Origin of the sequence: Pseudodesulfovibrio sp. zrk46 (genome assembly GCF_012516435.1) — a bacterium.
Taxonomy (GTDB): Bacteria; Desulfobacterota; Desulfovibrionia; order Desulfovibrionales; family Desulfovibrionaceae; genus Pseudodesulfovibrio.
In genome coordinates this window covers 1,710,108-1,935,000 of the sequence record NZ_CP051216.1, presented here as the reverse complement: position 1 = coordinate 1,935,000, position 224,893 = coordinate 1,710,108, and the positions used below count along the sequence as shown (strand labels likewise).

Below are 224,893 nucleotides of genomic sequence, written 5' to 3'. Positions count from 1 at the left end.
GATCGCAGACAAGGCCAAGACCCAGTTCCTTGCCCGCATGAGCCATGAGATTCGCACGCCCATGAACGCGATTCTGGGCGCTGGAGAACTCCTGTCCGAGACCAAGCTGTCGACAGAACAACGCCGACTGCTTTCCATCTATCAGAGCGCGGGCCGCCATCTGCGTGAGCTTGTCAGTTCGGTCCTCGACATCTCCAAAATCGAAGAAGGTAAATTCCGGCTCGACGCCACCTCTTTCAGTCTGCATGCACTGATAACTGACACCTGCAAGGTGTTTTCCATTGAGGCGGCAGACAAGGGGCTCGTCCTTGATTGCATCATAGATTCGACCACCCCCGGCAGAGTCATTGGCGACCCCACGGCACTCAAGCAGATCATCGTGAATCTGCTCGACAATGCCATCAAATTTACCGACACAGGTTCCATCATTGTCCGCACTCGCATTTTGAAACGGCACACCCAGCCTGACGGCGCAGACATACTGACCGTAACCCTCACCGTGACGGACACCGGGATCGGCATCTCCGAACATAAGCAGAAGGATATCTTTGAACGATTCATCCAGGCCGACGGATCTACCTCCCGCATGTACGGGGGGTCGGGGCTCGGCCTCTCCATCAGTCGCAATCTGGCCCAGTTGATGGGAGGCTCATTGACGGTGCACAGCACTGAAGGAAAGGGAAGCAAGTTCATCCTCTCCGCACAGGTGACAGTGGACCCCGACAACAAAGCCCCTGCCGAACCTGTGGAAGAACCCGACGAGCAAAAACCCCATAGGCAAAACTCCGGACGCGTTCTGCTGGTGGAAGATGACGAGCGCAACCGACTGCTCTTCAGCCTCTTTCTCAAAGGTACAGAATACCAGTTGCACATGGCTGAAAGCGGGGAGCAGGCGTTGGAGATGTACCGGGCAGCGCCCTATGATCTGATTCTCATGGACATTGAGATGCCGGGCATGGACGGATTCGAGACGACCGAAGCCATCCGTCAATATGAGCAGGACAACGGGCTGGAGGCAAAACCTATCGTTGCGGTCACTGCCCATGCCATCAAGGAGACCGAGGACCGTTGCAAGGAGACTGGTTGCAATGGCTATGTAACCAAGCCCGTTACCAAGGAGAGACTCCGAGAGGAAGTTGCAGCCTACCTTGACCAGAGTTCGTCCGAAGAATAGCTTTGCCCAAACCATAAGGAGCTTCCATGCGCCACTTTCTGACCATATTCGTCACCCTCGCCATGCTCTCTCTTGCCGCGCCAGTCATGGCGGCACAAGACACGCTACCGCCTGCAGAGTGGAAAGCAGATTCTCCGCAAACGCACATCGAACAGGGCCTGACGCTGATGGTCAACGGCAAATTTGAAGACTCGTTCAAAGTGCTTTTTGGTAAGGGGCACACAAAAGAAGTGCTGGAAAAGCTCAAGTTCGAAGTATACCGCCTCGCCAAGAAAAGCGGCAATCCGTATGGATATGAAAGACTGCTTGTTCAAAAGGCGGGCACCACCATGGTCCGGTTCCGTTACGCCCTCTTCTTTGACTCCAAACCCATGATGTTCGAATTCATCTACTACAAGACAAAGAAGGGATGGGCGCTCCGCAACATCCAGTACTCACTGGATATCCGCAAGATGTTCGCCCGCTAATACACGCGCGGCAACACCCAACTCAGCCAACCGGTCAGCAGTGCTGCCCCGGCCACATTCAGAACGAATCCCAAAGCGAGCATACGCCTGAGGGATGCCCCACGCATTTCGCCAAAGGCCAGTGCATTGGTAGGCGTCGCCACCGGGGTCATGAAGGCACAGGTGGAAGCTACACTCACGCCCATCATCAGGTAGAGCGGGGCCATGCCGTGACCCTGCGCAGCATAAAAAGCGATGGTAAAGAACGCCGCCACCACAGCGGTGTTGGAGAGAATTTCCGTCAGGAAGATCACGGCCAATACGGTCAGGAAAAAGAGCAGCAGACCGGGCATGTCACCCTGCAACAGCATCCCGGCCATGACCACCAGCTTTTCATCCAGCTTGAGCCAGTGAACCACTGCGAACAGTGCGGCAAGTACCAACATGAAGATCAATCCGCGCCTTGGCACCCCTTTGATCATGTCGCCCGGTGTGAGCAACGGGCCACTCGCAAAGGATGACGTGGGCGCACTGCGAACAAAGACCAGCCAGAGAAACAGGACCGTGAAGCCCAAACAGACCATGGGCGAGATAGACTCGAAACCGGGAATCGCCTGCCGAGCCACAGACTCCAGCACCCAGTATGCCATGTAAATCCAGAACAGACGCGAGCCGTAGTGCTGTCGCTCAGTCACTTCACAGGTATCGCCGATACAATCCAGATGAACACTGACGCCGCGTGCAGTACGAGGCACGCCCAGCCCGGCCGCCACACCCCAAGCGACCAGCACGAACATGACGACCAACGGCACGGACCACAGGAACCAATTGAAGAACGTGATCTGCTCGCGCCCCGCCACCTCAAACAGGTCGAGCGCGCCGAACAGAATGGCGTTGGCGGGCGAACCGATCATGGATCCCATGCCGCCAATGGCCGCGCCATAGATGGCGGAGCACATCAATACAGTGGTCATGCCTTCCACACCCTGGGCGCGAAAACCGTTATCCAACCGTTTCAGGACCGGGAGTAATGTCAGCACGGTAATGGTATTGGGGATGAAGGATGAGAGAACTGCCGAGGCACCGATGATGTAGAGGATGAGCATGGGACCGCCCCCGCCGCTGCGACGAAGTGCCCACGACACAAAGGCATCGGTCAACCGCGTGGCCGCCATAAGGCGGTACACCAGATATCCGCCCCCAAAGAGCAGGATCAACGGCAGCCGCAGCCACAGATATGTTCCGACATCACCAAACACGTCCACTAAATTCTCCAACGATACAGAGGATTACACCGCTACAATGGACCTTTTTCAAAGGGAATTGTCAATAAGATAGCCGCTCAAACGAACGATGTTCACAACTCCTCTCTTCCCTCCTGCCGCAAGGCTTGGGAGAGTAGTGCAATTGTATACGACAACGCAGCAGATACGCCGCTGTTTCAAGCCGCTACCCGGGATACGGCATCTCAATGCATATCATGTAGCGCAACCCTTCCTTGTTGAAGAAGGGCTTGCTGATGATGCAGGCATCCTGCCCCGTGTAGGGAGAAGAAAATGTGGGCGAGACGAACTTCTCGTAGCCCATATCAAGATACATGACGTAATCGAACACGGAATGCTCCGCGCCCTTGTGAGTGCCGAGGATGGAGTCGGCCACGGCGTTGGCCGTAGAAGTGCGCACATGGGAACGGTCAGTGATCTGTATGCCGTCATTATCGAGCACGAACATGGAGATGACACCGTCCGCGTTGTGCACCAGCGTTTTGCAGGCATCACCAAAACGGTTCTCGGGCATATTTGAAAATTTGGCGCAAAGAGATGCTACGCTTTTGAAGGTGTTACTGAAGCTCTCCTTCCTGCGTCGTACCATCTCCCGCTTGAAGATCTTGAATTTCTCGTGGGTATCGATGATCTTCCGAAAGAACATTTTCGCCGGATCGCCGGTCTTGTCGTTCTCGTCCTTGGTGTAATAGTAACCCTGCTGCAAGTGGACACCCGCCGCGAGCAGGCGAAGGGACTCCTCCTCATTCTCCACACCCTGAGCAATGACCGATGCGCCCATGCGGTCGGCGAGCTTGCAAAGGGCCTCCAGCGTCTTGGCGGAATAGTCCTTACGCTCGTCGTTGCTGAAAAAAGATCGATTTACTTTCACGAAATGCGGCTTGATTCGTGAAATCATATGACTGAAGGGATCGTCTACTGAGCAGTCATCCAGACAGATCTTGAAAGCAAGCCCACTGAACTTCTCTCGAAGCGCTGCAACCAGATCAACATGCTTGGAGCACATGGAGGTTTCAATCACCACATTGGCGGGCTTGATGCCAGCAACAGAGACCTGTGCGGTCAGCTTTTCTTCGCTGAGATCCACATGAGGGAGGATGTCGGAATTGATGTTCAGATAGATCAACAATTCTTTGTGATTCTGATGAATGCCACGAAACTGGCTCAACGCCTTTTCCCGGCACAAACGATCAACGTCCAGTTTGACATCTGGAGGAAGCTCGTCGTGAAAGAGCATGGCCGGAGCAATGGTACACGCCCCTGCCCCTCCGCGTGAAAAAGCCTCAAACCCGACGATGGACTTGGTAAGAACCGAGACCACCGGCTGGAAAAACGTGCTGACGCTCTTGGCGTTGATGATGTCTTTGACAACCCGCTCGTTCGACTGAACGGCTGCTGCTTCCGCCATACCTGCTCCCTTGGTCCGCCACAGACTCCCACTCTTTCAATTCTTACCGCGCACCCTAAACCGGAGACTACGACGGGTCAATCCCATTCATCTTATTGCAACGGAATAATTGACTATCCGCAATTGCTGCCATACACCTCAACGGCCATAAAATAAAATTAGTCAGACATTTTAGCGAGCTACCCGAATCGAGCACGAATAGGCCCCAATCACGACTTTTCTTGCTCCCCGCTTTTCAGTATAGGTTGAGGTCTTGCTTTTGAACATTTCAACGAGGTTAATCCGTGGCCGAATTCGTCCATCTTCACGTCCATACAGAATACAGCCTGCTTGACGGCGCCATCCGAATCAAAGACCTGCTCTCCAGGACCAAAGACCTGGGCATGCCTGCCGTGGCCATCACCGACCACGGCTCCATGTACGGAGCCGTGACCTTTTACATGGCGGCCAAGGACATGGGCATCAAGCCCATCATCGGCTGTGAGGTCTACGTTGCCGAGGGCGACATAGACGACGAAGAAGCCCACCTGAAGAAAAACAGAACCGGCTACCACCTCGTGTTGCTGGCCAAGAACCAGCGCGGCTACAAAAACCTCATCAAGATCGTCTCCGAAGGATACCTGAACGGTTTCTACTACAAGCCGCGCGTCTCCAAATACCTGCTCAACCAATACTCCGAGGGCCTCATTGCCCTGTCCGCCTGTCTCGGCGGCGAGGTGCCCAAGAAGCTCATGAACGAGGGCATGGACGCAGGCGTGGAGATGGCCAAGACCTATGAATCCATCTTTCCCGGTGACTTCTATCTGGAGCTGCAGGAAAACGGCATCGGCGAACAGGTACGCCTCAACGACCTGCTCATCCAGTGCGCCGAAAAGACCGGCCTGCCGCTGGTAGCCACCAACGACTGCCACTACCTGACCGCCGAAGACTACGAAGCCCACGACACCCTGCTCTGCATCCAGACCCAGACCACGGTGGACGCGGAAAAACGCTTCCGCATGGACACCAAGGATCTCTATTACAAGACGCCTGAGGAGATGGAGCAGGCCTTTGCCCACGTGCCCGAGGCCATCGCCAACACCCAGCGCATTGCCGAGCGATGCAACGTGGAGATCGAGCTGGGTAACTATTATTTCCCCGAGTACGAGCTGTCCGAAGGCGTGGCCGATCTGGACGAGGAATTCATCAAGCTGTGCAAGGAAGGTCTGCGCAAGCGCCTCGACATGATCACCTATGAGGTGGACGAGCAGGTCTACTGGGACCGCCTCGACTACGAGCTGGGCGTCATCATCGAGATGGGCTTCCCGGCTTACTTCCTCATCGTTCAGGACTTCATCAACTGGGCCAAGGACAACCGTATTCCAGTCGGACCGGGTCGTGGTTCCGCAGCCGGTTCCATTGTCGCCTGGGCGCTCAAGATCACCAACCTCGACCCGCTCCCGTACGATCTGCTGTTCGAACGTTTCCTCAACGTGGAACGTGTCTCCATGCCTGATATCGACGTCGACTTCTGCGAACGCCGTCGTCTGGAGGTCGTGAAATACTGCGCCGACAAGTACGGCCACGACCGCGTGGCGCAGATCACCACCTTCGGCACCATGAAGACCAAGGCGGTCATCAAGGACGTTGGTCGCGCCCTCGGCATTCCCTTTGGCGAGACCGACAAGATCGCCAAGCTGGTACCGGACGATCCCGCCGTACTCGCCAAGCTGATGGGCGTTGAAAAATGCAAGATCAATGTGCCCAACGCAGTCAAAGGCGTGGTCGAGCTCGGCGACATGGTGGCCACCGATCCCAAGATCGAAAAGCTCATCGATATTTCCACCCGTCTGGAAGGTCTGTGCCGACACGCATCCACCCACGCGGCGGGTGTTGTCATCTCCGACAAGCCCATGACCTACTACCTGCCCCTCTACAAAGGTAAGAAGGGCGAAATTGTGACCCAGTTCGACATGAAAAAGGTCGAAAAAGCGGGCTTGATCAAGTTCGACTTCCTGGGTCTCAGGACCATGACCGTTATCGAGGACTGCCTCGACATCATCCGCGATCAGGGCAAGGAAGCGCCCGACCTCGACACCCTCGGCATGGACGACAAGGCCACCTACGAAATTTTCGCCATGGGCGACACCGATGGTATCTTCCAGGTGGAATCATCCGGTATGCGCAAGTATCTCCGCATGCTCCGCCCGGACTGTTTTGAAGATATCGTCGCCATGCTCGCCCTGTACCGCCCGGGTCCGCTGGGCATGATCGGCTCCCATGGCGTGTCCATGGTTGACGAATTCATTATGCGTAAGCACGGCGACATCGAAGTCACCTACCCGCACCCGTCTCTTGAAGAGACCCTGAAGCCGACCTACGGCGTCATGGTTTATCAGGAGCAGGTCATGGCCACGGCAATGACCATCGCCAACTACTCGCTGGGTGAAGGTGACTTGCTGCGTCGTGCAATGGGTAAGAAGATCGCCGAGGAGATGGCGAAGCAGCGCTCCCGCTTCCTCGAAGGTGCACGCGAGAACAAGATTCCGGACAAGACCGCCAATGAAATCTTCGACACCATGGAGAAGTTCGCGGCATACGGCTTCAACAAATCGCACTCCGCCGCCTACGCGCTGATCTCCTACCACACCGCCTATCTCAAGGCGCACTTCCCGGTAGAGTTCATGGCCGCCCTGATGTCCACCGAAATGAACAACACCGAAAAGATCATCATGTACGTCAACGCCTGTCGTGATATGGAGATCGAGGTCAAGCAGCCGGACATCAACGTCGGCATGGCCCGCTTTTCGGTACAGGACGGCAAGATCTTCTTTGCCATGGCCGCCATCAAGAACGTCGGTGAAGAGGCTATTGACGAGATCGTTGCCGAACGCAAAGAAAACGGTCCGTTCAAGGATATTTTCGAGTTCTGCGAGCGCGTCAACCTGCGCCGCGTAACCAAGCGTGTTTTGGAGTCCCTCATCAAAGCGGGCGCTATGGACTGCTTCAACTGCTCCCGCGCCGCCCTGCTGGAAGACTTGGAAAAGGCCGTGGCACTGGGCCAGAAAAAGGCCAAGGAAAAAGACTCCGGCATGATCAACATGCTGGGTATGCTCGGCGGCGGCGACGATCAGGCCAGCGCGGCCACACCCACCTGCTCCATGTGCGAGGAGATGGACGACCGCGAAAAGCTCCAGCTGGAAAAGGACGTGCTCGGTTTCTTCCTGTCCGGCCACCCGTTGCTGGCCTACCGCCACGACATGAAGCGCCTCAGTATCCAGACCCTGGACGAGTGCAAGTCCATCCCCAACGGCTCACAGGTACGCGTGGCGGTTATCATCCCCGACTTCCGCCAGATCCTGACCCGCAAGGGTGATCCCATGGCCTTCTGTGTAGGTGAAGACCTCACCACCTCCGGCGAGATCACCATGCTGCCCAATCTCTGGGAAGAAGCTGCTGAACTGGTCCGCGCAGACCGTCCCCTCTTCATCGAGGGCAAGATCGATATCCGCGAAGAGCAGATCGAAGGCGCGCCCAAGGTCGCCAAGATTCTCGGCGAAAAGGTGATGTTCCTGGCCGACGCGGTCCACGGCTCCGACAAGCCCGTGTCCCTGTGGATTGGTGAAAACAACACCACGGATGACCACCTCGGTGCGCTCAAGGCCATCATCAAGAAATACCCCGGCGGCACTGCCGTCAACCTCGGCGTCATCACCAAGGAATCCGTGGTGAACCTGAAACTCGGCAACGGCTGGACCGTCATCCCGAGCCGAGAGTTCTGGAAAGACGTGGAAAAATGGCAGAACGGGGACGCCAAACGCTTCAAGGCAACACAAGAATAGTAAACTAAATATAGAAATTCATATTTTTCTATTTTCCTGCTACTATCTCCTCCAAACAAGGAGGAGATATGCGTATTCTATTGGTTCTTCTTTGTGTCTTCACAGCCTTTGCCGGCTGCACGAAAAGCGCTTCCGTCAAAACACTCCCCACGGCGGACACACGCTTCAACCTGATGACCGAGCGTCTCGATACCAGTGATATCTTTCACTACATGGTCATCAAGCCGGATTATTTCCAACTCGACTTCCCCAGCTTCTTCATCGGCGTAGAAAAGGCCCGCAAGAAAGTTGTCGGGGAACCGACTTTTGGCACCTGCCCCGATCCCTCGGCCCCGTGTCTGAAAACGGGCAGCGACAAGTACAACGACAAACCAGATGTGGCCAGATGGATCGAACGGCTCTTCGGCCACGGCTGGGACCTGACCAAGGATTTCAAGTCGCACCTGCCGACGCACGCAGCCAGCTATGACGGGCAGGCCGGCAACGCCAAACTCATCTATAATGTGTATGGCACCCAGTGCGCTCACAAAGAGACTGCACCGCCGTATACCAACTACGACCTCTACAATCAGGGGTGGAGTTTTATCCTGTCTCTCAAAAAGCAACTCAGGGACAAGATAGAAAGCGAACAGGCAACCCATGTCTTCTTTTTCTCCATGGGCTGGAACACGCCCCAGTGGGAGGCGCTGGCCAATTTCACCGCCTTCTACAACCACATCAAAACCAAGGCCGAGCAGGAAGGATACTTCGGCAACAGTTTCCGTCCTGTTGTGGTCTGCATGACATGGCCATCCTTCTGGCCCGACAAACGAGGGCTCATCGGTTCAGCCAGCGACTACCCCACCATGGTGGATGACGCAGATGAACTGGGAGCATCCATCGCCAATCTCATTGTTCAGGATGTCATTGGCTCCATCAAGAAGGAGCAGCAAGCCATGGGCAAAGACCCTATCAGCATTGTTCTGGTAGGCCACAGCCTTGGCGCGCTTCTCGTTACCCGTGCGGCTGACAGCGGGTACCTTGTCACGGACAATCCAGCCAAGATCGATCTTGTCGTCGGACTGGAAGGCGCATTCAGTGCCAAGCGTTTCCTCAACAAGAACCAGGCATGGCATCTCTGGTTCTTCCCGGAAATCGTGGAGCACAGTTATTACACCTCCTCCCAATATGATTGGGCCACGGACGGTCCTTCGAAGTTCTTTAACAAATACTACATTGGCGCTTACCGAACATTTGCCGCAGTAGAGAGCGGAACAATGAAAGAAGACCTCTCCCTCCCGAAAAAAGGATGGATATTGCCGAAAGACAAATTCAACACCACGACTCTGGAAAAGAACGGCATCCCCATAACAGGCCTTCCTGTCTGCAACAAGGTGACACTGGTGGATGCGTCGAAGATCACCTTCCGCAACGTTCCGGGGACAGGCGGCGGCGCGCACAGCGACATCTACTCCCCGGAAATGGGCGCGTTCATCTGGGAAGCAGTCAAGAAATGCACCATCGACACGCCGTAATACCTCCGTGTCATACGATATGAGAAAGGCGCACCCTGTGCGCCTTTCTTCATTGACAAGCACGGCCCTGCGAACAATCATGCACTGGGAAAGTAAAAAGATACAAAGCTGTACAGGAGTGATTTCTATATGTCTTTGAGAGAAGAGCTCATTAGGATTAGCCAAATCTACCCTCAATACCAAAATCAACCTATCGAGACTGGCTTCGCGCCTGCTAAAGAAATGCGAGAGTTATCAGGGAATATATTCCCAGATCTAATTAGAAATGATGTTGGCTATCACTTTAGAGGCAGCCCCACACTAAACAAATGGCCGAGATTGCCCTGGTTAGGAATCTTTCATCCAACAATGGAAAAGAAAGCTAGCGTAGGTCTGTATGTCGTCTTTAGTTTTTCCGAAGACATGGAGCGTGTATACTTAATTCTGACTCAAGGCGTAACAAAGCTTTTTGATGAATTGGGTGCTGCTGCTAACCCACTACTAAAGCAAAGAGCTAACTATCTCCAAAACAAAATAGGCAATACCAAAGCAGCCTTCAACACTTCGGAATCCACCCAAGATGCAGGAAACAAATACATTAACTCATCGATTCTCTGGAGGTCTTATGACATTGTCGAACTTCCTTCAGAGAAGAAATTGACGCAAGATTTGAACGACATACTGGATATTTACACTAACATCGTCCCCGCCTTTCATGACTTGATTACCAATGGGTTTCCTCAAAATGTAAGACAGAAAGACAAAAAAAAGTACTTAGAAAAAAGAGCTAAAGCGACACATAGAACTTATGAAGGCCGAAACAGACCTATCGTTAAGGAAGTTAAGCGACAGCTCAAGGCTAAGTGCAGAGCGTGTGGGATAGACTTTTCTAAAATATACGGGAAATTCGGGAAAGGATATATCGAGGCGCACCATCTAGTCCCATACTCATCTTATAATGAAAACGAAGGCGTCAGCGTTACTGTTGATGACTTCACTGTGTTATGTCCCAACTGTCATCGCATGGTCCACAAGCTATACAAGGACAACAAAGCGGTTCCACTGACACCCGAATTGCTAAAAAACAACATGCATGCTGGAGCATTGGACAAGCTTAATCGTATTTTCACCAACTTCAAAAAAATCAAAGTATGACAACAGACTCTCTCAAAGAACTCGACAAACGCCACAAGCAGTTTGTCGATGACCGCAATTGGCAGCAGCATCAGTCTCCCAAGAATCTGACCATGGCCCTGACCGTAGAAGTCGGGGAGCTTGTGGAGCACTTCATGTGGCTTTCCCGCGAGGAGAGCTGGAAGATCGAGGAAAAAAAGAAGGACGCCGTGGCCGAAGAACTGGCCGACTGCCTCATCTACCTGACCCGCATCTCCGGCGAGCTGGGTATTGATCTGGTTGCGGCCGCACACGAAAAATGCGAGAGGAACGAGCGCAAGTACCCCGTGGAAGAGTTTCAGGAAGGCTATCGCCGTCCCCACGAGTACAAGGACAAAGACAAATACTAGTTCGGGAGAAGAACTATGGCCGGTAAATGGCGTTTGACGATTACTCAGGATTTTTCTGCTTCGCACCAGCTGCGCAACTACGGCGGCAAGTGTGAGAACATGCACGGCCACAACTTCGGTGTCGAGGTCGTAGTCGAAGGCGACAAGCTGGATGAACGCGTGCAGTACCTTGTTGATTTCAAGGACATCAAACGCCGCACCAAGGACGTGCTGGAGCGTCTGGATCACAAGCACCTCAACGAGGTGGAGTGTTTCATCGACATTAACCCCTCCTCCGAGAACATCGCCATGTTCATCTACAAGGAGCTCAAGGGCAACATGCCGGAAAACGTCACTCTGGCCGAAGTCTCCGTGTCCGAGAAAGATTCGTCCAAGGCGACCTACTGGGAGGAATAGTCGTGTCCGACCCCAAAGAAGAAAAAAAGGGCGAGATCAACGGCATGTCCTTTGGCAAGATCATGACCTCCATGCTCATCCCCAAGGACTCCCGCACCAACCCCAAGCGCATCCTCAGCGGCATCGCCTTCCTCGCCTTTGTCTGCTTTTTTCTCCTGTCCGCCTTTTCCCGCGGCTGTCAGCAAGATGCCCAGAAGAAAATGGAAGAACAGCGCGAAAGCCGCCTCATCATCGACACCCGCTCAGTATAATCCATGCGAATCATCATTCAGCGCGTCACTGACGCCAAAGTCACGGTCGAGGGTGAACTCCTCGGCGAAATCGGTCCCGGCTTTCTCGCCCTTGTCGGCTTCGGCAGCAACGACACCTTAGAACTCGCCGGTTCACCGATCTGGAAAAAACTCATCGACAAGCTCATCAACCTGCGCGTCTTCCCCGACGATCAGGACCGCATGAACCTGTCCCTCGCCGATATTTCTGGTGACCTCATGCTCATTTCCCAGTTCACGCTCTATGCCGACTGCAAAAAGGGGCGTCGCCCGGCCTTCACTGGAGCCTGCCCGCCCGACACGGCCGAACCGCTGTTCGAGCGCTTCCTTGAAGATGCCCGCGCCATCGCACCCGGCAAAGTTGCCACGGGAAAATTCGGAGCCATGATGGACCTCGATTTCACCAACTCCGGTCCGGTCACCATCATCCTCGACTCGGATGAGATGTAACAAAAGCAGCTATTGTTAGTTTCGAAGCGTTGATTTACAAATGGGTATGTCTTTAAAAGCCAAACTGCTTACCGCCCTTTCCTTTATCCTCCTTGCCGCGTTCCTTGCGACAAGCGTCATCAATTACAATATGACGCGCAGCGCCGTGCGAGCAGAGCTTCTCAACTCTTCCCTGCCGCTCACCGGAAAAAACATTTATTCGGAAATCCATGCGGCCATGATGCGGCCGATTCTTGTGAGCTCGTCCATGGCAAATGATGCCTTCCTCAAGGATTGGATCATCAAAGGCGAATACGACGTCCCTGCCCTCACGAAATATCTTCGAGAAATCAAAGAAAAGTACGGTTTCATCTCTACTTTTTTCGTGTCTGCCAAATCGGACAAGTACTATTATCATAAGGGCGTCCTCAAAGAGATCAACCCCCGTGACCCGCACGACATTTGGTACTATGCCTTCACCCGCTCCGGCGCGGAATATGATCTGGATGTGGACAGCAATGAGGCTGACGAAGGCAAGCTGACCATCTTCGTCAACTTCCGCATGCTTGATGACAACGGCAACCTCCTCGGCGTCACCGGCGTTGGGGTCAACATGGATCAGGCCGTGGCGCTGCTCGCAAAGGCACGCGAAGAATATAACCGGGACGTTTATCTGATCGATCAGGACGGCTTGATTCAGGTTCATCCGGACAAAAAACGCATCGAACGCTTCTATATTACCAAAGCAGGCGGCATCCGCGATGTGGCCGAGGATATCCTCCAGCCAGTCGAATCGGCCCGCAGCTTTGAGTATAACTGGGAAGGCAAGCACTACCTGCTGTCCACTCGCTACATTCCGGAATTCGAGTGGCACCTCATCGTGCAGCAGGACGAGCAGACAGCTCTTGGAACAGCTCGCCACAATCTGGTTCGCACATTGGTCGTGGGGTTATCCGCTTCCGTGCTGATCATCGTGATCTGCTTTTTCACGGTGAACAGCTATCAGGACAAAATCGAAAAACTGGCTAAGACCGACCCGTTGACCGGAGTGGCAAACCGCCGCGCCTTTGAAGAAGGATTTGATCAGGCCGCGTACAGGGCCACCCGATACAACACGCCATTTTCCATCATCATTATCGACCTCGACAACTTCAAGATCATCAATGATGAGAAAGGCCATCTGGCCGGAGATGAAGTGCTCAAAACGGTGGCGACCACCATTGCCGAGCATGTGCGGCCCACCGACCTCGTGGCCAGATGGGGCGGAGATGAATTCATCATCCTCATGGATGCCACGGGGGAAGATGCCGAATCCCTTGTGAACCGCATCAATGAGGCTATGGCGCGCACCACCAATGCCTCAACGATTCGTTTTTCCTGCGGCATCAGCCAATATCATGAAGGTGATACCATCAGCGTCATCACCCACCGCGCGGATCAGGCCATGTATGAAGCCAAAGCCAAGGGCGGCGGCTGTCTGGTAAAGGGATAGATCAGGACCTGGGGCCGAGCTCGCGCACCCGCTTCTCCACATCCCTGAGCAGCTTCTTCACGTCTACCGGGGTAGGAATGTATCCGCGCTGCATGGCTTGCCCGTGCAGTCTGCCGCGAAGATAACTCCGCGCCCACTTTTCCACCTCAGGGTGAAAGAAACAGGTATTGTTCAAGACGATCTGCGCCTTGGCATTTCCGTCCCGACTCACTGCGTGGTTGGAAAAATTGGTGCCGTGGATTTCGTAGTTGTAGAGCACCTGCTGAATGTGGTGAAACCGTGCGCCCGCCATCTGACACTGAATCCAGAAATCCCAATCTTCATACTCGGTGTTGTCACGGTAGCGAATGCCTCCGTCCCACAACGACCGGCGAATCATGGCTGCCGGAGGCAATCCATTCTGTGTGCGCAGCAGGCCCTGCGTAAACTTGGGAACTTCCACATCGCGTACACCATGCGAACTGTGCTCTCGATAATCCGTGTAGACCACACCGATATGATTATCCGTACCAAAAGCTTCCACACAGGCAGCTAAATAATCGGGAAAAATAGAATCGTCCGGATCAAGACACTGCAACAAATCGCCAGTTGCCTGCGCCAAACCGAAATTGCGAACCAGCCCCGGCTTGCCGCTCCGGGGCGGCGTCAGGATTTCAAATCGTGCACACCTAATGCGCTCTTGCCATTTTGCCGCCTGTAGCAGCGAGTCATCATCACTGCCATCGTCCACAAACAGGATCTCGACATCATCGAGCTGCATGGTCTGGGCCGCTATGGACCCGAAGAATCGGTCAGCAAACCGCCCGTAATTATAGTTGGGTATGACGATGGAAAGACGAGGCATACATCCCTATTAAAACAGACTGGCCTGCGCCGCCACTTTTTCTTCGGGCTTCACGCCTCGAAAGGTCATGCGGTGCTGCGGACACGGTCCGAGCTTTTTAATAGCTTCCATGTGCGCCTTGGTGCCGTAGCCCATGTGCTTGGAAATCCCGTAGCCCGGATACCGCTTGGCGAGCTTGATCATGAGGCGGTCGCGAAAGGTCTTTGCCATGATGGACGCCGCAGAGATGGCTGGAATCTTACCATCCCCCTTGATGACGTATTCCTGCGGAATATCCCGCTTGAGCGCGTAAGGGGGAATCAATTTGTTCCCGTCGATCTGCAGGAACTTGGGGGACACCTTCATGCCGCGAACGGCCCGGCCCATTGCCTGATAGGTGGACTCCAGAATATTGATCTGGTCGATTTCCCCCGGCCACGCCACGCCAATGGCCCACGCAACAGCCTGCTCGCGAATCAGGTCATAGAGCACTTCACGCTTCTCGGCGGTCAACTGTTTGGAGTCAGTCAGTCCGGGCAGATCATATTCCACCGGCAGGATGCACGCCCCGGCCACCACTGGCCCGGCCAGACATCCCCGTCCAGCTTCATCAACCCCAGCAATCTCGGTCGCCGCATACCCGGCAGTCGTAAACAATGTAGCTTGTGTCATAGGCGTTCTTTTCTGCCTGAAAATGTTACTGATGTCACTTGAACACACACCTAAGCAGAACATATATTCACCGTCGTATAAACTAAGGAGAAAGCGATGCCTGGCCCACTTATCCTAATTCTCTACATATTGATCTCTGCAGCCCTTTTACACTTTGTATTCATCCCATTGGGTAGGTGGTCAGTATGGCTGTTCACTCCACTATGGCTAAATGGTTGGTTTATTGTGATAGGCTTTTGCTGTGAAGGTATAAATATGAAAGGCGTAAAAAGAGGATGGTCATTACTCAAAAATTGGATCCTCTACATGGGTATTTTATTCTTAATCGCTATTATTTTTACGATCCCAGAGATCATCAACCACCTTAGATAGCCCAAACCAGAAGAGCCCGGAACGACAACGTCGTTCCGGGCAAATATATCACATGATCAGTGATAATTTTTTGGCGAGGTGGGTAGCTGTGGCGACGTGAGGTAAAGCCAGGACCGCCGCGTATTCATAATACGCAAGGGGCTGGGTTTGCCGAGCGGCGTCGCAGATGCCCGCCTATCCGAAAAATTATTCCCAGATCTGCTTGGACTTGATGCGAGCAGCCTTACCGCGGAGATTGCGGAGGTAGTAGATGCGGCTCTGGCGAACCTTACCTTCGGAGACCACTTCGACGCGGTCGATGAAGGGGGAGTTCATGGGGAACACACGCTCAACACCGATACCGTCGGAGATCTTACGAACGGTGAAGGTGGCGTTGGTGGTGCCACGACGGCGACGGAGGACAGCACCCTGGAAGACCTGGATACGTTCTTTTTCGCCTTCGATGATGCGGTAGTGAACCTTGACGGTGTCACCGGCCTTGAACTCGGGCATGTCGAGACGAATGTGCTCAGACTCGATTTTCTGAATCATGTTCATTGTAATACTCCTAAAATTAGTACTCATCTCCGACCAGACGATCCACGATGATTGCCACCGCACTTCTGACCGAAAGATGGTTGTAGTCGTCCAAATACCTAACGGGGCGCAATATGCCCTCGGCTTTGGAGAGGACTTCCTCCGCCAAACCGTGTCCTGTTCCAAAAACCAATAAAACAGGAGAGTTGGCGAGCCAGCCTTGCACTTCCTCGTAGGTCATTGCAGGCTCAGCGTTCTTGCGGCGGTCCAATCTTGCAGACGTAGCCGCGAGGCGGGGAGATTGCCCTGTTTGCTTCTCGATGTCAAGGACTGCAGCCTCGATATCATCAAAAACTTTTACCTTGGAAAAAGCCTCGGCGCGGTCCGGATTTGCCTTGCAACCAGCCCCCTCTTTCCAGTGATCCAGAAGCTGCTGCGCGAGCGCCTTCTGATCCTCGATGGGAGTGGTGGCATAGAAGCCTCCCAGACCATAACTCCGGGCCACGCGCGACATGTCGTGCAGGTCCAGATTGGTCACCGACACCGCCACCTTTTCCCCGAACTTGTTCAGCACAGGGTAATGGCACAGCGCGATGTACAGGTTGCGGCCCAGTCGCGTACGCGTCATGGTCCGCAGAAAATCAATATCCTCCACCGTGAGATGGGCACCGGGCAGGATGTCAGGCCGATCATTCAGCGTATTGGTCAGCGAGCATTCCCGCCGCCACTCCGCGATGGCCCCATGATTGCCGCCCCGCAGCACCTCAGGCACCTTCAGACCATCCCAGTCCTCCGGGCGCGTATAGTGCGGATATTCCAGCAGTCCGGCAGAGAAGGACTCTTCTTCGCCGGAATCATCATGCCCCATGAAGCCCGGGATCAAACGAGCCACGGATTCAATCAGGCACAGCGCCGCGGTCTCACCGCCGTTGAGCACGAAGTCGCCCACGCTGACCAGTTCGATGTCGTACAGGTCCAGCAGGCGCTCATCGATGCCTTCATAGCGGCCGCAGATCAGGGTGACGTCCTCTTGCGTGGACAGCTCCCGAGCCTTGGCCTGGGTGAGCGGCTTGCCGCGCGGCGACATCATCATGATCTTGCCCGGCTTCTCGATGGAATCCATCGCCTTGACCATGGTGTCGAGTTTGAGCAGCATGCCCGGGCCGCCGCCAAAGGGGCGGTCGTCAACGGACTTGTGGATGTCCTCGGCAAAGTGGCGCACGTCCACGTAGTCGAAGTTCACCAGCCCGTTGGCCTGAGCCTTCTTCACCAGCCCCGTAGAAAGCGGAGACTCGAAGTAGTGCGGCAATATGGATACGAGATGAAAATTCATGCTGGTGCTGCTTGCTCGTTGTGGTTGGAAATCAGGATAGAAGGTCGCCTTCGGCTCCATTGTCAGGTGACTTCGCCTCCGGCGGCCAAAGGGCTATACCCTTTGGAATCCCTCTCTGCGCCTGTCGGCGCAAACTTATTTCAATAAAAAACAACTCCCCAAAACCATCGAACCCGAGCGAAGCGAGCTACAAAAAGTTTTGGAGATTCTTGCTTTAGCCGTTCCCGAGTCTTCGAGGGTTACGGATAAAGACAGCAGAGATAAGAACCTTTTACAAAAGGTTCTTAAGCCGTCGGAGACGCCCCTCTGGCGAGGAGGCCCCGCTGGCAAGCGCCGCCGGAGGCATTAACTACTCCGACTTCGCTTCCCCGCCCTTGTTGGGACGTGCCTTCTTCTTGTTCGTGCGACGCCGAGGCTTCTTTTTCTTGGGCGGTTCCGGATTCAGATAGAGATCGAGCAACCCGGCGGGCGGGTCGATGACGATCACTTCCTCGTCCAAATCCACGTCGAGAACGAACTCGGGCACGGCAGGAAGCAGGATTTCCTTGCGATCATCTGTGTAAATGACCCAGGTGTCCTGTTCAGGGGTTTCGTAAAACTGCTCAAGCGTGCCGACGGGCGAGCCGTCTTCGAGCTGCACACGGCAGCCGAGCATATCCTTGATGTAGTGCTCACCCTCGTCCAGTTCAGGAAGATCATCCTGATGAACGAGCACGGCAAAGCCACGCAGGGCTTCGGCCTGGTCTCGATCGTCTACTCCGGCACACTTGAGGAGCACGAGCCCCTTGTGTTCACGCCAGGATTTGACGACAAACGGCTTGGGGGTCTTCTTCCCATCCTGGAGAAAGATGGCGCGCACCGCGTCGAAAAGCAACGGGGAGTCCGCATAACTTTTTATGCAGAACTCCCCGCGAATTCCGTGCGGCTTCGCCACCCCACCCACGGGAATAAACCCATCGGTACGGTGTTGAGTCATAGCGGCTGGTTGCTACTCGAGAATCTCCAAAACGGAGCGTTTGCGAGCCTTGGTGGAGGCTGCACCCAGCAGGGTACGCATAGCACGGGCCGTACGGCCCTGCTTGCCAATCACCTTGCCAAGGTCTTCCTTGGCCACCTTGAGCTCGATAACCGAGGTCTGTTCGCCTTCGACTTCAGACACTTGCACTTCATCCGGGTTGTCCACCAGGGACTTGGCAATGTACTCAATCATCTCTTTCAGCATGACGTCTACCTCCGGGTACAGCGCGTCGTCTCGCGCCGTGAACTTGAGCTGCCAAATAGAATTCCGGACTAAGGAAGCACAGTGCTTACTTGCCGGCCTTCTTCAGCAGGGAACGAACGGTGTTGCTGGGCTCGGCACCCTGTGCCAACCACTTCTCGATCTTTTCCATGTCGAGCTTGATGTCGTTGGGTTCCACCATCGGGTTGTAGTAACCCAGGTACTCAACGGGGCGGCCATCACGGCGGGTGGCGCTGTCGAGAGCCACGACGCGGTAGAACGGACGCTTCTTGGAACCCATACGAGTCAGTCGGATTTTCATAGCCATGGTACTTATACTCCCAATAATTGATTAATACGTTTTTGCCCTATATCTGGCAAGTTGATATCTATTATAAACTTGACCAACGCCTGTTTTTCCTCGGCTTGGAGGCGTAGATCCCGCTTATACCTCTACTTTTTCTTCTTTTTCTTCTTGGCTTTCTTGGCGGCTTTCTTTTTATTGCGCGCTTTGAGCGTTTTCTTGGAAATGGAGCGTTTCCCCTCCTCTTCCATGCCGGGCATACCGGGCATTCCAGGCATACCACCCATTCCAGGGGGCATTCCGGGCATGCCGTCCATACCGGCCATTGCACTCATGTCGGGCATTCCGCCACCACCGGCCAGCCCTTTGAGCTTGCCGAGAAGGCCTTTCTTCTTTTTACCTTTGCCGCCACCCATCATGACCTGCATCACCTGGCTCATCTGCTTGAAGTTTTTGATGAGCGCATTGACGTCCGCGACGGTCACACCGGAACCTTTTGCGATACGTTCTTTTCGGCTTTGGTTGATCAGCTTGGGTTGACGACGTTCCTGCATGGTCATGGAACTGATGATCGCTTCAGTGCGCTTCATCTCGTCCTCGGGCAGGGAATCCTGACCCATCTGCTTCATCATGTTCCCCATACCGGGAATCATCTTGAGCAGCCCTTCCATGCTTCCGAGCTTCTTGATCTTGCGCATGTGACTGCGGAAGTCTTCGAAGTCAAACTCGGCCTTGGCCATTTTATCGGCCAACACCTTGGCCTCTTCCTCGTCGATCTCGGTCTGCGCCTTCTCGATGAGCGTCATCATGTCGCCCATGCCGAGGATGCGCGAGGCGATACGATCAGGGTGGAAGAGTTCCAATTCGGAAAGTTTTTCACCGACACCGACAAACTTTACGGATTTGCCGGTAACGGTCTTGATGGACAGGGCGGCACCACCACGGGCGTCACCATCCATCTTGGTCAGGATAACACCGGAGATGTCGAGCTTCTCATTGAAGGCCTCGGCAACGGTCACGGCGTCCTGACCGGTCATGGCATCTGCCACGAACAAAATTTCTTGCGGGTTGCACGACTTCTTGATGTTTTCCAACTCATCCATGAGCGTTTCATCAATGTGCAGTCGACCCGCGGTGTCAAAGAGCACCAGGTCACAGCCGAGCTCTTCGGCCTTTTTCAGCGCGTCCTGACAAATGTCCACCGGATTCATGTCCGGAGTGGACGGGTAGACAGGAACGTCCAGCTGTTTTGCCAGCGTGGTCAGCTGGTCAATAGCTGCCGGGCGGTAAACGTCAGCAGGGACAAGGTACGGCTTCTTGCCGTGCTTCTTGCGCAGGAACAGGGCGAGCTTACCGGAAGAGGTCGTCTTACCGGAACCCTGAAGGCCGACCATCATGAGCTTGAGCGGCTTGGCCTTGATATCAAGGTCCTGCTGCTCGCCACCAAGGAGTTCGATCAACTCATCGTTGACGATCTTGATGATATGCTGTCCAGGTTCCAGTCCCTTGAGGACCTCATCACCAAGAGCGCGCTCCTTCACATGATCGACGAACTGCTTGACGACCTTGAAGTTGACGTCCGCTTCGAGCAACGCCAACCGGACTTCACGCAACCCTTCCTTGACGTTGTCTTCGGTGAGGTGCTTCTGGCCCTTGAATTTTTGAAAGGCATTTCCGAGTCTATCTTGCAGGCTTTCGAACAAGTGTCCTATCTCCCTATAATCTATCAGTCTCCACGCGCAAAAATCCCATCCAGCGCGGGCAAAGAGGAGGTTTGTTAAGCCAGAATACCAAGATAGTCAAGGGTTGAGCGACCGATTGCATCCGAAAACTGGCCGAATCAATTGTCTGGAAATTCTCTAGATTTTCTGCCAAACACACCGACTGTCGCTCCCTCTAAGGTGCACAAAAGCAGCTACTTGGAAAGAGTCTCGCAAATATATCATTGACTGATACAACTAAATATCAAACAGTGCGACCATGAGAATTTCGCGTTCGATTACATTTATATTATTCGCAGCCCTATCCTTTATCTTGATGGCCGCATCTTCGGCCATGGCAGCGAAAATCAAGCTTCGCATGCCCATCTACGAGAATGGACAACATGAATACTTCTTCAATATTCTCACTACTGCTCTGAAAATGGACGGGCATGAAGTGGAAATCGAGAAGTTCCCGAACCTGCCTCACCTGCGGGAGCGCAGCATGTTCGACAGGGGGCAAATCAATGTGCTGTGGTTGATCAGCAGTGAGGAGCGCGACAACAAGTACCTCAGCACCCATGTTCCCCTGACCAACGGTCTCATCGGTCATCGTATCATGCTGGTGAACCGCAACCAATTGAACACCTTCAGCCGCATCAAATCTGCCCAGCAACTCCGCACGCTAAAACTCACTGCAGGGCTCGGCACTCAGTGGTTCGATGCGGACATATGGAAGTTCAACGACCTCCCCGTCCTGGAACTGGCCAACTGGCGTCTCTTCTACGGCATGCTGGAAAGGGGCGACCGGGGCGTGGACTATTTCCCGCGCGGCTTCACGGAAATTCTCGAAGAGGCTGACAGCTATCGCCAACTCGCCATCGAACCGCATCTGATGTTCGTCTATGATCGGGACTTCGTATTTTACGTCACCCCATCCGAGCCTAATCTGGCCGAGTTCATTACATCCGCCCTGACCAAGGCCAAGGATTCCGGCCTCATGGACCGTCTGATCAAAAAACACTGGGCAAGAACCTTCGAGGTCATCAAGCCGGAATCACGTACCATCATACGACTGAGCACCCCGGACTGATCCACTTTTGTTGCGCCATGCGAATTTCTATGACAATACTGCGTATTGATTGGGAGAAATCGCATGAGCAAGAAACAACAATCCGCCCTGAGCAAAGCATTCCTGACCCACTACGTCCCCAGCCTGTTCTTCGGGGTGGTGACGTTAATCGTACTCAGCGAGCTTTTCCCGACTCACTTGACCGCCGACCTGAACGACAACTCGGTTGATCTGGCCGACATATCTCTGGCCGCCCTCAACGGCAGCATCGTCGCTACAGCAGGCATTCTGTTCCATAACAGACGCAACGCCTACCTTAAAAAGACGCACGCGGCCCTGCGCACCCTTGCCGACCGCGAAACCCTTATTGCGTCAGGCATTGTCGGCTTTTTGGCAGGCATTACCAGCGTCATCCTCGGAGCCTATAACGAAGGCATCATCGCCATGACTCTGGTGGTGCTGACCGTCCTGATCTGGCATTTGAAATCCTTCCTGCACTTCATCCCGGTCATGCTCAAGCCGGGCAATGTCGCCACATGGGGCGACGTGTCCAAGCTGCTGACCACTTACTTCAACATGCTGGCCGGATTCACGCTGGTCAACGCGACACTGGAAGGCATCCACATCATGGTCAAGGCCCCGCTGCCATTCAACTTCACCGCAAATGGTGGCGACATATTCATCAATTCCCTCTATTATACCGTGGTCACCATGACCACGCTTGGCTTCGGCGACTTCGTTCCCCAGACATGGGACGGTAAGCTGATGCTCATTTTCCAGTGCCTTGTCAGCTATTTCATGTTCGCACTGGTAATCGGCATCGTCACCCGTGGCGTGGTTCGCAGTCAGGAAAAAATCAATCGATAGGAGACCCGATGGATCCGCTCATAATCCTGCTCGCCTTCGGATGCGGCTACCTTGCAAGCCTCATCAACCTCCCCCCTTTGGTGGGGTATCTTGCTGCAGGATTCGCCCTGTCCACACAGGGCTACCAGACCGGACCGGTTCTTCAGGAGATCGCGGACATCGGCGTCACCATTCTGCTCTTCTCCATCGGCCTCAAGCTCAAGATCAAAGGGTTGCTGCGCCCCGAAGTATGGGGCGGGGCCACCATCCACATGCTCATTACCGTGGGAATCTTTGCCGTGGGACTCATGGGCCTTTCCTCTACCGGGCTCGCCTTCTTTGCCGGGCTCGACTGGACGACCGCCCTGCTCGTGGCCTTTGCCCTGAGCTTCTCGTCGACAGTGTTCGCGGTAAAAATCCTTGAAGAGAGCGGACGCTCCAGCTCCCTCAATGGCCGCACAGCCATCGGCGTCCTCATCATGCAGGATATCTTTGCGGTCCTGTTTCTGACCTTCTCCACGGGCAAGCTGCCCACGCCGTGGGCGTTGGCCCTCATCGCCATCCTGCCAGTGGCGCGATGGATCTTCATCAGGATGCTCGACCGCATCGGTCACGGCGAATTGCAGGTACTGTTCGGCTTCTTCCTCGCCTTTGTGGCCGGAGCCGCTGCCTTTGAAGCGGTAGGCCTCAAGGCGGATCTGGGCGCACTGATCGTGGGCATCATGCTGGCGTCCCATGACCGGGCCAAGGAGTTGGCCAACTCCCTCATGAACATCAAGGATTTCCTGCTGGTGGGCTTCTTCCTTGAGATCGGGCTGGCGGGGCTGCCATCCATGCAGACGCTGGGGGCGTCCATGATTCTCATCTGTGCCCTGCCGCTCAAAATTGCCCTGTTCTTCTGGCTCTTCACCCGGTTCAAGCTCAAGGCGAGGACCTCTTTCATCACCAGTTGGAACCTTGCCAACTACAGTGAATTCGGTCTCATCGTGGGCACCCTTGCCGTGAACTCCGGCTGGCTCTCGTCAGACTGGCTGCTGGCCATCGCGGTGGCCCTGTCCATCTCCTTTGTCGTGGCCGCTCCATTCAACCGCACGGCAGACTGCCTCTTCGATCGCTTCAGCAGTTCACTCAGACGGTTTCAGACGGCAGAACGTCACCCTGATGAAGAACCGTACGAAGCTGGCACATGGAAGATCATCATCTTCGGCATGGGCCGCGTGGGTGAAGGCACGTATCGATACTTCACGCAAAAACACGGCCCGGTCGTGCTGGGGCTCGACTTTTCGGACGTCACCGTGGACCGACTGCTGGAGCAAGGCTATCAGGTGGCCCTGGCAGACGCCACAGACGCCGATTTCTGGAGCAAGCTCCCGGAAACCGGTGGACAGGTGCAACTCATCGTCCTCACCATTCCTAACCTGCAGACTCAGCTGCACATTGCCGAGAAGCTGCGCGAACGCCAATTCCCCGGCGAGATCGCGGCGATTGCCCAGTACGATGATGAAGTGGATATTCTGCGTGAGGCAGGCGTCCATACGTCTTTCAACGTATTCCGCGAGGCCGGTATCGGTCTTGCCTCGCACATCAGCAAGGAGCTGGATTTGTCGGAAATCGAGCTGCTGCCCGAAGCGGAATAGCGATCTTTACGCCGGATACGGCATTTCCACACACAGGATGTAGCGCTTGCCGCCGTCACCTATGAAGGGCTTGCTCACGATACAGGCAGGCTCGCCAGTATAGTGCGAGGTAAAGGGCGGCGAGACAAACTTACCGTAGCCCATATCCAGATACACGACGTAATCATTGAGGGAGTGATCCACCCCTACGCCCGTACCCACGATACCATCACAGGCAGAGCGCCCTGGAGCGGGCTCGGTATGGGGCCGGGAGGTAAGCTGTATGCCCTGACCATCGAGCACGAAGATGGAGACGATCTCATCGAGCTTGGTGGACAGCGCCCTGCATGAGGTTTCAAATTTGCTCTGCGGGACATTGACGAAACGATTGCAGGCAGCGGTTACGCTCTTGAACATGGCGTGGACGCGCTCTTTTCTACTCTTCACCTCAGCCCCGCGCACCTTCTTGTAGCGATCATAGGTGGCAGCGATCTTGCGGAAGAACATACGGGTCGGATCGCCCGTCATATCTTTCTCGTCCTTGGTGTAGTAGAAACCCTGCTGCAAGTTGATGCCGGACATGAGTAGACGGAAGGAGTCCTCCTCCTTTTCCACGCCCTGCCCGATAACGACAGACCCGGCCTTGTCGGCCACTTCGAGCAACCCTTCCAGCGCCTTGGCCGCATAGGGGGCAGAGTCATTCGCGTCATAAAAAGAATGCCCGACTTTGACGAACTGAGGCTTGAGCGCAGAGATCAGCTTTCCCCAGGTGTCATGGATGGAGCACGCGTCCAGCCCTGTCTTGAAGCCAAAGCTGCGATAGAGATCCGCATACTCCAGCACCACCATGGACGTAGCCGCACACATGGGAATCTCCACCACCACGTTTTCGGGATCAATGCCGTACGCCTCAATCTGCTCCTTGAGGTAGGAGGACTTCTCCTTCACATGGGAGAGGATGGCGGGGTTGATGTTCATGAACAGCAACAGGTCATCGCGGGAGCCGAGAATACTGCGAAATTGCAGGAGCGACTTCTCACGACACAATCTGTCCACTTCCAGCTTGGTCTCGGGAGAAAGATCGGGATGGAACAACATGGTCGGATCCATACTGTTGCCGCCACGGGAAAAGGACTCGAACCCCACCACAGACTTGGTGGAGACCGAGACGATTGGCTGAAATGCCGTATATATTTCCTTGCTCTGGATGACCGCTTTTACAGCTTCTTCATCCACAGGGACGACAGGCTTTCCCGACATGCTATCCTCAGATACAATCCGTCTTTCCAAATAAAAACGAAAGGCCGGTATGTATTACCCGGCATGTCGAAGCCGGTCAATGATCACACTGAAAGAAGTTGTTATTCAGCGCACTCCACGCAGAAAGGCGTCTCAGGCATGGCCTTGAGCCGCGCCATGGGAATGGGATCGCCACAATCCATGCACAGACCAAAGTCCTCGTCCTCATCCACCCGCTTCAGGGCTTCTTCCAGACGCACCAGTCGAACCTTGGCCTTGGAGAGCTGCGCCTTGGCCACGGACTGGTTCACGATGTTGTCCATGCGCGAAATGCGACCGATGGCGTTGTCCGGCGCCACGGGCTTGACCAACTCCTTGAGCCGGGGAATCTCCTTTTTCAACTCCTCGATCTCGGCCGCGGCAAAGCCCTTGAACTCCTGCTTCTGCTTCTCGTTCATAGCTACAACTTCCTCAACCGCGCCATGGCGTCTTCCAGAATGGGCATCTCCTTGGCAAAGCAGAACCGGGCCAGTCCTTCCCCCACTTCGCCCTGATAGAAAGCCGAGCCGGGCACGCAAGCTACACCGGTCTTTTCCAGCAGATGAAGGGCGCGTTCCTTGGCAGTATTGCCGGGCAGTGAGGAGACGTCAGCCAGCGTATAATATGCGCCTTCGGGGACGTGGGGAGTGAGCCCGATCTCGCGCAGGGTGTTGCAGAAAAGATCACGTTTCTTTTCGTGATCGTCGGAAACGTCCTGATAATACTCCGGGCCCAGTTCATCCAAGCCACGGGCCGCACCGATTTGGAGTGGAGCCGGGGCACAGACATAGACCAGATCGCTGAAATGCCCGATGGCCAGCGCCCATTCCGGGTCGCAAATGGCGTAGCCAAGACGCCAGCCAGTGATGGCAAAGACCTTGGACAGGCCGGAGATGGTGATGGTGCGTCGGCTCATGCCCGGCAACGTGGCCGGAGAGATATGCTCCCGTCCGTCAAACACGAAGTGCTCGTAAATCTCATCTGTGAACACAAACAGGTCGTGGGCGTCGGCAAAGTCTGCCACCAACGCAAGCTCTTCGCGGGTGAAGACCTTGCCCGCAGGATTGGACGGGGTGTTCACGATGATGGCGCGGGTCTTGGATGTCACGGCCTTTTCCAGATCCTCGGCCACAAACTCCCAGGACGGCGGTTCCAGCGTGACGTAGACAGGCTTGATGCCAAGGGAGGCCATGGTCACGATGTGATAGCCATAGTACGGCTCGAACACGATGACCTCGTCGCCCTCGTCCAGAAGGGCGAGACAGGCGGAGTAGAACGCACCCGTAGCACCGGCGGAAACCACCACCTGCCCTTCGGGATTCACGTCCATGCCGGTATAGCGTTTCTGCTTGCCGGCAATGGCCTTGCGCAGCTCCCAACGGCCATCGAAACGAGTGTAAATATTGGTGCCCTTCTCCATGGCAGCCTCGGCACCCTTGAGGACTTCATCGGGCACGGGCAGGTCACACACGCCCTGTGCGAGGTTGATGCCCTTCACTTTGGCACACTCGATGGACATGTTACGGATTTCGGACTGAGCCACCAGGGGACGACGCTTGCTCACTTTCAATGACATATGACTGATTCTCGCGTAAGGATATGGTTAGACCAAGAAAGGAAGCATCGTATATGACTTCGCTCAAGAATAAAACCCTGGTCCTGACCGGGGCATCCATGGGAATCGGCAAGGCTCTGGCTCTGGAGCTTGCCAAGGAAGGCGTCAACCTCGTGCTCGGCGCCCGTTCAGAAGACAAACTGCTTGAGACCAGCGCAGCCTGCCGAGACCTCGGCGTCAAGGCCGTGTGCATCAGCGGCGATGTGTCGACGTCCAATGTGGCGCAGGAACTGGTACAGGTAGGCATCGAATTCGGTGACTTTTACGGATTCATCCACGCCGCGGGCATACTTGCGCCCGGCCCGGCGGTCTGGGAGTTGAACAAAACCCGTTTCCGAGAGGTGATGGACGCATCCGTGACCGCTGCCCACCAGCTTATCCGCCACGCCGTACCGCAACTGCTGTGGCGCGGCGAAGGCCTTGCCGTATTCTTCGGCTCCGGTGCGGCAGAGCGCGCTCAGCCCGGCATTGGCGCATATTGCGCAGCCAAGGCTGCCGAGGAACACCTCGCCCGCCAACTGGCCGCCGAAGCCCCGCCCATCACCACCGTCATCTGGCGACCCGGCATCGTGGAAACGCAGATGCAGTTCCAGGCCCGCAACAGCGAAGGACACTGTGCCTCCCAGTTAAAGGAAGTGTTCCAGCCATGGAAGGACGAAGGCCTGCTTCTCACGCCCGAGCAATCCGCACGCGGTTTGGTGGACTTTCTCCTCAACGACCCAGGAAAATATAACGGCAAGATCGCCGATATCCGGAAAATCTGATTCATGCTCGACAATCTCACCCTATGGGGACTGACACCCAAGTCGGTCTCCGTTGATGTATTGCTGCCAGGCAGTCCTGAACGCTGCCTCGGAAGAACCGCCGTGGAAGACAACACCGGCGCCATCTGGATGCTGGAGCACCTTCGCCCCGGCCAGTTCGACCGCCGCGAAAAGATCGGTCGCACCCTGGATGCGCTGAAAAAGGAAGGCTTGCCCATCCCGGCATATCTCCCCGGACCGGATGGCCGCTTCTGCGTGGAGAAAGAGGGTGAGTATTTTCAAATCTCTCCTTTTGTGCCGGGCGACCCTCTGCCCCAGCCGGAATTCGTCACCCACACCGAACGCGGCGCATCGCTGGGAGAGTTCACTGCAGACCTGCATGAGGCTGGCAACTCCATACATGAGTTCGACAACGATCCGCCCTTCATTCTGGAGGACTACGTCAACGAACTGATGGGCACCATCGCGCCCCGCCGTCCTGACGTGCATGAAGACCTGCTGCCGGTCCTGCCCGTGCTGGTCCCGCTGTTCGAAGCCTGGAACGACCTGCCGACCGCTCTGTGTCAGGGGGACTTTCACCCCCTCAACATCATCTGGAATGACCGCTCCGTAGCCGCTGTCATTGATTGGGAGTTCATGGGCATACGCCCCGCGCTGTTTGACGTTGCGAACTGCTTTGGTTGTGTCGGTATTGAGGAGCCGCGCGCGTTGGTCCACGGATTGGCCGTCACGCTGCTCAGAACCCTTAATGACAGGGGCCAACTGGACAAAGAAAGCCTCTCCCTACTGCCGGAACTGATCCTCGGCCTCCGGTTCGCCTGGATGTCCGAATGGCTGCGAAAGAAAGACGAGGAGATGGTTCACATAGAACTGCGCTTCATGCGGCTGCTGGCCAACTCCATCGACACCCTGCTGCCCGCATGGGACAAACTGCTGGAAGGCTAATCATGTCCTTTGACAATACATACGCCAGACTGCCCGAGATCTTTTACCAACGCATCGAGCCCACGCCAGTAGAGAGACCGGGGCTCATCCGCCTCAACACGGCACTGGCTGGAACGCTCGGATTGGATTTGCCAGATGACAAGTCCAAGCTGGCCAATATCTTTTCCGGCAATGAACTGCTGGAAGGGATGGAACCTCTAGCGCAGGCGTATGCCGGGCATCAGTTCGGCCACTTCGTGCCGCAACTGGGAGATGGCCGCGCCGTATTGCTGGGAGAGGTTGTCGCGCCGGACAACCGCCGCTTTGATATTCAGCTCAAAGGCTCCGGCAAGACACGGTTTTCCCGAGGCGGCGATGGCCGTTCGCCCCTCGGTCCGGTCCTGCGTGAATACATCGTCAGCGAGGCCATGCACGCCTTTGGCATCCCCACTTCACGCGCCCTTGCGATGGTCACGACCGGCGAGACCGTGCACCGCGAGGAGGACCACCCCGGCGGTGTCATCACCCGTGTGGCTTCCAGCCATATCCGCATCGGCACCTTTGAATTTTTCGCAGCCCGACATCTGGAAAACGAAGTTCGCATTCTGGCTGACTACGTCATCGACCGTCATTACCCCGAAGTCCGCACCGACGCGAATCCCTATGCCGCACTGTATGAGCATATCTGCCTTGCGCACGCCCGTCTCGTAGCCAAGTGGATGGGCGTAGGGTTCATCCATGGTGTCATGAACACAGACAACACCGCCCTGTCCGGCGAGACCATCGATTACGGCCCCTGCGCCTTCATGGACCACTACGCCCCGGACCGCGTATTCAGCTCCATCGACGTACAAGGCCGATACGCATACAACAACCAGCCCACCATCGCCCAGTGGAACATGGCATGTCTTGGCGGCTGTCTGCTGCCACTGCTCAGTGAGGATGAGGCGGAGGCTCGCAGTATAGGAGAGTCAGTCCTTCAAACCTTCACCCCCGCGTTCAAGAACGAATACCAAAACGTCATGTGCAGCAAGATTGGCCTCGCCGCCTGCGATGCACACTTTCAACAGGTCAAAGCCCTGCTCAACCTCATGCATGAGCATCACGTCGACTTCACGGTAGCCTTCCGGCAACTGTGCGACGTGCCTCGTTCTGCTGATGCCTCAGAAAGATTCACGGCTCTCTTTGAATCAAGAGACGCAATCACAGCATGGCTCAAGGACTGGCGGACACAAATCGACGCCACCACATCTCAAGAAGATGCCAGCAAACTCATGCGTCGCTCCAACCCGACTTTCATTCCGAGAAATCATCGCATTGAGGCTGCCATTCGTGCTGCGGAAGATCACAATGATTTTTCCCTTGCCCACCGACTCATCGACATCCTCAAGAATCCTTTTGAGGACCAGCCAGAACACGCGGAGTACATGGAACCACCCCAGCCGGAAGAGCGCGTACGCCAGACATTCTGCGGCACCTAAAAGGCCACACTTATCCCCCACAAAAAAACGCCCACCCCGACACTGTCGGGGTGGGCGAATGCATTTCTTCTTTGTGAACCGGGCTAGTCGTCCAGTTCCTGCGCCAGCGCGGCGATCTCTTCGCGGATAATGCGGGCTGCTTCTGCAGGAACAAGCTGGGCGATCTCTTCGCGCAGCATAGTCTCAAGCTCTTCTACACGCGCCTCAAGCACGCGGACCTTGGCTTCCAATGCAACCACGGCGGATTCAGAGACTTCGTCCCGCACATCGGCGAGGAGCTGATCCACATCCACATCCTGAGAAACATTCACGCCAGCATCTTCGGGCATGGCCTCGGCTGTGAGCACAGCGGCCATATCGACATCCGGCATTTCGGCATCTGGCACATCCAGGGCGTCAAGATCCACCTCAGGCATTTCAACGTCTGCCATTTCAACGTCTGCCAGCTCGACGTCAGGCATATCGAGTTCAGCGATATGCTCGTCGTCTTCCATGGGGGACTCGATATCGGACACATCGACCTCGACGTTGTCCAGGAGGGAGTCCATGTCTTCCATGCCTTCGTCTTCCTCAAGCTCATCCAGCCCGGCCAGTTCAGCAATGTCGTTCTCGTCGGAACCATCCAGCACCGGAGCGCTGTCGTCCACGACCTCGACTTCGCCGGGTTCATCCATCAGAAGATCAATGTCCGCTTCCTCTACAGCATCCTCAACCGGCAGTTCCGGTTCGGGCTCTTCTGCCAAGGCAACGTCCATGAGATCTTCTGGCTCAAGGGAAATATCATCTGCGGCGGCAGGAGCGACTTCTGCCTCAACTTCAACAGCAGCCTCAGGCTCTGCTTCAAGCTCGACTTCCGCGGCCAGTTCGAGATCCACAGGAGCCTCTGCAGCCTCATCCATCACGTCTTCGAGCATGATTTCGTCATCAGCAACCGCGTCGACAACGTCTTCGCCAATCTCAGGGGCTGCTGCGACTTCTTCTACCGGGGCAACCTCATCGACTACTTCCATCACGTCTTCAAGAATCAGCTCGTCTGCGGCTTCTTCTGCAGGCGCTTCCGGCTCATCAGCCAATTCGGCCAGATCCTCAAGCAGGATCTCTTCACCGTCGTCTTCAAGAACGATCTCCGGCTCGTCGCCGACTTCGACGTCAGCCAGATCGTCGAGAACGATCTCTTCAGCCTCGTCCTCAAGGGAAATAATATCGTCGTCAGCCGGCTCTTCTGCGGGGGCCTCTTCGACCACCTCTTCCAGAACCATGGGCTCGTCATCGCCCTCTTCGAGCAGGGAATCCAGATCGGCGAGGTCGTCATCGCCGCCTTCGTCCACCAGATCGTCGAGTTCGATGATCTCTTCATCGTCTGCGCTTTCGGGTTCCGCCGCATTCTCTTCTGCGATGTCATCCACCAGCGCGGAAATATCGTCTGCTTCCGGAGCGTCGGCAGGAACTTCCTCCACCACGTCGTCCAGTAGCATGATTTCTTCGTCAGCCTCTTCCACCACGTCATCCAGGACCATCAGCTCTTCGCCGTCATCCTCCGCCACGTCGTCGAGCACCAGCATATCGTCGTCAGCTTCTTCAGCGACGTCTTCAAGCACAACGGCGTCTTCCTCAATCTCAACCACGTCTTCTTCGGCCGTGACAAAGTCATCGAGCACGATGGGCTCGTCATCGTCAGCCTCGGCAAGCTCACCAAGAGCGGCTTCATCTTCTTCAAGGTCGTCGGAGAACAGATCTTCGAGCTCCTGCTCGAAATCGGCGTCGACATTATCCATGTCGAAACCTTCGGTGTCGGGACCGTCGTTCAGCATTTCGGTGGGATCGAGTTTGTCGTCAGTGGGCGGGGGGGCCGGGGTCATGAGTTCCTCCCTGGACAGAGGTTGGAAAAAAGGGGGAGCTGTTTTTCACAGCCCCCCCCCGAATTACCCGAGCGAATTACTTCTTGGGGTGGCATTCCTTACAGGCCACGGGGACCTTCTTGCCAGCTTTCTTTTCTTTCTTGTGGCAAGCTACGCAGGAAGCGTCAGACTTCTTGCTGTGCCAGGCCTGGTAGAAGCCCTTGGGGTCTTTCTTGGCGGCCTTGGAAGCGTCAGCATGACAACCTTCGACAGAACAACCGGTGATGGCGTTCTTGTCAGTGGCCTTGTGGTGGCAGACCATACAGTCGATCTTGTAGTCTTCTGCGTGCTTCTTGTGAGTGAAGTCCACCGGAGCCTTGGTCATTTTGGCGCCAGCGGGAGCCTTCAGGACCATGGTGTCGGCGGGGGCATTACCAGCGATAACTGCGGGCAGAGCGAAAACGCACACCAGGGCAGCAACCATCAGGCTGATCATCAGAGATTTTTTCATTTACCTAGTTCCTCCTGTTGCAAAAAAATAAACTGTCACACTCTCTACTTATGCGGGATAAATAAGTATCCTCCACCTGTCAAGCAGGGGATGCCATCGTAGACGCTTGCTTTTACCTGAAAAACACGGGGCAAGGCAAGGGGTTTCACCACATTTACCCGTTGTTTTTTATATCGTATTTCCGGTGATACCCTCTGGGAGTAAGCATCCTGTCCCCACACTTGCGGGTAGCGGAATTGCCCACAATGAGGACTGTCTGCATGTCAACGGTTTCCGGATCGACACTGCCCAGCGTCACCACACGCACATCCTGCCCCTCTCGATAGGCCCGCCCTACGATGCCGACCGGAGTCTCCACAGCGCGATTTTCACCAATGATGTCCAGTGCTTTTTGCAAATGGTCGCTCCGCTTCTTGGAGCGGGGATTGTAAATGGCTATGACGAAATCCGCTTCCGAGGCCAGTCGCAGACGCTTTTCGATAACTTCCCAAGGAGTGAGCAGATCGGACAGACTGACAGAGGCAAAATCGTGCATGAGCGGTGCGCCCAGCAGTGCGGCGGCGCTATTGAAAGCGGCCACACCCGGCACCACAGAAAACGGCACTTCGTCGAGCAGATTGTCCGCCTCAAGAATTTCCAGCAGCAATCCGGCCATGGCGTAAATGCCTGCGTCGCCGCTGCAGACCATGACGGTCTTCTTGCCGGAACGGGCAGTTTCAATAGCGGCCTTGGCACGCTCCACCTCGCCCATCATGCCGGTGGACACTACTTCCTTTCCTTCCAGCAGTTCGGACGGCACCAATTCGATGTAGCCCTTGTATCCGGCCACAACATCAGCACCTTCAATGGCGGCACGCGCCGCCGGGGCCAGCAAACTTTCATCTCCGGGCCCGAGGCTCACGGCTGTCAGCATATTCGTATTCCTTTACCGCTTGCGGGCCACAGCCAGCGTCACGGTCTTTGTCTTTGTTTTTTCCACCAACAGCTCGCCTCCTTCGGAAAGAAGCAGGGCTGCGGCTTCGGACACGGACCCAACGCCCATGCGCTGCATGACCATGCCCGACGGATTCGGGGCCTCGACCTTGTCGAGCACCTCTTTGGGATAAAAAATAGGCTCCACGCCCAGTGAAGAGGCAGCTTCCAACATACCTGGCTCGTCGCTCTTGGCGTCGATGCTCGCCAGTCCGCCCACGGCATCCATGGACAGGCCCGACAGATCGAACACGTTGCGGATATGATCAAAAATTTCATCGCCCGGTATCCCGCGGCGGCACCCCACGCCGAGCATGAGCACACGCGGGTAGAGCCACAGGGCGTCCGCATCCGGGCAGTCATCGTAGACCGACACCCAGACGCCCGGCGCCCCCATCTGCCACTGATCCTTGCTCACGACCTCGAACAGATCATTGTCTTTCAGACCAAGAAAATTCTTCGTATCAAAGACCTGTACTGTCCGTTTATCCAGCAGCGCGCCGTTGACCACCTTCACCTGTTCGATGTTGCCGATGGTAGCGCCCTTTTCTTTGGCGAGCATATCCATGGACACCACGCCCGCCGAGTCCGTAGCCGTTGTGATGACAGCCTGTCCGCCAACAACGTCAGCACAGCGGTCAGCCAGAGCATTGCCGCCGCCCAGATGGCCGGACAACAAGCTCACGGCAAACCGCCCCTCTTGATCCAGACAGACCACGGCAGGGTCGGTCTCCTTGCTCTTGATATGCGGCGCGATGCAGCGAACCACAATCCCTGCGGCCGCCATAAAGACGTGGCCGTCGAAGCGGTGAAATGTCTCAGCCACCAAATCGGTCAGGGAGTCGAACGGCATATCCTCGTCCCCGGCATGCCGGGTGGTGGCGAAGACCGTACCGCCCATGGCATCGGCCATGGAGCGGGCCAGCTTGGCTCCTTTGCGAGTCAGGGCGTAGAAGGCAATATGTTCGGGAAGCATCGTATTCATGAAAACCTCGGCAGCGATTGCGGCAGGATACCAGTTCGCCGCCGTTCTAGAAAGGCAAAAGGCCCGGAGCTACTTCAAGGGGAATTCCCGCCGCACAGTGTAGATGGGACCATCCTGAGTCAGTTCGCTTTCCCAAAGCACGAAGCGGTTCACCTCGAACTCGGGCCACGGCTCGGCAAAGGCGTTCAGCGGCCCTTCCCAGTCCTCGGCAACGGGCTTCTTGACCCGGCCCAACGTGAGATGCGTCCGAAACGGTCGAGCATCCTGCTCAAAGCCGAGCGGCTCCAAGGCATCCGCCACCAGCTTGGCCAGCGCGGTACATTCGTCCGCCCCCTTGGTCATTCCTGCCCAGACGACTTTGGGCCGCTTCAGGGAAGGAAACCCATCGCAACAGTCTGCCTGCATCGCAAAACGATCGAATTCGATCCGGACCAAGGCAGCCTCGACCTCAGGCACCAGCTCATCGTTTACCCCGCCCAAAAACTTGAGCGTCAGATGAGCATTGGCTGGTCGCACCCAGCGCACCTTGGACCGCAGCTCAGCACCTAGCTCGGCGGCAACGCCTTCCACTCTAACGTGGTACTCTTCCGGAACGGGAATTCCGACAAACAAGCGAGGCATGGGAACCTCCGACTATACCGTTTACCGCTCTATCGCTGGGCCTTTTCCCAAAATTCGGGCCAGAGTTTGAGAAGTTTCTGCATGGCCTTACCGCGATGGGAGCGCTTGTTTTTGACCTCAGCGTCAAGCTCGGCCACATGGCAACCGAATTCGGGATCAATGACGATGACATCGTAGCCGAAGCCGCCATCACCCTTGTAGCCGTGACCAACGCGGATTTCGTATGCACCGTCAGTGTCGATCTCTTCACCGTTGGGAGCCGAGGCAGCCATGACGCAGCGGTAACGGCCGGTGCGCTGTTCTTCAGGCACGTCTTTCATTTCGGCCAGCATCAGCTCGTTGTTTGCGTGGTCGTTGCACTCTTCACCTGCATAGCGGGCAGAGTAGACGCCGGGACGACCGTCGAGGGCATCGATTTCAATACCGGAGTCATCGGCCACGGCGACCAGTCCGGTGATCTCGGCCACGGCGCGCGCCTTGATGAAGGCATTCTCTTTGAAGGTGTCGCCGGTCTCGGGAATCTCCCCGATCTCCGGGAACTCGGAAAGCGCCTTGACGGTCACGCCGAACGGCTCCAGCATGGCGGAAAGTTCCTTGATCTTACCTTTATTGTTGGTAGCCAGAACAATAGTATCCATAACACTTCCTTTCGCGGTCACCGATAAAGGCCGATTGCTGCGGCCAGCCGCAAAGCAATCCTCAGCGCAGCTTTGCTACGCCTCCGGTTTCCTTGTGGCCGCCTTGCACTCGAACCTCTTTCAACAACCTCAAGTTGTTTGGTTCGTTGTTTGAGGCTTTCTTACTCGGACTCTTGCTGGTCCGCAACCGCCAGTATGGGCGGCAGGTACAACGTGATCTTTGTCCCAACATTCTCCTTGCTGACAAGGTCCACGTCGCCGCCGATCTCGTCGATGATCTTGCGGGTCTGGGCAAGACCGAGACCGTGCCCCTTGCCTCGTGTCGAGAAGAAGGGACTGAAAATCTTGTCGCGTATGTCGAGGGGGATACCGTGACCCGTATCTTCTACGGAAAGCACCACGAAATCCGGATTCATGGATGAAGTCACCAGTAATCTGCCACCGTTCTCCATGGCCTCCAGGCTGTTCTTCACCAAATTGATGAGGCACTGCTTGATGAGGTCCGGATTAGCTTTGACCAGTGCTGCGGATTCATCGAGATCCACGGTGCATTCGACCCGCTGATTCTGACATGGCAGGCTCATGACGCCCATGGTCACGCGAATCAATTCGTTCAAATCCACCTCATGCACCTCGGCCCCAGTCGGTCGAGTGAAATTCAGAAGACTCTTGAGGATCAGGTCCAGCCGCTTGGACTCCTCAAGAATGATGCTGACCTTCTCCCGCATCTTTTCAGACAACTCGGGAGAACGGATCAAGGAATTGGCAAAGCCGCTGATGGCAAAGAGCGGATTACGGATTTCATGGGCCATGTAGGTGGAGAGCTCACCGATGGAGGCCAATTTCTCTGCCTGTTGCAGCCGCTGTTCTATGGACGTGCGCTGGGTGATGTCACGGCGGACGGCCACCACATGACTGATGCTGCCGTCTTCATCGGCAACGGGATGGGTGTATACGCGGTAATACCGCATACGACCGTCAGTATCGACCTGACTCGTGACACCTTCCGCGGTTTCACCTGTTTGCAGGGTCACAAGAAGGGGATCGCCGTCACACTCGGCTTCAGGATCGTCCACACCGAGGAAGACCTCACCATAGGGCCGTCCCATGAGCTTGAGCTTGGTGGCGCCGGCCTTTTCCAGCACCGCCCGGTTCATGTCGACGATCGTGCCGCGGTTATCCAGAAAGAGCATTTCCTGATCCATCTGGTCGATGATGGTCTTGAGCATGTTCTGGGTGTGCAGGAGGTCGGCCTTGCACGCCACCCATATTTTATCCGAGGTGAGCAAATTGATGAAAAAGTTTGCAGCGCCCCGCTCCACAAGGGTTACGGACGCAGGCAGATACTCGCGTAATTCATGTACGAGGGCAGACCGTCCCGTGGTTTCGATGACCATATTGATCTCGGGATGAGCCTTGAGCATGGCCCGGTAACCGGCATATGTCGGGATGTGATGACCGGAGTCATGGGCCTCGGGCAGCACGGTTTCACCGGGCAGCGCAGCAGCCACCACACCGATCTCGCTCAGCACGGCCTCATTACTCTGGTCCTTGAACATCTGCCAAAAAGTCAGTAGGGCCGGGATGTCACCTATGACACCAATGACGTAACGCTTATTGTCGTTATATTTTGCAGACAGCAATTTGACCTCCTGCCTATACCTGATGCACTCTCCACGAGAGAGAAAGGCTACTAGGCACAGTAATACAATCAGAAGAACATTTCAAAGGAAATGCGATGAATCAAGGCTCCGACTTTATTGCCAATGTTTACACCGTCAGCCTGGGCTGCCCCAAGAACCGCGTGGACACGGAACGGTTACTGGGCACGCTGGGCGAGGCCATGGCTCCGGTGGAATCCGTGGACGAGGCACACCTTGCCCTGATCAACACCTGCGGTTTCATCCAGCCCGCGGTGGAAGAGTCGGTGAACACCATCCTCGAAGTCATTCGCGATGCCGACGAAACAGCCGAAGCATCCGGTACCCGTCCGCTGGTGGCCGTGGCCGGTTGTTTGGTCAGCCGCTACGGTCAGGACCTCAAGGACGAGCTGCCCGAAGTGGACCTGTGGCTCAACACCGAGGAGATTCATCTGTGGCCCGCCATGATTCGCGAGGCGCTTTCCGCTCCGGTTGAGGAAGACACCCCGCGCCGTCTCTCCACTGCCCCGGCATTCGCCTATCTCAAGGTCAGCGAAGGCTGCTCCCACAACTGCCATTTCTGCACCATCCCTTCCATCCGCGGCCCGCACAAGAGCTGGCCCGTGGACTATCTGGTCAAGGAAGCCGCCGAACTGGTCAAAGCCGTGCCCGAGATCATCGTGGTCGGACAGGACTCCACCGCCTACGGCTCGGACCTCGACTCCGGCGACAATCTGCGCCAGTTGGCCGAAGGATTGTCCAAGCTCTCCGGTCTGGAGTGGCTGCGCATCATGTATCTCTACCCTGCCGGGTTGACCGAGAGTCTGCTCTCTTTCCTCAAGGATATGGGCAAGCCGTTCCTTCCCTATTTCGACATCCCGCTTCAGCACGCCCATCCGGATGTGCTCTCGTCCATGGGCCGCCCGTTCGCCCGCAACCCGGAGAAGGTCATTGACCGCGTGCGCTCTTTCTTCCCGGATGCCGCCCTGCGCACGACCTTCATTGTGGGGTATCCCGGTGAGACCGAGGAACATTTCGAGCATCTCATGCGATTTGCCGAGAAGACCCGTTTCCATCATCTCGGCGTGTTCCCCTACTGGCCCGAAGACGGCACCCCTGCCGCGGCTATGGACAATCAGGTGCCCGACGAGGTCAAGCTCGAACGCAAGGACAGGCTCATGGAATTGCAGGCAGCCATCAGCGAAGAAATTCTGGAGACATACGTCGGCGAGACATTGCCCGTACTTATCGAGCAGCCCTCCCCCGAGTGGCCCGGCCTCTACATAGGTCGCACATGGTTCCAGGCACCCGAGGTGGATGGCGTAACCTACGTCAGCGCGCCGCCCGAGGTAGAGCTCAAGATCGGCAAAATCATCGACGTCGAGATTGAAAAAGCCAGCACGTACGATCTGTCTGGATTGGTGTAAGAGGAAAATCAGATTGGGATGCGCCTTCGGCGCGATTAAGATTGAACGAGCAGGGCGCTGCCCTGCACCCGCCATCTCTGCTGTCTTCATCCGTAAGACTCGAAGACTCGCCAACGGCTGAAGCAAAGGCCGAGGGCCTTTGGAATCCCGTCTGCGGCTATCGCCGCAAAAGTAGTCATAATAAAGGTCCCGGAGTATTCTTACTCCGGGACCTTTTCAATTTAAACACCCCGCGCCGAAGGCGCATAATGGGATTCTTAAGGCCCTCGGCCTTAAGCCCGCCGGGAGGCGAAATCACCCGACAACCGGAGGCCGAAGGCCGACCTCCCCTTCTCTCTACATCAATGCCTGAAATCCCCACAAAGCAACCATACCGCTGGCGATGGTCGCCATGATGTTACGGGTCTTCCATGCCACGCCTATTGCCACCAGCGCGGCCAGCACCCGCTCCCATCCGGCAAAGGTTGTGACGCCGTTCTTGTGCAGCAATACTGCGGGCACCATCAGGGCGGACAACACGGAAGCGGGAATGAAGCGAAGCATTCTGCGCACCTCATCCGAAAGGGTCACTCGATCGATAATCAGGATGAACGAATACCGGATGATAAACGTGCCGATGCCGATACCCAAGACCATTGGCCAGTACTTCATCATATCAACCATTGGAAAGCCTCCTTTCAGAGATATAGCCTGTGGCAATGCCTGCCACTGCAGCGGTCATCAGACCCAGATTAAAGGGAAGCGGGCTGGCTGCCACCGAAATGACACCGGCAACCACTGCGGCCAGCAGAGCGGGACGGTCTTTGACGGCCGGGATGACGAGCGCGGCAAAGGTCAGGGGAATGGCGAAATCCAAATCCCATTCAGGCGGGATCACTGCGCCAGTATACGCACCTATCAGGGTGGAGAGATTGAAACCGCCCCACATAGTCAAGGCCGCACCCACGTAATAACTCCCCTTGTTCACGACGCCGCCGTCAGCCTCATTGAAGCGGGCAAAGGAAATTGCATAGGCCTGATCCGTCAGCAGATAGGAATAGAAGACCTTGCGAAGCGGTGAGATTCCTTCGAAATGGGGGGCAATGGATGCGGAATACATGAAATGACGGGCGTTGATGACCAGCGCGGTCAATATGACGACTGCCAGTGACGCATGCTCTGCCATGAGCTGCACGGCCACCAGCTGTGAAGCCCCGGCAAAAACAATGACCGACATGGCAGACGCGCCCCACTCGGGCATGCCCACGCTGACGCAAATCGCTCCGCAGATGAGACCGAACGGTATTACTCCGACCAGAAGCGGGCTGGCGGCTTTCGCCCCGGCGAGACAATGAGACACGGGATTGGACATGGTTCTTACTCCTTGTCCCCGTGATTACTTTGACACATTTTTCAGAGCAATGTATTAATTGTCACCATGACAATGTGGCAACCAGACATAGAGACAATCAGTGGACCAAGGTATGTGGCCATTGCCGATGCCATTGAGGAAGACATCAAGCATGGGCGCCTCAAGCAGGGAGCCAAGATGCCCACCCACCGGGATTTGGCAGATGCCCTTGGCGTGACCGTGGGAACGGTGACACGCGGCTATGCCGAGGCGGCCCGACGCGGCTTGCTGCGCGGGGAGACCGGGCGCGGCACCTTTGTGGGACGCACCTTCCAGCAGCAGCTCATCTGCCACCATGAGAACCTCAAGCGCGGCGTGGTGGATATGAAAGTCACCCTGCCGTTCGAGCCGCTGTCCCCTGATCTGGGCAAGACCCTCAGGGAAATCGCCGACGATCCCGCTTCCCAGCGATTGCTGGAATACTATCCTTCCGTGGGCAGGCTGGTGGATCGCGAAGCCGGGGCCGAATGGTTGCGAAGGTACAATCTGGACATCCTGCCCGACAACATCTGTCTGACCGTGGGCGGCCAGAACAGCCTCACCGTTGCGCTGACAGCCATGTTCCGCCCCGGCGACACCATCGCCGTGGAGCGTCTCACCTATCCGCTTATCAAGACTCTGGCCCACCGCTTTCATCTCAAGCTTGTCACCGTGGAGCAGGATGAACTCGGCATGATCCCGGAGTCGCTGGAAGAGGTGTGCCGCACGCAGACCGTGCGCGGCATATATGTCATGCCCACCTGCCAGAATCCCACCACCGCGCGCATGCCGGAATACCGCCGACATGAGATCGCGGACACGGCCCGCCGTTATGACCTCACGGTGCTGGAAGATGACGCCTACGGCCTTGCCGCCGGAGACTTCGGCGTCCCCTTTGCGGCGCTGGTACCGGAACGAACTTTTTTCGTCGCCTCCCTCTCCAAGTCCCTGGCTGGCGGATTGCGCGTGGCCTTCCTGACCTCTCCACCCCGCTACCTGAGTGCGATCAAGGCAGCCATCTCGGACATGGTCTGGATGACACCGCCCCTCATGGCAGACATCGCCCGTCGATGGATCGAGGATGGGACGGCGGACCACACATTGAAGATCAAGCGTGCTGAAGCCCAACGCAGGACCGAACTGACCGGACAGATGATGGCTGATTTGGACATCACCATGCAGAAGACCAGCTACTTCGCGTGGTTCAAACTGCCTGCCCCATGGACGGCCCGGGAGTTTGCCCGACTGGCCAAGGAGAACGACCTCCTTGTCTCCACCGACGACATCTTCGCGGTGGGGCGCGGCGCACTTCCCCATGCATTGCGCCTCAGCATCAGCGGGCCCGAGACAACCGACGACCTCGTGCGGGGACTGACCACCATCCGGACCATTCTGGAGCTGGACTAACAACAAAAAAAGGCCACCCTCACCGAGGGTGGCCTTCTCTATTGGCATTCAATTCGACGGAACTAGAACTGCACCTTGCGTGCGGCTTCCAGAGTCTTCTCGAAATCTTCGTCGGTGTGGGCGAAGCAGGTGAACGCGCACTCGAAACCGGCGGGAGCCAGGTACACGCCCTGAGCCAGCATCTGCTGCCAGTAGGTGGCGTATGCGTCTGCATCGCACTTGCCGGACTCGATCATGTTGGTGACCGGAGTCTCGGAGAAGTACATGGTGAAGGCAGAGGCGATCTGGTTCAGGAACACGGACTTGCCCTTTTCCTTCATGATGGCAGTCAGGCCCTCGGCCAGTTCCTTGGTGCGGGCTTCAAGGGCAGCATAGTCGCTCTCCTGAAGACGCTTGAGGGTGGCGAGACCTGCGGCCATGGCCACGGGGTTGCCGGACAGGGTTCCGGCCTGGAACACGCCGCCGACAGGAGCCATGTGCTCCATGATCTCGCGCTTGCCGCCGTAGCAGCCCACCGGGAAACCGCCGCCGATGATCTTGCCGAGGGTGGTCAGGTCCGGGGTGATGCCGAAGCGTTCCTGAGCGCCACCGGGGGCGAGGCGGAAGCCGGTGATGACTTCGTCGAAAATCAGTACTGCGCCGTACTTGTCGCACAGGTCGCGCAGGCCCTGCAGGAAACCCTCGGCAGGCAGAACGAGGCCCATGTTACCGGCAGCAGGCTCCACGATGATGCAGGCGATGTCGTCGCCGCTCTCTTCGAAGTGCGTCTTGACGGCTTCGAGGTCATTGTACTGAGCCAGCAGGGTGTGCTGGGTCACTTCCTCGGGCACGCCGGGGGTACCGGGCACGGTGGCGGCAGCAGAACCGGCTGCGGCCAGGAAGGCGTCAGCGTGGCCGTGGTAGTTGCCGATGAACTTCACGAACTTCTTACGGCCGGTGTAACCACGGGCAAGACGCAGGGCAGACATGGTGGCCTCGGTACCGGAGGAGACCATGCGCATCATATCCATGGAGGGGATCATCTTGTTGATCTCTTCGGCCAGAGCGATCTCGCCGTAGCAGGGAGCGCCGTAGGAGGAGCCAAGATCAATGGCCTTGTGCGCGGCTTCGGAAACAGCTGCGTCCTGATGGCCGAGGATCTGCGGGCCCCAGGAAAAAACATAGTCCACGTACTGGCGGCCATCTACATCATAGATGTAAGCGCCCTTGGCGTTCTCAATGAAAACGGGCTCGGCGTTGACGTAGCGGCAGGCGCGCAGGGGCGAGTTCACGCCGCCCGGCATCAGGGTCTGGGCCTTGGCGTAGAGCGATTTGGAGTCCATCGTATATCTCCTTTGGAAATGTCGTCGTTATTTGAAGTAGACCATGGAGGTCTTCTTGAGCTCTTTCAGGGAGCGGAGCGTACAGTTGTCATCAATGCCCGTCACTTCTTCCAGCTCGGCAACAACCTCGTCGGTGTGACCGGGACGTTCGCCGTGGATCATGGTGTAGAAGTTGTAGGTCCACTCCGGATACGTGCGGCGGATGTAGCAGTGGGAAATCTCAGGGCGAGCCGAGAAAATTTCGCCTATTTCGTCGCTACGCTCCTGGGGGACGCGCCATGCCACCATTGCGTTATGACCGTAGCCCGCCTTCTGGTGACGCAGGGTCGCGCCGAAGCGGCGGATGATCTTGCGCTCCTTGAGGTCGGCCAGCAGGTCAATAACATCCTGCTCGTCTACGCCCACCTCGTCTGCGATGGTCTTGAACGGCTGTTCGGTATCCGGCAGGTCTTTGCCCGCCAGGGCCAGAATCTTCTCTTCGGTCTCGGTGAATTGTATTGCCATGGGTGTGGTCTATACCCCCTCCCCCAGCGGGATGCAACAATGTGTAAAAAGAAACCGCGCCACCGTAAAATCCGGTGCAATGAAAGGTGGAACAGCAACACAAACCGTCAGAAGTCGTTGCCACCACCGGATCAACACCCGCCCTTGCACAGGCGGGCACAGCCACGTATGGTTCCCCAATCACATCAAGGGAGCAATTTTTCATGAAAATTACCGTACTCGGCGGCGGTGCCTGGGGTACCACGCTGGCAGACATGCTGGCGCGCAACAACGTGGAGACCGTGCTCTGGGCACGAAGCCCAGAACAGGCAGCGGATATTCGCGACAACCGCGAGAACACCACCTATCTGCCCGGTGTCCCGCTATCCGACAAACTCGGCGCAGAGTCCGACCCGGCCACCGCCCTCAAAGGGGCTGACTACATTCTGCTGGCCGTACCCAGCCAACGCATTCGCGCCACCCTGACCGCCTTCCGCGACATGCTGCCCGACCAACCAGTCATCATCTGCGCGTCCAAGGGCATCGAGCTGGATTCCCTGCTGCCCATGAGCAAGGTGGTGGCAGAAGCGCTGGAAGGCAAACGCCCCCGCTACGCCATGCTGTCCGGCCCCTCCTTTGCCGCAGAAGTCTGCCGCGACATGCCCACCTCGGTCTCGCTGGGCTGTGACGACCACGAACTGGGGCGCGAACTCCAGTCAGCCCTGTCCACCCCGGCCTTCCGCGTCTACTTCACGCCGGATGTGCGCGGCGTGGAACTGGGCGGCGCGGTCAAGAACGTCATCGCCATCGGCGCGGGCATCTCGGACGGTCTCGGCTTCGGGCACGACGCCCGTGCCGCGCTGATCACCCGCGGTTTGGCAGAAATCAGCCGCCTCGGCATGGCCATGGGCGGACAGTCCCGCACCTTCATGGGCTTGTCCGGCATGGGCGATCTGGTCCTGACCTGCACCGGCGACCTCTCCCGCAACAGACAGGTTGGCCTCAAACTGGGCAAGGGGCAGAAGCTGGATGACATCATCAATGAGATGAACGCGGTGGCCGAGGGCGTGAAGACCACCCGCTCGCTTTATAATCTTTCGCAAAAACTCAAAGTCGAGTTGCCCATAACCGAGCAGGTCTATAGTATCTTGTATGAAGGCAAAGACGCAGCACAAGCCGTGAAAGACCTCCTTGCCCGCGACCTGACCGACGAATAACAAAAGGATTTCCCATGCGTACGAAGCTTCTGTTCCTCGCACTGATGCTGACAGCCCTGCTTGCCACAGGCTGCGCCCGTCCCTGGACCAACCCGAATATTCAAGACGAGAAGCTGTCCGGCTACCAGTTCGACAAGGACTCCACAGACTGCTCGGTGCAAGCCAGCGAACAGTATCCGCTGGATAAGGACAGGCAGCTGCCCATCTACGAAGCGTGCATGGAAAAGCGTGGCTGGGAGAAGAACAAGACCGGCTTCTTCCAATAATTTAAGCTGACCGACGGAGATTGCCATGGATGACCGCCCGGTTCTGGTTCTCGGCTCCACCGGATATGTAGGAGGCCGCCTCGTACCGCTCCTGCTGGAGCGCGGCCACAAGGTGCGCGCTGCAGGACGCAGCATAGAGAAGATCAAATCTCGCCCATGGGGAAACAACCCCAATGTGGAAGCAGTGCAGGCGGATATGCATGACGCCGAATCTCTGAAGCTGGCCGCTGATGGGTGCCGTGCCGCCTTCTATCTGGTCCATTCCATGGGCCGCCCCACGCGGGACTTTGCCGAACAGGAACGGGACGCGGCCTACAACATGGTCCGCGCCGCCGGGAAAGCCAATCTGGAACGCATCATTTATCTTGGCGGCTTGGGCGAAGATCTGGATGACCGCCCGCTCTCCAAGCATCTCCGCTCCCGCGCCGAGGTGGGACGCATCCTCACGCTGGGTCCGGCCAAGGTCACGACGCTGCGCGCAGCCCAGATAATCGGCTCCGGCTCGTCTTCCTTTGAAATGATCCGCTATCTGGCGGACCGCCTGCCTATGATGGTCACCCCCACATGGGTGCGCACCAAGGCCCAGCCCATCGCCATCCGTAACGTGTTGGGCTACCTTGCCGGTTGCCTTGAAAACGACGAAACCGCAGGACTGACCCTCGACATCGGCGGTCCGGACATTCTGAACTACACCGAGCTGTTCAAGCTCTATTCCGAAGTGGCAGGCATCCCCAAGCGACACATTTTGCCGCTGCCGTTCCTTTCGCCGAGGCTGTCCTCCTTCTGGGTGTCCATGATCACGCCCGTGCCCATGACATTGATTCGCTCGCTCATCGACGGTCTGCGCAACGAGGTGATCTGCCGCAACGACGACATCACGCGCCTCGTGCCGCAAGACCTTCTCTCCTGTCGCGAGGCCATTCGCCGCGCGCTGGAAAAGACCGAGCACCAGAAGGTGGAGACCTGCCTGTTCGACGTGGGCAGTGCCTGCATGCCGGAATGGGCCGGAGCACACGACCCCGATTATGCGGGCGGTACCCGGTTCGACATGGGCTACAAGGCGCGCCTGCAGGGCGATCCCAAGAAGGTATGGGAAGTGGTACAGCGCATCGGCGGCGAACAGGGCTGGTATTACGGCGACCCGCTGTGGCGTTTGCGCGGTTTCATCGACCGCATACTGGCAGGCCCGGGCATGTCCCGTGGCCGTCCCCATGGCGACAAGCCCAAAGTCGGTGACGCGCTGGACTTCTGGCGGATCATCGCCAGTGATGAAGGCAAGCGGCTTCTGCTGCTGGCCGAGATGCGTCTGCCCGGCGAGGCATTGCTGGAGTTCAAGCTGGAGACCCACTGGGAAAACGCGGTGGACATTTCCATGACCGCCCGGTTCCTGCCGCGCGGCTTGACCGGCATCCTTTACTGGTACGCCATGTATCCATTCCACGTGGTGCTCTTCAAGAACATGATCGAGAATATCTCCAGCCATGCCGGGACCCATGTTTATTCCCCGCCTGAACGCATACGGAACGATTAGATGACCAAGGAACTCCGCACCGGTCGCACCACCGGAAGTTGCGCCACGGCAGCCGCCATGGCAGGCACTCTTTTTTTGCTCACAGGAGAAACGCCCGCCACTATCGAGACCCCACGGCCTCCCGGCGGAACGTTGACCGTGCCCATCGACCGCTATGAGCCCACCGACATCGGTGTGCGCGTCACAGTCATCAAGGACGGCGGCGATGACCCGGACGCCACCCATGGGCACGATATTCAGGCAGTCGTCTCCTTCAAGGAGGCAACCACTGGCGACCTCGCCATCTCACTGGACGGCGGACGCGGTGTCGGGCGCGCCACCCTGCCCGGCCTGCCCATTGACGTGGGACAGGCAGCCATCAACCCTGATCCGCGCAAGCAGATCGAGGGCGGCGTACGACAGGCAGCCGGCAACGTTTCCGGCACCCTCACCATCATCATTGAAGTGCCCAATGGAGAAGAGATCGCCAAGAAGACCTTGAATCCACGCCTCGGCATATTGGGAGGGATATCCATCCTCGGCACACAGGGGATCGTTAAGCCGTATTCCCACGCCTCTTGGAAGGCGACCATTGCCGAGGGACTGGATGTACTCAAGGCACAAGGCGAGGACCACGCCGTATTCACCACGGGCCGCCGCTCGGAGCGTCTTTATCTGGAGGATTATCCCGGCACCCCGGAACTGGCCCTGATTCAGGCCGCCGACTTTTTCGAATTTTCCATGCAGGCCGCTGCCGATCGCGGATTCAGTCGGGTCACCTGGTCCCTGTTTTTCGGCAAGCTGGTCAAGCAGGCCCAGCGCCTACCCTACACCCACGCCAGAACGCACCCCGTGGATTTCGCCCAGTTGGCCGACTGGTGCGGCGAGGCGAGCTGTTCCATGCTCCATCGTCAGCAGATATTGGATGCCAACACAGCCAGGCAGGTACTCGGATTACTCGAAAACGATCCCGACCGCCCCAAGCTCATCAACCTGCTCATCAAGCACGCCAAACAGGCCGCCGAGAATTTCTCAGGCGGCCAGTGCGTCGTTGATTATGCGGTCTACGATTTCGATGGATCGCGCTTGGATGAACGGCCCTAAGGCTTCTCTGCCCAGAGGATAAAAACCGGATTTTGTGCCTTGAAGCGCAGGTCGCCGGCCAGTGAATCCGTGGCGGAAGCCTGCAGTTGGGTCACGCCGAAGTGCCAGCCGAGCTTCTTGAAATAATCTTTGGCCAGATGCAGGGAATCGAGAAGAATGGTGTGCACCACAATGCGGCCCCGAGGTTTCAGGCGATCGCACGCCACCTTGAGTAACGCGCTCTCCTGATTGGCCTCTCCACCCAGTCCGCCGCCAATGAAGATGCGGTCCGGATCAGGCAACTCTTCCAGACAATCCGGCGTTTCACCAAGGATGGTATCCACCAGCCATGCGCCGGTACGACGGATATTCTCGCGAATCATGGCCGCGCGCGTCTTGTGACGCTCCACGGCAAACACCCGGCCACGACGGGCGAGATGGGATGCCTCAATGGAGACGGCACCGCTCCCGGCGCCAAGGTCCCAGACAGTGGAGTCCGGCTGCACATTCAGGAAGGCAAGCCCGGCAGCACGCACCGGCAGCTTGGTGATCAGGTTCTTCTGATGCAGATAGAAATGGTCGTGGATGCCCAACGTCAACTCGATCTCAGGCGGATAGAGCCGCTCCAGAATCACAAGGTTCAGAGGCGCAAAGTCCATACCCCATGTGTCGGGCAGAGGGATCAGCCGGACCTTCTCGCGCTCTGTGCCCAAGTCTTCCAGCACGGTCATGGAGAAGCAGTCTGCACCACGTTCCAGCAGGGCGCGCGCCACTTCTGCCGGGGTGTTGGTAGCATCCGTGAACACCGCGATGAGATCGGCCCGCACCAGCGCGGCATAGAGCGGCGAGTAGTCCTCGCGACCGTGCAGGGAGACGAAATCCATCTCCTGCCACGGCAGGCCAAGCCGAGCCGAGGCCACCTGCATGGTGGACACGTTGGGCTCCACCAGCAGATTCTCCACGCCCAGTTCTTCACCGAGACGCTTGCCGATGCCGAAAAAGAGGGGATCACCGTCAGCCAGCACCACCACCTTGCCACCCAGAACAGCGCGGTCACGGATGGCATCCATGATCGGTGGCAACGGACCACTAATGGGCAACTGCTCTGCCCCGGCTTTGAACGATTCTACCGGACACGCGTCCAGCAGGCGTCTGCCGCCCACCACGAGGTCAGCCTCGGCCAGAGCGACGCGCGCAACGCGTGTGATTTCCAGGGTTCCGGGCGCCAGCCCTATGACTTTAACGGGTTCCATTGTCGACATGCGGGCTACAGTAAACGAAACAACGCCCGGGGAAAAGGGAATTGCACAATCAATCGGCCATTATTCATTTGGTTTGCACAATGCGCTGACTATGCTACAAAGCACGGAACTTATTCCGCTCTTATTCAGCTTCCCAAGGAGGATCGATGCAGTTTTTTCTGGATACCGCCAACCTCGATGAAATGCGTGAAGTAAAGGAACTCGGCCTGCTCGACGGCGTCACCACCAACCCCACATTGATGTCCCGCGAAGGCGGCGACTGGCGCGAACAGGCTGCCCTGATCTGCGAACTGGTGGACGGCCCGGTCTCGCTGGAAGTCATCGGCACCACCCGTGAAGAGATGATCAAGGAGGCCAAGGACCTCGCTTCCTTTGGCGATAATGTCGTCGTCAAAATCCCCATGATCGCGGAAGGCCTCAAGGCGCTCAAGGAACTCCATGAGCGAGAGATCAAGACCAACGTCACGCTGGTGTTTTCCCCGGGGCAGGCTCTGCTGGCAGCCAAGCTCGGCGCCACCTACGTCTCGCCCTTTGTCGGTCGCCTCGACGCCCTGACCCACAACGGCATCGAAGGCGTGGACCAGATGCGCACCATGTTCGACAACTACGACTATAAAACAAAAATCCTCGTGGCCTCGGTACGCCACCCCATGCATGTGCTCGACTCCGCCCTCATCGGCGCGGACGTCATCACCCTTCCCTACAGCACCATCACCCAGCTCATGAAGCACCCCCTGACCGACAATGGTCTGGCCGCCTTCCTCGCCGACTGGGAAGCCTTCCAGAAATAGCCTCAAGGACAACAAAAAAAGCGCCCATCCCGAAGTTCGGGATGGGCGCTTCTTATTGCATTTCAATGGTGGCTAGGAGCCGCAGCACTTCTTGTACTTTTTGCCGGAGCCACAGGGGCACGGTGCATTACGGGACACTTTCGGGTCCTTCTTGACCGGAGCCTTTTTCTTGTCATCCTGCTGAGACTCGTGATCGGTGTATTCCAGATCCTCGTCGGTCTCGTGCTGGAATTCCTCGTCCTTGACCTCGGCCTCGATGCGGAGGTGGGAGAAGGCGCGCATGGCGTTTTCCTTGATGGTGTAGACGAGCTCGGAGAAGAGTTCGAAACCTTCACGCTTGTATTCCTGCTTCGGGTCTTTCTGGCCGTAACCGCGCAGGCCGATGCCGTCACGCAGGTGGTCCATGTTGAGCAGGTGTTCCTTCCAGTTGCGATCCAGAGAATCGAGCAGGAAGTAGCGCAGGATGGGCTGATAGTGCTCACCGGTGGAGGCGCGGAGGTAGGCGAAGATTTCATCGACCCACTTTTCGGCCTGCTCACGAGTCGGCAGCGGCTGTTCATTCCAGGTGTCGAAACGCTCGAAATTGAAGAGCTCTTCAAGGCGAACGCGGACAGATTCCTCGGTCTCCTTGTCGATATCCTTCATGGCGAGAGCCGGTTCGAGCACTTCTTCCAGCAGATCCATGGCGTATTCGCGGGCGATGTCGTCCACGGTCTCGGCCTTCATCAGGTCGTGACGCAGGGAGTAGATGACCTCACGCTGCTGGTTCATGACATCGTCATATTCCAGGAGCTGCTTACGAATTTCGAAGTGATGCCCTTCCACGCGGGTCTGAGATTTTTCAATGGCGTTGGAGACCATCTTGTTCTCGATGGCCATGCCGTCTTCGAGGCCCAGCTTGTCCATGATGCCGGCCAGACGGTCGGAACCGAACAGGCGCATCAGGTCGTCGTCCAGTGCCAGATAGAAGCGGGAGGAACCCGGATCACCCTGACGACCGGCGCGGCCTCGGAGCTGGTTGTCGATACGGCGGGATTCGTGACGCTCGGTGCCGATGATGTGCAGGCCGCCGAGCTCGCGGACGCCTTCGCCCAGCTTGATATCAGTACCACGACCAGCCATGTTGGTGGCGATGGTGACCTTGCCCTTGTGACCTGCCTCGGCAACGATCTCTGCTTCCATCTCGTGCTGCTTTGCGTTGAGCACATTGTGCGGGACCTTGTGCTTCTTGAGCAGCTTGGAGAGGAGCTCGGATTTTTCAATGGAGACGGTACCGACCAGGGTAGGTTGGCCGCGCTTGTAGCAGTCGGCGATATCCTGGGCGATGGCCACGTATTTCTGTTCCTGAGTCTTGTAGATGGCGTCAGGATTATCTTTACGGACCATGTCACGGTGGGTCGGGATAACGATGACTTCCAGACCGTAGATCTGGCTGAATTCCACCGCTTCGGTATCTGCGGTACCGGTCATGCCCGCCAGCTTGTCGTACATGCGGAAATAGTTCTGGAAGGTGATGGATGCGAGCGTCTGGTTCTCAGCCTCGACCTTCACGTTTTCCTTGGCCTCGATGGCCTGATGCAGACCGTCGGAGAGACGGCGGCCCGGCATGAGACGGCCGGTGAATTCATCGACCAGCACAACCTGATTGTCCTTGACGATGTACTCGACATCGTTCTGGAAGCAGTGGTGTGCCTTGAGAGCCTGAAGCACATGGTGCTGCAGGGCGATATGCTGCGGATCGAACAAGTTGTCCACTTCGAGCAGTTCCTCGACCTTCTCGACACCAGCGTCGGACAGGGTCACGGACTTGGACTTCTCGTCCAGCACGAAGTCGCCATCGGGCACGGCATCCTTGTCCTCGGGGTCCATGGGAGAGGACTTGATCAGCTTGGGGATGATGGAATCCACGCGGCGATAGAGGCCGGAGGATTTTTCACCGGGACCGGAAATAATGAGCGGCGTACGGGCTTCATCAATGAGGATGGAGTCAACCTCATCGACAATGGCGAAGTTCAGGGGACGCTGGACCAGCTGTTCCTTGTAGAACTTCATGTTGTCGCGCAGGTAGTCGAAGCCGAATTCGTTGTTGGTACCGTAGGTGATATCTGCGTTGTAGGCTTCCTGACGTTCCTGATCGGACAGGCCGTGGACGATGACGCCCACGCTCAGACCGAGGAAGGAGTAGAGCTGATTCATCCAGGCGGCATCACGGGAGGCGAGGTAGTCGTTGACCGTGATGACGTGCACGCCCTTGCCGGACAGCGCGTTGAGCACCACGGGCAGGGTGGCGACGAGGGTCTTACCTTCACCGGTCTTCATTTCCGCGATCTTGCCGTTGTGGAGCACGTAGCCACCGATGAGCTGCACGTCGAAGTGACGCATGGGCGGATCGAATGCGCGCTTGCCAGCCTCGCGGACCAGCGCAAAGCACTCGGGCAGCAGATCGTCCAGGGTCTTTTCGCCCTTGGCGACCTGTTCTTTCCACTCGCTGATGATGCGGGGAAAGTCCTCATCGGACAGGGCTTCCATCTTGGGCTCCAGACTGTTGATCTGGGCGACGATGGGTTTGAGCTTCTTCAGATATCGGTCATTCTTTGAACCGAAGAGAAATTTCAGCATTGTGACTCCTGGAATTGTTAATAACCCGGTCTACGCGGGTTGGCGACCAATCAGCTGTCGCTTTCTGTGTCCTCTTCGCTTTCGGCGTGGAGGACTTCATATATGGCGCAAAGGCCTGTTGATATTACAATAGCGCCCGTTGCCTGAAGCAGGGAGCGCACGATTATCGGAACAATCCGAAGGCCCGGACCACGGGTGGGGTCGAGCCAGTCGCCGCCGTATATCTCGGCAGCCATCCAAGGGATAAGCACGGGAGCGGCCAGAAGCAAGAGGCAGGACACGATTTGTCGCGTCTTTCCTTTGGTCAGAGCCATGGAAACCACTAGGGGCTCGCGTTCCTCTCCCGCCAGCACGGGGTACACCAGCACCACACGCACGAAATAGAGCAAAAACAAAACATACTCGAGACCAATGATCAGCGGCATGAATCCGGTCACGCCCCCGCCCAGCAAATGACGGAGCAGCGCCGGGATCACATCGACGACAGCAAAGGTTCCCAGCGTAAAAACAATGAGCAGGACGTAATAGTAGGCCGCGGCTTTGAGCAGCTTGACGATGAGGTTCTCTCTGGACCACGCGAAGTCCGCGTCAACGCCAAGAATTCGATGATGCAACAGCGCCAGCAAGGGTCCGAACACCAGCGACTCGGGAATCAGCAGCCATCCCATGTCAAACGGATCGAAAACATACACCCCCGGGAACAGTCCACGCACCAGATTGGCCAGCTCAAAAGCCAGCAACAGCAGGCCGAAATACGCAAAAACAACGTCTTTTCGTTCCTTGAGCAGCGCGATGGTCCGCTGCGCTGTATCCATGGATGTCAATCTGGTCTGCATGAATCTCCTGACTCGGTTACGATCAACGCGCTAGGGCATAGCATGAAACCGGGCCGTGGCAAAGTGAGTGCAACAAGGCGTTATTGTAACAATTCCAGCCAATGCCCCACCGACACGTTCTCCGGCGCAGTTGCTGCAAGTTGCGTGGCGCAGGCCGAACAACCAGTGACCACGATCTCGGCTCCGGCAAGACGGTCCCAGCACACGGTATTGACTTTGGTGGACAGCTCGGGCGCGCCGAGCTTCATGAGGCCGCCAAAGCCGCAACATTCCTTACGGGTATCCACGGTCAGCCGATCATCGAGGGCAGCCTTGAGAAAAGTGTAATCCGAATCCATCGCATCCACATGACATGGGCGATGATAGCCCAAACTTTCCGGTGCATCATTGGATGCCGAAACAACAACATCCTGCAACAAGGAAGACAGGGGGACCAGCGATTCCGCCCAATCGCCCCTCTCTGCTTCATCGCGGAACTGATCATACCCGGTCAGCGAAGAACGACACGACGCACAGAACGTCACCACTTTCGGTTTGCCTGCCTTACGCCAGACATCCACGTTGTGCTTCGCCATTACGCCCGCCTCTTCGGCAAAGCCCGCCCCTTTGAGCCCGCCTCCGCAGCATTGGAAATCGCCGGGCAGGACTTCTACTCCGAGGCCATCCAGCAGGCGAAGTGCGGTCATAAGCCAACGGCCCTGCACGTAATTGGCAGTGCAGCCTGCGAACAGGAGCATCTTTTCTCCGCGGTAGGTATCGGGGAATGAGTCGGGTTGCAGGAATGGCGTCAGGCCGGGGCCACCCTTGAGGCCTGCCAGCATTTTGAGGAAGGGGCCGAACTTGTCCGGACGAAATTCTTCGGGAATGAGCTTGGCTGCTGTGGCGCTTTTGCCCCACAGGGACTTGGCGTTGGTGAGCCATGTCTTCCACAGCCAGGACTTGAAATTCGGATGCGCACCGCGCAGCGCCGCCACCAAGCCGGGGACGTCCACGCCCTTGGAGCAGACCTTTTTGCAGCGGTGACACCCAAGGCAGAGGCTCGCAAGTCGGGCCGCGTCTTCGGCCACCAGCAACGACTCGTCCTCGCTCAACATGGCGTAGAGCTCGGCCTTGGCGCGCGGCCCCAACTCCTCACGCTGGGTCGCGTTAATGAGCGGGCACACTTCAAGACATTTTCCGCAGAGGATGCAATCGCTTGTCATGGCCCGCACATTACGCATCTTGAACCCTACTGGCAAACCCTCCGTTGCACCTCGCGGCAGGCGCTGACAAACACTTCGTTATCCTTGTGGCTGCGCAAGGTCATGCGCAGAAAGCCGCGGTTTCGGATACCAGCCACGCCATTCAGATTGGCCGTCAAGATGCCCTTCTCCTCAAGCAGGTCCGTCAGTTCATGCGCTCGCAGCCCGGTGTGACGGAACATAACGGTGTTCACCTGCGTGGGCAGGAACTGGAAATCGGCGAGATCAGACACGGCATCGAAGAAGGCGCGACGGCGGCGCGCCACCCGGCGGCGGGACATGCGCACATGGGCTTCATCGCCGATGGCGACCTGAGCCAGATGCAGGGAAAACCATGAGAACGGGAACATGGGGCGGTACATGTTCACCGCGTCCACCAGTTCGCGCTGGGACGACATCATGTAGCCCACCCGCGCGCTCGGCAGGCCGAACATCTTGGAGAAGGTCCGCAGCACCACCAGTTGCGGGTTTCCCTTCAACATGGAAGCGGCCGAAACAAAGACCTTGTCGTGATCCGTGTATTCGCCATAGGCCTCGTCCACCACCACAAGCACACCGAAGAGTCCCGCGGCACGCACCACCCGCTCGATCAGCTCCTTGGGAATAAGCTGCCCGGTAGGATTGACCGGATTACTGATCCACACCAGGCGGGGCTGCACCTGCTTCATCTCGCGGATCAACCGATGCACGGTTTCCCCGGTCCACTGCAGGTCATCCCCGAGAGGCACCTCCACCGGATGGGCCATAGTGCGCTTCGACATATCCTCGAACACTGAAAAATTCGGCACCGGCAAGAGGTAGGTGTCGCCGGGATTGAACACCGAACGGGCGATGTGATCGATCATGGACTCCAGCCCGGCGCTGATGGCGAACCATTCGGGCGGCAGCTTGTAGCGGCGCGACAACTGACCGCGCAGCTGCACATAATGGTTGTCGGGATAGTCATCGGTCAGATTAAGTACGCCGTTCTGGAAATCAGGCTTGTCCAGCTCCCGACGAACACGCGGGGAGAATCCGTCCGTGTTTTTGCCGATATCAAAGCGATAAACCGTTTCCAGCCCATGCTTCTTCTTGAGCATTTCAATATGCGCCAACTCATCATGGTCGCGAGAGACGTAGTCGCCGGAACCGACAGACATGGCCTTCAGGGTGAAGTTAGAGAGGTATCGGGTATTGCGCATCCTACACCTCCCGCTCCAGCACATAGTAGCTCTGCTGCAGTCCGGTCGTCTTGTCGGAGATCAGACGGCGACCGATGTAGCCACGACGATTGAGATACTCCGAGAACAACGCCCGGGTCTCGAAACGAGCGCGGGAAGCGGCCTCAAAGTCCACCAATTTGAGGCGGTCCAGATCGGACGGGATCGGGATGAGCACCCGGTGGGCGCTAGGCATGTCATCGACACGGGCCACCGGATACATGTGCAGCGCCTCTTCCAGCGACTCCACGCGCTCGGGGATATCGGGATTTTCCAGATCAACACAGGTCAGGAGACGATCCAGCGGCATGCCACGATGCTTGTCGCAGTCCACCTCGAAGCAGGATTCACGGTACGCCGTGAGGATGGCGCCGCCCTTGTTCAGATAGACGTGGGCGTTGCGGCTCTCCAGCGGCTCATAGGTCCAGAACATGCGCTTGACGTTGCGCTCGCTGATGCGCTGCATCACGGTCTGATGCAGCATGTTGCCCAGACCGGAATCACGATGCTCTTCCATGACGCCGAGCATGTGGCCGTACACGGTGCGCGGTTCCATGGCGGGCATGATCAGGACAAACCCGGCCATCTTCTCGCCGATGTAGCCGCCGAGCGCGATGCTCATTTCCGGGTCGGCCATGGACAGGGCTTTCAAGGTGATGGGCGACGTTACGCCCAGATCATCAAGGCCCCAAATATGTTTTTGCAGAGAGATGCAGTTCGACAACTCTTCCTGAGTGGTCAAGGAACGGATTTCAACAGTCATAGCGTCCTCCTGATGCTTGTCACTCCGCGTCCTGCGAAGTCAGGAGAACTTGTGCAAAGATTATCCCAGTCTAAATATAGACTGATAACTATTTACATCTTTGCACTAAACGACTGTTTGAACACTATTTATTACCACCCCTTACCAGGGTTCATGATGTTCTGGGGATCAAAAATAGACTTGATGGAGTTCATAATTTGCACATTGAGCGCAGGAAGTTGTTCGGGCACGAAATAGGCCTTGGTCAGCCCGGTTCCATGCTCGCCGGAGATGGTGCCTCCCAGTTCCACGGCCAGTCGGAAGACCTCGTTCTTGGCGATGTGCGCCCGCTTCACTTCGTCGCTGTTTTCGCCGTCATGCATGATATTCACATGAATGTTGCCATCGCCCAGATGCCCGAAACAGAGCACGGTCAGATCATGACTCTCCCCGATCTTGTGGGCGCGCTCAACAGCCTCGGCCACGCGGGAACGCGGCACGGAAATATCCTCGGCGAGTTTGGTGGGTTTGATACGGAATGCTGCAGGAGAAATACCCCGCCGTACGGTCCAGATGCGCTCTTCTTCAACGCCACGCCCGGTCTCGATGGACACCGGCTTTTGCGGCTCCAACGCCTTGACCAGTTGCCGCACCTCGGCATTCACGCCCTCTTCGGTGCCATCCAGCTTGAACAGCAATGCGGCCTCGGCACTGTCCGCCAACGGGATCTCCTCCTCGCCCTGCCGCACGGCCTCCAGCGTGATTCTATCCATGAACTCACACGCCGCAGGGAGCACGCCCGATTGGAATACAGCTTTGGCGCCTTCCAATGACGATTGCAAGTCAGAGAACCCCACCAACACAGATGCCGACGCCTCGGGCAGAGGAATGAGTTTGACCGTAATCTCCGTGATCAGGCCCAGTTTGCCATTGGCCCCCACGAAGAGCCTCGTTAGATCGAGGCCTACTACATCTTTATGTGAGCGCCCGCCGCTGCGCATGACCTTGCCGCCCGGTAGCACCGCTTCCAGCCCCAGCACCCAGTCGCGCGTCACGCCGTACTTCACGGCCTTCAACCCGCCCGCGCAAGTGGACACGTTGCCGCCAATGGTGGAAATACGCACACTCGCCGGATCCGGTGGGTAAAACATCTTCTTTTCCGCGCAGATGTTCTGCAAATCCGACGTAATCACGCCCGGTTGTGTCACGGCGATGGCATCGTATTCGTCCACCTCCAGCACACGGTTCATCTTGAGCATGGAGACCACGAGACCGCCCAGACTCGGCACGGCGTTGCCCACTCTGCCTGTTCCCCGCGCCCTGCCGTAGATCGGCATGCGTTCCGTCTGCGCCCATTTCAACAGTTCCTCGATCTGCTCACGGCTCTGAGGCCGGACCACGCCCCACGGCATGGCGCGCTCCAGGCTCGCATCGGCCGAGAACGGCGCCATTTGTTCAGGCGACAGCAAACAGTCCTCGTCCGGGAAGAGGCCTTTCAGGAACCGCTTATGTGCGGATGTCAGCGATTTTGGATAGTTGGGCATAGGCTGAAAGTACGGCGGCGATGGAAGCGTGTCAATCAATCACCGTCCTCCGTAAATGGCACCATCAGGGTGCCCACGATGAACTTGGTACCAGCTAAAAAGAAACGAGCCCGGAAGCATGCTTCCGGGCTCGTTACAATCAGTTGTTTCCATCCAACGGACTTAGTTCAACCTTCCGGTTGCCGCCATTTGAATGGGAGCAGCCTTGTCGAGAGCTTTGAGATCACCATTTCGGTCGAATATGGGAGCACCCACCGGGAATTCACCGGCCATGATCTTTTCACGCATGTCAGCGAGGTGTTTTTTGGCCTGCTCGTCGGTCAGCGGCTTGTTGCTCTCATTGCGGGCCGTGAGGATAAAGACCACATCCCAATCCGTGGTGACACCGTCGGCATGGGCGGCCATCTGCTCAAAGGTCAAACCGGGATAGACCGGTTCATGGGCATCAAACAGGATGGCGGAGATTTCCTGCAAGCCGGACACATCCTGATCGGGCAACATGGCAGCGAGCATTTCTGGGGAAGCGAACTCACGCTTCATATAGACATACAGCAAATGATAGTTCTTGCCGCTGGCAAGACATGCACTCACGAGATCTTCGTAGGTCCTCAACACTACTTCATCACCTTTTTCAAAAACGATAGGATCTTGTCCGTATGAAGTTCGAACGGGCCAAGTTTTGGCGTAAACGAAATACACCCGCGCAGTTCATGGAGAGTCGCTTTACCATTCTTGGCTACAAGAATATCCAATTGATGAGAGATACGCTGTGTTGTTAGTCTGGTGTTATTCAAATACCCGACTTCAAACAATGTACGCTGATTATCAATGGGAGTAGTACTCACATCAATTTTCACCCCAAATCTGGCATAGGATCTTTCCAGTGAAAGCAAGAAATTATCAAACGATTTAAGATAGTCACCACTATCGAAGAAAGAATCAATCATTCCCATGCATTGATTTTTCTCTTCTTCACAGGAAATATCCAAATTCAGCTTCACTAAAGTTTCAAATAATTCCTTCTGAACATCCGTTCCAAACTTAACGACTTCTTGTGAAGCATCTTTGACGAACTCGCCAATAATAGAGCCACACGAATTCCCATTATGTGGCTCTACCATATTTAGGCCGGTTTGAAAGATCGAACGAAACCTGTCTTCATGGGCCATTCGCTTAAACTGCACAGCCTGCCGAAGTATCTCAATTTGACTCTCTGAAATCACGGAACAGTTTATTCTATTTGTACGCAGCCAACTGGCGTGCGGTGTCGCGAGCGATATCGCGATCCTTCAAATCCTGCTTCTTGGAATGGACGTTCTTACCTCGGCCCAATCCGATCTGCAGTTTCACCTTGCCCTTGGAAAAATACATTTTCATGGGCACGACTGTGAGTCCCTTCTGATCGACCTTGGACTGGAGCACTTCGATCTCGTGCTTGTGCAACAACAAACGGCGGCGCCGTTCGGGATCGTGCTGATCGTAAGGACCGGTCTGCTCGTAAGGGGCGATATGCACGCCTACGAGAAAGGCCGACCCATCGTGGAAGGAAACGTATCCATCCTTGAAAGAGACATGGCCGCCCCGCAAGGATTTGACCTCGGAACCGAGCAGGGAGATACCTGCCTCAAAGGTCTCGAGAATCTCATACAGGCGGCGGGCCTGCTTGTTCGTGCCAATGGTATTGGGCGACGTTTTATGCTTCTTCTTTTTTGCCATGATATATAGGAGCGCGGCCTAGGAGCCGGCTTCGTCGTTTTCGAGGAGCGAGGTGAAAAAGGACACCTCATCCGGGAAATGCTTGAAAATATTATCCATCACCAGATTGTTGATACGGCTTACCGTCCGGCATTCAAGGACGTCTTTGAGCAGTTTGCGGCAGTCATGCATGTTGGTCTGCCGGATAATGCGCTTGATGCCAGGAATAGCCTGAGGCGTGAGCGAGATGGAATCAATGCCCATACCGAGCAGGATGGGCACGCAGAACGGGTCACTCGCCACTTCGCCACACAGGGAGACTTCTATGCCTGCCTGATGCGCGGCGTCAACCACCAACTTGATGGTGCGCAGCGTGGCCGGATGCAACGGCTGATACAGATACGAGACGTGGTGGTTGGTCCGGTCCACGCCGATGGAATACTGAATCAGGTCGTTGGTGCCGATGGAAAAGAAATCCACTTCCTGAGCGAGATATTCTGCGATCATCACGGCTGCAGGCAGCTCGATCATGATGCCCACCGGGATGTTGGGATCGTACTCCACGCCCTCGCGGCGCAGCTCTGCCTTGGCCTGAGCTAGCCATGCCTTGGCCTGACGCACTTCCTTCACACCCGAAATCATGGGGAACATGAGGGAGACATTGCCATAAGCTGAAGCGCGCAGAATGGCCCGAAGCTGTGTCTTGAACAGCTTGGGATGCTTCAGGCAGAACCGGATGGCGCGCAGCCCCATGGCCGGATTGACCTCGTTCAGCTCGCCATAAGAGGAAATAAACTTGTCCGCCCCCAGATCAAGGGTACGGAAGATGACCTTGCGTGGTGACATGATGGCGGCCAGATCAATGTACTTTTCGGCCAGCTCATCCTCGTCGGGCAGCTCGGTGCGATTGAGGTACGCGTATTCCGTGCGGTACAGCCCAACGCCTTCGCCGCCGTTATCGATGACCGAGGCCACTTCTTCCACCAGCTCGATGTTGGCCATGACCTTGACACGGGAGCCGTCAAAGGTTTCGGCTGGCAACTGGCAGTGCCGCTTGATCTTGCGGGAATAGTCCTCAAAGAAAGCGGCGCGCTCGTTGTATTCTTCGAGCTCGTCGTCGGTGGGATTGACCACGATCTTGCCGGACAGACCGTCGATGACCACGAGGTCGCCGTCGTTGACGTAATCCTCCAGCTTGTCCACGCCCACCAGAGCGGGGATGGCAAGGGAACGGGCCATGATGCCGGTGTGCGAGGTCTTGCCGCCGCAGACCGTGGCAAAGCCCATGATCTTGTCCACCTGCAGTTCCACGGTATCCGCCGGAGTCAGGTCGTGAGCCATGATGATGGCGCGCCCCGACAGGGCTTCCAGATCGGCTTCATGGCCGATGAGTTTGGCCTGCACCTTATCCGCCACCACACGCACATCCTGCATGCGTTCGCGGATATACGGGTCATCGATGGCCCCGAAGGCGGCCTCCTGATCGGCTACGGCTTTTTCCAACGCCCAGGCCGCGTTCAGACCAAGGCTCTTGATATATTCCTCTGCGGTGCCGGACAATTTCGGGTCCTTGAGCATGAGGATATGGGTGTCGATGAGCAGGCCGTAATCCTTGAGCTCTGCGGGAACATGCTCACGGGTCGCGCTCAACTCCGCCTCCACCAGGGCAAAAGCATCGTGGAGCAGAGATATCTCGTTAGCCACCTGATCGGCGCTCACGGTCTGGCGCGGCAGGTGCGCCTTATGATTCCGGTTGACGAAAAACGCCTTGCCGATAGCTATGCCGGTGGCAACGGATATGCCCGAAAGGATCTTGTCGGCCATGTTTTACTCTTCGAACTTATTTGCAAACAGGGTTTGCAGGGCATCCGCGGCCTGTTCGGCATCGCTGCCGGATGCGCGGATTTCCAGCTTTTCACCCGGCCCGGCGGCCAGGGTCAACACGTCGAGGATGGATTTGGCATCCACTTCCTGTTCGTCATACACGAGGAGGATGTCCGCCTCAAAGGCCTGCGCCTGCTGAGCCAGCTTACCTGCGGGCCGGGCATGCAACCCGTGCTCGTTGGCAACGATGACCAGGCGGGACTGGACGTTTCCCCCGTCGCTGTTGGTTTGATTGTTGGTATTCATATATATCCTAATCTTGTTCCACCCCACTATATGGCTGATTGGGGCGAAAATAACAAGTTAAAGCGCGTTTCTTACCCACTGCTCTATGACCGGGAATGAATCTATCAACGCTACGAATATGGCCACCGCGAACACGCGGGAGACCATGCCCATACGGACAAACCGGCCAAACAACATGAGCGCCCCTACACCGATGAGCCATTCCCACCAGTCGTAGGGCCTCGGCCAAATCAGGGTCCACAGCCAGACCAGGAGCGCGGCATTGAGGTACTTGACCCGCCGCCCCCAGTTGATGAGGTCCCATCGTTTCAGCCGTTCCAGGAATTTGAAGCCCTGCCGGACCCCGCATATGAACGAGTACAGCCGGAAGACCTGCAATGCCGTGAAGATGCTTAGACCAAACAGCAGGGCCGCCGTATCCCAGCCGGACAGCAGCAGGCAGATGGTCATGAGCGCCCAGAAGATCAGCATGCTGCCGGCAAATACGGAGTCACCCAAGGCGGACAAGGTATACGAGGTGGTATCCTTGACCTTGGTTAACATCTTTGCCGGGAACCGACCTGCCGCGATGGCGCTCTCCACGTTCAACAGGATGCCCACCATGCATGGCATCCAGAACGGGTGTGACTGATAGTGTCGTACGTACCGTTTCTGCGCTGCCTTGAGCTCCTTGGGATCGGTATGGATCGCCTTCAGCCCGGGCTGCATGGCAAACACCAGCCCGATATTCTGCAGGCCGCGCGTATTGAAGCCCGCACCAGCCAAATAGCAGCGGAAAAAGCTGCGGCAATAAGCCATGGCGTGGGAGTCGGGATTATGCACGGTGTATTCCAAGTTTTCTTATATTAAATCAGACAGGGATGCCGCTCGCGGCGATTGTCGGGTGTCTTCGCCCCCGGCGGCCAAAGGGCTATACCCTTTGGAATCCCATTGTGCGCCTGTCGGCGCAAGGTTGTTTCAATAATTGCACTAGGTTCTCTATGAACGAAGCGCGTCTCGGGCAGGCCTCTCCTACCTCTGCCCCGGCAACAGTCGATACTTTGCCAGATATCGGCTGCACATCAGGGCCAGTACGACCTTGCCCGCATCCCAGACGATGAACGGCACCACACCAACCAGTATGGCCTTTTCAAACGTCATGGACAGGGCAATCTTCAACCAGACCGCACCGATACCGTATACAGCAATAAGTGCGAGCGCGCCATAGGCAAGACCCTTGCGCCACGGGATAGTTGCAGACTCCCGCCGGGCATAGCCGCAAACATACGCGGACGCCGCAAACCCGAAGAGATAGCCGCCCGTAGGACCGAGCAAATGGCCAAGGCCGGACTTGCCGCCCGCGAACACGGGCAATCCGATGGTGCCTGCCAACAGATAGAGGCCCACGGCAATGGCGCCACGTTTGGGGCCGAGCACATATCCGGCAAGAAAGACGAAGAGCGGCTGCATGGAGACAGGCACTGGACCTACGGGCACGATCAGATACGCGCCCGCGCTGATGGTGGCTGCCATGAGCGAAGTCCAGACCAGCATATGCAGATCAGTGAGCGTATTACTCTTCATGACTCACTCCTATCCAAGAATTTCCGGAACCAGTTCGGCCTCGCGGATTTCGTCCAGATCAGCCAGCACGTCGCCGCCGCTGGTGGTCAGGTAGTCGCCCACCATCAGGCCGTTCATGCCCGAGGTCAGCAACTCCTTGCGCCGCTCCGCACCAAACACGGTGGGACGGCCGCCGCAAATACGCAAAGTCCGATCCGGCAGCAGGAACCGGTAAAGCGCCACGATCTTGAGCGCCTCTTCGGGCGACAGGACCGGCTGTTTCTCCAGCGGTGTACCTGCAATCGGATGCAGAAAATTCATGGGAACCGACGGCACGCCCAGTTCTTTGAGCAGCATGGCCAGCTCCACCCGGTCTGTCCAGGATTCACCAATGCCGAAGATACCGCCCGAGCAGACGTACAATCCGGCGTCCATTCCGGCTCGCACCGCCCGCACGTCCTCTTCATAGGCGTGCGTGGTACACATCTTCGGAAAGAACGAAGCCGAAGTTTCCAGATTGTGATGGTACCCTTTCAGGCCTTCTTTTTTCAACGCCTTTAGTTGCGAACGGTCCAGAATTCCCGGTGACAGGTCCGGCTTGATGCCCAGCTTGGCCAAGCCGCGCACGGCTTCGGTGAATCCCGCGAGGTCGTCCCTACCCACCAGTTTGCCGCTGGCCACCACGCCGAAGCGTGTCACGCCGTGGTTTTGCGCCTTTCTGCCCGCCTCCACGATATCTTCAATGGGCAGCAGCGGGTATTCCGGGCTTTCCGCTCCATGGTGGCCCGACTGGGCGCAGAACGAACAGTTCTCGGAGCAGGTGCCGGATTTGGCGTTGATGATCGCGCACAGACCCAGTTCCTGTTTGAAGTGGGTTTGGCGGATCGAATGGGCGCAGGCCGACAGTTCGCCGAGGCGATCGTCGGGAAGGTCTACGATGTACTGGATGTCGGATTCGGTAAGCGGTGTCCCGTTCAGGACCTTACCGTGTATGGATTTAAGGCTCATAATTTTGTTTGTGCCGCCGGCTTTGCCTAAGAGCCCTGCCGGGGGCCTCCTCGCCGGAGAGGCGTCTCCGACGGCTTAAGAACCCTTTGGGAAAAGGGTTCTTAAGAATCTCCTAAACCTTTTGTCGCTCGCTTCGCTCGAAGCAACACGTCATGCTAGGCGTTGTTTTATTTATATAATCAACTTTTGCGCCGACAGGCGCAGATGGGATTCCAAAGGCCCTCGGCCTTTGGCCGGGTGCAGGGCAGGCAGCCCTGCTCGTCCACTCTTCATCCGCCCGCATGGGCGGTTCTCCCATTACTCTAATTAAAGGTCCCGCATCAAAGCATACACTTCCTTGGCTGTCCAGCCGGACACGCGTTCGGCTACACGGCGCGCCACTTCCTTGGGCTTGCCGCCTGCCTCGCGTTCCTCTTCGAGGAGTCGCACCACAGCTTCCTCGGAAGCATCGCCATCCTCGCCGCCTGGCGCAATGATAACCGTCAATTCGCCACGCAATTCGAAATCGAAATCGTCCAGCTCAGACAAGGTTCCACGCAGAAATTCTTCGTAATCCTTGGTTAATTCACGGGCCACGCAGAACTCGCGGTCACCGAGCTGCTCAAAGGCAATGGAGAGCGTTCCCTTGAGACGAGACTTGCGCTCAAAGAAAACGAGGGTCGCGCCGGTGTCACGATGGGCAGAGAACATCTTCTCTGTCTGTGACTTCTTGCGCGGGGGAAAGCCGAGAAAAGTATAGGGAAGCGGCGGCAGCCCGGATGCGGACAACGCAACAACAGGGGCGCTGGGGCCGGGAACGGGTGAAACATCAAAACCTTCGTCGCGGCAGGCGCGAACCAAGGTGAAGCCGGGGTCGGACAGCAGTGGTGTTCCGGCATCGGAGATCAATGCCACCGACATGCCGTCTTCCAAAAATCCAAGCACCTTGGGCAGGCGTTTGTCCTCGTTGTGCTCAAAGAAAGACATGAGGCGCCCGTGCCGTTCCAGCTCAAGACGCTTGAACAGAAGCCCGGCCCGGCGCGTGTCCTCGGCCAGAATCACGTCTGCGTCCATGAGCACTTCTCGTGCGCGAGGGGACAGATCGCCGATGTTGCCCAACGGGGTGGCTACCACCCACAGTTTTCCGTAGTCACTCATATATTACCACCCGCCTGTATGGTCGGTGAGATCAAATGCATTTTCAGTGTGCTCCACATCCATGGACACACCAGTGTCGATGACCGCGGCCAGATCGAACCGGCACGGTTCATCCCACAGGTCATGTTTGCTCAGATACTGACTGGCCGCCTTGACCAGCCGCGCCTGCTTCTTGCGGTTCAGGGCATCGCCGGGTGTTCCCATGGAACCGGCCCTCCGCGTCTTCACTTCCACAAAGACCACGGTGTCTCCGTCACGGCAGATCAGATCCAGCTCCCACTGCCGGAACCGCCAGTTGCGCTCCAGCACGCGAAAGCCCTTCTGCTCCAAAAACCTCGCCGCAGCATCCTCACCGAGGTCGCCGCGCTGTTTGGTCGGGATGATCTTGGACAGAAACCGCATGAGAGGGGTGATAGCACAGGGGAGAGCGGCTTGCCAGAGCGTGATCAGCGTCTGGCCAACTGCCGAACCACGGCGTCGGGGCTGAAATCATACCTTTTCAAGCGAGGATTGTGCGTCCTGGTAAACTGCTTGAAATCAATACGTTTCCAATTGGTGTGGTTCAGGACAGGCAGATACGTTTCGAGATTGCTCCGATCCACCAGTTGCATGTGAAATTCCTGGGTTGTCCCTTGGGTAGAAAAATCCTTGCCGTGATAATGATCATATATCAATGCCAGCACCCAGGCGCCTTCCATAAAGTGACCGCCCACGGAGGCTTCCAGCGTTCCATTCCGGACAGCATCCAGTCCGGCGTGAGTCCAATCCAAGCCTCCGACGAGGGAGTCCTTGCCGGGCTCCAGCCCTGCTTCCTGCAATGCCTTTGCCGCGCCCAAGGCCAGGGCGTCACTGGCAGCCCAGTAGACTCGCGCCTTGTGGTGTCGCACCAGCAGACCGCACGTCTTCTTGTACGCAACGTCACTGTCCCAATCAGTCAGCACATATTGGGAAAGGTCTGCATCAGGCGCATCCTTTACGACCTGCTGAAACGCCTTGCCCCTATCCACGGAAGCCGCAGAATCACGGCCGCCACCAATGCCGATCACATGGAGCTCACCGCGCCCGATCTTCAACGCCCGGGCGCGGTCGAGAAGTTTTTGGGCGAGGAGTTTTCCTGCCTCTGCATCATCGGGGTGGAGATGACCAATCCAGTGTTCATATTTTTCTCTCGGATAGCCCACGACATCCCGCTCACTCGCCATGATCCCTGTATTCACCGTGAAGATGTTCACTCCTTTCCGCTCAGCCGCCTCCAGCAAATCACAGGAACTGGCTGCGAGATACACATGCACGAGATAATCAATCGCTCCGGGGTCGGCCATTGCCTTTCGGGCAACATTCACTGCGTCGATGCGATCCCCGGCGCATACAAGGGTCAGTTCAATGCCGAGACTGTCTGCAGCAGCATTCATGAAGTCGAGATATTCACTCCAAAAGGGATGCTTGTTGTCACATGTAGGAGACACCATGGTCACACGAATGGGCTCATCCGTTTCAGCCGCTAATACAGGCAACTGCCATGAACAGACCACAGCGCATACAATAGCAAAAACCAATACAAATCTCATGAACACCGCCAACAGTATCTATACAAAGAATGCAACAATTACAGAGAAATACACCAAAGCAGACCCATACCATTCCAGCCACTCTGAAGCAATAGCATTAAAACAATCGAGACTCCCCTTTTCACTGCTTTCACCTACCCAATGACGACTTGAGTGCGGCTTTCATTATTTCCACTCATCTCATTTATGTTGTACGAGGAGCCATGGAGGAATTCCCATGCTCAAATATGCGATGATCGGCGGCGGGCCCGGTGCGTTTGTCGGTGCAGTGCATCGGCGCGCCCTCATGCTCAATGGACAGGCAAAACTGGTGGCAGGATGTTTTTCCCGTGATCTGGAGAAAAGCCACGCCATCGGCGCAGAATTGGGATTGAATGAAGACCGGCTGTACGCCACTCCCGAAGAGATGGCCCGACTGGAAGCCGGCGATATCGACTTCGCCGTCGTTGTTACCTCCAACGAGGCGCACTACCCCAATGTCAAATCCTGCCTTGAGCACGGCATCCATGTCATGTGCGACAAGCCTTTTACTCACACCTCGGCGCAGGCCGCCGAGCTGGTGGAACTGGCCCGCTCCAAGGGGCTGACTCTGGGCGTGACGTATACCTACGCGGGCTACCCCATGGTGCGGCAGATGAAAGAGATGATCGCGCGCGGCGATATCGGCGAGATTAGGTTCATCAACTGCGAATACCCGCAGGGCTGGCTGGCCGAGATGCTGGAGGCAACGGGCCATATCCAAGCCTCGTGGCGAGCTGATCCAGCCCGCAGCGGCGGCGTTCTGTCGCTGGGCGACGTGGGCACCCATGTGGAGTACCTCGTGCCGCATGTCACCGGACTGAAACTCACCCGCCTGGCCGCCCGCCTCGACACCCTCGTGCCGGGCCGTCAACTGGACGACAACGGCACCATCCTCACGGAATACGACTCCGGCGCGCGCGGCATGTACTGGTACTCACAGGCCGCCACCGGCATGGTCAACGGCCTCACCCTGCGCATCTTCGGTTCCGAAGGCGGGCTGGAGTGGCATCAGGAAGACCCGGACCACCTGCGCCACATGCCGCTGGGCCAACCCGCCCGGACGATCGTGCGCGGCACCCCGGACCTGACCCCCGGCGCGCAGGCATTCTCCCACACGCCCCCCGGCCACCCCGAAGGCTGGCTCCTCGCCTTTGCCAACATCTACACCAATTTCTGCAACACCATCGCCCACGGCGCAGCGCCGGATTTCCCCACTGGCGAAGATGGCCTGCGGGGCGTGCAGTTCATCGAGACCTGTCTGGAGAGTTCCCGCAACGACACGACGTGGATACAGTTGTAACCACCCTATGGACAAATCCCCACCCGACCGATAGAGACACATACAATGCAGTCCACACTCACTACATGGCCCAAATTCCGAGAAGAAAAGCCGCGCATCCTCCTCCTCACCAGCCAGTATTTCCTTATTGGAGAGCTGGAGGCGGCCTGCCGACGCCTTGATATCGAACACCTGCTCATGGATTTCGGTACTCGTGAGATGGACCTCGACACCTTTGTGTCCAAGATGGTCTCCACCCTGACCTCGTTCAAACCGGACTTCGTGCTCACCGTGAATCATCTGGGCGTGGACCGGGAAGGTGTGCTCACCACCCTGCTGGACAAGTTCGACGTACCGCTGGCCTCGTGGTTCGTGGACAATCCCCATCTCATCCTCGGCGCGTATCAGAATCTGCATGATGCCCGCTCCGCCATCTTCACATGGGATGTGGACAACATCGAATCCCTGAAAGAGATGGGCTTCGACAACGTATTTCATCTGCCGCTGGCCGCCGACCCAACTCGGCTGGTCCCCAACAGGGCCGAGCCTGTGGAAGCGTGGCGCGCCCCCATCTCGTTCGTGGGCAACTCCATGCTCACCAAGACCATCAGGCGCATCGAGGCAGCCATGCCATCACAACGACTGGTAGAATCCGGTATCATGGTGGCCAAGGCATTCGGCGAATCGGAAGAACGATGCTCCGGTCGTTTCCTGAAAAAGAATTTCCCGGAACTGCGCGACGATTTTGAAGCGCTGGGAACACCCGAACGCAAGCAGGCGTTCGAGACGTTTCTGACATGGCAGGCCACCCTCATGTACCGGCTGGATTGCGTCCTGCGCATTCTGGATTTCGATGCCCTTATCGTGGGCGACCCGGGCTGGCATGAACTGCTCCAAGGTCGCGAAGGATGGCGGTATCACTCCGAGCTGTCCTATTATGAAGATCTGCCCGACTTTTATCCCCTCAGTGACATCAACTTCAACTGCACCAGCCAGCAGATGAAGGGTGCTGTAAACCAGCGCGTGTTCGACGTTCCCTGCTGCGGTGCGTTCCTGCTCACGGATTATCGCCGACAGATGGAAGACCTCTTCGAGCCGGGGCGCGAGATCGTGTTCTACAATCACCCGGACGAAATCCCCGGGCTGGTGGACATCTACCTCAATGCTCCTGACAAGCGGCAACGCATTGCCGAGGCCGCCCGCACGCGCATCCTTGCCGAACACACCTACGACCATCGCATGGCTTCACTTTTGGAAAACATGCGCCAGACCTTTGCCTAGGAGCATGCGGTGAACAAGAAACCGATCCTCGTGCTGCAAATGCAAAGGATGGGCGATCTCATCCTGTCCTATCCGCTGGCGCTGTGGCTCTCCCGGAAATACCCGGGACACCCCATCTTCGTAGCGGCAGAGAAAATGTTCTATGAGCCGCTCATGCGCGTCTCGCCAGCCGTGACCTATTTCCCGTGGACCGGCACCCACGTGCTCAAGCAGCACGACTACGAGCTGGTCATCAACCTGAGCATTCAGGAAAAAGCAGCCCGTCTGGCCGACGAGGTCAAGGCAGACCACAAGATCGGCCCGGTGCAATCCGAGGACGGCAGCTATTTCGTGCATGGTCAGTGGCAGCTCTACCGAACCTCGCTGGTCAAAAACAATCTCTACAACCGCTACCACTGGGCCGAGCTCAACGCGATGGACGTCATCACCTTCGAGGAGATGGCCAGGACCCGCTTCAATGAACCGCGCACCCATAAAGCCGACAAGAAGAGCGTCGGCCTGTTCATCGGTGCCAGCGAAGCAGCCAAGCGCCCCACCCCGAAGTTCTGGGCAGAGCTCATTCGCCATCTGTTGCAGCGCGGCATGCACCCGGTCATTTTCGGCGGCCCTGCCGAGGTAGAAATGGGCGACGAGGTAGTACGACTGGCCAATGCTCCGGTTCTCAACCAGTGCGGCAAGCTCGGTTTGGACGAGATGGCAGCCATCGGGCAAACCTTAAGTCTGTTCATCACCCCGGACACCGGCCCCATGCACCTGGCAGCCTGGACAGGGCTTCGATGCCTCAATCTTTCCATGGGCAACGTCAATCCGTGGGAGACCGGCCCCTTCATGCCCAACCACTATGTGCTTCGTGCCGACATGGAATGCGCCAAGGGATGCTGGCAGTGCACCCGTTCACGGCTCCATTGTCACGATCCTTTCGATCCCAAGCGCATCGCTGTGCTCGCCAGTCGCATCATCGCCGGAGACGATCGTAACAAGCTCGCCAAAATGCGGTTACCCGGTCTGTCCTTTCACCTCACAGGCAAGAAGAGCGGCCTCTATCATCTGCACCGGCTGGACTCCGAACCAGTGGACAACGAGCGATATGCCTCACGATTCTGGCAGGATTTCTTTGCCTATCGTTTCTCCTTGTTCAATGCATTTGACGAGACAAGAGTGCGCGGGCTCTGGCAGGAATTGACCGACAACAGCCCGGCTTTGGCCGACGAGTTGCTCGCTCATCTGCCGAAGATAGGACGCCAGTTCACCCACGGACTCAAGACCGGTTCCCTGAGAGACGACACCTTCTGGGCGGACAGCCCTGCCATTGCCAAACCCTTCACCGGGTTCGTGCACATGGGTCTACAGAATGGCAATTACGATCGCGCGGCATGGAAGCTTGCCATGACGCATCTCGAAGCCCTGATCGGCTGCTGCCGATAGTCAGTATAAGAATAAGAGGATGGAGGTCGCAGGCCGACCTCCTGCCCTGACTTTCGTCCCTCACAAAAACCAGCCCACCGCCGAAAGCGGCGTTTTTTTCCCACCGAGCCACCCCATAAGTTGCTGTAATTTAGCTGTTTCCTTTTTGGCACGCCTTTTGATTGAAAAGGCACCGAAGGAGAAAACCATGCAGAATATTCCCGGCATCGCATTGGAGACAGCTACCGAACAATACAAGGCAGGAAAATTTTCCAGTGCCAAGAGCAGCGAACAGCAGACGCTGTTCAATGAATTGTTCGACCAGCATTCCACCCGCATGGAGAACGAGCTTGCCCTGAAGCCCGTCTCTACTGAGGACCAAATGCTTGAGAGCGCTCCCGAAATCGCTACCGAGACGGAAGCCCCGGTCAACGCCGCCAACACCAAGGCTCCCGTCAAGGAAGACCCACAGCATGCTGTTGAGCGTGACCGCGACCAGAAGATGACGCAGGAAGACCTCGATCAGGTCAGGGACGACCTCGAGGAATATGGCATGAGCGAAGCGGAGATTGCCGAGATCGAAGAGAAGGTCAACAGTGAAGAAGGCATGACGTGGGGCGAATTCGTTTCCACCGTGGCTCACAAGATGAAGGAGCTTCGCAAGGTTGATCTGACCGACGAGCAAAAGGAAAATCTCAACACCTTCTTCTCCAAGTTCGGCTTCAACGAAAAGGAATCCGCCAAGCTGATCAAGCAGCTGGAACAGGGCGACACCGCCAGCGTGATGGAAGCCTTGCAGGCGAAGATCGATCAGATGCCGGACACCAAGAATCTGCTGTTCTCCAAGGAAGAGCTGGAAGCCTTTTCCGCAGCCATGAATTTCTCCAAGGAGTTCACCTCCAAGATCAAGGAAGCCTTTGGCCAGAACATGATGGCCAAGGAAGTGAAGGAAGCCTTCACCATGATCCGTCAGGAAATGGCTGATCTTGATCAGAAGGACGTGAACCTGGTTCGCTCCATCGGCAAGGCCTTTGTCGCCGCCATGAAGGAGAACCACAAGGAGACCACCGCAGCCAAGGATCTGAACGAGCAGGTGGACCTCAAGCCTCGCGTGGCTGAGGATGGCCCCAAGGTCGCCACCAAGGAAGACCTCAAGGAAGCGGTAGAGAAGCGCAGGGACACTCAGGCCGACACCAATGTCCGCACCAAGACTGAGCAGAAGTCCATGCCCGAGCAGACCAAGCAGGAAGTGATGGATCAGGACGCCGGACAGAGTGAATCCGACGAAACCTGGAACAACTTCTTTGGCAAGCTTCAGGAAAACTCCACCCACAAGCCTGCGGCCAACTTCACAGGCAAGACCGAGGGTATCGAGTCCATGCTCAAGACCGGCCTGGCCGAAGCCAACGCCAACACCCAGTCCAAGACCCAGGCGTGGGAAAAGATTTCCGCCCCCAAGGTCATGCGTCAGGTGGAAAACGGCTTCATCAAGACCCTTGAAAATGGTGCCAAGCAGCTCACCCTGCAACTCACTCCGGAAAATCTCGGCAAGCTGAATGTCATGCTGCAGGTCAACGGCAAGGAAGTCAGCGCCACCATCCGGGCAGAGAATGCAGACGCCGCCAGAGTCATCATGGAGAACATTGATGTTCTTAAGAGTTCTTTAGAAAACCAAGGCTTAAAGGTCGATAAGCTGGAAGTCCAGACAGGGCTCGCAAGTGACCAGAGTTTCGATAACTGGTTCGGATCCAATGAACACAACCTCGCCCGCGATCGCGAAGCCATGGTCGCAATGCGCAACCACATGAAGCAAATGCGTGAAGAAAGCTCAAGCTTGGCTCAAGAAATGCAAAACGTACATAGGCAGGCAAATCATGCCGACCAAGGGTTACACGTTATTGCATAGCGAGGTCTATCATGGGTTACGTAGACAGCACTGGACAAATCTTGGGAGCACAGGAGTCGCGAATGGCGGCATCCAATACTCCCGAGCACAAGACACAAATGGACAGGGATGATTTCCTGACCATCCTGGTGGCACAGCTTACCCACCAGGATCCGCTCAGCCCGATGGAGGACACCGACATGACCTCCCAGCTGGCGGAATTCTCAAGCCTTGAGCAGCTGACCAACATCAACGAAGGCATCAACGATCTGGGCACCAACATGCAGCAGACCGACATGCTCTCCGCCGTCAGCTTCATCGGCAAGGAAGTCAAGGCCGAAGGTTACAAGATCAGTGTAAACGAAGGCAACGCAACCAGCATCTACTACGGCTTTGGCGAGCCCGTCTCGAAGATCATGATGAACATCTACGACGACGAAGGCGCCATCATCCGTTCAATCGATCTGGGCAGCAAGCAGGCCGGTTCCTACCAGTACGAATGGGACGGCAAGAACGAAGGCGGCCAGACTGTACCTGACGGTCAGTACGGCATCGGCATCCTGGGTACGGATGTGGACGGTAAGCCCGTCATGGTCCAGACAGAAATTTCCGGTACTGTTGACGCAGTGGTCAACGAAAGCGGCACACAGTACCTGCGCCTCAAGGATGGACGATTCCTGAGCTTCCTGAACGTCAAGGAAATCGTTGACCCGGGCACCGCCCCGGTCACCGACTCCGAGACCACCACGGAAACGGAATAGTCAACAGGCACAATACCGACCGGGGAAGAATGGCCCCGGACTCTTGGAGAAGAGATAGGAGGTTATCATGGGTTTAGGTTCATCACTGTATTCGGGCATCACCGGTTTGACGGTGCACTCCGAACGAATGACGGTCATCGGCAACAACCTTGCCAACGTCAACACCACAGGCTTCAAAGGCTCTCGAATGCACTTCGAGGACCTGTTGAGCCAAGATTTTGCAACAGTCAACGGTATCGGCCAGGTGGGTCGCGGCGTGCGCGTCTCGTCCATCTACTCCGACTACGGCCAGGGGTCCTTCGAGTCCTCCACCGAGTCCACGGATATGGCCATCTCCGGTAACGGGTTCTTCACCGTCTCGCCCAAGGGACAGGAAGACAAGTTCTACACCCGCGCCGGCAACTTCCGTTTCGACGACGACGGTTATCTGGTAGATCCGCACGGATACGTGGTTCAGGGTTGGGAAGTGGAGCAGTCCACCACCACCGTTTCCACCACGTCCTCGTCCACCAACACCAGCTCCGACACCACACGTATCATCGGCACGCCCACGGACATCCGCCTGGAGAACTTCCAGTCGCCGCCCAAGGCAACCAGTACCGTTGAGATGGTGACCAACCTCGATCCCGACGCATCGGACAACTCTACCAGTTCCACCAACCCCTACTTCGCCATGTTCCAGAACTGGGACGGCACCGCGGACACCCCACTCCCGTCCACCTCATACGCATATGCCACCACCCTGAAGGTATATGACGACATCGGTACCGCGCACAACGTGACCGCCTATTTTGATCCGGTCACCTTGTCCAACGCGGGTGGCGACACCGTATGGGAATACATGATCACTGTTGACCCCACTGCTGACAAGCGCACCCTCTCCGGTGCGGACGGCAACCTGACCGCCATCGGCCAGGGCCAGACCTCGGCAGCCGGCGTCCTCATGATCGGCACCATGACTTTTACCACTGGTACCCTGTCGGGCATGAGCGCCTACACGCTCAAGTCCAATGGTGGCTCCCTCGGTCCCAAGAGCCTTTCCAACTGGGATCTGGCCGACTTCTCCACCTCGGGCTATCCGGTATTTACCGCCAACTTCCTGGGCAAGTCCAACGCCAGTACCGCTGAGTCGACGAACGCGACTCCTCTGCAGCTGAACTTCGGCCTGTCCAACAAGGATCTGTCCAGTAACGGCAGTGGCGCAGTGACCAAGGGCTGGTCTTCACAGCTCGGCACCCTGCCCACCTTCGCCAACGCAGCTCAGATGTCTTACGTCAGTAACACTGGTTGGCTGCCCAACTTCAAGGACCCCTCTGTCAGCGCCCTGTCCACTCAGAGCTTCGACACCGGCGGCTCCTCCACCCTGTTCCAGAGCCAGGACGGCTACTCCGCAGGTATCCTGCAGAACATCTCCGTCTCCCGCGATGGTATCCTGACCGGTAACTATTCCAACGGACAGGTCCTCGAGCTCTACTCCATTACCTTGGCAACCTTTACCAACCAGCACGGCCTGCGTCGTGACGGCGGTAATCTCTTCACGGAAACCAATGAATCCGGCCCGGCACTGACCGGTCAGGCAGGCTCTTCTGGCAAGGGAACCATTGACGGCAACTCACTGGAAATGTCCAACGTCGACATGGCCACCGAGTTCGTCCGAATGATCACCACCCAGCGCGGTTTCCAGGCAAACACCAAGGTAATCACAACCACGGACTCCATGCTCGGCGAAGTTATCGCCATGAAGCGTTAGTCAAATAACCCAAGGTCTTAAGTGTAACCCATACTGATAAGACTCCTTCTCCAGTCCCGAGTCTGACCCGCCCGGGACATCGAAAACCAGACGGCCCGCTCTTACGAGCGGGCCGTTCTGGTTTTGCATGGTGCGCCGGCTTGCGATAGCGGCGCATCTGCTGCGTTGACGGGCGCGATTCAATCCTCACCGTAGCGTTGCTACGCCTCCGGGTGAATCGTGCCCGTCGCCTTGCAGCTGCACCACTCTCACAAGCCTCACGTGGTCGGGGATAAGAATATCTTGCTTGGGGCGGTGGGCGTTAACCCGGTGTTGGGTGCTGCGCACCCAAGGCCCTCAGGGTGTTTTTTTGGGGAAGGGCTATCGCAAAAATCAGTAGTCCGTGTCGTATTCGCGGCGGTACATGGGGGTTCGGGTTTTGTTGCCTTTGAAGCCGTAACGTTCGTAGAAGCCGCATTTCTCATCGAAGGAGATGAGAACTTTGCGCAGGACGTGTTTGTAACGCTCTACCAACCGTTCCATGATGCCGTGGCCGATCCCCTGACCGTGGTAGTCGGGGTGCACCAGCAGGTAGGACAGATAGGCCACCAGATGGCCGTCAGACAGGACTGCAGCCAATCCTACGAGTCTGTCCTTGTCCCAGGCTGAAATGACCAAGTCGGAGCCCTCCATGGCCTTGGCGATGGTTTCGGGGAAGTCGCCGGACTTCCACCCCTGGGCCTGATAGAGCGCGCCCAGTGCTGCCGCATCAATGCTCTTGGTGTCTTTATATTGAATAGTCATCAGCGTAGCTCTCCTTGCCTTTCTTTACCTTTTATCAGCCATTTTCAAACAGGCATTTTTTGCTGCCAAGCTGCCAAACCCTTGACAATCGGCACTTTCTGCCCCCTTCGCCCCCCGGTAAATATGGCCTTTCTAGACTTTATTTAGATGGATACAGGCTTAATATTACTTAATAAAACATTGTTGGCACACATGCTGCTTAAGAAAGCGCAAATGGATTTGACGATCGAACAAGGAGGGTTCAGATGTCTTTAGTCATTAACCACAACCTCATGGCGATGAACGCCCAGAGAAACCTGACTGACCACTATGGTCGTCTGGGTGTCTCGACCAGGCGTTTGTCTTCCGGTCTGCGTGTCGGCACGGCTGCTGATGACGCTGCCGGATTGGCGATTCGCGAACTCATGCGTTCGGAAATCAGCTCTCTGCACCAGGGCATCCGAAACGCATCCGATGCGATCTCCCTGATTCAGACCGCTGACGGCGCGCTGCAGGTTATCGATGAAAAGCTCATTCGCATGAAGGAACTTGCGATGCAGGCTTCCACCGGTACCTACAACTCCGACCAGCGTCTGATCATTGACTCCGAGTACCAGGCTATGTCCTCGGAAATCAATCGTATCGCGACTGCCACCGACTTCAACGGAATTTACCTCCTGAATGGTAACCTTTCCGGTGACCTCGGCTCTGCGACCAACCCGCACAATGGTCGCGGCATTTCGTCCACTGGCCCGCTGAAGATTCACTTCGGTACCGGTAACGACTCTGCCGAGGATTACTACTACATTGCCATTCAGGGATCGACTGCATCCGCATTCGGCCTCGGTCACGCTGCTGCCGCCAAGTCCGGTAGCACCACCGAGGAGATCAATGCGGGTAAGGCGATCTCCACCCAGGCGCTGGCGCAGGCTGCCATGGCGGCGATTAACAACGCCATTATCTCCAAGGATAAGATCCGCGCTAACCTTGGTTCCATGCAGAACCGACTGGAAAACACCATCACCAACCTGGAAATCCAGTCCGAGAACCTGCAGGCTGCAGAATCCCGTATTTCTGACGTCGACGTGGCGACTGAAATGACGGAATTCGTCCGCAACCAGATCCTCACCCAGTCCGCTGTTGCCATGCTGGCACAGGCCAACTCTCTGCCGAGAATGGCCATGCAGCTCATCGGCGGCTAGTCGTAAGACACATCATACGACTGAAGACAATCGGAATCCCGCTCGGGGGCACACACCCCCGAGCTCGATTCCGGTTGTTTCCTGTTGCGGATATTGGCCCGATTGCTTCGTTGCTGCGCAACATGCTGCCCCTTGCGTACTGGCGTACGCGGCGGCCCATCATGTTGCTTGCGCCTCGCACTCGAACCAATCTCCACAACAGGAAAAACTCCCCGGACGCTTTCGCAGCCGGGGAGTTTCTTTTTGGTTCCGGTGTAGTCTTTGTCAGCTACATATCAAACAGATAATCCAATGCCCTCATGGCAGAGTCCTGTTCAGCGCGTTTCACGCTGGAGCCGCTGCCGCGAAAAACTTCGCCGGTAGGCAGGGTGGCGTCCACGTCGAAGACTTTTTCGTGTTCCGGGCCACTGGTCCCGACAAGGGCATAAATGGGACGGTCCTTGAAACGGTCCTGCGAGACTTCCTGTAATCGACTTTTATAGTCTTTTGTTTCCGGCACCTTGGCCTGCTCAGGCCATTTGTCACGGAAGACATGCAGTATGGTCTGCTTGGCGGCTTCGAACCCCCCGTCGAGGAAAACCGCGCCCAGCACGGCCTCGAAAGCATCGGCCAGCAGCGCGTCGCGTTCACGGCCGCCCTGCAATTCTTCACCCTTGCCGAGCAGAATATACTTGTTTAATTTCATTTCCCGAGCCAAGGTTGCTAAGCTCTTTTCCTTAACCAACTGGGATCTGATCCGTGTCAGCTGCCCCTCGGGCGCTTCCGGAAAGCGTTTAAAGCCTTCTTCGGAAATACACAGCTCCAATACGGCATCGCCCAGGAACTCAAGACGCTCGTTGTCGTCATTGCACTCCTGTTCGTTGGCGTAAGAACTATGCGTCAGCGCGGTGGTGAGAAGCTTGACTTGGTCAAACCTATGGTGAATACAATCCTGAAGGTCACCTGTATCCATTCAACCTCCTGCGGTCTATGCAATCAAACGCGAAACTAAAGCACCTTTTCAATCCCGACTCCATTGCCGTTGTCGGTGCATCGAGACATCCGGGTAAACTCGGCCATGTCATCATGTCCAACATTCTGCGCGCAGGGTACAAGGGGAAATTGTTTCCCGTCAATCCCGCAGGCGGTGAAATCCTCGGACTGGAAGTATCCACCTCCACCGACAATCTGCCAGTACCGCCGGACCTCGGCATCATCACGTTGCCACGCGAGAAAGTTCTGACCGCCATGGAAGATCTGGCAGCGGCCAATGTCTCGGCCATCTGCGTCATCACCGCGGGCTTCCGTGAGACCGGTCGCGACGGCTTTGAGCTGGAAATGGCCATGGCCGATCTCGCTCGCCGAAAGGGCATCACGCTCCTCGGCCCCAACTCTCTTGGCCTCGTTAATACCGAGAACGGTCTGGACGCCACCATTGCGCAGGCATCTCCCGCCAAGGGCTCCATCGCATTTTTTTCCCAGTCCGGCGCACTCTGTTCCGCCATTCTGGATTGGGCCGACGGCGAGAACATCGGTTTCTCCAAGTTCGTGAGCCTCGGCAACAAGGCGGGCCTGTCCGAGGCCGACGTCCTCGAAGCGTTGGGCGACGATCCCGAGACCAAGGTCATCATCGGCTACCTCGAAAGTGTGGACGATGGCGAAAAATTTCTCCGCAAGGCCCGACTGGTGACCGAAAAGAAACCGGTCATCATGATTAAGGCGGGTACCACCCAGTCCGGCGCACGCGCCACGTCGAGCCATACCGGCTCCATGGCTGGCTCCGTGGTGGCCTCCACCGCTGCCCTGCGACAGGCAGGCATCATTCAGGTTCACGATCTGGAAGCACTGTTCGACCTTGCCCGCGCCTTTGCCACCCAGCCCCTGCCCGAAGGCCCGAATCTGACCGTTGTCACCAACTCCGGTGGTCCCGGCATTCTGGCTGCCGATGCCTGTGAAGGCGCAGGATTGCATCTGGCCCGTCCGGCGCAGAAGACCTTGGACATCCTGTCCGAAGCCCTGCCGCCCTTTGCCGCCATATACAATCCCATCGACATCATCGGCGATGCCAAGGCAGACCGCTACCGCGTCACTCTCGAGGCAGTGGCAACCGACGAATTTACCAACGCCATCATGGTGTTGCTGACGCCCACGGCATCGGCTGAGATCGAAGAGACCGCCCAGGCCGTCATCGAAGTGGCCAAGGATTGCGACAAGCCGATCTTCGCCTGCTTCATGGGCGATGAGCGAATCGGCCCCGGCCGCGACATGCTGCTGGCCGCAGGCATTCCCTGCTACGGTTATCCCGAGCCCGCCATCCGCGCCATCTCGGCCATGCACGCCCAGTACAGCTGGCGCCATCGCCCCTTCCCAGTGGAAGTGTGTTTCCGCCGTGACAAGGGCAAGGCCGAACGTCTCATCCGCAAGTCTCGCAAGATCGGGCTCAAGGAGCTTCCCTTTGCCGACGCCATGGACATGGCCATGGCCTACGAGCTGCCCATCCCGGAGACACGCCTTGTTCGTACCAGTGATCAGGCAGTGCGCGCAGCCAAGAAGCTCGGCTACCCCGTGGCGCTCAAGATCGTTTCGCCCCACATCGCCAATCGCAGCGACGTGGACGGCGTGGCCCTCGACCTGCACACCCCGCGTGAAGTGCGTGACGCATGGCTCGATATCACCACCCGCACCCAGCGCAAACGCCCCGACGCGTATCTCGCCGGTTGTCTTGTCCAGACCATGGGCCCGACCAAGGCACGTGAAGTGGTGGTCAAGTTCACGCAGGATCCGCAGTTCGGTCCCCTCATCTCTTTCTCGCTGGCAGGGCCGTCCGCCGAAGTGCTCAAGGACATCAGTTACCGCCTCGCGCCGCTGACCCTGCAAGACGCGCAGGACATCGTGCGCGAGATCAAATCTTTCCCGCTGTTGCGCGGTGCGCGCGGCGAAGACCCGGTGGATTTAGCAGCCATCGAAGATATTTTATTGTCCATGTCACAGATGGCATCGGACTTCCCGGACATTCAGGAGGCGGAGCTCAATCCGATCCTGGTAAACGCCGAAGGCGCATTGGTCACCGACCTTCGCTTGACCATAGGCTGATTTTTTCGCAATGTTATACAGTTGGGTAGCGCAGACATATCCGACGCTTCATACTCAGGAGGAACATAGGCATGGCAGGACTCTACATAGGCTCGACAACCGGGTACTCAGGCAAGAACATGATCGTCATGGGTCTGGGGCTTCGTCTTCAGAAAGAAGGCTTCAACGTCGGCTACATGAAACCGGTCGGCGCCATGCCCATGGAGATCGACGGCAAGCTGGGCGATGAAGACGCTGCCTTTGTGCAGGACGTCCTCGGCGTATCCGAAGACCCCGAGCTCGTCACCCCCGTGGTCGTCACTCAGGACTTCAAGGTCAAGGCCTTCACCGGCAAGATGGAAGGACTCCTCGACAAGATCGTGGACGGCTACAAGGCCATCTCCGAGTCCAAGGACATCACCCTCGTGGCCGGTTCCGGCTCCATGTACTCCGGCAAGTACTGTGACACCGACGCCGTCTCCGTCATCAAGAAGCTCGGCATCAAGACCATCATCATCGATCGTTTCCAGAAAGAACTGAAATACGATTACCTCATGATGATGAAGGAACACCTCGGCGATCTCCTCGCCGGTGTCATCCTCAACGACGTGCCGCCCCACTTCATGGACGAGATCAAGCAGCTGCTCGGTCCCGCCCTCGAAAACAAAGGCGTCAAGATTCTCGGTGTCATCCCTCACGATCCTCTCATGGGCGCCATCAAGGTGGGCGACCTGGCCGATCGTCTCGGCGGCAAGATCATTTCCGCGCACAACAAGTCCGAACGCGTGGTCGAGTCCTTCCTCATCGGTACCATGCAGGTTGAAAACTTCATGACCCACTTCCGCAAGAAGAAGAACTCCGCCATCATCGTCGGCGGTGACCGTTCCGACGTACAGCTCGTCGCCCTCGAAGGCGACTGCCCCTGTCTCGTTCTGACCGGTAATCTTTACCCCAACGACATCATCCTCACCCGCTCCGAGGTGCTCGAAACGCCCATCATCATGGTCCGCGAAGACACCTTCACCGTGGCAAAGAAGATGGACGACATCCTCTCCCGCCACAAGCTGCGCGACGCCATCAAGATCAAGCAGGGTGCCGAACTCGTTGCCGACAACATCGACTTCCACCACCTCCGCAGCGAGCTGGGCCTGAAGTAAGGCACAAGCAATACAATCCCAAAGGCCGTCTCAACCGAGGCGGCCTTTTTTTATGAAATCAGGTCTTGAAACCGCTCTGACGAGCGGGATGAAGAATGGACTAGCAGGGTTTTCACCCCTGCACCCGACCAAAGGCCGAGGGCCTTTGGAATCCCATTGGCGCTTACGCGCGAAGTTACTAGAAAAAGATAAATCTCAGAGCCCAATAAATTTTCATCCTATCCAAACGAAGCCCTACACCAGCCCTTGAACACGAGCCTAGAAGCTGACCAAATAGAATGCCGCTGATCAACTATACGTTAGGCAGCGACGATAGTCGCGAATAATGATTAAAGGTATTCTATTTGGATCAGATTCTTAGCGAGTGAGCAGAAGGCGGCCAAGCACACAAAGCCGAGTTTCTTTGGTTCTTTCTTGGGGCGGCTCAGCCAAGAAAGAACCCCGCCGGGAGGGCATGGAGGAGCAAAGCGACGACTCTCAAGCGTCGAAGACGCGCTACTCCTCATCAAATCGCGGCTGATAAGCCGCCTCCACTTCTGCCTTTCCTACTTCCTCCCCACAAACACCCCACCCCCAACCACACAACACGCTGCGATCTGAGCAAAAGTCAGTGTCTCCCCCAACATCAACCAACCAGCAATCAACGCCACTGGCGAAACAAGATTAATCGACAAGGCCGCCTTCCCGGCAGGCATGAATGTCATGGCCATATTATAGAGCCCGAATGCGCCCAGCGACACGAACAGCCCCAAATATCCCACCGCCAACCATGCCGACATGGGCACCGAACCAAACGGGAACCCGCCCGTCATCAACGCCCACGGCAGGAAAAACACCGCGCCCACCACACACTGCATGGAGGTCAGCCACCATGTGGAGTAGCGCACGGACAGCCGCTTGAGCACCACCATATAGATGGCGGCACAGATCATGGCACCCACTTCCATCAGATTGCCGAGGGCAGGATTAGGTGCATTCTCGCCGGAAGCCCCGCCCATGGAAAGCCAGACGACACCACCGATGGAAACGAGCAGGCCGACCACACCGCGTGCGGACATGGGTTCTTTCAATATTGCCCATGCTCCTACCGCCACCAACAGCGGCACGAGCGCGGAGATCATCCCGGCCTGCGATGAGGTGGTCAGGCTGATGGCGTAGCCCTCCAGTAAGAAATAGCAACACGGCTGCATCAGACAGAGGAAGGCAAGCACCTTCCAATCCCCGGCGCGATAGTCGGGCGCTGGGATACGCCTCCAGATCACGGCCACGATGAGCGAGGCCAAGAACATGCGCAGCCAGATGACGATCATGGGTGCAAATCCGGCCAAGGCGGACTTGGTAGCCATGAAGGATGTACCCCAGAGCAAAACAGCTCCGGTCAGGCACAGGGCGGCGAGCAGGCCGGACCCCAAACGGTCAACGGTCCGCTGCATCAACGATGTTTCGGCCACGGCAGTTGCGCCCGGCCCCATTTCTTTGGTCATGAAATACTCTCCTCTCAATTATCTGGGAGGAGTATGGATGAACCGGGCCGACCGATATTGTATTTTATTGCGGAACTGAATCAGGAGCGGGAGCTGTGCTCGGCCTGGTACTGCTTCGGCGTGGCGCCAGTGTACTGTTTGAAGACACGGGAGAAGTGGCTCTGATCCACGAAACCGGATTCCTGCGCCGCTTCACTGATGGGTTTGCCATCGGCAAGGAGCTGCTTGCCGAGGTCGACACGCAACTGATTCTGGTAGGCATGGGGCGGCAACCCCACCTCGTTCTGAAAGACGCGCAGCAGATGATAGCGGCTCAGATGCGCCACTTCGGAAAGCTGATCGAGGCTCACCTTGTCGCTCAGGTTGGCGGCCAGATGATCCTTCACGCGACGAACTGCGGCGGACTCGTCAGAAAGTGCCCCGGCCTCTCCGGCCTCAGCGTGACGGGTCAACAGATCGGCCAGTCCCTGAACAAGGAGTGTCTCCTTCTCCAGCTTGCCGCGCCCTTCCTTGATGGCTTCGTGCAATTCGAACAAGTGGTCAAAAAGATCAGCGTCCTCCACCACCGGAGAAGGGAAAACAGGGAGTCCGGCGTTTGGCCCGAACAACTCCTCTGCCACGGCCTCCAGCAGCGCCGGGGTCACATAGAACATGCGATAGGTCCATTCCCCATCAAGCTCGGGATTGCAGACATGCACCACATTCGGAGCGATCAGTGCAATCTGTCCGGCCACGGCCTCATGCATGGTGTCTTCCAGAAAAAACGTTGTTCGGCCCGATACGATGAGCCCGATGGAATATTCGGCATGGGTGTGCTTGCGAAAGGTCTCCTCAAGGTAGGAGGCGTGACGCACTTCCACGCCCGGCAGATCCGGGTCGCGCCAGAACTTGACGTTGGTATTGGACGGCATTTTTCCCATGCTCCAGAGCGTAGGCATCAAGTCGTGCCGCGTCAATGTTGCGTGAAAAGCCTACTATACTCCACCCTGTGGTTCTGGCATACTCCCACCGCCAAACCCTTAATCAGACAGGTATAAATATTATGAAACCAAGACTCATCGTACACGGCGGCGCATGGGATATCCCCGACAAGTTCGTGGATGACCACATCAAAGGCGTACACCGCGCCGTGGAAGAGATATATCCGTTGCTGGAAGACGGCATGTCCGCGCTGGACGCCGTGGAAAAGGCGGTCAACATTCTGGAACTGGACCCCACCTTTGATGCCGGGCGCGGTGCATTCCTGAACGCTCGCGGCGACATTGAGCTGGACGCCTTGATCATGGACGGCAAGGAGCTGGACTTCGGCGCGGTCTGTGCCGTGGCCAATCTGATGCATCCGGTTTCTCTTGCCCGCAAGGTCATGGGTGCCAAGGACTTCCGCATCCTCGCCGGGGCCGGAGCCATGGAGTTTGCCAAAACGTGTGGTTTTGAAGAATTGGACCCACGAGAGTTGATGACCGAACGGGAACTCGACTTCTACGAGAAGATCAAGAACGACGAGCAATTCACTCCCATTGATGCCTTCAGCGGCCAAGGCCCGTCCGACACTGTCGGCGCGGTAGCCATGGACAAGGACGGCAACCTCGCCTGCGCCACCTCCACTGGCGGCACCCCGCGCAAGCACCCCGGCCGTATCGGGGATTCCCCCATCATCGGTTCCGGCGGCTATGCCGACAATTGCCTCGGCGCAGCTTCGGCCACCGGCTACGGTGAGTCACTGCTCCGCGTCATGCTATGCAGAACAGCCTGCGACTTTCTGAGGCACGAAGCTCCCATGCAAGCAGCAGACAATTCTATATGTGTGTTGAAGAATAGAGGTCAAGGTTATGGAGGCATTATCCTGATCGACCATTTTGGAGATTATGGGATTGCTCATAATACCCCCCGCATGGCCTTCGCCTATGCCGATGACAATGGTAACATTAACGCGCATATTCGACTTGAGGAGGATGTAAATACCCGTCCGTGCAAAGACTACAAAGACTTTTGTGCCAAAATCCATCTTCTTTTAAAAGACCCTTCATTTCCCATCGAGAACATAAAAACTGTCGACTTTTTAGAAGCAATGAACGCTTGGTTAATAAGCACTAAAGGAGGCTCTTCTTTTGATTTTGATACTGATTCTCCCGAATCAATCACTTGGGAAGATCTTACTCAACTAATTCATGCAGCCTCAATGTATGAATAATTTACCGCCTGCGACTTCCTGCGTGACCTGTCGCCCATGGAAGCGGCATGGGAATCCATGGATGTGCTCAGGATTCGCGGCAAAGGATACGGCGGCGTCATCATGATCTCGCCTGAAGGGTACTACGGCTTTGCCCACAACACCCCGCGCATGGCCTTCGCCTTTGCAGACGAGGACGGCACCACGCAGGCGCAGATCGCCATCGGATAATTATCTAGCCCGGCACATAAGGGCGCGGCTGAGAAAAACGGGCAACTCCTCGACGGAGTATGGCGCGTCATCCATGGTCGGGAAATCGCAGACATCGGACACCACGCCAAAGGGCAACCGCGCCTCTTCCGGTGTGGTTCCGCCATGTTCTTTGCCGTAGCCCGCATGGTCGCTGGTCACGATGAGCAGATAGTCGCCCGTGCCCTTGAGGTAGTCGTACAATACGCTGAGATAGTAATCGATATACGTCATCTCTTCGAGGTACGCCTTGGACAGCCAACCCGACTGGGGGCCTACGATATCCAGACCGCTGACATGGATAAAGGCAAAGCCGGGACCGTCTTCCTTGAGGAAACGGACCGCCTTGCCAATGGCGTTTTCCGGCGCAAGGGCCACGACATCGATGCCGGGATTATTCAAGTAGCCGAGCTTGGCCTTGGAATAAAAAAAGCCCGTACGATACCCGCGCTCCTGCGCATCATGGAAGATGGTGCGTCCAGTAACGGTTGGCTCGCCATCATTCCAGACATTGGACTGTCGTCCACCGTCCTCGGGACGTTTCCCTGTCACCATGGCGGCATGGGCGATAAGCGTTTTGGGAGGATTGGTACTCATGCCGCGCCGGGTCAGGCTGCCCAGTTCGAGCATACGCATGGTTTGTGGTGCAGAGGACGTGGTAAGGGCGTCGGGATGCAGGGCGTCGATGGAGACCACCACAACGCTGGAGAAATCCGCTGCGCGGACCGGGCCGCACATCAGCAGCAACAGGACTGCCGAAACAAGCGCAACCGTCTGAACCAGCGACCGTTTTCGAGTTGTTATATAAAGGGGTGTATCAAGCACGGGGAAACATATACACTGCCAACTACGAGACCACAATGAGTGATAAGACAGACCTCACATCCAGACCAATCCCGGAAGTAATCCGGCAGGTGGCAGTCCCCGCTTCCACGGGATTCTTTTTCCAGACCATGTACAACGTGGTGGACACCTGGTGGGCTGGGCGCATCGACACGCAGGCCGTGGCTGCGCTGGCCTTGTCACTGCCCGTCTATTTCATCATCTCCTCGCTGGCCAGCGGCATCGGCACCGGTTCCACGGCCCTCATGGGGACGGCGCTGGGAGCAAAAGACCGCAAACAGGCGGCGCGCATCGCCATCCAGACACTCAGCTTCGGGTTCTTTCTATCCGCCTTCCTGGCGTGGTTTGGCCTGACGTTCGCCCCTGACATTTTCGGATGGCTCGGGGCAGAAGGCGAGTATCTCGAAATCTGTCTCTCCTACATGAACCCGATTTTCGCCTGCAACTTCACCGCGGTGTTCATCTTCCTGTTCAATTCCGTGCTGCAGGCGCAGGGCGACACCAAATCGTTCCGCAACATGCTCATGTTCAGCGCGACCCTCAACGTGATACTCGACCCATGGTTCATCTACGGCGGCTTCGGCCTGCCCGCCATGGGCACGGCTGGTGTGGCGTGGGCCACGGTTATCCTGCAGGGATGCAGCGCCCTCTACCTCGGCTACAAGGCCCGAAAGACCGGGCTGATCAAGACCGACAGCGGCCGCAACCTCATCCCGCGGCTCAAGATTTATGCAGACATCGCCCATCAGGGGTTCCCGGCAGCCCTCAACGCCATGACCATCGCCCTCGGGTTCTTCGTCATCTTCCGCTTTGTCTCCCAGTTCGGCCCGGAAGCCTCGGCCGCCTACGGCATCGCGACCCGAATCGACCAGATCGTGCTCTTGCCCACTATCGGCCTCAACGTGGCCTCCCTGACCATCTCCGCCCAGAACTTCGGTGCCCAGCGGCTCGATCGCGTGCGGGAGGCGTTCCACAAAAACCTCCGGTACGGTGCGACCCTGCTCCTGCCGCTGTCCGTGCCGATTTTCCTCCTTGCCGAACCGCTCATGCGCTTTTTCACTGATGACCCAAACGTCGTGCGCGTCGGCGCAGAGTACCTGCGCATCGATGCCTTCACCCTGTTCGGCTACGTCATCATCTTTGTCTCCACCTCTGTCCTGCAGGGGATGAAGCGCCCGATGTTCGCCATCTGGATGGGCATCAGCAGACAGGTGCTCGCGCCCTATGCGCTCTTCACCTTGTTCACCACCAGCCTGGGCTACGGCACACGCGCCCTCTGGCTGTCCATTGCCGGAATAGTCTGGACCTCGGCCATCGTGGCGTTCTGGTATGCGAACAAGGTTCTCGGACAGATGGAAGCCGAACAAGCGCAATCATCATAGCCAGTTCCGCAACGTTACCGCTCTCACACCGTATTAAGATTCCTATATTGGCATACAACGTGCAATTTTGCCTGTGCTCGGCAATTCGTGCCCTTTTCCCGTCATATTAATGACACGGAGACGTGCGCTATTGCCACTCGGAAAGACGAACAACGTTGATGGAGCGGAACAATGCACGAATACCAACACAGTCCCAAAGTCATACTCATCACGGGCCCGCGGGCAGCCGGTAAAACCACGGTTGCGTGGCGCCTCAGGGACGAACTGGATTACCACCACATCTGGCTGGACGGTATCAACGGCAAGGTGCGCCGAGAGCTCGGCATCGAGGTCAACGACATGTACCACTACACGCCCGAAAACTATGAGTGCTACAAGAAGCACCTCATAGACGAGATCAAGGGCGTCCGGTACAAGAACATCGTCTTTGAAGGCGACGCCATCCGCTCCCTGTACATCTATGAAATTTTCATGAATCTCATCGCCAACTATTACGGCGACTACGCAGTATACAAGGCATTCTCACTCGATCCCCACATGGGGAACCGCCATGAACAGTACATGCTGCGAGAGATTCAGCGCATCAAGGCATACATCAAGCAGAACGCCGGCAAGCCCAAGGAAGAACACGAGGGGGACAAGCGCGTCCGCAGCTTTGACCTCAACATGGTACCGGACCCTCCGGGTTTCGAGCGCATCAGCGACGCCGACGTTATCGTGCAGTGGGCCAAAGACAACGAGAACACCCGTCATCCCAGCCTGCCCGAGAAATACGCGGACCTCATCAAGTTCGTGGCCGACTCCGAGACATACACCCCCTTCTACCAATCCGTGGAAGTGGACAATCTTCGCATCATCAAGGGCATCTTTGCCTCTGACCAGTCATGGGCCAACGTGATGCGCCTCAACTTTGATTTCACCGGCAAGACCGTAGCCGATCTCGGCGCCATGCACGGCTACTTCTGTTTCCGGGCCGAAGAACTCGGTGCGAAAGAGGTGCTTGGTCTGGAGGTCAACCCGAGCTCCGTGGAGGTCGCCCGGGAGATCGCCAAGTACCGCAAGTCGAAGTGCACCTTCGAGGTATGCGATGTGACCACGGACGAGCTGCCCAAGCGGGACATCTATCTCGTCATGAACATGCTCCACTGGATTCCTGATCTGGAAGCATTTCTTGAGAAGCTCACCGATGCGGCAGACGAGATCATCATGGAAGTGGGCGAAACCCAGATCCAACAAATCTCCAAGGCCATTCGGCCCAAGGGCTTCAAGCCCGTGTGCGTGGAAAAGTCCCACCGTCCCGACAAGAAGATCGGTCAGCGCTACGTATTCCGCTACGTTCGTCTGCCGCAGACAAAGCTGGTCCCCGTCGAACAAAAGGAAACAGCTGCGCAGGCAACTGCCAGTTAGACGGCACAATACCGCAAACAAAAAAGGCCGCTCCAATCGGGGCGGCCTTTTTCATTGCATGATCGAACAGCGTTCTAGCTCTCGGCGTCCTCAAATTTTTCCCTGATGATCTCAGCGTCAGAAGCCTTGGCTTCCAACCCGAGGGTCTTGGATTTGCCATGACAGCTGAAGCCGGCCGGGCCATGGGAGACATAGCCTGCGCTCAACGCTTTGGTGTAGGGCATCTGCTCGCGCATGTCTGCGTGATCGATGCGGTTGGGGAAAATAATGGGCGTGGGGGCACCGGAGAAGTCTTCAAAGATGATGTATTTCACGGGTCGTACCTCTTTTTTGCTTGTATTGCTTGGCGCAGAATACGGTCTTGGGCCGGTTATTTCAACCATTGCCTGAAACCGGGTTACAGGATAGAGAATGAGGCGATGAGCGACTACCGAAAAATAGGCGTGTGGCAGACCGCGTTTCTGGGCGATGCCGTCCTGACGTTGCCGTTGTTGACGGCGCTCAAGGAGCGGTATCCGGACGCGGAAATACACTTCTTTGTACGGGCTGGTGTGGAATCCATTTTCCAGGGCCAACCCGAGATCACTTCCGTGCGTCCTTTTGCCAAGCGCGGCAAACAGAAATCGCTCAACGCTGCCGTGCGTCTGGGCTGGGAGATCGGACAGGAAGGTTTCGACCTCTGGATTTCCACCCACAAAAGCCTCCGCTCTGCACTGGTGGCCGGAGCCACGGGCATCAAGCGCCGTATCGGCTATGACTCCCCGTGGTTCAATCGCTTTGCCTATACCGACACCGTACCCCGCCGTTTCGACGAGTTGGAAGAGATCGAGCGCCTGCATCAACTCCTGAAGCCGCTGGGCATTGACACCCCAGCGCCCAAGGCCCATCTCGTGCTGGCGGATTCCGTTCGAGCCGATGCCGACCTCTTCTGGAAGATCCACTGCTCCAATCGCCCGGTGCTCGGCGTACATCCCGGCTCCACATGGCCCACCAAATGCTGGCCCGTAGAATATTTCAGCCAGATCATCAGCCACGCCGCCAATTCAGGCGCTCAGGTGCTGCTCTTTGCCGGACCAGACGAGAAAGAAGTGGCCCGCGACGTCATGTCTCGTGTAACCGCCGACTCCAAAGACGTCATTGATCTGTCCGGTAAACTCTCTCTGCCGCAGTTGGCCGCGTATCTCGGCAAGCTCGACGCATACCTCACCAACGACTCCGGGCCCATGCATCTGGCATGGACGCAGGACGTCCCCCTGGTGGCACTCTTCGGCCCCACGGTGAAAAAGCTCGGATTCTTCCCGCGTGGAGACAATTCCACCGTGGCCGAGACCAAACTCGATTGCCGTCCCTGCGGTCTGCATGGCCCGCGCAAGTGTCCCAAAGATCACCACGACTGCATGCGCAAGCTCACCCCGGACATTGTCTGGCAGGAACTCAGGGGCAAGCTCCACCTCTAGCCGCCTTTGACCAAACCAGGTTTTGGTGTACACTTCCGGCAATACCTATTGGCGGTACGGGAGGTCTCATGGTCTGGTTTCATCCTGTGTTACAGGTCATTGCCACCATGTTCGGCATTTATGCCGGATATCTTGGCATGGAGCGGTTTCTGTCCCAGCATCTCGGTAAACGCACCCAATTTCTCTGGCAGCGCCATGTCCTGATGGGCCGCGTCGCCATCACCCTCTGGCTGCTCGGCATGGTCGGCGGCATGACCGTGGCGCGCCTCAAGTGGCAGGTCAATTTCGTCACCGGCGACCATTACCGGACGGCATTCATCATGTTCCCGTTCCTCATCGTCGGCCTCATCACCGGCATTTACATGGATCGGCGAAAAGCACGACGCACCATCCTGCCGCTGCTGCACGGGGCCTGTAATCTCATCGCCCTCACCCTCGCTCTCTATCAGATAGTCACCGGCTGGCACGTGATCCGCGATTTCATTCTCTAGGCATTGCCTTTTATCCGAACGGACGGTATCCGGTGGTTCCCAACCAACGGAGAAACCATGTCTGATTCGGATTTCGACATATTCAGCGACGCGCCCGCCATTGAAGCTCTCACCGAAGAGAACGAGCCCTGTGTGGGCTGCGGCTGGTGCTGTCTGCGCGATCCCTGTTCCGAAGCGCACCGCCGTCATGGTTACACCCGCCGCTGCCCCGAGCTGCTCTGGGACGAAAAACTCACCCGCTACATCTGCAAGCTCATGCTCGACCCCGAATACGGCGAAGAAGTCCGCAAATCACAGCACGCCGGACAAGGCTGCTACGCGCCCCTCAACAAGTGGCGCGACGATGTGCGCAACCGCGACGACGATTAAGGACAATATTAGGTCGGCCTTTGGAATCCCATTGCTCGCTTCGCTCGGGTGATGGGTTCTTTTTTGGGTGATCGCAGACACAACCCCTTCCACTTATCTCCCCCTATCTCAACCAGCAGACGCAACGAGTAAGAGGCACAACTTCACAAGCTGCCTCGCCCGCGCGGATGCGCATACAAAAAGTTTAGGGGGGAGGAGGGGATAGGGGGATCCAAGGGGGAAAGGGGAGAGAGGGCGACCATTTTCAAATGGTCCCTTCTCTCCCCTTTCCCCCTTGGCCGCCGGAGGCAACCGCAAAGCGGATTCTAAAATCCGTATCGCAGGTAGTCCTTATCGAACCGGTTGATAAGCTGAATGTACCGATAGTTACCCTTGAGCTGCCCTTCTTCCACGATCTGATAGCCCTTGGACCGACAGTCGGGACAGGCATCAATGGGAATCTCGACACCAAGACAGAGCGGCCCGGAATCGGCGCGGGTCTCGACCTTGAACAGCCCGCGACACTTATCGCAAAGGGTCAGGGTTTCCTGCTGCACCTCGTTGATGCCGTCGGTATCGTAGTAGACCTGCTTGTGACGCACGAACATGCCGCCGGAAATGACGCCCTGTCGAGAATCGCCGGAGCCGTCAAACTTGGGCGGATCAAAGTAGAGCTTGGGCAACTGCCTGCACAGCTCCTCGATGTAGGCCGTGGTTTGGGCGGACTGACGAATCTGATCCGGCTTGTAGTTGGGCTCACGAACGTGACTGTAATCGACACCAGCCATGGCGAGACAGATACCGAGATTGATGTAGGGCAACGCTCCCTGAATGGAATAGCCGCCTTCCAATACCGCGATATCCGGCTTGAGCATCTCATTGAGGGCCGCGTAGCCCTGCGCAGAGAAGTTCATGTTGGTGATGGGATCGGTGAAATGGTTGTCCTGCCCGGCGGAGTTGATGATCAGGTCTGGCTTGAAATCCTCAAGGATGGGCATGACCACCCGCTCCATGGCCATGAGAAAGCCCTCGTCCGACGTATTGGGCGGCAGCGGGATGTTGAGCGTACGGCCCATGGCACTGGGGCCACCCAACTCCTGCGGGAACCCGGAGCCGGGATAGAGCGTGCGGCCATCCTGATGGATGGAGATGAACAGGGTGTCCGGGTCATGCCAGTAGACATCCTGCGTGCCGTCACCGTGATGGCAGTCGGTGTCGATGATGGCGACCCGCTTGTGACCGTATTTCTCGCGGATATGCTCGATCATCACCGCTTCGATGTTGATATTGCAGAACCCGCGAGAGCCGTGAACCACCTTCATGGCGTGGTGGCCCGGGGGACGCACCATGGCAAAGGCGCAATCGCGTTCGCCGGTCATGACGAGATCGGCGGCCTTCATGGCCCCGCCCGCAGAAATACGATGAGAGCGCGTGGTCACGCTGTTCACATCCGGAAAGCAGAAATGAACCCGCTCCACGTCCTCGATGGACGCCACTTCAGGCTTGTATTCGCCCACCCCTTCGATGTCGAAGAGCCCTTCCTCGCGCAGTTGGTCCTGCGTGTAGAGGAGCCGCTCCTGCCGTTCGGGATGGGTCGGTGAGATGGCCCAGTCAAATGCCGGGAAAAAGATGATGCCGAGTTTGTTGTTTGCCTTGAGCATGGCCTAGCGTCCTCCCATGGTCGAAATCACGCCGGGGCGGACCTGGCATTTCACGCGAATGTTCTTGCCCACCTGCTCCATGCCTTCCACCATGTTGAAGCTGGAGGTGTGGGTAATCTGGGCGTCCTCGGTCTGGAGGAATACGCCCATGGAGTCGAGCTGCATGGTCAGCTGGTTCACCGCATCCTTCTCCGCATCCTGCTGATCGTAACTGGTGGGTACGTTCTCGCGGTAGGACAGGGACGGGATGAACAGGACATGCCGCTGAGTGTCGGCGAAGAGCTCCAGCTCCCATGTAGTACGTGTCAGGGCCGCGCCGATGGCGTTGGCAACGTCGAAGTTGGCAGGCACCTCGGTGGAGAGCTGGAAGCGCCGGAACAACGGCATCTTCATGGCCTCTGCCGGACCGCCCATGAGGTAGACCTTCTTGGGGATGACCCGCTTGTTCTCCACCAGTTCGTGAATGGTGTACACGGGCTTGGAGTTGATCCGGTCGATGAGCTCGCGCGTGGCCGTATGGATGGCATCCGAAGCGTAATCAACGGCAGCCTCGGCCAGCTTGTCGCCAGCGATGGAGTGCTGCGCCCCGAATGCCTCCATGGCAGCCCGGGAGGCCTCCACGTCGCCCACTTCACAGACGCCCATGCAGTTGAGGGCGTCGGTCAGGGTAACGCGCTCACCGCCCATGCACACGGACGGACCGAGACGGTTGGGGCCCACACGGACCTCCTCGCCCACCACGGAGATGGCCGAGTCGCCGCCGATGCCGATGGAGTGGACCTTGAGGGCCGAGACCAACGTCGGGTGTGAACCAATGGAAATACCTTCGCGCTCGATGAGGGGCGCGCCGTCGGCGAAGACCGCGATATCAGTCGTGGTGCCGCCGATATCCAGAATCACGGAGTCGTGGAAGATGTCGGTCAGTGCGATGATGCCCATGACCGAGGCCGCAGGACCGGAGAAGATGGACTGCACCGGCAGCTTGCGCGACTGGGGCAACGGCATGGTGCCGCCGTCCGCTTTCAGGATGTTCACTTTCACATGAGACAGGCCCATGCCGTCCAACGCCTTTTCAACGGCAGTGGCGAAGTCATTGTAGAGCCGCCAGACCGCGCAATTGAAGTAGGCCGTGGCCACGCGGCGCGGGAAATTAAGCGCCCCGCCAAGCTGGTGGCCGAGGGTGACGAAGTCGGCGTGATCGCACTCTTCCACCTCGCGACACTGGCAGACCATGCGGCGGATCACGTTCTCGTGGCGCGGATTGCGCGTGGAGAACTTGCCCACGGCCGCAAACACACGCACGCCGTTGTCGCGACAGGAGTCGATGGCCTTGGTCAGTTGACGTGAAGACAAGGCACGAACCTCGTTGCCGCGATGGTCGATGGAGCCTTCGATGACATGGAAATCCTTGCAGGGCATGAAGTTGTGCGGGTCGATTCCCGGACCGGCCGAGATGATGACACCCACGTCTTCGGTCTTGCCCTGCACAATGGCGTTGGTGGAGAGCGTGGTGGACAGGTTAAGCTGCGATACCTGCCCCTTGTCTACGCTTTTCAGAATGATTTCGAGCGCCTCGGTGACCGATGAAAGCAGGTCATCGTGACGCGTCTGAACTTTACATGAGGTGACGACCTCGACGCCTTTGTCAAGGTCGATGGCGACGGCATCGGTATGCGTGCCGCCTACGTCGATTCCAAGTAACATATGGTTTTTCTCTCTCGTTTCAGCTGAACCGCAATATTCAAGCGTAAACGAGAATTAGCAGGGGTTGCGCCTACGGCGCAAGATGGAATCAGGTGAATGGTTGTAATCGGGTGGTGAATGGAAAGCTGGAACCAGCCCAGTGTCCACCTTACTTGCCCAGCGCCTTCGCCAACGTCTGCCCTGCATTCCTGGCTTGATCCATGATGTCGTCATGGTTCACCACAATGCCTCTGTCGAACATCCTGAGGATCGCGACCTCTTCCACAACATCAAACCCCAGCGCGGTCATGGGCAAGCGCATCGCCTCCAGAGCCACGCCCATGTCGTACTTCTTTTCCTGCTCGGCGATGGCCACGATTACGGCTTTGCGCCCCTGCCCGGCAAGTCGGCTTGACCACCCTCTCGGGCGCTCGTCGTTGAAATCGTAGAAACAGTACAACCTGTCGATGAAGGCCTTCACCCAGGCGGTGACGTTGTAGTTGTGCACGGGCGTGACCAGCACAAGCCCTTTGGCATCAATGATCCTGGGGTAGAGGAGCGTCATGCCGTCATTCATCCTTGTACAGATCTTATCTTTTCTACACTTCTCGCATCCGAGGCATGGCTTGTAGTCGTAATCGCGAAGGTGAACTGCTTCTGCTGACTCTCCGGCGCCCTCCGCACCGAACAGAATTGCTTCCAAAATTTTGTGAGAGTTCCCTCCACGACGGGGGCTTCCTTCAAAACCAATGATCATAGTTTTCCCCTTTAACCTGAGTCTCGTTTACAATATACGACCACACAAAACGAGTCTCATTTTAATATCAAAACTCAGCATTTCGACACAACCAATTTTATAATATATCAATGACTCTTCATCAACCAAAGCCATTGCATTTTGTGAATTTGACAATCTTTACTATTTTGTATAGTGTCAACATCTCAATTTAATACAACATCAAAGACTAACATCTCACAACAGTTAATACTAGTGTAGTATACGGTTTATTACTGTACTATTTAAAGCAACATTAAAAAGTTACATTAAATAGTAAAGATAAAATACACTATTTCATAAAAGTACACACTACACTAATTAATTATGTTCTTTACTGCATATAATCACCGAATAAGCCCGGGAGAATATTTCAACTAGAGGGTTTCAGCAGGCTCCAGCCGGAGTTGCGGAGAACCCATTATTATTATTGTACAATTGGCTGACATGCAATGCAGCCACAAACGGAGCGACATCTTGTTGCTCTTTTTTATCGCCCTTAGTTCCTGAGGAGGGACAGCGCCGCCACCAAGCGCATCAGGCGGCAGGGTCAACTATAACCAAGGAGAGTTTATGCGACGTATTTTGGGTGTACTGCTTTGTTTCATTTTGATGACGACCAGCTGCCTGGCCATGGACAAAACCCCGGGCAAAGGCATTACCGTCAAGCCCGCCCGCGCCACATGGAATACCGGCTTCTTCCAGGAAGCTTTGATCCGTCGAGGCTTGGAAGAACTGGGCTACACGGTAAAAAAACCGAAAGACCTGCAAAATCCGATTTTCTATAAATCCGTAGCCCTCGGTGATGTGGACTACTGGGCAAACGGTTGGTTCCCCAACCACGACAGCCAGCTTCCCAAGAATTTTTACGACAAGGCCGAGAAGGTCGGTTACGTCGTCAAGGCTGGCGGACTGCAGGGATATCTGGTCTCCAAGAAACTCGTGGAGAAGTACAACATCAAATCTCTGGAAGACTTTAAACGCCCTGAAGTGAAAAAAGCATTCGACCAGAACGGCGACGGCAAGGCAGACCTGACTGCCTGCCCTCCGGGCTGGGGTTGTGAAAATGTCATCGGCCATCACCTGAAAGTGTACGGCCTTGAAGACCACATCACCCCGGTCAAGGCTTCCTACGAGGCAGGCATGGCTGCTGCCATCGGAGCATACAAGGCCGGAGGCCCTGTCTTCTTTTACACCTGGACCCCCAACTGGACCGTTTTCAAGCTGAAGCCCGGCAAGGACGTCATGTGGATCAACGTCCCTGAGATCATGCCCACAGCAGCACAGGCTCCGGGTGAAGACCGCATGACCGTTTCCGACGTCGAGGGCGCAGTTTCCGACCCGATCAAACTCGGCTTTGTCGTGTCCGACATCCAGATCGTCGCCAACAAGAAATTCACCGCAGCCAATCCTGCCGCACGCAAGTTCATGGAAGAGTTCAAGCTCACTCTCAATGACATCTCCGCTCAGAACACCCGCATGAATGAAGGTGAAAAGTCCGACAAGGACATCGCCAAACATGTGGACGAATGGATCGCCAACAACCAGGAGAAGTGGAATAGCTGGCTCAAGGCAGCTCGCATGGCTGCAAAATAGCCTATCCATTCCTGACAAAGACAACGTCCCGGAAGCGTTCTGCTTCCGGGACTTTTTTTCACCAATGACAATAGGTAAAGCTATTACTCGGTATACTTCCTGATAATGGCGTCGATCACGCCTTCGACCTTCATCTTTCCCAGCTCTTCATTGATCTGCGGCATCATGTCGACAAGCTTGGATTTCTTGCTCACAGCGATGCGAAGCACCCATTCGATGAAAGACTTGTCGGAGTGAACGACCTTGCCGCGCAGTTCGGGGTGCTTCTTGAAGAGCCCCGCCGCCACGATCTCATTGCCGGGAAATATCTCGATTCTTCCAGCCACCAGCTTGACATAATTGAGGTAATCGCTGTTGGCCACGTCCACGTGCATGGACTTGAGCAGCTCATCGAATTTCGGGCCATAGCTATAGCCACGCGTCACGCCGATCTTGTACCGCCTCAAATCTTCCAGCCTGTCGAAATGAACAGCCCGCTCCCGGAGACCACTGGCAGACCATATCAATCCACGCACGGTCATGACCGCATTGGAGAAGAGTAGATACTTCGACCGCTCGGGGGTCTTGATCAGAATGAGGGTGGCGTCCGCCTCCCCGTTTTCGAGCATTTCAAGAGATCGCTTCAGCGGGAACACCGAAAGGGACATCTGCATCTCCAGGCGAGCGAACAACTGCTTGCCCAGCTCTACGGCGATGCCGTCCAGCACACCATCCTCGTCCTGATAGAACGGGGGATAATCGAATCCGACCAGTCGCACGGGCTTGGAATCCTGCGCCCATGCCGAAGGGGCAAGTACGACGTGTACACAACAAAGGCTGGCCAGACAAAGAACAATGGCAATGATCTTTGTGAAGCGAGCTTTACAAACAGAATAATGGTTCCGATCCGGATTCAATACCGCCAATGCCACGATCATCTCACTCTTTCTTTTGTCCCCACAGCAATGGGCGCGATTAGCTCATCATTTGGTTGGCTACGGCAACCGCCTCGTCATAGTCCACCTGAATAGTATAATAATGCCGTATTACTGTGTGAGAAGATAGCCCAATACAACGATTGTGTGAAAAATTGACAATCAACATGAATTTCAATTCGGGCTGTTGCACCTGCGTCGTCTGGTTTTTTCCGAAAAACCAAGATTCCAGCATGCAGGTTTACCCCCTCCCTCTACTACAACCTGCAATGATTCACCTTCCTTTCACTTGGCGTACTTCTTGTATTTACAGTCGATCAAATATCAAAAGTGAGGTTGCCATGAAGAGATCATTCTTAGCCGTATTGTTGCTTGCCCTCCTGCTGATACCGCAGATGGCACAGGCATATTCATTTCAAATTATTGATTTTATTAATAAACCTTATGAGAATAGCGGTTGGAATTATGCGGCTGAAGGGGAAACACTTTCTGCAGGAACGCAAACCATCGCTTCTTATCACAGCACGATGAACGCCCTGGACCCATTTGGTCAGGGATCACAATCCCTAAGCCGGAATGTTATTATGGAGTTCAAGCTCGTATCTGGAGAGAATCCGGCAGGCCCGGTCCAGGTTAACTACGACTTCGACTTTACCGGTGTCGCCGTAGATTACGCCCCACACATAGATGGAAGCAAAGGGGCTTCTTACGCAGGGGGAGTGGACCTATCCGGCAGCAAGAGTATCTTCCGAGAATCTTTTTCCGGCAATCTCGGAGATTCCGTCTTTCACAGAGGATCAGGAACTTTTCAGCTCATGACCGATGCTTCCTATTACCTTATGATTGCGTCATACGCTGATGCATTTGCACATACAGATGGGACCTATACCGCTGCATCGGCCATTTCCAATTTCAACATGCAGGTTGCCCCCACTCCCCTCCCGGGTGCAGCCCTGCTGCTCGGGCCCGGTCTGGTCGGCCTGCTCGGGTTCCGCCGCCGGATGAGCAAGGCGTAACGGACATAACACGGCTCTCTTAAAAGCCTCCCCCCGGTCATCCGGAGGGAGGCTTCTTGCTTTGAGGGATGGGAAAATGAGATGCCATCCATTGGTATCTTGCGATCATGCAGGGAGAAAGATCAAACAATGCTACTTATCGTAGGAAGATATGATTTTTTACATGGCCCCATCCTCCCACATCTCCCGGATTGCCGTGTCAAAGGCTTTCAAAAGGACTAAAGCGTCAGGGCGCGTCTTCGCAAGAGTCGTGTGGTATTTATCGACAAAAAGGGGCGGAGAGAGCGGAAGGACCTGCCTCCTTTAATCACCGCCCCAATCCTTGTTCACCCAGTAACGAAGCTCACGTCTCCCTTCAATTGCATAATCAATTCTGCCCTCCTGCAGCAATTGGGCAATGAACTTCTTTGAATTGATCAGCACCGGTTCCAGGCATTCAAGGGAGGAGATTTTCCGCGCAACATGTGAACCCCGAAGCACACCGACTTTCCCCGGACAGAGCTCTTGAATATCCTCGTATGTTGTCTTGGGCCTTTCCAGCGCCCAGAAACTTATTTCATTCTCGAATTTCCACTTCGAGAAAAACATATACTCGGCACGCTCCGGCGTGAGACTTGAAACAACCAGCCCATCGACTTCGCCAGTCTCAGCCATTTGCAAGGCTCGCTTGAACGGCACAAATACAACGTTGGTTTCTATCCCGGCCCTTCGGTAAGCCTCTTGGACTATCTCAACGACCAGCCTCTTGCTCTCCAGATGCTCCGTGGCCAAAGGGGACCATTCGACGGTCGACAGCACGAGAGATTCCCCGGCACAGGCAGGCCGAGCGGCAATTAATGAAAGCAGAAAACAGAAAATGATTACCACGTAGCGCAAAAGAAGCTCCTAACTCGATCGGGGGAAATGACACATCCAATCCATTCTCCCACCAAGGGTACATGAGAATCGTATAATCCACTCCTTATAATGGCTACTACTGTCCGGGAAAGAAAAGAGCAACTGGAATGGACTATTTTCACTCCCAATCGCTGAGGCCGTATTTGGCGAGTATTGCAGCCAGTCTCCCTGACTCTCGCAACCTCTTCATGCCGTCGTCGACAATCTTCGCAAGCCGCCGTGACCGCTCAGGGTGCAATGGACTGAAGGCATAATACAACTTTTCCGATTTCGGCGACGGCCCGTACCCGACAAAGAAGACCTTGTCCTGTAGACCATTGCGCTTGATCTGATAGTTCATCACCATCGAGGAACCGGGGATCAACTGCACCCGGTGAGCCAGCAGTAACTCCATCAGCTTCGGGAAGGCTTCATCCCCATAAAGGCGTATGTAATTCTCAGGATGCTTCTCTGCATCTTCCAGGAGCCACTTCCGGTAGCCCCACCCGCTAACGATGCCGATCTTCAGATCTCGTAGACCATCGTAATCATTTATTTTAAGATGGGGATTTGTCGAATAGAGCCCCATTACGGTCTCGCCAATGGTGGTTTCAGGAAAGATGCAATTCGGCACCTCGAATTTGAACGCGCCAATGACCAGATCTGTCCCGCCCTGCTCCAGACCCAGGACCGATCGATTCCATGACCTGTCGGCATACTCAACCCGAATGTCGTGAGGGGTGAATATCTCGCGCAGGATGTCGACGGCATACCCTTCTTCATCGGACCCGGGGACTCCATTATATGGCATCCAGATATCGCTATGAACCCTGACCACACTGTCTTCGGCCACCACCGGCAAGGCGAAAAACACCCCGGCGAGGAACAATATGCACAATACCAGTGTGCGATAGCTATACACAGAAAACCGCCTTTTTTTCATATCTACAATCAATCACCACTTCACCGATCTTCGCAATTATTATCGTGGCGCAACAAGAAAGGCCGCCCCGGACGGAACGGCCTTTCTGCATTGTATGACGGTATTCTATTTCAGGAACTGCCCCGTGGCCGAATCCGGATTGGCGATTATCTCCTCAGGAGTTCCGGCCGCCACGATCTGGCCGCCATGTTCGCCACCGCCCGGACCGAGGTCGATGACATGGTCGGAGGCCATAATGACGTCGGTATTGTGTTCGATGACGATGACAGTGGCCCCTTTTTCCACCAACTGATGCAGCACGCGGATCAGCTTGCCGACCTCGTGCATATGCAGGCCGGTGGTGGGCTCGTCGAGAATATAGAGCGCACCGGGCAGGTTTCGCTTGCCCAGCTCGCGGGATATTTTGATGCGCTGGGCCTCGCCGCCGGACAGCGTTGTGGCTGCCTGACCAAGGCGAATGTACTCCAGACCGACCTGCGCGAGGACGTCCAGACGGCGCATGAGGGGCGGATGGTTGGCGAAGAACTCGCGCGCCTGACGCACGGTCATGTTCAGCACGTCCGCGATGTTCTTGCCCTTGTATTCCACCTCAAGGGTCTGGGCGTTGTAGCGCTTGCCCTTACAGGTTTCACAGGTAACGTAGACATCGGGCAGAAAGTGCATTTCCACGCGAATCTGGCCGTCGCCCTTGCACGCTTCGCAGCGACCGCCCTTGACGTTGAAAGAGAAGCGGCCCGGCTGGTAGCCACGGGTGCGCGCTTCCTTGGAGCCCGCAAAAATCTTGCGGATCTCGTCAAAGATCTTGGTGTAGGTGGCCGGATTGGACCTCGGCGTACGGCCGATGGGTGTCTGGTCGATGGAGATGACCTTCTCGATCTTGTCGAGCCCCTCGATGCCGCCGATCTTGCCGGGGTTGTTGGCCTTGTTGCCCTGATGCAACTGGAGATGCTTGTACAACGAATCCATGACCAGCGAGGACTTGCCCGAACCGGACACGCCGGTGACACAGGTCATGACACCCAGCGGAATATCCACGTCGAGATTCTTGAGGTTATTGGTCTCCACGTTCTTGATGACCACATGATCCGTGGGCTTGCGACGCTCCTCAGGCGGTTCCACGCACAGGTCGCCGCGCAAATACTTACCGGTCAGGGTATCTGCCTTGAGCAGCTTGTCCACCGGCCCCTGAAACACGATCTCGCCGCCGAGCCAGCCCGAGGAAGGACCGATCTCGATGACATGGTCTGCCTCAAGGATGGTAGGCTCGTCATGCTCTACCACCAACACGGTGTTGCCGCGTCGCTGGAGTGAACGGAGGGTATCGATGAGCCGCTGGTTGTCACGGGGATGCAGGCCGATGGACGGTTCATCCAGCACGTAAGTCACACCCACCAGCCCTGAACCGAGCTGGGATGCGAGACGAATGCGCTGGGCCTCACCACCGGACAGGGTGCCCATGTTACGGCCGAGGGAAAGATATTCGAGGCCAACATTGACCATGAAGCCGAGCTTATGGGTCAGCTCCTTGAGGAGCGGCTCGGCAATGAGGTTGTCCTGCCCGGTAAATTCCAGACTGTTGAGCCATTCCAAAGCTCGCTGGATGGACATGCAGGCGAACTCGAACATATTGACGTCGCCCACGCGCACGGCCAGAGCCTCGGGACGCAGACGTGCGCCGTGGCAGTCCGGACAAGGGCGGGACTGCTGGAACCGGGCGGTCCAGTGATCCCACACGCCGGACATCTGCTGCCCGTACTCCAGAATCGGGACTACGCCCTGCCAGTTGACCTTGGGGTTACCGAAGAACAGATCATCCCACGCCTCAGCCGAAAAATCGCCCAGCGGGGTATCCAACGTCACGCCGTGCAGTTTGCAGAGCGCCTTGAGCTTGGGGCCATACTGCTCCTGCCGATAGGCGGACTTCCACGGGATCACGCCACCGTCGTTCAGGGAGAGGCCCTTGTTGGGCGAGATGAGGTCCGGCTCGAAATATTCCACGGAGCCGATGCCGTTACAGGTCTGACACGCGCCCTGCGGCGAGTTGAAGGAGAAAAGCTGCGGCGTGAGGCGCGGCATGGAAATCTTGCAGGCCGGACAGGTGGAGAGGGTCGACATAAAGGTGTCGCCTGCGTTGTCGCCGCCCACCACGGACACGATCATGCGCTCGTCGCCGTGTTCCAGCGCCAGCTCGACCGAGTCGGCCAGACGCTTCTTGATGCCGTCCTTGATGACCAGTCGGTCCACCACCAGATCGATGGTCTTCTTGGTATTCTTCTCCAGCTCCGGCACATCGTCCAGCGTGTACATTTTGCCGTTGATGCGCACACGCACGAAGCCGTCCTTCTTGAGCTTGGCGAACAGGTCCTTGTGCGTGCCCTTCTGGTTCTCCACCAGCGGGGCGAGCAGCATGAACTTGGTGCCCTGCTCCATCTCGAGGACGGTGTTGACGATCTCGTCCGTGGTCTGGGCTTCGATAGGCTTGCCGCACTCGGGGCAGTAGAACTTGCCGAGGCGGGCAAAGAACACGCGCAGAAAGTCGTAGACCTCGGTCACGGTACCCACGGTGGAACGCGGGTTGCGCGAGGCGGTCTGCTGCTCCAGCGAGATGGCCGGAGAAAGGCCCTCCACCTTGTCCACGTCCGGCTTGTCCATCTGTGGAAGAAACTGGCGGGCGTAGGCGGAAAGGGATTCCACGTAACGACGCTGCCCCTCGGCGTAGACGATGTCGAACGCGAGGGTGGACTTGCCCGACCCCGAGGGACCACACACCACAACGAGCTCGTCGCGGGGGATATCAAGGGTCAGGTCTTTCAGATTATGGTGACGGGCACCTTCTATATGAATAGATTTCTTGTCTTCGGATTTGGTCATTCCGGGAGAGTAACCATTCTTATTAAGAAGGCAAGACACCATTGGTGTGAAAAAAGCACAATTGCTTCGTTGTAACGGAAACGACAAACCCTCGCGTATATTTAATACGCGTCGGCCTTGTCGTTTCCGCCACGCCTTGCACTTGCACCTTTTTGACACCAACGGATTCCGGCTATGGACATTCGTTTATGGCGAACTTATCCTACTTCGGTAGTGGAAATTAAAATGAATTTCACCGCCAGGAGCGATATATGACCAAGCCCATGATGGACCTGCCCATGAACACCAAGAGTGAAACCTGTGGTTGTGGCGGTCCGCCCAAAACCATCGAAACCGAATGCCCCCACTGCGGACAGAAAGGCATGCGCGTACGGGCAGGCACCGTGCGTTATCTGCTGTTCGACTCCTACCGCGACGAGGTGAAGGACAAGATTTACGGCCTCTGCCTGACACCTGACTGCATGGTGTCGTGGTATGCACAGGATGGCACCCATCATTTCAAGACAAGCCAGACCATGACCCAGATCTGGACCAAGGAAGACGCCGACCCGGTCTACGTCTGCTACTGTCACGAGATCACCCGCCAGATGATCAGCGACGCCATCGCCAAGAAGGGATTGCGTACCATCGAGGAGATCATCAACCACTATTACGGCGAGATGAAGTGTTCCTGTGCCACCAACAACCCTTCGGGACAGTGCTGCTTCGAGAACTTCGAAAAGATCATCGCCGAAGAGCTGAAGGACTACCTCGGCTGCAGCTCGTGAGGTGGTCCCCGCCGCCGGTAGGCTACCGGCAAAAAGCTGTCATGCGCAACCACAGTTGACGCAACCCCCTGTTTCGTATCAAATAACTTCAAGAACGAGGCGGCATTCACGCCTGACGTGTCAGTACGACAACTATTCAGTCTCGACTGATTCCCACTAAAGCCCAACCCCGGTTAAACCGACAATAACGGTGTACGCGGCGGTCGTTTACAGTCGGACGCAGGGCGCGTATAAGGATAGATGAAGACAAAGCCAAACCCGTCGTGAGGCGGGGACGGAAAGCCACGGGTCTTAACCATCAAGAAAGCCGGGCTACCGAGTATACTGAACGGGACCGTAGCGCGCGGTTTCCGGTCAACGGCTTGTTTCCGACATGGCTACGACACCCGGGAGGGAGTCATGGGCAACACAGCGCCAGCCGAAAACGGCAACAACACAATGAAGAAGAAATCCAGCGGACTGTTTCCAGTCTCGCCGTATATGGTCATCCCGTCCCGCGTGGGCGGCTTCGCCCTGTATCTCAAACAGGGCGAGGAATTCGTGCTCTATGCCGAGCGCGGCGTACTCTTTACCGACGAACACCGCGAACGCCTCACCAAGCTGGACGTCAAGCACGTCTATATCAAGGCCGAAGACTACGCTTTTTACAACACCTACCTGCACGACAACCTGCTGGAGCTGCTGGATGACGAGATCATCCCGGTCCGCGAGCGCGCCCGTGCATGGAATGACGCCACGGTTTCTCTGGCCAAGGACGCCTTTGACAAGAAGCTGCCCGCCACCATGGACAAGCGGCAGTTCATCCGCATCCGCAAGCTGATCAATTCCAGTCTGCGGTTCCTCGCCCGCGAAGACTCCCTGCGCGAGCTGGCCCGCTTCATTGCCGATGGCAGTGAACTGTATCGCCACGGTATCGGCGTCATGGTCATGACCATCAGCGTGCTGTCCTCCTATGTGAAGGACGACTCCGACCTCATGGTGGCAGTGGGGATGGGCGCCCTGCTCCACGACATCGGTAAGCTGGAACTGCCGGACCACCTTTTCTCCCGCCGCGGGGACTCCCTTTCCATGGATGAGCAAGGCCTTATCCGTTCCCACCCGGCACTGGGTGTGGGCGTATGTTCATCCCTCCCCCTGCCGCAGGAAACCCTGCAGTGCATCCTGTTCCACCACGAATGCAATGACGGCACAGGCTATCCCTCCGGCGCACAAGGAGACATGTTGCCCTCCTACGTCAAGGTGCTTTCCCTGTGCAACGAATACGACAACCTCACTCGTGGCCTGCACGGTCGCAAGAAGCTCACGCCATTCGAGGCACTCACCCGCATCAAGAACCGACGCGGATGCTTTGACAAGGAGATGCTCGCACGGCTCATCGCGATTCTCTCCAAGGCAAAGCTGACATAAGCAAACAGAAAGCCCCGCGCATCACTGCACGGGGCTTTTTCTTTCAATATTTTAAGGAGCAAATTACTTCTTCCGACCCCACACGGCATACACGGGGTCGCTCTCGGACAACTCCTTGGCATACCGGTCTTCGGAATCATCCGGACGGGGCCAGCCGCGCTCTGACCAAGTGGTCAGGTCTTCGAACTTCTCGGTACGCACAAAGTACTGGCTGACCAGCCCCACACGCTCGAACTCGTGCAGATTCCGCCATACACGGATGACCTTGGCCTCGAACCAGCGGTTGGAGAAGGTCAGGGCGAACACGCCGCCGCGCCTCAACACCCGCGCCGCTTCGGCAAAGATTTCAAACGGCTTGGTCAGATATTCCACACTCACTGTGCAGATCACGGCATCAAAGCTCTCATCTTCAAACGGCAAGAGGGGGTCGTCATTGAGGTTGCGTACCACCCGCTCCGTCAGGACGGGGTTCGCCTCCAGTTCTTCCATGTTCATGCCGAGCCCCACTACGGAAGCAGGCTTGATATCGCCCGGGATATGAGAAACATGCCCGGCCATGAGGTCAAGCACGGCCATGCCGTCCTTTAACACCTCGCCGTACACACCTTCCACGTTGGATACAGCCTGCTTATCGAGATGATAGACCATGCGAGGCTTGCCATAGAATTCGGCGTCGCCGGTCTCGTCATTACGCTGGAACGGGCTGTCGCCCAGATAATCGGTAGGCGTCTCCGGCAAGCGCGCCTGCATTCCCGGCCCACTGAAGAAGATATCGGGCCAGCGCTTGAGGCTGCCCGCCTCGGTTGCCGGCGGCTTGATTTCCATTACCGTGGCATGAATGGTCACTTCGCGACCAGCCATGGGATGATTGAGGTCAGCCTTGAACCCGGCCACGTCGCAATCGGCGATGCGGAACGGCGTATCGGAATCCGGACGGGTACCCGGTACCTGCTCGATAAAGTGCTTGGGATAGTAACGCCCGATCCTCGGCCTGATGGCCTTGCCGTCGACCTCGGCCTGAAACCGGGCTCTGGGCATATCCAGCACCTTGCCCGGCTTGAACTCGGGCACTTCAGACTTGTCCATGACCAGATCTACGGAATCGCCTACTTTCAAGCCGATCATTCGGCTCTTCACGCCCAACGGTAAAATATCTCTGGTGAAATTGACGTCCTTGGCCAGATAGTGCTCCACATGGCGGGCATGGGTGCTTGACCATGTGAAGGTAAAATATATCGTAACCAGTGAATCCTGCGCAATATGGGACATAACCGCCTCCTTTGAAGCAAAGCGCCATCATATACAGCCAAAACAACACGAAAATTCGACGCTTGCGACCAATTATATCTCAAAACAACCAAAACGCAAACAAAGTTGCCCATTGCCATTTCCGACAGCACCAGTTAGGAGCCACCCCATGAGCAAGGCCAAGAAATCATCCCGCCGACGTCCGCGCAAACGCATCTGCCCGCCACCGCCCGTCACGTCCGAGCGCATCTACATCCAGATCAATCCCTCAAAGATTGCCCTGTTCCGTTTCCTGCTCGAAGGATACGACAACATCGGCATCTTCACGGTCACCAATAAGTTCACCGGCCTGCTCCAGCTTCGCTACTCTCCCCACCAGCGTCGCGAGATCAAACAGTTCCTCGACGCCGTGCGCACCGAGATCGACGTCAAAGACGTCACCCCAAACTAGCCCACGGTTGATACAACCCCGCTCTTGAACTACCATGGGATCATGTCCACCGATCCCAACCACATCCATATCACCCTCAGAGACGGTGAGGAGAAACGCATCTCCATTCCCGATGACGAAGACGTTCGCATCGAGATTACTTATGAACCCCAATCCATCACCTCACTCGCCTTCAAAAGCATCAACAACCTCCTCGGCTCCATCTTCCGCACCCTCTTCTGGATCATCTTCGTCCTAATCCTCGCCTACCTCATCACCAAATAGTTCCCCCAAAAGGTGAAGCAGCGAAGCGCCCTTCACCGCTCCCCCAAACGAAGCCCCCCCCTCTTTCCCCCACGCCGTGAGGCTTGTGAGAGTGGGGCAGCTGTGCATTTTCTCGGGTGCCGACCGGCCGGAGGCGTAGCCCAGCTGCGGTGAGGACCGGGCGGTGCACGAAAAATGCGCAGATGGCCCACTATCGCAAGCCGAAGCACTTGACAAAGCGCACTAAGCACGTCTACAGTGTCGAGCTCGTAACTTGGGCCAGTAGCTCAGTTGGCAGAGCCACCGGCTCATAACCGGTCGGTCGTAGGTTCGAATCCTGCCTGGCCTACCATTTTTCCCCGTGACGGGAGATGTTATTGATACCATACGATACAGGAACGCTGTTCAACGCATATATCCTGAAGTATCCCGCGAAGGCCAAAAATGGCTGGGATATAGATGAGGAATACAATGCTCCCGCCGGGTTCACCGTACGGGAGCATTCTCTTTCAGGTGAAGTAGAGTAAACGTATGAAAATTAAGGATATTTTGCCATTTTTCAGGAAATTGGCTCCTGAAGAGAATCAGTCATCCTGGGACAACTGCGGCGTACAGATCGCAGCGGCTCTGGAGGAGACGGACAAGGTTGCCGTCTGCCTGGAACCGACCCCTGAGATGGTGGATAAATGCCTCGATTGGGGCGCAGGCGCAATCCTGACCCACCACCCGCTCTACATGAAGCCCAAGCCACTCGACAGCACCGGGATGTACTGGGAAGTGGTCCGCAGCGTCATGAACGCAGGCGCAGTTCTCTACTCGGCACATACCTCTCTGGATACCCGTCCCGGCGGCCCGGCCTTCTGGCTGGGACAGGACCTGGGTCTGACAGACACCCGTTTTCTGGAAGTGGAGCACAGCGCCACGCCCATCGAAGTATCGTTCCATGTGAACGAGCCCATCGAGCGCGAGACCGCCAATGTATGGGCCAACCACGCAGGTATCCACTCTGTCTCCCAGAGCAACGCGGGCGAGGTTCGCGTGATCTGCGACGAATCGGCTTGGGGCGAGATAGCCTCGGGCATTGAATTTTCACTGGGCAAACGCCCGCTCTTCTACATCCGCTCCCTGACCGGCCCGCGCTCCGACGTGGGATTTGGCGAGGTAGGCACCCTGCCCGAGCCCATGCAGTGGGAAGACTTCGCCGACAAGCTGGCCGAGCTGACCGGCTGCGAAGTGTTCTCTTTCTCCGGCAAGCAGCCCGAGACAGTCACACGTGTGGCGTACTGCGGAGGCTCCGGCTCTTCTCTGGTTGGCAAGGCGGCCAAAGCAGGCGCAGACGTGCTCGTGACCGGCGACGTGAAGTACCACGGGGCCGTTGAGACGCCCATCTGCCTGGTCGATGTAGGACACTTTTCTCTGGAAGAAGAGATGATGCGTCGGTTCGCTGCCGAGTTGGACGGCGAACTGGATGGTGTGGAAGTAAAATTTTTCCAAGGCGTGGATCCGTTCCAGTTCCACGTCAAACAGTAGGAAGGAACCGCGCCCAAGGCGTGAGTTAATAAATTAGTGAGGTAACCATTATGTACGAGAAACAGATTGAGCAGCTGATCATCCTGCAGCAGGTGGATGACGAGATCATCGTTCTCCAGGAAGAGATCGAACAGGCTCCCAAGGAGCTGGTCGGCCTCGAAGAGCAGCTGGAAGAGTTCAAGGAACGTCGCATTCAGATCGACGAGCGCATGGACATCCTCAAGGACCAGCAGAAGAAGCTGGGCGTCGAAATCGAGGAAGACGACTCCAAGATCAAGAAGGCCAAGAACAAGCTGATGCTCGTGGGCAACACCAAGGAATACCACGCAATGATGCGTGAGATGGATTCCCTGGAAAAGCTCAACCGCATGCGCGAAGAAGAGCAGGTTGCAGTCAAGGAAGAGATGGAACGCCAGACCGGCGCCACCGAAGATCTCAACGAAGAGATGAGCGGTGTGAAGGAGCAGTACCAAGCTCTGAAGACCACCTTGGAAGAGCGTCTGGCCGCTGCCAACAAGAAGCTCGATTCTCTGAACCGCAAGCGCAAGAAGGCCTGCAAGGTCGTTCCGCCGCCGATCCTCGGTCGCTACGAGTTCATCCGTGAGCGCATGGAGAACCCGGTTATCGTACCTGTGACCAACGGCGTTTGCCATGGTTGCCACATCATGATTCCGCCCCAGATTTACAATGACCTGCAGAAAGGCCAGCAGATCCTCAGCTGCCCCAACTGTCAGCGCCTCATTCACTGGGTGCGTGCCGAAGAAGCTGAATAGCGGCTTCCAATAGCGGCGCATCTGCGTCGTTGCCAGGCGCGATTCAATCACTCGACGTAGCTGGGCTACGCCTCCGGATGAATCGTGCCTGTCGCCTAGCAGCTGCACCACTCTTGGAAGCCTAAGTGCGGGCGCAGGAGTACGGCTGCTGGTGCGTATGGAGATTACGAAGACATTGTCCGTGTAATCTCACAAAATCCTCTTTGTGACCGAAAGGCGAGTACAAACGAGCCGCTTCACGCAAGAGGAACATGATTGAAATATAGCCCGTCGGTAATACCGACGTGAGGCTTGGGAGAGTGACGCATCTGCAAGGCGGATGAATTTGAGTTTCCCACAGGCGTACCCCGATTCGCCGAGGACAGACTCAATTCAGCCAACGCAGCAGATGCGCCGCTATCGCAAGCCGGGGCACACGAAAATTTGGAGTTGGCCAGACTGTCGCCGCGAGCTTGTCTCGGGGAGGAAAGTCCGGGCTCCGCAGGGTAGGACGCTGGGTAACTCCCAGGGGGAGCGATTCCCGTCACGTGCAACAGAGAGTAGACCGCCTCCGGGTTTCGGCCCGGCGGTAAGGGTGAAAGGGTGGGGTAAGAGCCCACCGGCTGTCATGGTGACATGGCAGGCCAGGTGAACTCCGTCCGGAGCAAGACCAAATAGGGTAGCGCTGTAGGTCGACCCGACCGAGCTACCGGGTAGGTTGCTTGAGGCGGCTGGTAACAGTCGTCCTAGATGAATGACAGTCGCCCCGTAAGGGGAACAAGACCCGGCTTATCGGCCGACTCCAATTGAATATTGGTAACCGGGAGGACAGACGTCCTCCCGGTTACATCTACATAGAGGAATCCATGGACCGTCCGTTGAACAATTGTTGGGGAATCATCCTCGCCGCAGGTTCCGGCACCCGGTTGGCAGAAGCCGCCGGTGGCGTGCGCAAGCAGTATCTGGAATACAAATCCGCCCCCCTGTTCTGGCACTCTGCCCGAACATTCTCCCGCGTAGCCGGAGTCAAGGGTGTGGTGTTCGTATTCCCGCCCGATGATGCCCCTGCCATGGAAAAGCAGGTGCGCCAGTACTTCAAGTCCGAAGATCTGGGCATCAAGTGGACCGTCTGTGCCGGCGGCGAACGCCGACAGGACTCGGTCTTCAACGGCCTCAAGGAACTGCCCCGCGAATGCCAGGCAGTCATGGTCCACGACTCTGCCCGCCCCTTTGTTTCCGCCAGCCTGATCACCGGCCTCATCGACGCCATCAATGAAGGCGCACGCGGCGTGATCCCAGCCGTCAAGGTAACGGACACCATCAAGCGCGTGGACGGCGACACCGTCACCGAGACCCTGAAGCGTTCCGAACTGCGCGGCGTACAGACTCCGCAGGCGTTCGAAACCAAGCTCCTGATCGAGGCCCATGAAAAGGCCGTGGCCGAGGGCTGGGAAGTTACGGACGACGCCTCCATGGTGGAACGACTGGCCGACGTGGCAGTCATCCCCGGCGAACAGGGCAACATCAAGATCACCAACCCCGAAGATCTGGAACGTCTGGCCGAGACCAAGACCATTGTTCCGTGCGTGGGCTGGGGATACGACGTGCACCGCTTCGGTCGAGAAAACGATCGTCCGTTCGTGCTGGGCGGCGTGCCCATTCAGGGTGCCCCCACCATCATCGCCCATTCGGATGGCGATGTGCTGCTGCACGCACTGGCCGACGCCGTACTCGGCACCTTTGGCGGCGGCGACATCGGCACCCATTTCCCGGATACCGACAAGAAATTTTCCGGCGCGGACTCCGGCGTGCTGCTGAAGGAAGTGCTTGCCATGGCAAGCAAGGCCAAAGCACGCATCGCCCATGTGGACCTGACCGTCATTACACAGGTGCCGCGTCTCTCTCCCCATGCTGCGCAGATCAAGAAAAACATCTGCCGCCTGCTGGGACTGGAGCCGCATCAGGTGAACTTCAAAGCCACCACCGAGGAGAAGCTCGGCTTTACCGGCGAGAAGAAAGGCATCAAGGCCGTGGCCAGCGTCACGGCACTGAGGGAGATGTAACCCATGCCCCGTCTTGGTAAATTTGTTTTCTCCTTCGTCCTGTTCGTTATCGTCTGCTACGGCGGCCTTGTCTGGTTCGTGAACCACGAAGTGGAGAAGGGCTTCAACGAGGCCGTGGCCGGAGTGGATGGTCTGAAAGTGGCCTACGACGACATCTGGGTCAGTATCACCGACCAGACCGTAACCCTGACCGCTGTGGACGCCACCCTGCCCGACGGCCAACAGATGGCAGCCAAAGAGATCGTCGTCCACGCCTTTGACGAACGCAATCCGGTGCCGCACTTCATCCGCGCTCAGGTCAAGGGCATGCAGTACGCTCCCACCCAGATGGGTGGCGCATTGGCCCTCGGCTCCGCCATGTTCGGACTGGAGCGCCTCAATGGTGACATGTATGTGGACTACCGCTACGACACCAATGCCAACTCACTGACACTGAACAACTTTTCCTTTGACGACCAAAAGATCGGCAAGCTGGAGCTGTCCGGCACCATGACCGACCTTGACCTCGACCAGTTCCGTATGGAAAAACTCGTCGGGTTGCGCATCGCCAATGCCGAACTTACCTTCATGAACAGGTCGTTCTTCAGCACCTTCATGCAGCGGGCGGCAGAGACCATGCGAATCCCCGAGGCACAGGCCACTGAGGAACTGATCTCTGAGCTGAACAAGCAGGCTCAGATGGCTGGCAACAGCGATAACAAAGTGGCGGAAAACGCCCTGCTCGGCCTGAAGGATTTCGTGGCCGATCCCGGCAGCATCGTCATTTCGGCCACCCCGGCAGAACCGGTTCCCTACCTCTATTTATTCATGGGGCGGGACGTGTACGAAAATATGCGCCTTATGAACCTGACCGTGAAAGCGGCCCCGGCCCAAGGCGTTCAATAAAACGGTAATAATTTCGAATTAATACTATCGGAGCATTTTAATGAGACTCTACAACACCCTGGCACGGCAGAAGCAGGAATTCACCCCGGTGAACGAAGGTAAGGTCAACATGTACGTATGCGGCATCACCGCCTACGATTACTGTCACATCGGCCACGCTCGCTCCAGTGTGGTCTTCGACGTGCTCTACCGTTACCTGCGTCACAAGGGTCTGGACGTCACCTTTATCCGTAACTTCACGGACATCGACGACAAGATCATCAAGCGCGCCAACGAGGTGGGCAAAGACGCCGGCGACATCGCCGAGAAGTTCATCAAAGAGTTCTATGTGGACATGGACAACCTCGCTGTGCTGCGTCCCGACGTGGAGCCCAAGTGCACCGAGCACATCGGTGAGATGATCGAGCTGACTCAGCACCTCATCGACAAGGACCACGCCTACGCCACTCCGTCCGGCGACGTATATTTCAAGGTCCGTTCTTTTGAAGGCTACGGCAAGCTGTCCGGCCGCAACATCGACGAGCTGGATTCCGGCGCACGCATCGCACCGGGCGAAGAAAAGCAGGACCCGCTGGACTTCGCACTGTGGAAGGCTGCCAAGCCCGGCGAGCCGTCCTGGACCTCCCCGTGGGGCGAAGGCCGTCCCGGCTGGCACCTGGAGTGCTCCGCCATGTCCGAGAAGTACGTGAGCCTGCCGCTGGATATCCACGGCGGTGGTCAGGATCTCTCCTTCCCGCACCACGAGAACGAGATCGCCCAGTCCGAAGCTGCGACCGACAAGCCGTTCGCCAACTACTGGGTGCACAACGGCTTCGTACAGATCAACTCCGAGAAGATGTCCAAGTCTCTTGGCAACTTCTTCACCATCCGCGACATTCTGGACAAGTTCCTGCCCGAAACCCTGCGCTACTTCCTGCTGACCATGCACTACCGCAGCCCCCTCGATTTCTCCTTCGACGCTCTCGAAGAAGCCGAAAAGGGCATCAAGCGCGTGTACTCCGCACTGGCTCAGGTGGATGTGGAGCTGTCCAAGTCCAAGTGGAAGAAGTCTCCGTTCCCGGAAGAGCTCGTCACTGAACTGGACGAGATCGAGAAGCACTGGAACGAGGCCATGGAAGACGACATGAACACCGCCGGTGCTCTGGGCCACGTCTTCTCCGCCATCCGCCTTGCCGGTCGTATCTGCGAAGACAAGAACCTGCGCAAGTCCGAAGGCGGCCGCGACCTGTTCAACCGTATCAAGGAAGACATCAAGGTCTGGGGCTCTGTCCTCGGCATCTTCGAGCGCGTCCCCGCCGAGTTCCTCACTGAACTCCGCGACAACCGCGCCTCCCGCGCCGGCATCGATCCCGCCAAAGTGCAGGAGCTCCTCGACGCCCGCAAGGAAGCCCGCGCGAACAAGGACTTTGAAAAGTCCGACGCCATCCGCGACGAGCTGGTTGAGATGAAGGTCGAGGTCAAGGATACCCCGCAGGGTGCCACCTGGGACGTTCTGTAAGCTCGCTCCCCGGCTTGCGATAGCGGCACACCTGCTGCGTTGCCGGGAACTATTGAATGCTCGACGTAGCGCTGCTACGCCTCCGCTTCAATTACCCCCGTCGCCTTGCAGTTGCACCACTCTGACAGGCCTTACATTCAAAGAAAACAAAAAGGCCGCTCCGTTTGGAGCGGCCTTTTTTTATTGGCGCTTAATTATTCTGTCCGAAAAAACGGGACTTTTTCTGACCCAGCACTTTGCACATAAACGGGACTCCCCAACAGTTCGTAATCATTGTCATTGAACACCTCTTGCAATGTAATTCCCCTGAACACCAACCGAGAGGACACCATGAAACGACTCATCATATCGATTGTTACGCTCATGCTTGCTATGCCCGGCTTTGCTTTCGCCTATACCATTCAGCCGATTGTAGATACAGCATATCAAACGCAAATCTCGTGGAGCGAACAAAGCACACAATCAATTCTGAGCATGTCCACAGGCGCGGTGGATGAATTTAGGGTCAATGGAGCGTTTAGGGTCATATCGGACCGTGACCCTAATGCCATCGAAGACGTAACGGTTTCCTTGTCATCTTCCATGACTTTGTCGGCTTTCGGCTTTGCTCCTGGTTCGGTCCCTGCTCCCCAGAGTGCTTCGGCTAACTACAACATCGACATCTCCTATCAAGATGAAGCTAAGCTAACAGACTCTTATTCCTTAGATACAATTGCCCTTCCCGGGATTATCAACAGTTCAAAGATCATCAATGTGTTCAACCTGAATCTGTTGACGAACACGATCTATTCGTTCTTGTTTTCCGGCGATGTTTCCCAACTGAACAGCATCGCCATAAACAACTGGGAGACCACGCTGCATGTCACCTCTTCGGAGATGTCTCCCACCCCGGTTCCCGGTGCTTTCCTCTTGCTCGGGTCCGGATTGATCGGGCTGGTAGGCATTCGTCGCAGGATGCAAGGTTAGACCCTTTTCAACTGCAAGAAACACGGCCTCCCACTGAGATTTCAGTGGGAGGCCATTTCATTTACGACGATTTTTACATGCCTCTTCCGAGATAAATATTCACTCCGTTGTCCGACATAAACAGAATAGTTCGTAGGGAAATCACTCCTGAGAGCTAACCCAACAGGATAATTGCGGTGGGCACACATTTGCATCATTGACCACAACAAATCGGGAGGAAGCCATGAAAAAGAGCCTTTCCATGTTGCTGGTCTTGAGCATGTTGACGTGTGCCTCGGTTGCAAATGCCGGGTATTACAAATTTTCAGGGGACATCACTTACACCTGGAATCAGGAATCCCTGAGCAGCAAGTATCGAGTAGGCAACAATGTTGACTTTGTTTTCCGGATAGACGCAGACGCCCCCAACACCGGATATGTCACGCAGGTGGATGGAGACCGGGCCTCCCTGAGTACGTTCTACACTTCAGGTTTCTATTATGCCGAGTATTTAGGCGGGGATGCGATACTCAATTACGATCAGAACTATAAGGCCACATTAGCCGATGACGATAACTGGGAATACAATGTAGCCACGACAAAACTCAACAAAACGCCATATTTTTCAGACTATTCTGCACGAGTTAATACCGAAACCGCGTCTAATCTGATCACCCTCTCCACCAGCGCATACGAGACCCACATGCACCCCTATCCTACTGTTCCCAATTGGGAACACTACTTTGTTGACTCCAACAAATTCGATCTCTTTCAAAATGTGAAGTGGATGGAAGGCGGAGAAGAGATGTGGGCGCAATTCAAAGTCGAACACATCATGTTGATGGAGTATGCAGATGAAATCTCAGGGTTAAACCTTGAAGGCATCAATATGAAAATGACAGCCACCCCGTTGCCGGGCGCGATATGGCTGCTGGGGTCCGGAATTCTCGGACTGGTGGGCATTCGCCGCAGGATGAAAGGATAAGACAAGCAGAGAAAAGATTCTCGACTACATGCCAAGCGGGATGGTGAAGAAAAACGTACTTCCCTTGCCTTCCTCGCTTTCGATCCAGATTTCACCGCCGTGGTGTTCTACAATCTTCTTGGTGATGGCGAGTCCCAAACCTGTGCCGGCGGGCTTGCCTGTTTCCTTGGTCTTGATCTGCTTGAACTTGTCAAAAACCGCATCCTGCTGATCGAGCGGAATTCCCTTTCCGGTGTCGCTCACGGAAAAGACGACTGCGCCTTGTCCAAGGGCTGCCTTGCACACAATGGTGCCCTGCTCCGTGAACTTCACGGCATTGGACACCAGATTGAGCATCACCTGAAGCAACTTGTCTCCATCGGCAATCAGCATGGGCAACCCTTCGTCGCACTCGACCACGAACTCCACAGGGGAATGGATAAAAAGGGACGACGTAATGTTTTCCGTCTTCTCCAGCAAATCCATGGGCAGCACGGCTGACTGATGCCACTCCACTGTTCCGGATTGCAGCTTGGACAGATCAAGCTGATTGTTGATCAAAGCCGTCATTCGGTCAGATTCCGAGATAATGATACTCAGGTTTTCTTCGATGCGTTCAGCCGAACTCGCCAATGACGGATTGTTATCAACCATAGGGACAAAGGTGTTCTGGAATGACTTGAGGGAAAGCTTGGCAAACCCCTGAACCGAAGTCATTGGCGTTCGCAACTCATGGGATGTGGTCTCAAGAAACTCGGACATGAGGCTGCTGGTGGCCTCTGCCATCTCCTTTGCCTCTACAATGGCAATTTCGGCGCGCTTCCGTTCGGAAACATCCATAATGCTGATGATGATTTGCGGCATATTGCCGGACTCATCAAAGACCGGATACGTGTGCGTCTCAAGATAATGAATCTCCCCGTCTTCGCCGATGTGCTCATGTTGCGTGACGGCAGGTTCGCCTGACTCCTTCACCAAATGCAGCGGACAAATATCATCGTCCTTGGCGCATGGCCTGAGGCGCTTGTGCAGCAGCTCATAGCATCGGATGCCTTCCCGGAATTCACCCCCGCTGGCAGAAGCGTTGGCATGCTTCACGGTATAGTCATCGGCATTCACGACAACAATGCCGTAATCAATGGAGTTGATGACCTTCTCAAGGAACTCCTTCTGTGCCCTGCTCGCCTTCTCTGTCTGCTCAAGCCTGATATTGGACTCGTTGAGCTCCTTGGTTCGCTCCTGAACCTTCTGCTCCAGCAATGAATGAGCACTCCGAAGCTCCTCTTCGGCTCGCTTGCGTTCCGAGATATCGAGCATAACGCCCAGCAATCCAGCGACCTTCCCCGCACCATCGCGGATAACCGCCTTGGTAAAGAAGATGTCATGCCGGGAACCATCGGCAAACTTGACCTTGGTTTCGTATCGCTGCTCGCCCCCCTGGGCAAAAAGATCATTATCCGCCTTCTCATACACTTCGGCCAGATCGCGTGGGGAAATATCATAGACCGTCTTGCCGACAACCTCTTCCTCTGTACGGCCGAGCATTTCCAGGAAGGCCGAGTTGCATCCCTGATATACCCCGTTCTTGTCCTTGTAGAAGATCGGGCTGGGGATACTATTCATTAATGTTTGGAGAAGACGGAGCTTACTATTGAATGCCCGTGCCGCTCTCTGACGATTGGCAATAACCAGCGCCATCAGAATCAGGATCACGACGAGTGCAATAATAAGGAGGTAAGTAGTCATACTATTCCTCTTTGGGGTCTTTTCCCGATCATAGCAATTATTACTGATAAAATGAATCAGTCTTAAATGGCCAAAATCCATTCATAACAAACGGCCTCTTTGGGGTTTTATTTCACAACATATGAATAAATGAGCATTTAATCTCAATTTTAATACTGGACAGCAGCGAACAACCCTGTAATCTCATTGCGATCTAGGAATGAATACTCACACGTAAGGGGAATGTATGAGCTGGGGCATCTGGCTACCATGCTTTTTAATTTTCATAGGCGCGATTGTGATGCTGATGAGCATCATCAATCACAAGCGGCTTATGACTATTATCAAGGGATCCACTTCCGGATTCTCTGGCAAGACGTCTGTGCTCGTCCGTGCCCATATGGTCTTCATGGTATTCTTCTTTTTTGCCTACCTGGGAGTCAGCGCCTGCCTCATTGCCGACATCGATGTCATCGGCAATCTGTTTACCGGACTCATTTTTCTCTTTGGAGCGATCTTCGTTTACATCGGCATTTTCATCCAACACAAATCAGTGGACATGCTGAACGATTCCAACGCGGAATTGCGAAAGCACACTGATGTATTGGAAACAAAACAAGAGCAGTTGATCGCCCTCTATGAGGAATTGAAGCGAGAGACGGAACAAAGGGAAATGGCGCAAAAGTCCGAACAATTGAAGTCGGATTTTCTCTCTCAGGTCTCCCATGAATTGCGCACCCCGCTCACCTCGATTTACGGATTCACCAAGCTCATCAAAAAGGATTTCGATTCCATAGTTTCAGGCGCAAATATTCAAGAAACACATCCCAAGAAGATAGACAGAATCAACAACAATCTGGAAATCGTCTCACATGAGTGCAGCCGCCTCACCAGGATGGTCACCAACGTGCTTGATCTGGCAAAGATTGAATCCGGTCAAACCACATGGGATGACAAGCCTATCTCACTACGGGATGTCATCAAATCTTCACTCACCGCAGTCGAGGGACTCATTCATGAAAAGGAGGCCGTGAGCATTGAGTGCGATCTCCCGGCCAATCTGCCCACCATCACGGCCGATGCAGACCTGATGACGCAGGTGCTTGTGAACGTGCTCAGCAATGCGATCAAATTTTCAGATGACGGCATCGTCATGCTGAGCGCCAAAACGGATGACAAGAGCATTACCATCTCCGTCAGCGACGAAGGCGTCGGCATCGGCCCCGATGACATCAACAGTATTTTTGACAAATACTACACTGCCCGCAGCGGCAACACGCTGGGCGCTCCCCGGCTGGGAACCGGCTTGGGACTGCCCATCTGCAAGGAAATCGTCGAACACTATGGCGGCGATATATCGGTCGAATCAAAATCGGGAAGCGGAAGCGTCTTCTCCATCACACTCCCGATCGAGAGCGTCTCCAGTTAGACGCACCTCTTGAAGGCTATCGCTGATGGCCCACCACCATACCGTCAGCGGCGACATCCAGCTGCCCTGCTTCTACAACGACACACCGAGTTGCACCGAGTACGGAAAGCATCCTTGGGATGGACCATGCCCTCGCATGATGCCTGTGTTCCCTCTATTGCATCACCCCCCTAATGTGCTATGTTTAGACCAAAGTAATTAACTGCGTCTAATAAGGACAGGCCATGCGTAGAATCACGATTTCTCTATTTGTAGTCTTGCTCGTTTTCACATCGCTTTCTTTAGGAAAAGACCAAGAATCCAAGACATATCGAATTGCAAGCTATTACATCCCGCTACTCGTTGATGACAGCGAAAGCGGCGCGTTCATGGAACTGCTTCAAGAAGCAACCAAAAGAGCGGACGTTCAATACAAGATCATTATGGCTCCCCCCAAAAGAGCCATGCGCTATTTTGAAGACAACGAAGTTATTGCCATTATCCCCGCCTTACTGGCGACTTTGGTCAAGGACAGCGCACTTACCTCATCCATCTTCACCAAACAAATCCATGCCTTTGTCAGGCAGGGAGACCCGGTCCCTGCGGCGATCAGTGAGCTGGAAGGAAAGCGTGTAGGTTTGACGAGGGGGTTCTCTTTCCCCCGTTCCATTACAGTCAACGAAGACATTGAAATCGACTACGCTGATACCACTGATGGAAGCTTAAAAAAACTTCTGGAGGGAAGAGTCGATATCGTGGTGGCTGATGGATATACGGCTCTCTCAGCTATCAAGAAGATGGGATTGACCGGCTTTGATTATGATCTATCAAAAATCCTGCACGAACAATTCGCATACATTGCCTGTCAGCCAACCGAAGAGGGGAAAGAACTTGCCCGGAAGCTCTCTGTGGCTATTGATTCGATGAAAGCCGACGGCACGATGGACAGGATTCTTCCTGATATTGAGAATCCCCAATAGCAACCAGTCAGTCTGACCGCCCTATTTCAAACCGATGATGCCGCGCTGACCGATGGTCTTGATAAACGCCGTCACGCTCAATTCGGCTTCCCGGCTCTGCACCTCGTACTTCTCGACGAAGGCGTCGGCGATGTCCTGCACGGAATGCTCGCCGTCAATGATATCCCAGACAAAGGTGCCCATCTCGTCCAGCTCCAGATGCTTAATCATCGGCCGCTTGTCCCACAGGCCGACCTTCTCGGCCATGCGACCGAACCACGGTTTCACGGCCAAGGGATAGGAAAGCTGCACCAAGCCGCCAGCCACGGGCTTTTCCCTGACTTCACTGTTGCGCACGGGCACCATCTTGAGGGCCTCGGCGCGGGAGATTATCGGCTCTGGCGGACGTTTCTTAAACAAGCTCATAGGCCTCGCATATATCGATAAGTTGCCGTTCGTCCACGGGAATCACGCCTGATGCGCGAACCGAGAGGATGGAATTACCAGTATCGGTAACCCATGCGCGGCCTGAAGAATGGACCTCGCGACGCAGCGCACGACGCAGAAGCGAGCCTTTGCTGACGCCCTCCCACGAGACAAGCCCCGGAGACGAGGCAAACGGCATTTCCTCCGATGGTCCATCCTTGAGATTGGCGCGAAGCCATGCCTCGAGATCGGTCCCATTGAGCAGGACGCTGGCCGGGGCAAAGCGTTCGAAAATCAGCGTGGTTCCTGCCCCTTTGCCGGGCGGCAATTTCGCCTGACGGACCGATTTGGGAAGCCAGTATTTGATCGTGTAGTGGCCCGGCTGAAAAGTAAACGTATGCAGCTGAAATCCCGTCGGGATACGCCCGGTCAGGCCGAACATGGCCCACGGGATGGTCTTGCCCGCGGAATGGTCGCGAAAGGAAGCCAGGACCTCGGCAGCCACGGCTTCATCGTCCTTGCGGTGAATAAAAAACTGAACCAGCGCGGCCAGTCCGGTGGCCGGATTATGCAGGGCCGCGCCGATGCCGCGATGCACTTCGGTCTGCCAGATAAAGCTCTGGTGTCGGATGCCGGACTCGGCCAGCGAGGCCAATGACGCCTGCCATACTTCCGGAGTCTCGGACTCGGGCACCCCGCGCAGATCGGCCTGCTTATGGGATTTGGTCAGCCGCTTGAGGTGCTTCTCAAAGGAAAAGGAGCCCTGAACACTATTCCACTTGAGTTCACACACCGGCACACCGTCGGACTCGAGAAAGAGCCCGTCGCGCTCAATGGCGGCGGGCTCCCAATTATCAGGCGCGGTCAGGCCAACGCCGTTCCATACAAAACGGGGCATATTATTTGGCCACAAACTCGTCCAGATTTTCGATCTTGGTCACGCCACCTTTCTTGGCCTTCAGACGATCAACCTGTACCCGGTAGCACTCGTATTCACTTTCGATCATGGAATCGAGCGACATCTTGATTGATACGCCCGGGCGCAGCTCCTTGACGCGACTCCACATGAGGATGACGCTGACCTTCTGGCCATCCTGCGAAAAATTCCAGCGCCAGGCGATGACGTTCTTGAAGGCGTCGCCTTCATAGCTGTCAGGATTGCCGTACGCCTTCTTGTACTTGGCGAGCAGTTTATCGAACAGTCGCATGCTGCGATCATGAAACTTCAATTTGATACGAACAACCTTACCCGCGTTGTCACAGTTGCCATAGGTCAGACTGCCGCCGCGCACACCAGGGAGATAATCGCCATCAAGATGAACCTCGCTCAGGAACGGGGCATCCGGCATGGGGCTGGCCAACTGCATATTGCAGCACTTGGCATATCCTTTGATATCCTTGCCCAGAGTAATGCCGGCCACGGACATGGGCAGACCATTTCCGGCCATGGCTGCGGAAACGGAGAACAACAGGAGCAACAACGCGAGAGCAACGATTCGTTTCATATTCAAAAACCACCTTGATGAAAAAGACTTGTCCCGCCGGGACGTGGTGACTTATCATTAAACGAGTTCAGAACTATTGGCAAAGAATTAGCCACAAAAAGGAAACGATACAATGATAGGCAGCTCGCCCATACGGGCGCTGACATATTTCATGCTCGCTGTGGCAGGGGGCGCCGTTTACGGCGGACAGGTCTGACCGCTCATGGTACGGCTCCCGGTCTGGGAGCTCGGTCTGATCATCCTCTTCCCCATGCTCATCGCCATGGGGCTGCGAGGCATGCTGGAAAAGCGGCTGGTGGATTCCGTCCCCGCCATCCGCCAATCCCTCATGCAATTTCGGCTGGAGCTGGGCCTGTTCCTCGGCGCAGGTCTGGGCATGGCCCTCATCCTGCTCCTCATCTATCATTTCCCCCTGTTCCAGAGCGGCATGAAGCTGGTGCTCGGTATCGTCACCGTGGGCATGTTTGCGGCACTGGACCTCGCCCTTGCCCGCGAACGCATTGTCATCGGCGATGCCTTGTCCGGCAGGGCCTCCTTTGAGCCGCCCCGCGAACTCAGTCCCATGACGCGCAAGTTTTCACTGGTCGCCACCAGCATCCTGCTGCTCATCACCGGCATCATCATGCTGGTGATCATCCGCGACGTGCACTGGCTGGCCGAGCAGGACCTCTCCATGGATTCCGTGGCCATCCTCGGCCGCTCTGTGCTGGTAGAGATCATCTTTGTCATGGGCTTCCTGTTGCTCATGGTCATCAACCTCGTCCTCTCCTACGCCCGCAACCTGCGCATCCTCTTTGACAACGAGACCGTGGTGCTGGAACGGGTCAGCCGGGGCGACCTCACGCGCAAGGTGCCCGTGGCCACCCGCGACGAAATGGGCGTTATCGCAGGCCACACCAACAACATGATCACAGCCCTGCGCGAAGGCGTACGCATGCGCGAGGGGCTGCTCATCGCACAGGAAATCCAGCAACATTTCCTACCCGACAGCGCGCCCGAATTCCCGGGCCTCGAACTGGCCGGAAGCGCCCGTTTCTCCGACGAGACCGGCGGTGACTTCTATGATTTCATTGAATGCGAACGCGACGCATGCAGCCGCACGGCTGTGGCTGTAGGCGACGTCTCCGGCCACGGCATCGGCGCAGCCCTGCTCATGGCTGCCGGACGCGCTCATATCCGACAGGCTGCCAGCGTGGCAGACTCTCCGGCCGAGGCCATCAACATGGCTAACCGTCACCTCTCCCGGGATATCGAAGGCACCGGCCGTTTCCTGACCCTCTTTTACATGGAACTCGACCCCGTTGAGCAGATCGCCACATGGGTCAACGCTGGCCATCAACCGCCCGTGTTATATGACAGCGCCAGTGACACCTTCACCGAACTGCGCACCCCGAACATCCCCCTCGGCGTGACCGAAGACTGGGAGTACATGCAGGATGAAATCCCCCTGCCCGGACCGGGACAGGTATTGCTCATCGGCACCGACGGCGCGTGGGAAGCGCACAATCGCGACAATGAAATGTTCGGCAATGACCGCCTCCAGCAGGTCATTCGCGACAACGCCAGCGGCACGGCGCAGGACGTGCTCAAGGCTGTTGAGGACGCGGTTCACGCCTTCACCGGCGACCTCGCCCAAGAGGATGATTTGACCCTCGTTGTGATCAAGGGGAAATAAATTTCCTTTTCGGACGCCGAATAACGAATCAGCCCAGAGCAAAACACCAGATCATGAACACAATGCATCGGATAATACGTACCCTTTTTCGGGGGACACTTGCAGTGGGCCTATTGGCTATCTTGCTGGCCATCGTGTACTTCTTTTATCATCCATTCATTGTATCAACTATCGACAATGCCTACAGAAATTTATTCTTCGACGAAACCTACCGCTATGATGTCCCCCTTCGATCACGCAGTGACAAAGGGATAAAGGTATCGTTGGATATCGATGTCAATGGGAACAAAGAGAACAATGAATGGTTCGTTCGTTCCCATACTTATCTTGCAGGATACTTCCTGTACTACTCAGAAGAGTTTTCAACTCTTGCGACTGATTGGATTCATAATAAATTCCAATCCGGAGATTGGTTTCTTTACAACATCGACTCAAAAGCTATTACTTATTGGAACGAAAAGGAGGGAGTGGCTACTGAGTATCATTTTGATTCCGACTGTCCAGCCTCTCAACCACAAATCAAACTATCTGTGTCTATAAAAGAGGTTGAAGGAAAGTATAACTATATTAAGGCAGACACCGCTAAATATGACATATCACAGTACAATAGTGTTTTAGTCTACAAGAAACTCTACGAAGACATTAAGGACACTTATAAGACAGATTTTGATTCTTTAAAAATTTATGAAAACTCTTCTCTAACAATACTTCCAAAGGAGTATTGGTCTCAGTTTAGTGAATTACGCAAAGTATTTGAGCGAATACATTCGAATTCAATAATTACGAGAGACGTAGATCCATTCATAATCGAAAAAGTCCGAAAAAGCATGAGCCAGGATTGGGAGCTATTTAACCGCGCAAAGTGTGGGGAAGTAACTTTTGGTGGGAAGGTTATCGGCGAACGAGCTTTGGGAAAAAAACAGAATGGCCAGTGGACTATTGATTGGAATCGACAGGGAGCCAAAACTTACTTTTATAAGAAGAGCATTCCATACTCTGCTTTTGTAGAATCAAAACAGCATCTTGAGAAATTTGAAATAGAATTAGATGGCGAAGTCTTCATATGTCCACCAAATGAGCAGTTCATAATTTATATGCCCAAAAATGGCACTATATATTATAGTGCTTATGGCAACGACACATACTTTGTTCCTGATTTTATCGACTAACAATCTTTCGCCAACCGTTCACGCCTTCACGGGCGACCTCGCCCAAGAGGATGATTTGACCCTCGTTGTCATCAAGGGGGAATAAATTTCCCGTTCTTGACCTAAGTCAAAGCATCTATACGGCGTATCCCCTATAAGCGTAATCAAGGCGTACGACCTGCCCTTACCAAGTACGCCTTGCACACTCTTGTATCGGTATCAGCCATCTACCGATCACACCTCCTCCATAGGAAGCCCCCTGTACCCCAGGGGGCTTTCGGATTTTCAGGGTACACACGTTATACTGGATTCTTCCCCCAAAACATTTTATCCCCAGCCCATGCCGCAGACAAAACCTACATCACAAGAAGTCATCAAGGTCGCCAATGAACTTGGCCGTCCCGTATCCGCCACCGAGGCCGATTCCCTCGCGGGTTATCTCGATCAGCTCATCAAGTGGAACAAGAAGATGAACCTCGTCGGCCCGTCCCACTGGCGCGACGTATTCGAAACCCTCATGGTCGACTCCCTCTATCTCGCCGATTTTCTCTCCGGCCTGAAGCTCAACGACGCGCCCCTCTCCCTCGATCTCGGCGCTGGCGCAGGCCTCCCCGGCATCCCGCTCCGCGCCCTCTGGCACGACGGCTCCTACTGGCTTGTCGAAGTGCGCGAGAAACGCTCCCTGTTCATGCGCTCGGTCCTCGGCCGTCTTAAACTCGCCGACACCAACGTTTTTCACGGCAAGGCAGAAGATGCCCTCGACCGCCTCGCCGAGTCCGGCAACGCCGCCACCGCCGACCTCATCCTCTCCAAGGCCTTCATGCCCTGGCCCAAGCTGCTCGATTTCGTCACCCCTATGCTCCATCCCACCGGCGTGCTCGTCATCCTGTCCAACGACCCCGCCCCCAACGAAGACGAACTCCCCGAAGGCTGGACCCTCGGCGACGTGGCCGCCTACCCCGCAGCCGGCAAAGAACACTATTTCTGGTCACTGAGAAAGAACTAAAGGTGCCTCCGGCGGCCCTTCGGGGACGCTTGCCAGCGGGGCCCAAAGGCCGAGGGCCTTTGGAATCCCATTGGCGATAAAAGCCGAACGGGCTATCTGAACGAACTCGCGCTTCGCTTGTTCTTTTCAGATAGCCCGTTCGGCTTTTATCGCGGGTTGATGAATAGAGTTCCTGAATGCGACAGCCTATTCTCACCTCCTACAAACGAAGACCTGCACCAGCCCTTGAACACGAAGCATAGAAGCTGACCAAATCGAATGCCGCCAAAAACAAAAAGCATCTCGGCAGCGACTATAGTCGCGTAGTACACCTCAAGGCATTCTATTTGGATCAGATTCTTGGCGAGTGAGCACGAGGCGGCCGAGCACACAAAGCCGAGTTTCTTTGGTTCTTTCTTGGGGCGGCTCAGCCAGCCTTCAGCCGTTGTCGAGTCTTCGAGACTTACGGATGAGGACAGCAGAGATAGAAAGAACCCCGCCGGGAGGGCATGGAGGAGCGAAAGCGACGGCTCTCGCGCTTGCAAAGCGCGCATCTTTCCAACAAAAAAGCCGCCCCAAAAGGGCGGCCTTCCTTATCTGCCTTTAAATCTTATCGAACAACAAGTCGTTGAACCTCAGAAAAACACTTCCTCCTCACCAACCCCGTCACCAACAACGCCCCCAGCGACGTCGCCGCCACAATCATCAACATCACGACAATCTGATAGCGAATGGCGATCAACGGATCAGTCCCCGACAATATCTGACCGGTCATCATCCCCGGCAGGGAAACCAACCCCACGGCCATGAGCGAGTTGATGGACGGGATCATGCCCGCCTTGATCGCGCCACGCAGAATATCCTGCGACGCCTCGCGGTAATCGGCACCCAACGCCAATCGCATCTCCACCTCGGCGCGACGAGACTTCAGATCAGAAAAAAGCCGCTCAAGGGAAATGGAAATGGCGGTCATGGAATTACCCACGATCATCCCGGCAAGGGGAATGAAATACTGCGGCGTCCACCACGGCTTGGCCCCCACAATGACGGCAGTGACCAAATAGGAAACCAGCGTGTAGGACAGAAGCATGGAAATGAATGTGGGAATGACGAACGGGACGGAACGCTCGGAGACTCGGCCCCTGATGATATGGACAGCCGCGGCCACCATAAAGGTGAACATGCCGAGCACGAGCCACATGTAATGAACATCGAAAATGAACTTGAGCACGTAGCCCATGATGAACAACTGGGCAAAAGTGCGGATGGTGCCGACAAGCAAATCCTTGCCAAGACCGAGCTTGTGATAAACGGAAGCGCCACCAGCCAACAGCACAAAGCCGAGACAGAGGGAAAGCTGGAGCGGTCCGATCTCGATGATGGGCTGGGCGGTCATGATGCATACTCCAGTTTTCCGGCATTGATGCGGATGGTGTGGGTTACACCGGGAGGCGTGACCTCGGAATGGGAAATCATGATCACGGTCATGCCGGAAGCGGCCAGCTCGGCGGCCTTGTCGAGGACGACCCTGGCGCTGTCCGCATCAAGGGAGGCGGTGGGCTCGTCCATGAGGATGACCTCCGGCTCCAAAAGCAGACTGCGAATGAGACAGACGCGCTGGGACTGGCCCACGGACAGAGTGTCGGCGCGAGTCTCCAGAGTAATACAGTCCAGCAAAAACGACGACAGATAGCTGAGCAGGACCTCGTCTGTCGGCTGTAGCAGACCCTCGTTGGACTTGAAGGAAAACGGCAGGAGCAGATTCTCGCGAACAGTGCCGGGAAGCAGGGTCGGCATCTGCTGCACATAGGCAACATTACGACGAAGCTGGGCCGGAACCATGGCGTCCGTGGCCGTACCATTGATCACGACGTGGCCGGACTGGGGCTCCTCCAGCAGACAGAGCAGGCGCAGCAGTGTGGACTTGCCCGCACCGGACGGACCACGAACGAGACAATAGGTACCCTGCTCAATGACGAGCGAAGCGTCATCGAGAATGATGGGGCCGCCTTCGTAAGCAAAGGAAAGCCGCTCCAGCGCGAGGGACATGGTTTAGCCTTCCTGCTTTTCCATGTAGGCGAGGAAGGCCTTGGCTTCCTCGAAATAGGGATTGATCTCAAGCGCCTTCTGCAGATTGGTCACACAGTCCTCCTTGTCGCCCCGCTCGAAGTAGGCGCGGGCGATGTTGTAGAAGAGGTTCTCGTCATGCGGGGCCATCTCTAGAGCACGGGTGTAGTAGTCCACGGCCTGATCCAGCAGCTGGGACTTGCGCAGATTGATGCCGAACTCGTTGAAAAGGTGCTTGTGCTCGGGATCGAACGCGGCATCCAGCCCGACGATGCGCTCAAACAGGTCGGCGGCCTTTTCCGGCTCACCGCGTTCCATGAAGGTCAGGCCCAATCCGAAGTTGGCGCGGACATTGTTCTCGTCCACGGTCAGCGCGGCGTTGTATTCGAATTCCGCTGAATAGAGCGCACCCTGATCGCGCTGTTCCTCGGCACGCTTGACGGTAGAGTCCAACTCTTTCATGCGGGGGAAGACTTCCTGCTGATAGAATTCCACTTCAGGACTGAACCGCTCCAGGAAATCGGGAAGCGGCACCTGCTCCTTGGGACCGGACGGGATGTTGTTCCGGTTCAGGGGCTGGACAGCAACAACCGGCACGGCGTCATCATCCATCTCAGGCTGCTCGGCAAACCAGTAGGCCTTCTGGATGGTCTTTCTGGATGTCGTTCCGGTACCGACCTTGGCGACGGTCTGGGTGGAGAACACGCCGGAGATTTTTTCGCGCTTCACGTCCTTGGGAATAGTCACATCTTCAGGCATGTTGGCGTCTTGCTCGGCTTTGTTCGTCTTGGCTTCTTCTTGGGTCACTTCAGGTCGTCCTGTTCACAGTTATGATGAGTTTTTGGAAAATACACCGCGTCGACCGGGTTTGCAACCTGGCGTATGCGGTTCTGTAAAGATAATAAAACCTTCATGCATCTTCGACAAGCCAGTGATTTTGTTTTCATCGCAAAAGTCACAGGATCGCCCCATGAAAGAGGCTGGCCTCTCCATTTGCATACTGGCTGATTTTCAGGGCACCGGATGACTTCCATGGCTGATTCATGTACACGCAGTATCTAGAAATCATTGTCTTTCGCCAACGACCGCCCAACCCGGTCCCCAATGAGCAGGGAGGAGTCCATGACCGCCGAATTCAGTTACATCAAGCCTGGTATCTCCAGCGAACTCGGATGCCTGAACGGCGAGGAACTCTGCCAGCATTACATGACATACATGCGCAACTATGTTTTGGACGAGGATCTGGGTTCTGCCTACTTCAACCGTTTCGCTTCAGACACTACCTTGGGAAAGGATCAGGCTCTGACCAACTGCTTCCTTCATCTGGTGCGCAAGATGCAGCAGACGGTCCCGTTCAACCTCGCCCTGAGGCAGGTAATGAATCAGATCGCCCCCTCTCCAGAGGGGAAGGTCACCGCCTCCCTGCTGGAGAAATTCACCCTGCGTCCAGATCTCGACGACATGGCGGACACCCTGTGCGTACAGGGAAAAGCAGAGCAGGCGCACGACCTCCTGCTGAACGATCTAAACAAGAGCCCCGGCAATGTGGTGGTGGCAAGCCGACTGGCAGCCGTTGATTTGGAGTTCGGACTGGACATGAGCTGGCTGGATGGGTTCACGGTTCCCGATGTCTTTGACAAAGACTGGAACACATGGCTGATCGGGCAATACGTCCACAACGGGCAAAATGATAGCGCCATGGAATTATGGAACGCCACAGATGGTCGTCGCCATGAAGACTGGGAATCCATATACACTTATATGGGCGCACTCTGCCTTTCCACCGGCCAGCCTGATACGGCCAAGGCCCTGTTCGACCGCTCCCTCGCCATCGATCCAAAGCAATTTCATGCAGCATTGGCCAGACAGGAACTGGATAACCCGTTTACTGTTCGGGACGTCGACCTTTCCGCCGGACGGGCCGCCATCTGCCTTTACTCATACAATCGCGCCGACCTCCTTGAGATGACCCTGCGCAGCCTGTGCGCCACAGAAATCGGCGAGAGCGACGTACTGGTCCTCCTCAACGGCTGCTCCGACAACAGCCGCGACATGGTGCTCAAGGTGAAGGAAGTATTTCCCGACGTTCGAATGACTCTTCTGGAGCAGCCCGTCAACATTGGCGCCCCTGCGGCCCGCAACATGCTGGTCCACCATGCACTGAACGAACTCGGCAGCGAGTTCATCGCCTTCCTCGACGACGACGTCACCCTGCCGGGGAACTGGCTGCAAGGGATGTTGACGGAGCTGGAAGACGATCCTTCCGTGGGCGCGGTGGGGTGCCGGGTGCTCGATCCGGGCGGTGAAGACCTGCAATACCTCTACCGCGATGTGGCCATTGCAAAACCCGGCGTGTTCCGCTTGAGCCTTGGTGCCCCCTTCAAGGCCCGGGACTTCGGCCTCTACTCTGTCAGACGCGACACGGACTGCGTCATGGGCTGCTGCCATGTCATGCGCAAGGAGTGCTTTGACAAGGTTCCCGAGTTCGACATCCTCTTCACGCCCACACAGCTGGATGACGTTTCTTTCCATCTGGACCTTCGCCTTGCCGGGTTCAAAGTACGATATATTGGACAGATAGCGTGTGTTCATCATCGGGCAACCGGATTCAAAACCACGAACACGCGAAGCCACGGCAACGCCATGGGCAACGACGTCAAATTCTACTACCGGTTCGCCGACAAACTGGGAACGCTTCGCACATGGCAGGCGGAACGCAATCAGGGGCTGCTGACCAAGTAACCCCAAGGGTCCACCGATGAGGACTGTTCTCTCATACTGGTGACATCCGAGTCTATTTCATGTACATCCGTTGACGGCGAATTAATGTCTTCTTGAAAGGGGGCTTTCAGAAGATTTTACATATGATTAAACAAGCAGATGTTCCCTAAGGAGAAACGATCAATGAGTAGCATCGGTACAAGGATTAAATCCTACCGTGAAAAACAGAACCTGACCATCGAGGACCTGGCAAACCGTACGGTTCTGCCTGAAGATTTCATTCGCGCAGTGGAAGAGGACGATCAGTACCCGTCCCTGCAGCCTCTGGTGAAACTGGCCCGCGCGCTCGGGGTGCGCCTGGGCACATTCCTCGACGATCAGGTTTCCAGTGATCCGCTCATCACTCGCCTGGCCGACCGTGAAGAAGAACTTACCACTCACATGGGCGGCAAGGAGCCCGGCGTGGTCTTCCATTCCCTGGGCAAAGGCAAGACCGACCGCCACATGGAACCATTTTTCATCGAGCTGCTGCCTGAATCCGGCAAGGACGACTCTCTCTCCTCCCACGAGGGTGAAGAATTCATCGTGGTCCAGTCCGGTCAGGTTCGCATTCTGTACGGCAAGGAAGAATCCGTTCTTTCTCCCGGCGACTCCGTCTACTTCAACTCCGTAGTCCCCCACAACGTGGCCTGCTACGGTGACGAAAAAGCCGAAATTTACGCCGTTCTCTATTTCCCGGAGTAGTCCATGGCATTGCGTAACAAAACACTCGGCCAGTTGCTGGACGAGACTATCGAGAAGTATCCCGATACCGAGGCAGTGGTATACGTGGACCGCGACTTCCGCCTGACCTACAAGGAATTCGGCGAACTCGTGGACACCGTGGCCAAAGGCCTCATGGCATTGGGCGTAAAGAAAGGCGACAAGGTGGCCGTATGGGCCAACAACGTCCCTTACTGGGTCACGCTCCAGTTCGCCACGGCCAAAATCGGCGCCATCCTGCTCACGGTCAATACACATTACCAGTCGCATGAGCTCAAGTATCTGCTGGAACACTCGGAGACCGAGAACCTGTTCATCATCGGCGATTACCGCGGCCATGACTACCTGAACACGGTCTACGAACTGATCCCGGAACTGAAAGTTCAGGAACGCGGTCAGCTCAAGACCAACAAGTTCCCCAAGCTGGAGCGCGTCTTCTTCCTCGGCCACGAAAAGCACCGCGGCCTCTACTCCGTGCCCGAACTGCAGGCCATGGCCGCCATGGTCTCGGACGAGGAGTACCAGGCCCGTCAGGATTCCCTGGACCCGCATGACGTGGTCAACATGCAGTACACTTCAGGAACCACCGGGTTCCCCAAGGGCGTACAGCTGACCCATTACAACATCGGCAACAACGGCTACTGGATCGGCAAGAACCAGAACTTTCAGCCCGGCGATCGCCTGTGTCTGACCGTACCGCTGTTCCACTGCTTCGGCTGCGTGCTCGGCGTACTCGCCTGCATCAACCACGGCGTGACCATGGTCATCATGGAAGACTTTGTCCCGCTCGAGGTCATGAACGCCATCGACGTGGAGAACTGTACCGCCGTCTACGGCGTGCCCACCATGTACATCGCCATGCTGGACCACCCCATGTTCCCCCGCTTCGACTTCTCCACCCTGCGCACCGGCATCATGGCCGGCTCGCCCTGTCCGGTGGAAGTCATGAAGCGCGTCATGGACAAGATGAACATGAAGGAAATCACCATCTGTTACGGCCTGACCGAGTCTTCACCGGTTATGTCCCAGACCAAGATCGGTGACACCATCGAGCACATGACCGAGACCGTCGGCACCGCCATGCCCGAGGTGGAGATCAAGATCACCGACCCGGAAACGGGAGAGGAATGTCCCACCGGCGTTCAGGGTGAGGTCTGCACTCGCGGCTATCTGGTCATGAAAGGCTACTACAACAACGCCAAGGCCACCGAAGAAGCCATCGACGCAGACGGCTGGCTCCACTCCGGCGACCTCGGCGTCATGGACGAAGACGGCTATCTGACCATCACCGGCCGCCTCAAGGACATGATCATTCGCGGCGGTGAGAACATCTACCCGCGCGAGATCGAAGAGTTCCTTTACACCATGGACGGCGTCCTCGACGTGCAGGTGGCAGGCGTTCCCAGTGCAAAGTTCGGCGAGCAGGTCGGCGCATTCATCATCCTCAAGGAAGGCGTAGACCTCCAGCCGGAAGATGTCACCGACTACTGCCGCGGCCAGATCTCCCACTACAAAATCCCGAAATACGTCACGTTCCTCAAGGAATATCCCATGACCGCTTCGGGCAAAATCCAGAAATACAAGCTCCGCGACCTCGCCGCCGAACTGTGGCCTGACGCGTAGAATTGAAGAAATAAGCCTTGGGGGAACCTCTTGAAAAAGGTTTCCCCAAGCGTCCTTTCTGAACTTTTTGGCTTCGCTGCCAACAAATTCAAAAGGATAATTGAAGAATAGATGGCCGCGTTAGGGCGCACGATCCCCATAGTCACACCTCGAATTCACGCCCAAAACACCGCCTCGGCGCATACGGTCTTGTGACTTCCGCACAATACACCTGCGCCGCTATAAAAAGTTTAGGAGATTCTTAAGAACCCTTTCCAAAGGGTTCTTAAGGCCCCCGGCAGGGCCGCCGGAGGCAAATAGACAAGGAGAGAGATTGTGGAACAGTACAAAGACATTGCTCCTCGTCTGATCGGTGTTCGCGAGGGCATCGGCTGGACGGTCAAGGAGATGGCGGACCTGCTCGGTCTGCCGGAAGAGAAGGTGGCGGAATACGAATCCGGCGAAGTCGAGATCCCTGTGGGATACATGCTGGACGTTTCCCGTCTGTGTCGCGTGGACCTGACCACGCTGATTTCCGGTCGCGAACCGCACCTGAAATCGTACTCGCTGGTGCGCAAAAACGAAGGTTTTTCTGTCGATCGTCGCAAGGATTACGACTACAAAAGCCTCGGTTACAAGTTCGCGGGCCGCGAGATGGAGCCATTTTTGATCACGGTTCCAGCCAAATCCGGTGAGGAAATGACGGAAACTTCCCACCGCGGACAGGAATTTATTTACGTACTCAAGGGCCGTTTGGAGGTCCGCATGGGTGGCGAACCCATCATTGTTGAAGAAGGCGATTCGCTCTACTTCAACTCGGAAACGCCTCACGCTCTGCGTGGTTTGGACGGCAAAGAAGTAACGTTCCTCGACGTAATTCTGTAGGGCCGGGCGCTGTGAGGCGCTCCGCCCGGACAAAGTTTTTGACGATTTTTTACACTGGAAAACCGAAAAAACACCACGGAATTACGGAGAAAACCGACCATGTTTACCAAAGGAACTTACGAAGACTTCGCGGACTTCTGCGCAAACTATAAACTCGAAGCACCCGAGAATTTCAACTTCGCCTACGATGTTCTGGACAAAATGGACCCCGCAAAGACTGCGCTGATCCATGTTGACGATGAAGGCAAACGCCGCGAATTCGACTTCAAATTCTTCCAGGAAGAGTCCGCACAGCTCGCCAATTCCCTCATGGAAAAGGGCGTAAAAAAGGGCGACCGCGTCATGCTGGTGCTCTATCGCCGCGTGGAATACTGGACCGTCATGCTCGCCATGCACCGCATCGGCGCCATCCCGATCCCGTCTCCTTCCCTGCTGACCAAGAAAGATATCTCCCAGCGCGTCAACTACGCCAACGTCTCCGCCATCATCTGCGAAGACACCATCTGCGACCGCGTGGACGAGGCCAAACCGGAATGTCCCGGCCTGAACCTGCTCGTGCAGGTAGACGGTCTGCTCAAGGACGGCTGGCTCGACTACAGGGAGCTCCTTGCCTCGGGCGACGTCGAATGTCCTCGCACTGCCGATTCTCCCGGTGGCGACGACCCCATGGTGATCTTCTTCTCCTCCGGCACCACCGGTCTGCCCAAGATGGTGCTGCACAACCACAACTACCCTTACAGTCACTACACCACCGGCGCCATCTGGCACGATCTGGAGGACGGCGACGTCCACCTGACGCTCTCCGACACCGGTTGGGGCAAGTCCGTATGGGGCAAATTCTATGGCCAGTGGATGGCTGGTGCCGTCGTCTTTGTCTGGGATTTCCGTGGTGCATTCAGTGCCGCCAATCTCCTCCAGATCATGGCCGACAACAAGCTGACCACCTTCTGTGCGCCGCCCACCGTCTACCGTTTCCTCGTGCGCGAAGACCTCTCCGAATACGATCTCTCTTCTCTGCGCCACTGCACCACTGCTGGCGAACTCCTGAACGATTCGGTCTTCCACGCCTGGGAAAAGGCTCTGAACATGCCCATCTATGAAGGATATGGTCAGACCGAAACCACCCTGCAGGTGGCCACCCTCAAGTTCATGAAGCCCAAGCCCGGTTCCATCGGCAAACCCATGCCCGGTTGGGACATCGCGCTCATGGACGAGGAAGGCAACGAAGTGCCGCAGGGTGAAGAAGGCGAAATCTGCATCCGCATCGACAAGCCCGTTCTCGGTCTGTTCGATTCCTACATGGACGAGCCGGAAAAGACTGCCTCCGTCAAATTCGACGGCTGGTATCACACCGGTGACAAAGCCTGGGCTGACGAAGACGGCTATCTCTGGTTCATGGGTCGCACCGACGATCTGATCAAGAGTTCCGGTTACCGCATCGGACCCTTTGAGGTCGAATCCGCCCTCGTGGCCCACGATGCCATTGTCGAAGCCGCTGTTACCGGCGTGCCCGACGATGTTCGCGGCCAGCTCGTCAAGGCCACCGTGGTGCTCGCACCCGGTTACGAAGGCAACGACGAGCTCACCAAAACGCTCCAGGATTTCGTCAAGAACCTGACCGCGCCGTACAAGTATCCCCGTATCATCGAGTACGTCACCGATCTGCCCAAGACCATCTCCGGCAAGATCAAGCGCAAGGAAATCCGCGAAGCCGATCTCAAGAAGTACTCCGCTTAGCGTAGTATAGTTGCAAATAATGAATCCGCCCTGTCCGACTTTCGTCGGTCAGGGCGGATTTCTTTTGCCGCTTTGCGGCTGCCTCCGGCGGCTGGGAGAAGGGGAGGAAAAACCCTTTGGAAAGGGTTCTTTCCTCCCCTTCCCCCAGCCCCCCATCCCCTCCTTTTCCTAAACTTTTTATCGGCTCATCCGCGCGGGGATGATTGGATAATAAGACAAACTTCTTCCTCGAAACGTCACTCGTTTTAGATAAAGTTTGATAAATAGTGTTCGTTTGATTCTCGAAATAACTCGAGCGAAGCAAGCTATATAAAGTTTAGGAGATTCTTAAGAACCCTTTTCTCAAAGGGTTCTTAAGCAGTCGGGCTTCAGCCGTTAGCGAGTCTTCGAGCTTTACGGATGTAGACAGCAGCGATAGACGCCCCCTCCGGCGAGGAGGCCCGCGGCAGCGCTGCCGGAAGCACACAGAAACGACAACTTTTCTTGTCCTTTTCTTTCCAACGCTGTATTTTGCCCGAATCGATAGAACGAACATCGACGAAAACCGTATGAACGGAGAACAAAATATGTCTGAAACGTCCGTTACTGCTGTTGTTCTTGCTGCTGGCAAGGGCACTCGCATGCACTCGGCAAAACCGAAGGTGCTGCAAACGATCCTGAACGAACCCATGCTGTACTACGTGTATGCAGCACTGGAGCCGCTGTTCAGCAAAAATATCCTGACTGTGATTGGCCACGGCGCTGATCAGGTGGAAGCGGCGTTCCCGGAAAAGGCTGGCAGCTTCGTGCTGCAGGCCGAACAACTGGGAACCGGGCACGCCCTGCAGGTTGCTTGGGACGCTGTGAAAAAAAGTGGCGCCACGCATTGCACGGTGATCAATGGCGACACCCCGCTGGTGAAGACCGAGGCCATGGAACGGCTGACCGCTGTTGCCGGGAGCAACGACCTGGCATTCATGACCATCACCCCCAAGGATGCGGGCGCATTCGGCCGCGTGGTGCGTGATGAAGATCGCCGTATCACGGCCATCGTGGAAGCCAAGGATTACGATATCAACAAGCACGGCCCTGTCACTGGTGAAGTGAACGCCGGGATCTACCTGCTCAAGGTGGAGACCATTGAGGCCCTGCTCGACGAACTCAAGAATGAAAATGCCAGCGGTGAATACTACATCACCGATCTGGTGGGCCTTGCTGTAGCTCGCGGCCTGAAGGTCGAAGGCGTACAGTGCGGTGATGATCTGAGCCTCATGGGCATCAATAGCCCGCGTGAACTGGTACATGCCGAGAACGCCCTGCGCAGCATGATCGTGGAAGATCTGCTGGACAAGGGCGTGCTGGTCCACAATCCGCAGACTGTCATCATCGGCCCTCGCGTCACGGTAGAGCCGGGCGTGGAGATTTTCGGCCACTGCGAGATCTACGGCAAATCCGTAGTCAAAGCTGGCGCACGCATGGGTTCTTATAATTATATCACCGACTCCACCTTTGAGGCTGGCTGCGATATCAAGCAGTTCTGCCACATCGAAGGAGCCGAGGTCGGCCCGAATTCGTGGGTTGGTCCGTATGCCCGTTTGCGTCCGGGTGCGGTGCTCAAAGACGGCGCACGAGTCGGCAACTTTGTCGAGATGAAAAAGGCCGTGCTGGGCGAGGGCTCCAAGGCGAGCCATCTGACCTATCTGGGCGACACCGAGGTGGGTAAGGGAGCCAACATTGGCGCCGGAACAATCACCTGTAATTATGACGGCAAAAACAAATTCAAAACCACCATTGGCGACGGGGCTTTCATCGGCTCCAACACCGCCCTTGTGGCCCCAGTGACCGTTGGCCGCGAAGCATTGGTGGGCGCGGGTTCCACCATTACCCGCGATGTGCCGGACGAAGGCGCCGGCATCGCGCGCGGCAAGCAGCGAAACATCGAGCGCAAGCTTAAAAAATGAGATTGATTTTTAACAAGTACAAGGATAAATACAAAGTATGGAAATTGTCGACCAACTTGAAGAACGTTTCGGAAAGTTGTTAAATAAAATTATCGATTTAAAGGACGAAAATCAGCGCTTGAGGGAGGAAGTCGAAGCCGAACGGGATAAGCGGCGCGACATTGAATCTCGCATCGACACGCTTTTGGAGAAAATCCAGAACGAGCTGGAATAACAGCGAGAAACAATGCCACGCTACACGTTGAACCTGTTTGGTCTTGATATTTCCTTCAAGACGGATGCGGAAAACGACCGTATCAATGCTGCACAGGAATATCTTGAACAAAAGTACAAGGAGCTGACCGCCGGGGCCGGTGATCTGAGCAAGGAAAAGGCGCTAACTTTTCTGCTTCTCAGCCTCGCCGACGATTATTTGGTCAGCACTACAAGACTTGTGCAGCTGGAAGAGAAGATCGGAGAGATTTTGGACAAGACCGAATCAATCCAGGCCGATGATAGGAAGGATTGAGGTCAGGCAAAAGAAATTACCCTGGGGCGTTTGTGATTGCCCGGAGTGTTATTGAACCAATGCTCTGACAAAGGGTTAGCGCTCCAGCGTGCCGGTGAGCAGGCCCGACTCGAATCGGGAAGCCTAAAGGTGCGCGAGCCGTGCCCACCTGGACATACCAGGTTCTAAACAAACAGGTAACACGGCCTCCCGGGGATTTTTCCAAACCGGATGACCGGTAAATAGATATATACATTAGCCAGCCAATATTTCACCGACAGTTGCATTAGCATCCTTCTCTTCTTGTACGCTTCGCGTGCCGTGCAAACTCTTGCGCTGCCTGTAGGCGAAAACAGACCGCCCAAAGTCTGTCAACATTATATATAAGAGGAGAACCCCATGTTAACCGAAATCGCCATGATCGGTGCAGGCGTAGGGGTCGGGCTGGGGACCGGCTATCTACTGCAGCGATACATTTCAGATAAACAGATTTCCGACTCACAGGGGCTGGCAGAACGTATTGTTTCCGAAGCCCGCAAGGAGAGCGAAGCCCTTAAAAAGGAAGCACGCCTCCAGGCTCAGGACGAAATCTACAGTCAGAAGAAAGAGCTGGAGCGCGAGTTCAAAGACCGCGAAACCCAGCTGAAAAGTGAAGAAAAACGCCTGCATTCCAAAGAGGAACGTCTGGATTCCAAGCGCGAAAAAGTCGCTGACAAGGAAGCCCAGATCGTTGAGCTGGAAAAACAGCTCATCAAAAAGGAAAAGCAACTCGGCGACATCGAGGAAGAACTCGAATATAAAGCTGACGAGCATGAGCGCAAGCTGCAGGAAATCTCTGGGCTGACCGTCGAAGAGGCCAAAGAAAGCCTCATGACCGAGATCGAATCCCGCACCCGCCACGAAGCCGCCAAGATGATTCGCAACATCGAAATGGAGGCCAAGGAAAATGCCAGCAAAAAGGCCAAGGAAGTACTTTCTTTGGCCTTGCAGCGTTATGCGGGCGACTATGCAGGCGAGCAGACCGTCACTGCCGTGACCCTGCCCTCCGAAGATATGAAGGGCCGCATCATCGGTCGCGAGGGCCGCAACATCCGCGCCCTTGAAGCCGCCACCGGCGTCGATCTGATCATCGATGATACCCCCGAGACCGTGGTTCTGTCCGCGTTCAGCCCGCTCAAGCGCGAAGTCGCCAAGCAGGCTCTGGAACGCCTGATCCACGATGGCCGCATTCACCCGGCCCGCATCGAGGAGATCGTCCGCAAGGTCGAGTCCGAGATGGACACCAAGCTCAAGGAAATCGGCGAGCAGGCCACCTTCGACGTTGGCGTGCACGGCATCCATCCCGAGCTGGTCAATCTGCTGGGCCGCCTGCACTACCGCACCTCCTTCTCCCAGAACGTGCTGCAGCACTCCATGGAAGTAGCCTTCCTCTGTGGCGTCATGGCCGCTGAGCTCGGCCTCAACGAGAAGGAAGCCAAGCGCGCGGGCCTGCTGCACGACCTCGGCAAGGCCGTCGACCACGAGATCGAAGGCCCCCACGCCATCATCGGCGCAGACCTGGCCAAAAAGCACGGCGAATCCAAGGATATCATCCACGCCATTGCCGCGCACCACGAAGACACGCCGCCCATGTCCATCCTGGCCAATCTGGTTCAGGCTGCCGACTCCCTGTCCGGCGCACGTCCCGGTGCACGTAAAGAGCTGCTTGAGAACTACGTCAAGCGCCTTGAAGAGCTGGAAGGCCTGGCCACCAGCTTCGACGGCGTGTCCAAGGCCTACGCCATTCAGGCAGGCCGCGAAATCCGCGTCATGGTGGACTCCGACAAGATCGGAGACGAGAACACCTATGTTCTGTGTAAGGACATCGCGGAAAAGATCGAAAACAACATGACCTACCCTGGCCAGATCCGGGTCACGGTCATCCGCGAGAAGCGTGCCGTCGGGTACGCGAAATAACGCGATCATTCAGCCCGGTTCCGCTCTCGGAACCGGGCTTTTTTTTCCGATGCCGCCAACCGAGGGCGAAAACGTTAAATTCTTGCGCACCTATGCAGATTATCATGGCGCGTCGCATCTTTTTTGAGGCATAGTATTTGAGCACGGCTGACAACTATATACTGAGCCGACGCGGAGAAGACAGACAATGACCGCAAATAATGGCAAGACAACCAAAAAGATCGCAGTCTTAGACGAAAAGGGCCTGAACGATTCCATGAAGAAATCCATGAGCCTCTTCCGTGCCGAAATGGGGGACAAGGAATTCGCACGCTTTTCCGAGCTGATCCAGAGCGAATTCGGCATCAAGATGCCACCTACCAAGAAGGTGCTTCTTCAGTCACGTTTCCAGAAGCGCCTGCGCGCGCTGGGCATGCATTCCTATAAGGAATATTGCGATTACGTTTTTTCCGAAAAGGGCCGCGAGATGGAGCGGCGCCACCTCATTGACGTTGTCACCACCAACACCACGCATTTTTTCCGTGAGCCCAAGCACTGGGATATCATCAACAATATCGTGCTGCCTGACCTGTGGCGACGCGGCGTTGGCCGTGGCGCTCCCCTGAAGATGTGGAGTGCAGGCTGCTCCAGTGGCGAAGAGCCCTACACTCTCGCCATGGTCCTGTCCGAGTTCGGAGCCAAGCACAACGGCTTTGACTACACCATTATGGCCACTGATATTTCCGCTGAAATTCTTGAGAAAGCCAAGCGTGCCATCTACTCCATGGAAAAGGCCGACGAAATCCCCATGGAAATGAAGAAGAAGTATGTGCTCAAGAGCAAGAACAAGGCAAAGCCACTCATCAAGATCGATTCCGTGCTGCGCAACAAGATTCGCTTCCAGCGCCTTAATTTCATGGACAACTTTCAGTTGCAGGACAAGCAGGACATCATCTTCTGCCGCAACGTGGTCATCTATTTCGATCGCTCCACACAGGTGGTGCTGTTCAACAAGTTCTGTAACAACCTCAAGCCCGGCGGCTACCTGTTCATCGGCCACTCAGAATCCCTGTCCGGCATGAAGCTGCCACTCAGACAGGTTGCCCCCACGGTTTTCCAACGAGTGGGTTGACGTTAACCACAGGATGATTATTCCTTCCTTGCCCCGGTTTACTATCTGAACCGGGGCAATTACATTCACGACGACGAAAACAATCTGCACCAAAGGTGCACAAGCGGGATGCAAGGGCGCGAGTTCTTGCCCGCCGGAGGCGAAATCACCAGACAGCCCCGCCCGCAGGGCGGTATCCACTCCTGATTTCCCTCCCCCAAAGGAACGCCACACATATGCGCATACTTTTCCTCGGCGACGTAGTAGGTCGCCCGGGCCGTCGGGCCCTGACAGAGAATCTTCCCCGCATCCGAAAGGAGTTGGAAGCAGACTTCGTGTTCGTGAACGGCGAGAACGCCAGCGGCGGCTACGGTCTCAAGACCAAGCACGCCAAAGAATTCTTCAAGGCAGGCGTGGACGGCATCACCGGCGGCAACCATATCTGGAAGTACAAAGACCTCTACAATATGCTGGATAAGGATGGTCGCATCGTACGTCCGCACAACTACGCCGACCACCTGCCCGGCAGCGGCGTCGCCGTATTCGAAAAAACCGGCTTCCCCAAGGTGGCAGTCATCAACATCATCGGCCGCACCTTCATGCCGCCCATCGACTGCCCCTTTGCCTCCATCGAGACCGTGTTGGACGAGCTTCCTGCCGACATCCCGGTTCAACTGGTGGATTTCCACGCCGAGGCCACAGGCGAAAAGATCGCCATGGGATATTTTCTGGACGGCAAGGTTTCCGCCATGGTCGGCACCCACACGCATGTCCAGACCAACGACGCCAAGGTCCTGCCCGGGGGCACTGCCTATCTGACCGATCTGGGTATGTGCGGAGCCGAGGATTCCTGCCTCGGCATGAAGCCGGAAATCATTCTGGACCGTTACCTCACCGGGTTGCCCAGACAGCTCGAGGCAGCCTCCGGAAGAGGTATTTTACAAGGCGCGATTTTTGACATAGATGATACGACCGGGCGGGCGCTTTCCATGGCGACCTACCGGCAGAATTAAGGATGCCGCAAGACGCGGCTGGATTACGCGATTGACGCAAAATACATGAGGAATCGATGAATATTTACGACGATTTGAAATGGCGGGGGCTTATCAATCAGGTTTCTGACGAAGAGAAGGTACGCGAGTATCTGTCTCAGCCTGGCGCCACCATGTATTGCGGCTTTGACCCGACTGCCGAATCCCTGCACATTGGTAACCTGGTTCCCCTTCTCTGCCTGGTGCGCATGAAGCGCGCCGGTCACAACCCGCTCTACCTGATGGGTGGTGCCACCGGTCGCATCGGCGATCCCTCCGGCAAGGACAAGGAACGCGAGCTTTCCGATCCCAAGATGATGGAAGAGCGCCTTGAGAAGATCAAGGCTCAGGTTCGCCGCTTCGTCGAGCGCAACACCAATGAGCGCCCCGACATCGTCAACAACTACGATTGGACCAAGGACATGACTGCCATCGAGTTGCTGCGCGACGTGGGCAAGCACTTCACCATCAACTGGATGCTCCAGAAGGAATCCGTCAAGGGCCGCATCGGCCGTGACGAAGTCGGTATTTCCTACACCGAATTTTCCTACATGATCCTCCAGTCTTATGACTTCTACCATCTCTACAAGAACCGTAACTGCAAGCTGCAGATCGGTGGTGGCGATCAGTGGGGCAACATCACCGCAGGTTGCGAATTCATTCGCCGCCGCGAAGCCCACGAAGGCGACCAGGCCGAAGCATTCGCCCTGACCTTCCCGCTCATCACCACTGCATCCGGCAAGAAGTTCGGCAAGTCCGAAGGTAACGCCGTATACATGAATGCCGAGCTCACCTCGCCCTACGCCTTCTACCAGTACTTCATCAACACTGATGACCGCGACGTCATCAAGTTCCTGAAGATCTTCACCTTCCTCAACGAGGCCGAAATCAAGGCCATTGAGAAGGAGATGGAAGAGGCACCGCATCTGCGCATCCCGCAGAAGCGTCTGGCCGAGGAAGTCACCCGCATGATTCACGGCCAGCACGAGCTGGATCGTGTTCTGGCAGCCACCGAGGCACTCTTTGGCAAGGGTGATCTCAAGGCAGTTGATCCCGGCACTCTGCGTTCCGCGCTCGAGTCCGCTCCCAACTTCCGTTACGCACCCGGCGACGTTCCCGATCTGCCCCAGATGTTGGTGGACCTCGGTCTCGTCAAGTCCAAGGGCCAGGCCCGCAAGGACATCAAGGCTGGCGGCGTCTACATCAACGGCGAGCGTTTCGAAGACGGTCAGGAAATCGCTGATACCGATTTCATCGCCAATGAGATGCTCATCATCCGTAAAGGCAAGAAGAACTACGGCCTGATCACCAAGGGCTAGTCAGTTACAGATAATAATTTAATCCGCCCTGATCGACTGTCGTCGGTCAGGGCGGATTTCTTTTTGCCGTTTTGCGGCAGCCTCCGGCGGCTGGGGGAAGGGGAGGAAAAACCCTTTGAAAAGGGTTCTTTCCTCCCCTTCCCCCGCGTCAGCTCTTAGGCCGAACTTGTTCGGTCTTAGAGATGTCGACAGCAGAGATAGACCCCCATCCCCTCCTTTTCCTAAACTTTTTGGTGGCGCATTCGCGCGGGCACTGGGCCTTGTAGAGGTACCCTGCTGCTCGGTGGGTTTTACTTTGAGATCATGACTATTCCGCCGAGGACACAAGCGCAGCCTGTTAGTTGAGCCCAGCCGATGGGTTCACCGAGGATGAGGGCGGAGAGGATCAGTGCGGATACTGGCATGACGGCGGTGAAGACTCCGGCTGTGGAGGCCGGGACTTTAGTAATGCCTGCGAACCAGAAGAGGTAGGCGAGAACGGTTATGCCGAGGCCGTAGTAGACGACAGTCAGCCAACCTGTTGTGGAGACGGCAGCGAGATCGGTGGTTGTCAATTCGTAGAGGCCAACAGGAAGGAACCAGAGGAGACCGAACAGGGAGATGATTGTGGAGACGGCCAGTGGTGAAAGCGGTTCGGGGACGGTCTTTCTCATGAGGAGGAACAGCGACTCGAAGATGACGGCGCCGAGTACGAGCAGGTTTCCTAAGAGAGGATTGCTGCCGGTTACGCCACCGGAATCCTGGACGAGATTGATGACGATAACGCCAGCGACGGAAAGGATGATACCGAGGCTGGCACGGTTGGATGGTCTCTCATTAAGGAAGAGCCATGCGATGACACCCATGCAGGCCGGGGTGGTGGCCGTGACAATACCTGCGCTGGATGGTGCGGTAAACGTCAGGCCGTAGAGCAGGAAGACGGTGAAGAGGAACGAACCGCAGAGGGATTGCAGGGCGAGCATGACCCAGGAACGGCGAGAGATAGCTGGAAGGCCGCCTTCGTGCACTTTTATGAGCGGGAGCAGGACGACTAGGGCAAGGGCGAAGCGGATGGCCGAGGAGAGGAAGACGGGCAATTCTGCCACCATGATCTTTCCGGCCACCACGGAGCTGCCCACGATGACCATGGCCAGAACAAGATTGAGATATGCGGTGGTAGTTGCAGACATGGCGGCACCATATCTGCGGGGCGCTTAACTGTTTTGAAGAATATTGCGGTATTTGCCGGGAGTGACACCAACCTGCCGCTTGAAGAGCCGTGTCAGGTGCGCCTGATCAGAAAAACCACAATCCACGGCAATGTCGGCAAGGCGATCGCTCCCAAGCAATCGATCACGGGCACGCTCGACGCGAACCTGCGTAAAATAGCTGTGCGGCGTTACGCCCATGTGCTTCTCAAAGACGCGAACAAGATGAAACGGTGACAATCCAGCCAACCCAGCCAACTCAGTCAGCGACACATCCTCTTGAAAACGATCCTGAATCACTTCCCTCGCCCTATTGACGGCGTCATGTTCACGACCATCCTTGGGCCAAACGCCCTTCTCATCGGCATACCGGGATATCCAGTGTGCCAAAAGCCACAGCAACCGCGTTTCCTTCTCGATAGCCGAAGTATCTGGTGACTCCAGCAAGGCATGGGTCTGATGAATACACCCGGCCAACGCGGGGTCATCAATGACGCCCATCCGAAAGTTCGGCAAAGAAGGCCGCACCATCAGGGCTGTGGCAGCTTCCAACAACGCCTCAGGCCGCATGTAGAACATCCGGTAGGCCCAGCCGCCCTCGTCCGCTCCATGCCCGTCATGCGCCTCACCCGGCACCACCAGATTGACCTGCCCCTTGGGCGCCACCATGGTCTCGCCAAGATATCGAAAACGCATGGCCCCATCCTCGATGCAGCCCACAGCGTAGCCTTCATGAAAATGCCGGGAGAAGGAATGCGTCACAAACCGCGCACGCAACAAATCCACCCCACCAAGAAACGGCAAGGAGACCATGGAAGAAGATTCTTTCGTTGCAGTGCGACCCATCTTCAAAGCATGTACCGGAAATCAAAGAAAAGCAATCCGCCTATAAAAATCAAATAAATCAGACCAATACCTAAAATTCCTCGGCATCCCCAAAAGGCAAAACAGCAAAGCGCCTTTTGCCGCTCCTCCAAACGAAGCCTTCACCCGCCCCCACCTTACGAAGCACTCTCCCCCAACAAGGAGCCAAAAGGCGACGCCCCGTCCACTCTCCCCGACACCTTGAGGCTTCGGAGAGTGGTGCAGCCGCTAGGCGACGGGCACGATTCACCCGCAGGCGTAGCCCAGCTACGGTGAGGATTGAATCGCGCCCGGCAACGACGCGGATGCGCCGCTCTCCGAAGCCGGCACCCTCGAAATCACGACATAAAAAAAGGGCCGTCCCAAGAGGAACGGCCCTTTTTTTATGTCGTGATTTCGAGGCTAGAAAGAGTAGCCGAGAGCAGCACGCATCTCTGCAGGCAGCATGGCGTCCTGACCGGGCTCGAGAGCCTGCCAAGGTGCGCCGGCTTCCTTGCGGGATGCCTTGACGTCTTCGAGATCGAAGCCGTAGCGGGGGATCTCGAACTGCTGACCGGGGTAGATCAGATCAGGATTCTTGATCTGGTCACGGTTAGCCTTGAAAATAAGGGGCCACATGAAGGGATCGTTGTACACGTGCTTGTACTCAGAGATCCACCACAGGCATTCACCCTTGGTTACGGTGTGGGACACGGGCAGTGCATCGTACTCGGCCTTGTAGACCTGCATGGGGTCGGTGACGACCTTTTCTTCAACGATGACTTCCTTTTCTTCGACTACAACCACTTCGGGTTCTGTCTTAACTTTCTTGGAGCAACCCCAGGCAAAGATAAGGCACATGGCGATTGCGAGCAAAATCAGCTTCTTCATTAACGGCCTCCTCGAAATTTAGCTTTCTTTCAATATAACCTGATGCAGCCAGATCAATTGTTCATTCTCCCCGCCCAATTATCAATTATTTTCTTTTCTTGCAACACCATTTTGCTTGACGGATTCTGCTCGAGAGCCTGGTTTACGGCCTCGGCAGCCTCTTCGAGCCAGCCGCCCAGACGCAGGGACTGACTGGCAAGGATGTACATACGTTCAGATTCAGGACCGTAAATGGCATGAATCAAACCGTCGTATTCATCCTTGAAAACAGCCCTAACCCGCTCATTTTGCGAGAAAATATACCGCGCAAGGAGGACATTGTCGCTATATCGGCGGAGATAATAAGGCAACAACTGTCGGCACTTGGCGATGATAAAGCGGATACGCTCTATCTCACGGCGAATGGATTCTTCCGTCTGGCTAAGAATCTGGAACAACTGCCCGGTGATATCTTTCTCACTGGTCTGCAAATCCTGTTCACTTAATTCATGAAACCATGGCGCATAGTTCTGCTTCTGGTAGGCATCTTCCTTGAGCTTGATGGTCTCGTGGAAAATATACCCGATGGCCCAGTCCAGAAACTTGCCACCAAGCTGCGAATGGGGATCATTACGGAACACATGATGCGCCGTATCCTTCATACGCCACAAAAGCCCCTTGTCCATCTCGTTGCCCACAATATCCTTGAAGACCTCGAACTGCAGTGTCCCATCTTCATCGAACATGTGGAACTGATCCTCAAGCACTTCGCAGCTCTGGCAGAAGAACTTGAACAGATCACGGACAAATTCCGGATGCTTAACTTGAACCCATCTAGACATATATCTTTCCTACTGTTCCGGGAAAAGGATGTCCACCCTTGCACCACCGTCTTCGGCGTTGGAGAGGTGCATCTCCACGCCATGTGACTCGAGAATGGTGGAAACCAACGCCAGACCCAACCCAGTTCCCGCGTCCTTGGTGGTAAAGAAGGGGTCACGCACCTTGTCGAGATGCTCGGGCGTAAAGCCGGGCCCGGTATCCTGCACGGTTACATGCAAACGCCCTTCATCCTGGGCGGCGCGAATGTAGATGTGTCCGCCCTTTCCATCCATGGCCTGCAACGCGTTGGCTACCAGATTGTAGAAGGCGCGGTACAACAAATCCTTGTCTCCCTGCGCAGAGAGATCGCCTGAGTACTCGCGGTCAATGGTCACCTCGAGCTTTTCGCACTCCTGTTCCATGAACACGGCCAACTGATCCAGCAATTTACCCACATCCAGAGGCATCATGGCCGGCTTCTTGGGCCGGGCATAGTCGAGGAACTCGGCAACCGTTCGCGAGAGCCGCTTGGCCTCTTCGTGCAAGGCTTGGAGGATACGGGTATAGGAGCTTCCTTCCTTTTCAGCCTTCTTGAGAATCAGCTCGGAGCTGGAACAGATGATGCCCAACGGATTGCGAATCTCGTGAGCCACACCAGCCACCATGCGGCCCATGCCTGCCAGCTTCTCCTGCTGCTGCAACTCGAAGATGAGCTGTTCCTTTTCCTTGAGCTGCTTGTTGCTAAGACGCTCTGCGCGCCGAAGAACCGCAACCACAATAAGGAAGAGGACTACAGAAGTGAGCAGGGAAAAGGCAATGACGAGTCGCTCGAAGTTGAGCATGGCCATGAAATCCGAGGTGATATCCTGATTGAACTCCAGCACACCCATGATGGGGTTTTCATCAATATTGGTCAGACTGCGCTCCGCCCTGAGGGGATAGTAGGCCTGCAACATGAGACTGCCGGGCTTGAGATTGACCCTGAAGATGGACACCATCTTGGAGACCTTGGCCAAAATCTGCGAGGAGAACAGGGCGTTCTCCCACGTTTTGGTCACCATGAACAGCGCGTTGCCCTGCTTACCGACCTCGTCCTTGTCCAAGGAATAGGTGATGACACCGTTGGCATCATAGATACGCAGGGTCGTGACATGGAAACTATGGATGGTGGATCGCACCACTTCATCGAGCGCCTGGGCCTGCTGCGGATTGCGCAGGCTAATGCGGCCATACCGCATGGCGGTAGGCATGACGAAGCGGGTGAACACCTGATGGCTGACGTTCTCCGCCAGCAACAGGCCGAACTCTTCCTGTTTCTCCAGCAGAGTGCGTTCAGCGTATTTCGAAATGAAGACCGACAGCAGCAGACTGAAGCCAAGAATAATGGCGAACAGGCTCCATGAAATGACTTTTACGAACTGGAGCGGCCTGCTGCCGCCGTCATTATGTTGTACCAAAGGGTTAGAACTCCCGTATATCCCTGTCAGCCGTGAGGAATTCGTTCAGGTCCGCCTTTTCTTCGGCCAAGCCGTCGGCGTCCATGCGGGCCTTGGCAAGGCGCTTGCCGAGCTCCACCGCAGGCTGATCCAGGGGGTTGATGTCCATGAGCCATCCGGTCAGGATGGTGGCCGCGCCGAGCAGCGCGATCAACTTACCCGCCTGTCTGGGACCGTCTTCGCCCATCTGCAACTCCACCAGCGGCACGCCGTTCTTGGAGAGCGCCATGCGAGTGCCGAGTCCTTCGGCCTGGATGAGTTCACCGAAGTCCTTGCCGCGCACGTAGCCGAACTGATCCGGCAGATCGGACGGGAACTTCGGCCCGGCAGGCAGATTCGGGCAGGTCAGGAACAGACACGCCTTGTTTCGGATGCCATCCATGAACATCTGGTTCACGGAGTGCTGATCCGTCACGCCGATGGCAGGCACCGGCTGGCTACCCTTGCCCTCCTTACCCAGGGACTCGGCCCAGAGTTGGGCGAACCAGTCACCAAAACTGGCCCACAGAGGGATATAGGCAAAAAAGATCATTTCATCAAACCCCTTGTCCAACAGAGCCGCGCCCCACACAGCCAGTTGGAAAGAGCTGTGCTTCTTGAGCGCATCACCTGTCAGACCGGGATCGGCTAAGATATCGGCCACTTCACGGGCACCGGCCATGAGTGCATCGATATCCATGCCCAGGAACAGGGCCGGAATCAGACCAACAGCCGAAAGCACTGAGTAACGGCCGCCAAGGTTGTCGGGCACAGGCAATGCCTTGATACCGTACTGCTCCACTTCGCCACGCAGGAAGCCCTGCTTCTCGTCCGTGACCAGCAGCATGTGCTCGGCCCACTTGTCGCCGAGGCGTTCCTGCGCCCATTCCTTGAGGATGAAATATTGGCCCACGGTCTCAATGGTACCACCGGATTTGGACACCGTGACGATGACAGTCTTTTCCGCGGGGAGCTTGGCCAGATACGCTTCCAGCGCATAGGCGTCCACGTTGTCGGCGATCCAGAGATACGGTCCGTCGTGACCGGGTTGATCCTGCTGCGGGAAAAAGGCCTGCTGGAGGGCACGGGCGCCCAGCGCAGAACCGCCGATGCCGAGCAGCAGCATGTGGTCAAACTTCTTGAGGTAGCCTTTCAGCTCTCCCAACTGCTCCTTCAGGGAAGCCGCATAGGGCATAGTCAGAAACGGCAGCCTCCCGGCGGCGGTCTCCTGAGATAATCGCGCTGCCATCTCTTCGGCACGCGCCGCGTATGCGTCTACATCCAGTTTATCCAGGTCCGCGTTCGTCCAGTCCAGATTATCAGCCATGACGACCTCCGTGTGTCAGCATATGGGTTTCTCGCATTAATGCCTTCCGGCAATTCACCGCCAATAAACTAGTACACAGCGAGGGAAAGGATACCATTATTTTTAAAAAAGTGAAGCAAATCAGAAAATCAGCGAAGAAGTCACAGCTTCTCAACCAGCTAATTGTTCTTACCAAACAGAATACGTTGCAGGTCGGCCAGCGTCGGACAGGTGCCGGAATGACAGGCAGGCTCATGCCCCAGACGCTGCGACTGCTTGAGGCGAACATCGTGGGCCGCCACCGGACGCACCTGACCGTTCAGGTCGATCTCTCCCCAGTAGACCGACGATTCAGGCAAGGGCTGATCATAGAACGAGGACAGGATGGCTGAAATCACAGCCAGATCAAGTCCGGGATCCTTGGTGGCAAGACCACCGGTGATCTTTGCGTAAATATCATACCCGCTCAGGTTGAGACGGAGTCGCTTCTCCAACACTGCCAGCAGCAAGTTGAGCCGGTTGGTGTCGAACCCGAGGGACGTACGGCGCGGGATGGTCAGGAAGGATTTGGAGACCAACGCCTGCACCTCCACAGCGAACGGCCGCTGCCCGTCAACCGCCATGGCCATGGCCGTGCCGGACAAAGAGGGGTCACGCGTGCCGAGAAAGAAGGTGGCCGGGTCTTCCACCACTTCGAGGCCCTTCTCCTTCATGGTGAAGACCACCAGCTCGTCGCTGGGGCCGAAGCGGTTCTTGAGCACGCGCAGAATGCGGGAAAAATGTTTTCGGTCGCCTTCCAGATAGAGGACCGTGTCCACCATGTGCTCGAGCAGCTTGGGACCGGCGATCTGCCCGTCCTTGGTGACATGGCCCACAAGAATAAGCGTGGTGCCGGTCTTCTTGGTCTTCTCCACCAATTCGGAGGCCACGGCGCGCACCTGACTCACGGAGCCGGGAATGCCTTCGGCCATGGCAGAGGCCAGCGTCTGCACGGAGTCCACGATGAGGAGCTCCGGCGGCTCGGGGCCATCGAGAATAGCGAGGGCGTCCTCCACCTTGTTGGTGGAAATGGCCATCAGCCCGGGACCGAGCAGGTCGAGGCGTTCGGCGCGGGATTTGAGCTGCGGCAGGGACTCCTCGCCCGAAAGATACACGGCAGTATGGCCGATGCGGGACTGGCTTCCTGCCAGTTGCAGGAGCAGCGTGGACTTGCCGATGCCCGGTTCACCGCCCAACAGGATGGCTGCACCCGGCACCAATCCGGCGCCGAGCAGTTGATCGAGGGCATCAAACCCGGAAGTACGGGCATGCAGGTCTTCGGAGGCGAGCTCTTCCAGTGGAAGCGGCTTGTCCTGCGCGGCGGCAGCGCCCACAGGCTTGGCCGAGCGCTTGGCCACGGTCACGGCCTCAAGAGTATTCCATTCCTTGCAGGAGGGACACTGGCCCTGCCAACGAGGAGACTGCGCGCCGCATGCGGCGCAACGATAGGCTTCCTTGGTCTTCACTAGCTATTTCTTCCTTGTCCAGACTTCCAGTCCGATCAGGGCTTTATCTCTGTTATCCATTACCCAGCGACCACTCAGCTTGCCGTCGGCCTCCAGCCGCAGCACCGTAACGCCACGCTCCACACCACTGACATTGGTAAAGGAGAGGCTCAAGGTCGACCCCTTGGGATCATACAGCCCGGCCCCCGCATAGGTCTGATCATCCATAAACCCGCGGTAATGCCACGCATCTCCCCATTTTCTGAGCACGGCCTTGCCCTGATAATCGGGCGGCCCGGAGCCATCAGAGCCAGGATCCCAGCCGAGAATCAGGTATTCACCCGCGATATCAGGGGTGTCATCGGACTGAGCGTTGGCCACCGGGGAAGTGGCGACCAGCACGAAGAGCAGAACAAAAGCTGGAAATATTCGTACAAGCATGGTCACCTCGCTGTTAGTTATTCGGTCAATCCTAAAGATTTCAGCGAAGCAACGCAAGGAATCCTGCATATTGGACCAGTCAATCCCACAAGCCGTTTTTGCCCTCCTTTCTCCGGCGAGAGGGCCATTTCTCCACTTGGAGTTCGTGAGCAAACGTGATAATGGCCCCGTCACGAGCTTTGTTTAAGGAGATACATAAAGCATGAGAGCAAAAATCCATCTGGAAAGCGCATTGAAAGCGGTTCTGGCCGACAAGGGCTGGGAATGGCCCGAAAAGGCTGTCATTGAACCGCCCAAAGATAAAAAATTCGGCGACATGTCCGCCAACGTCGCCATGATGCTGGCCAAGCAGGCCAAGAAGGCTCCTCGCGCCATTGCCGAGGATATCGTCGAGGCCATGCAGAACGATCCGTACATCACCGGTATCGAGATCGCCGGCCCCGGCTTCCTGAATTTCACCTTCGCCCCCCACTTCTGGTGGATGACCATCCCCACCATCGTGGGCACCGGCGAACACTACGGCGAGTCCGGTATGGGTCACGGCACCAAGGTGCAGGTGGAATACGTTTCCGCCAACCCCACCGGCCCCCTGCACATCGGTCACGGCCGTGGCGCGGCACTGGGTGACTCCCTTGTCCGCATCATGGAGAAGGCCGGTTACGAAGTGGAAGCCGAATACTACATCAACGACGCCGGTCGTCAGATGCTCATCCTCGGTTCCTCCATCTGGTACCGACTGCAGGAAGTGGCAGGCAAGGAAGTGGCTGAGCCCGAGGATTACTACCGCGGCGAATACATCATCGATATCGCCCGCGCCGTGCTCGACGCCAACCCGGACATTTTCGACAAGCCCGAAGAGGAAGCCGTTGAGATCTGTAAGAACTACGGAATGAACGACATCCTCGAAGGCATCAAGGAAGACCTCAAGGCCTTTGGCGTCCGCCACGATGTCTGGTTCTCCGAGAAGTCTCTGGTCACCGACGGCAAGGTTGATGAGACCTTTGCCGACATGACCAAGACCGGCATGGGCTACGAGAAAGACGGCGCCTTCTGGTTCAAGTCCACCGAACTGGGCGACGACAAGGACCGCGTCCTGCGCAAGTCCAACGGCGACACCACCTATTTCGCATCCGACATCGCGTACCACGACAACAAGTTCAAGCGCGGCTTCGATCAGGTCATCGACATCTGGGGCGCAGACCACCACGGCTACATCCCCCGCATGATGGCTGCCTGTGAGGCCATCGGCCACAAGGGCCAGCTGGACGTCATCCTCGTGAACCTCGTCAACCTGCTGCGTGACGGCGAGCCCATCGCCATGTCCACCCGCGCCGGTCAGTTCGAGACCCTGAAGGACGTTGTGGACGAAGTCGGAGCCGATGCTTCCCGCTTCATGTTCCTGTCCCGCAAGTCCGACTCCAAGCTCGACTTCGACCTGGAGCTGGTCAAGCAGAAGTCCATGGACAACCCGGTCTACTACGTGCAGTACGCCCACGCCCGCATCTGTTCCCTGAACAAGAAGGCGGAAGAGGCCGGCATCAAGCCCGCCGATGTCAAACCGGACGCCATGTCCCTGCTCGACACCCAGTACGACATGGAAATGCTCAAGCTGCTCGATCAGTACCCGGACTACGTTGAGGCCGCTGCCCGCGCCCAGTCCCCGCACATGATCAGCATGTATTTGCAGGAGCTTGCATCTACCCTGCACAGATACTATACAAACTGTCATGTCCTCTCTGCCGAGGGTGACATCGCGGCCGCCCGCCTCATGCTGCTCAATTGCGTGGCAGGCGTGATCAAGAACGGTCTGGGACTGCTTGGTGTAAGCGCACCGGAATCCATGTAGCGCACAGCAAGAACGCATTTAGGAAGTCCCAAGCCTGCCGCGTTTCATCGCGGAAGACTTGGGACTTCCGTTTTTTTCATCAACCGAAATCACCGCAAAGGTAGCCACATGGCCGATAAGAAGAAGGACTCCAAATTCAAGGTCAAGATTCCGAAGCTCAACGCTTCCCAGAAGACCTACGACTTCTCCCTTTCCCTGCCCGGCATGATCAGTGCCGTGGGTGCGGGCGTACTTGCCCTCACTTTCTTCTTCATTATGGGTATCCTCATCGGGCGCGGTTACCGCCCCGAGACGGACGTGCCCCAGCTCAACGAGATCATGCCCTCCAAACAGCATGGCCAGGTTGCCGAGCAGCCCAAGCCGGAGATTCTCAAGCCCGAAGAGCTTGAATACCCGGAACGCCTCAAGGAAAAGCCTGAAACCATGATGGCCGAAACCGCTCCGGCTCCTGCGCCCAAGCCTGTCGCCAAGCCTGAGCCGAAACCCGAGCCTAAGGTGGAGGCAAAGCCCGCTGATGCTGAAAAGCCCGAGACGTTCACCCCGGAAGTCAATTACGGTGAACCCGTTTTCGACTACGTCTATCAGGTCGCATCCTTCAAAAAGGCCGACATGGCCGACGCTCTGAGCGCCAAGCTCGTGGCCGCAGGACTGCGCACCAACATCTCTTCCGGTGACGTCAAAGGCACCACGTGGCACCGCGTGCAGGTGCTGCACCACGGCACCCCGGCGTCCACCAACGACATGAAGGCGGTGCTGGCCAAGTTCGGCATCAAGAAGCCGCTGCTCAAGAAAAAGAAAGCTGTTCAATAAGACAGCACCAGAGAGTCAAAAAGAAACGCGCCCCACATCCTTCCGGATATGGGGCGCGTTTTATTTTGCAATACAGAGAATAAGTATATTTAAGAAGCCTTCACTCCCGCAACCAGCGCTTCGAACACCTGATCTTTGCTCAGCTCGGTGGTGTCGATGGTGGTTGCATCGTCGGCAGCCTTGAGCGGTGCCACGGCGCGGTTGCGATCCTGATGATCGCGCTTGGCGATCTGCTCTTTCAACTCTTCGAGGTCGGCCGGTTTGCCGAGGCGTTCGAGCTGATGGCAGCGGCGGTTGGCGCGCTCTTCCACAGAGGCGTCGAGGAAGAATTTGTTGGGCGCATCCGGGAAGATGACAGTACCCATGTCGCGGCCTTCGGCAACAAGGGAGAACCGTGCACCGAGGGACTGCTGGGCTGTCTTGAGGAAGGAGCGAACGACCGGGAGTGTGGCCACGTTGGAGGCCCACATGCCGACCTGCTCGGTACGGATTTCGTCACCAATGGGCGTGCCGTTCAAGGAGAGGATGGATTCCTCACCAATGCCGGACAGAGTGTAGTCGAATTCGGCCAATGCAGCTTCTATACGAGACTCGTCCCATTCCCAGGCACCTTCGCCCAGTTTCCAGGCGATGGAGCGGAACATGGCTCCGGTGTCGAGGTAGGGAATGCCGAGTTCGCGGGCGAGCCGCTTGGCCATGGTGGACTTGCCGACTCCGGCGGGGCCGTCGATGGTGACGATAAGGTTATGCACCGAGCACTTCTCCCAGGCGTTTGATGAATTCCTTGTTTTCGTGGTCCGTGCCCACATTGACACGGATCAGCTTGCCGAGCCCGAAGCTGGCCAGCGGACGGACAATTACGCCCTTCTTGAGGAGCGCCTTGAACACGGTCTGTGCAGGCTTGGGCGGCTGGAACATGAGGAAGTTGGCCTGACTGGGCCACACCTTGCAGCCGAGCTTGGGCAGTTCTTCCATGAAATATTCACGACCGCGCATAACCAACTGGAGCGTCTCATTGTAAAAGACCTCGTCATTGAGGGCGGCCACGGCAGCGTCTTCGGCCAACAGGTTGACCGTGAACGGGATGCGCGCGTTCTTCATCAGGCTGGCGAGCTTGGGCGGCAGGATGCCATAGCCAACGCGCAGACCGGCCAGACCATAGGCCTTGGAGAAGGTACGCAGCACAACGAGGTTGTCGAACTTGTCGTACGCCTGCACCGGAGTGTAGGACTCGGGCGGCCAGACAAAGTCGATGTAGGCCTCGTCCACCACCAGCAGACAGTCTTCGGGCAGCACGCCAGCCAATACGGACAGGTCTTCCACGCCAGCGGCAACGCCAGTCGGGTTGTCCGGGCTGGTGACGATGACCATGGCGGTGTTCTCGTCAGCGGCTTCGGCCATCTTGTCCAGCGGCAATTCGAAATTCTCACCGCGCGCCACTTCGCGGTATTCCACACCAGCCAGCTTGGCGCACATGCGGTACATGGAGAAGCAGTTCTCATAGCACACCACGTTGGACTTACCCGGGCGCGCCTTCATGCGGAACAGCATGTCGATGATCTCGTCGGAGCCGTTGCCCACCAGAATGGATTCGGCAGGCACGCCAACGTGCTTGCTGATCTCCTTGACCAGTCTCGGGGAGTGGTTCTCGGGATAGCGGAAGGCGCGGTCGGCGTTGTTGGCCACTGTCTTCTGGACTACCGGAGACACGCCCAGCGGATTCTCGTTGCTGGCGAGTTTGATGACGGTATCCAGACCATATTGCTGCTGAATCTGTTCGATGGTCAGACCCGGAGTGTACGGATCGAACTCCAGAATCTCCGAACGGACGCTGAATTCTCTCATGATCTCTTCTCTCAATGTATCGTATCAGGCCGCGACGTACCGGAATTGCCCGAAGCAAAAAGAAGGAACGGCCAGAGCCGTTCCTTGTATAAACTTTACGATGCCCCGTAAAGGGGGCAATTCACACCTTACCCAACGCGACTACTTTGGGCGCACGGTCAACACCGGAACCGGCGAAGACTTGACCACCTTTTCGGCCACGGAGCCAAACAGGATGCGGTCGATGCCCTTGCGTCCATGGGTACCCATGACGATCATGTCGGCGTTCTCGGCCTCGGCAATGGCGAGCACTTCCTCTGCCGGATAACCGGTCACGACCTTGCCTTCCACGTTGAGGTCATTGAAGTTGTCCTTCACGAACTCATTCATGGTGTCTTCTGCGCCAGTCACGATCTCGCCCACAAAGGACTCGATGGAGCTGGGCGGCACATGGAATCCTACATATTGACTCAGGGACGGGGCCACGTAGAGCACAACAATCTTTGCGCCCACGCAGTTGCCTACCATGGCCGCATATTCAGCCACCATGGGACTGTAATCGGAAAAGTCCACCGCACACAGAATCTTCTTGATATCAGCCATACCGTCCTCCTTATTTAACTGCTCCCGCCTGCCTGCCCCGAAATCCGACGGGTCATCCTCGCTAAACGGGTATTATCCTATTTATAAAATGCCAGAGCCACCTGCCATAGACAACATTTTTCTTCTGCATTACCATAAAAATAACACTGGATAGGCAAGCACACCCTGCCCGGCATTTTTTTCCCTGTTTGTTTTAGAGAAAAAACCTGCATTTTCGGCAGATTGCAACTTTTCATTACTTGGCAAGCTTCTTGCTCAAATACGAGCAGAAACCACAGGATAGGAGTGAGAACCATGAAGATCCGTCCTGATCAGATCGAGGGCGTCCAACCAGAGCAATTGCGACGGAAGGACAAGGCCAATGCGCCTGGGCAAGCCTTCGGGGATATTCTCAATCAGGAAGTGAGCAAGACCGGTACGCCGCAGGCTGCCGCGCACATTGCACCGCCTCCGATCGTGAATCCTCTGATCGCCGCGGAAGCCGCCGCGCCCGTCAGTTCCAACACTGGAGCTGCCGCAACCGGACAGGTGGAATCCATTCTCGACAAGTGGGACAGCTACGCAGCGACCCTTGCCAACCCCGAGGCAGGCCTCAAGTCCGCCTCCGGTGCCCTGGATGAGATCGCCAGCGATGTAGCGGCCCTCAAGGAAGGCAACGCCAACCTTGACCCAGGCCTCAAGTCCATCGTCGACGAGTTGGAAACGCTCACCGCAGCTGAACGATTCAAGTTCAATCGCGGCGATTACATCTAGCCCAGGTGTGTTCTATTTCGCCCCCTTGGATTGCTGCAAGCAATCCAAGGGGGCTCTTTTGTGCCCCGGCTTGCGATAGCGGCGCATCTGCGTCGTTGCCGGGCATGATTCAATCCTCACCGTAGCTAGGCTACGCCTCCGGGTGAATCACACCCGGCGCCTAGCAGCTTCACCACTCTCACAAGCCTCACGTTGTCAGGGAAAGAAAGAGCCCTCGACTCGGTACTGTGTGCGTTAACCCGCTGTTGGGTGCTTTGCACCCAAGGTGCTCTTTGTGAGTTAAGAAAATTTTTGTTATCCGCACTCTCCCCCCTCCCCATACGAAGACCGGAATCAGCCCTTGAGCCCGAGCACTAGAAGCTGACCAAATCGAATGCCGCCGATGACAACACCATTGTCACAGCGAACTAGTTCGCGCAGTCAAACTCAAGGCATTCTATTTGGATCAGATTCTCAGCGAAAGCTCACGAGGCGACCAAACTACAAAAGCCGCGCTTTTTTCGTTCTTTTTTGGGGCGGCTCAGCCAAAAAAGAACCGCCTTCCGCGAAGGACGCCCCCGGCAGGGATCTGACAATAAAAAAGCCGCCCCAAAAGGGCGGCCTTCCTTATCTCTTCATTTCCTAAAAAAACTACTCGCCAAGATACGCCTTACGAATATCCGGGTTGGCCAATAACTTCTGGGCATCGTCTTCCATCACAACGCTACCCGTCTCCAGCACATACCCGCGCTGGGCGCATTGCAGAGCAAGGTTCGCATTCTGCTCAACCAACACGACGGTCACGCCCTGCTCGTTGATCATCTTGATGATGTCGAAGATCTGCTGCACCAGCAGCGGTGCGAGGCCCATGGAGGGCTCGTCGAGGAGCAGGACCTTGGGGCGGCTCATGAGGGCGCGGCCCATGGCAAGCATCTGCTGTTCGCCGCCGGACAGGGTGCCGCCCAACTGTTTACGGCGTTCGCGCAGTTTGGGAAAGAGCTCGAAGACTCGTTCGATATCTTCGGCCTGCTCAGCCTTGTCGTCACGGAAGAAGGCGCCCATGTCGAGGTTTTCCAGCACGCTCAGGCGCGGGAAGATGCGGCGGCCTTCAGGAACCTGACATAACCCCATGGTCGGCAGGAGTTCGCTGCCCACATTGTTGATGCGGTTGCCCTTGTAGAAGATATCGCCTTCAGCAGCTTTGACGATATTGCAGATCGTCATCAGCGTAGTGGATTTTCCGGCCCCGTTGGCACCGATGATGGTCACGATTTCACCCTCGTAGACCTTCAGCGAAATCCCTTTGAGTGCCTGGATTCGACCATAGGCCGAAACCACGTTCTTCATTTCCAATATAGGTGTTTTATCAGACATTTTGTATCTCGATTACTCTGATTCTTCGGAACGACGACCGAGACGCTTTGCAGGCCAGATGCCAGCGGGACGGATGAGCATCATGAGGGTCATGACACCACCAAAGATGAGCATACGGTAGAGTTCAAATTCACGGAACAGCTCGGGCAGAGCAACCAGAACCAGAACGCCAAGAATAACGCCCGGGATAGAGCCCATACCGCCGAGAACGACCATGGCAAGCACCATGGCGGATTCCAGGAAGGAGAAGGACTCGGGGCCGACGAACTTCATGCGCGCGGCAAAGAAGGCACCGGCAAACCCGGCAAAGGTTGCGCCCATGGCGTAGGCCAGCAGCTTGAGCAGGAAGGTGTTCACCCCCATGAGCTCGGCTGCGGTCTCATCCTCGCGGATGGCCTCCCATGCGCGCCCGATGCGCGAATAGTTGAGGCGATAGACCGAGATGATGGTTATCACCGCAATGCCGAGGATCACGTAGTACATGGAACTCAGGCTGCGGAAAGTGAAGCCGAACAGCTCGGGCCGCGGGATGCTCAGGATACCATTGGGACCGTTGGTCAGCTCCATCCAGTTGTTGAGGATGAGGCGGACGATTTCACCAAAGCCCAATGTCACGATGGCGAGGTAGTCACCACGCATGCGCAGGGTCGGATAACCGATGATGCAACCGGCAATGGCAGCCAGAACAGCAGCGATGGGCAGACAGACCCAGAAGGACAGCCCAAAGTTGATGCTGAGCAATGCGTAGGTATATGCTCCCACGCCGTAGAAAGCGATGTAACCGAGATCAAGGAGACCAGCCAGACCGACCACGATGTTCAAACCGAGACCAAGGCAGATGTAAACCAACACCTGAATGGCGACGTCATGAGCATAACGGCCAGTGACCAGCGGATAGATAATGGCCAGAGCCAAAATAATGGTCAAGACAAGCCATCTGGGCAGCTTCTCATAAAACGCCTGTAGGGCGGAAACGCCTGATTGGGCAGGCTTCCCTACGGAATCGAGGTAACCCGCTTCCTTGACCTGATAGAAAAACATGACAAACACGGCAGCCACGGCCACGTAGCCAAACACCGTGAAGGTCTTGCCGAACTCCAACCCGTCCGGCTGAATGCCGAGCATCGGGAAGAGCAGGATGAGAAACCAGACGAGGCCGACGCCACAGGCCAGCCACAATTTTTTAGACTCGTGTATCGTCAACGTTCTCTCCCATGATGCCGGTGGGTCGGAAGTACAGGACCGCGATCAAAATGATGAAGGCGAACACGTCTTTGTACTCGCCGGAGATGTATCCGGCGGCAAAAATCTCGACCATACCGATGATGAGGCCGCCGATGAGCGCGCCCGTGATGTTGCCGATACCGCCGAGTACTGCGGCGGCAAATGCCTTGATGCCGGGGACGAAGCCCATGGAATAGTTCACCGAGCCGTAATACAGGCCCACCATGATGCCTGCGGCGGCAGCCAGCGCCGCGCCGATGGCAAAGGTGGTGGCGATGATACGGTTGGAGTTGATGCCAACCAGCGCAGCCATGGTCTTATCCTGAGCAGTGGCGCGCATGGCACGGCCGATGCGGGTCTTGAAGACCAGCACATTCAGGCCTACCAGCAACGCAGCGGTCAGGGCCACGATGAAAATCTGCATGTAGGAGACCGAAACCAGTCCCCAGTGGAACCCGCCGGAGGTGATCTCAGTGGGGTACGCCTTGTCGTACACGCCCTGGGTGAGCATGAGTCCATTCTGCAGGAAGATGGACATACCCAGCGCCGAGAGGAGCGCGGCAAGACGGGAGGCCTGACGCAAAGGCTTGTAGGCAAGCTGTTCCACCGCCATGGCGAGCAGCGCGCAATAGCCCATGGCCAGAACCAGGGAAATACCGAGGCAGGCGTAGGGATGCAGTCCCTGCGCAGCCAAGTAGGAAATGAGGATCACGCCCATGTAGCCGCCAGCCGCAAAGAACTCGCCGTGGGCGAAGTTGATGAGCTGGATGATGCCGTAGACCATGGTGTAGCCCAGGGCGATGAGTGCGTAGACGCCGCCGAGCGTGATGCCGTTGATCAACTGTTGTAGAAAAAATTCCATAAGGTTCCAATATCGGGGCCCCGCTTAGAGCGGGGCCCCGGAGTTTGATTGTTGCTTAGTACTTTTCGCCGGTCAGGGAGTTCCAGTAAGGTACGAACTTGCCGTCCTTGACCTGGTACACGGTGTAGTTGGAGCCGGAGTCGCCCTTCTCGTTGAAGGACATGTCCTTGGAGGCGCCAACGAACTTCAGCTTCAGGATCTCAGCACGAACCTTCTCGAAGTCGGTGGAACCGGCAGCCTTGACGGCCAGCAGGTAGGACATGGCGGAGTCATAGGCGTAAGCGGAGTAAGCACCGGGCTCGGTACCGGTCTTGGACTTCCACTTGGCGTAGAAGTCCTTGTATGCCGGAGCATCCTTGTCGATGGCACCGAAGGTCAGGAACATGCCTTCAGCATCGGCCTTGGCGATTTCCATGAGCTTGGGATGGTAAACTGCATCCTGGCCCATCATCTTGGCGTTGATGCCCATGCGCTTGGCCTGGATGACCATCAGAGCGCCGGTGGCGGAGTTCTGCAGGGAGATGTAGAGCAGATCCGGGTTGGCAGCCTTCACCTTGGTCAGCACTGCGGAGTAGTCCTTGTCGCCCTGGTTGACGTGGTCGTGTTCCAGAACTTCAATGCCGTTTTCCTTGGCAGCGGCGACAACGCCGTCGGCCAGGCCCTGGGAATAGGTGGTCTTGTCGTCAACGACGAAGATGGTCTTCACGCCTTCAACTTCTTTCATGAACTTGACGGCGGCGGGAGCCTGGTGGTCATCACGACCGCAGATGCGGAACATGTTGGTCAGGCCGCGTTCGGTAACCTTCGGGTTGGTGGAAGCCGGAGTCAGCATGATGATGTTTTCTTCGGCCAGGGTTTCGGAAGCGGGGATGGTGGAGCTGGAGCAGTATGCGCCAACAACGCCGGTGACCTGGTCGTTGATCAGCTTGTTAGCTGCGGCCACGGCCTGCTTGGGATCACACGCGGTGTCCTGCGGAAAAATCTGAATATCGGTGAAGCCAGGAACACCACCCTGTTCTTTCATGACTTCAGCAGCGATTTCGGCACCCTGGCGGATGTCGTTACCGTCAGCGGCATAGGGGCCGGTCAGCGGGGACATTGTTCCCATTTTAAGGATCTGGTCGGCTTTCTTCTCTTCGCCGCCACCGCCGCAGCCCGTGAGGGCCATGGTCAGTACGGCAAGAGCCGCGATCAGCACGAGTACACGTTTCATAGACACTCTCTCCATTGTTGCGGTTTAGCCAGCCGTTACTGGCCCAAATATGCCTCGATCACGTCGGGGTTCTTCCGAATCTCTTCGGGCAGCCCTTCAGCGATCATTACTCCGTGATCCAAAACGATGATACGGTTGCAGATACCCATGACGACCTTCATGTCATGCTCAACCATGAGCACGTTGATGCCGAGGTCGGTGATACGCCCGATGTCGTGCATCAACTCCATGGACTCGGCCGGGTTCAGACCGGCAGCAGGTTCGTCCAGCAGGATGGTATGCGGCTCACTGGCCAGGGCACGGGCGATCTCCAGACGGCGCTGGTGACCATAGGCCATGTTGGAAGCCACCTCGTCGGCGACCTCTTCCAACCCCATGAATTTCAGAGCCTCCATGGATTTCTCCGTGATGCGCTCCTCTTCACGTTTCTGTGAAGGACTGCGCAGAATGGCCCCGACGACGCCCTTGGTAGAGCGGCTGTGCTGGGCGATCATGCAGTTCTCCAGGGCGGTCATGTTCTGGAAGAGCCGGATGTTCTGGAAGGTACGTGCGATACCTTTGGAAAGGATCTGATAAGGACGCAGCCCGGTAATGGTCTCCCCGTCATAGGAAGCAGTGCCGGACGACGCTTTGTAAACTCCGGTAATTACATTGAATACCGTAGTCTTGCCTGCGCCGTTGGGACCGATGAGACCGACCACGTCACCCTTGTCCAAAGAGAAGGAGACATCGGTCAAAGCCTGCAACCCACCAAAACGAACGCATATATCGTCTAATACGAGTTTTGCCATAAATTCCTGATTATCTTGAAACTAAACCCAAAAACTCACCTTGCTGACCCAAGCCCCGTACCTGTTCAACAAACTGAAATGAGTGACTTTTTTGAGAATTGGACACAACCTATTAACCCATTTGACAAAAAATGTCTAATCACCGTCAAGAATGATGATCTCCTGATTAATGTTTTTTAAAATTTGCAAATCACAGAACAACATTCATTTGACCCCACCATAAACCATACATAGATGGTTACCACCCCATGAAATCCGTATCGCCTGACTACAGCGATGCACCAATCTCATATTTTGTTCTGCTGAATCATGCATTTTTTGCACTTCAATCATTCCTCAAACTGATCAAAACGATTCAAAAAAACCATTGGTACACTTCCCCTTTGCACCCTATTGCGAATAGGCGTACACCTTTTTCCATCCAAAACAGCAAATCAGGAGAGAGAAATATGCCCAAAACAGTTTTCATTACCGGCGCGACCGCCGGATTCGGCAAGGCCATGGCTGAACGATATGCCGCAGAAGGATGGCAGCTCATCCTGACCGGCCGCCGCCAGGAGCGCCTGGACGAACTCAAGTCCACCCTTGATGTGCCTGTCCACACCATCTGCTTCGATATCCGCGACAAGGCCGCTTGTCAGGCTGCCGTAGCGGACCTGCCTGCCGAGTTCTCTGACATCGACATCTTGGTCAACAACGCAGGCCTCGCCCTCGGCGTGGAGCCCGCTCAGAAATGCGATATCGAAGAGTGGGAATGCATGGTCGACACCAACATCAAGGGACTGCTCTACATCACCCGCGCCGTCCTCGAAGGCATGGTCGAACGAGACAAGGGCCACATCGTCAACCTCGGCTCCGTGGCTGGCACCTACCCCTACCCCGGCGGCAACACTTACGGCGGCACCAAGGCCTTCGTGAACCACTTCTCCAAAAACCTGCTGGCTGATCTGCTGGGCACCAGAATCCGCGTTACCAACATCGAACCCGGCATGTGTGAATCCGAGTTCTCCGTTGTCCGCTTCCGTGGCGACAAGTCCAAAGCCGACAACGTCTACGAAGGCACCGAATCCATCCAGCCCGAAGACATCGCCGAGATCGTCTACTGGACCACCACCCTGCCCCCGCACGTCAACATCAACTCCCTCGAAGTCATGCCCGTAGACCAGGCATTCTCCCCCTTCGCGGTGAATAGAAAATAACCTCACAGTACCCAATACTGATAAAAGGCCGACATCCACACGGATGCCGGCCTTTCTTCTTTCATAGCACTCCACGCGCCTTTGTGGCACCGCCACAAACAGCAAGTTACCGCACACCGCCCCGCAAAGAACCACACTCCCCTCCCCGACCACCCAAGACTTGCGAGAGTGGTGTAGCTGCTAGGCGCCGAGTGCAAAGTTACCGCAGTCGTAGCCCAGCTACGGCGAGGACAGCTTTGTACTCGGCAACGACGCAGATACGCCGCTATCGCAAGCCGCCACCGAACCGAAAATTGGACGCAAAAAAAGGGGCCCGCGCGAAAAGCGCGGGCCCCTTGGCGTACAATTTCGGTTCGCGACCTACCAGTTGTCGCCGCCGAATGCGTCACCGCCGAGACCGAAGTCAGCTTCGGGCTCGCCGCCAACTTCAGGACCGGTGGACAGGGTGTCGCCACCAGCGTCTGCAGCGCCTTCGGCACCGGCAACACCGGCAACCACAACGCCCTGGCTCTTGACCTTCTCAACTTCTGCCATGAGATCGTTGAGCTTGGTGGTCATTTCGTTGAGCTTGGTGGTAGCAACGGAAACCTGGTTTTCACCGGCTGCGTTGGCAGCATCGATGGTTTTGACCTTAGCTTCCAGCGGATCGATCTTAGCGGCCAGATCAGCTTTTTCACCGGTCAGTTTTTCTACTTCAGCCTTGAGGGCTGCATTTTCGGCTTTCAGAGCGGCCAGGATGTCGAGGACAGCCTGAGCGCGAGTAGCTTCTGCCTCGGGCAGAGCTTCGATCTTGACCTGGTTGCCGAGCTTGGCGATATCGCCTTCGGCGTACTTGGTCAGGCCGGGTTCCTGCTCGTAGATCCATGCCTTGGACAGAGCCTGGGCAACGGGAGCGACGTCGGCTTCGACGGTTTCGGAACCAGTGATGTAAGCCAGCATATCGAGCTGAGTCTGGTCGGCGGCTTCACCGCGCAGGACAGACACGAAAGCGTTCATGGGGTAAACCTTAGCTTCAGCCATTTGATGCCTCCTTAACTAAGTAAGCTTCTTTTATAGTTTCACCAAGGCGACTATTTGTCAGCGCCCATGGGGATGCGGCCAATTTTCTTGGCGTAGGACAGTGCCACAGTACGGTAAACCAGGTGACCGAGCTTGGACCACGGCAGGTAGGCCAGCATCATGAAGACGCCAATCAGGTGCACGTAGTAGATCGGGTATGCGAGCAGAGCCACGTTCAGAATGCGGAAGACGAATGCGGCGATACCGGTCAGGAAGATGGTCCAGATCAGGGTGATCAGGTACCAGTCATACCAGCTGGAGGACTGCTTTGCTTCGTCGAGGTTTACGCGACGCTTGGTCAGGGCGATAAGACCGTAGACACCCAGGCCGGCGCCAACAAAGGCGAGCAGCTTGATCGGGTGGTAGATCGGCATCGGGGTGTGGCCGATGGCGGACACGATGTCGCCAAGACCAGTGATTCCGATAGCGCGGAGGAGCCAACCGCCCCAGTGACCGGCAGCAACGACACCGGTGACGACCATCAGGCAAATGAAGGCGAACATCAGCATCTTGTGACCACCGGCGCGCTTCACGTCGAGCTCGTCGGAGTGGTCATCGTTGCAGTCGTTGAACTGGGTGTGCTGCAGGATCTCGTACTTGACCGTATCGATCAGGCAGGAGCAGAAGCAAGGCTCTTCCTTACGACCCACGATGAAGGTCTTGGGCTGAGCTTCCAGAGCTTTGAGCATATTACGGACACCGGCGTAGAAGCCCCACACCATGAATGCGAACACGAGCATGAAGATCGGGTCGATGGTGAAGTCACCGGGGAACAGACCACCGAAGACGACGTTGCCGTCTGCAGTGGGGACCCACTTGTGATTGAGGGCATCCCAGTCAAACTTGGGCAGGAAGGAACCAACCTTGCCAGCCATGATGACCCAGATGATGCCGTAGATCAGTGCCGGGATGGCAGCCAGAGGCAGCATACCGGAAGAAGAGGCCATCAGCTTGCCGATGATCGGCAGCGGAGCCAGGTTCTGGTAGGCCATGTTACGCAGGGCGGACAGCAGGTCGCCCGGCTTGGCGCCACGGGGGCAGAGATCAGAGCAAGTGCCGCAGTTGTGGCACAGCCAGATGTCGATATCATTGACCAGGCGGTCTTTCAGACCCCACTGAGCCCAGACCATTTCCTTACGAGGGTAAGGAGAATCGGACGGAGACAGCGGGCACACCACAGAGCAGGTGGCGCACTGGTAGCATTTTTTCAGGGAGTCGCCGCCTACGGCCTGCAACTCTTTTACGAACTTAAGGTCCGGTTGTACCTTAACGGTATTAGACATGCCGTACCTCCTAGTAACCCTTGAACGGGTTCGGGCCGAAGTTGGTGGTGATGTTCTCTACGAACTCATCGATCATGTCAGGCACCTGGTCGTACATGTCGATGGAGACCTCGTACTGCTCAACGCGCTCAGGCTCAACACCCAGGCGGCCCAGGGATTCGGCGATGTTTTCCTTACGGCGGTTACACAGCTCGGAACCCTTGACGAAGTGGCACTGGTAGTCGTCGCCGTACTTACAGCCGAGCATCATCAGGCCATCAACACCCTTGGACATTGCGTCTGCAACCCAGATGGCGTTAACGGAACCGAGACAACGGACGGGCAGGAAGCGAACATACGGGGACCAGGACTTGCCGCGCATGGCAGCCATGTCGAGGGCCGGGTAGGCGTCGTTCTCACAAGCCAGGACGATGATACGGGGACCGCCTTCGTCGAGGGTATCGGGAACTTTGACTTCCTTGATGGCAGAACCGATCTGGTTGATGCCGTAGTTGGCGAAGGAGATAACGCGCTCGGGGCATGCACCCATGCAGGTACCACAGCGGCGGCAGCGGCTGGGGTTCGGCATCGGCGTACCCTTCTCGTCATCGTCCAGAGCGCCGAACGGGCACTCTTCAGTACAACGCTTACACTGAGTACAACGGGTGAAGTTGAACTCGGGGAAGCTGATATCACCGGAGCGGGGGTGCACAGCCATGCCGCGGTTGGCAGACTCGATGCACTGGATTGCCTTGAGGGCAGCACCGGCAGCATCTTCCTCAGCGAGACCCAGGCCCATGGGCTGACGCACACAACCAGCGGCGTAAACACCAGTACGGCGGGTTTCGTAGGGGAAGCAGATGTAGTTGGAATCAGCGAATCCGTCGAACAGCTCGAGGTCCGGGAATGCCGGGCCCTGGCGGTAGACGAAGTTCATGATCGGATCGGCAGCGGTGGTCGGAACGAGGGCAGTGGGAACCACGACCATGTCGGCGACCAGTTCGATCTCGGCGCCCAGGAGGGTGTCCTTGGCGGTGATGGCGATCTTGGAACCGGCTTCCTTGACAGCGGTGACGGTACCCTTAGTGAGCATCACGCCAGCGTCGTCCTGAGCTGCCTGGTAGTATTTCTCGTTGATGCCGGGGACCATCATGTGATCGTACACGACGTATGCCATGGCATCCGGAGTGAGTTCACGAACGTAGTTGGCCTGCTTCAGGGCAACCAGAGAGGTGAGCTCGGAGGAGTAAGCGAGGTGCTTGGCGGATTCCTTGTCTTCGTAGACATAGGTTTCGCACTCTTCCACATCTTCCTTGGTGTCATCACAGGGCATGTCTTCGGGAGCTTCGCAGGCTTCGCCGCACTCGCCGTAAGTGACGCCCTTCATCAGCAGAGTGGTGTCAACGATGAAGGCAACGGAAGCGGGAGCGCGACCGTCGGCCATCTGGATGCCACCGTTCTTGGCCATCTTTTCAAATTCGGCAGTGGTAACCACGTTTTTGATGGAACCGTAACCGAGGGGAGCCAGGAACTTGGTCTTGCCGGGGACCCAGCCAGTGGCCAGGACGACAGAACCGATCTCGTATTCGGTGCCGCCGATGGTGACCTTGTACTGGGCCGGAGCGCCAGCCAGGGACTCAACGGTAGCGCCGGTGATGATCTTCACCTTGGCGTTGCCTTCCACTTCCTTGATCAGGGCGTCGATGCCGACTTCCTGCTCACGCTCGCTGAAGGGAGCGCCCAGAGGGAAAGACTTGTACATGCCAGAAGCCTTACCGCCAAGGGTGTCTTCCTTTTCAACGAGGATGACTTCGTAACCCAGAGCAGTAGCGTTCTGTGCAGCTTTCAGACCGGTGAAACCGCCACCTACGACCAGCACGGTCTTGAAGGCATCGGGGAGTTCCGGTTCAGGAATCCGGCTGTTGAACAGCTTGGTGATTCCCATATTGATATAGTCCTTGGCGATGATTTCCATCTGGCCAGGGAACTTGGGGTCTTCCTGGTAGGACCACACGCACTGCTCACGCAGAGACACGCGCTCAACCTGGATTGCATCGCCGAACTTGAACACGTCCCACTTGGCGCGGGGGGTACAGGCGCAGCAAACCACGCCGTCCAGTTCATTTTCTTTGATGTCGGCCTCGATCATGGCTTTGCCTTCGGGGCTACAGAGCACCGCGTTGGACTTGGCCACGGTCACGATGGAGGAGTGTTTGCCGTTGGCAGCGAATTCGGCCAGGGCGTCGATCTCGAGGTTATCCCCGATCTCGCAACCTCCACAGATATATACTCCAAGCTTTTCAGCCATGGGTTACCTCCCTACCACGGTTTGAATCGCCTTCATCGCGGCAGCGGTGCCGGACTGGGCGGTCTTCATGACGTCAAAGGGCTGCTTGGCGCAACCTGCGGCGATGATGCCTTCGCCATCCATGACGAAACCGTCTGCATCGGTGGTGCCAGCGCCGGCGCCGCAAGGCTCCATACCGGTGGCGAGCACGACCATATCGAACTTCTCTTCAGTCTTGATGCCGGTGACGGCATTTTCGACAGTCACGATCGGGTTGCCCTGTGCGTCTTCGACGATTCCGGCAACCTTACCCTTCACCAGGTTGAGCTTGTCATCAGCCTCGGTGATGGTCTTGAACTTGTCGTAACGGCCGGGAGTACGCAGATCGATGTAGAAAACGGTGACGTTTGCATCGGAACGCTCGCGGACGTAGCGGACATGCTTCAGGGAAGCCATGCAGCAGATGTAGGAGCAGTAGTTCAGGTGGTTCTGGTCACGGGAACCGGCGCACTGAACAAATGCGATCTTCTTGGGCTCGGAACCATCGGAGGGACGCTGGATCTTACCGTTGGTGGGGCCGTTGGGAGCAGCAAGGCGCTCGAACTGCATGTTGGTGACGACGTTCTTCAGAGCGCCGCCGCCGAGGTTGGTCAGCTTGGAAACATCGTAGGGCTTCCAGCCGGTGGCGACGACAATGGCACCGACAGCCAAGTCGATGGTCTTGGGTGCGTCGTCCAGTTCCACTGCGTCGTAGGGGCAGGCGTTCTTGATGGCAGTCAGTTCGCCTTCGGAAGCATTCTCTGCGTCCACCACGTAGCGCATGGGGAACATGAAAGGATGGGTTTTGTATGCCAGGCCGCGCTTGCCGGTGCCGAAATCAAATTCGGACTCGATCTGAGTGGCGGTAGCCTTCTCACATTCGCCGCAGGCAGTACATTTTTCGTTCACGAAGCGGGGACGCTGCGTGATCTTCACATCATAGTTACCAGCGGTGCCGGAAACAGATGCGACGTCGGCCATGGTGATGACCTTGACGTTAGGGTTGTTTTTGATGCGCTGGAACTGAATCTCCAGACCGCAGGACGGGGGACACAGCTTCGGGAAATACTGATTCAGCTGTGCGACCCTGCCACCGAGGTAGGGATTCGTTTCAACGATGTAAACCTCGTAGCCGAGCTCTGCGGCTTCGAGGGCAGCGGTGATTCCTGCGAATCCACCGCCTACAACGAGAATACTGTTGTTCGACATTCTCTTCACTCCTCCCGAATAAAGTTGAGGATAAGCCAAAAAAATGGCCTAAACCCGGGCCGGGGTTGATTCATCCCGGCCCGGATTCAGACCATTTTTCCCCGGCGTTTTGGGAAGTGACCGCGGGCCCGGGGGGGCCCGCGGTCACGGGATGATCATTTATCCTAGTGACTAGGCGTCAGGGATGATCTTGACGTAAGGCTTCTTGAAGACAGTAGTCACGCCAGTGGCGGGATCGTACTTGGAGTTACAGAAGCACTTCCACTTGGAATCGTCCAGACCCATGAAGTCGCCGCGGTAGTAGAAGCCGGGGTAGCGGGATTCTTCGCGGAACTCGATGTGCTGCATGTGCAGGCGGACGGTCCAGAGGCGGTGGAACTGTTCCCAGCAGCGCATCAGTTCGTGGAGGTCACGAGCTGCGAGCTTCTTGGAATCTTCTTCCATCATGCCGAGCAGCCAGAAACCGGTGTTCAGCAGAGCCTTGGAGGTCATGTACAGAGTGGAGACACCACCGCCGTATTCATCGGTGCACTTAACGAGGCGCATCATGAAGTTGTGCGGAGTGATGTAAGCGGGGTTGACAACAGGATCGGTGGAACCGCCCTTGTTCTCTTCGTAGGTGTACCAGGGCTGGTAGAGTTCCTGCTTCAGATCGGCAGCGGTCTCCTTGAAGGAGGGGGTGTAATCTTTGTGATCAACAACCCAGCGGACCATCTGCTTACCGACGATGCGGCCTTCAGCGTGGGAACCGGAGGAGAACTTGTGACCGGAAGCGCCGACACCGTCAGCACAGGTCCACAGGCCGTTAACAGTGGTCATACGGTTGTAGACCTTACCGTTGTCAGCTTTAACCTTGTAGGACTCGGGAACCCAGTCTTCGTCCGGGCCGGAGCACCAGATACCACAGCAACCGGAGTGGGAGCCGAGGAGGTAAGGTTCGGTGGGCATGATTTCGGAACCGCGATCTTCAGGAGCGCAGTTGGTAGCAGCCCAGAGGTTAGCCTGGCCAACACACATGTCGAGGAAGTCTTCCCAAGCCTCAGACTCGAGGTGCTTCCACTCGGGACCGGACAGGTCACCGTTAACGGTGTTCAGCAGAGCGGTCTTGGTGTCCATGAAGATCGGGCCGCGGCCTTCACGCATTTCACGGAGCATCATGTGGTTACGCAGGCAGGTGGGGATGATGTGACCCTTGGCGTAGCCGCGATCCTCGTAAGGCTTCAGCATAGCACGGTTGGTCTCGCAGTAATCCTCACCCTTGTAGTTGGTGGCCTTAGCTTTGAACAGCAGGAACCATGCGCCAACCGGGCCGTAACCGTCCTTGAAGCGGGCGGGGACGAAGCGGTTTTCCATCATGGTCATTTCGCCGCCGACCTGAGCGACCATGGTGTAGGTGGAACCAGCGTTCCATACCGGGTACCATGCACGACCCATGCCTTCACCGGTGGAGCGGGGGCGGTACACGTTAACTGCACCACCACAAGCAACGGAGATAGCGTTGGCCTTGTAGATGTAGATCTTGTTTTCGCGAGTGGAGAAACCAACAGCACCAGCGACGCGGTTGGGCTCGTTCTCGTCGAGGAGAAGCTTAACGATGAAGACGCGCTCGATGTAGCGTTCTTCGCCGATGGAGTTCTTAGCAGCTTCAGCAACGATGCACTTGTAGGACTCACCGTTGATCATGATCTGCCAGCGACCGGAGCGAACGGGCTCGGCGCCGTTGCGGATGGCCAGGCCTTCAGCCTTAGCCTTGCCGCCGTCGAGGTTCTTACCGTCTTTCTTAACCCAAACGGGGAGGCCCCATTCTTCGAAGAGGTGAACGGAATCATCAACGTGACGGCCGAGGTCGAAGATCAAGTCTTCACGGACCAGGCCCATGAGGTCGGTGCGGACCATGCGGACGTAATCGTCAACATCGTTCTCACCGCAGTAGGTGTTGATTGCGGACAGACCCTGAGCAACAGCACCACCGCGCTCCAGGCAAGCCTTGTCAACCAGTTCCAGGGTGATGGACGGATCCACTTTCTCGATCCAACGCATGGCTTCGAAAGCAGTACCGCAGTTACCCATACCGCCACCGACGAGCAGGATGTCTACGCTTTTCTCAACGATTTCCGGCTCGGCGAGAGCAACACCCTTGGAAGCTTCTTTACTGGGAAGCAGAGGCATAATATTTCTCCTAGTATTATTCGTGATTCAAGTTGTCTAAAAAGACGATGTTACGCGTAAACTCGAATTAAACGAGGTTAGCGTAGTCTTCCATCTTCCACTCTTTCTTCAGATCTGCATCAGAGATCTGAGCCTCTTCCATTGCGGTAGCAATAGGAGTAGCCAGCTCGGTCTCGGTGAACAGCAGTTCGTTTTCGAGATCGGTAGGCTCAGGCTTGCCCTCGTAAGGCTTGATGGAGCCTTCAGCGGTGGTGCGGATGGGGAACTTGAAACGCTTCACGGAACCATTACGGAACTTGATGGTCCACATGATATCTTCAGCGCCGCGCATGGGGATGGAGGTACCACCCATGGGTGCGAAGTCAGCGTACGGACGAGCTTCGATTGCGCCCTGGGGGCAAATCTTAACGCAGGAGTAGCACTCCCAGCATGCGGAAGGTTCCTGGTTGTAAGCCTTCATTTCGTCAGCATCCAGGATCATCAGATCGTTCGGGCAAATGTACATGCAGGCGGTCTTTTCGCCACCCTTGCAGCCGTCACATTTTTCCGGGTTAACAAAAGTCGGCATAACTTCTCCTCCTAAAGGGTTTTATTATTCAAATAAACCGACGTCCTCTACCTAAACAAAAATATCGACACAATTAAGTGTGGAAATTGGGAATTAGCAAGACGACCAGACCTTGTCAACGAGAAAGTGAATTTTTGAACAAGCGGTACTCGTCATGCCTTGGCAGCGGCATCAGGAAGCCAGAAATTCGGCGTTTACCCCGTCCATTCCCGCCGGACCGGAGAGCCTTTGTGAAAACCTGGCATTATCCATGAAAAACCACCAACGTTTTAGTGTAAATATTCACTTGTTAGCAAGCCTTTTTTCTCTGTGTTGCACGAATATCATCAAAACGACAGAAGTGACCGAAAACACACGACATTTATGCCGCATGGAATCTACATTTTTCTAGACTTTTTTATGAGTAAATCTACCTTCAGAATCTCCCACATTACAAATATAAGAACACGCCCACTCTCCGGAAAAAACCGCTTGACACGACTTTCACAAACGTACATTAAAGGCTGACCATTTACATGGGAAATCATCATGGTTCTGGGGCGGCGAACGACGCACACCATGAATTAAGGCAATGGTTTTCTTGAAAAATTATCTTTTAGGAGGCTTACTATGTCCAATCTCGTAGCACCTCACGGTGGTAAAGGGCTCGTCTGCTGCCTGCTCGAAGGCGCAGAGCTCGAAGCAGAAGTCAAAAAGGCTGAAGGCCTGAAGACCCTCGAAATTTCTGACCGCGCCAAGGGCGACCTGATCATGATGGGTATCGGCGGCTTCTCTCCGCTGAACGGCTTCATGACCAAGGCTGACTGGGCCGGCGTTTGCGAAAAATTCCTGATGGCTGATGGCACCTTCTGGCCCATCCCCATCACCCTCGACACCGATGACGAAGACGTCAAAGTCGGTGACGAAGTTGCTCTGAAGGCTGCTGACGGCACTGTGTACGCAACCATGAAGGTTGAAGAAAAGTACGAGATGACCGAAGAGGACAAGAAGTGGGAATGCGAACTCGTCTACAAGGGCGAGGGCGAAGAGTCCGCTGACGATGTCTTCTGGAAGATCGCCATGGAAGATCATCCGGGCGTCCAGATGGTTATGGCTCAGGGCAAGTACAACCTGGCCGGTCCCGTTAAGGTCCTCTCCGAAGGCGACTACGCAGAGCGTTTCCCCGGCGTATACCTGACCCCCGCTCAGATCCGTGCTGAAATGGAAAAGCGCGGCTGGTCCAAGGTTGCCGCACTGCAGCTGCGTAACCCCATGCACCGCTCCCACGAATTCCTGGCCAAGATCGCCGTTGAAGTTTGTGATGGCGTTGTCATCCACTCCCTGATCGGTAACCTGAAGCCGGGCGACATCCCGGGTGATGTCCGCGTCAAGTGCATCCAGACCCTGATCGACAACTACTTCGTTCCCGAGAACGTCATCAACGCTGGTTACCCCCTCGACATGCGTTACGCCGGTCCCCGTGAAGGTCTCATCCACGCTACCTTCCGTCAGAACTACGGCATCAACAACATGCTCATCGGTCGTGACCACGCTGGCGTCGGCGACTTCTACGGTCTGTTCGAAGCTCAGGAAATCTTCAAGAAGATTCCTTACGTCACCGAAGCTTGCCCCGAGCCGGGCAAGGCTCTGCTCTGCCAGCCGATGAACATCGACTGGACCTTCTACTGCTACAAGTGCGACGGCATGGCTTCCATGCGTACCTGCCCCCACGGCAAGGACGATCGCGTCATCCTGTCCGGCACCAAGCTCCGCAAGGGCCTGTCCGAGGGCACCGAGATTCCCGATCACTTCGGTCGTGAAGAAGTCCTCGTTATCCTGCGCGACTACTACGCAAACCTCACCGAAAAGGTTGAGGTTAAGATGCAGAAGGCTGCTTCCGCAGAAGACATGTAGTCTCACTGCGGTCAGCATCTAGCTGACTATCCGAGGGGAGGTTGCTTTTGCAGCCTCCCCTTTTTTATTGGCAGACTCTTTCCCGTCTTCTTCGATTATCGTTGATGCCATGCAGAACGCCTTGCGCGGGTTTGTGACATATGTCACTTACACGGCACGAGCAACTAAACATCCCGATATATCGTAGCTTTTTATCAGCAACCGCACTGAGTATTGTACCGATACCGGAGATTGTGATTTGTCGGACAAAACCAAAGCCATAATACTCATGGCTACAACGGCTCTCATATGGAGCTCTGGCGGCCTTGCCATCAAGCTCGTTGACTGGAACCCCATGGCTATCACGGGTTTTCGCAGCGGGTTGGCGGCGTTGACATTGGTTTTGCTATTCCGTGACAAACTGACATTTCGTTTTTCCCCTATCCAGATCGCCGCGGCTGCCGGATATGCCGGGTTACTCATTACCAACGTCGTTGCCACTAAATGGACGACCTCTGCCAACGCCATCCTGTTGGCATACACCGCACCTGTGTATGTAGCGCTCCTCGCTCCGTGGCTATTAAAGGAAAAGACGCGGCGCAGTGATTGGATGTTCATCGGCGTAACTGTTGGTGGTATGGTTCTTTTCTTTCTCGACCGACTATCTCCCACTGGTCTGTTAGGTAATATAGTCGCAGTCGGGACCGGATTTTCCTACGCCATCTTCACGCTTTGCATGCGAGCACAAAAGGATGCCTCCCCTGTGGAGTCCGTCATTCTTGGCCATATCATTACCTGTGTGTGCGGGCTGCCCTTCATGTTCGAGACCATGCCCTCTGCTGAAAGCTGGGCCGGGTTGATCTATCTCGGCATACTTCAACAAGGGGTTTCACTCGCGCTGTACACATGGGCCATCAAGCGTCTGAGGGCCCTCGAGGCAATCCTCATCATGATGCTGGAACCCATCTTCAATCCCATCTGGGTGGCACTTGGTTACGGTGAGTTGCCTGGTTTCTGGGCAATTGTGGGTGGAATCGTCGTTATAATTTCGGTCACGCTGCGCGGAATTCGCAGTGCATTAGCTCGATAATTGACTATCGGATATCAATTTTGATTGACGAATCAGCAGCATACACTATTTTCTTGATCTGCCGGAAACCCACGATTTACAGGGGTTGCCAGCGATTCCGTTTCAAGATAGAAGGGTCGTTCCCGATTCGTCGGGAAACCATATCATTTATAAGGAAGACGGAAAGACTATGATTAAGATCCGCAAAGACGACGACAGTCGTGGTGCCTCTGATGCACCGCGCCGCGAAGAACGGGTAGAACGCCCCGAACGCGACGAATCCAAAGCCCCCCGCAAATTTATCAAGCGCGACAACAACCGCAAGTTCGAAAAGCACGGCAATGACCGTCGATTCGACAGACGTGACGGCGAACGCAAGTTTGACCGACGCGATGGCGAACGCAAATTCGACCGCCGTGATGGCGAGCGCAAATTTGACAAACGCGACGGCGACCGCAAATTTGACCGCCGTGATGGTGAACGCAAATTCGACCGCCGTGATGGTGAACGCAAATTCGACCGCCGTGACGGTCAGCGCCGATTTGACAAGCGTGACGGCGACCGCAAGTTCGAGCGCCGTGACAACGACCGCAAGTTCGAAAAGCGTGGCGGCCCCCGCAATTTCGACAAGCGCGACGGTGACCGCAAGTTTGATCGTCGCCCCAAGCGTGACTTCCAGGACAACCGTGGCGGCAGTGACAATGACATCTCCAAGTCTGAGATCGTCACCAACCATCGCTTCAATGACATTTCCGAACTCGACCGCGAATTCCTCTACCTCCTTGAAAAGCGCGCATTCCTCATTCGCAAGGAAGGCGCATGGCGCAAATCCCGCCAAAAGTCTCTGGTCGATCCCAAGCTCGAAAAGCTGCTCCGCTCTTCTTTCGACACCCGCGCTGGTGAGCTCGGCCTCGACGCCAAGCTGACCAAGCAGCTGTTCACCCTGCTCAACCAGTTCTCTCTGGCCGACGCCCGTAAGAAATTCACCGGCGACGCATATAAGCTCGCCCCGCGCGTCGAAGCTATCAGCGCCGGCATCACCGGTCCCCGCTCTTTCCGCTACACCCGCATGCTGCTTGCCATGGCAGCCAGCGCCGGAGTGGAAACCACGCTGGCCCCCGTTACCATGAACGCTCCCAACAAGGACTTGGCCAAGGCTCTCAAGCAGGCCGGTGCTCCGATCTCCTGGGATGACGACTTCATCAAGAACGCTGGTGGCCGAACCCTCGGTTTCGAAGGCAACATGATCTTCGTGGGCGAGGACCCGTTCAACTTCTACATGCTGCTCTGTCTGGCACTGGCACACGCTGGTCGCTGCAAGTTCACCGGCAAGCCGAGCCTTCAGCTGCTCGACATCAATGGCCTGAACAAGGTGCTGCCCAAGCTCGGCGCTCGCCTCGTGGCCATGAACCCGAACAACCCCGGCCTGCCCGCCCGCCTCGAGTGCGGTGGTGCCATGGACGAGGAAGTCACCCTGCCCGGTTCCATTGACCCGGATTTCGCAGCTGCCCTGACCCTCGCAGCCTGGTCGTTCCCCGGTGGCTTGACCATCAACGGTCTGTCCAAGGCCGCCCGCGAGCGCGTTGCCGAAGCAGTTGACGTGCTGACCGCCTGTGGAATCAACGCCGAACTCAGCAAGGATTCCGTTAAGGTCTCCGACGGCATGCCCAAGATCGACGGCCATCCGCGTCTGCCTCTGTCCATGCGTCTTTGTTCCGTATTGTTGGCCCTGCCCTTCATGGCTGGCGGTTCCATCAACATCGAAGGCACCTGGCCCAAGTCTGAAAAGGCTGACAAAGTGCTGGAACAGTTCCGCGCTCTGGGCCTTCGCATCGACGTCGGCACCGAAAACATCATTGCAACCATGGACGGCGAAGTGCCTGCCAACCCGGTCATCGCGCTGGGTGAATACGCAGACCTGCAGCCCCTTGCCATGGCCCTTGCCCTCAAGCTCGACACCGCCACCCTCACCGGCGAGATGGACGAAGTGACTGTCGAACTGCTAGACCGCATGGGTGTTGCCTACGACGAGATCGAAAACGGCATCGAGATCAAGCCCGGCGAGCGTTCCTGGTCTGGCACCTGGTTCTCTCCGGACCCGCTCTGGTCCATGGGTTGTGCTCTGGCCGGTTACTCCGTGCCCGGCATCAAGCTGGAAAACCACGGCGAAGTAACTGCCACTTGGCCTGAATTCTGGAACTTCTACAACTCTCTGCCCACCGGTAAGATGAAACCCAAGCCGGTTCAGGAAAAGAAAGATGACAAACGCAGACGAATCAAAATCCGTTAGTCCCGTCGAACAGGGGGAAAAGCGCCTCAGCGACGACGTCAATGTACTGGAAGCCGAAGTGGCCCAGATGACTCTGGAACGCGAAAAGGCCATCCAGTCCATCCGCGATCTTCGCGAAGCAGAAGATCCGGTGAAGAAAATATACCATCACGAGGAGATCTTTCAGGCACAGCAGCTCAAGCTGCGTCTGGATGTGGAAATCAAGTTCCGCACCAATAAGATCAACCGCATCAACCTCGGTATGGAAGAGATGGAAACCAGCCCCGGGCTGTCTAAAGGCTTTCTTTTTTAAAGAATGCCTCCGGCGGCTGGGGGAAGGGAAGGAGAAAACCCTTTGTAAAGGGTTCTTCCCCTTCCCTTCCCCCAGACCCCCATCCCATCCCCTTTCCTAAACTTTTTGTATGCGCATCCGCGCGGTTAGGGATTAATCTGGGATGCGAATCTTGTATTTTCAGCTTATCTGACTAGATAAGTTTGTCTTGAAGAGATTCGGAATAAAAAATATAAGGTTTCTGCGCGAATAAAGCAGACATCTATGCGTTTGCCCGCCTCCGAGCGAAGCGAGCGACAAAAATTTTTGGAGATTCCCAAGAACCTTTTCCAAAAGGTTCTTGGGCCGTCGGAGACGCCACTCCGGCGAGGAGACCCGCGGCAGCGATGTCTCCCTATACATTAATATATAAACCCGCCACGGCGTAGGGGCTTGTGAGAGAGGACCCCCTGCATTCCTGCTAGGGTGCCGTGCGCGGAGATTGACGAGAGAGTGACCCGATAACGTTTAAAGCAGGAGAGATGATGGGAAAGTCCATTACCCACAAGATCATTGAGAAACACCTGATCTCCGGAGAGATGATCCCGGGCCAGGAAGTAGGATTGCGCATCGACCAGACCCTGACCCAGGATGCCACCGGCACCATGGCATGGTTGCAGTACGAAGCCATCGGCATCGGCGAAGTGCGCACCGACCTGTCGGTCAGCTACGTTGACCACAACACCTTGCAGATGGGTTTCCGCAACCCTGATGATCACCGCTACCTGCGTACTGTAGCTGCCAAATCCGGCGCAGTATTCTCTCCGGCTGGCACTGGTATTTGCCACCAGCTGCACCTCGAAAATTTCGCCAAGCCCGGCGCAACCCTGATCGGCTCCGACTCCCATACCCCCACCGCTGGCGGTATCGGCTCCATGGCCATGGGCGCTGGCGGCCTGTCCGTTGCACTGGCAATGGCTGGCGAGGCATATTTCATTCCCATGCCCAAGGTCGTGAAGGTCGAACTGACCGGCGAACTGACCGGTTGGGCCGCAGGCAAGGACGTCATCCTTGAACTGCTGCGCATGCTGACCGTGAAAGGCGGCGTGGGCAAGGTCTTTGAGTACGCCGGTCCCGGCGTGGCTTCCCTGTCCGTCCCTGATCGCGCCACCATCACCAACATGGGTGCAGAACTGGGCGCCACCACCTCCATCTTCCCGTCCGATGAGAAGACCAAGGACTTCCTCGAGAAGATGGGCCGTGGCGACGACTGGGTGGAACTGATCGCCGACGCAGACGCCGAATACGACGAAGTGGTCCAGATCAACCTGTCCGAGCTCGAGCCGCTGGTTGCCCAGCCGCACATGCCGGATAACGTCTGCAAGGTGAAAGACCTGGCTGGCAAGAAGATCGACCAGTGCGCCATCGGTTCCTGCACCAACTCTTCCTATTCTGATCTGAAGAACACCGCCCAGATTCTGGACGGCAAGCAGACTCCGCCCGAGCTGGACCTGCTCATCTCTCCCGGCTCCAAGCAGGTGATGAAGATGCTGTCCCGCGAAGGCCTGATCGAACCGCTGCTGGATTCCGGCGCACGTCTGCTGGAATGTTCCTGCGGTCCGTGCATCGGCATGGGCGGCTCCCCGACCACGACGGGTGTTTCCGTGCGTACCTTCAACCGTAACTTCGAAGGCCGCTCCGGCACTCTGGACGGTCAGGTTTACCTGGCTTCCGCCCAGACCGCTGCCCGCCTCGCGCTGGAAGGCGAGTTCACCGATCCCGCCACCTGGGGCCCTGCTCCTGAGCGCGTTGAGCTGCCCGAAGATGTTCCGTCCATCCGCGACCTGTTCGTGTTCCCGCCGGAAGACAAGGACGCCGTTGAGATCCTGCGCGGACCCAACATCGTGGCGCTGGAAGACTTCGCCGTGCTGCCCGAGACCGTTGAGGCCAAGGTGCTGCTCAAGGTGGAAGACAACATCACCACTGACCACATCCTGCCCGCCGGTGCCGAGATCACTGCCCTGCGTTCCAATATCCCGGCCATCAGCCAGTACATCTTCTCCCGCGTGGACGCCGATTTCGTCGGTCGCATGAAGGAGCACGGCACTGGTGTTATTCTTGGTGGCGAAAACTACGGTCAGGGCTCGAGCCGCGAGCACGCAGCTCTCGGCCCGCGTCACTTGGGCGTCAAGGCTGTCATCGTCAAGTCCCTGGCCCGCATCCACCGCGCCAATCTGGTCAACTTCGGAATCCTCCCGCTGCTGCTGGTAGATCCGTCCGACTACGACAAGCTGGCGGAAGGCGTGGACCTGACCATTCCGGCCGGAGACATGACTCCGGGCGGCACAATCGAGATCAAGACTGGAAATGGAGAGACCATTGCGGTCACAAATGATTTGACCAAAAAGGAACTGGAGATTATCCAGTCAGGTGGTCTGCTTAATGCAGTCCGCAACAACCAGTCCTAATACAGTAATAGAACTGGCCGCCCCGCATGGTGCGGGGCGGCCGGAAAAAGTGTTTTGGAGTGCCAATGCTTGAGATTATGCGTGAAAACGCGTCGGGTTGGATCGTAAAGATCCTTTTCGCCATTATCATCATCGTTTTTGTCTTCGCCTTCGGTATGTCCGGTCTTGATACCGGCAACGATCCCGTGCTGGCTACGGTAAATGACCAGGTCATTACCCGCGCCGAATTTGAAGACTCCTTCCAGCGCGCAGCCGAATCCATGCGCCAGGCCAACCCGCAGGTCACTGCAGCCCAGCTGCAGTCGCCGCAATTCAAGCAGATGGTTCTCGGTGACCTGGTGAATTCTCGCCTGCTCCTCGCCGAAGCCGCCCGTCTTGGTATCTCCGCTTCTGACGAGGAAGTGTTCGCGGCCATCACCCGCCAGTCCATCTTCTGGAACCAGCAGGGTCAGTTCGACCGCAACATCTACCAGATGGCGCTTCGCTCCATCCGCATGACCCCCGCTCAGTTCGAAGCCAATTTCAAAAACGAGTACATCGCCGGCAAGGTCAAGGACATGGTCCGCAAGACCGGTGAAGTCACTCCGGAACAGGCCCGCGCCATCTACGACTGGGTAGGCGAGCAGGCCACCATCGACTACATCCTGTCCTCCCCCACCGACTTCATGAAGTCCGTGTCCGTCACCGACGGCGAAGTGCAGGAGTTCTACACCAAGAACGAAGAAAAATTCATGGTTCCCGATCAGGTGCGCGTCCGCTACCTGACCTTCTCCCCCAAGGCACTCGCTTCTTTCCAGAAGGTTGCTGACGAGGAAGTGAAGGCATACTACGACGCCCACTCCGACTCCATGAAGCAGAAGGAAGAGGTCAAGGCCCGCCACATTCTGGTCATGACCAAGGATTCCGACCCTGATTCCGTCAAGAAGGAAGCCAAGGCCAAGATCGACCGTGTGCTCAAGAAAGCCCGCGCCGGTGAAGACTTCGCCGAGCTGGCCAAGAAGTACTCCGAAGGCCCGTCCAACGTGAACGGCGGTGACCTCGGCTGGTTCGGCCGCGGCGCCATGGTTCCCGAATTCGAAGAGATGGCTTTCAAGACCGACAAGGGCACTGTCTCCGAGCCGGTCCAGACCCAGTTCGGTTGGCACATCATCCTTGTTGAAGACAAGAAGGACGCCACTTCCAAGTCTTTCGACGACGTGAAGGAAGAAATCACCCAGACCATCGCCGAGGAAAAGGCTTCCGAAAAAGTTTCCGATCTCCTCGATCAGGCCATGGATCGCATGGTTTCCGGCATGAAGCTCGAAGAAGTTGCTGACGAACTCGGCCTCCTCGCCGTGACCTCCCAGCCCATCCCCGAGCAGTTCCTGCCCCAGGCATTCGGCATGACTCCCGAAGCCGCCAAGGTCGTCATGGACATCCCCGCTGGTGAAGCTCACATGACCCCGCTCGCCGTGGACGGTGGCTACATGCTCATCGAAAAGGTCGAGGACATCCCCTCCACCCCCATGCCGCTTGAGCAGGTCAAGGACCTCATCGTTCAGAACATCAAGCAGGAAAAGGCCACCGCAGCAGCTCAGAAGGCTGCCGAGGAGATCCTTGCCACTGTCACTTCCAATCCGGAAGCAGCCAAGCTGTACAAGGACAAGATCAAGACCTCCATGCCCTTCAACCGCCAGGGCTTCGTGCCGAACCTCGGCCAGAACCCGAACCTTGCCACCGCAGTCTTCGGTGCCAAGGACAAGGCCTGGTTGGCCCAGCCGTTCGCCATGCCTACCGGCGTCATCGTTGCTCGCCTGAACCAGCGCATTGCCGCGGATGAAAAGACCTGGGAAGAGCAGAAGGAAGCATGGATGGCTCAGGCCTCCCAGAACTACGAGAACGAAATCCTGACCGCCTACATGGCAGGACTTCGTGAAAACGCTCAGATCGACATTGCCCGTCCGGACCTGTTGAACTAGGCGTAACCAAACGCCAATAAAAAAGCCCTTGTCTGCATCTGCAGGCAAGGGCTTTTTTGTTGGTGTTTGCCCCGGCTTTGTATAGCGGCGCATCTGCTGCGTTACCGGGCGACGAGTAAATCCTCACCGTAGCGCTGCACCACCCTCCAAAGCCTTACGTTGTTATGAAAGAGTACAAACACCCTCGAGCGAAGCGAGCTACAAAAAGTTCTGGAGAATCCAGAGAACCTCTTTCAAGTGGTTCTCTGGCCGTCGGCGACGCCTGCCCGGCGAGGGCCCGCCGGAGGCATTACGGCATCCGAAGCACAGCGTAAAACCCGTTGGAATGATGCCCGTGCATGGTATCGTAGACAACCTCTTCGAAGACGATGGTCTCGAAGGCCGAGAACAGGGCTTCCATGTGATGACGATCGTGATGACGAAGCACTCCGCCGTCTTCTACGTCAAAGGTCCCGTAAAACGCATACTTCTCCTGCCCGGCCTGATAACGGTCAAGATTGCGCTTGTCGCGGTTGAGCAGGAAGTCGTTAACGTAGAGAATACCACCGGGACGGAGCACACGCTGTAACTCAAGGAGGGCTTCTGCCTGCTCCTTGGTTTCCAGCATACAGGTAAACACACCGAGCATGAGAGCGGCGTCATAAGTGTTGTCTTCGTAGGGAAGCGGCCCGCCGGGATAGGCGGCGAGATTGAGAGAGGGATGTTCCCTGAGACCACGCTGAATGAGCGACTCGGAAAAATCTATGCCGGTCAGATCGGTGAATCCCGCCTGATCGAGCTCGTTGAGGGTACGGCCGTAACCACAGCCGAAGTCGAGGATGCGTGCATCCTTGGCCACATTATCCGAAAATGTATCGATCATGAACGGAGTCGTGAACTCTTTGTTCGCGCATTGCTCCGTCCAGTATCTTCGTTGACCTTCGATGGGAGACCTCCCTGCTAAATATTAATCCATTCCTTCAATCACGGTATAGTAGTCTTCGATGTGATTAAAAAGCGCAAGCTTTTTTGATTGAGTCCCCCTAGAGGGTCAGGCGAACGTGGTAGAAACCACGTCCACGTTGCACTCGCATGAGAACGGTCTTCTGCATGCGGTTGCGGAGAAAGGCATTGAGCAAATCCATGCCGGACGACAGACGGCGGTTGCCGATCTGATGAATGACATCGCCGCGCTGCAGGCCGAGCTTGTCGGCGGGGCTGCCGGAAATAACCGTGGTGACTTCAGCGCCGCCACCGGAGTTGCGGTCAACCAGTTCAAATCCCCAGCGAAGGCGCACGAGATCAAGGGCCGTGGTTTTATCGATGGCCTGCGGCGAGAGAGTCACGGTGCGTCGTTTGCCCTCGCGCTGGACCACGAGCTTGACCTTCTCTTTCTGCGTGATGCCGAAGAGCTGGGTCATGTAGTCATCCTTGCCGGAAATCTTGCGCCCATTGAAGCCGAGGACGATATCACCGGGCTGAATGCCGCCATTGGCTGCGGGGGTCCCGCTCATGGCCTCGGCCACAAGCATACCGTCCAGCGACTTGAGGTTGAAATAGCGTGCCGTGGGCTGGTCAAGATCCTGTCCGAAGATGCCGAGCCAGATGGGGGCCACGTGGCCGGTGTTGAGCAGCTCGTTGATCACGTACTTGGCCTTGTTGATGGGGATGGCGAAACCGATCCCCTCGGCACGGGCGTGGATGGCGGTGTTGATGCCGATGAGCTTGCCGTTGATGTTCAGGAGCGGGCCACCCGAGTTGCCGGGGTTAATGGCGGCATCGGTCTGAATAAAGGAACCATAGGCGCCCGCGTTAGTCTTCATGGGGCGGTTCAGGGCCGAGACCACGCCGGTGGTGACAGTGTGGGAGTAGCCAAAAGGATTGCCGATGGCGATGACCGTCTCACCGATGTAGATGTCATCGGAATCGCCCATGGCCACCTGCGGCAGGTCATGGCCCTTGCGCAACTTGAGCACCGCAAGGTCGAAGTCCGGGTCGGAACCGACCAGATCGGCCTGGAACTCACGGCCGTCATTGAGACGCACCGTAATGCTGTTGCCCTTGGCAACGACATGGGCGTTGGTCAGGACAAGGGCTTTGGCCCCATCGATAATAACGCCGGAACCAAGCGACTGGGACTGACGCGGCTGGACACCGGGGAAGCCCTTGAAGAACTGATCGAAGAAAGGATCGCCGAACGGCGAACGGGCACCGCCCTGCGCTTCTTTCACCACCGTGATGTTGACCACGGACGGGCTGACAGACTCCACCGCCTGGACCACAGGCGTACGCCGATGGTCGGCTTTGGCATGCAGAGCCGGGAACAAAACGAAGAGTGCGACGAGAAGAGCGAGAGCGGTACGATACATATTAACGACCTTCCGCCATGGCGCGCAGTCGAGCGATACGGTCCTCAATGGGCGGGTGGGTAGCGAACAGGGACGCTGCGCGCTTGCCGCTGAATGGTGCCACGATGAACATGTTCTCTGTGGCCGGGCTGCCCTCCATGGGGACCTGCTTGCTGGCGGAGTCGAGCTTGCCGAGTGCGCCCGCCAGATGAAGCGGGTTGCCGGCGAGGCGTGCGCCCGTATCATCAGCGAGGTACTCGCGGGAGCGGGAAATGGCCATCTGAATGAGACCGGCAGCAATGGGCGCGAGGAATGCCATGGCAAGAGCCGCAATGGGGTTGCCGCCTTCCTCGTCGTCATTGCCAAAGCCGAAGATGGCGGTCCACTGCAGCATGTTGGCAATGAACACGATGGCACCGGCCAGCACCGCAGCCACGGTCTGGATCAGGATGTCACGGTTGGCGATGTGCCCCAGTTCGTGAGCCAATACGCCCTTGAGCTCATCCGGGCTCAGGATGTTGACGATACCGCGGGTGACGGCCACCACGGCGTTCTCGGGGTTACGACCCGTGGCGAACGCGTTGGGGGAGTCCTGCGGGATAAGAAAAATGCGGGGCTTGGGAATGCCAGCGGCCTGGGCCATCTCTTCCACTACGCGGTGGATATGCGGGGCATCGCCGGGGGAGAGTTCCTGCGCCTTGTACATCTTCAGGACGATCTTGTCCGAGTACCAGTAGGAACCCACGTTCATTACCATGGCAAATCCGAAGGCGAGAACAAGCCCGGCGCGACCGCCCATGGCACCGCCGAGCATCATCAAAAGGCCGGTAAGCAGGCCCAAAAGCAAAACTGTCTTAATCTGACTGGTCATGTCAGTGAATCCTCCAAATTGAGTTTGGTAATAGAAGATAGGAATTTCGATGCAGACGTCAAGAGAGAAGCAGCAGGAGAATACTACTTGATTAGACCTTCCATCCGCAGCTCGCGTAGAGCCTGGGAAAAATCGCGCGCCAAGTTGCTGGCGTTCGGATGCTTGCGGGAAAACATCATATAATGAGGGAGTTGCTGAATCATGAAATGGAACTTTATCCGCTCCAAACCGCCACTTTGAGCGACATGGTTCTCCAACACCTCACGACTGATCAGTATGATCTTCTCGCGACCGGAGAGGAACTTCTTGATAAGCAGATCTTCGGTAATGAAACGGCAGCGCTTCACCCCTTCCATAGAATCGAAGTCAGCCCCGTACGAATATGCCTGCACAACGCCCACAGTGTGTCCCCGCAGATCACCCAGCGTTTTGAACTCCGTGGGGTAATCCTTCAGGGTCACGACCCACTTCTCCTCTTCACCCAGAGGAACGGTCGTATACATGGTGAACTCTGCACGACGACGGGTCCAGATACCGGCAAACATTCCCACGGTACCGCCCCGTTCCAACTCGAACAACGCGCGCTTCCAGGTGCTGTGCTTGATATGGATGGGGATGCCCATACGCGCAAACGTCGCACGGACAGCGTCAGCGTATGGCCCTGAGATCTGGCCCTCATGCCAGTGATACCACGGTGGGTACTCATCAGCCAGAATGACGTAGGGTTCCTCCGCCCGCAGGGGCTGCGGAACACACAGGAAGAGGGCCGCCAGCAGCGCGACCAGAAGAGGGACAAATAAGAGGTTCCCCCGAGATGTCAAAATGCGGGAAAACATAATGCAGCGTACCACGCTGCAAACAAAGAAAGCAATTATTAGAAGCGTTGTCTCAATATCGCGATACGATGGCGTCGAAGGTACCGTCCTTCTTCATCTGCTCCAAGGCAACACCGAAGTCGCGGGCCATTTGGATTCCCCTGGGGCCGTAGGCCTTGGAGAACATGAGATGCAACGGCTCGCGGGCAATTTCCAATGGGAATTGCAGGCTGCTCTCCTGTTCTCGCTTTAGAGCCAGATAGCGGAAAACCATCTTGTTGCCGATGGCCACGTCCATGCGCCTTTTCAGCAGCATACGCAGGAGCTGATGCGTGGATCCGGCCTCGATCTTGTTCAGACCTTCGATTTCATCGAATCCACCGCCGTAGACATAGCTGCGCACAACGCCCACGCGGAGGCCCCGCAGGTCATCCAGCGAAGTGATCTTCAGGTCACTGTCTGCGGGGATGATGACGCAATTGATTTCCATCCCCAGACCTCCTCCGGAGGGATACGCGACAAATTCCTCGCGATCCTTGGTCTGAAATCCGGAGGACAGGGCAAGTATCTCCCCTTCCAAAAGCTGAAAAAGGGCGCGTTTCCACGGCCGGGGTTCGAAGTAGGGCTTGATGCCCATTCGTGAAAAGGCCTCTCGGATGATCTCGATGTTCATGCCTTTGACTTCGCCATCTTCCACGAACTCATAGGGAGGGTAATCTTCAAAAACAATGGGCAGCGGCAATTCCGACTGCGCCCATGCAGATGCAGGGAAAAGCAGGGCAATGTATATGAACACTCCTGCGAATATACGACTTTCAATCAAATTCATGGGCAGACCGTACTTGGTATGGTACCGGGCCGCAAGCGGATTAGCTGTCGTAACGGACCGTAAAAACGCATTTATAATTTGCGCCACGTCACAAATACATATAACAATAGGCGCGATATCTCTGTTAATTCTCCCGGGGGAACCGTTTATGAAGAGCAACCAGGATGAATCCCTGCTTCCAAAAAGCACGGAAATCAAAGTGGTCGGCGAGGCCAAAATCAATAACCCGATCAAGTTCGGTCGCTTTGTGGAAGACGATGACGCTGTTCTGGTGAACATCTCGCGGCGCAATGTGGAAGGGACCAAACGATCCCGCTCCAAGCCCAAGCACATCTTTTTTGAACCTGCCGGACCCCGTGACAAAATCTACTATGATTCCAGTAAGACCAAATGCGCTGTCGTCACCTGTGGCGGGCTCTGCCCCGGCCTCAATGACGTCATCCGCGCCGTGGTCATGACCGCCTATCACGAATACCACGTACCCTCGGTCCTCGGCATCAAATTCGGATTGGAGGGCTTTATCCCCGAATACGGACACGATGTCATCGAGATGACCCCGGAGTATGTCAGCCGTATTCATGAATTCGGCGGCACCATCCTCGGCAGCTCACGCGGCCCGCAGGATCCCGAAGCCATTGTCGACGCTCTGGAGCGCATGAACGTCTCCATCCTGTTCATGATCGGCGGCGACGGCACCATGCGCGCGGCCAGCAAGGTGGTGAAGGAAATCACCCAGCGCAACCTCTCCATCTCGGTGGTAGGCCTGCCCAAGACCATTGATAACGACATCAACTACGCGTCGCCCTCCTTCGGCTTTGACACCGCCGTGGAAACTGCAACCACCGCCATCAGAGGGGCACATGTGGAGGCCACGGGCGCCCCATGGGGCATAGGTCTGGTCAAGGTCATGGGCCGTCATGCGGGCTACATCGCAGCCCAGTGCGCCCTCTCCTGTCAGGAAGTCAACTACGTCCTCGTACCGGAAGCTCCCTTTGATCTTGATGGCGAAAAAGGCTTTTTGGCCGTCCTTGAGAAGCGCATGCGCACCGCAGGCAACGCCGTGGTGGTCGTGGCCGAGGGCGCGGGGCAGGAGCATCTGAAAGCCTCAGCAGAGACCGACGCCTCCGGCAACGTCAAGCTCGGGGACTTCGCTCTGCTACTCAAAGAACGTATCATCAAGCATTTCACGGATCAGGGCATCAAACCGACCCTGAAATATATCGACCCCAGCTACATTATCCGCTCGGTCCCGGCCAACGCCAACGACCGCATCTACTGCTCGTTCCTCGGCATCAACGCCGTACACGCTGGCATGTCGGGACGCACCGGCATGGTCATTTCCCGCTGGAACGGCCGGTATGTACATATCCCCATGGATGTTGTCACAACCGGCAAAAAAAGTATAAACATCACTTCTAATTACTGGCGAGCCGTCCTCGAATCCACGGGGCAGCCCATCAAAATGAAGAATAAATAAAAATAATAATTATTCTTGATTTTAGAAGAAGCCGGGGCTACATTGCCCGGATGAAAACTTTCAAAGTAGGTAAAGGTATTTAGATGGCAATATCCGCAAGGGGGTTTGTATGGATGTGCTAATGCTCTCCAGGCTGCAATTTGCCGCGGCCACCATGTTCCACTTCATCTTCGTCCCATTGACTCTGGGACTCTCCATTCTCATCGCCTGTATGGAGACGGCATATGTCCGCACCGGGAATGAGGTGTGGAAAAAAATGGCGAAATTCTGGGGGAAAATCTTTCTGGTGAACTTCGCCCTCGGCGTCGTCACCGGTATCACCCTGGAGTTCCAGTTCGGTACCAACTGGTCCCGCTACTCCATGTTCATGGGTGATATCTTCGGCTCCCTGCTGGCCATCGAGGCCACGGTAGCCTTCTTCCTCGAATCCACCTTCATCGGTGTCTGGCACTTTGGTTGGGACAAGCTCTCTCCCAAGGCGCATGCCATCGTTGCATGGCTGGTGGCCGGCGCATCCAACATGTCCGCCATCTGGATTCTCATCGCCAACGGCTTCATGCAGGATCCCAAAGGGTACGTCCTTCGCAACGGACGCGCCGAGTTGGATAACTTCTTTGAGGTTATCACCAACAAATGGGCCTGGCTGGAATTCTTCCACGTCATCCCGGCTTCCCTGTGTGTAGGCGCCTTCTTCATCATGGGCGTTTCCGCATGGCACCTGTATCGCAAGTCCAACACCGAGTTCTTCCAGAAGTCCTTCAACGTGGCTGTTTCCCTGGCCGTGGTCGCCACCATCTTCACTGCGGTGGAAGGTCACATGCACGGTAACAACATGGCACTGAAGCAGCCCGCAAAGCTGGCCGCCATGGAATCCCACTGGGAAACCCAGAAGAACGCACCGCTCTATCTGCTGCTGGTCCCCGGTGAAGACGGCAACCTCATCGAAGCCCTGCCCGTTCCCGGCGCACTGAGCTTCCTCGCATTCAATGATTTCAACGCCGAGGTGACAGGCCTCAACGATATTCCCAAGGAAGATCGTCCGCCCATTACCATCACCTTCCTTGCTTTCCGCATCATGGTTGGTCTCGGCACGCTCATGCCTGCCCTTGCCCTGTTCGGCTGGGTCATGCGTAATCGACTCGACAAGTTCCCGCTCTATCTCAAGTACCTCCCCTACGCCATTCCGATTCCATACATCGCCATTCAGGCGGGTTGGGTACTGGCAGAGGTTGGCCGCCAGCCGTGGATTGTCTACGGCCTGATGCGCACGTCTGATGCGGTCTCCCCGGTCTCCACCGGTGAAGTCGGCTTCTCCTTCGTGCTCATGTGTGCCCTGTACACCGTTCTCGGCGCTGCAGGCATTTGGCTGATGATCAAGCTGGCCAAGAAGGGCCCTGAAGATAACACTCCCATCCAGGTCTAGCCTGAGATAAGAGTACAAGGAGAATCTCCGATGACTGAAATTATGGAAGTTGGCTCCTGGCACTATTACCTTGCCATGATCTGGTTCGTCCTCTGGGGCGTATTGTGGGCCGTCTACTTTATCCTCGACGGCTTTGACCTCGGCGTTGGCTCCCTGCTCCCGTTCCTCGCAAAGAACGAGCAGGAAAAACGCGCCATGCTCAACTCGACCGGTCCCTTCTGGGACGGCAACGAGGTGTGGCTCATCTCTGCGGGCGGCGTCACTTTTGCTGCATTCCCGTACGCTTACGCCCAGATGTTCTCCGGGCTGTACACCGCGCTGATGCTGCTGCTCTTTGCGCTGATTATCCGCGGCGTCTCCTTCGAGTTCCGCTCCAAGGTGGAAAGCGAGACCTGGAAAAACATCTGGGACAGGGCTCACTTCGCAGGTTCGTTCCTGCCCGCACTGCTGCTCGGCGTGGCCTTCGGCAACATCTTCCAGGGCCTGCCTCTGGATAACACCGGGTTCTCCCAGGCTGGCCTGTTCGGTCTGCTGAATCCCTACGGTCTGGCAGGCGGCGTCCTGTTCGTGGTGATCTTCGTCATGCACGGCGCGCTCTGGCTGACCATCCGCGCCACCGGCGACCTGCACACCCGTGCAGAATCCCTGGCCACCAAGATCTGGCCCGTGGAAGTAGTGCTGACCGTGCTGTTCCTGGTGTACACCGCCATGGCTACCCAGTTGTTCAGCAACTACATGGTCTATCCGTTCCTCTTCGTGGTCCTGGCCCTGCCCGTGGGCGGCCTGATCATGATGCGCACTTACCTCGGTGCCAAGAAGTACTGGATGGCATGGGCTTCCTCCTGCGCCTACATTGGCGGCGTGGCTCTGTTCGGCGTGATCGGCATCTTCCCCGCCATCATCCCGTCCAACCCGAACCCGGCCCACTCCCTGACGATCATGAACTCTGCATCCAGCGAACTCACCCTGTCCATCATGCTCGGTGTGGCTCTGGTCTTCGTTCCCATCGTCATCGGTTACCAGTTCTGGGTCTACAAGCACTTTGCCACTCCCATGACCGAGAGTGACATCCACTACTAGGCTCACCCACAACGCAATTGAAAAGCCCGGCTAATCAGCCGGGCTTTTTTATTGCGTTGTGGGTGAGCTACACGGCTTTGTATAGCGGCGCATCTGCGGCGTTGCCAGGCGCGATTTGATGCTCGACGTAGCGTTGCTACGCCTCCGCTCAAATCGTGCCTGTCGCCTTGCAGCTGCACCACTCTACAAAGCCTCACGGTGTCGGGGAGAAGAGAGGAAGTCGCCGATCCTCCAAGGACGAGGAAGAGACTCGGTGTTGGGTGCTTTGCACCCAAGGGCCTTACGGTGGTATTGGAGAAGAGGACGCTGGGGTTGAGAGATTTATTGCTTGATTCTGGGTGGTGGGGTACCTGTTTGGAATCAAATTTGGAGTCATACCATGTATCGTTATCCTATTTGCCTTGCCTTGATGATTTTCCTTTCGTTTCCTTCCTTGCCTGCCTTGGCGGAGGCCGTGGACAACTGCGCCGGAACGCAGGGGGAGATGAACCGTTGCGCCGACCGATTACTTCGGGGGGAGCAGAAGTTGCTCGATGCCGCTTACAAGAAAATACTGGAACAGGCTGGTGACGAGACGGACAGAGAGATGCTGGAGGCTTCGCAAAAGGCCTGGGAGGCCTATCGGGATGCACAGTGCGAGTATGAGGCAGACCAGTTTCGCGGAGGGTCTATGGCGCCCGGCGTCCGGCTGCTTTGTCACGCAGAGCTGGTGCGCGCCCGCACGACCCAACTGGTTGACCAAATCGTCTGGCCTACGGATCTGGCCCGTTTGATCAGTCTGGCCGGGGACCAGCTTCCCGGTGATATCTTCTGGCACCCGGATGTAGTCTCCGATGACTTCAACCATGACGGCATCTTTGACGACGCTTTTCTTGGAATCCGCACAGGGCAATTACCGGACAACACGGCCACTGCCATCATGGCGGTGCTGATAGGGGGCTCCGACCACATTGCCCATGTAGCCATCCCCATTGACGGGCAAAACGGGCTGTGTGCCCAGAGTATCTCGCTGCGGGCAGAATATCCGGACAACCAGTCCCCTCTGCTCGTGGTGGATGACGGCGCCTGTGATGCCTTTCGTTTCCGCCTTCTCAAGGACCAAACAACCTTTGAGTTGCATCGCAATTAAGCCCAGCCAGACATTTTTTTACTGATTCTCCCAACTTTTCTTTTCTTGGCGAATTATCATTCTAATGGGTTAGCCATCGGTGGCATGATCTGCTATATATTTCCTAGGCCTGAGAAATCTCTTCGGAACTGACCTTCATGTCCTCAGGCCGTAGCAAGGGGATGGCTGTGGATCGATTGATTGCCTTTTTCCAATCCCGGGGCCTTGCGTTGCTCCTCTTTCATCTGGGCACACTGCTGTTCAGCTGGCCGCTTCTTTCCCTTTGTGCCGAAGACGGCGGCCCATCGCTGTTCAGCTACATCTTCCTCGTGTGGGGTGTATTGGTATGTCTACTGGTCATCATGGGGCGCTGCCTGGGACGCGACAAGGACAGGGGGGCGTAATCCATGTTCAGCCCCATTACAGTCCTCACTATTCTGCTGTCCTACTTCCTGGTGCTTTTCCTGCTTGCACAATGGGTTGAGGGTCGCTCATCTCTGAGCAAGCGTGTCGCCGGCAGCCCGATGGTCTATGGGCTGTCGCTGGCAGTCTATGCCACCTCATGGACATTCTACGGCAGCGTGGGCAAGGCTGTAACCTCGGGTATGCTCTTCACCACCGTCTATATCGGGCCGACCCTGATGATCATCCTGTGGTGGCAGATCATGCGGCGCATGGTGCGCATCAAGCACCGCTACCGCATCACCTCCATCGCGGACTTCATCTCCGCCCGCTATGACCGGTCGCCCATGCTGGCAGCCATGGCTGCGTGTGCGGCCCTGCTCGGCATCACTCCGTATATTGCACTGCAGCTACGGTCGGTGGTAGCCACCTTTTCCATCATCGTGGGCGACACAGGGCAGACCCACTCATGGCTGCAGGACCTGATCGGGCCCGTGGCCGTGTTCCTCATGACCACCTTCACCATCATTTTCGGTGTGCGCCGCCTCGACCCCACGGAGCGCCATCAAGGCATGATTACTGCCGTGGCCGTGCAATCCGTCATCAAGCTGTTCGCTTTTCTGGCGTGCGGCGTGTTCGTCACCTTCACCGTCCATTCTGGCTTTGAGGATATGATCCGCAACACGCGCGCCATGGGTATCCCCATCGACGAGGTAATCTCCCTGTCCGGGCCGACCGAGTCGCCCTATTCGACATGGGCCACCTACCTGATACTCTCCATGTCCGCCATCATGTTCCTGCCCCGGCAGTTCCATGTCACAGTGGTGGAGAACAGCGACGAGAGGCACCTCACCTCGGCCATGTGGATACTTCCCCTGTATCTGCTGCTCATTTCCGTGTTCGTCATCCCCATCGCCCTGGAAGGCGTTCGCATCGGTTTCCCCTCCACATGGGCAGATACCTTCGTACTCCGGCTCCCCATGTGGCATGACAAGCCGTGGCTGACCATGTTCGTCTACATAGGCGGTGTGTCCGCTGCCGTCTCCATGGTCATGATCTCCTCCATGACCCTCTCCACCATGATGGTGAACCACATCCTGCTGCCGGTCATCCGGACCATCCCTATCCTTGAACCGCTCAGACGCCGCCTGCTCACCCTCAGATGGCTAAGCGTGGTGGTGGTCATCCTTACCGGATACTGGTTCGAGAGCATGGCAGTCGAGCGGTTCCTGCTGGTGAACATGGGCATGATCTCCTTTGCGGCCGCGCTCCAGTTCGGGCCAAGCATCCTCGGCGGCCTGTTCTGGCAACGAGGCAACAAGACCGGCGCACTGGCAGGCCTCATGGCAGGCTTCTCCATCTGGCTCTACACACTGGTTCTCCCGACCCTCAGCCCTCGAAGCGTGACCGTACAGGCAATTGTCAAGGACGGCCTCTTCGGTCTGGAGTATCTCCGCCCCGAAGGGCTGCTCGGCATGACGGTACTCGACCCTCTCTCACAGGGCGTGTTCTGGTCCATGCTTCTCAACATTTCCCTGTATGTGGGATTTTCGCTCATGACCCGCCAAACTTCCACAGAAGTGGCGTTGGCACAGGACTTCGTCCACATCATGAACAAGGAAAGCGAAAGTTCCAAGCAGGACGATAAGCCCACCATCAACTTGATGGCCAAGGCCTCCAGCATCATCGACACCCTGACCCGTTACGTGCCGGAATCCGACGCCAAGCTGATGTTCGCCAACAGCCTTGATCGAACCGGCTTACAGAGACGGCAAATGGTCTCGCTGACCGAGTTGACCGAACTCCTCAGCGAAGTGGAAAAGAGTCTCGCCGGAGCCGTCGGTGCGGCCGAAGCACACATGGCTGTCGTGAGCACTGAAGTCTACACCGAGGAAGAGCGCGAGAAGCTGTCCAACATGTATGCGAACATCCTTGCGGACCTGAAGCTCACCCCGGGAGAACTCAAGAAGCGTGTGGACTATTACCGGGAACGGGAAGCCATGATGTCGGAACAGGCCGATGAATTGAAGCGACGGGCGTGGTCACGCTTTCAGGAAGTGAAGACCCTGCACGAAGAGTTGAAGACCCTGTCCCTGTGCCTCGCCCATCACCTGCGTCTGCCCCTGCATAATATTGACGATATGATCACGGACTTCAACGAGCAACGCGGGGAAGAGTTGAGCGAAGAAAGTCGTGAACAGCTCGAAAGAATCCGACAGACAGCCGAAGGGCTGGAACGACGCATCGACGATCTTTTGGACCTCACAGCGCTGGCGACACGGCCTCTGGAACGAACCGAAGTGGACCTGAGCGCCATGGCACTGGACGTCGTCGAGGCGCTGCACGCCCACATGCCTGAGCCACACGTTAACGCGTACATCGCTCCCCATCTCAAGGCCAACGCCGACGTTGAGATGGCGCGGATGATCATGGGAACCCTGCTGGGCAACGCATGGACATGCAGCCAGGAACAGGCGCAGCCCAGCATAGCCTTCCAGACCGAGGTCAGGGAAGGCGCAACGTGGTTCATGGTGAGGGACAATGGTGCCCCCTTTGACACTACGTCCAAGCAGACTCCCATCTGCACCTTGTCCCGACTGGATCAAGACAAGTTCTCTGAAACAAGTCTCGACATGACCATCGTTGCCCGGGCCATACGACGACACGGCGGCAAGATCATGACCGAGCAAGGGCCCGAAGGCGAAGCGGCCTTCTTCTTTACCTTGGAAGAAGAGTCGGATGTAGAATAAGGCCAAAGCCGGAACACATATTACACGGCGTCAGGAAGAGAGAAAAACGACACGGATAAACATATTTTTATTCAACGGTTAGAATGACCGGGAAGAGACATGATCGGAACGTCTGGATACATCCGCAACCACCACTGGCCCCTGCTGTTACTGACAGCATGGTTCATGGCGTTTGCCGCATATTCGACCCCGGCCATGGCACAGAACGGCAAGAAAGATGTCACCCACCTTTTCTCCCAGACAGGCCTGTTACTCGGACTGACCACGGAAGAAAAACTCTACCTCGGCAACAAGAACGAAGTGACCTTTGCCTGTGACCCATCATGGGCGCCATTTGAATTCGTCGATAACGAAGAGCGATACTCCGGTATGGGAGCGGATTACCTCAAGCTCATCAGCCAACGCATTGGCATCCCGTTCCGCAGGATTCCCACCAAGAACTGGACTGAAAGTCTGAAGCTGGCACGAGACGGGAAATGCGACGTCCTCCCCATTTTGAACAAGACGCCCGAGCGATCACAGTATCTCCTTTTTACCTCCCCCTACTTCACCTCCAGCTACGTAGTCATCGGCAAAGGAGGCCAGTGGCTCAGCAACGGCATGTCAGACATGCGCGGCAAGACCATGGCGCTGGTCCGGGGCTACAAGATGGATGAGGATATTCGCCGGGACTTCCCCTCTATCAAGGTCAAACACGTAGACACCATGGAACAGGCCCTCTTCATGGTAAGTGAAGGCAATGCCTACGCCACCATCTCCACCACTCTCGAATCCGCCCACCTCATCCGCAAAAACCAGCTGAAAGACCTTCGGGTCATCGCCCACACCGAATTTTTCAACGAGCCACGCATGGGTATCCGGAAGGATGACCATATTCTGGCGACCATCATGCGCAAGGCAATACGCTCCATCACCAATACGGAAAAGGAAGTCATCTCTTCCAAATGGGTTGCCGAAGACCTGCAGGTCGAAAGCAACAATCCCCTCGTCATCAGGCTGGTTCTGGTCCTGCTGGTGTGCCTGACAGGCGTTTATCTGGCATACAAGAAACTTCGGTAACCAAGAGAGATCATGCGCACTTCGACCCTCGACCATAAAACCATGCTCGCATCCCTGACCACTGTTGCATTGATTGTGGTCCTTACTTTCGTGGATATTGCCATGGCCGTCGCACCGTCCATCGAATTGACGTCGGAGGAGCAGGCGTATCTAGACAAAAAGGGAGAGCTGACCCTGGCGGCGGATCCGGTATGGCCGCCATATGAATTTCTGGATGCGAAAGGAGAATACAAAGGCATCGGCGCCGACATCATCGCCCTGCTGTCCAAACGACTGGGCGTTCCCTTTTCCGTGATCCGGACAAAAAGCTGGGTGGAAACGCTGGCCGTTGCCAAGGCCGGCACCTGCGACATCCTCCCCATACTCAACACCACGCCGGAACGCGCACGGTTTCTTGACTTCACCAGTCCCTACTTTCACTCCCAGATAGTGCTCATCGGCAAGGAAGATGTATGGTTGGAAAACGGGCTATCTGATATCCCGAGCCAGGTCATTGCCGTGGTAGACGGCCACAAATCACAGGAATTGATGCATCAGGACCATCCCGGCATCGCCACCTACAAGGCCCAATCGACCATGGAAGCGCTCATCGCACTTGATAAGGATAAGGCATACGCCCTGCTCGCTTCCTTAGAAGAAGCGTCCTACCTGATCAAGGAGAACCAAATGTCTGACCTGCGGGTCATCGGACACACGCCGTATTCCAACGCCCTGCGCATAGGTGTCCGCAAGGACGACGCCATACTGCTTTCCATCATGCAGAAAGGTATTGAATCGCTCACCAAAACGGAGATTGAAGACATCCGCCACAAGTGGATCACCGAAGACGACCACCCCCTCTCCTCAGAAGACAGTCGCCTGCTGATCATGGTTACGGGCATACTGGCAGCTTTGATCGCAGGGATTCTGCTCTTCCGAAAATCGCGCAACTAGCGCTAAAACGACAAAACGGCAGGAACACAGGTCCCTGCCGTTTTCTATTTCCGTGATGGTATCGCCTAGTGGCCTTTCTTCCACTTTTCCCATTCGCTCATGGTCAGCTTGCCGTCATTGTCACGGTCTGCCTCTTTGATGATGCGCTCGGCATTGAGCGGATAGTACGTGGTGATCTCGGACTGGATGATGGTCTTGTCACCGTCCTTGTCGATCTCAACGAATCCGGCGGAGAAATGGACACGCTCCAGCTCCAGAATGATGGTCTTGGCCGTTGCGCCGCTCTCCAGATAGTTGATGGTCATCTTTTCCTTGCCGGTCAGGTAGCCAAAGGCATAGCCCCTGTCGCCCTCACCAAAGTAGATACGGCCATCCTTGTCAAAGATGCCGGCCACCACTTCGCGTTGCAGGATCTTCTTGTCATTGAACCACATTTTGTAGCCGCGGAACTGACGGCCCTCCTGCACATTGATGACCATGGCAGCCTCCTGTGTCACCAGCCCATCGATGGAGTGGATATAGGACGTACCCTGCCAGGTGCCGCGAAGTTCCGGAACCTCTTCAGCCAGAGCCGTGGAGGCCACAGCCATAACAGCCAGTGCTGCCAGTACGAAAATCAATGTACGTTTCATCTATCTCTCCTGATTATTATGGTCATTTCAATAGTCCCCCCGCCTGGCGCAGTTGGAATCATCAAACCGTGCATGAAATGATCTATGTTTGCAAGTGAGGTGCGTTCTTTTGCTCGCCCTACAACCGTATCAGCACAAGAAAGGTTTACATACTTTTGTTTTATTTTGATTGACAATCGTTCTCGTTTTTTAGAAAAATGTTTTATGAAGATTGACTCTACTTTTGATGTCACAGATGAATCGCCCATGGGTGAGGCGCGCTGGGTTGGGGCCATAAGTCGCCCTGCTGCGCCGCGTCGTCACATTCCTCTTGCCTGGGGATCGGTGGCTGCCGGTTTTCCCTCGCCCGCCGAGGAGTACCTGGAGAAGCCGCTGGACCTGAATGACTATGTCGCGCCCCGGCCCGAGGCGACCTATTTCGTGCGCGTGTCCGGCGATTCCATGATCGGGGCCGGGATTCATCACGACGACATTCTGGTAGTGGATCGGTCCCAATCTCCGCGGCCCGGCAACGTCGTCATCGCGCTTGTGGATGGCGAGTTCACCGTAAAAAGGCTCACACGAACCGAGGACGGGTTGGCGTTGTCACCGGAGAATCCCGAGTACAGTGTCATTCATCTCACTCCCGAGACCGAATTCGAGGTCTGGGGTGTGGTTCGGCATGTGGTGCACAAGGTGTAAGGGGAAAGGCAGGTAAGGATGCGCCTTTGGCGCGGGGCTATTCCTTGTCTTTGTCCGAGGTCGTTTTCATGAAATCTTACGCTCTGATCGACTGCAACAACTTCTATGCTTCGTGCGAGCGGGCCTTTCGGCCGGAGTTGCGAGACACGCCTATTGTGGTGTTGTCCAACAACGACGGCTGCATCATTGCCCGGTCAGCCGAGGCCAAGGCGTTGGGCGTCGGTATGGGCACCCCCTATTTCAAGTGCAAAGGTCAGTTGGAGCGGCTGGGTGTGGAGGTCTTTTCGTCCAACTACGCCCTCTACGGCGATCTTTCGGCGCGGGTCATGCGGGTGATCGGCCGATTCGCGCCCGCGGTGGAAATCTATTCCATCGACGAGGCCTTCGCCGATCTGTCCGGCATACAGGGCGGGGCCACGCAATTCGCCCGGCGGTTGCGTGCCACGGTAGAGGCGTGGACCGGCATCCCCGTATCCATCGGCATCGGCCCCACCAAGACGCTCGCCAAGCTGGCCAACCGCTTCGCCAAGAAGCAACCTCGCTGCCGGGGCGTTTTTGATCTGACCGACAGCCCGGCTCCCGATCTGGTGCTCAAGTGGACCGAGATCAATGATATCTGGGGTATCGGACGCCGCCACGCCAAACGCCTACGCAAAGAAGGGATCACCAACGCTCTGGCCTTCCGCGATCTCAAGCGGGAGTGGGTCAAAAAGAAGATGACCGTCACCGGTCTCCACACGCTTTTGGAGTTGCGCGGCTTACCCTGTTTCGACTTCGCCCAAGGCCCGGTGCCCAAGAAGACCATTGTCTCGTCCCGCTCTTTCGGCCAGCCCGTCACCCAGCGCGACCACATGCTCGAAGCCACGGCCCAGTATGCCACCCGCGCCGCCGAGAAGCTGCGCAAGCAGAATTCCGTGGCATCCCACGTACTCGTATATTTGGAAACCAACCGATTCCGAACCATGGAGCGGCAATACAACAACACCGCCTCCATGCCGCTTGCCGTGAGCACCGCCCACTCGCCGACCATCATCAAGGCCGCCCTTTCCGGCATGAAACGCATTTATCGCGAAGGCTATTCCTACAAGAAGTGCGGCGTGATGTTATCCGGTTTGGAGCCTGTCAACGGTCGTTGGCTCAGTCTGCTCGACTTGCCGCCCGACGCCCACGATCGCAACGCGCCCATCATGGAAGCCGTCGATCTCTGCAATCGCCGCTGGGGACGCGATACGGTAAAATTCGCGGCCTCGGGCCTCGGCAACGGGCCATGGAAAATGCGACGAGAGATGCGATCGCCCCGGTACACCACCGTGTGGGAAGAGTTGATGGAAGTGAAAGCTGACTGAAGAGAAGGGGAAGTCGGCCTGTGGCCTCCATTGTCGGGTGATTTCGTCTCCGACGGCCAAAGGGCTATAACCCTTTGGAAACCCATTCTGCGCCTTTGGCGCAATAACACTTCGCGCCGGAGGCGCATAAGCGGGATGCAAGGGCGCGAGTCCTTGCCCGCCGGAGGCGAAATCATCCGATAAATTCCGCCGAAGGCGGCTTCCTATTCCTCTTCACTAAAAATTAAGCTCCACCGACCCACCGGAGCGCTTGCCGGACTTGCGTGACTTTCTTGACTTGGTTGACTTGGAGGCCTTGCGGCTGGACCCGCCACCGACGAGGGCGTCCATGTCGTAGGCACCACCAGAAGAGGCGCTTTCCTTCTTCTCCCGTTCTGCACGCTTGTACTGTGGCGGGATACGATCCCGGGCATCCTTGAGACGCTTGCGGGCGGTGCGGTTCTCGGGATCAATCTCAAGCACATGCTCAAAAAACGGCTCGGCGTCCTGATACTGGCGCAAATCGAGATAGAGCGAGCCTATGTTGAGAGCCGCCCCCACACTACCGCGATAGAACTCACGATTCATGTCCATGGCGCGCTCGAAACACTGGACCGCCTTCATTCGTTCGTTACCTTCCCAATAGGCAAGCCCCATATTGTAGTGCACGACCGGATCATCGGTCACGATCTCAAGGGCCTTCTCGTAGACCTGCACAGCCTCCTGCCACTTGCCTTCGCCACGCAGGATAATGCCCAGTCGGTTGAAATGCACCAGATCGTCACGGCCCAGAACACGCTTGTTGTCGATGACGCGGTTCAGATACTTCACCGCCAGATTGGGAGCCACGCCCGAAACGGCGTCCACGATGCGCTCGGTCAAATCGCTCACCATGGACAGGGTCTCCTGCTCGGCCATCTCCACGCCGCGATCCATGTAGGCTTCGGCCTCCTCGGGCTCGTTACGCTTGAGATGCTGCTCGGCGATGTCGATCTTCCGCTCGGGGTTGAGGGGACTGATCTCGTCCAGCATCTTCATGTAGCTGAGGGCGCGCTCGTCCTCCATCTCCCTGAAGGCCGTGGCCAGCTTGATAAGCGGCGCCATGAAGATGGGCTTGGCTTCGTGGGCGGCCATGTACGATTGCACCGCCTGATCGGTCTCGCCGATACCCATGAGGGCATCGCCACGCATGGCCAGACCGCGTGCACTGCTCGGCTTGAGCAGCAGGATACGATCCGTCAATTCCAGGGCCTCGTCGTATTCTTCATTCCTGAGTAATCGGGCGCACTTCTTCATCCGCTTCTGCAATTCGCTCGATGGACGAATCACCCCGGCCAGTTCCTGAATGACCTTATCGGCGGAGGCGGGCTTTACCAGCACGCGGCCGACACCCAACTCAAACAGATACGCCACGGTCTCGGGCGTAGCCTGCCAGGTCAGAAGCAGCAGCCGGATATTAGGACATTCTTTCTTGAGTGAAATAATGAAATCAGTGGTGGGGCGATCATTCAGCATCCGCTCGACCAGCAGCACGGCAGGGACATTGTTGTCCCGCAGTTCGATACACTTGTTCAACGTCTCCCGCGGCGACGAAAAGGAGTAGAGGGCATCGCCCTTGATACCCAGATCACGGGAAACAACTCCCCGCAACGAACGGGCGAACACCGTGTCATCAGACAGGAGCACCAGAACGCCTTCTTCTTCCGCCAGAAAACGTAAGACAATGTTGTCATACTTATGGCTGACCATACGCCTCCCCCCTCGCAGCAACAACCGCAGAGACAGTCCTACCTGTCTCCTATGATAGGCGATACGGAGAGAAACGGTCAAGGTGAGGCCCGCGCCACCGACAAGTCTGGGGAATTCAAGACATAAAAAAAGCGGCGCCGGTAAACCGACGCCGCTTTGATGCGTGCTTTAGGCCACGACCTTCTTCAAGCTTTCAATCTTGCGCTGGGCAACTTTGTTATCCGGGTTGAGCTTGAGAGCGTTCTCGTAGAACTGAAGGGCCTGATCATGCTCCTTGAGGTCGGTGAATACCGTACCAAGGTTCATGGAGGCGACTTCACTGAGCTTGTAGAACTCAGGGTTAATCTCAAGGGCGCGGCGGAAGCAGTTGGCAGCTTCGCGCTTCTCCTTACCGTCGAAGTAAGCCATGCCCATGTTGTAGTGGAGCCCTTCGTCATCGGGAGAGATCGTCAGGGCGCGGGTGTAGTTCTGGATGGCTTCCTTCCACTTGCCCTGACTGCGGAATGCAATGCCGAGCTTGTTGAAGAGGGAGATATCGTCCTTGGTCAGGCTGCTGCCCTTGGTCTCGATGACCTTCATCAGATACTTTTCCGACATCTGGGGCGAGTTCTGGCCCACGGCTTCGGAGATCTGCTGCGCCACATTACTGACGAGGCTCATAGCCTCCTTGGTCGCGACATCAATGGCCTGATCGAAATACTTCTCTGCCAACTGCAGGTTGTTACGCTTGACGTGCACCTTGCCGATGGAGGTCTTGCGTTCTGTATTCAGCGGGCTCAGGCGATCGAGCTTGTTCAGGTATTCAAGCTGCTTCTCGTCATCCACACCTTCATAGGCGGCGGCGAGCTTCTTGAGAGGTTCAAGATACAGGCGGGAACTCTCGTGAGCCCGCATGTAGCTGGCAACAGCGTCCTCGTGCTTTCCGTCACGGAGGAACACGTCTCCTCGAAGCATCAGACCTGCCGGGCTGTCGGGCTTGATGGAGAGAATCTTGTCACTGACCTCAAGGGCTTCCTTGAGCTTGCCAGCGGCCAGGAATCGCTTGCCGATAGACATGTATTCGCTGAGCTTGCCCTGCGGCTTGAGGGTGAACGCCATCTTTTCAATGATGTTGTTCATGGACGCGGGCTTGGAGATGACGTTGTTGACGCCGATTTCATAGAAGTAGGCGATATTCTCACGTTTGGTCTCGCCGACCAGCACGATGATGCGCAGGTCGGGAAGCAATTGCTTGAGCGTAATGATGGTGTCGGTGCTGGGATGATCGTTGATCATGCGCTCGACAAAAACCACGCACTCGATCTTGTTCTTCTGGCACTCCTGAATCTTCTTCAGGCCGGGCTGGATATTTTCAAAGGCCCAGAGGCAGTCCCGGCGCGAACCAAGAATTTTATGGATGGTGCTCGAAAGCAGCTTCTTGAACATATGATCTTCACTGAGCAGCACGGCCACACCATTCTGCTTCCCGAAGAAATCATACAGTATTGAATCGTATTTTTTATCCGCCATTGTTATTCCCTTGCGGGCCGGTTCATGTTTACTCGGACGGCTCCGCCATTGTGATTTCGAGTTGTATAAATATGTCATGGTCTGCTTTGAAGTGAAACCCTATTATAATCTGAAAAGGTCCACTCAAAGCACGGGATTCAGCCCTGTGTACAGACTGAATGTTACAACTTCATGTTTCTTTACAATTCTAAACAATCCCCCGATTCCGGCACGACAGCAGTCATGTCGACAGCCGCCTCGCATCGTTGGAGAATCTCGTTCATCCGGTCATGACGCACATTTCGTCGGATATGTACCAACGCCAAAGTGTCGGCTCCAGCCTGTCTCGCAAAGTCGATGGACGAATCCACGGTCCCGTGCCCGGCAGTCTTCGGCTCAAGGGTAAACGACTCATGAACCACCAGACCGCACCCCTTTGCGAGGGCCCGGGTCTCTTCGGTAGGCTTACCATCGCTTGAGTAGAAAAAGGAGCTCCCGCCACTGTCCACACGTATGGACAGGCACCGCACGGGATGATCGTTGACGGCAAAGGAAAGTTGCATATCGCCAATCGAAACGGGCGAACCCGGTACGCACTCTACGAACACAAGACCGAATTGCGCCTTACGCATAGTACCTACGTACGCCATCTCCATCAGGTCACAAATTCGTTGCTCTACACCCGGCTGTCCCAGAATCGTCAGCGGCTTGGTGCGCCCGTCCTCAATGGACCGGACAAGCAGTGCCGGGATGCCGAAATAATGATCTCCATGAAAGTGCGAAATATAGAGGGCATCCAGCTCAAGAGGACGCCTGGCGACACTCCAGAAGGCAGAAGCCGCGGTAAACCCGCAGTCGATCAGCAGGGAGGTTTTTTCGGTTTCCGCCAGCAGGCTCGTATTCGCCAGTCGCTCGTCAAAGGCTTCGCCCACTCCGGCAAATGTCACGCGCATTGCCACCTCCTTTTTGAGATCGGTTGAGAATGACTATCTTCATCAATTAGGCTTTGGCAAGCAGGAATTTCACCTTACCCAAACCATGCCGGAACGTATTTGCCGCCACGGGAAAGCTCCCGCTCCAATCGCTCGTACTCCGGCTCATGCCTGGCGACCAGCGCCCAGTACCGTGGGGAATGGTTCAAGTGCCTGGTATGACAGAGTTCATGGAGCAGCAAATGGTCAGCCAGTTCTATGGGCAGAAAGAGCAGCTTGGCATTGACGCTGATGGTTCCCTTGCCCGAGCAACTCCCCCACCGGGTCTTTTGACGACGCACACGCAGCGCCTCGTAAGGCAGGTTCAGCCCCTTGCTGATGCGATCCAGACGCGGCAGCAGAAATTCACGCGCCTTGCGCGCCGTGAATCGGCGCAATGCGTCCAGCAATACTGCTTCGTCTTCACGGGGACCGCCCACCATCAGGCGAGGCCCGTTCTCTGTAATCGAGACACGGCCCGGACGGTCCAGATAACTGACCGCATAGCTACGCCCCATGGCGAGAAAATCAATGGTGTCCGGCAACTCGGGGGGCAGCCCCGAGAGGTCGCGTCCCTCGGCCAGCATGCGGTCGCGGGTGCGTTCGATCCAGCGCCGCTTGTCGTCCAGTATGCCGGGCACGAGCCGGGCGTCGAACCGCTTGGGCACGACCACCTCCAGCCCCCTGCCGGGGACGAGCTTGACCAGCACGCGCCGGGCACGCGGGTGCGGCTTGATGGTCAAAGGCAGCCCGCAGAACTCGGTCATCAGTCTTCCAGCTCCTGTTCAGTACGCACCGAGATACCATTCTCCTTCAACAGGGCCGCGAAAAAGCCGTCACCGGGGATGCGGGTGGAGGAAAAGGAGCCGTCATAAATCTCGCCGGAACCACAGGAGGGAGAGCGCGCCTTGAGAATGGCCTCGGTACACCCAGCCAGTTGCGCCAGCCGCAATCCTTCTTCGGCACCGCGCTGGAACTGCTCGGTCTTGTCCTCGCCCTCATCATTGATGACACGTCCGTCCGCGATCTCGCACGGTGAGCGCGGAGTGGACAGGCCGCCGAAGACCTCCGGGCAGAAGGGAATGGCACGGCCCTGGCGGACGAGTTCCACCACAGGCTGGAAGGGCTCGATGTCCCCGTTGTATCGACAATAGATTCCGGCCAGACAGGCGCTGACAATAATAGGCTTGCTCATCCGGGCATTCTATCCTTGATCTTTCCCATTTCAAAGCCCTATTGTTACGCCCTTCCCGCGCCGAAGGCGCATACACGGGATGCAAGGGTGCGAACCCTTGCCCGCCGGAGGCGAAATCACCCGACATCGCCGCCAACGGCGGCACCCCTATCTGACTCTTTACTCGCCGATGTCGGTCGAAGACGATAATGCCGGAAATGCTCAAACAGCGTAGAATGTATATTTTCCTGCTGGTGCTCGTGGTGGGCGCCCATGTGGGATTTCAGGGATGGCGCACCCTGCTGAACAACTTTGCCGTGGAAGTAGGCGGCCTGTCCGGCCTGGACATCGGCGTGGTGCAATCCGTGCGCGAGATCCCCGGCTTCCTCGCCCTGCTGGCCCTATATGTCATCCTGATCATCAAGGAACACCGGCTGGCGGCCCTGAGCGTGGCCGTGCTCGGACTGGGCGTGGCCCTGACCGGGCTGTTTCCTTCCACCACAGGGCTGGTCATCACCACCCTGATCATGAGCTTCGGGTTCCACTACTTCGAGACCATGAACCAGTCCCTGACCCTGCAATATTTCTCGCACAGTGAAGCCCCGCTGGTCATGGGACGGCTGCGCAGCGTGTCAGCCCTGACCAACATCACGGTGGGCGGTTTCATCTATGTGATGGCCAAGGCCATGGGCTACACCGAGATGTTCGCCCTGCTCGGCGCAGTGGCCGTCGCCGCAGGCCTGTGGGCGTGGACCCAGGACCCGTCCAGCACAGACATGCCCATGCAGCACAAGAAGATGCAGTTCAAAGGACGCTACTGGCTCTACTACGTGCTCACCTTCCTGAGCGGCGCACGGCGACAGATTTTCGTGGCCTTTGCCGTGTTCCTGTTGGTGCAGAAATTTGACTACACCATCCAGCACATCACCATCCTCTTCGTGGTGAACAACGTGCTCAACTACTTCATCAATCCCCTCATCGGCAAAGGCGTGAACCGCTTTGGCGAACGAGCCGTGCTGAGCATGGAATACGGGATGCTGACCCTCGTCTTTCTGGGCTATGCCTACACCGAGTCCGCATGGCTGGCCGGGGCGCTGTATGTGGTGGACAACATCTTTTTCAATTTCTCCATGGGCATCAAGACCTTCTACCAGAAGATCGCGGACAAGCAGGATATCGCCTCGGGCATGGCTGTCGGCTTCACCGTGAACCACATCGCGGCCGTATTCATTCCGGCACTGGGCGGATTGGCCTGGATGGTGGATTACCGCTCCGTATTTCTGGCCGCCGTGGGGCTCTCCCTGTTCTCCCTCGCGCTGGTCCAATGCATCCCGTGGCAGTTGAAAAAGGCGCAATACAATAGTTGACTTGGGGCATAACAGAGGTACACTGATATTCTGCCGAAATCGGCGTTATGGACCGCAATCAGGATACGACGACGGATGAAAGGACTCGGACAGGGACTTCCCAAGGTTTTTCTGCAGACAGGTGACTGCTTTTTCGGTGTTCAACCCACGCTGGTGACCACAGTGCTGGGCTCATGCCTCGCTGTGACCATACATGCCAAGCAACAGAACATCGGCACCATTTGCCACGCCTTCCTCCCGGATAGCTCCGAGGCCAAACGGGCGGGTAAACACGATCCGCAGATTTGTCGATATGTGGACTCGGCTCTCCTGAATATGTTGGAGACCATGGACAAGATCGGCATCCCCCGTCGCGAACTGACCATCAAGATGTTCGGCGGTTCCACCGGTATCGCCGTACGCGGCATGGAGCATACCTCTTATGACATCGGCAGACGCAACATCGAAATGGCCCGCAAGCTCCTTCGTTTCGCCAGACTTCCCATTCAAGTGGAGGACGTAGGCGGCTCTCAAGGGCGCAAGCTCATGTTCCAAACCCAGACAGGTGAAGTGTGGGTCAAGAAACTCAACAAAGTCGATCACGAAGAGCTGGCCAAGTCTGGCACAGGTATCAAACTGTAGGAGCTCCCATGCAGCGCAACCGGAAACCGTCCTTTTTCTCCACACTCATCCTGACACCACTTCTGCTGGTTTTCCTGTGCGCGCCATCACTGGCCGGGGACACCCTGTTCCAGTACTCCACCATCGACGCCCTGCTGGCCGGACTCTACGATGGCAAGATGACCGTGGAGCAGCTCAAGTTCAAAGGTGACTTCGGGCTGGGCACCCTTAACGGCATCAACGGCGAGCTGATCCTGCTTGAAGGACAGGCGTACAACGCGGCTCCGGGCGGGCACGCAGCCACCCCGGACGATCAATCCCTCATCCCCTTTGGCGCCGTGGCCTTTTTCCGTGACGATGCGAACATCGAGATGCCCGCCATCACTTCCATGGCAGAGCTCAACAAGCAGCTTCTGAAGCGACTGCCCTCGGAGAATCTCTTTTACGCCATCCGCATCGACGCGGATTTCCCCACCATCAAGACGCGAGCCATTGCCAAACAACAGCCGCCCTACAAGCCGCTGGCCGAAGTGGTGAAGCAGCAGGTGGTGGTCAACCTGTCAGGCAAGGGGACCCTCGTGGGCATCTACTCGCCTCCCTTCGTCAAGGGCGTGGGCGTGCCCGGCTTCCACTGGCATTTTCTGACCGAAGACCGCTCCAAGGGCGGCCATGTCCTCGACCTCGCCATGGCTACGGCCACGGCTCAGGTGGACACGCTCAACGACTTCACGGTCCGCCTGCCCAAGGACGGGGCCTATGACAAACTGGATTTGACCGGCGACAAGAGCAAGGAATTGCACGCCGTGGAAAAGGATACGGAACACAAACAGTAGGAGCGCGAATGACTCGATTTCAAGTGACCGTAGACGCAGACCTCGAACCCATCATGGACCGCTACTTCGCCATTCAGCAAAAAGAACTCAGCCTGATGGATGAAGCCATTGTCGACGGCGACCCCAAAACCCTCAGCCGCCTTGGCCACAAGCTCAAGGGTACCGGCACCTCCTATGGATTTCCCCGCCTGACCGAGTTGGGCCTTGCCATTGAGAACGCAGGCAAGGACGAGGACCTGCCCAAGGCGCAGGAGTTGATTTCTCAGGCTCGCAACTACATCGAGAACGTGGAAGTCGTGTATCAGGAGATCGGATAGCCATGAACATCCTCATGTTCGCCATCAATGATCCTGCCGGGACCGCAATACAGTTCTGCAAGGCCATCAATCGCCACTCTGACCATGAGGCACGCCTTGTCACGCTGGAAACCCGCTATACCCACTCGTGGGAAAAGGATCTGCACGTACCGGACCTCGGCCCGGACGGTCTGGAGGAGATACGCATCCTCATGGACAAGGCGGACGTGTTTCATTTCCACATGACCTGTGACGAGCATCAGCCCTTTGGCCCACACCTCCCCGCCGACCACATGGCCGGGAAGCACATTGTTCACCATCACCACGGCCACCACGATTTTCGCTCCAACCCGGAGTCCTTCCGTACCAAGTACAAGGACCTCGGCCGCACCAACCTGCTCGTCTCCACCCCGGACCTCATGAAGAAGCTGCCCGAGGCCCGCTGGCAGCCCAACCTCGTCCCCATCAACGAACCGCTGTTCACCCCCATGTGGGGCCGTTTTGATGACCGCGAGAAGCTCAAGGTCTGCCACTCGCCCACGCGCAAGGATCTCAAGAACACCGACGAGTTCGAGGCCGCTGTCCGCCGCCTCGGCCGCGAACGCATCCACCTCGATGTGGACATGATCGACGACGTGCCCAACGACGAATGTCTTGCCCGCAAGCGCCGCTGCCACGTCCTGTTCGATCACATGCAGGGCTACTACGGCGTCAGCAGTCTGGAAGGGTTGTCGCAAGGGCTCGCTGTCATCGCCGGGCTCAACGACTGGAATCGCCAGCAGGTGGCCGACTTTGCCAGGACCGACGACCTCCCATGGGTGCTCGCCTACGATCAGCCCCAGCTGGAAGATCGGCTTCGGGAGCTCCACAATGATCGAGATCTCTGCAAGGCCATTGGCGAAAGGAGCCGCGCCTTCATGGAAAACCACTGGTCCGACAAGCATGTGGCCGACAGGCTTATCGAGTTTTACGAGCAGTTCTAAGCCTCATTCGCCCGGCAGCGCTTTCCTGCCGCCCCCTTTGCCATTACCGCCTGAATCCAGTATACCGACCAGAGTCCATTTCAAGGGAGTGTCATGTCTAAATCCGTAGGCGAACGGTTGGTACTGTCCGTCATCATTTGCATATTCGGTCTGGGAGTAGTCATCCTGCACGCCCAGATTGCCTCTACCAACGCGGAAGTTCCGTCCGAAGTCCGCCGCATGGTGGACCCCACCGTACTGCCGCTTGTCCCGCCACCGGGTGCGCCCGCAGAGGAGTCCGAGCCCGTGGCGACCGGTGAGGAAGAAATACCTGTCGAGTTGCCGGACCTGCCCGTATCCGAGGAGCCAGCTCCAGAGCCGGACCCCAAGGCCGAACCCGCTCCCACCCCCAAACCTGCGCCGGTAGCCAAGCCCACGCCCACGCCAGCTCCTGCTCCCAAGGCAGGTATCGGAACCGTCACCGCAGCCACCCTCACCAACACGGACACCGGATTCATTCTCACCGTGCAGTGTGATCGTCCCGTTGGCGACACGTCTTATCTGAATCTTTCCAATCCGCGCCGCCTCGTCATCGACATGCGTCAGCCATGGGACCTCAAGACCAAGAACGTGATCCGTTCCAGCACCGGGGCCATCAAACACATCGTGGTCGGTGCCCATCCCGATCGACTCCGCTTCGTGGTCCATTTCCGCAAGGCCCCCGCTGGCAAGCTCGAGCCCTCTTTTACTCGAGAAGGAAATCGCTTGGTTGTGCGGGTGGATTTGTAGAAACTGAAGCTGAATCAAAACATGCAACTTCAACCTCTGCATATAGTAGGAAAAGAAACTTCCAAACTGTACCCGTTCACCCATTCACTTGTTGAACAACTTGATAAGAAACTTATCAAGTTAGTTATTAAATGGCGCGTTATGGGGTATGGGGGAAAATTAGAAATAAAAGAGTACGACGGTTCCCATATTTATTATCAGGGAATCACATATAGCGGTTCTCCAGAGGTCGTTTTTTGGGGAAGTTGGATGAACGACTATCTCAAGAATGACTCTCTAAGCATCTTGAACGATGTTGCAGAGAGTGCACATAAAGCAGATTACGATGTCAAAGAGTGTGTTGATGAAGCCCTTGATTTGCTGTGCATAATGGCAAGCCGCATCTACGATCAAATGGTCGATGTAGATAGTAAACTGAGAGGGGATGGAGTTAAATTTGGAAAACCTCGAAATGTCTCAGACCGTAAGTCAAACTTTCGCAAATACTTAATCCCACATGGCTCAATTTTAGTAGACAAATATAGTACTCGACCTCCCCAAAAAAACGTGAGCAGCCATCGACAAGACCTATTTGAAGCAAAACCCGGTGTTATGGGATTCCGTATCAATTTAATCGAGGGCTATAGAAGACTTCGTAAGTACTTTATGAATGACAATTAGCTAATCCTTATTCTCCCATACAGCCCCCACCCCAATGCTCTGAAAATCTTCCACTGACTGAGCTTCAAAATGTCAGTGTTTATCAACCGACGAAATACACCCCATCTTTACCTTACGGCGTTTGACTCAAACATGCGCTGGGGCTACTGTCGCGCCGAGTCGAACAACCATCTTCTTATATGGAGACTGAGATATGTATTGGATCGCCTTCGGAGACATCCACGAATCCACCGATATGTTGAGCCTGATCCCTGATCTGGCAGACGCTGAGGGCGTCATCATCACCGGCGACATCACCAACCGGGGCAGCCGCGAGGCGGCCAGCTCCGTCATTGAGGCCGTGGCCAAGTACAATCCCCGTATCCTGGCCCAGCCTGGCAATATGGACACCGACACTGTGCAGGCGTACCTGCAGGAACAGGATATGGACATCCACCTGCGCGTGCGCGAAATCGCCCCGGGCCTCGGCCTGATGGGCGTTGGCCTGTCCACCCCGACGCCATTCGGCACACCGGGCGAAGTGCCTGAGGACACCCTCATCAGCTGGCTGAACCAGACCTATGAGAAGGCCGAGTCCTTTGATCAACTCATCGTGGCCATCCACGAACCGCCCCACGGCACCAAGCTGGACGTCGTCGGCGGCGGCCAGCATGTGGGCAGCCCGGGCGTACGCGCGTTCATTGAACGCACCGCACCCAAGGTGGTCATGACCGGCCACATTCATGAGGCCAAGGGCATGGATACCGTTGGGACCACACAGGTCATCAACCCCGGCATGCTCGCTGGCGGCAGCTACATCCGCATCGACTATGTGGATGGCCAAGTGACCGCCGAACTCAAGACCGTTTAAGGGAACAGGAGAACCATGTCGAAAATCGGCTTCATCTGGGTAGGCAAGCTCAAGGAGAAACACTCCGTGGACGGATGCGCCCACTACTGGAAAAAGCTCTCCCGCTTCTTCAAGCTGGAAGAGTCCATGGTGAAAGACGGCCCATCCAAACTGCCCAATGCCGAGCGCAACAAGAAGGAAGGCGAAGGCATCCTCTCCAAGGTCAAGAAAGGCGACGTGATCATCATCATGGATGAATACGGCGACCGCATGACCTCGCGCGAGTTTGCCAAGCGGCTGCAGAAATGGACCGATGCGCCCAACCAGCGTCCGGTCTTTGTCATCGGCGGCCCGTTCGGCCTGTCCGATGAAGTGAAGGCTGCCGCCCGCCACAAGATCCGCTTAAGCGACATGACCCTGCCCCATGAGCTGGCGCGCCTGCTCCTGCTGGAACAGCTGTACCGCGCCGGGACCATCCACAAAAACATGCCTTACCACCACGATTAGAATGCAAACAAGAGATTGTTCAAAAGCGTGCGAGTGCAAGGCGACAGTCGCAAAGTCCCCGCAGTCGTAGCAGCGCTACGGCGAGGACGGCTTTGTGACTGGCAACGCAGCAATCGGATGCTTTTCAACAATCGAAGGAGACTTTCATGCTGGATATCGATTACCTTAAGCGTGTGGCCCACTATTTCGAAAGCGGCGACTGCAAATTCGAATTCGAACACGGTGAAGAAGAACGCCGTCTGGCCATCATCGACTTTCTGGAACACCTGATGGAACTGGGCGAACAGGCCGACGAGCTCGCCACCCGCCTGATCTTCAAGGACGCCTACGCCTCCATGGTCACGCAGGAAGGCGTGGAACAGGCGCTGGCCGACGAAGCTGCGGAAACCGCAGACACAACCAAGGAAGACTAACCGCCACCCAGCGCCCTGGGGCCGGACTTTGCTATTGCGCCAGTCCGTGCTACGAGGACGCTCCGACGCGGGCTGCACCGCGCCGCCACACAACAGGGGCCTTGCCCCGGAGACCGCCATGAGCAACGACGAAACCAAAGAATTTCTCGATTCCCTCCCCGAGTTGGAAGAGGGCAAGACATACAATTTCAAGTGCTACCCGGGCATCAAATGTTTCAACGCATGCTGCAGCGACTTGGATATGGTCCTGACGCCTTACGACATCCTGCGTATGCGTAAAGCCTTGGATAAGAACTCCATCGACTTCCTGCGCGTCTACACTGTCGGGCACCGCGCTCCGGACACCAACTTTCCAGTCTTCAAGTTCCGCATGAGCGACAGCAAGGCCCGCACCTGCCACTTCGTCACCGGCGAAGGCTGTGCCATCTACGCAGACCGCCCCGGTGCCTGCCGCATGTACCCCCTCGGCCGCGCCACCCGTCCCGACGGCAAGGGCGGCACCAAGGAACAATTTTTCATCGTGCAGGAAGATCACTGCATGGGCTTCAACGAGCCTGACGAGTGGACCGGCAGCTCCTGGAAACAGGATCAGGGCTTCCACGAATACACCGCCAGTAATGACCGCTACATGAACATTCTGGCCCGCGTGCGTGAAGACGGCCGCCCGGTCTCCGACAAGATGAGCCACATGGCCACCCTCGCCATGTACAAGGTGGACGAGTTCCAGCGTTTCATCGTGCAGATGCGTCTGTTCGACCGTCTGGAGATCGACGAAAAACGCCAGAAGGCGATCCTTGAAGACGAGTTCGTCGCCCTTTCCTTTGCCATGGACTGGTTCGAGCTCATGCTCTTCAGCGACACGTCCAAACTCAAGACCAAGAACGTGCCCACCCGCTCCCGCGGTCAAAAATAGGAGAGACTCCATGTCCCTGCCGCAGAATCCCAAGCTCATGTCCATCCGCACCTTCCTCAAGAAGAAGGCGGAATTCATGCCCGGCCACAAGCTGGTCTTTACCAACGGCTGCTTCGATGTGCTCCACGCCGGTCACGTCGACCTGCTGACCCGCGCCCGCGCTCTGGGCGACTCCCTCATCCTCGGCCTCAACTCCGACGAGTCCGTCAAGATGCTGGGCAAGGGCGACGACCGCCCGGTCAACAATCAGGAAGATCGCGCCTTCGTCCTCGCCGGACTGGAGTGCGTCGATTACATCGTCATCTTCCACGAATCCACTCCGCTGGAAGTGATCAAGGCTGCCCGCCCGCAGGTGCTGGTCAAGGGCGGCGACTGGCCCGTCGACCAGATCGTCGGCGCCGACGTGGTCACCAAGGCTGGCGGCGAGGTCCACTCCCTGCCGCTGCTGGACGGCTACTCCACCACCGGATTCCTCGAGAAGGTCCGCGGATAGTCTCCACAAGACAGATTACACGAAAGGCCGAAGCAGCAATGCTTCGGCCTTTTTTATTGTTTCTCGCAACAAGGCAAAAGAAAACCGCCCTGCCCGACATCAGCCGGACAGGGCGGTTCATTGATTGGCGATAAACTAGATGGCGTCGGAGCCGGATTCGCCGGTGCGAATGCGGACCACGTCCTCAATAGGCGAAATGAAGATCTTGCCATCACCGACCTGACCGGTCCGGGCAGCGCCAGACACAGCCTGTACCGCCTCGGCAACGATCTCGTCGTCAATGACCACTTCGATCTTGATCTTGGGTACGAAATCCACCTGATATTCGGCTCCGCGGTAGACTTCCTTGTGGCCACCCTGTCGGCCAAAGCCTTTTACTTCGGTGACGGTCATGCCCTTGATGCCGAGGGCAGTCAGGGACTCTTTCACATCTTCGAGCTTGTAGCTGCGAGTGATGATTTCTATTTTTTTCATGAGTTCTCCGTGGGTTATGCCTGATAGGCGGATTCGCTGTGCTCGGAAGTATCCATGCCGATCTCTTCGTCATTCTCCTCCATGCGCAGCGGAGTAAACGCGTTGATGCCCTTGAGGATAATCCATGAGATGACCAGTGTATAGCCTCCGACCACCGCAATACCAGTGAGCTGGGTCATCAGGAAGCCGGGATTGCCGAAGAACAGGCCGTCTGCGCCGCCGGGATTGACAGCAGTGGATGCAAAGAAGCCAAGGGCGATGGTGCCGATGAGACCGCCGACACCGTGAATGCCGACCACGTCGAGGGAGTCGTCATAGCCGAAGCGGTTCTTGGCAAGCACGGCGAGGTAGCAGATCATGCCGCCGAGGAAGCCGATGCAAACAGCGGAGTTCGGGCCGACGAATCCGGCAGCCGGGGTAATGGTGGCGAGCCCGGCGATGGCACCGGAGCAGGCGCCCAGCGTGGTGGGTTTGCCGATGTGATACCACTCCACCAGCGTCCAGGTGAGCATACCGGTCATGCCAGCAATGTGGGTGGCGACAAAGGCCGTGGCTGCGATCTCGTCAGCAGCCAGGGCGGAACCGCCGTTGAAACCGAACCAGCCGAACCAGAGCAGGCCCGTGCCGATAACGGTCATGGGCAGGTTGTGCGGAATGAACTGGCGCTTACCGAAGCCCTTGCGGGGGCCGATCATGATGCAGGCAACGAGGGCGGCCACACCACAGGTGAGGTGAACGACCAGACCACCGGCAAAATCAAGCACGCCCATGGCACCGAGGAAACCGCCGCCCCAGATCCAGTGGCAGACCGGATTGTAGACGAGTACGGACCAGAGCACGGAAAAGATGCAGAAGGGCAGGAAGCGAACGCGCTCGGCAAAAGCGCCGGTAATCAGCGCGGGCGTGATGACCGCGAACATGCACTGATAGATCATGAACACGATGTGCGGCACGGTGGTGGCGTAATCCGGGCTGGGCGCAGTCCCCACACCGGAGAGCGCCGCAAAGCTCAGGTCGCCGATAATACCGGCCACGTCCGGGCCAAAGCTCATGGAATAGCCGATGTAGATCCATTCGAGCGTGATGAGCGAGATCATGATGATGGATTGCATAATGGTGCCGAGCACGTTTTTGCTCCGCACCATACCCGCATAAAACAACGCCAGCGCGGGTGTCATGAGCAGCACCAGCGCTGCCGACACGAGGATAAAGGCGGTATCGCCGCTTTGAATCATTCCAACCCTCCGGAAAGAAACATGTAAAAAGGTTGCAAAAAAGCTGACCGCACCACGCGGCCACTCTGTCCGCCCTGCTTCAAGTTCCCGGCCCAAAGCAAGACTTTACATTTTTGGCATAAAAAAACCAAACAGGACCTATCTGCTTAGCAACATTGATGCCACGGGCATATACACCGGAGTTTCAACCCTTTCACTCTACCAGCTGCACACTGACACATGGACAACTCACAAAAATGTCGTCTTCTCTATTTTTATGATTAACAATAATGTTTACTGCCAAAATATGACTCCATTTTTGAGCATCATTATTTTACAATCTGCATTCCAAGCCTCGAAAAACTGGCTAAAACACCGAAAAACACCCTCCCCAAAAATCAAACAGTGCACTTTTGGTCTTCTTCGGGACCAATTTGGACAGCGCATACAGCCAAAACTGTCGAGCCGTTCGTAGGAGCATGAAAAAGGGCTCGCCCCCATCGGGGACGAGCCTTTGAATGTATGAAGATTTGACCGGCTATCAGCGCACCGCGCGTCCGGCCCGAAGAGGTTTTGCCGCGACCTTATGCAGCGACGTTACTGCCGAATATCTCCCACGTTTTCAGAAAGGTGGCATCAAAGGTCCGGTTTTCCACGTGGGCACGGGCCCGTTTGCCCATATACTTGATACGCTCCGGGGTATCGACCATGTGGATGATGGCGCGAAGCAAGGCGTCCGCATCACCTGCCGGGAAGATGAGGCCGGTCTCGTCCTGCAAGACGTTCTCGCAGGGGCCGCCCTTGTCAGTGACGATGACGGGGAGCCCGGAGGCCTGCGCCTCGAGCACCACGTTGCCGAAGGTGTCAGTGGCCGAGGGAAAGACGAACAGGTCGGCGCTGGCGTAGGCCTGTGCAAGGGATTCCCCCTTGAGCACGCCCGTGAAGGTCACGGGCAGACCACGCAATTCACGTTTCATCTGATCAAGGTACGGGCCATCACCCACCACAATGAGTTGCAGGGAGTCGCGCATTCTGGCGGCCTTCTTGTACGCATCGGCAAGGACATCGAGTCCCTTTTCCTGCGACACACGGCCCACGTAGATGAGCTTGGTGCGGCTCTGGACATCGTACTGTTTGTAAAAGCCGTTACGCTTCTCCGGATGGAAACGAAAGGTGTCCACGCCACGCGGATAGGTGACGATCTTTTCTGGATCAATACCGTGGTCTGCCAACTCGAACTTGGTGGCCTCACTGGGGGCGTAGATCACTTCCATCTGGTCGTAGAACCAGCTCATGTACCGCCAGCAGCCGTCCTCAAGGGCGGTGTCCTCAGTGAACGCGCCGACGTACTCGGGAAACGCCGTGTGGTAGGTGCCGTGGAACGGCAGCTTCAGGATACGTGAGATAGCCAGCCCTGCCAGGCCCACCGGACCGGGAGTGGCCGCAAGGATGCAGTCGTACTCCTGCTCGAAGCAGTGGGTCAGCATATCGAGAAACGGCGGATAGGACAGCACCAGTTCCTTGTACTCGGGGACCGAGAACCGCCCCACCGGGGCAAAGCTGACCGCGCCGGGCACGTCGGCCTTGGCACCGCAGGTAATTACGGTCATGTCCTTGCCGTGACGGGCCACCATGTCGAGCTGTTGGCGAATGGTACGGGCCACGCCGTTGATCTCGTCAAAGGTATCCGTGAAGTGGGCAATCTTGAGACCGCGGTCGCGCCTGCTCTCTCCCTTGTTGCGGAAGCGGGACAAAATCTCGCGGGAGAACGTGCGCTCACGGGAAAACAGGTCGTAGCCCACAAAGTAGGGAACCAGCAGGGCGTAGAGGGAGCCTGCCGAGCCCATGGAATGGAAGACGTCGAAGATGTTCGCGCCAAGCACCGAGTTCAGGGTGCGATCGGCAAACTGAGACAGGACACGATTGGCGGCCAGCGACACGAATCGCGCCCACTCCGCCTCCAGCTTTTGCGGATCGCGCACCTTGCCGTGGGCGATGGCGAGGAGTTCCTTGTCGCGAATGATGATCTTCCCGGCCTCCTTGAGCAGCATGTGTTGCACGGAATCAGCAGAGGCGTACTCCCGGTGCAGGGAGGCCTTGCTCCGACCGATCAACTTTAGAAACCGCTCCTTGAGAGATGCAGGCGCCTTGGCCGTGTCCGGCACAGGTGACAGCGCGCTCTGGGCAAAGCGGAAGCAGATGTGCTCGCTGGCAGCGGTCTGCATGGAGCCGATCTTCTGTCGGTAGAACTGGTAGCCGATGCCGTAGAGGTTGTGGGCCATGGTGCGTGGCGTGGCCGGATTGCCAGCCGGCCGACAGGTGTGATTGTCGATGCCGGACAGCACATTCTCCAGAGCGGGTTTGCCCGGAAACGTGGTGTACATTCGAGCGATATTCAGGGAGCTATGATCATCGGACCCGCCCATGAGTCCCTTGACCCAAGGCGTTTCACCCATCGGCTCAATGCCATGGATATTGGCCAGACGCTCGATGTCCATGCGGGACAAGCGCGTGATGATGTCCCGCAGGACCTGATTCTGACGAGCGTCACGGGTCCCGTTTTCCTCGAACACGTCGAACAGGAGCAGAGCCTGCTCGAAGTGGGCGGAGGTCAGCTTGTCATTGACGGCAAACAACGGATGCGCCAACGCATGGGCGATGCCCTGATCGTGCAGGTACGGCACCAGATCGAACACGTTCTCCCTGTGGCGCTGAATGTCGGCATGCTGCGCTTCGCTAATATCGTACGCCAGCACATGCAGCTTGCACCTGTCTTCCGGGAAATACGTGGTGATCTCCTCGCTGACGAACGTGCCGGGAAGATGCGCGATCTCCAGGCATCCATTGATGGTGTTGTGGTCGGTTATGGTCACCAGGTCCATGCCACGCTCCCGGGCAATGGCATACAGCGAAGCCGGCTCCGTAAAACTCTCCGGACAACCGATCTTCTGCAATATCCACTGCGAAGGCCGCGTGGAAAACTTGGAATGGACATGCATGTCCACCTTGAACCGAGAATCACCCATGTTCTGCCCCCAGTCGTTCAGGCTCGAATTAATGAGAAACACCGTCCTCCAGGGCGGACTGGCAGGAGACGCACAGTCGTGCCGAAGGATTGGCTTTCAAGCGGGCAAGGCCGATATCCTCACCGCACTCTTCACAAATGCCGTAGTCGGTCTCGTGCAAACGCTTGAGCGCGTTTTCCAGCTCCACCATCCGCATCTGGCGGCGGCGGTGCATCGCCACGTTGACGCCCAACTGGGCCAACTGGGATGCGAAGTCATTTTCATCCGGACAATTCTCCACAGCCAGGTTGGCGGCCACGCCCTGAGAAGAGAGGGAATCCAGTCCCTGCATGAGGTGGCTCTTGATTTCACGACGCTGCGTTTCAGTCATTTCAAGTCCTCTTTTGTTTCTCTAGAATTGGTTGTCCATTGACTGATAACCGTCTAGCGGGATTTGGGTTCGCGAGAATGGCGCTTCGGTTACGAACTGCCGACAATTACGCTATAAACCCTACTGGAACCGGGACCTTTCCATGGACGAACAAGGCAAAGCGCGATATCCTGCCGCTCATGAAATGGCTGTTCGTATTTCTCGCCCTGCTTGCCGGGGCCACCATGCCGCTCCAGGCAGGCGTGAACCTGCGTCTCAAGCAGGCCCTGGCCGATCCGGTCTGGGCATCGTTCATCTCCTTTGCCGTGGGCACGCTGGCCCTGCTCGTCTACGGGCTGCTCACGCGCCCCATTCCCACTCAGGCCATGGCTGCGTCCGCGCCATTCTGGGCCTGGGGAGGCGGACTGCTCGGCGCGTTCTTCGTCACCGTCATCATCCTCCTTGCCGCCAACCTCGGAGCCACCACCACCATGGCATGGCTGCTGGCGGGCCAGTTCCTCTGCGCCCTGATCCTCGACCACTTCGGCCTCATCAGCTTCGACGTCCACGCCATCTCATGGCAACGCGTTGCCGGTGTCGTGCTGTTGGTCCTCGGGGCCGTGCTGGTAAACAAATATTGATGACAAGACCGAACAGAATCATTGAATTGATTGGCTACAAAGCAATATAGTTCTTAACTAGGCGGGCCTCAGTGCCGGTCACAACGAATACTAAACGGGTTCTCGCCCACAAGTTTCAAGAGCATGGCGAGAGTCTGGAGGTTCTTTATGTCGTTCATGAAAGATCTGGGTGTTGTTTGCAGAATGATTAAGATCGAACACTCGGTGTTCGCCCTGCCCTTTGCGTTCATCGGCGCATTTCTGGCTGCTGGCGGCTGGCCCGGGCTGTACAACCTCGTCATCCTGACCATCGCCATGGTGGCTGTCCGCTCCTTTGCCATGGCCTTCAACCGCTTTGCCGACAGGGATGTGGACGCGGCCAACCCGAGGACGCAGGACCGTCCGCTGGTGACTGGTGAACTGACCACCCGATTCACCCAGCTGTTCCTTGTGGGCACTGCCGTGATCTTCATCGTCATGTGCGGCCTGATGAACCCGCTCTGCCTGAAACTTTCTCCGCTGGCGCTGGGCCTGTCCGCCTTCTACAGCTACTGCAAGCGCTTCACCTACTGGTGCCACTTCGTGTTGGGCGCCGTACTGGGTCTGGCCCCGGTAGCAGGCTGGCTGTGCGTGGATCCGACCTTCACCCTGCCTGCGGCCCTGTTCTTCTGCGGCGTGGCCCTGTGGGTGGCTGGTTTTGACCTGCTCTACGCCTGTCAGGACGCCGACTTCGACAAGGAAATGGGCCTGTGGTCCATCCCGGCCCGACTGGGCATCCCGTCCGCGCTGGCCATTTCCACCCTGAGCCATGTCATCACCGCTGCCCTCTTCCTGATGGCAGGCTGGGCTGCGGGCCTCGGCGGCTGGTACTTCCTTGTGGCGACCGCCGTGGGCATCACCCTCATGGCCGAGCATCAGATGGTCAAGCCGGACGACATGAGCCGCGTTAACGTCGCCTTCTTCACCATGAACGGCGTCATCGCGGTGGTGCTCTTCTTCGGCGTGTTGCTCGATCTGTTCACCGCGTGATAGACTCCGGAGCTTGAGAGGCCCCAATGCAGATAGATTTCGATAAAGTGATCAGCTACCTGAGCGACTGGCTCAACACCAACGTCCTGACGGTGAACACCGCCATCCAATGGGCGTGCGTCTTCGGCGCCTACCTGTTCGGCTTGCTGCTGTGGCGCGGCTTCGAAGGCCGCCTCTTCCGCAAAGTGGATGAATCCGTCCGGGGCGAACTGGCCAAGTCTATCCTCAAGGCGCTCATCGACATCGGCAACATCGCGGGCTTCATCGTCCTGATGCAGATCGCCGGAGCCGTATTCCGCGCTCTGGACATGACCCCGCGCCTGCTTGACGCGGCCAGTGATCTGGCCGTGGCATGGATCATCATTCGTCTGCTGACCAGCATCATGCCCAACAGGTCGCTGGCCCGCAGCGTATCGCTGACGGTCTGGGCCGTGGCAGCGCTCCACGTCTTCGGCCTGCTCGCTCCCATCACGGATTTCCTGGAGAGCCTGAAGTTCTCTACTGGTGACATCTCCATCACGGCCCTTGGCGTCATCAAGGGCGTGGCTCTGGCCGGCGTCTGTTTGCAGATCGCCTCACTGGCCTCCCAGTTTGCCACCCAGCGCATCTATGCGACCAATGACCTCTCGCCGTCCATCAAGGTGCTGCTCGAAAAGGTCGTCAAGGTCTCCCTGTTCACCGTGGCGATCCTCTTCGCCCTGTCCAGCGTGGGCATCGACCTGACCAGTCTCGCCATCTTCTCCAGCGCACTCGGCGTTGGTATCGGTTTCGGTCTCAAGACAATCATTTCCAACTACATCGCGGGCGTGCTTCTGCTGCTGGACAACTCCATCAAGCCCGGCGACACCATCGAGGTGGGCAACGTCTTCGGCGTGGTCCGCAACCTCCACGGCCGGTACACCTCGGTCCTGACACGCAGCGGCAAGGAGCACCTCATCCCCAACGAGCTGCTCATGACCGACGAGGTGGTCAACTGGACCTTTACAGACACCAACGTGCGCCTCAAAATTCCGGTGGGCATCAGCTACGACTCGGACGTGGAGAAGGCCCTCGACCTCCTCGTGGAAGCGACCAAGGGAGTCAAGCGCGTCCTCACCAACCCTGCCCCGGCCCCCCGGCTAGTGGATTTCGCAGACAACTCCGTGAACCTCCAACTGCGCATTTGGATTGCCGACGCCGAAAAGGGCGTGACCAATGTCCGCAGCGAGGTCATGCTCAATATCTGGCGGCTTTACCATGAGCACGGCATCGAGTTCCCGTTCCCGCAACGCGACGTGCTGCTCAAGCCCGAATCCACCCTGTCCGTGAAGCTCGAAAAGGGAGAGAGTGATGACTAACGCACCTGTGATCCGCACCATGACCCGCGACGATGTGGACTTCGCCATCCGTCTGGCGGCCAAGGAAGGCTGGAACCCCGGCCTGTCCGACGCCGAATGTTTCTATGCTGCCGACCCCGAAGGGTTCTTCATCGCCGAACAGAACGGTGAGCCCGTGGCCACCATCTCAGCCGTCCGTTACGGCGACGGTTATGGTTTCGTCGGCCTCTATATCGTGATCCCGGCCGAGCGCGGAAAAGGCTACGGCATGGCCCTGTGGGACCACGCCATGACGCATCTGGAAGGACGCAACGTGGGCCTCGACGCCGTGACCGAGCAGGAGCAGACCTACAAGAAATCCGGTTTCTCCACCTCCTACCGCAGCACCCGCTTTCAGGGTATCGGCGGCGGTAGCAAGCCCGAAGAGGTCGTACCGCTCAGCAAGGTGGATTTTACCCAGATAGCTTCATACGACCGCCAGTGTTTTCCCGAAGGACGCGAGAGCTTCCTGCGCTCATGGCTGGAGGCCGTGGGCGTCCGCGGTTTTGCTGTCATGGATGGAGACAACCTGTCAGGCTTCGGCGTCATCCGTCCCTGTGCATCGGGCTACAAGATCGGCCCGCTCTTTGCCGACAATGGCGACGTGGCCGAGACCATCTATCAGGCATTGATGGCAGCTGTCCCCGGCGAGAAGGTCTTCCTCGATGTCATTGAACCCAACGGCGCAGCCGTGAAGCTGGCCAAAAGCCACGACCTTGAAGAGGTCTTTGTCACGGTGCGCATGTACACCGAGGACGAACCAGCCACTGCACTGGACAAGATATTCGGAGTCACCTCTTTCGAACTGGGGTAGCCCATGCGTACGCTTTCCGCCCTCATTCTGGTCATCGCCCTGCTCATCCTGTGGGACGTGGCCTGGTGGCTCGGCTTCGGCGTTTCCCCCCTCTCTCCGTGGACACTCAAGCAGATGGTCAATCAGGACAACGCGCCTGTGATCATCGATGTCCGCACACCGGCCGAATTCGAGGCCTTTCACATCCCCCACGCCATCAACGTGCCTTTCCCGGCCACGCTGGCCGAGTTGGCCGCGGCATCGCCTGACCCCACCAATCCCATCGTGGTGGTCTGCATGACGGGCCACCGCTCGCCGCCCGTGGTGCGCCAGTTGCGCAAGGGCGGCTACACCGATGTCATGAACGCCACCTGGGGCATGCTCGCGTGGAAGCTCTTCGGCGGCGAAGTCGAGGCAGGCAAGTGACATGGTTGAAGGACTGAGCCACATCACCTTTATCGTGCAGGACCTTGAACGGACCGCAGACTTTCTCAAGGCGATCTTTGACGCCGTGGAAGTCTACGACAGCGCCGACAAGCCCCACTCATTGTCCCGCGAACGGTTCTTTCTGATCGGCAACGTCTGGATCGCCACCATGGAGGGCGAACCGCTGTCTGAACAGACCTACAACCACGTTGCCTTCAGGATCCCCGACGACAAATTCGAGGAATACCAACAGCGTATCCGTGATCTCGGGCCGGAGGTTCGCGTCAGTCGGCCCCGCATTGAGGGCGAAGGCCGCTCCCTGTATTTCCACGATTACGACAACCATTTGTTCGAACTGCATACCGGCACCCTGAGCCAGCGGCTGATGGCGTACCGGGATGCCGACATGGGGTAATACCCCAAACCATTGACCGCGGCTCGCTGCGGACCTATCTTCTACGACATCATGAGCGAATACATCGACAACCTGGACACCGGCTCTTCCGTGGGCGTGGTGAAGCGGCAAACATTCACGTTTGGCAAGGACGGCGATCCCATCACGTTGGAGAGCGGACGGACGCTGGCTCCGGTCTCGCTGGCCTATGAGACCTGCGGCACCCTGAACGAGGACAAGTCCAACGCCATCCTCGTCTGCCATGCGCTGACGGGCGAC

210 protein-coding genes, 1 tRNA gene, 2 other RNA genes and 1 riboswitch (2 of these 214 only partly in view) are annotated in these 224,893 nt (G+C 56.6%); of the genes, 112 read left to right on the top strand and 101 right to left on the bottom strand.

Going from position 1 to position 224,893, the window contains the following annotated elements; all coding sequences use genetic code 11:
- Both HFN16_RS08815 and HFN16_RS08810 read left to right on the top strand, forming a co-directional pair.
- Positions 1-1,174, top strand: partial view of a hybrid sensor histidine kinase/response regulator gene (locus tag HFN16_RS08815; protein WP_168890405.1) — the 3' portion only. It extends 1,118 nt beyond the left edge of the window; 1,174 of the gene's 2,292 nt are visible here — the last part of the coding sequence; the start codon falls outside the window, past its left edge; the stop codon is at positions 1,172-1,174.
- Between the two features lie 26 nt (positions 1,175-1,200).
- Positions 1,201-1,641, top strand: a complete 441-nt coding sequence (locus HFN16_RS08810; RefSeq protein WP_168890404.1) for a hypothetical protein — start codon at positions 1,201-1,203, stop codon at positions 1,639-1,641.
- Here HFN16_RS08810 and HFN16_RS08805 read toward each other — a convergent pair.
- Together HFN16_RS08805 and HFN16_RS08800 are read right to left on the bottom strand one after the other, a co-directional pair.
- Positions 1,638-2,885: an SLC13 family permease gene (locus tag HFN16_RS08805; protein ID WP_168890403.1), complete on the bottom strand. Its 1,248-nt coding sequence runs from the start codon at positions 2,883-2,885 to the stop codon at positions 1,638-1,640. The genes HFN16_RS08810 and HFN16_RS08805 overlap by 4 nt on opposite strands.
- A gap of 184 nt (positions 2,886-3,069) precedes the next feature.
- Positions 3,070-4,311 carry an EAL domain-containing protein gene (locus HFN16_RS08800; protein WP_168890402.1) on the bottom strand — a complete coding sequence of 414 codons (1,242 nt, stop codon included), beginning with the start codon at positions 4,309-4,311 and terminating at the stop codon, positions 3,070-3,072.
- 284 nt (positions 4,312-4,595) lie between these two features.
- On the opposite strand from HFN16_RS08800, the gene dnaE reads away from it, so the two are divergent.
- The 8 genes from dnaE to HFN16_RS08760 all read left to right on the top strand — a co-directional run bounded on the left by dnaE (position 4,596) and on the right by HFN16_RS08760 (position 13,734).
- A complete protein-coding gene (gene dnaE / locus HFN16_RS08795; protein ID WP_168890401.1) occupies positions 4,596-8,132 on the top strand; it encodes a DNA polymerase III subunit alpha in 3,537 nt (1,178 codons plus the stop codon).
- 68 nt (positions 8,133-8,200) lie between these two features.
- On the top strand, positions 8,201-9,646 hold the full coding sequence (locus tag HFN16_RS08790; protein ID WP_168890400.1) for an alpha/beta fold hydrolase: 1,446 nt from the start codon (positions 8,201-8,203) through the stop codon (positions 9,644-9,646).
- A gap of 129 nt (positions 9,647-9,775) precedes the next feature.
- Positions 9,776-10,780, top strand: coding sequence for a DUF3578 domain-containing protein (locus HFN16_RS08785; protein ID WP_168890399.1), 1,005 nt, complete (start codon positions 9,776-9,778; stop codon positions 10,778-10,780).
- The gene (locus HFN16_RS08780; protein WP_168890398.1) at positions 10,777-11,148 is read left to right on the top strand and encodes a nucleotide pyrophosphohydrolase; all 372 of its coding nucleotides are present in this window, start codon (positions 10,777-10,779) and stop codon (positions 11,146-11,148) included. Before HFN16_RS08785 ends, HFN16_RS08780 begins: the two co-directional genes overlap by 4 nt.
- 15 nt (positions 11,149-11,163) lie before the next feature.
- On the top strand, positions 11,164-11,544 hold the full coding sequence (gene queD / locus HFN16_RS08775) for a 6-carboxytetrahydropterin synthase QueD (protein WP_168890397.1): 381 nt from the start codon (positions 11,164-11,166) through the stop codon (positions 11,542-11,544).
- A 2-nt stretch (positions 11,545-11,546) separates the two neighbouring features.
- Positions 11,547-11,795, top strand: a complete 249-nt coding sequence (locus HFN16_RS08770; protein WP_168890396.1) for a hypothetical protein — start codon at positions 11,547-11,549, stop codon at positions 11,793-11,795.
- A gap of 3 nt (positions 11,796-11,798) precedes the next feature.
- Positions 11,799-12,263, top strand: a complete 465-nt coding sequence (gene dtd / locus HFN16_RS08765; RefSeq protein ID WP_168890395.1) for a D-aminoacyl-tRNA deacylase — start codon at positions 11,799-11,801, stop codon at positions 12,261-12,263.
- A 40-nt stretch (positions 12,264-12,303) separates the two neighbouring features.
- A complete protein-coding gene (locus HFN16_RS08760; protein ID WP_348771077.1) occupies positions 12,304-13,734 on the top strand; it encodes a sensor domain-containing diguanylate cyclase in 1,431 nt (476 codons plus the stop codon).
- A gap of 1 nt (position 13,735) precedes the next feature.
- On the opposite strand, the gene HFN16_RS08755 is transcribed toward HFN16_RS08760, so the two are convergent.
- The 8 genes from HFN16_RS08755 to ffh form a co-directional block, all read right to left on the bottom strand.
- On the bottom strand, positions 13,736-14,578 hold the full coding sequence (locus HFN16_RS08755) for a glycosyltransferase family A protein (RefSeq protein WP_168890394.1): 843 nt from the start codon (positions 14,576-14,578) through the stop codon (positions 13,736-13,738).
- Positions 14,579-14,587: 9 nt separating this feature from the next.
- Entirely contained in the window at positions 14,588-15,229 is a 642-nt protein-coding gene (locus HFN16_RS08750) for a ribonuclease HII (RefSeq protein ID WP_168890393.1), read from the bottom strand.
- A gap of 558 nt (positions 15,230-15,787) precedes the next feature.
- Positions 15,788-16,138: a 50S ribosomal protein L19 gene (gene rplS / locus HFN16_RS08745; RefSeq protein WP_168890392.1), complete on the bottom strand. Its 351-nt coding sequence runs from the start codon at positions 16,136-16,138 to the stop codon at positions 15,788-15,790.
- A gap of 16 nt (positions 16,139-16,154) precedes the next feature.
- Entirely contained in the window at positions 16,155-17,450 is a 1,296-nt protein-coding gene (gene trmD, locus HFN16_RS08740; RefSeq protein ID WP_168890391.1) for a tRNA (guanosine(37)-N1)-methyltransferase TrmD, read from the bottom strand.
- Between the two features lie 349 nt (positions 17,451-17,799).
- Positions 17,800-18,426 (bottom strand): ribosome maturation factor RimM, encoded by a 627-nt coding sequence (gene rimM, locus HFN16_RS08735; protein ID WP_168890390.1) that lies wholly within the window; start codon positions 18,424-18,426, stop codon positions 17,800-17,802.
- Between the two features lie 12 nt (positions 18,427-18,438).
- Positions 18,439-18,672: a KH domain-containing protein gene (locus HFN16_RS08730; protein WP_014323320.1), complete on the bottom strand. Its 234-nt coding sequence runs from the start codon at positions 18,670-18,672 to the stop codon at positions 18,439-18,441.
- Between the two features lie 85 nt (positions 18,673-18,757).
- Complete coding sequence (gene rpsP / locus HFN16_RS08725; protein WP_168890389.1) at positions 18,758-18,997, bottom strand: 30S ribosomal protein S16; 240 nt, start codon at positions 18,995-18,997, stop codon at positions 18,758-18,760.
- A gap of 125 nt (positions 18,998-19,122) precedes the next feature.
- Positions 19,123-20,676: a signal recognition particle protein gene (gene ffh, locus HFN16_RS08720; RefSeq protein WP_168890388.1), complete on the bottom strand. Its 1,554-nt coding sequence runs from the start codon at positions 20,674-20,676 to the stop codon at positions 19,123-19,125.
- Positions 20,677-21,028: 352 nt separating this feature from the next.
- Between ffh and HFN16_RS08715 the strand changes: the two genes are divergently transcribed.
- The 3 genes from HFN16_RS08715 (at position 21,029) to HFN16_RS08705 (ending at position 24,228) form a co-directional block, all read left to right on the top strand.
- Positions 21,029-21,766, top strand: coding sequence for a hypothetical protein (locus tag HFN16_RS08715; RefSeq protein ID WP_168890387.1), 738 nt, complete (start codon positions 21,029-21,031; stop codon positions 21,764-21,766).
- A gap of 63 nt (positions 21,767-21,829) precedes the next feature.
- The gene (locus tag HFN16_RS08710; protein ID WP_168890386.1) at positions 21,830-22,612 is read left to right on the top strand and encodes a potassium channel family protein; all 783 of its coding nucleotides are present in this window, start codon (positions 21,830-21,832) and stop codon (positions 22,610-22,612) included.
- Between the two features lie 8 nt (positions 22,613-22,620).
- Positions 22,621-24,228: a cation:proton antiporter family protein gene (locus HFN16_RS08705; protein WP_168890385.1), complete on the top strand. Its 1,608-nt coding sequence runs from the start codon at positions 22,621-22,623 to the stop codon at positions 24,226-24,228.
- A gap of 6 nt (positions 24,229-24,234) precedes the next feature.
- On the opposite strand, the gene HFN16_RS08700 is transcribed toward HFN16_RS08705, so the two are convergent.
- The 3 genes from HFN16_RS08700 to HFN16_RS08690 all read right to left on the bottom strand — a co-directional run bounded on the left by HFN16_RS08700 (position 24,235) and on the right by HFN16_RS08690 (position 27,061).
- The gene (locus HFN16_RS08700; protein WP_168890384.1) at positions 24,235-25,467 is read right to left on the bottom strand and encodes an EAL domain-containing protein; all 1,233 of its coding nucleotides are present in this window, start codon (positions 25,465-25,467) and stop codon (positions 24,235-24,237) included.
- 101 nt (positions 25,468-25,568) lie between these two features.
- Entirely contained in the window at positions 25,569-25,904 is a 336-nt protein-coding gene (locus tag HFN16_RS08695) for a TraR/DksA C4-type zinc finger protein (RefSeq protein WP_168890383.1), read from the bottom strand.
- Positions 25,905-25,906: 2 nt separating this feature from the next.
- The gene (locus HFN16_RS08690) at positions 25,907-27,061 is read right to left on the bottom strand and encodes a pyridoxal phosphate-dependent aminotransferase (protein ID WP_168890382.1); all 1,155 of its coding nucleotides are present in this window, start codon (positions 27,059-27,061) and stop codon (positions 25,907-25,909) included.
- Between the two features lie 53 nt (positions 27,062-27,114).
- Between HFN16_RS08690 and HFN16_RS08685 the strand changes: the two genes are divergently transcribed.
- The 3 genes from HFN16_RS08685 to HFN16_RS08675 are packed head-to-tail and all read left to right on the top strand — an operon-like array spanning position 27,115 to position 30,269.
- Positions 27,115-27,864 (top strand): SDR family NAD(P)-dependent oxidoreductase, encoded by a 750-nt coding sequence (locus HFN16_RS08685; RefSeq protein ID WP_168890381.1) that lies wholly within the window; start codon positions 27,115-27,117, stop codon positions 27,862-27,864.
- A gap of 3 nt (positions 27,865-27,867) precedes the next feature.
- Positions 27,868-28,809, top strand: a complete 942-nt coding sequence (locus HFN16_RS08680; RefSeq protein WP_168890380.1) for a phosphotransferase — start codon at positions 27,868-27,870, stop codon at positions 28,807-28,809.
- A 2-nt stretch (positions 28,810-28,811) separates the two neighbouring features.
- Positions 28,812-30,269 carry a protein adenylyltransferase SelO gene (locus tag HFN16_RS08675; RefSeq protein ID WP_168890379.1) on the top strand — a complete coding sequence of 486 codons (1,458 nt, stop codon included), beginning with the start codon at positions 28,812-28,814 and terminating at the stop codon, positions 30,267-30,269.
- Positions 30,270-30,352: 83 nt separating this feature from the next.
- Here HFN16_RS08675 and HFN16_RS08670 read toward each other — a convergent pair whose 3' ends face one another.
- The 7 genes from HFN16_RS08670 to HFN16_RS08640 form a co-directional block, all read right to left on the bottom strand.
- Entirely contained in the window at positions 30,353-32,128 is a 1,776-nt protein-coding gene (locus tag HFN16_RS08670) for a hypothetical protein (RefSeq protein ID WP_168890378.1), read from the bottom strand.
- Positions 32,129-32,204: 76 nt separating this feature from the next.
- Entirely contained in the window at positions 32,205-32,618 is a 414-nt protein-coding gene (locus tag HFN16_RS08665) for a cytochrome c3 family protein (protein WP_168890377.1), read from the bottom strand.
- A 154-nt stretch (positions 32,619-32,772) separates the two neighbouring features.
- The gene (gene cobJ, locus HFN16_RS08660; RefSeq protein WP_168890376.1) at positions 32,773-33,531 is read right to left on the bottom strand and encodes a precorrin-3B C(17)-methyltransferase; all 759 of its coding nucleotides are present in this window, start codon (positions 33,529-33,531) and stop codon (positions 32,773-32,775) included.
- 12 nt (positions 33,532-33,543) lie between these two features.
- Positions 33,544-34,575 carry a cobalamin biosynthesis protein gene (locus tag HFN16_RS08655; RefSeq protein WP_168890375.1) on the bottom strand — a complete coding sequence of 344 codons (1,032 nt, stop codon included), beginning with the start codon at positions 34,573-34,575 and terminating at the stop codon, positions 33,544-33,546.
- A 69-nt stretch (positions 34,576-34,644) separates the two neighbouring features.
- Positions 34,645-35,196 (bottom strand): RNA 2',3'-cyclic phosphodiesterase, encoded by a 552-nt coding sequence (gene thpR / locus HFN16_RS08650; RefSeq protein ID WP_168890374.1) that lies wholly within the window; start codon positions 35,194-35,196, stop codon positions 34,645-34,647.
- A gap of 29 nt (positions 35,197-35,225) precedes the next feature.
- Complete coding sequence (gene rdgB, locus HFN16_RS08645; protein ID WP_168890373.1) at positions 35,226-35,834, bottom strand: RdgB/HAM1 family non-canonical purine NTP pyrophosphatase; 609 nt, start codon at positions 35,832-35,834, stop codon at positions 35,226-35,228.
- A gap of 161 nt (positions 35,835-35,995) precedes the next feature.
- Positions 35,996-37,477, bottom strand: coding sequence for an ATP-binding protein (locus HFN16_RS08640; protein ID WP_247648486.1), 1,482 nt, complete (start codon positions 37,475-37,477; stop codon positions 35,996-35,998).
- A gap of 95 nt (positions 37,478-37,572) precedes the next feature.
- Between HFN16_RS08640 and rimO the strand changes: the two genes are divergently transcribed.
- Positions 37,573-38,901: a 30S ribosomal protein S12 methylthiotransferase RimO gene (gene rimO, locus HFN16_RS08635; RefSeq protein WP_168890372.1), complete on the top strand. Its 1,329-nt coding sequence runs from the start codon at positions 37,573-37,575 to the stop codon at positions 38,899-38,901.
- A 336-nt stretch (positions 38,902-39,237) separates the two neighbouring features.
- Here the strand turns inward: rimO and HFN16_RS08630 are convergent, their stop codons facing one another.
- Together HFN16_RS08630 and HFN16_RS08625 are read right to left on the bottom strand one after the other, a co-directional pair.
- A complete protein-coding gene (locus HFN16_RS08630; RefSeq protein ID WP_168890371.1) occupies positions 39,238-39,564 on the bottom strand; it encodes an AzlD domain-containing protein in 327 nt (108 codons plus the stop codon).
- A complete protein-coding gene (locus HFN16_RS08625) occupies positions 39,557-40,252 on the bottom strand; it encodes an AzlC family ABC transporter permease (RefSeq protein WP_168890370.1) in 696 nt (231 codons plus the stop codon). Before HFN16_RS08625 ends, HFN16_RS08630 begins: the two co-directional genes overlap by 8 nt.
- Before the next feature lie 114 nt (positions 40,253-40,366).
- Here HFN16_RS08625 and HFN16_RS08620 point away from each other — a divergent pair, with 114 nt between their 5' ends.
- A complete protein-coding gene (locus HFN16_RS08620) occupies positions 40,367-41,677 on the top strand; it encodes a PLP-dependent aminotransferase family protein (RefSeq protein ID WP_247648485.1) in 1,311 nt (436 codons plus the stop codon).
- Between the two features lie 62 nt (positions 41,678-41,739).
- Here the strand turns inward: HFN16_RS08620 and hemL are convergent, their stop codons facing one another.
- Together hemL and HFN16_RS08610 are read right to left on the bottom strand one after the other, a co-directional pair.
- The gene (hemL, locus tag HFN16_RS08615) at positions 41,740-42,999 is read right to left on the bottom strand and encodes a glutamate-1-semialdehyde 2,1-aminomutase (protein WP_168890368.1); all 1,260 of its coding nucleotides are present in this window, start codon (positions 42,997-42,999) and stop codon (positions 41,740-41,742) included.
- A gap of 27 nt (positions 43,000-43,026) precedes the next feature.
- Positions 43,027-43,503 (bottom strand): Lrp/AsnC family transcriptional regulator, encoded by a 477-nt coding sequence (locus tag HFN16_RS08610; RefSeq protein ID WP_168890367.1) that lies wholly within the window; start codon positions 43,501-43,503, stop codon positions 43,027-43,029.
- Positions 43,504-43,706: 203 nt separating this feature from the next.
- On the opposite strand from HFN16_RS08610, the gene HFN16_RS08605 reads away from it, so the two are divergent.
- From HFN16_RS08605 to cbiD, 4 genes are read left to right on the top strand one after another with little or no spacing between them, the layout of a single operon-like run.
- Positions 43,707-44,699 (top strand): NAD(P)H-dependent glycerol-3-phosphate dehydrogenase, encoded by a 993-nt coding sequence (locus HFN16_RS08605; protein WP_168890366.1) that lies wholly within the window; start codon positions 43,707-43,709, stop codon positions 44,697-44,699.
- A gap of 14 nt (positions 44,700-44,713) precedes the next feature.
- Complete coding sequence (locus HFN16_RS08600) at positions 44,714-44,965, top strand: hypothetical protein (protein WP_168890365.1); 252 nt, start codon at positions 44,714-44,716, stop codon at positions 44,963-44,965.
- Between the two features lie 25 nt (positions 44,966-44,990).
- Positions 44,991-46,496, top strand: a complete 1,506-nt coding sequence (locus HFN16_RS08595; RefSeq protein WP_168890364.1) for an SDR family oxidoreductase — start codon at positions 44,991-44,993, stop codon at positions 46,494-46,496.
- Entirely contained in the window at positions 46,497-47,579 is a 1,083-nt protein-coding gene (gene cbiD / locus HFN16_RS08590; RefSeq protein WP_168890363.1) for a cobalt-precorrin-5B (C(1))-methyltransferase CbiD, read from the top strand.
- On the opposite strand, the gene cbiE is transcribed toward cbiD, so the two are convergent.
- The gene (cbiE, locus tag HFN16_RS08585; RefSeq protein WP_168890362.1) at positions 47,576-48,811 is read right to left on the bottom strand and encodes a precorrin-6y C5,15-methyltransferase (decarboxylating) subunit CbiE; all 1,236 of its coding nucleotides are present in this window, start codon (positions 48,809-48,811) and stop codon (positions 47,576-47,578) included. The genes cbiD and cbiE overlap by 4 nt on opposite strands.
- Positions 48,812-48,966: 155 nt before the next feature.
- On the opposite strand from cbiE, the gene fsa reads away from it, so the two are divergent.
- Positions 48,967-49,611 carry a fructose-6-phosphate aldolase gene (gene fsa, locus HFN16_RS08580; RefSeq protein ID WP_168890361.1) on the top strand — a complete coding sequence of 215 codons (645 nt, stop codon included), beginning with the start codon at positions 48,967-48,969 and terminating at the stop codon, positions 49,609-49,611.
- Positions 49,612-49,683: 72 nt separating this feature from the next.
- Here the strand turns inward: fsa and secA are convergent, their stop codons facing one another.
- The 17 genes from secA to HFN16_RS08495 all read right to left on the bottom strand — a co-directional run bounded on the left by secA (position 49,684) and on the right by HFN16_RS08495 (position 66,872).
- Positions 49,684-52,230, bottom strand: a complete 2,547-nt coding sequence (gene secA, locus HFN16_RS08575) for a preprotein translocase subunit SecA (RefSeq protein WP_168890360.1) — start codon at positions 52,228-52,230, stop codon at positions 49,684-49,686.
- A 50-nt stretch (positions 52,231-52,280) separates the two neighbouring features.
- Positions 52,281-53,066 carry a hypothetical protein gene (locus HFN16_RS08570; RefSeq protein ID WP_168890359.1) on the bottom strand — a complete coding sequence of 262 codons (786 nt, stop codon included), beginning with the start codon at positions 53,064-53,066 and terminating at the stop codon, positions 52,281-52,283.
- An 80-nt stretch (positions 53,067-53,146) separates the two neighbouring features.
- Complete coding sequence (locus tag HFN16_RS08565; protein ID WP_247648484.1) at positions 53,147-54,286, bottom strand: (Fe-S)-binding protein; 1,140 nt, start codon at positions 54,284-54,286, stop codon at positions 53,147-53,149.
- An 8-nt stretch (positions 54,287-54,294) separates the two neighbouring features.
- Positions 54,295-55,488, bottom strand: coding sequence for a histidinol-phosphate transaminase (locus tag HFN16_RS08560; protein ID WP_168890358.1), 1,194 nt, complete (start codon positions 55,486-55,488; stop codon positions 54,295-54,297).
- 1 nt (position 55,489) lies between these two features.
- Positions 55,490-56,269 carry a GNAT family N-acetyltransferase gene (locus tag HFN16_RS08555; protein ID WP_168890357.1) on the bottom strand — a complete coding sequence of 260 codons (780 nt, stop codon included), beginning with the start codon at positions 56,267-56,269 and terminating at the stop codon, positions 55,490-55,492.
- A gap of 131 nt (positions 56,270-56,400) precedes the next feature.
- Entirely contained in the window at positions 56,401-57,792 is a 1,392-nt protein-coding gene (locus HFN16_RS08550; RefSeq protein WP_168892306.1) for an FAD-linked oxidase C-terminal domain-containing protein, read from the bottom strand.
- Positions 57,793-57,954: 162 nt separating this feature from the next.
- Positions 57,955-58,383, bottom strand: coding sequence for a hypothetical protein (locus tag HFN16_RS08545; RefSeq protein ID WP_168890356.1), 429 nt, complete (start codon positions 58,381-58,383; stop codon positions 57,955-57,957).
- A gap of 23 nt (positions 58,384-58,406) precedes the next feature.
- Complete coding sequence (locus tag HFN16_RS08540) at positions 58,407-58,961, bottom strand: hypothetical protein (protein WP_168890355.1); 555 nt, start codon at positions 58,959-58,961, stop codon at positions 58,407-58,409.
- 67 nt (positions 58,962-59,028) lie between these two features.
- A complete protein-coding gene (gene smpB / locus HFN16_RS08535) occupies positions 59,029-59,508 on the bottom strand; it encodes an SsrA-binding protein SmpB (protein WP_168890354.1) in 480 nt (159 codons plus the stop codon).
- Between the two features lie 18 nt (positions 59,509-59,526).
- Positions 59,527-61,311 (bottom strand): phosphoenolpyruvate--protein phosphotransferase, encoded by a 1,785-nt coding sequence (gene ptsP, locus HFN16_RS08530; protein WP_168890353.1) that lies wholly within the window; start codon positions 61,309-61,311, stop codon positions 59,527-59,529.
- Between the two features lie 3 nt (positions 61,312-61,314).
- Positions 61,315-61,617, bottom strand: coding sequence for an HPr family phosphocarrier protein (locus HFN16_RS08525; protein ID WP_168890352.1), 303 nt, complete (start codon positions 61,615-61,617; stop codon positions 61,315-61,317).
- 57 nt (positions 61,618-61,674) lie between these two features.
- Positions 61,675-62,439 carry a PTS system mannose/fructose/sorbose family transporter subunit IID gene (locus HFN16_RS08520; protein WP_247648483.1) on the bottom strand — a complete coding sequence of 255 codons (765 nt, stop codon included), beginning with the start codon at positions 62,437-62,439 and terminating at the stop codon, positions 61,675-61,677.
- Between the two features lie 189 nt (positions 62,440-62,628).
- Positions 62,629-63,180 (bottom strand): biotin transporter BioY, encoded by a 552-nt coding sequence (locus HFN16_RS08515; protein WP_168890351.1) that lies wholly within the window; start codon positions 63,178-63,180, stop codon positions 62,629-62,631.
- 9 nt (positions 63,181-63,189) lie between these two features.
- Entirely contained in the window at positions 63,190-64,167 is a 978-nt protein-coding gene (gene bioB / locus HFN16_RS08510; protein ID WP_210772248.1) for a biotin synthase BioB, read from the bottom strand.
- Between the two features lie 306 nt (positions 64,168-64,473).
- Positions 64,474-65,304 carry a 16S rRNA (cytidine(1402)-2'-O)-methyltransferase gene (rsmI, locus tag HFN16_RS08505; protein WP_168890350.1) on the bottom strand — a complete coding sequence of 277 codons (831 nt, stop codon included), beginning with the start codon at positions 65,302-65,304 and terminating at the stop codon, positions 64,474-64,476.
- A 3-nt stretch (positions 65,305-65,307) separates the two neighbouring features.
- Positions 65,308-65,706 carry a YraN family protein gene (locus HFN16_RS08500; protein ID WP_168890349.1) on the bottom strand — a complete coding sequence of 133 codons (399 nt, stop codon included), beginning with the start codon at positions 65,704-65,706 and terminating at the stop codon, positions 65,308-65,310.
- 44 nt (positions 65,707-65,750) lie between these two features.
- Entirely contained in the window at positions 65,751-66,872 is a 1,122-nt protein-coding gene (locus tag HFN16_RS08495) for an ABC transporter substrate-binding protein (protein ID WP_168890348.1), read from the bottom strand.
- Positions 66,873-67,089: 217 nt separating this feature from the next.
- On the opposite strand from HFN16_RS08495, the gene HFN16_RS08490 reads away from it, so the two are divergent.
- The 6 genes from HFN16_RS08490 (at position 67,090) to HFN16_RS08465 (ending at position 75,253) form a co-directional block, all read left to right on the top strand.
- Entirely contained in the window at positions 67,090-68,193 is a 1,104-nt protein-coding gene (locus HFN16_RS08490) for a Gfo/Idh/MocA family oxidoreductase (RefSeq protein WP_168890347.1), read from the top strand.
- 45 nt (positions 68,194-68,238) lie between these two features.
- Positions 68,239-69,453 (top strand): glycosyltransferase, encoded by a 1,215-nt coding sequence (locus HFN16_RS08485; RefSeq protein ID WP_168890346.1) that lies wholly within the window; start codon positions 68,239-68,241, stop codon positions 69,451-69,453.
- 9 nt (positions 69,454-69,462) lie between these two features.
- Positions 69,463-70,878 carry a glycosyltransferase family 9 protein gene (locus tag HFN16_RS08480; RefSeq protein ID WP_247648482.1) on the top strand — a complete coding sequence of 472 codons (1,416 nt, stop codon included), beginning with the start codon at positions 69,463-69,465 and terminating at the stop codon, positions 70,876-70,878.
- Positions 70,879-71,065: 187 nt separating this feature from the next.
- Entirely contained in the window at positions 71,066-72,763 is a 1,698-nt protein-coding gene (locus HFN16_RS08475; protein ID WP_168890345.1) for a flagellar hook-length control protein FliK, read from the top strand.
- A 62-nt stretch (positions 72,764-72,825) separates the two neighbouring features.
- Entirely contained in the window at positions 72,826-73,503 is a 678-nt protein-coding gene (locus HFN16_RS08470; protein ID WP_348771076.1) for a flagellar hook assembly protein FlgD, read from the top strand.
- A gap of 67 nt (positions 73,504-73,570) precedes the next feature.
- Positions 73,571-75,253, top strand: coding sequence for a flagellar hook protein FlgE (locus HFN16_RS08465; protein ID WP_168890343.1), 1,683 nt, complete (start codon positions 73,571-73,573; stop codon positions 75,251-75,253).
- 372 nt (positions 75,254-75,625) lie between these two features.
- Here the strand turns inward: HFN16_RS08465 and HFN16_RS08460 are convergent, their stop codons facing one another.
- Positions 75,626-76,036 (bottom strand): GNAT family N-acetyltransferase, encoded by a 411-nt coding sequence (locus tag HFN16_RS08460; protein ID WP_168890342.1) that lies wholly within the window; start codon positions 76,034-76,036, stop codon positions 75,626-75,628.
- Positions 76,037-76,281: 245 nt separating this feature from the next.
- Between HFN16_RS08460 and HFN16_RS08455 the strand changes: the two genes are divergently transcribed.
- A complete protein-coding gene (locus tag HFN16_RS08455; RefSeq protein WP_168890341.1) occupies positions 76,282-77,217 on the top strand; it encodes a flagellin in 936 nt (311 codons plus the stop codon).
- A gap of 268 nt (positions 77,218-77,485) precedes the next feature.
- On the opposite strand, the gene rnc is transcribed toward HFN16_RS08455, so the two are convergent.
- Positions 77,486-78,169 (bottom strand): ribonuclease III, encoded by a 684-nt coding sequence (gene rnc, locus HFN16_RS08450; RefSeq protein ID WP_168890340.1) that lies wholly within the window; start codon positions 78,167-78,169, stop codon positions 77,486-77,488.
- A gap of 17 nt (positions 78,170-78,186) precedes the next feature.
- On the opposite strand from rnc, the gene HFN16_RS08445 reads away from it, so the two are divergent.
- Both HFN16_RS08445 and HFN16_RS08440 read left to right on the top strand, forming a co-directional pair.
- Positions 78,187-80,289 carry an acetate--CoA ligase gene (locus tag HFN16_RS08445; RefSeq protein ID WP_168890339.1) on the top strand — a complete coding sequence of 701 codons (2,103 nt, stop codon included), beginning with the start codon at positions 78,187-78,189 and terminating at the stop codon, positions 80,287-80,289.
- A gap of 71 nt (positions 80,290-80,360) precedes the next feature.
- The gene (locus tag HFN16_RS08440; RefSeq protein WP_168890338.1) at positions 80,361-81,425 is read left to right on the top strand and encodes a phosphotransacetylase family protein; all 1,065 of its coding nucleotides are present in this window, start codon (positions 80,361-80,363) and stop codon (positions 81,423-81,425) included.
- A 545-nt stretch (positions 81,426-81,970) separates the two neighbouring features.
- Here the strand turns inward: HFN16_RS08440 and HFN16_RS08435 are convergent.
- Together HFN16_RS08435 and HFN16_RS08430 are read right to left on the bottom strand one after the other, a co-directional pair.
- A complete protein-coding gene (locus tag HFN16_RS08435) occupies positions 81,971-82,909 on the bottom strand; it encodes a DMT family transporter (protein ID WP_168890337.1) in 939 nt (312 codons plus the stop codon).
- 80 nt (positions 82,910-82,989) lie between these two features.
- Positions 82,990-83,820 (bottom strand): AraC family transcriptional regulator, encoded by an 831-nt coding sequence (locus tag HFN16_RS08430; protein ID WP_247648481.1) that lies wholly within the window; start codon positions 83,818-83,820, stop codon positions 82,990-82,992.
- A 131-nt stretch (positions 83,821-83,951) separates the two neighbouring features.
- Between HFN16_RS08430 and HFN16_RS08425 the strand changes: the two genes are divergently transcribed.
- Both HFN16_RS08425 and HFN16_RS08420 read left to right on the top strand, forming a co-directional pair.
- Positions 83,952-85,100 carry an isoaspartyl peptidase/L-asparaginase gene (locus HFN16_RS08425; protein ID WP_210772247.1) on the top strand — a complete coding sequence of 383 codons (1,149 nt, stop codon included), beginning with the start codon at positions 83,952-83,954 and terminating at the stop codon, positions 85,098-85,100.
- A 36-nt stretch (positions 85,101-85,136) separates the two neighbouring features.
- Positions 85,137-85,310, top strand: a complete 174-nt coding sequence (locus HFN16_RS08420; protein ID WP_168890336.1) for an isoaspartyl peptidase/L-asparaginase — start codon at positions 85,137-85,139, stop codon at positions 85,308-85,310.
- Here the strand turns inward: HFN16_RS08420 and HFN16_RS08415 are convergent, their stop codons facing one another.
- The gene (locus tag HFN16_RS08415; RefSeq protein ID WP_168890335.1) at positions 85,311-86,153 is read right to left on the bottom strand and encodes an alkaline phosphatase family protein; all 843 of its coding nucleotides are present in this window, start codon (positions 86,151-86,153) and stop codon (positions 85,311-85,313) included.
- Between the two features lie 35 nt (positions 86,154-86,188).
- Here HFN16_RS08415 and HFN16_RS08410 point away from each other — a divergent pair, with 35 nt between their 5' ends.
- Both HFN16_RS08410 and HFN16_RS08405 read left to right on the top strand, forming a co-directional pair.
- Entirely contained in the window at positions 86,189-87,553 is a 1,365-nt protein-coding gene (locus tag HFN16_RS08410) for an MATE family efflux transporter (RefSeq protein ID WP_168890334.1), read from the top strand.
- 171 nt (positions 87,554-87,724) lie between these two features.
- Positions 87,725-88,960 carry a methyltransferase domain-containing protein gene (locus tag HFN16_RS08405; RefSeq protein WP_168890333.1) on the top strand — a complete coding sequence of 412 codons (1,236 nt, stop codon included), beginning with the start codon at positions 87,725-87,727 and terminating at the stop codon, positions 88,958-88,960.
- Positions 88,961-89,034: 74 nt separating this feature from the next.
- Here HFN16_RS08405 and HFN16_RS08400 read toward each other — a convergent pair whose 3' ends face one another.
- The gene (locus HFN16_RS08400; protein ID WP_168890332.1) at positions 89,035-89,274 is read right to left on the bottom strand and encodes a hypothetical protein; all 240 of its coding nucleotides are present in this window, start codon (positions 89,272-89,274) and stop codon (positions 89,035-89,037) included.
- Positions 89,275-89,379: 105 nt separating this feature from the next.
- Here HFN16_RS08400 and waaF point away from each other — a divergent pair, with 105 nt between their 5' ends.
- The 3 genes from waaF to HFN16_RS08385 all read left to right on the top strand — a co-directional run bounded on the left by waaF (position 89,380) and on the right by HFN16_RS08385 (position 91,277).
- Positions 89,380-90,417 (top strand): lipopolysaccharide heptosyltransferase II, encoded by a 1,038-nt coding sequence (waaF, locus tag HFN16_RS08395; RefSeq protein WP_168890331.1) that lies wholly within the window; start codon positions 89,380-89,382, stop codon positions 90,415-90,417.
- A gap of 68 nt (positions 90,418-90,485) precedes the next feature.
- Complete coding sequence (locus HFN16_RS08390; RefSeq protein ID WP_168890330.1) at positions 90,486-90,908, top strand: DUF4079 family protein; 423 nt, start codon at positions 90,486-90,488, stop codon at positions 90,906-90,908.
- 57 nt (positions 90,909-90,965) lie between these two features.
- Positions 90,966-91,277, top strand: a complete 312-nt coding sequence (locus tag HFN16_RS08385) for a hypothetical protein (RefSeq protein WP_348771075.1) — start codon at positions 90,966-90,968, stop codon at positions 91,275-91,277.
- Between the two features lie 305 nt (positions 91,278-91,582).
- On the opposite strand, the gene HFN16_RS08380 is transcribed toward HFN16_RS08385, so the two are convergent.
- The 3 genes from HFN16_RS08380 to HFN16_RS08370 form a co-directional block, all read right to left on the bottom strand.
- Positions 91,583-92,917: a histone deacetylase gene (locus HFN16_RS08380; protein ID WP_168890329.1), complete on the bottom strand. Its 1,335-nt coding sequence runs from the start codon at positions 92,915-92,917 to the stop codon at positions 91,583-91,585.
- A gap of 3 nt (positions 92,918-92,920) precedes the next feature.
- Positions 92,921-94,621 carry a hydantoinase/oxoprolinase family protein gene (locus HFN16_RS08375; RefSeq protein ID WP_168890328.1) on the bottom strand — a complete coding sequence of 567 codons (1,701 nt, stop codon included), beginning with the start codon at positions 94,619-94,621 and terminating at the stop codon, positions 92,921-92,923.
- 148 nt (positions 94,622-94,769) lie between these two features.
- Positions 94,770-95,357 (bottom strand): flavodoxin family protein, encoded by a 588-nt coding sequence (locus tag HFN16_RS08370; RefSeq protein WP_168890327.1) that lies wholly within the window; start codon positions 95,355-95,357, stop codon positions 94,770-94,772.
- Positions 95,358-95,948: 591 nt separating this feature from the next.
- Here HFN16_RS08370 and proX point away from each other — a divergent pair.
- Positions 95,949-96,971 carry a glycine betaine/L-proline ABC transporter substrate-binding protein ProX gene (proX, locus tag HFN16_RS08365; protein WP_168890326.1) on the top strand — a complete coding sequence of 341 codons (1,023 nt, stop codon included), beginning with the start codon at positions 95,949-95,951 and terminating at the stop codon, positions 96,969-96,971.
- Positions 96,972-97,054: 83 nt separating this feature from the next.
- Here proX and HFN16_RS08360 read toward each other — a convergent pair whose 3' ends face one another.
- Positions 97,055-97,888: a transporter substrate-binding domain-containing protein gene (locus tag HFN16_RS08360; protein ID WP_168890325.1), complete on the bottom strand. Its 834-nt coding sequence runs from the start codon at positions 97,886-97,888 to the stop codon at positions 97,055-97,057.
- Positions 97,889-98,226: 338 nt separating this feature from the next.
- Here HFN16_RS08360 and HFN16_RS08355 point away from each other — a divergent pair, with 338 nt between their 5' ends.
- Positions 98,227-98,901 carry a hypothetical protein gene (locus tag HFN16_RS08355; protein ID WP_168890324.1) on the top strand — a complete coding sequence of 225 codons (675 nt, stop codon included), beginning with the start codon at positions 98,227-98,229 and terminating at the stop codon, positions 98,899-98,901.
- A gap of 303 nt (positions 98,902-99,204) precedes the next feature.
- Here HFN16_RS08355 and HFN16_RS08350 read toward each other — a convergent pair whose 3' ends face one another.
- From HFN16_RS08350 to uvrA, 3 genes are all read right to left on the bottom strand, one after another.
- Positions 99,205-99,768, bottom strand: a complete 564-nt coding sequence (locus HFN16_RS08350; protein ID WP_247648498.1) for a transporter substrate-binding domain-containing protein — start codon at positions 99,766-99,768, stop codon at positions 99,205-99,207.
- A 148-nt stretch (positions 99,769-99,916) separates the two neighbouring features.
- Positions 99,917-100,732, bottom strand: coding sequence for a transporter substrate-binding domain-containing protein (locus HFN16_RS08345; RefSeq protein ID WP_168890322.1), 816 nt, complete (start codon positions 100,730-100,732; stop codon positions 99,917-99,919).
- Positions 100,733-100,825: 93 nt separating this feature from the next.
- Positions 100,826-103,591: an excinuclease ABC subunit UvrA gene (gene uvrA, locus HFN16_RS08340; RefSeq protein ID WP_168890321.1), complete on the bottom strand. Its 2,766-nt coding sequence runs from the start codon at positions 103,589-103,591 to the stop codon at positions 100,826-100,828.
- Between the two features lie 251 nt (positions 103,592-103,842).
- Between uvrA and HFN16_RS08335 the strand changes: the two genes are divergently transcribed.
- Together HFN16_RS08335 and HFN16_RS08330 are read left to right on the top strand one after the other, a co-directional pair.
- Positions 103,843-104,358, top strand: coding sequence for a (2Fe-2S)-binding protein (locus HFN16_RS08335; RefSeq protein ID WP_168890320.1), 516 nt, complete (start codon positions 103,843-103,845; stop codon positions 104,356-104,358).
- A 241-nt stretch (positions 104,359-104,599) separates the two neighbouring features.
- A riboswitch (cyclic di-GMP riboswitch) is annotated at positions 104,600-104,678 on the top strand.
- Positions 104,679-104,757: 79 nt separating this feature from the next.
- Entirely contained in the window at positions 104,758-105,765 is a 1,008-nt protein-coding gene (locus tag HFN16_RS08330; protein ID WP_168890319.1) for an HD domain-containing phosphohydrolase, read from the top strand.
- Between the two features lie 63 nt (positions 105,766-105,828).
- On the opposite strand, the gene HFN16_RS08325 is transcribed toward HFN16_RS08330, so the two are convergent.
- A complete protein-coding gene (locus HFN16_RS08325) occupies positions 105,829-107,034 on the bottom strand; it encodes a methyltransferase domain-containing protein (RefSeq protein WP_168890318.1) in 1,206 nt (401 codons plus the stop codon).
- 148 nt (positions 107,035-107,182) lie between these two features.
- Here HFN16_RS08325 and HFN16_RS08320 point away from each other — a divergent pair, with 148 nt between their 5' ends.
- The 12 genes from HFN16_RS08320 (at position 107,183) to HFN16_RS08265 (ending at position 116,365) form a co-directional block, all read left to right on the top strand.
- On the top strand, positions 107,183-107,464 hold the full coding sequence (locus HFN16_RS08320; RefSeq protein ID WP_168890317.1) for a DUF4911 domain-containing protein: 282 nt from the start codon (positions 107,183-107,185) through the stop codon (positions 107,462-107,464).
- A 42-nt stretch (positions 107,465-107,506) separates the two neighbouring features.
- Positions 107,507-107,728 carry a hypothetical protein gene (locus HFN16_RS08315; protein ID WP_168890316.1) on the top strand — a complete coding sequence of 74 codons (222 nt, stop codon included), beginning with the start codon at positions 107,507-107,509 and terminating at the stop codon, positions 107,726-107,728.
- Between the two features lie 255 nt (positions 107,729-107,983).
- Positions 107,984-108,059: transfer RNA gene (locus HFN16_RS08310), tRNA-Ile, on the top strand.
- A gap of 25 nt (positions 108,060-108,084) precedes the next feature.
- Complete coding sequence (locus HFN16_RS08305) at positions 108,085-108,234, top strand: hypothetical protein (RefSeq protein ID WP_168890315.1); 150 nt, start codon at positions 108,085-108,087, stop codon at positions 108,232-108,234.
- Positions 108,235-108,238: 4 nt separating this feature from the next.
- Positions 108,239-109,237: a Nif3-like dinuclear metal center hexameric protein gene (locus HFN16_RS08300; protein WP_168890314.1), complete on the top strand. Its 999-nt coding sequence runs from the start codon at positions 108,239-108,241 to the stop codon at positions 109,235-109,237.
- Between the two features lie 50 nt (positions 109,238-109,287).
- Positions 109,288-110,010 (top strand): C4-type zinc ribbon domain-containing protein, encoded by a 723-nt coding sequence (locus HFN16_RS08295; RefSeq protein ID WP_168890313.1) that lies wholly within the window; start codon positions 109,288-109,290, stop codon positions 110,008-110,010.
- Between the two features lie 425 nt (positions 110,011-110,435).
- Positions 110,436-110,797, top strand: an RNA gene (gene rnpB / locus HFN16_RS08290) — RNase P RNA component class A.
- A gap of 58 nt (positions 110,798-110,855) precedes the next feature.
- Positions 110,856-112,052, top strand: a complete 1,197-nt coding sequence (gene ispD, locus HFN16_RS08285; RefSeq protein ID WP_168890312.1) for a 2-C-methyl-D-erythritol 4-phosphate cytidylyltransferase — start codon at positions 110,856-110,858, stop codon at positions 112,050-112,052.
- A gap of 3 nt (positions 112,053-112,055) precedes the next feature.
- Positions 112,056-112,937, top strand: a complete 882-nt coding sequence (locus HFN16_RS08280) for a hypothetical protein (protein WP_168890311.1) — start codon at positions 112,056-112,058, stop codon at positions 112,935-112,937.
- A gap of 40 nt (positions 112,938-112,977) precedes the next feature.
- On the top strand, positions 112,978-114,435 hold the full coding sequence (gene cysS / locus HFN16_RS08275) for a cysteine--tRNA ligase (RefSeq protein ID WP_168890310.1): 1,458 nt from the start codon (positions 112,978-112,980) through the stop codon (positions 114,433-114,435).
- A 330-nt stretch (positions 114,436-114,765) separates the two neighbouring features.
- Positions 114,766-115,401 (top strand): hypothetical protein, encoded by a 636-nt coding sequence (locus tag HFN16_RS08270; protein ID WP_168890309.1) that lies wholly within the window; start codon positions 114,766-114,768, stop codon positions 115,399-115,401.
- A gap of 223 nt (positions 115,402-115,624) precedes the next feature.
- Positions 115,625-116,365, top strand: a complete 741-nt coding sequence (locus HFN16_RS08265) for a VPLPA-CTERM sorting domain-containing protein (RefSeq protein WP_168890308.1) — start codon at positions 115,625-115,627, stop codon at positions 116,363-116,365.
- Between the two features lie 24 nt (positions 116,366-116,389).
- On the opposite strand, the gene HFN16_RS08260 is transcribed toward HFN16_RS08265, so the two are convergent.
- A complete protein-coding gene (locus tag HFN16_RS08260) occupies positions 116,390-118,090 on the bottom strand; it encodes a PAS domain-containing sensor histidine kinase (protein WP_168890307.1) in 1,701 nt (566 codons plus the stop codon).
- Positions 118,091-118,376: 286 nt separating this feature from the next.
- Here HFN16_RS08260 and HFN16_RS08255 point away from each other — a divergent pair, with 286 nt between their 5' ends.
- Entirely contained in the window at positions 118,377-119,498 is a 1,122-nt protein-coding gene (locus tag HFN16_RS08255) for a HAMP domain-containing sensor histidine kinase (RefSeq protein ID WP_168890306.1), read from the top strand.
- A 224-nt stretch (positions 119,499-119,722) separates the two neighbouring features.
- A complete protein-coding gene (locus tag HFN16_RS08250) occupies positions 119,723-120,457 on the top strand; it encodes a transporter substrate-binding domain-containing protein (protein ID WP_168890305.1) in 735 nt (244 codons plus the stop codon).
- Between the two features lie 21 nt (positions 120,458-120,478).
- Here HFN16_RS08250 and HFN16_RS08245 read toward each other — a convergent pair whose 3' ends face one another.
- From HFN16_RS08245 to HFN16_RS08235, 3 genes are read right to left on the bottom strand one after another with little or no spacing between them, the layout of a single operon-like run.
- Complete coding sequence (locus tag HFN16_RS08245; protein WP_168890304.1) at positions 120,479-120,862, bottom strand: PqqD family protein; 384 nt, start codon at positions 120,860-120,862, stop codon at positions 120,479-120,481.
- A complete protein-coding gene (locus HFN16_RS08240; RefSeq protein WP_168890303.1) occupies positions 120,849-121,760 on the bottom strand; it encodes a hypothetical protein in 912 nt (303 codons plus the stop codon). Before HFN16_RS08240 ends, HFN16_RS08245 begins: the two co-directional genes overlap by 14 nt.
- Before the next feature lies 1 nt (position 121,761).
- On the bottom strand, positions 121,762-122,367 hold the full coding sequence (locus tag HFN16_RS08235; protein WP_168890302.1) for a hypothetical protein: 606 nt from the start codon (positions 122,365-122,367) through the stop codon (positions 121,762-121,764).
- A 202-nt stretch (positions 122,368-122,569) separates the two neighbouring features.
- Here HFN16_RS08235 and HFN16_RS08230 point away from each other — a divergent pair, with 202 nt between their 5' ends.
- The 3 genes from HFN16_RS08230 (at position 122,570) to HFN16_RS08220 (ending at position 126,196) form a co-directional block, all read left to right on the top strand.
- Entirely contained in the window at positions 122,570-124,042 is a 1,473-nt protein-coding gene (locus HFN16_RS08230) for a SpoIIE family protein phosphatase (protein ID WP_168890301.1), read from the top strand.
- Between the two features lie 113 nt (positions 124,043-124,155).
- Positions 124,156-125,211 carry a hypothetical protein gene (locus HFN16_RS08225; RefSeq protein ID WP_168890300.1) on the top strand — a complete coding sequence of 352 codons (1,056 nt, stop codon included), beginning with the start codon at positions 124,156-124,158 and terminating at the stop codon, positions 125,209-125,211.
- A 319-nt stretch (positions 125,212-125,530) separates the two neighbouring features.
- Positions 125,531-126,196 carry an RsmG family class I SAM-dependent methyltransferase gene (locus HFN16_RS08220; RefSeq protein WP_168890299.1) on the top strand — a complete coding sequence of 222 codons (666 nt, stop codon included), beginning with the start codon at positions 125,531-125,533 and terminating at the stop codon, positions 126,194-126,196.
- Between the two features lie 589 nt (positions 126,197-126,785).
- Here HFN16_RS08220 and fetB read toward each other — a convergent pair.
- From fetB to HFN16_RS08205, 3 genes are read right to left on the bottom strand one after another with little or no spacing between them, the layout of a single operon-like run.
- Positions 126,786-127,571, bottom strand: a complete 786-nt coding sequence (gene fetB / locus HFN16_RS08215) for an iron export ABC transporter permease subunit FetB (protein WP_168890298.1) — start codon at positions 127,569-127,571, stop codon at positions 126,786-126,788.
- On the bottom strand, positions 127,568-128,224 hold the full coding sequence (locus HFN16_RS08210) for an ATP-binding cassette domain-containing protein (RefSeq protein WP_168890297.1): 657 nt from the start codon (positions 128,222-128,224) through the stop codon (positions 127,568-127,570). The genes fetB and HFN16_RS08210 overlap by 4 nt, the downstream gene beginning before the upstream one ends.
- A gap of 3 nt (positions 128,225-128,227) precedes the next feature.
- Positions 128,228-129,049, bottom strand: coding sequence for a tetratricopeptide repeat protein (locus tag HFN16_RS08205; RefSeq protein ID WP_247648480.1), 822 nt, complete (start codon positions 129,047-129,049; stop codon positions 128,228-128,230).
- Between the two features lie 315 nt (positions 129,050-129,364).
- Here HFN16_RS08205 and HFN16_RS08200 point away from each other — a divergent pair, with 315 nt between their 5' ends.
- The 13 genes from HFN16_RS08200 (at position 129,365) to tyrS (ending at position 143,772) form a co-directional block, all read left to right on the top strand.
- Positions 129,365-130,984 carry a glycosyltransferase family 2 protein gene (locus HFN16_RS08200; RefSeq protein ID WP_168890296.1) on the top strand — a complete coding sequence of 540 codons (1,620 nt, stop codon included), beginning with the start codon at positions 129,365-129,367 and terminating at the stop codon, positions 130,982-130,984.
- Between the two features lie 162 nt (positions 130,985-131,146).
- Positions 131,147-131,707: an XRE family transcriptional regulator gene (locus HFN16_RS08195; RefSeq protein ID WP_168890295.1), complete on the top strand. Its 561-nt coding sequence runs from the start codon at positions 131,147-131,149 to the stop codon at positions 131,705-131,707.
- 3 nt (positions 131,708-131,710) lie between these two features.
- Positions 131,711-133,348, top strand: a complete 1,638-nt coding sequence (locus HFN16_RS08190) for an AMP-binding protein (protein ID WP_168890294.1) — start codon at positions 131,711-131,713, stop codon at positions 133,346-133,348.
- 315 nt (positions 133,349-133,663) lie between these two features.
- Entirely contained in the window at positions 133,664-134,212 is a 549-nt protein-coding gene (locus HFN16_RS08185; RefSeq protein WP_168890293.1) for an XRE family transcriptional regulator, read from the top strand.
- Positions 134,213-134,311: 99 nt separating this feature from the next.
- Complete coding sequence (locus HFN16_RS08180; protein ID WP_168890292.1) at positions 134,312-135,949, top strand: AMP-binding protein; 1,638 nt, start codon at positions 134,312-134,314, stop codon at positions 135,947-135,949.
- A gap of 566 nt (positions 135,950-136,515) precedes the next feature.
- A complete protein-coding gene (gene glmU, locus HFN16_RS08175) occupies positions 136,516-137,889 on the top strand; it encodes a bifunctional UDP-N-acetylglucosamine diphosphorylase/glucosamine-1-phosphate N-acetyltransferase GlmU (protein ID WP_168890291.1) in 1,374 nt (457 codons plus the stop codon).
- A gap of 37 nt (positions 137,890-137,926) precedes the next feature.
- On the top strand, positions 137,927-138,103 hold the full coding sequence (locus HFN16_RS08170; RefSeq protein WP_168890290.1) for a hypothetical protein: 177 nt from the start codon (positions 137,927-137,929) through the stop codon (positions 138,101-138,103).
- 12 nt (positions 138,104-138,115) lie between these two features.
- On the top strand, positions 138,116-138,397 hold the full coding sequence (locus tag HFN16_RS08165; protein ID WP_168890289.1) for a cell division protein ZapA: 282 nt from the start codon (positions 138,116-138,118) through the stop codon (positions 138,395-138,397).
- Positions 138,398-138,412: 15 nt separating this feature from the next.
- Positions 138,413-138,597: non-coding RNA, 6S RNA (ssrS, locus tag HFN16_RS08160), on the top strand.
- A gap of 178 nt (positions 138,598-138,775) precedes the next feature.
- Positions 138,776-140,332 carry a ribonuclease Y gene (rny, locus tag HFN16_RS08155; RefSeq protein ID WP_168890288.1) on the top strand — a complete coding sequence of 519 codons (1,557 nt, stop codon included), beginning with the start codon at positions 138,776-138,778 and terminating at the stop codon, positions 140,330-140,332.
- 256 nt (positions 140,333-140,588) lie between these two features.
- Entirely contained in the window at positions 140,589-141,443 is an 855-nt protein-coding gene (locus HFN16_RS08150; RefSeq protein WP_168892298.1) for a protein-glutamate O-methyltransferase, read from the top strand.
- A 215-nt stretch (positions 141,444-141,658) separates the two neighbouring features.
- Entirely contained in the window at positions 141,659-142,435 is a 777-nt protein-coding gene (locus HFN16_RS08145) for a TIGR00282 family metallophosphoesterase (protein WP_168890287.1), read from the top strand.
- Between the two features lie 56 nt (positions 142,436-142,491).
- Entirely contained in the window at positions 142,492-143,772 is a 1,281-nt protein-coding gene (gene tyrS / locus HFN16_RS08140; RefSeq protein WP_168890286.1) for a tyrosine--tRNA ligase, read from the top strand.
- A 290-nt stretch (positions 143,773-144,062) separates the two neighbouring features.
- Here the strand turns inward: tyrS and HFN16_RS08135 are convergent, their stop codons facing one another.
- The 8 genes from HFN16_RS08135 to HFN16_RS08100 all read right to left on the bottom strand — a co-directional run bounded on the left by HFN16_RS08135 (position 144,063) and on the right by HFN16_RS08100 (position 152,200).
- Positions 144,063-144,941: a DMT family transporter gene (locus HFN16_RS08135; protein WP_168890285.1), complete on the bottom strand. Its 879-nt coding sequence runs from the start codon at positions 144,939-144,941 to the stop codon at positions 144,063-144,065.
- Positions 144,942-144,965: 24 nt separating this feature from the next.
- The gene (locus tag HFN16_RS08130; RefSeq protein ID WP_168892297.1) at positions 144,966-145,772 is read right to left on the bottom strand and encodes an AraC family transcriptional regulator; all 807 of its coding nucleotides are present in this window, start codon (positions 145,770-145,772) and stop codon (positions 144,966-144,968) included.
- A 453-nt stretch (positions 145,773-146,225) separates the two neighbouring features.
- Positions 146,226-146,693, bottom strand: a complete 468-nt coding sequence (locus HFN16_RS08125; RefSeq protein WP_168890284.1) for a LysM peptidoglycan-binding domain-containing protein — start codon at positions 146,691-146,693, stop codon at positions 146,226-146,228.
- A 53-nt stretch (positions 146,694-146,746) separates the two neighbouring features.
- The gene (locus tag HFN16_RS08120; RefSeq protein WP_168890283.1) at positions 146,747-147,514 is read right to left on the bottom strand and encodes a hypothetical protein; all 768 of its coding nucleotides are present in this window, start codon (positions 147,512-147,514) and stop codon (positions 146,747-146,749) included.
- Positions 147,515-147,523: 9 nt separating this feature from the next.
- Positions 147,524-148,951: an ATP-binding protein gene (locus tag HFN16_RS08115; RefSeq protein WP_168890282.1), complete on the bottom strand. Its 1,428-nt coding sequence runs from the start codon at positions 148,949-148,951 to the stop codon at positions 147,524-147,526.
- 4 nt (positions 148,952-148,955) lie between these two features.
- On the bottom strand, positions 148,956-150,296 hold the full coding sequence (locus tag HFN16_RS08110; protein ID WP_168890281.1) for a glucose-6-phosphate isomerase: 1,341 nt from the start codon (positions 150,294-150,296) through the stop codon (positions 148,956-148,958).
- A 158-nt stretch (positions 150,297-150,454) separates the two neighbouring features.
- Positions 150,455-151,780, bottom strand: coding sequence for a DNA repair protein RadA (radA, locus tag HFN16_RS08105; RefSeq protein ID WP_168890280.1), 1,326 nt, complete (start codon positions 151,778-151,780; stop codon positions 150,455-150,457).
- Between the two features lie 3 nt (positions 151,781-151,783).
- On the bottom strand, positions 151,784-152,200 hold the full coding sequence (locus HFN16_RS08100; protein ID WP_168890279.1) for a hypothetical protein: 417 nt from the start codon (positions 152,198-152,200) through the stop codon (positions 151,784-151,786).
- Between the two features lie 202 nt (positions 152,201-152,402).
- Here HFN16_RS08100 and argS point away from each other — a divergent pair, with 202 nt between their 5' ends.
- Together argS and HFN16_RS08090 are read left to right on the top strand one after the other, a co-directional pair.
- The gene (argS, locus tag HFN16_RS08095; RefSeq protein ID WP_168890278.1) at positions 152,403-154,046 is read left to right on the top strand and encodes an arginine--tRNA ligase; all 1,644 of its coding nucleotides are present in this window, start codon (positions 152,403-152,405) and stop codon (positions 154,044-154,046) included.
- A gap of 108 nt (positions 154,047-154,154) precedes the next feature.
- On the top strand, positions 154,155-154,856 hold the full coding sequence (locus HFN16_RS08090) for an SPOR domain-containing protein (RefSeq protein WP_168890277.1): 702 nt from the start codon (positions 154,155-154,157) through the stop codon (positions 154,854-154,856).
- Between the two features lie 89 nt (positions 154,857-154,945).
- Here HFN16_RS08090 and cmk read toward each other — a convergent pair whose 3' ends face one another.
- The 4 genes from cmk to HFN16_RS08070 all read right to left on the bottom strand — a co-directional run bounded on the left by cmk (position 154,946) and on the right by HFN16_RS08070 (position 157,579).
- On the bottom strand, positions 154,946-155,608 hold the full coding sequence (gene cmk / locus HFN16_RS08085) for a (d)CMP kinase (protein ID WP_247648479.1): 663 nt from the start codon (positions 155,606-155,608) through the stop codon (positions 154,946-154,948).
- Positions 155,601-156,701 (bottom strand): histidinol-phosphate transaminase, encoded by a 1,101-nt coding sequence (hisC, locus tag HFN16_RS08080; RefSeq protein ID WP_168890275.1) that lies wholly within the window; start codon positions 156,699-156,701, stop codon positions 155,601-155,603. The genes cmk and hisC overlap by 8 nt, the downstream gene beginning before the upstream one ends.
- Before the next feature lie 141 nt (positions 156,702-156,842).
- Entirely contained in the window at positions 156,843-157,283 is a 441-nt protein-coding gene (locus HFN16_RS08075) for a universal stress protein (protein ID WP_168890274.1), read from the bottom strand.
- 77 nt (positions 157,284-157,360) lie between these two features.
- Entirely contained in the window at positions 157,361-157,579 is a 219-nt protein-coding gene (locus HFN16_RS08070; RefSeq protein ID WP_168890273.1) for a hypothetical protein, read from the bottom strand.
- Between HFN16_RS08070 and HFN16_RS08065 the strand changes: the two genes are divergently transcribed.
- Positions 157,578-158,036 (top strand): hypothetical protein, encoded by a 459-nt coding sequence (locus tag HFN16_RS08065; protein WP_168890272.1) that lies wholly within the window; start codon positions 157,578-157,580, stop codon positions 158,034-158,036. The two genes, HFN16_RS08070 and HFN16_RS08065, sit on opposite strands and share 2 nt — an antisense overlap.
- A 630-nt stretch (positions 158,037-158,666) precedes the next feature.
- Here the strand turns inward: HFN16_RS08065 and HFN16_RS08060 are convergent.
- Genes HFN16_RS08060 through HFN16_RS08040 form a run of 5 tightly spaced genes read right to left on the bottom strand, consistent with a single transcriptional unit; the run spans position 158,667 to position 163,479 of the window.
- Positions 158,667-159,389 carry an ABC transporter ATP-binding protein gene (locus HFN16_RS08060; RefSeq protein WP_168890271.1) on the bottom strand — a complete coding sequence of 241 codons (723 nt, stop codon included), beginning with the start codon at positions 159,387-159,389 and terminating at the stop codon, positions 158,667-158,669.
- 12 nt (positions 159,390-159,401) lie between these two features.
- Positions 159,402-160,592, bottom strand: a complete 1,191-nt coding sequence (locus tag HFN16_RS08055; RefSeq protein ID WP_168890270.1) for a branched-chain amino acid ABC transporter permease — start codon at positions 160,590-160,592, stop codon at positions 159,402-159,404.
- The gene (locus HFN16_RS08050) at positions 160,573-161,475 is read right to left on the bottom strand and encodes a branched-chain amino acid ABC transporter permease (RefSeq protein WP_168890269.1); all 903 of its coding nucleotides are present in this window, start codon (positions 161,473-161,475) and stop codon (positions 160,573-160,575) included. The genes HFN16_RS08055 and HFN16_RS08050 overlap by 20 nt, the downstream gene beginning before the upstream one ends.
- Positions 161,476-161,530: 55 nt before the next feature.
- Positions 161,531-162,688, bottom strand: a complete 1,158-nt coding sequence (locus tag HFN16_RS08045; protein ID WP_168890268.1) for a branched-chain amino acid ABC transporter substrate-binding protein — start codon at positions 162,686-162,688, stop codon at positions 161,531-161,533.
- Positions 162,689-162,723: 35 nt separating this feature from the next.
- Entirely contained in the window at positions 162,724-163,479 is a 756-nt protein-coding gene (locus HFN16_RS08040) for an ABC transporter ATP-binding protein (protein WP_168890267.1), read from the bottom strand.
- Positions 163,480-163,928: 449 nt separating this feature from the next.
- On the opposite strand from HFN16_RS08040, the gene HFN16_RS08035 reads away from it, so the two are divergent.
- Positions 163,929-164,678: an SDR family oxidoreductase gene (locus tag HFN16_RS08035; protein WP_168890266.1), complete on the top strand. Its 750-nt coding sequence runs from the start codon at positions 163,929-163,931 to the stop codon at positions 164,676-164,678.
- A gap of 360 nt (positions 164,679-165,038) precedes the next feature.
- On the opposite strand, the gene HFN16_RS08030 is transcribed toward HFN16_RS08035, so the two are convergent.
- The 6 genes from HFN16_RS08030 to aprB form a co-directional block, all read right to left on the bottom strand.
- The gene (locus tag HFN16_RS08030) at positions 165,039-165,698 is read right to left on the bottom strand and encodes a hypothetical protein (protein WP_168890265.1); all 660 of its coding nucleotides are present in this window, start codon (positions 165,696-165,698) and stop codon (positions 165,039-165,041) included.
- Positions 165,699-165,748: 50 nt separating this feature from the next.
- A complete protein-coding gene (gene qmoC, locus HFN16_RS08025; RefSeq protein ID WP_168890264.1) occupies positions 165,749-167,020 on the bottom strand; it encodes a quinone-interacting membrane-bound oxidoreductase complex subunit QmoC in 1,272 nt (423 codons plus the stop codon).
- A 10-nt stretch (positions 167,021-167,030) separates the two neighbouring features.
- Positions 167,031-169,307 carry a hydrogenase iron-sulfur subunit gene (locus tag HFN16_RS08020; RefSeq protein ID WP_168890263.1) on the bottom strand — a complete coding sequence of 759 codons (2,277 nt, stop codon included), beginning with the start codon at positions 169,305-169,307 and terminating at the stop codon, positions 167,031-167,033.
- Positions 169,308-169,310: 3 nt separating this feature from the next.
- The gene (locus HFN16_RS08015) at positions 169,311-170,534 is read right to left on the bottom strand and encodes a CoB--CoM heterodisulfide reductase iron-sulfur subunit A family protein (protein ID WP_168890262.1); all 1,224 of its coding nucleotides are present in this window, start codon (positions 170,532-170,534) and stop codon (positions 169,311-169,313) included.
- Between the two features lie 171 nt (positions 170,535-170,705).
- Entirely contained in the window at positions 170,706-172,703 is a 1,998-nt protein-coding gene (gene aprA, locus HFN16_RS08010; RefSeq protein WP_168890261.1) for an adenylyl-sulfate reductase subunit alpha, read from the bottom strand.
- Positions 172,704-172,770: 67 nt separating this feature from the next.
- Positions 172,771-173,271, bottom strand: a complete 501-nt coding sequence (gene aprB, locus HFN16_RS08005; protein ID WP_168890260.1) for an adenylyl-sulfate reductase subunit beta — start codon at positions 173,269-173,271, stop codon at positions 172,771-172,773.
- A gap of 609 nt (positions 173,272-173,880) precedes the next feature.
- On the opposite strand from aprB, the gene sat reads away from it, so the two are divergent.
- From sat to HFN16_RS07975, 6 genes are all read left to right on the top strand, one after another.
- Positions 173,881-175,164 (top strand): sulfate adenylyltransferase, encoded by a 1,284-nt coding sequence (gene sat, locus HFN16_RS08000; RefSeq protein WP_168890259.1) that lies wholly within the window; start codon positions 173,881-173,883, stop codon positions 175,162-175,164.
- 238 nt (positions 175,165-175,402) lie between these two features.
- A complete protein-coding gene (locus tag HFN16_RS07995) occupies positions 175,403-176,233 on the top strand; it encodes a DMT family transporter (RefSeq protein WP_168890258.1) in 831 nt (276 codons plus the stop codon).
- 169 nt (positions 176,234-176,402) lie between these two features.
- Positions 176,403-178,502, top strand: coding sequence for a chorismate mutase (locus HFN16_RS07990; protein WP_168890257.1), 2,100 nt, complete (start codon positions 176,403-176,405; stop codon positions 178,500-178,502).
- On the top strand, positions 178,471-178,794 hold the full coding sequence (locus HFN16_RS07985; RefSeq protein ID WP_168890256.1) for a hypothetical protein: 324 nt from the start codon (positions 178,471-178,473) through the stop codon (positions 178,792-178,794). The genes HFN16_RS07990 and HFN16_RS07985 overlap by 32 nt, the downstream gene beginning before the upstream one ends.
- Positions 178,795-179,297: 503 nt before the next feature.
- Positions 179,298-181,220, top strand: coding sequence for an aconitate hydratase (locus tag HFN16_RS07980; protein ID WP_168890255.1), 1,923 nt, complete (start codon positions 179,298-179,300; stop codon positions 181,218-181,220).
- Between the two features lie 65 nt (positions 181,221-181,285).
- Complete coding sequence (locus HFN16_RS07975; RefSeq protein WP_168890254.1) at positions 181,286-183,178, top strand: SurA N-terminal domain-containing protein; 1,893 nt, start codon at positions 181,286-181,288, stop codon at positions 183,176-183,178.
- 289 nt (positions 183,179-183,467) lie between these two features.
- On the opposite strand, the gene HFN16_RS07970 is transcribed toward HFN16_RS07975, so the two are convergent.
- The 5 genes from HFN16_RS07970 to HFN16_RS07950 all read right to left on the bottom strand — a co-directional run bounded on the left by HFN16_RS07970 (position 183,468) and on the right by HFN16_RS07950 (position 188,020).
- Positions 183,468-184,040 carry a class I SAM-dependent methyltransferase gene (locus HFN16_RS07970; protein ID WP_168890253.1) on the bottom strand — a complete coding sequence of 191 codons (573 nt, stop codon included), beginning with the start codon at positions 184,038-184,040 and terminating at the stop codon, positions 183,468-183,470.
- Between the two features lie 160 nt (positions 184,041-184,200).
- On the bottom strand, positions 184,201-185,526 hold the full coding sequence (locus HFN16_RS07965; protein ID WP_168890252.1) for a trypsin-like peptidase domain-containing protein: 1,326 nt from the start codon (positions 185,524-185,526) through the stop codon (positions 184,201-184,203).
- A gap of 1 nt (position 185,527) precedes the next feature.
- A complete protein-coding gene (locus tag HFN16_RS07960) occupies positions 185,528-186,376 on the bottom strand; it encodes a zinc metalloprotease HtpX (RefSeq protein ID WP_168890251.1) in 849 nt (282 codons plus the stop codon).
- 83 nt (positions 186,377-186,459) lie between these two features.
- Entirely contained in the window at positions 186,460-187,212 is a 753-nt protein-coding gene (locus HFN16_RS07955) for a transporter substrate-binding domain-containing protein (RefSeq protein WP_168890250.1), read from the bottom strand.
- Positions 187,213-187,264: 52 nt separating this feature from the next.
- The gene (locus HFN16_RS07950) at positions 187,265-188,020 is read right to left on the bottom strand and encodes a transporter substrate-binding domain-containing protein (RefSeq protein WP_168890249.1); all 756 of its coding nucleotides are present in this window, start codon (positions 188,018-188,020) and stop codon (positions 187,265-187,267) included.
- Between the two features lie 148 nt (positions 188,021-188,168).
- On the opposite strand from HFN16_RS07950, the gene HFN16_RS07945 reads away from it, so the two are divergent.
- From HFN16_RS07945 to HFN16_RS07910, 8 genes are all read left to right on the top strand, one after another.
- Entirely contained in the window at positions 188,169-189,497 is a 1,329-nt protein-coding gene (locus HFN16_RS07945) for an ATP-dependent 6-phosphofructokinase (RefSeq protein WP_168890248.1), read from the top strand.
- Positions 189,498-189,606: 109 nt separating this feature from the next.
- Positions 189,607-190,920, top strand: coding sequence for a cytochrome ubiquinol oxidase subunit I (locus HFN16_RS07940; protein ID WP_168890247.1), 1,314 nt, complete (start codon positions 189,607-189,609; stop codon positions 190,918-190,920).
- A gap of 30 nt (positions 190,921-190,950) precedes the next feature.
- Entirely contained in the window at positions 190,951-192,000 is a 1,050-nt protein-coding gene (cydB, locus tag HFN16_RS07935) for a cytochrome d ubiquinol oxidase subunit II (RefSeq protein ID WP_168890246.1), read from the top strand.
- Between the two features lie 379 nt (positions 192,001-192,379).
- Positions 192,380-193,129: a lysozyme inhibitor LprI family protein gene (locus HFN16_RS07930; RefSeq protein ID WP_168890245.1), complete on the top strand. Its 750-nt coding sequence runs from the start codon at positions 192,380-192,382 to the stop codon at positions 193,127-193,129.
- A 137-nt stretch (positions 193,130-193,266) separates the two neighbouring features.
- On the top strand, positions 193,267-193,512 hold the full coding sequence (locus HFN16_RS07925) for a hypothetical protein (protein ID WP_168890244.1): 246 nt from the start codon (positions 193,267-193,269) through the stop codon (positions 193,510-193,512).
- A 3-nt stretch (positions 193,513-193,515) separates the two neighbouring features.
- The gene (locus tag HFN16_RS07920) at positions 193,516-196,260 is read left to right on the top strand and encodes a hypothetical protein (protein WP_168890243.1); all 2,745 of its coding nucleotides are present in this window, start codon (positions 193,516-193,518) and stop codon (positions 196,258-196,260) included.
- Positions 196,261-196,359: 99 nt separating this feature from the next.
- The gene (locus HFN16_RS07915; RefSeq protein ID WP_168890242.1) at positions 196,360-197,319 is read left to right on the top strand and encodes a transporter substrate-binding domain-containing protein; all 960 of its coding nucleotides are present in this window, start codon (positions 196,360-196,362) and stop codon (positions 197,317-197,319) included.
- 12 nt (positions 197,320-197,331) lie between these two features.
- A complete protein-coding gene (locus tag HFN16_RS07910; protein WP_168890241.1) occupies positions 197,332-198,252 on the top strand; it encodes a transporter substrate-binding domain-containing protein in 921 nt (306 codons plus the stop codon).
- A 65-nt stretch (positions 198,253-198,317) separates the two neighbouring features.
- Here the strand turns inward: HFN16_RS07910 and HFN16_RS07905 are convergent, their stop codons facing one another.
- Positions 198,318-198,884 carry a calcium-binding protein gene (locus HFN16_RS07905; RefSeq protein ID WP_168890240.1) on the bottom strand — a complete coding sequence of 189 codons (567 nt, stop codon included), beginning with the start codon at positions 198,882-198,884 and terminating at the stop codon, positions 198,318-198,320.
- 204 nt (positions 198,885-199,088) lie between these two features.
- On the opposite strand from HFN16_RS07905, the gene umuD reads away from it, so the two are divergent.
- A complete protein-coding gene (gene umuD / locus HFN16_RS07900) occupies positions 199,089-199,565 on the top strand; it encodes a translesion error-prone DNA polymerase V autoproteolytic subunit (protein ID WP_247648478.1) in 477 nt (158 codons plus the stop codon).
- A gap of 68 nt (positions 199,566-199,633) precedes the next feature.
- Complete coding sequence (locus HFN16_RS07895; protein ID WP_168890239.1) at positions 199,634-200,911, top strand: Y-family DNA polymerase; 1,278 nt, start codon at positions 199,634-199,636, stop codon at positions 200,909-200,911.
- 216 nt (positions 200,912-201,127) lie between these two features.
- On the opposite strand, the gene HFN16_RS07890 is transcribed toward HFN16_RS07895, so the two are convergent.
- The 5 genes from HFN16_RS07890 to HFN16_RS07870 form a co-directional block, all read right to left on the bottom strand.
- Positions 201,128-202,639, bottom strand: coding sequence for a tetratricopeptide repeat protein (locus HFN16_RS07890; RefSeq protein ID WP_168890238.1), 1,512 nt, complete (start codon positions 202,637-202,639; stop codon positions 201,128-201,130).
- Positions 202,640-202,807: 168 nt separating this feature from the next.
- Entirely contained in the window at positions 202,808-204,148 is a 1,341-nt protein-coding gene (locus HFN16_RS07885; protein WP_168890237.1) for a tetratricopeptide repeat protein, read from the bottom strand.
- A 179-nt stretch (positions 204,149-204,327) separates the two neighbouring features.
- Positions 204,328-205,080, bottom strand: a complete 753-nt coding sequence (locus tag HFN16_RS07880; protein WP_168890236.1) for an MBL fold metallo-hydrolase — start codon at positions 205,078-205,080, stop codon at positions 204,328-204,330.
- Between the two features lie 74 nt (positions 205,081-205,154).
- Complete coding sequence (locus tag HFN16_RS07875; protein WP_247648477.1) at positions 205,155-205,766, bottom strand: SprT family zinc-dependent metalloprotease; 612 nt, start codon at positions 205,764-205,766, stop codon at positions 205,155-205,157.
- A 98-nt stretch (positions 205,767-205,864) separates the two neighbouring features.
- Positions 205,865-206,293 carry a DUF523 domain-containing protein gene (locus tag HFN16_RS07870; protein WP_168890234.1) on the bottom strand — a complete coding sequence of 143 codons (429 nt, stop codon included), beginning with the start codon at positions 206,291-206,293 and terminating at the stop codon, positions 205,865-205,867.
- 188 nt (positions 206,294-206,481) lie between these two features.
- On the opposite strand from HFN16_RS07870, the gene HFN16_RS07865 reads away from it, so the two are divergent.
- From HFN16_RS07865 to rfaE2, 12 genes are all read left to right on the top strand, one after another.
- Positions 206,482-207,639: an MFS transporter gene (locus HFN16_RS07865; RefSeq protein ID WP_168890233.1), complete on the top strand. Its 1,158-nt coding sequence runs from the start codon at positions 206,482-206,484 to the stop codon at positions 207,637-207,639.
- A gap of 75 nt (positions 207,640-207,714) precedes the next feature.
- Complete coding sequence (locus tag HFN16_RS07860; RefSeq protein WP_168890232.1) at positions 207,715-208,260, top strand: chemotaxis protein CheD; 546 nt, start codon at positions 207,715-207,717, stop codon at positions 208,258-208,260.
- Between the two features lie 8 nt (positions 208,261-208,268).
- Positions 208,269-209,072 carry an acetolactate decarboxylase gene (budA, locus tag HFN16_RS07855; RefSeq protein WP_168890231.1) on the top strand — a complete coding sequence of 268 codons (804 nt, stop codon included), beginning with the start codon at positions 208,269-208,271 and terminating at the stop codon, positions 209,070-209,072.
- An 8-nt stretch (positions 209,073-209,080) separates the two neighbouring features.
- Positions 209,081-209,389 carry an Hpt domain-containing protein gene (locus HFN16_RS07850; RefSeq protein ID WP_168890230.1) on the top strand — a complete coding sequence of 103 codons (309 nt, stop codon included), beginning with the start codon at positions 209,081-209,083 and terminating at the stop codon, positions 209,387-209,389.
- Between the two features lie 2 nt (positions 209,390-209,391).
- Complete coding sequence (locus tag HFN16_RS07845) at positions 209,392-210,351, top strand: glycosyltransferase family 4 protein (RefSeq protein ID WP_168890229.1); 960 nt, start codon at positions 209,392-209,394, stop codon at positions 210,349-210,351.
- Between the two features lie 93 nt (positions 210,352-210,444).
- Positions 210,445-211,119, top strand: a complete 675-nt coding sequence (locus HFN16_RS18970) for an AMIN domain-containing protein (protein ID WP_168890228.1) — start codon at positions 210,445-210,447, stop codon at positions 211,117-211,119.
- 21 nt (positions 211,120-211,140) lie between these two features.
- Positions 211,141-211,779: a hypothetical protein gene (locus tag HFN16_RS07835; protein ID WP_168890227.1), complete on the top strand. Its 639-nt coding sequence runs from the start codon at positions 211,141-211,143 to the stop codon at positions 211,777-211,779.
- A gap of 193 nt (positions 211,780-211,972) precedes the next feature.
- Complete coding sequence (locus HFN16_RS07830; protein WP_168890226.1) at positions 211,973-212,629, top strand: metallophosphoesterase; 657 nt, start codon at positions 211,973-211,975, stop codon at positions 212,627-212,629.
- Between the two features lie 15 nt (positions 212,630-212,644).
- Positions 212,645-213,115 carry a 23S rRNA (pseudouridine(1915)-N(3))-methyltransferase RlmH gene (locus HFN16_RS07825; protein WP_168890225.1) on the top strand — a complete coding sequence of 157 codons (471 nt, stop codon included), beginning with the start codon at positions 212,645-212,647 and terminating at the stop codon, positions 213,113-213,115.
- A 146-nt stretch (positions 213,116-213,261) separates the two neighbouring features.
- On the top strand, positions 213,262-213,528 hold the full coding sequence (locus tag HFN16_RS07820; RefSeq protein ID WP_168890224.1) for a hypothetical protein: 267 nt from the start codon (positions 213,262-213,264) through the stop codon (positions 213,526-213,528).
- A 118-nt stretch (positions 213,529-213,646) separates the two neighbouring features.
- Positions 213,647-214,441 carry a YkgJ family cysteine cluster protein gene (locus HFN16_RS07815; RefSeq protein WP_168890223.1) on the top strand — a complete coding sequence of 265 codons (795 nt, stop codon included), beginning with the start codon at positions 213,647-213,649 and terminating at the stop codon, positions 214,439-214,441.
- A 10-nt stretch (positions 214,442-214,451) separates the two neighbouring features.
- Positions 214,452-214,934, top strand: a complete 483-nt coding sequence (gene rfaE2 / locus HFN16_RS07810) for a D-glycero-beta-D-manno-heptose 1-phosphate adenylyltransferase (protein ID WP_168890222.1) — start codon at positions 214,452-214,454, stop codon at positions 214,932-214,934.
- 135 nt (positions 214,935-215,069) lie between these two features.
- Here rfaE2 and HFN16_RS07805 read toward each other — a convergent pair whose 3' ends face one another.
- The 4 genes from HFN16_RS07805 to HFN16_RS07790 form a co-directional block, all read right to left on the bottom strand.
- On the bottom strand, positions 215,070-215,408 hold the full coding sequence (locus HFN16_RS07805; RefSeq protein ID WP_168890221.1) for a P-II family nitrogen regulator: 339 nt from the start codon (positions 215,406-215,408) through the stop codon (positions 215,070-215,072).
- Between the two features lie 14 nt (positions 215,409-215,422).
- Positions 215,423-216,643, bottom strand: coding sequence for an ammonium transporter (locus HFN16_RS07800; RefSeq protein ID WP_168890220.1), 1,221 nt, complete (start codon positions 216,641-216,643; stop codon positions 215,423-215,425).
- Between the two features lie 563 nt (positions 216,644-217,206).
- Complete coding sequence (locus HFN16_RS07795; RefSeq protein WP_168892295.1) at positions 217,207-219,648, bottom strand: glycosyltransferase; 2,442 nt, start codon at positions 219,646-219,648, stop codon at positions 217,207-217,209.
- Positions 219,649-219,676: 28 nt separating this feature from the next.
- On the bottom strand, positions 219,677-220,018 hold the full coding sequence (locus HFN16_RS07790) for a TraR/DksA family transcriptional regulator (RefSeq protein WP_168890219.1): 342 nt from the start codon (positions 220,016-220,018) through the stop codon (positions 219,677-219,679).
- Positions 220,019-220,095: 77 nt separating this feature from the next.
- On the opposite strand from HFN16_RS07790, the gene HFN16_RS07785 reads away from it, so the two are divergent.
- From HFN16_RS07785 to HFN16_RS07755, 7 genes are all read left to right on the top strand, one after another.
- Positions 220,096-220,638: a DMT family transporter gene (locus HFN16_RS07785; RefSeq protein WP_247648476.1), complete on the top strand. Its 543-nt coding sequence runs from the start codon at positions 220,096-220,098 to the stop codon at positions 220,636-220,638.
- A gap of 147 nt (positions 220,639-220,785) precedes the next feature.
- Positions 220,786-221,646: a 4-hydroxybenzoate octaprenyltransferase gene (locus HFN16_RS07780; protein ID WP_168890218.1), complete on the top strand. Its 861-nt coding sequence runs from the start codon at positions 220,786-220,788 to the stop codon at positions 221,644-221,646.
- A 26-nt stretch (positions 221,647-221,672) separates the two neighbouring features.
- A complete protein-coding gene (locus HFN16_RS07775; RefSeq protein WP_168890217.1) occupies positions 221,673-222,983 on the top strand; it encodes a mechanosensitive ion channel domain-containing protein in 1,311 nt (436 codons plus the stop codon).
- A complete protein-coding gene (locus tag HFN16_RS07770) occupies positions 222,976-223,815 on the top strand; it encodes a GNAT family N-acetyltransferase (protein ID WP_168890216.1) in 840 nt (279 codons plus the stop codon). Before HFN16_RS07775 ends, HFN16_RS07770 begins: the two co-directional genes overlap by 8 nt.
- Before the next feature lie 3 nt (positions 223,816-223,818).
- Complete coding sequence (locus tag HFN16_RS07765; RefSeq protein ID WP_168890215.1) at positions 223,819-224,220, top strand: rhodanese-like domain-containing protein; 402 nt, start codon at positions 223,819-223,821, stop codon at positions 224,218-224,220.
- Position 224,221: 1 nt separating this feature from the next.
- Positions 224,222-224,635 (top strand): FosX/FosE/FosI family fosfomycin resistance hydrolase, encoded by a 414-nt coding sequence (gene fosX, locus HFN16_RS07760; protein WP_168890214.1) that lies wholly within the window; start codon positions 224,222-224,224, stop codon positions 224,633-224,635.
- Positions 224,636-224,686: 51 nt separating this feature from the next.
- Positions 224,687-224,893, top strand: partial view of a homoserine O-acetyltransferase gene (locus tag HFN16_RS07755; RefSeq protein ID WP_168890213.1) — the beginning only. 984 nt of this gene lie beyond the right edge of the window; the window shows 207 of its 1,191 coding nt (coding positions 1-207); it begins with the start codon at positions 224,687-224,689; the stop codon falls past the right edge of the window.

Coding starts and splice junctions, on each gene's coding strand:
- HFN16_RS08810 (WP_168890404.1), top strand. CDS start 1,201: ATGCGCCACTTTCTGACCATATTCGTCACCCTCGCCATGCTCTCTCTT.
- HFN16_RS08800 (WP_168890402.1), bottom strand. CDS start 4,311: ATGGCGGAAGCAGCAGCCGTTCAGTCGAACGAGCGGGTTGTCAAAGAC.
- HFN16_RS08790 (WP_168890400.1), top strand. CDS start 8,201: ATGCGTATTCTATTGGTTCTTCTTTGTGTCTTCACAGCCTTTGCCGGC.
- HFN16_RS08785 (WP_168890399.1), top strand. CDS start 9,776: ATGTCTTTGAGAGAAGAGCTCATTAGGATTAGCCAAATCTACCCTCAA.
- HFN16_RS08780 (WP_168890398.1), top strand. CDS start 10,777: ATGACAACAGACTCTCTCAAAGAACTCGACAAACGCCACAAGCAGTTT.
- queD (WP_168890397.1), top strand. CDS start 11,164: ATGGCCGGTAAATGGCGTTTGACGATTACTCAGGATTTTTCTGCTTCG.
- dtd (WP_168890395.1), top strand. CDS start 11,799: ATGCGAATCATCATTCAGCGCGTCACTGACGCCAAAGTCACGGTCGAG.
- HFN16_RS08760 (WP_348771077.1), top strand. CDS start 12,304: ATGGGTATGTCTTTAAAAGCCAAACTGCTTACCGCCCTTTCCTTTATC.
- HFN16_RS08755 (WP_168890394.1), bottom strand. CDS start 14,578: ATGCCTCGTCTTTCCATCGTCATACCCAACTATAATTACGGGCGGTTT.
- HFN16_RS08750 (WP_168890393.1), bottom strand. CDS start 15,229: ATGACACAAGCTACATTGTTTACGACTGCCGGGTATGCGGCGACCGAG.
- rplS (WP_168890392.1), bottom strand. CDS start 16,138: ATGAACATGATTCAGAAAATCGAGTCTGAGCACATTCGTCTCGACATG.
- trmD (WP_168890391.1), bottom strand. CDS start 17,450: ATGAATTTTCATCTCGTATCCATATTGCCGCACTACTTCGAGTCTCCG.
- rimM (WP_168890390.1), bottom strand. CDS start 18,426: ATGACTCAACACCGTACCGATGGGTTTATTCCCGTGGGTGGGGTGGCG.
- HFN16_RS08730 (WP_014323320.1), bottom strand. CDS start 18,672: ATGCTGAAAGAGATGATTGAGTACATTGCCAAGTCCCTGGTGGACAAC.
- rpsP (WP_168890389.1), bottom strand. CDS start 18,997: ATGGCTATGAAAATCCGACTGACTCGTATGGGTTCCAAGAAGCGTCCG.
- HFN16_RS08715 (WP_168890387.1), top strand. CDS start 21,029: ATGGCAGCGAAAATCAAGCTTCGCATGCCCATCTACGAGAATGGACAA.
- HFN16_RS08710 (WP_168890386.1), top strand. CDS start 21,830: ATGAGCAAGAAACAACAATCCGCCCTGAGCAAAGCATTCCTGACCCAC.
- HFN16_RS08705 (WP_168890385.1), top strand. CDS start 22,621: ATGGATCCGCTCATAATCCTGCTCGCCTTCGGATGCGGCTACCTTGCA.
- HFN16_RS08700 (WP_168890384.1), bottom strand. CDS start 25,467: ATGTCGGGAAAGCCTGTCGTCCCTGTGGATGAAGAAGCTGTAAAAGCG.
- HFN16_RS08695 (WP_168890383.1), bottom strand. CDS start 25,904: ATGAACGAGAAGCAGAAGCAGGAGTTCAAGGGCTTTGCCGCGGCCGAG.
- HFN16_RS08690 (WP_168890382.1), bottom strand. CDS start 27,061: ATGTCATTGAAAGTGAGCAAGCGTCGTCCCCTGGTGGCTCAGTCCGAA.
- HFN16_RS08685 (WP_168890381.1), top strand. CDS start 27,115: ATGACTTCGCTCAAGAATAAAACCCTGGTCCTGACCGGGGCATCCATG.
- HFN16_RS08680 (WP_168890380.1), top strand. CDS start 27,868: ATGCTCGACAATCTCACCCTATGGGGACTGACACCCAAGTCGGTCTCC.
- HFN16_RS08675 (WP_168890379.1), top strand. CDS start 28,812: ATGTCCTTTGACAATACATACGCCAGACTGCCCGAGATCTTTTACCAA.
- HFN16_RS08670 (WP_168890378.1), bottom strand. CDS start 32,128: ATGACCCCGGCCCCCCCGCCCACTGACGACAAACTCGATCCCACCGAA.
- HFN16_RS08665 (WP_168890377.1), bottom strand. CDS start 32,618: ATGAAAAAATCTCTGATGATCAGCCTGATGGTTGCTGCCCTGGTGTGC.
- cobJ (WP_168890376.1), bottom strand. CDS start 33,531: ATGCTGACAGCCGTGAGCCTCGGGCCCGGAGATGAAAGTTTGCTGGCC.
- HFN16_RS08655 (WP_168890375.1), bottom strand. CDS start 34,575: ATGAATACGATGCTTCCCGAACATATTGCCTTCTACGCCCTGACTCGC.
- thpR (WP_168890374.1), bottom strand. CDS start 35,196: ATGCCTCGCTTGTTTGTCGGAATTCCCGTTCCGGAAGAGTACCACGTT.
- rdgB (WP_168890373.1), bottom strand. CDS start 35,834: ATGGATACTATTGTTCTGGCTACCAACAATAAAGGTAAGATCAAGGAA.
- rimO (WP_168890372.1), top strand. CDS start 37,573: ATGAATCAAGGCTCCGACTTTATTGCCAATGTTTACACCGTCAGCCTG.
- HFN16_RS08630 (WP_168890371.1), bottom strand. CDS start 39,564: ATGGTTGATATGATGAAGTACTGGCCAATGGTCTTGGGTATCGGCATC.
- HFN16_RS08625 (WP_168890370.1), bottom strand. CDS start 40,252: ATGTCCAATCCCGTGTCTCATTGTCTCGCCGGGGCGAAAGCCGCCAGC.
- hemL (WP_168890368.1), bottom strand. CDS start 42,999: ATGGACTCCAAATCGCTCTACGCCAAGGCCCAGACCCTGATGCCGGGC.
- HFN16_RS08610 (WP_168890367.1), bottom strand. CDS start 43,503: ATGGCAATACAATTCACCGAGACCGAAGAGAAGATTCTGGCCCTGGCG.
- HFN16_RS08605 (WP_168890366.1), top strand. CDS start 43,707: ATGAAAATTACCGTACTCGGCGGCGGTGCCTGGGGTACCACGCTGGCA.
- HFN16_RS08600 (WP_168890365.1), top strand. CDS start 44,714: ATGCGTACGAAGCTTCTGTTCCTCGCACTGATGCTGACAGCCCTGCTT.
- HFN16_RS08595 (WP_168890364.1), top strand. CDS start 44,991: ATGGATGACCGCCCGGTTCTGGTTCTCGGCTCCACCGGATATGTAGGA.
- cbiD (WP_168890363.1), top strand. CDS start 46,497: ATGACCAAGGAACTCCGCACCGGTCGCACCACCGGAAGTTGCGCCACG.
- cbiE (WP_168890362.1), bottom strand. CDS start 48,811: ATGGAACCCGTTAAAGTCATAGGGCTGGCGCCCGGAACCCTGGAAATC.
- fsa (WP_168890361.1), top strand. CDS start 48,967: ATGCAGTTTTTTCTGGATACCGCCAACCTCGATGAAATGCGTGAAGTA.
- secA (WP_168890360.1), bottom strand. CDS start 52,230: ATGCTGAAATTTCTCTTCGGTTCAAAGAATGACCGATATCTGAAGAAG.
- HFN16_RS08570 (WP_168890359.1), bottom strand. CDS start 53,066: ATGCAGACCAGATTGACATCCATGGATACAGCGCAGCGGACCATCGCG.
- HFN16_RS08565 (WP_247648484.1), bottom strand. CDS start 54,286: ATGCGTAATGTGCGGGCCATGACAAGCGATTGCATCCTCTGCGGAAAA.
- HFN16_RS08560 (WP_168890358.1), bottom strand. CDS start 55,488: ATGCGCAATACCCGATACCTCTCTAACTTCACCCTGAAGGCCATGTCT.
- HFN16_RS08555 (WP_168890357.1), bottom strand. CDS start 56,269: ATGACTGTTGAAATCCGTTCCTTGACCACTCAGGAAGAGTTGTCGAAC.
- HFN16_RS08550 (WP_168892306.1), bottom strand. CDS start 57,792: ATGCCCAACTATCCAAAATCGCTGACATCCGCACATAAGCGGTTCCTG.
- HFN16_RS08540 (WP_168890355.1), bottom strand. CDS start 58,961: ATGGCCCATGAAGACAGGTTTCGTTCGATCTTTCAAACCGGCCTAAAT.
- smpB (WP_168890354.1), bottom strand. CDS start 59,508: ATGGCAAAAAAGAAGAAGCATAAAACGTCGCCCAATACCATTGGCACG.
- ptsP (WP_168890353.1), bottom strand. CDS start 61,311: ATGGCCGACAAGATCCTTTCGGGCATATCCGTTGCCACCGGCATAGCT.
- HFN16_RS08525 (WP_168890352.1), bottom strand. CDS start 61,617: ATGAATACCAACAATCAAACCAACAGCGACGGGGGAAACGTCCAGTCC.
- HFN16_RS08515 (WP_168890351.1), bottom strand. CDS start 63,180: ATGAAGAGTAATACGCTCACTGATCTGCATATGCTGGTCTGGACTTCG.
- bioB (WP_210772248.1), bottom strand. CDS start 64,167: ATGAGCCTTAAATCCATACACGGTAAGGTCCTGAACGGGACACCGCTT.
- rsmI (WP_168890350.1), bottom strand. CDS start 65,304: ATGAGTGACTACGGAAAACTGTGGGTGGTAGCCACCCCGTTGGGCAAC.
- HFN16_RS08500 (WP_168890349.1), bottom strand. CDS start 65,706: ATGCGGTTTCTGTCCAAGATCATCCCGACCAAACAGCGCGGCGACCTC.
- HFN16_RS08495 (WP_168890348.1), bottom strand. CDS start 66,872: ATGAGATTTGTATTGGTTTTTGCTATTGTATGCGCTGTGGTCTGTTCA.
- HFN16_RS08490 (WP_168890347.1), top strand. CDS start 67,090: ATGCTCAAATATGCGATGATCGGCGGCGGGCCCGGTGCGTTTGTCGGT.
- HFN16_RS08485 (WP_168890346.1), top strand. CDS start 68,239: ATGCAGTCCACACTCACTACATGGCCCAAATTCCGAGAAGAAAAGCCG.
- HFN16_RS08475 (WP_168890345.1), top strand. CDS start 71,066: ATGCAGAATATTCCCGGCATCGCATTGGAGACAGCTACCGAACAATAC.
- HFN16_RS08470 (WP_348771076.1), top strand. CDS start 72,826: ATGGCGGCATCCAATACTCCCGAGCACAAGACACAAATGGACAGGGAT.
- HFN16_RS08465 (WP_168890343.1), top strand. CDS start 73,571: ATGGGTTTAGGTTCATCACTGTATTCGGGCATCACCGGTTTGACGGTG.
- HFN16_RS08460 (WP_168890342.1), bottom strand. CDS start 76,036: ATGACTATTCAATATAAAGACACCAAGAGCATTGATGCGGCAGCACTG.
- HFN16_RS08455 (WP_168890341.1), top strand. CDS start 76,282: ATGTCTTTAGTCATTAACCACAACCTCATGGCGATGAACGCCCAGAGA.
- rnc (WP_168890340.1), bottom strand. CDS start 78,169: ATGGATACAGGTGACCTTCAGGATTGTATTCACCATAGGTTTGACCAA.
- HFN16_RS08445 (WP_168890339.1), top strand. CDS start 78,187: ATGCAATCAAACGCGAAACTAAAGCACCTTTTCAATCCCGACTCCATT.
- HFN16_RS08440 (WP_168890338.1), top strand. CDS start 80,361: ATGGCAGGACTCTACATAGGCTCGACAACCGGGTACTCAGGCAAGAAC.
- HFN16_RS08435 (WP_168890337.1), bottom strand. CDS start 82,909: ATGACCAAAGAAATGGGGCCGGGCGCAACTGCCGTGGCCGAAACATCG.
- HFN16_RS08430 (WP_247648481.1), bottom strand. CDS start 83,820: ATGCCGTCCAATACCAACGTCAAGTTCTGGCGCGACCCGGATCTGCCG.
- HFN16_RS08425 (WP_210772247.1), top strand. CDS start 83,952: ATGAAACCAAGACTCATCGTACACGGCGGCGCATGGGATATCCCCGAC.
- HFN16_RS08420 (WP_168890336.1), top strand. CDS start 85,137: ATGGAAGCGGCATGGGAATCCATGGATGTGCTCAGGATTCGCGGCAAA.
- HFN16_RS08410 (WP_168890334.1), top strand. CDS start 86,189: ATGAGTGATAAGACAGACCTCACATCCAGACCAATCCCGGAAGTAATC.
- HFN16_RS08405 (WP_168890333.1), top strand. CDS start 87,725: ATGCACGAATACCAACACAGTCCCAAAGTCATACTCATCACGGGCCCG.
- waaF (WP_168890331.1), top strand. CDS start 89,380: ATGAGCGACTACCGAAAAATAGGCGTGTGGCAGACCGCGTTTCTGGGC.
- HFN16_RS08390 (WP_168890330.1), top strand. CDS start 90,486: ATGGTCTGGTTTCATCCTGTGTTACAGGTCATTGCCACCATGTTCGGC.
- HFN16_RS08385 (WP_348771075.1), top strand. CDS start 90,966: ATGTCTGATTCGGATTTCGACATATTCAGCGACGCGCCCGCCATTGAA.
- HFN16_RS08380 (WP_168890329.1), bottom strand. CDS start 92,917: ATGCTCAAGGCAAACAACAAACTCGGCATCATCTTTTTCCCGGCATTT.
- HFN16_RS08375 (WP_168890328.1), bottom strand. CDS start 94,621: ATGTTACTTGGAATCGACGTAGGCGGCACGCATACCGATGCCGTCGCC.
- HFN16_RS08370 (WP_168890327.1), bottom strand. CDS start 95,357: ATGATCATTGGTTTTGAAGGAAGCCCCCGTCGTGGAGGGAACTCTCAC.
- proX (WP_168890326.1), top strand. CDS start 95,949: ATGCGACGTATTTTGGGTGTACTGCTTTGTTTCATTTTGATGACGACC.
- HFN16_RS08360 (WP_168890325.1), bottom strand. CDS start 97,888: ATGATCGTGGCATTGGCGGTATTGAATCCGGATCGGAACCATTATTCT.
- HFN16_RS08355 (WP_168890324.1), top strand. CDS start 98,227: ATGAAGAGATCATTCTTAGCCGTATTGTTGCTTGCCCTCCTGCTGATA.
- uvrA (WP_168890321.1), bottom strand. CDS start 103,591: ATGACCAAATCCGAAGACAAGAAATCTATTCATATAGAAGGTGCCCGT.
- HFN16_RS08335 (WP_168890320.1), top strand. CDS start 103,843: ATGACCAAGCCCATGATGGACCTGCCCATGAACACCAAGAGTGAAACC.
- HFN16_RS08330 (WP_168890319.1), top strand. CDS start 104,758: ATGGGCAACACAGCGCCAGCCGAAAACGGCAACAACACAATGAAGAAG.
- HFN16_RS08325 (WP_168890318.1), bottom strand. CDS start 107,034: ATGTCCCATATTGCGCAGGATTCACTGGTTACGATATATTTTACCTTC.
- HFN16_RS08320 (WP_168890317.1), top strand. CDS start 107,183: ATGAGCAAGGCCAAGAAATCATCCCGCCGACGTCCGCGCAAACGCATC.
- HFN16_RS08315 (WP_168890316.1), top strand. CDS start 107,507: ATGTCCACCGATCCCAACCACATCCATATCACCCTCAGAGACGGTGAG.
- HFN16_RS08300 (WP_168890314.1), top strand. CDS start 108,239: ATGAAAATTAAGGATATTTTGCCATTTTTCAGGAAATTGGCTCCTGAA.
- HFN16_RS08295 (WP_168890313.1), top strand. CDS start 109,288: ATGTACGAGAAACAGATTGAGCAGCTGATCATCCTGCAGCAGGTGGAT.
- ispD (WP_168890312.1), top strand. CDS start 110,856: ATGGACCGTCCGTTGAACAATTGTTGGGGAATCATCCTCGCCGCAGGT.
- HFN16_RS08280 (WP_168890311.1), top strand. CDS start 112,056: ATGCCCCGTCTTGGTAAATTTGTTTTCTCCTTCGTCCTGTTCGTTATC.
- cysS (WP_168890310.1), top strand. CDS start 112,978: ATGAGACTCTACAACACCCTGGCACGGCAGAAGCAGGAATTCACCCCG.
- HFN16_RS08270 (WP_168890309.1), top strand. CDS start 114,766: ATGAAACGACTCATCATATCGATTGTTACGCTCATGCTTGCTATGCCC.
- HFN16_RS08265 (WP_168890308.1), top strand. CDS start 115,625: ATGAAAAAGAGCCTTTCCATGTTGCTGGTCTTGAGCATGTTGACGTGT.
- HFN16_RS08260 (WP_168890307.1), bottom strand. CDS start 118,090: ATGACTACTTACCTCCTTATTATTGCACTCGTCGTGATCCTGATTCTG.
- HFN16_RS08255 (WP_168890306.1), top strand. CDS start 118,377: ATGAGCATCATCAATCACAAGCGGCTTATGACTATTATCAAGGGATCC.
- HFN16_RS08250 (WP_168890305.1), top strand. CDS start 119,723: ATGCGTAGAATCACGATTTCTCTATTTGTAGTCTTGCTCGTTTTCACA.
- HFN16_RS08245 (WP_168890304.1), bottom strand. CDS start 120,862: ATGAGCTTGTTTAAGAAACGTCCGCCAGAGCCGATAATCTCCCGCGCC.
- HFN16_RS08240 (WP_168890303.1), bottom strand. CDS start 121,760: ATGCCCCGTTTTGTATGGAACGGCGTTGGCCTGACCGCGCCTGATAAT.
- HFN16_RS08235 (WP_168890302.1), bottom strand. CDS start 122,367: ATGAAACGAATCGTTGCTCTCGCGTTGTTGCTCCTGTTGTTCTCCGTT.
- HFN16_RS08230 (WP_168890301.1), top strand. CDS start 122,570: ATGGTACGGCTCCCGGTCTGGGAGCTCGGTCTGATCATCCTCTTCCCC.
- HFN16_RS08220 (WP_168890299.1), top strand. CDS start 125,531: ATGCCGCAGACAAAACCTACATCACAAGAAGTCATCAAGGTCGCCAAT.
- fetB (WP_168890298.1), bottom strand. CDS start 127,571: ATGACCGCCCAGCCCATCATCGAGATCGGACCGCTCCAGCTTTCCCTC.
- HFN16_RS08210 (WP_168890297.1), bottom strand. CDS start 128,224: ATGTCCCTCGCGCTGGAGCGGCTTTCCTTTGCTTACGAAGGCGGCCCC.
- HFN16_RS08200 (WP_168890296.1), top strand. CDS start 129,365: ATGACCGCCGAATTCAGTTACATCAAGCCTGGTATCTCCAGCGAACTC.
- HFN16_RS08195 (WP_168890295.1), top strand. CDS start 131,147: ATGAGTAGCATCGGTACAAGGATTAAATCCTACCGTGAAAAACAGAAC.
- HFN16_RS08190 (WP_168890294.1), top strand. CDS start 131,711: ATGGCATTGCGTAACAAAACACTCGGCCAGTTGCTGGACGAGACTATC.
- HFN16_RS08180 (WP_168890292.1), top strand. CDS start 134,312: ATGTTTACCAAAGGAACTTACGAAGACTTCGCGGACTTCTGCGCAAAC.
- glmU (WP_168890291.1), top strand. CDS start 136,516: ATGTCTGAAACGTCCGTTACTGCTGTTGTTCTTGCTGCTGGCAAGGGC.
- HFN16_RS08170 (WP_168890290.1), top strand. CDS start 137,927: ATGGAAATTGTCGACCAACTTGAAGAACGTTTCGGAAAGTTGTTAAAT.
- HFN16_RS08165 (WP_168890289.1), top strand. CDS start 138,116: ATGCCACGCTACACGTTGAACCTGTTTGGTCTTGATATTTCCTTCAAG.
- rny (WP_168890288.1), top strand. CDS start 138,776: ATGTTAACCGAAATCGCCATGATCGGTGCAGGCGTAGGGGTCGGGCTG.
- HFN16_RS08150 (WP_168892298.1), top strand. CDS start 140,589: ATGAAGAAATCCATGAGCCTCTTCCGTGCCGAAATGGGGGACAAGGAA.
- HFN16_RS08145 (WP_168890287.1), top strand. CDS start 141,659: ATGCGCATACTTTTCCTCGGCGACGTAGTAGGTCGCCCGGGCCGTCGG.
- tyrS (WP_168890286.1), top strand. CDS start 142,492: ATGAATATTTACGACGATTTGAAATGGCGGGGGCTTATCAATCAGGTT.
- HFN16_RS08135 (WP_168890285.1), bottom strand. CDS start 144,941: ATGTCTGCAACTACCACCGCATATCTCAATCTTGTTCTGGCCATGGTC.
- HFN16_RS08130 (WP_168892297.1), bottom strand. CDS start 145,772: ATGGTCTCCTTGCCGTTTCTTGGTGGGGTGGATTTGTTGCGTGCGCGG.
- HFN16_RS08125 (WP_168890284.1), bottom strand. CDS start 146,693: ATGAAGAAGCTGATTTTGCTCGCAATCGCCATGTGCCTTATCTTTGCC.
- HFN16_RS08120 (WP_168890283.1), bottom strand. CDS start 147,514: ATGTCTAGATGGGTTCAAGTTAAGCATCCGGAATTTGTCCGTGATCTG.
- HFN16_RS08110 (WP_168890281.1), bottom strand. CDS start 150,296: ATGGCTGATAATCTGGACTGGACGAACGCGGACCTGGATAAACTGGAT.
- HFN16_RS08100 (WP_168890279.1), bottom strand. CDS start 152,200: ATGCTTGTACGAATATTTCCAGCTTTTGTTCTGCTCTTCGTGCTGGTC.
- argS (WP_168890278.1), top strand. CDS start 152,403: ATGAGAGCAAAAATCCATCTGGAAAGCGCATTGAAAGCGGTTCTGGCC.
- HFN16_RS08090 (WP_168890277.1), top strand. CDS start 154,155: ATGGCCGATAAGAAGAAGGACTCCAAATTCAAGGTCAAGATTCCGAAG.
- hisC (WP_168890275.1), bottom strand. CDS start 156,701: ATGAGAGAATTCAGCGTCCGTTCGGAGATTCTGGAGTTCGATCCGTAC.
- HFN16_RS08075 (WP_168890274.1), bottom strand. CDS start 157,283: ATGGCTGATATCAAGAAGATTCTGTGTGCGGTGGACTTTTCCGATTAC.
- HFN16_RS08065 (WP_168890272.1), top strand. CDS start 157,578: ATGAAGATCCGTCCTGATCAGATCGAGGGCGTCCAACCAGAGCAATTG.
- HFN16_RS08070 (WP_168890273.1), bottom strand. CDS start 157,579: ATGGTTCTCACTCCTATCCTGTGGTTTCTGCTCGTATTTGAGCAAGAA.
- HFN16_RS08060 (WP_168890271.1), bottom strand. CDS start 159,389: ATGTCTGATAAAACACCTATATTGGAAATGAAGAACGTGGTTTCGGCC.
- HFN16_RS08050 (WP_168890269.1), bottom strand. CDS start 161,475: ATGGAATTTTTTCTACAACAGTTGATCAACGGCATCACGCTCGGCGGC.
- HFN16_RS08045 (WP_168890268.1), bottom strand. CDS start 162,688: ATGAAACGTGTACTCGTGCTGATCGCGGCTCTTGCCGTACTGACCATG.
- HFN16_RS08040 (WP_168890267.1), bottom strand. CDS start 163,479: ATGGCAAAACTCGTATTAGACGATATATGCGTTCGTTTTGGTGGGTTG.
- HFN16_RS08035 (WP_168890266.1), top strand. CDS start 163,929: ATGCCCAAAACAGTTTTCATTACCGGCGCGACCGCCGGATTCGGCAAG.
- HFN16_RS08030 (WP_168890265.1), bottom strand. CDS start 165,698: ATGGCTGAAGCTAAGGTTTACCCCATGAACGCTTTCGTGTCTGTCCTG.
- qmoC (WP_168890264.1), bottom strand. CDS start 167,020: ATGTCTAATACCGTTAAGGTACAACCGGACCTTAAGTTCGTAAAAGAG.
- HFN16_RS08020 (WP_168890263.1), bottom strand. CDS start 169,307: ATGGCTGAAAAGCTTGGAGTATATATCTGTGGAGGTTGCGAGATCGGG.
- HFN16_RS08015 (WP_168890262.1), bottom strand. CDS start 170,534: ATGTCGAACAACAGTATTCTCGTTGTAGGCGGTGGATTCGCAGGAATC.
- aprA (WP_168890261.1), bottom strand. CDS start 172,703: ATGCCTCTGCTTCCCAGTAAAGAAGCTTCCAAGGGTGTTGCTCTCGCC.
- aprB (WP_168890260.1), bottom strand. CDS start 173,271: ATGCCGACTTTTGTTAACCCGGAAAAATGTGACGGCTGCAAGGGTGGC.
- sat (WP_168890259.1), top strand. CDS start 173,881: ATGTCCAATCTCGTAGCACCTCACGGTGGTAAAGGGCTCGTCTGCTGC.
- HFN16_RS07990 (WP_168890257.1), top strand. CDS start 176,403: ATGATTAAGATCCGCAAAGACGACGACAGTCGTGGTGCCTCTGATGCA.
- HFN16_RS07985 (WP_168890256.1), top strand. CDS start 178,471: ATGACAAACGCAGACGAATCAAAATCCGTTAGTCCCGTCGAACAGGGG.
- HFN16_RS07980 (WP_168890255.1), top strand. CDS start 179,298: ATGGGAAAGTCCATTACCCACAAGATCATTGAGAAACACCTGATCTCC.
- HFN16_RS07975 (WP_168890254.1), top strand. CDS start 181,286: ATGCTTGAGATTATGCGTGAAAACGCGTCGGGTTGGATCGTAAAGATC.
- HFN16_RS07970 (WP_168890253.1), bottom strand. CDS start 184,040: ATGATCGATACATTTTCGGATAATGTGGCCAAGGATGCACGCATCCTC.
- HFN16_RS07965 (WP_168890252.1), bottom strand. CDS start 185,526: ATGTATCGTACCGCTCTCGCTCTTCTCGTCGCACTCTTCGTTTTGTTC.
- HFN16_RS07960 (WP_168890251.1), bottom strand. CDS start 186,376: ATGACCAGTCAGATTAAGACAGTTTTGCTTTTGGGCCTGCTTACCGGC.
- HFN16_RS07955 (WP_168890250.1), bottom strand. CDS start 187,212: ATGTTTTCCCGCATTTTGACATCTCGGGGGAACCTCTTATTTGTCCCT.
- HFN16_RS07950 (WP_168890249.1), bottom strand. CDS start 188,020: ATGAATTTGATTGAAAGTCGTATATTCGCAGGAGTGTTCATATACATT.
- HFN16_RS07945 (WP_168890248.1), top strand. CDS start 188,169: ATGAAGAGCAACCAGGATGAATCCCTGCTTCCAAAAAGCACGGAAATC.
- HFN16_RS07940 (WP_168890247.1), top strand. CDS start 189,607: ATGGATGTGCTAATGCTCTCCAGGCTGCAATTTGCCGCGGCCACCATG.
- cydB (WP_168890246.1), top strand. CDS start 190,951: ATGACTGAAATTATGGAAGTTGGCTCCTGGCACTATTACCTTGCCATG.
- HFN16_RS07930 (WP_168890245.1), top strand. CDS start 192,380: ATGTATCGTTATCCTATTTGCCTTGCCTTGATGATTTTCCTTTCGTTT.
- HFN16_RS07925 (WP_168890244.1), top strand. CDS start 193,267: ATGTCCTCAGGCCGTAGCAAGGGGATGGCTGTGGATCGATTGATTGCC.
- HFN16_RS07920 (WP_168890243.1), top strand. CDS start 193,516: ATGTTCAGCCCCATTACAGTCCTCACTATTCTGCTGTCCTACTTCCTG.
- HFN16_RS07915 (WP_168890242.1), top strand. CDS start 196,360: ATGATCGGAACGTCTGGATACATCCGCAACCACCACTGGCCCCTGCTG.
- HFN16_RS07910 (WP_168890241.1), top strand. CDS start 197,332: ATGCGCACTTCGACCCTCGACCATAAAACCATGCTCGCATCCCTGACC.
- HFN16_RS07905 (WP_168890240.1), bottom strand. CDS start 198,884: ATGAAACGTACATTGATTTTCGTACTGGCAGCACTGGCTGTTATGGCT.
- umuD (WP_247648478.1), top strand. CDS start 199,089: ATGAAGATTGACTCTACTTTTGATGTCACAGATGAATCGCCCATGGGT.
- HFN16_RS07895 (WP_168890239.1), top strand. CDS start 199,634: ATGAAATCTTACGCTCTGATCGACTGCAACAACTTCTATGCTTCGTGC.
- HFN16_RS07890 (WP_168890238.1), bottom strand. CDS start 202,639: ATGGTCAGCCATAAGTATGACAACATTGTCTTACGTTTTCTGGCGGAA.
- HFN16_RS07885 (WP_168890237.1), bottom strand. CDS start 204,148: ATGGCGGATAAAAAATACGATTCAATACTGTATGATTTCTTCGGGAAG.
- HFN16_RS07880 (WP_168890236.1), bottom strand. CDS start 205,080: ATGCGCGTGACATTTGCCGGAGTGGGCGAAGCCTTTGACGAGCGACTG.
- HFN16_RS07870 (WP_168890234.1), bottom strand. CDS start 206,293: ATGAGCAAGCCTATTATTGTCAGCGCCTGTCTGGCCGGAATCTATTGT.
- HFN16_RS07865 (WP_168890233.1), top strand. CDS start 206,482: ATGCCGGAAATGCTCAAACAGCGTAGAATGTATATTTTCCTGCTGGTG.
- HFN16_RS07860 (WP_168890232.1), top strand. CDS start 207,715: ATGAAAGGACTCGGACAGGGACTTCCCAAGGTTTTTCTGCAGACAGGT.
- budA (WP_168890231.1), top strand. CDS start 208,269: ATGCAGCGCAACCGGAAACCGTCCTTTTTCTCCACACTCATCCTGACA.
- HFN16_RS07850 (WP_168890230.1), top strand. CDS start 209,081: ATGACTCGATTTCAAGTGACCGTAGACGCAGACCTCGAACCCATCATG.
- HFN16_RS07845 (WP_168890229.1), top strand. CDS start 209,392: ATGAACATCCTCATGTTCGCCATCAATGATCCTGCCGGGACCGCAATA.
- HFN16_RS18970 (WP_168890228.1), top strand. CDS start 210,445: ATGTCTAAATCCGTAGGCGAACGGTTGGTACTGTCCGTCATCATTTGC.
- HFN16_RS07835 (WP_168890227.1), top strand. CDS start 211,141: ATGCAACTTCAACCTCTGCATATAGTAGGAAAAGAAACTTCCAAACTG.
- HFN16_RS07830 (WP_168890226.1), top strand. CDS start 211,973: ATGTATTGGATCGCCTTCGGAGACATCCACGAATCCACCGATATGTTG.
- HFN16_RS07825 (WP_168890225.1), top strand. CDS start 212,645: ATGTCGAAAATCGGCTTCATCTGGGTAGGCAAGCTCAAGGAGAAACAC.
- HFN16_RS07820 (WP_168890224.1), top strand. CDS start 213,262: ATGCTGGATATCGATTACCTTAAGCGTGTGGCCCACTATTTCGAAAGC.
- HFN16_RS07815 (WP_168890223.1), top strand. CDS start 213,647: ATGAGCAACGACGAAACCAAAGAATTTCTCGATTCCCTCCCCGAGTTG.
- rfaE2 (WP_168890222.1), top strand. CDS start 214,452: ATGTCCCTGCCGCAGAATCCCAAGCTCATGTCCATCCGCACCTTCCTC.
- HFN16_RS07805 (WP_168890221.1), bottom strand. CDS start 215,408: ATGAAAAAAATAGAAATCATCACTCGCAGCTACAAGCTCGAAGATGTG.
- HFN16_RS07800 (WP_168890220.1), bottom strand. CDS start 216,643: ATGATTCAAAGCGGCGATACCGCCTTTATCCTCGTGTCGGCAGCGCTG.
- HFN16_RS07795 (WP_168892295.1), bottom strand. CDS start 219,648: ATGGGTGATTCTCGGTTCAAGGTGGACATGCATGTCCATTCCAAGTTT.
- HFN16_RS07790 (WP_168890219.1), bottom strand. CDS start 220,018: ATGACTGAAACGCAGCGTCGTGAAATCAAGAGCCACCTCATGCAGGGA.
- HFN16_RS07785 (WP_247648476.1), top strand. CDS start 220,096: ATGGCGCTTCGGTTACGAACTGCCGACAATTACGCTATAAACCCTACT.
- HFN16_RS07780 (WP_168890218.1), top strand. CDS start 220,786: ATGTCGTTCATGAAAGATCTGGGTGTTGTTTGCAGAATGATTAAGATC.
- HFN16_RS07775 (WP_168890217.1), top strand. CDS start 221,673: ATGCAGATAGATTTCGATAAAGTGATCAGCTACCTGAGCGACTGGCTC.
- HFN16_RS07770 (WP_168890216.1), top strand. CDS start 222,976: ATGACTAACGCACCTGTGATCCGCACCATGACCCGCGACGATGTGGAC.
- HFN16_RS07765 (WP_168890215.1), top strand. CDS start 223,819: ATGCGTACGCTTTCCGCCCTCATTCTGGTCATCGCCCTGCTCATCCTG.
- fosX (WP_168890214.1), top strand. CDS start 224,222: ATGGTTGAAGGACTGAGCCACATCACCTTTATCGTGCAGGACCTTGAA.